201 protein-coding genes, 5 tRNA genes and 1 pseudogene (2 of these 207 running past the window's edge) are annotated in these 224,723 nt (G+C 67.9%); 101 read left to right on the top strand and 106 right to left on the bottom strand.

What is annotated here, in order from left to right; translation table 11 throughout:
• The 8 genes from pheT to ACRYRV_RS15955 all read right to left on the bottom strand — a co-directional run.
• Positions 1-1,252: the 5' portion of a phenylalanine--tRNA ligase subunit beta gene (gene pheT, locus ACRYRV_RS15990; protein ID WP_444984482.1), read on the bottom strand. It extends 1,130 nt beyond the left edge of the window; 1,252 of the gene's 2,382 nt are visible here — the first part of the coding sequence; its start codon is at positions 1,250-1,252; the stop codon falls past the left edge of the window.
• Positions 1,253-1,286: 34 nt separating this feature from the next.
• Positions 1,287-2,306: a phenylalanine--tRNA ligase subunit alpha gene (gene pheS / locus ACRYRV_RS15985; RefSeq protein ID WP_309636393.1), complete on the bottom strand. Its 1,020-nt coding sequence runs from the start codon at positions 2,304-2,306 to the stop codon at positions 1,287-1,289.
• A 120-nt stretch (positions 2,307-2,426) separates the two neighbouring features.
• Complete coding sequence (rplT, locus tag ACRYRV_RS15980; RefSeq protein ID WP_444984483.1) at positions 2,427-2,780, bottom strand: 50S ribosomal protein L20; 354 nt, start codon at positions 2,778-2,780, stop codon at positions 2,427-2,429.
• Between the two features lie 35 nt (positions 2,781-2,815).
• Positions 2,816-3,010: a 50S ribosomal protein L35 gene (gene rpmI / locus ACRYRV_RS15975; RefSeq protein WP_089725334.1), complete on the bottom strand. Its 195-nt coding sequence runs from the start codon at positions 3,008-3,010 to the stop codon at positions 2,816-2,818.
• 106 nt (positions 3,011-3,116) lie between these two features.
• Positions 3,117-3,659: a translation initiation factor IF-3 gene (gene infC / locus ACRYRV_RS15970; protein ID WP_299310866.1), complete on the bottom strand. Its 543-nt coding sequence runs from the start codon at positions 3,657-3,659 to the stop codon at positions 3,117-3,119.
• 33 nt (positions 3,660-3,692) lie between these two features.
• Positions 3,693-5,591: a threonine--tRNA ligase gene (thrS, locus tag ACRYRV_RS15965; RefSeq protein ID WP_444984484.1), complete on the bottom strand. Its 1,899-nt coding sequence runs from the start codon at positions 5,589-5,591 to the stop codon at positions 3,693-3,695.
• A 195-nt stretch (positions 5,592-5,786) separates the two neighbouring features.
• Entirely contained in the window at positions 5,787-6,449 is a 663-nt protein-coding gene (locus tag ACRYRV_RS15960) for an OmpA family protein (protein ID WP_444984485.1), read from the bottom strand.
• 266 nt (positions 6,450-6,715) lie between these two features.
• On the bottom strand, positions 6,716-7,183 hold the full coding sequence (locus tag ACRYRV_RS15955) for a DUF2489 domain-containing protein (protein WP_299310858.1): 468 nt from the start codon (positions 7,181-7,183) through the stop codon (positions 6,716-6,718).
• Between the two features lie 321 nt (positions 7,184-7,504).
• Between ACRYRV_RS15955 and ACRYRV_RS15950 the strand changes: the two genes are divergently transcribed.
• On the top strand, positions 7,505-8,962 hold the full coding sequence (locus ACRYRV_RS15950) for an SLC13 family permease (protein ID WP_444984486.1): 1,458 nt from the start codon (positions 7,505-7,507) through the stop codon (positions 8,960-8,962).
• Positions 8,963-9,037: 75 nt separating this feature from the next.
• On the opposite strand, the gene cyoE is transcribed toward ACRYRV_RS15950, so the two are convergent.
• The 4 genes from cyoE to ACRYRV_RS15930 are packed head-to-tail and all read right to left on the bottom strand — an operon-like array spanning position 9,038 to position 12,372.
• Positions 9,038-9,955, bottom strand: a complete 918-nt coding sequence (gene cyoE / locus ACRYRV_RS15945) for a heme o synthase (protein ID WP_253452124.1) — start codon at positions 9,953-9,955, stop codon at positions 9,038-9,040.
• Positions 9,956-9,962: 7 nt separating this feature from the next.
• A complete protein-coding gene (locus tag ACRYRV_RS15940; RefSeq protein WP_374711036.1) occupies positions 9,963-11,036 on the bottom strand; it encodes a COX15/CtaA family protein in 1,074 nt (357 codons plus the stop codon).
• Between the two features lie 39 nt (positions 11,037-11,075).
• Complete coding sequence (locus tag ACRYRV_RS15935) at positions 11,076-11,624, bottom strand: hypothetical protein (RefSeq protein ID WP_301271057.1); 549 nt, start codon at positions 11,622-11,624, stop codon at positions 11,076-11,078.
• Complete coding sequence (locus ACRYRV_RS15930; protein ID WP_444984487.1) at positions 11,617-12,372, bottom strand: SURF1 family protein; 756 nt, start codon at positions 12,370-12,372, stop codon at positions 11,617-11,619. The genes ACRYRV_RS15935 and ACRYRV_RS15930 overlap by 8 nt, the downstream gene beginning before the upstream one ends.
• Here ACRYRV_RS15930 and ACRYRV_RS15925 point away from each other — a divergent pair.
• On the top strand, positions 12,371-12,565 hold the full coding sequence (locus tag ACRYRV_RS15925; protein WP_253442890.1) for a DUF2909 family protein: 195 nt from the start codon (positions 12,371-12,373) through the stop codon (positions 12,563-12,565). The two genes, ACRYRV_RS15930 and ACRYRV_RS15925, sit on opposite strands and share 2 nt — an antisense overlap.
• On the opposite strand, the gene ACRYRV_RS15920 is transcribed toward ACRYRV_RS15925, so the two are convergent.
• The 5 genes from ACRYRV_RS15920 to ACRYRV_RS15900 all read right to left on the bottom strand — a co-directional run bounded on the left by ACRYRV_RS15920 (position 12,562) and on the right by ACRYRV_RS15900 (position 17,247).
• Positions 12,562-13,422 carry a cytochrome c oxidase subunit 3 gene (locus ACRYRV_RS15920; protein WP_309636399.1) on the bottom strand — a complete coding sequence of 287 codons (861 nt, stop codon included), beginning with the start codon at positions 13,420-13,422 and terminating at the stop codon, positions 12,562-12,564. The two genes, ACRYRV_RS15925 and ACRYRV_RS15920, sit on opposite strands and share 4 nt — an antisense overlap.
• A complete protein-coding gene (locus ACRYRV_RS15915) occupies positions 13,419-14,039 on the bottom strand; it encodes a cytochrome c oxidase assembly protein (RefSeq protein WP_444984488.1) in 621 nt (206 codons plus the stop codon). The genes ACRYRV_RS15920 and ACRYRV_RS15915 overlap by 4 nt, the downstream gene beginning before the upstream one ends.
• A 31-nt stretch (positions 14,040-14,070) precedes the next feature.
• Positions 14,071-15,702 carry a cytochrome c oxidase subunit I gene (gene ctaD, locus ACRYRV_RS15910; RefSeq protein WP_309636401.1) on the bottom strand — a complete coding sequence of 544 codons (1,632 nt, stop codon included), beginning with the start codon at positions 15,700-15,702 and terminating at the stop codon, positions 14,071-14,073.
• A 51-nt stretch (positions 15,703-15,753) separates the two neighbouring features.
• Positions 15,754-16,866 carry a cytochrome c oxidase subunit II gene (coxB, locus tag ACRYRV_RS15905; RefSeq protein WP_444986260.1) on the bottom strand — a complete coding sequence of 371 codons (1,113 nt, stop codon included), beginning with the start codon at positions 16,864-16,866 and terminating at the stop codon, positions 15,754-15,756.
• A gap of 207 nt (positions 16,867-17,073) precedes the next feature.
• Entirely contained in the window at positions 17,074-17,247 is a 174-nt protein-coding gene (locus ACRYRV_RS15900; protein ID WP_253442904.1) for a DUF2970 domain-containing protein, read from the bottom strand.
• Positions 17,248-17,407: 160 nt separating this feature from the next.
• On the opposite strand from ACRYRV_RS15900, the gene ACRYRV_RS15895 reads away from it, so the two are divergent.
• Complete coding sequence (locus tag ACRYRV_RS15895) at positions 17,408-17,761, top strand: hypothetical protein (protein WP_253442906.1); 354 nt, start codon at positions 17,408-17,410, stop codon at positions 17,759-17,761.
• Positions 17,762-17,827: 66 nt separating this feature from the next.
• On the opposite strand, the gene ACRYRV_RS15890 is transcribed toward ACRYRV_RS15895, so the two are convergent.
• From ACRYRV_RS15890 to ACRYRV_RS15880, 3 genes are read right to left on the bottom strand one after another with little or no spacing between them, the layout of a single operon-like run.
• A complete protein-coding gene (locus ACRYRV_RS15890) occupies positions 17,828-18,562 on the bottom strand; it encodes an LrgB family protein (RefSeq protein WP_253442909.1) in 735 nt (244 codons plus the stop codon).
• Positions 18,559-18,912 (bottom strand): CidA/LrgA family protein, encoded by a 354-nt coding sequence (locus tag ACRYRV_RS15885; RefSeq protein WP_253442912.1) that lies wholly within the window; start codon positions 18,910-18,912, stop codon positions 18,559-18,561. Before ACRYRV_RS15885 ends, ACRYRV_RS15890 begins: the two co-directional genes overlap by 4 nt.
• Before the next feature lie 51 nt (positions 18,913-18,963).
• Entirely contained in the window at positions 18,964-20,592 is a 1,629-nt protein-coding gene (locus tag ACRYRV_RS15880) for a BCCT family transporter (protein ID WP_253442914.1), read from the bottom strand.
• Positions 20,593-20,805: 213 nt separating this feature from the next.
• Between ACRYRV_RS15880 and ACRYRV_RS15875 the strand changes: the two genes are divergently transcribed.
• Positions 20,806-20,882 (top strand) — tRNA-Pro (locus ACRYRV_RS15875).
• 174 nt (positions 20,883-21,056) lie between these two features.
• On the opposite strand, the gene ACRYRV_RS15870 is transcribed toward ACRYRV_RS15875, so the two are convergent.
• Positions 21,057-22,559 carry an SLC13 family permease gene (locus ACRYRV_RS15870; RefSeq protein ID WP_444984490.1) on the bottom strand — a complete coding sequence of 501 codons (1,503 nt, stop codon included), beginning with the start codon at positions 22,557-22,559 and terminating at the stop codon, positions 21,057-21,059.
• 531 nt (positions 22,560-23,090) lie between these two features.
• Here ACRYRV_RS15870 and ACRYRV_RS15865 point away from each other — a divergent pair.
• Positions 23,091-23,768 carry a L,D-transpeptidase family protein gene (locus tag ACRYRV_RS15865; RefSeq protein WP_444984491.1) on the top strand — a complete coding sequence of 226 codons (678 nt, stop codon included), beginning with the start codon at positions 23,091-23,093 and terminating at the stop codon, positions 23,766-23,768.
• A gap of 16 nt (positions 23,769-23,784) precedes the next feature.
• On the opposite strand, the gene ACRYRV_RS15860 is transcribed toward ACRYRV_RS15865, so the two are convergent.
• From ACRYRV_RS15860 to rmuC, 3 genes are all read right to left on the bottom strand, one after another.
• Positions 23,785-24,246: a hypothetical protein gene (locus tag ACRYRV_RS15860; protein WP_444984492.1), complete on the bottom strand. Its 462-nt coding sequence runs from the start codon at positions 24,244-24,246 to the stop codon at positions 23,785-23,787.
• A gap of 110 nt (positions 24,247-24,356) precedes the next feature.
• Complete coding sequence (locus ACRYRV_RS15855; protein ID WP_444984493.1) at positions 24,357-25,586, bottom strand: DUF4236 domain-containing protein; 1,230 nt, start codon at positions 25,584-25,586, stop codon at positions 24,357-24,359.
• Positions 25,587-25,597: 11 nt separating this feature from the next.
• The gene (gene rmuC, locus ACRYRV_RS15850) at positions 25,598-27,016 is read right to left on the bottom strand and encodes a DNA recombination protein RmuC (protein WP_444984494.1); all 1,419 of its coding nucleotides are present in this window, start codon (positions 27,014-27,016) and stop codon (positions 25,598-25,600) included.
• Between the two features lie 201 nt (positions 27,017-27,217).
• Here rmuC and ACRYRV_RS15845 point away from each other — a divergent pair, with 201 nt between their 5' ends.
• Complete coding sequence (locus ACRYRV_RS15845; protein WP_253442933.1) at positions 27,218-27,829, top strand: superoxide dismutase; 612 nt, start codon at positions 27,218-27,220, stop codon at positions 27,827-27,829.
• A 113-nt stretch (positions 27,830-27,942) separates the two neighbouring features.
• Here the strand turns inward: ACRYRV_RS15845 and ACRYRV_RS15840 are convergent, their stop codons facing one another.
• From ACRYRV_RS15840 to ACRYRV_RS15825, 4 genes are all read right to left on the bottom strand, one after another.
• Positions 27,943-28,821, bottom strand: coding sequence for a DUF7281 domain-containing protein (locus tag ACRYRV_RS15840; RefSeq protein WP_444984495.1), 879 nt, complete (start codon positions 28,819-28,821; stop codon positions 27,943-27,945).
• Between the two features lie 119 nt (positions 28,822-28,940).
• Positions 28,941-30,176, bottom strand: a complete 1,236-nt coding sequence (locus ACRYRV_RS15835) for a hypothetical protein (RefSeq protein ID WP_253442938.1) — start codon at positions 30,174-30,176, stop codon at positions 28,941-28,943.
• Positions 30,173-30,799, bottom strand: a complete 627-nt coding sequence (locus ACRYRV_RS15830) for a condensin complex protein MksE (protein WP_444989538.1) — start codon at positions 30,797-30,799, stop codon at positions 30,173-30,175. Before ACRYRV_RS15830 ends, ACRYRV_RS15835 begins: the two co-directional genes overlap by 4 nt.
• A 38-nt stretch (positions 30,800-30,837) precedes the next feature.
• Positions 30,838-34,512: an ATP-binding protein gene (locus tag ACRYRV_RS15825; protein WP_444988885.1), complete on the bottom strand. Its 3,675-nt coding sequence runs from the start codon at positions 34,510-34,512 to the stop codon at positions 30,838-30,840.
• A 544-nt stretch (positions 34,513-35,056) separates the two neighbouring features.
• Between ACRYRV_RS15825 and ACRYRV_RS15820 the strand changes: the two genes are divergently transcribed.
• Positions 35,057-36,016 carry a zinc metalloprotease HtpX gene (locus tag ACRYRV_RS15820; RefSeq protein ID WP_253442959.1) on the top strand — a complete coding sequence of 320 codons (960 nt, stop codon included), beginning with the start codon at positions 35,057-35,059 and terminating at the stop codon, positions 36,014-36,016.
• A gap of 85 nt (positions 36,017-36,101) precedes the next feature.
• On the opposite strand, the gene ACRYRV_RS15815 is transcribed toward ACRYRV_RS15820, so the two are convergent.
• Positions 36,102-36,575: a hypothetical protein gene (locus tag ACRYRV_RS15815; RefSeq protein ID WP_253442961.1), complete on the bottom strand. Its 474-nt coding sequence runs from the start codon at positions 36,573-36,575 to the stop codon at positions 36,102-36,104.
• Between the two features lie 135 nt (positions 36,576-36,710).
• Between ACRYRV_RS15815 and nfo the strand changes: the two genes are divergently transcribed.
• Both nfo and ACRYRV_RS15805 read left to right on the top strand, forming a co-directional pair.
• On the top strand, positions 36,711-37,559 hold the full coding sequence (gene nfo, locus ACRYRV_RS15810; RefSeq protein WP_444984498.1) for a deoxyribonuclease IV: 849 nt from the start codon (positions 36,711-36,713) through the stop codon (positions 37,557-37,559).
• Positions 37,556-38,059: a GNAT family N-acetyltransferase gene (locus ACRYRV_RS15805; RefSeq protein ID WP_444984499.1), complete on the top strand. Its 504-nt coding sequence runs from the start codon at positions 37,556-37,558 to the stop codon at positions 38,057-38,059. Before nfo ends, ACRYRV_RS15805 begins: the two co-directional genes overlap by 4 nt.
• Positions 38,060-38,065: 6 nt before the next feature.
• Here ACRYRV_RS15805 and ACRYRV_RS15800 read toward each other — a convergent pair whose 3' ends face one another.
• Positions 38,066-39,445 carry an FAD-binding oxidoreductase gene (locus tag ACRYRV_RS15800; protein ID WP_444984500.1) on the bottom strand — a complete coding sequence of 460 codons (1,380 nt, stop codon included), beginning with the start codon at positions 39,443-39,445 and terminating at the stop codon, positions 38,066-38,068.
• Between the two features lie 138 nt (positions 39,446-39,583).
• Between ACRYRV_RS15800 and ACRYRV_RS15795 the strand changes: the two genes are divergently transcribed.
• Positions 39,584-39,802: a hypothetical protein gene (locus ACRYRV_RS15795; RefSeq protein ID WP_253442974.1), complete on the top strand. Its 219-nt coding sequence runs from the start codon at positions 39,584-39,586 to the stop codon at positions 39,800-39,802.
• A gap of 1 nt (position 39,803) precedes the next feature.
• Here ACRYRV_RS15795 and ACRYRV_RS15790 read toward each other — a convergent pair whose 3' ends face one another.
• From ACRYRV_RS15790 to ACRYRV_RS15780, 3 genes are all read right to left on the bottom strand, one after another.
• Entirely contained in the window at positions 39,804-40,409 is a 606-nt protein-coding gene (locus tag ACRYRV_RS15790; protein WP_444984501.1) for a DUF938 domain-containing protein, read from the bottom strand.
• A gap of 9 nt (positions 40,410-40,418) precedes the next feature.
• The gene (gene rluF / locus ACRYRV_RS15785; RefSeq protein ID WP_444984502.1) at positions 40,419-41,546 is read right to left on the bottom strand and encodes a 23S rRNA pseudouridine(2604) synthase RluF; all 1,128 of its coding nucleotides are present in this window, start codon (positions 41,544-41,546) and stop codon (positions 40,419-40,421) included.
• Between the two features lie 101 nt (positions 41,547-41,647).
• Positions 41,648-42,106 (bottom strand): YchJ family protein, encoded by a 459-nt coding sequence (locus ACRYRV_RS15780; protein ID WP_309636415.1) that lies wholly within the window; start codon positions 42,104-42,106, stop codon positions 41,648-41,650.
• A 60-nt stretch (positions 42,107-42,166) separates the two neighbouring features.
• Here ACRYRV_RS15780 and ACRYRV_RS15775 point away from each other — a divergent pair, with 60 nt between their 5' ends.
• The 11 genes from ACRYRV_RS15775 (at position 42,167) to ACRYRV_RS15725 (ending at position 56,130) form a co-directional block, all read left to right on the top strand.
• Complete coding sequence (locus ACRYRV_RS15775; protein WP_444984503.1) at positions 42,167-42,526, top strand: DUF6482 family protein; 360 nt, start codon at positions 42,167-42,169, stop codon at positions 42,524-42,526.
• A gap of 99 nt (positions 42,527-42,625) precedes the next feature.
• Positions 42,626-45,394, top strand: coding sequence for a cation-translocating P-type ATPase (locus ACRYRV_RS15770; RefSeq protein WP_444984504.1), 2,769 nt, complete (start codon positions 42,626-42,628; stop codon positions 45,392-45,394).
• Positions 45,391-45,891 carry a Na+/H+ antiporter subunit E gene (locus ACRYRV_RS15765; RefSeq protein ID WP_309636418.1) on the top strand — a complete coding sequence of 167 codons (501 nt, stop codon included), beginning with the start codon at positions 45,391-45,393 and terminating at the stop codon, positions 45,889-45,891. The genes ACRYRV_RS15770 and ACRYRV_RS15765 overlap by 4 nt, the downstream gene beginning before the upstream one ends.
• Positions 45,891-46,181: a monovalent cation/H+ antiporter complex subunit F gene (locus ACRYRV_RS15760; protein ID WP_309636419.1), complete on the top strand. Its 291-nt coding sequence runs from the start codon at positions 45,891-45,893 to the stop codon at positions 46,179-46,181. Before ACRYRV_RS15765 ends, ACRYRV_RS15760 begins: the two co-directional genes overlap by 1 nt.
• Positions 46,174-46,521, top strand: a complete 348-nt coding sequence (gene mnhG, locus ACRYRV_RS15755) for a monovalent cation/H(+) antiporter subunit G (protein WP_309636420.1) — start codon at positions 46,174-46,176, stop codon at positions 46,519-46,521. Before ACRYRV_RS15760 ends, mnhG begins: the two co-directional genes overlap by 8 nt.
• Complete coding sequence (locus tag ACRYRV_RS15750) at positions 46,518-47,444, top strand: hydrogenase subunit MbhD domain-containing protein (protein ID WP_444984505.1); 927 nt, start codon at positions 46,518-46,520, stop codon at positions 47,442-47,444. Before mnhG ends, ACRYRV_RS15750 begins: the two co-directional genes overlap by 4 nt.
• A complete protein-coding gene (locus ACRYRV_RS15745) occupies positions 47,441-47,722 on the top strand; it encodes an NADH-quinone oxidoreductase subunit K (protein ID WP_299311814.1) in 282 nt (93 codons plus the stop codon). Before ACRYRV_RS15750 ends, ACRYRV_RS15745 begins: the two co-directional genes overlap by 4 nt.
• Positions 47,719-50,589 (top strand): proton-conducting transporter transmembrane domain-containing protein, encoded by a 2,871-nt coding sequence (locus ACRYRV_RS15740; RefSeq protein ID WP_444984506.1) that lies wholly within the window; start codon positions 47,719-47,721, stop codon positions 50,587-50,589. Before ACRYRV_RS15745 ends, ACRYRV_RS15740 begins: the two co-directional genes overlap by 4 nt.
• A 200-nt stretch (positions 50,590-50,789) precedes the next feature.
• Complete coding sequence (locus tag ACRYRV_RS15735) at positions 50,790-51,977, top strand: RNA-guided endonuclease InsQ/TnpB family protein (protein WP_444984507.1); 1,188 nt, start codon at positions 50,790-50,792, stop codon at positions 51,975-51,977.
• Between the two features lie 143 nt (positions 51,978-52,120).
• The gene (locus ACRYRV_RS15730; protein ID WP_444984508.1) at positions 52,121-54,787 is read left to right on the top strand and encodes a DUF2339 domain-containing protein; all 2,667 of its coding nucleotides are present in this window, start codon (positions 52,121-52,123) and stop codon (positions 54,785-54,787) included.
• Positions 54,784-56,130 (top strand): DUF3999 domain-containing protein, encoded by a 1,347-nt coding sequence (locus ACRYRV_RS15725; protein ID WP_444984509.1) that lies wholly within the window; start codon positions 54,784-54,786, stop codon positions 56,128-56,130. The genes ACRYRV_RS15730 and ACRYRV_RS15725 overlap by 4 nt, the downstream gene beginning before the upstream one ends.
• A gap of 71 nt (positions 56,131-56,201) precedes the next feature.
• On the opposite strand, the gene hrpB is transcribed toward ACRYRV_RS15725, so the two are convergent.
• Positions 56,202-58,652, bottom strand: a complete 2,451-nt coding sequence (gene hrpB, locus ACRYRV_RS15720; RefSeq protein ID WP_444984510.1) for an ATP-dependent helicase HrpB — start codon at positions 58,650-58,652, stop codon at positions 56,202-56,204.
• A 97-nt stretch (positions 58,653-58,749) separates the two neighbouring features.
• Between hrpB and ACRYRV_RS15715 the strand changes: the two genes are divergently transcribed.
• Together ACRYRV_RS15715 and arsJ are read left to right on the top strand one after the other, a co-directional pair.
• The gene (locus tag ACRYRV_RS15715; protein WP_444984511.1) at positions 58,750-59,766 is read left to right on the top strand and encodes an ArsJ-associated glyceraldehyde-3-phosphate dehydrogenase; all 1,017 of its coding nucleotides are present in this window, start codon (positions 58,750-58,752) and stop codon (positions 59,764-59,766) included.
• Entirely contained in the window at positions 59,763-60,980 is a 1,218-nt protein-coding gene (gene arsJ, locus ACRYRV_RS15710; RefSeq protein ID WP_444984512.1) for an organoarsenical effux MFS transporter ArsJ, read from the top strand. The genes ACRYRV_RS15715 and arsJ overlap by 4 nt, the downstream gene beginning before the upstream one ends.
• Here arsJ and ACRYRV_RS15705 read toward each other — a convergent pair.
• On the bottom strand, positions 60,952-61,635 hold the full coding sequence (locus tag ACRYRV_RS15705; RefSeq protein ID WP_309636428.1) for a TetR/AcrR family transcriptional regulator: 684 nt from the start codon (positions 61,633-61,635) through the stop codon (positions 60,952-60,954). The two genes, arsJ and ACRYRV_RS15705, sit on opposite strands and share 29 nt — an antisense overlap.
• Positions 61,636-61,883: 248 nt before the next feature.
• Here ACRYRV_RS15705 and xdhA point away from each other — a divergent pair, with 248 nt between their 5' ends.
• The 4 genes from xdhA to guaD all read left to right on the top strand — a co-directional run bounded on the left by xdhA (position 61,884) and on the right by guaD (position 68,262).
• Complete coding sequence (xdhA, locus tag ACRYRV_RS15700) at positions 61,884-63,365, top strand: xanthine dehydrogenase small subunit (protein ID WP_444984513.1); 1,482 nt, start codon at positions 61,884-61,886, stop codon at positions 63,363-63,365.
• The gene (gene xdhB / locus ACRYRV_RS15695) at positions 63,349-65,928 is read left to right on the top strand and encodes a xanthine dehydrogenase molybdopterin binding subunit (RefSeq protein ID WP_444984514.1); all 2,580 of its coding nucleotides are present in this window, start codon (positions 63,349-63,351) and stop codon (positions 65,926-65,928) included. The genes xdhA and xdhB overlap by 17 nt, the downstream gene beginning before the upstream one ends.
• Positions 65,925-66,812: a xanthine dehydrogenase accessory protein XdhC gene (gene xdhC / locus ACRYRV_RS15690; RefSeq protein WP_444984515.1), complete on the top strand. Its 888-nt coding sequence runs from the start codon at positions 65,925-65,927 to the stop codon at positions 66,810-66,812. Before xdhB ends, xdhC begins: the two co-directional genes overlap by 4 nt.
• Before the next feature lie 85 nt (positions 66,813-66,897).
• Positions 66,898-68,262, top strand: a complete 1,365-nt coding sequence (guaD, locus tag ACRYRV_RS15685; protein ID WP_444984516.1) for a guanine deaminase — start codon at positions 66,898-66,900, stop codon at positions 68,260-68,262.
• Here guaD and ACRYRV_RS15680 read toward each other — a convergent pair.
• The 3 genes from ACRYRV_RS15680 to msrP are packed head-to-tail and all read right to left on the bottom strand — an operon-like array spanning position 68,231 to position 70,181.
• A complete protein-coding gene (locus tag ACRYRV_RS15680; protein ID WP_444984517.1) occupies positions 68,231-68,593 on the bottom strand; it encodes a c-type cytochrome in 363 nt (120 codons plus the stop codon). The genes guaD and ACRYRV_RS15680 overlap by 32 nt on opposite strands.
• Positions 68,590-69,198, bottom strand: coding sequence for a sulfite oxidase heme-binding subunit YedZ (locus tag ACRYRV_RS15675; RefSeq protein WP_309637568.1), 609 nt, complete (start codon positions 69,196-69,198; stop codon positions 68,590-68,592). The genes ACRYRV_RS15680 and ACRYRV_RS15675 overlap by 4 nt, the downstream gene beginning before the upstream one ends.
• A gap of 17 nt (positions 69,199-69,215) precedes the next feature.
• Positions 69,216-70,181 carry a protein-methionine-sulfoxide reductase catalytic subunit MsrP gene (gene msrP / locus ACRYRV_RS15670; RefSeq protein WP_444984518.1) on the bottom strand — a complete coding sequence of 322 codons (966 nt, stop codon included), beginning with the start codon at positions 70,179-70,181 and terminating at the stop codon, positions 69,216-69,218.
• 240 nt (positions 70,182-70,421) lie between these two features.
• Here msrP and ACRYRV_RS15665 point away from each other — a divergent pair, with 240 nt between their 5' ends.
• Positions 70,422-71,411: a cytochrome-c peroxidase gene (locus ACRYRV_RS15665; RefSeq protein ID WP_253443028.1), complete on the top strand. Its 990-nt coding sequence runs from the start codon at positions 70,422-70,424 to the stop codon at positions 71,409-71,411.
• Between the two features lie 103 nt (positions 71,412-71,514).
• Here the strand turns inward: ACRYRV_RS15665 and ACRYRV_RS15660 are convergent, their stop codons facing one another.
• The 6 genes from ACRYRV_RS15660 to ACRYRV_RS15635 form a co-directional block, all read right to left on the bottom strand.
• Positions 71,515-72,510 carry an adenosine deaminase gene (locus tag ACRYRV_RS15660; RefSeq protein WP_444984519.1) on the bottom strand — a complete coding sequence of 332 codons (996 nt, stop codon included), beginning with the start codon at positions 72,508-72,510 and terminating at the stop codon, positions 71,515-71,517.
• A 72-nt stretch (positions 72,511-72,582) separates the two neighbouring features.
• Positions 72,583-74,304, bottom strand: coding sequence for a thiol reductant ABC exporter subunit CydC (gene cydC, locus ACRYRV_RS15655; protein WP_444984520.1), 1,722 nt, complete (start codon positions 74,302-74,304; stop codon positions 72,583-72,585).
• On the bottom strand, positions 74,288-75,982 hold the full coding sequence (gene cydD / locus ACRYRV_RS15650; RefSeq protein WP_444984522.1) for a thiol reductant ABC exporter subunit CydD: 1,695 nt from the start codon (positions 75,980-75,982) through the stop codon (positions 74,288-74,290). The genes cydC and cydD overlap by 17 nt, the downstream gene beginning before the upstream one ends.
• A gap of 3 nt (positions 75,983-75,985) precedes the next feature.
• A complete protein-coding gene (gene cydB / locus ACRYRV_RS15645; RefSeq protein WP_253443040.1) occupies positions 75,986-76,987 on the bottom strand; it encodes a cytochrome d ubiquinol oxidase subunit II in 1,002 nt (333 codons plus the stop codon).
• Positions 76,988-76,990: 3 nt separating this feature from the next.
• On the bottom strand, positions 76,991-78,403 hold the full coding sequence (locus tag ACRYRV_RS15640) for a cytochrome ubiquinol oxidase subunit I (RefSeq protein WP_299312475.1): 1,413 nt from the start codon (positions 78,401-78,403) through the stop codon (positions 76,991-76,993).
• A gap of 298 nt (positions 78,404-78,701) precedes the next feature.
• Positions 78,702-79,682 carry a calcium/sodium antiporter gene (locus tag ACRYRV_RS15635; RefSeq protein ID WP_444984523.1) on the bottom strand — a complete coding sequence of 327 codons (981 nt, stop codon included), beginning with the start codon at positions 79,680-79,682 and terminating at the stop codon, positions 78,702-78,704.
• Positions 79,683-79,876: 194 nt separating this feature from the next.
• On the opposite strand from ACRYRV_RS15635, the gene ACRYRV_RS15630 reads away from it, so the two are divergent.
• The 11 genes from ACRYRV_RS15630 (at position 79,877) to ACRYRV_RS15580 (ending at position 92,724) form a co-directional block, all read left to right on the top strand.
• The gene (locus ACRYRV_RS15630) at positions 79,877-81,232 is read left to right on the top strand and encodes a paraquat-inducible protein A (protein WP_253452132.1); all 1,356 of its coding nucleotides are present in this window, start codon (positions 79,877-79,879) and stop codon (positions 81,230-81,232) included.
• A complete protein-coding gene (gene pqiB / locus ACRYRV_RS15625; protein WP_253443047.1) occupies positions 81,229-82,923 on the top strand; it encodes an intermembrane transport protein PqiB in 1,695 nt (564 codons plus the stop codon). The genes ACRYRV_RS15630 and pqiB overlap by 4 nt, the downstream gene beginning before the upstream one ends.
• Complete coding sequence (locus ACRYRV_RS15620; RefSeq protein WP_253443048.1) at positions 82,920-83,507, top strand: PqiC family protein; 588 nt, start codon at positions 82,920-82,922, stop codon at positions 83,505-83,507. Before pqiB ends, ACRYRV_RS15620 begins: the two co-directional genes overlap by 4 nt.
• A gap of 82 nt (positions 83,508-83,589) precedes the next feature.
• The gene (locus ACRYRV_RS15615) at positions 83,590-84,108 is read left to right on the top strand and encodes a helix-hairpin-helix domain-containing protein (protein WP_444984524.1); all 519 of its coding nucleotides are present in this window, start codon (positions 83,590-83,592) and stop codon (positions 84,106-84,108) included.
• Between the two features lie 151 nt (positions 84,109-84,259).
• Entirely contained in the window at positions 84,260-85,588 is a 1,329-nt protein-coding gene (locus ACRYRV_RS15610; RefSeq protein ID WP_253443051.1) for a DEAD/DEAH box helicase, read from the top strand.
• 93 nt (positions 85,589-85,681) lie between these two features.
• Complete coding sequence (locus ACRYRV_RS15605; RefSeq protein ID WP_253452135.1) at positions 85,682-86,839, top strand: MFS transporter; 1,158 nt, start codon at positions 85,682-85,684, stop codon at positions 86,837-86,839.
• Positions 86,840-86,909: 70 nt separating this feature from the next.
• Complete coding sequence (locus ACRYRV_RS15600) at positions 86,910-87,638, top strand: ABC transporter ATP-binding protein (RefSeq protein WP_309637576.1); 729 nt, start codon at positions 86,910-86,912, stop codon at positions 87,636-87,638.
• Positions 87,639-87,645: 7 nt separating this feature from the next.
• Positions 87,646-90,009 carry an FtsX-like permease family protein gene (locus ACRYRV_RS15595; RefSeq protein WP_444984525.1) on the top strand — a complete coding sequence of 788 codons (2,364 nt, stop codon included), beginning with the start codon at positions 87,646-87,648 and terminating at the stop codon, positions 90,007-90,009.
• Positions 90,010-90,025: 16 nt separating this feature from the next.
• Positions 90,026-91,234: an efflux RND transporter periplasmic adaptor subunit gene (locus tag ACRYRV_RS15590; RefSeq protein ID WP_444984526.1), complete on the top strand. Its 1,209-nt coding sequence runs from the start codon at positions 90,026-90,028 to the stop codon at positions 91,232-91,234.
• Positions 91,235-91,337: 103 nt separating this feature from the next.
• Positions 91,338-92,396 (top strand): asparaginase, encoded by a 1,059-nt coding sequence (locus ACRYRV_RS15585; protein ID WP_444984527.1) that lies wholly within the window; start codon positions 91,338-91,340, stop codon positions 92,394-92,396.
• 91 nt (positions 92,397-92,487) lie between these two features.
• Positions 92,488-92,724, top strand: coding sequence for a DUF2789 domain-containing protein (locus ACRYRV_RS15580; protein WP_253443056.1), 237 nt, complete (start codon positions 92,488-92,490; stop codon positions 92,722-92,724).
• Positions 92,725-92,744: 20 nt separating this feature from the next.
• Here the strand turns inward: ACRYRV_RS15580 and ACRYRV_RS15575 are convergent, their stop codons facing one another.
• Both ACRYRV_RS15575 and trhP read right to left on the bottom strand, forming a co-directional pair.
• A complete protein-coding gene (locus tag ACRYRV_RS15575; RefSeq protein ID WP_444984528.1) occupies positions 92,745-93,425 on the bottom strand; it encodes a TVP38/TMEM64 family protein in 681 nt (226 codons plus the stop codon).
• Positions 93,426-93,549: 124 nt separating this feature from the next.
• Positions 93,550-94,971, bottom strand: coding sequence for a prephenate-dependent tRNA uridine(34) hydroxylase TrhP (gene trhP, locus ACRYRV_RS15570; RefSeq protein ID WP_444984529.1), 1,422 nt, complete (start codon positions 94,969-94,971; stop codon positions 93,550-93,552).
• 197 nt (positions 94,972-95,168) lie between these two features.
• Here trhP and queC point away from each other — a divergent pair, with 197 nt between their 5' ends.
• From queC to ACRYRV_RS15550, 4 genes are read left to right on the top strand one after another with little or no spacing between them, the layout of a single operon-like run.
• Positions 95,169-95,906, top strand: a complete 738-nt coding sequence (gene queC, locus ACRYRV_RS15565; protein ID WP_253443059.1) for a 7-cyano-7-deazaguanine synthase QueC — start codon at positions 95,169-95,171, stop codon at positions 95,904-95,906.
• A complete protein-coding gene (gene queE, locus ACRYRV_RS15560) occupies positions 95,906-96,598 on the top strand; it encodes a 7-carboxy-7-deazaguanine synthase (protein ID WP_309637582.1) in 693 nt (230 codons plus the stop codon). The genes queC and queE overlap by 1 nt, the downstream gene beginning before the upstream one ends.
• On the top strand, positions 96,598-97,443 hold the full coding sequence (locus ACRYRV_RS15555; protein ID WP_444984530.1) for a 6-pyruvoyl trahydropterin synthase family protein: 846 nt from the start codon (positions 96,598-96,600) through the stop codon (positions 97,441-97,443). Before queE ends, ACRYRV_RS15555 begins: the two co-directional genes overlap by 1 nt.
• A gap of 11 nt (positions 97,444-97,454) precedes the next feature.
• Entirely contained in the window at positions 97,455-97,748 is a 294-nt protein-coding gene (locus ACRYRV_RS15550) for a YkgJ family cysteine cluster protein (RefSeq protein ID WP_253443064.1), read from the top strand.
• Between the two features lie 32 nt (positions 97,749-97,780).
• Here the strand turns inward: ACRYRV_RS15550 and ACRYRV_RS15545 are convergent, their stop codons facing one another.
• Entirely contained in the window at positions 97,781-98,074 is a 294-nt protein-coding gene (locus ACRYRV_RS15545; RefSeq protein ID WP_444984531.1) for a hypothetical protein, read from the bottom strand.
• A 256-nt stretch (positions 98,075-98,330) separates the two neighbouring features.
• On the opposite strand from ACRYRV_RS15545, the gene ACRYRV_RS15540 reads away from it, so the two are divergent.
• Complete coding sequence (locus tag ACRYRV_RS15540) at positions 98,331-99,134, top strand: helix-turn-helix domain-containing protein (protein ID WP_253443068.1); 804 nt, start codon at positions 98,331-98,333, stop codon at positions 99,132-99,134.
• A 79-nt stretch (positions 99,135-99,213) separates the two neighbouring features.
• Here ACRYRV_RS15540 and ACRYRV_RS15535 read toward each other — a convergent pair whose 3' ends face one another.
• The 8 genes from ACRYRV_RS15535 to ACRYRV_RS15500 form a co-directional block, all read right to left on the bottom strand.
• Positions 99,214-99,591, bottom strand: coding sequence for a histone-like nucleoid-structuring protein, MvaT/MvaU family (locus ACRYRV_RS15535; RefSeq protein WP_253443075.1), 378 nt, complete (start codon positions 99,589-99,591; stop codon positions 99,214-99,216).
• A gap of 241 nt (positions 99,592-99,832) precedes the next feature.
• Entirely contained in the window at positions 99,833-101,509 is a 1,677-nt protein-coding gene (rpsA, locus tag ACRYRV_RS15530; protein ID WP_253443077.1) for a 30S ribosomal protein S1, read from the bottom strand.
• Between the two features lie 178 nt (positions 101,510-101,687).
• On the bottom strand, positions 101,688-102,395 hold the full coding sequence (gene cmk, locus ACRYRV_RS15525; RefSeq protein ID WP_309637585.1) for a (d)CMP kinase: 708 nt from the start codon (positions 102,393-102,395) through the stop codon (positions 101,688-101,690).
• Positions 102,392-104,767: a bifunctional prephenate dehydrogenase/3-phosphoshikimate 1-carboxyvinyltransferase gene (locus ACRYRV_RS15520; RefSeq protein WP_444984532.1), complete on the bottom strand. Its 2,376-nt coding sequence runs from the start codon at positions 104,765-104,767 to the stop codon at positions 102,392-102,394. Before ACRYRV_RS15520 ends, cmk begins: the two co-directional genes overlap by 4 nt.
• A gap of 3 nt (positions 104,768-104,770) precedes the next feature.
• A complete protein-coding gene (pheA, locus tag ACRYRV_RS15515) occupies positions 104,771-105,862 on the bottom strand; it encodes a prephenate dehydratase (RefSeq protein WP_253443090.1) in 1,092 nt (363 codons plus the stop codon).
• Positions 105,863-105,864: 2 nt separating this feature from the next.
• On the bottom strand, positions 105,865-106,968 hold the full coding sequence (gene serC / locus ACRYRV_RS15510) for a 3-phosphoserine/phosphohydroxythreonine transaminase (RefSeq protein ID WP_444984533.1): 1,104 nt from the start codon (positions 106,966-106,968) through the stop codon (positions 105,865-105,867).
• A 17-nt stretch (positions 106,969-106,985) separates the two neighbouring features.
• Entirely contained in the window at positions 106,986-109,700 is a 2,715-nt protein-coding gene (gene gyrA, locus ACRYRV_RS15505; protein ID WP_309637588.1) for a DNA gyrase subunit A, read from the bottom strand.
• 121 nt (positions 109,701-109,821) lie between these two features.
• Positions 109,822-110,241, bottom strand: a complete 420-nt coding sequence (locus ACRYRV_RS15500; protein ID WP_253443095.1) for an acyl-CoA thioesterase — start codon at positions 110,239-110,241, stop codon at positions 109,822-109,824.
• Between the two features lie 176 nt (positions 110,242-110,417).
• Here ACRYRV_RS15500 and ACRYRV_RS15495 point away from each other — a divergent pair, with 176 nt between their 5' ends.
• The 5 genes from ACRYRV_RS15495 (at position 110,418) to ACRYRV_RS15475 (ending at position 116,478) form a co-directional block, all read left to right on the top strand.
• Complete coding sequence (locus tag ACRYRV_RS15495) at positions 110,418-111,344, top strand: recombination-associated protein RdgC (protein ID WP_309637589.1); 927 nt, start codon at positions 110,418-110,420, stop codon at positions 111,342-111,344.
• 5 nt (positions 111,345-111,349) lie between these two features.
• Entirely contained in the window at positions 111,350-112,522 is a 1,173-nt protein-coding gene (locus ACRYRV_RS15490; protein ID WP_253443101.1) for a 1-acyl-sn-glycerol-3-phosphate acyltransferase, read from the top strand.
• Between the two features lie 13 nt (positions 112,523-112,535).
• On the top strand, positions 112,536-113,720 hold the full coding sequence (locus ACRYRV_RS15485; RefSeq protein ID WP_444984534.1) for a cation diffusion facilitator family transporter: 1,185 nt from the start codon (positions 112,536-112,538) through the stop codon (positions 113,718-113,720).
• A gap of 100 nt (positions 113,721-113,820) precedes the next feature.
• Positions 113,821-114,528: a transglutaminase-like cysteine peptidase gene (locus tag ACRYRV_RS15480; protein ID WP_444984535.1), complete on the top strand. Its 708-nt coding sequence runs from the start codon at positions 113,821-113,823 to the stop codon at positions 114,526-114,528.
• Positions 114,529-114,561: 33 nt separating this feature from the next.
• Entirely contained in the window at positions 114,562-116,478 is a 1,917-nt protein-coding gene (locus ACRYRV_RS15475) for a bifunctional diguanylate cyclase/phosphodiesterase (protein WP_444984536.1), read from the top strand.
• A 75-nt stretch (positions 116,479-116,553) separates the two neighbouring features.
• On the opposite strand, the gene ACRYRV_RS15470 is transcribed toward ACRYRV_RS15475, so the two are convergent.
• The 6 genes from ACRYRV_RS15470 to ACRYRV_RS15445 all read right to left on the bottom strand — a co-directional run bounded on the left by ACRYRV_RS15470 (position 116,554) and on the right by ACRYRV_RS15445 (position 129,813).
• Complete coding sequence (locus ACRYRV_RS15470; protein ID WP_444984537.1) at positions 116,554-116,892, bottom strand: tryptophan synthase subunit beta like protein; 339 nt, start codon at positions 116,890-116,892, stop codon at positions 116,554-116,556.
• Positions 116,893-117,016: 124 nt separating this feature from the next.
• A complete protein-coding gene (locus ACRYRV_RS15465; RefSeq protein WP_444984538.1) occupies positions 117,017-123,154 on the bottom strand; it encodes a retention module-containing protein in 6,138 nt (2,045 codons plus the stop codon).
• Between the two features lie 336 nt (positions 123,155-123,490).
• Positions 123,491-124,114 (bottom strand): helix-turn-helix transcriptional regulator, encoded by a 624-nt coding sequence (locus tag ACRYRV_RS15460; protein WP_444984539.1) that lies wholly within the window; start codon positions 124,112-124,114, stop codon positions 123,491-123,493.
• Positions 124,115-125,557, bottom strand: a complete 1,443-nt coding sequence (locus tag ACRYRV_RS15455) for an HlyD family type I secretion periplasmic adaptor subunit (protein WP_444984540.1) — start codon at positions 125,555-125,557, stop codon at positions 124,115-124,117.
• On the bottom strand, positions 125,557-127,731 hold the full coding sequence (locus ACRYRV_RS15450) for a type I secretion system permease/ATPase (RefSeq protein WP_444984541.1): 2,175 nt from the start codon (positions 127,729-127,731) through the stop codon (positions 125,557-125,559). Before ACRYRV_RS15450 ends, ACRYRV_RS15455 begins: the two co-directional genes overlap by 1 nt.
• An 84-nt stretch (positions 127,732-127,815) precedes the next feature.
• Positions 127,816-129,813: a TolC family outer membrane protein gene (locus ACRYRV_RS15445; RefSeq protein WP_444984542.1), complete on the bottom strand. Its 1,998-nt coding sequence runs from the start codon at positions 129,811-129,813 to the stop codon at positions 127,816-127,818.
• Between the two features lie 429 nt (positions 129,814-130,242).
• Between ACRYRV_RS15445 and ACRYRV_RS15440 the strand changes: the two genes are divergently transcribed.
• The 3 genes from ACRYRV_RS15440 (at position 130,243) to ACRYRV_RS15430 (ending at position 135,380) form a co-directional block, all read left to right on the top strand.
• Positions 130,243-130,524 (top strand): hypothetical protein, encoded by a 282-nt coding sequence (locus ACRYRV_RS15440; RefSeq protein WP_299316587.1) that lies wholly within the window; start codon positions 130,243-130,245, stop codon positions 130,522-130,524.
• Positions 130,525-130,647: 123 nt separating this feature from the next.
• The gene (thiI, locus tag ACRYRV_RS15435) at positions 130,648-132,141 is read left to right on the top strand and encodes a tRNA uracil 4-sulfurtransferase ThiI (RefSeq protein ID WP_444984543.1); all 1,494 of its coding nucleotides are present in this window, start codon (positions 130,648-130,650) and stop codon (positions 132,139-132,141) included.
• 185 nt (positions 132,142-132,326) lie between these two features.
• Positions 132,327-135,380, top strand: coding sequence for a transglycosylase domain-containing protein (locus tag ACRYRV_RS15430; RefSeq protein ID WP_444984544.1), 3,054 nt, complete (start codon positions 132,327-132,329; stop codon positions 135,378-135,380).
• A gap of 107 nt (positions 135,381-135,487) precedes the next feature.
• Here the strand turns inward: ACRYRV_RS15430 and ACRYRV_RS15425 are convergent, their stop codons facing one another.
• Positions 135,488-135,757 (bottom strand): hypothetical protein, encoded by a 270-nt coding sequence (locus ACRYRV_RS15425; RefSeq protein WP_444984545.1) that lies wholly within the window; start codon positions 135,755-135,757, stop codon positions 135,488-135,490.
• 220 nt (positions 135,758-135,977) lie between these two features.
• On the opposite strand from ACRYRV_RS15425, the gene metG reads away from it, so the two are divergent.
• From metG to ACRYRV_RS15405, 4 genes are all read left to right on the top strand, one after another.
• Complete coding sequence (gene metG / locus ACRYRV_RS15420) at positions 135,978-138,014, top strand: methionine--tRNA ligase (RefSeq protein WP_444984546.1); 2,037 nt, start codon at positions 135,978-135,980, stop codon at positions 138,012-138,014.
• Positions 138,015-138,017: 3 nt separating this feature from the next.
• On the top strand, positions 138,018-138,800 hold the full coding sequence (locus tag ACRYRV_RS15415) for an RnfABCDGE type electron transport complex subunit B (protein WP_444984547.1): 783 nt from the start codon (positions 138,018-138,020) through the stop codon (positions 138,798-138,800).
• Between the two features lie 157 nt (positions 138,801-138,957).
• On the top strand, positions 138,958-139,593 hold the full coding sequence (gene nth, locus ACRYRV_RS15410) for an endonuclease III (RefSeq protein WP_253443109.1): 636 nt from the start codon (positions 138,958-138,960) through the stop codon (positions 139,591-139,593).
• Between the two features lie 107 nt (positions 139,594-139,700).
• Entirely contained in the window at positions 139,701-140,765 is a 1,065-nt protein-coding gene (locus ACRYRV_RS15405) for a hypothetical protein (RefSeq protein ID WP_444984548.1), read from the top strand.
• Here the strand turns inward: ACRYRV_RS15405 and ACRYRV_RS15400 are convergent.
• From ACRYRV_RS15400 to ACRYRV_RS15390, 3 genes are read right to left on the bottom strand one after another with little or no spacing between them, the layout of a single operon-like run.
• Positions 140,762-141,769, bottom strand: a complete 1,008-nt coding sequence (locus ACRYRV_RS15400) for an ArsA family ATPase (RefSeq protein ID WP_253443112.1) — start codon at positions 141,767-141,769, stop codon at positions 140,762-140,764. The two genes, ACRYRV_RS15405 and ACRYRV_RS15400, sit on opposite strands and share 4 nt — an antisense overlap.
• Before the next feature lie 7 nt (positions 141,770-141,776).
• A complete protein-coding gene (locus ACRYRV_RS15395) occupies positions 141,777-142,079 on the bottom strand; it encodes a cory-CC-star protein (protein WP_253443113.1) in 303 nt (100 codons plus the stop codon).
• A gap of 12 nt (positions 142,080-142,091) precedes the next feature.
• On the bottom strand, positions 142,092-143,768 hold the full coding sequence (locus ACRYRV_RS15390; protein ID WP_253443115.1) for a carbon starvation CstA family protein: 1,677 nt from the start codon (positions 143,766-143,768) through the stop codon (positions 142,092-142,094).
• A gap of 227 nt (positions 143,769-143,995) precedes the next feature.
• Between ACRYRV_RS15390 and ACRYRV_RS15385 the strand changes: the two genes are divergently transcribed.
• Positions 143,996-144,283, top strand: a complete 288-nt coding sequence (locus ACRYRV_RS15385; protein WP_253443117.1) for a hypothetical protein — start codon at positions 143,996-143,998, stop codon at positions 144,281-144,283.
• Between the two features lie 3 nt (positions 144,284-144,286).
• Here the strand turns inward: ACRYRV_RS15385 and ACRYRV_RS15380 are convergent, their stop codons facing one another.
• Positions 144,287-144,973 carry a glutathione S-transferase gene (locus ACRYRV_RS15380; protein WP_444984549.1) on the bottom strand — a complete coding sequence of 229 codons (687 nt, stop codon included), beginning with the start codon at positions 144,971-144,973 and terminating at the stop codon, positions 144,287-144,289.
• Between the two features lie 144 nt (positions 144,974-145,117).
• On the opposite strand from ACRYRV_RS15380, the gene ACRYRV_RS15375 reads away from it, so the two are divergent.
• Genes ACRYRV_RS15375 through ACRYRV_RS15360 form a run of 4 tightly spaced genes read left to right on the top strand, consistent with a single transcriptional unit; the run spans position 145,118 to position 150,571 of the window.
• Complete coding sequence (locus ACRYRV_RS15375; protein ID WP_444984550.1) at positions 145,118-145,489, top strand: response regulator transcription factor; 372 nt, start codon at positions 145,118-145,120, stop codon at positions 145,487-145,489.
• Positions 145,489-147,552, top strand: a complete 2,064-nt coding sequence (locus tag ACRYRV_RS15370; protein WP_253443123.1) for a 3'-5' exonuclease — start codon at positions 145,489-145,491, stop codon at positions 147,550-147,552. The genes ACRYRV_RS15375 and ACRYRV_RS15370 overlap by 1 nt, the downstream gene beginning before the upstream one ends.
• 31 nt (positions 147,553-147,583) lie before the next feature.
• Positions 147,584-147,778: a hypothetical protein gene (locus tag ACRYRV_RS15365; protein WP_309636573.1), complete on the top strand. Its 195-nt coding sequence runs from the start codon at positions 147,584-147,586 to the stop codon at positions 147,776-147,778.
• A gap of 30 nt (positions 147,779-147,808) precedes the next feature.
• The gene (locus ACRYRV_RS15360) at positions 147,809-150,571 is read left to right on the top strand and encodes an ATP-binding protein (protein WP_444984551.1); all 2,763 of its coding nucleotides are present in this window, start codon (positions 147,809-147,811) and stop codon (positions 150,569-150,571) included.
• On the opposite strand, the gene ACRYRV_RS15355 is transcribed toward ACRYRV_RS15360, so the two are convergent.
• The 3 genes from ACRYRV_RS15355 to ACRYRV_RS15345 form a co-directional block, all read right to left on the bottom strand.
• The gene (locus ACRYRV_RS15355) at positions 150,546-151,673 is read right to left on the bottom strand and encodes a DUF294 nucleotidyltransferase-like domain-containing protein (protein WP_444984552.1); all 1,128 of its coding nucleotides are present in this window, start codon (positions 151,671-151,673) and stop codon (positions 150,546-150,548) included. The genes ACRYRV_RS15360 and ACRYRV_RS15355 overlap by 26 nt on opposite strands.
• 109 nt (positions 151,674-151,782) lie before the next feature.
• Positions 151,783-152,082, bottom strand: a complete 300-nt coding sequence (locus ACRYRV_RS15350) for an HlyU family transcriptional regulator (RefSeq protein ID WP_444984554.1) — start codon at positions 152,080-152,082, stop codon at positions 151,783-151,785.
• A gap of 88 nt (positions 152,083-152,170) precedes the next feature.
• Positions 152,171-153,391 carry an argininosuccinate synthase gene (locus ACRYRV_RS15345; protein ID WP_444984555.1) on the bottom strand — a complete coding sequence of 407 codons (1,221 nt, stop codon included), beginning with the start codon at positions 153,389-153,391 and terminating at the stop codon, positions 152,171-152,173.
• 169 nt (positions 153,392-153,560) lie between these two features.
• Between ACRYRV_RS15345 and rnt the strand changes: the two genes are divergently transcribed.
• Entirely contained in the window at positions 153,561-154,229 is a 669-nt protein-coding gene (gene rnt, locus ACRYRV_RS15340; protein ID WP_309636570.1) for a ribonuclease T, read from the top strand.
• A 99-nt stretch (positions 154,230-154,328) separates the two neighbouring features.
• Here rnt and ACRYRV_RS15335 read toward each other — a convergent pair whose 3' ends face one another.
• Complete coding sequence (locus tag ACRYRV_RS15335) at positions 154,329-154,664, bottom strand: Grx4 family monothiol glutaredoxin (RefSeq protein ID WP_309636569.1); 336 nt, start codon at positions 154,662-154,664, stop codon at positions 154,329-154,331.
• A 185-nt stretch (positions 154,665-154,849) separates the two neighbouring features.
• Between ACRYRV_RS15335 and argF the strand changes: the two genes are divergently transcribed.
• Positions 154,850-155,770 (top strand): ornithine carbamoyltransferase, encoded by a 921-nt coding sequence (argF, locus tag ACRYRV_RS15330; RefSeq protein WP_444984556.1) that lies wholly within the window; start codon positions 154,850-154,852, stop codon positions 155,768-155,770.
• Between the two features lie 142 nt (positions 155,771-155,912).
• Complete coding sequence (locus ACRYRV_RS15325) at positions 155,913-156,218, top strand: hypothetical protein (protein ID WP_253443141.1); 306 nt, start codon at positions 155,913-155,915, stop codon at positions 156,216-156,218.
• A gap of 225 nt (positions 156,219-156,443) precedes the next feature.
• Here the strand turns inward: ACRYRV_RS15325 and ACRYRV_RS15320 are convergent.
• Positions 156,444-156,519 (bottom strand) — tRNA-Ala (locus tag ACRYRV_RS15320).
• Positions 156,520-156,717: 198 nt separating this feature from the next.
• Between ACRYRV_RS15320 and ACRYRV_RS15315 the strand changes: the two genes are divergently transcribed.
• The 8 genes from ACRYRV_RS15315 (at position 156,718) to nadB (ending at position 163,009) form a co-directional block, all read left to right on the top strand.
• On the top strand, positions 156,718-157,365 hold the full coding sequence (locus ACRYRV_RS15315; RefSeq protein ID WP_253443143.1) for a response regulator: 648 nt from the start codon (positions 156,718-156,720) through the stop codon (positions 157,363-157,365).
• 70 nt (positions 157,366-157,435) lie between these two features.
• Positions 157,436-159,250: an excinuclease ABC subunit UvrC gene (gene uvrC, locus ACRYRV_RS15310; protein ID WP_253443145.1), complete on the top strand. Its 1,815-nt coding sequence runs from the start codon at positions 157,436-157,438 to the stop codon at positions 159,248-159,250.
• A gap of 70 nt (positions 159,251-159,320) precedes the next feature.
• Positions 159,321-159,869 (top strand): CDP-diacylglycerol--glycerol-3-phosphate 3-phosphatidyltransferase, encoded by a 549-nt coding sequence (pgsA, locus tag ACRYRV_RS15305; protein ID WP_253443147.1) that lies wholly within the window; start codon positions 159,321-159,323, stop codon positions 159,867-159,869.
• Positions 159,870-159,940: 71 nt separating this feature from the next.
• Positions 159,941-160,015, top strand: a tRNA-Gly gene (locus tag ACRYRV_RS15300).
• 33 nt (positions 160,016-160,048) lie between these two features.
• Positions 160,049-160,122: transfer RNA gene (locus ACRYRV_RS15295), tRNA-Cys, on the top strand.
• 29 nt (positions 160,123-160,151) lie between these two features.
• Positions 160,152-160,238: transfer RNA gene (locus ACRYRV_RS15290), tRNA-Leu, on the top strand.
• 58 nt (positions 160,239-160,296) lie between these two features.
• Entirely contained in the window at positions 160,297-161,442 is a 1,146-nt protein-coding gene (locus tag ACRYRV_RS15285; protein WP_253443149.1) for an FUSC family protein, read from the top strand.
• On the top strand, positions 161,423-163,009 hold the full coding sequence (gene nadB / locus ACRYRV_RS15280; protein WP_444984557.1) for an L-aspartate oxidase: 1,587 nt from the start codon (positions 161,423-161,425) through the stop codon (positions 163,007-163,009). Before ACRYRV_RS15285 ends, nadB begins: the two co-directional genes overlap by 20 nt.
• Before the next feature lie 42 nt (positions 163,010-163,051).
• On the opposite strand, the gene ACRYRV_RS15275 is transcribed toward nadB, so the two are convergent.
• Entirely contained in the window at positions 163,052-163,369 is a 318-nt protein-coding gene (locus tag ACRYRV_RS15275; RefSeq protein ID WP_444984558.1) for a hypothetical protein, read from the bottom strand.
• A gap of 46 nt (positions 163,370-163,415) precedes the next feature.
• A complete protein-coding gene (locus tag ACRYRV_RS15270) occupies positions 163,416-163,709 on the bottom strand; it encodes an FAD assembly factor SdhE (protein WP_253443155.1) in 294 nt (97 codons plus the stop codon).
• Between the two features lie 149 nt (positions 163,710-163,858).
• On the opposite strand from ACRYRV_RS15270, the gene ACRYRV_RS15265 reads away from it, so the two are divergent.
• The 3 genes from ACRYRV_RS15265 to lapB are packed head-to-tail and all read left to right on the top strand — an operon-like array spanning position 163,859 to position 165,730.
• Positions 163,859-164,194, top strand: a complete 336-nt coding sequence (locus ACRYRV_RS15265; RefSeq protein WP_299316303.1) for an integration host factor subunit beta — start codon at positions 163,859-163,861, stop codon at positions 164,192-164,194.
• A gap of 47 nt (positions 164,195-164,241) precedes the next feature.
• Positions 164,242-164,547, top strand: coding sequence for a lipopolysaccharide assembly protein LapA domain-containing protein (locus tag ACRYRV_RS15260; RefSeq protein ID WP_444984559.1), 306 nt, complete (start codon positions 164,242-164,244; stop codon positions 164,545-164,547).
• A 1-nt stretch (position 164,548) separates the two neighbouring features.
• Entirely contained in the window at positions 164,549-165,730 is a 1,182-nt protein-coding gene (lapB, locus tag ACRYRV_RS15255; RefSeq protein ID WP_309636562.1) for a lipopolysaccharide assembly protein LapB, read from the top strand.
• A gap of 7 nt (positions 165,731-165,737) precedes the next feature.
• On the opposite strand, the gene pyrF is transcribed toward lapB, so the two are convergent.
• Positions 165,738-166,439 carry an orotidine-5'-phosphate decarboxylase gene (gene pyrF / locus ACRYRV_RS15250; RefSeq protein ID WP_444984560.1) on the bottom strand — a complete coding sequence of 234 codons (702 nt, stop codon included), beginning with the start codon at positions 166,437-166,439 and terminating at the stop codon, positions 165,738-165,740.
• A 250-nt stretch (positions 166,440-166,689) separates the two neighbouring features.
• On the opposite strand from pyrF, the gene ACRYRV_RS15245 reads away from it, so the two are divergent.
• Positions 166,690-166,971, top strand: coding sequence for a ComEA family DNA-binding protein (locus ACRYRV_RS15245; protein WP_309636560.1), 282 nt, complete (start codon positions 166,690-166,692; stop codon positions 166,969-166,971).
• A 69-nt stretch (positions 166,972-167,040) separates the two neighbouring features.
• Here ACRYRV_RS15245 and ACRYRV_RS15240 read toward each other — a convergent pair whose 3' ends face one another.
• Positions 167,041-167,802, bottom strand: coding sequence for an SDR family oxidoreductase (locus tag ACRYRV_RS15240; RefSeq protein ID WP_444984561.1), 762 nt, complete (start codon positions 167,800-167,802; stop codon positions 167,041-167,043).
• A 227-nt stretch (positions 167,803-168,029) separates the two neighbouring features.
• Here ACRYRV_RS15240 and ACRYRV_RS15235 point away from each other — a divergent pair, with 227 nt between their 5' ends.
• The 5 genes from ACRYRV_RS15235 to ACRYRV_RS15215 all read left to right on the top strand — a co-directional run bounded on the left by ACRYRV_RS15235 (position 168,030) and on the right by ACRYRV_RS15215 (position 173,459).
• On the top strand, positions 168,030-168,563 hold the full coding sequence (locus ACRYRV_RS15235) for an FxsA family protein (protein WP_444984563.1): 534 nt from the start codon (positions 168,030-168,032) through the stop codon (positions 168,561-168,563).
• Between the two features lie 194 nt (positions 168,564-168,757).
• Complete coding sequence (locus ACRYRV_RS15230) at positions 168,758-169,051, top strand: co-chaperone GroES (protein ID WP_119022479.1); 294 nt, start codon at positions 168,758-168,760, stop codon at positions 169,049-169,051.
• Between the two features lie 58 nt (positions 169,052-169,109).
• Complete coding sequence (gene groL, locus ACRYRV_RS15225; RefSeq protein ID WP_444984564.1) at positions 169,110-170,753, top strand: chaperonin GroEL; 1,644 nt, start codon at positions 169,110-169,112, stop codon at positions 170,751-170,753.
• A gap of 123 nt (positions 170,754-170,876) precedes the next feature.
• On the top strand, positions 170,877-171,605 hold the full coding sequence (locus ACRYRV_RS15220; protein ID WP_444984565.1) for an RNA methyltransferase: 729 nt from the start codon (positions 170,877-170,879) through the stop codon (positions 171,603-171,605).
• 90 nt (positions 171,606-171,695) lie between these two features.
• Positions 171,696-173,459 carry a GGDEF domain-containing protein gene (locus ACRYRV_RS15215; RefSeq protein WP_444984566.1) on the top strand — a complete coding sequence of 588 codons (1,764 nt, stop codon included), beginning with the start codon at positions 171,696-171,698 and terminating at the stop codon, positions 173,457-173,459.
• Positions 173,460-173,478: 19 nt separating this feature from the next.
• Here the strand turns inward: ACRYRV_RS15215 and ACRYRV_RS15210 are convergent, their stop codons facing one another.
• Positions 173,479-174,831, bottom strand: a complete 1,353-nt coding sequence (locus ACRYRV_RS15210) for a Na+/H+ antiporter family protein (protein WP_444984568.1) — start codon at positions 174,829-174,831, stop codon at positions 173,479-173,481.
• Between the two features lie 367 nt (positions 174,832-175,198).
• Between ACRYRV_RS15210 and ACRYRV_RS15205 the strand changes: the two genes are divergently transcribed.
• Complete coding sequence (locus ACRYRV_RS15205) at positions 175,199-176,587, top strand: GntP family permease (RefSeq protein WP_253443177.1); 1,389 nt, start codon at positions 175,199-175,201, stop codon at positions 176,585-176,587.
• Between the two features lie 12 nt (positions 176,588-176,599).
• Here the strand turns inward: ACRYRV_RS15205 and ACRYRV_RS15200 are convergent, their stop codons facing one another.
• From ACRYRV_RS15200 to ACRYRV_RS15155, 10 genes are all read right to left on the bottom strand, one after another.
• The gene (locus ACRYRV_RS15200; protein ID WP_444984570.1) at positions 176,600-177,625 is read right to left on the bottom strand and encodes an Lnb N-terminal periplasmic domain-containing protein; all 1,026 of its coding nucleotides are present in this window, start codon (positions 177,623-177,625) and stop codon (positions 176,600-176,602) included.
• A gap of 80 nt (positions 177,626-177,705) precedes the next feature.
• Complete coding sequence (locus ACRYRV_RS15195; protein WP_444984572.1) at positions 177,706-178,662, bottom strand: branched-chain amino acid transaminase; 957 nt, start codon at positions 178,660-178,662, stop codon at positions 177,706-177,708.
• Positions 178,663-178,680: 18 nt separating this feature from the next.
• Positions 178,681-179,802 (bottom strand): class II histone deacetylase, encoded by a 1,122-nt coding sequence (locus ACRYRV_RS15190; protein WP_444984573.1) that lies wholly within the window; start codon positions 179,800-179,802, stop codon positions 178,681-178,683.
• Positions 179,799-180,740: an ornithine cyclodeaminase family protein gene (locus ACRYRV_RS15185; RefSeq protein WP_444984574.1), complete on the bottom strand. Its 942-nt coding sequence runs from the start codon at positions 180,738-180,740 to the stop codon at positions 179,799-179,801. The genes ACRYRV_RS15190 and ACRYRV_RS15185 overlap by 4 nt, the downstream gene beginning before the upstream one ends.
• Position 180,741: 1 nt before the next feature.
• Positions 180,742-181,098, bottom strand: coding sequence for a RidA family protein (locus ACRYRV_RS15180; protein ID WP_444984575.1), 357 nt, complete (start codon positions 181,096-181,098; stop codon positions 180,742-180,744).
• 3 nt (positions 181,099-181,101) lie between these two features.
• A complete protein-coding gene (locus tag ACRYRV_RS15175) occupies positions 181,102-182,157 on the bottom strand; it encodes a histone deacetylase family protein (protein ID WP_444984576.1) in 1,056 nt (351 codons plus the stop codon).
• Positions 182,158-182,175: 18 nt separating this feature from the next.
• Positions 182,176-183,453 carry a TRAP transporter large permease gene (locus ACRYRV_RS15170; protein WP_444984577.1) on the bottom strand — a complete coding sequence of 426 codons (1,278 nt, stop codon included), beginning with the start codon at positions 183,451-183,453 and terminating at the stop codon, positions 182,176-182,178.
• A complete protein-coding gene (locus tag ACRYRV_RS15165) occupies positions 183,450-183,995 on the bottom strand; it encodes a TRAP transporter small permease (RefSeq protein ID WP_444984578.1) in 546 nt (181 codons plus the stop codon). The genes ACRYRV_RS15170 and ACRYRV_RS15165 overlap by 4 nt, the downstream gene beginning before the upstream one ends.
• A gap of 63 nt (positions 183,996-184,058) precedes the next feature.
• Positions 184,059-185,126: a TRAP transporter substrate-binding protein DctP gene (gene dctP / locus ACRYRV_RS15160; RefSeq protein ID WP_444984579.1), complete on the bottom strand. Its 1,068-nt coding sequence runs from the start codon at positions 185,124-185,126 to the stop codon at positions 184,059-184,061.
• 156 nt (positions 185,127-185,282) lie between these two features.
• Entirely contained in the window at positions 185,283-186,065 is a 783-nt protein-coding gene (locus tag ACRYRV_RS15155) for a helix-turn-helix domain-containing protein (protein WP_444984580.1), read from the bottom strand.
• A 196-nt stretch (positions 186,066-186,261) separates the two neighbouring features.
• Between ACRYRV_RS15155 and ACRYRV_RS15150 the strand changes: the two genes are divergently transcribed.
• The 4 genes from ACRYRV_RS15150 to ACRYRV_RS15135 all read left to right on the top strand — a co-directional run bounded on the left by ACRYRV_RS15150 (position 186,262) and on the right by ACRYRV_RS15135 (position 190,236).
• A complete protein-coding gene (locus tag ACRYRV_RS15150; RefSeq protein WP_444984582.1) occupies positions 186,262-187,368 on the top strand; it encodes a pyridoxal phosphate-dependent aminotransferase in 1,107 nt (368 codons plus the stop codon).
• 253 nt (positions 187,369-187,621) lie between these two features.
• The gene (locus ACRYRV_RS15145) at positions 187,622-188,221 is read left to right on the top strand and encodes a VOC family protein (protein WP_444984583.1); all 600 of its coding nucleotides are present in this window, start codon (positions 187,622-187,624) and stop codon (positions 188,219-188,221) included.
• A gap of 168 nt (positions 188,222-188,389) precedes the next feature.
• Positions 188,390-189,166: an SDR family NAD(P)-dependent oxidoreductase gene (locus tag ACRYRV_RS15140; RefSeq protein WP_309636552.1), complete on the top strand. Its 777-nt coding sequence runs from the start codon at positions 188,390-188,392 to the stop codon at positions 189,164-189,166.
• Positions 189,167-189,186: 20 nt separating this feature from the next.
• Complete coding sequence (locus ACRYRV_RS15135; protein ID WP_444984584.1) at positions 189,187-190,236, top strand: 2,3-butanediol dehydrogenase; 1,050 nt, start codon at positions 189,187-189,189, stop codon at positions 190,234-190,236.
• Positions 190,237-190,308: 72 nt separating this feature from the next.
• On the opposite strand, the gene ACRYRV_RS15130 is transcribed toward ACRYRV_RS15135, so the two are convergent.
• The 7 genes from ACRYRV_RS15130 to ACRYRV_RS15100 all read right to left on the bottom strand — a co-directional run bounded on the left by ACRYRV_RS15130 (position 190,309) and on the right by ACRYRV_RS15100 (position 196,234).
• Positions 190,309-191,043: a lipoate--protein ligase family protein gene (locus tag ACRYRV_RS15130; protein WP_309636550.1), complete on the bottom strand. Its 735-nt coding sequence runs from the start codon at positions 191,041-191,043 to the stop codon at positions 190,309-190,311.
• A 15-nt stretch (positions 191,044-191,058) separates the two neighbouring features.
• Positions 191,059-191,799, bottom strand: a complete 741-nt coding sequence (locus ACRYRV_RS15125) for a 2-oxo acid dehydrogenase subunit E2 (RefSeq protein ID WP_444984585.1) — start codon at positions 191,797-191,799, stop codon at positions 191,059-191,061.
• An 11-nt stretch (positions 191,800-191,810) separates the two neighbouring features.
• The gene (locus ACRYRV_RS15120) at positions 191,811-192,047 is read right to left on the bottom strand and encodes a lipoyl domain-containing protein (protein WP_309636549.1); all 237 of its coding nucleotides are present in this window, start codon (positions 192,045-192,047) and stop codon (positions 191,811-191,813) included.
• A gap of 11 nt (positions 192,048-192,058) precedes the next feature.
• Positions 192,059-193,090, bottom strand: coding sequence for an alpha-ketoacid dehydrogenase subunit beta (locus ACRYRV_RS15115; RefSeq protein ID WP_253443255.1), 1,032 nt, complete (start codon positions 193,088-193,090; stop codon positions 192,059-192,061).
• 14 nt (positions 193,091-193,104) lie between these two features.
• On the bottom strand, positions 193,105-194,085 hold the full coding sequence (locus ACRYRV_RS15110) for a thiamine pyrophosphate-dependent dehydrogenase E1 component subunit alpha (RefSeq protein WP_253443256.1): 981 nt from the start codon (positions 194,083-194,085) through the stop codon (positions 193,105-193,107).
• A gap of 14 nt (positions 194,086-194,099) precedes the next feature.
• Positions 194,100-195,647 (bottom strand): GMC family oxidoreductase, encoded by a 1,548-nt coding sequence (locus ACRYRV_RS15105; RefSeq protein WP_445005907.1) that lies wholly within the window; start codon positions 195,645-195,647, stop codon positions 194,100-194,102.
• An 83-nt stretch (positions 195,648-195,730) separates the two neighbouring features.
• Entirely contained in the window at positions 195,731-196,234 is a 504-nt protein-coding gene (locus ACRYRV_RS15100; RefSeq protein ID WP_309636546.1) for a gluconate 2-dehydrogenase subunit 3 family protein, read from the bottom strand.
• 298 nt (positions 196,235-196,532) lie between these two features.
• Between ACRYRV_RS15100 and ACRYRV_RS15095 the strand changes: the two genes are divergently transcribed.
• Complete coding sequence (locus ACRYRV_RS15095) at positions 196,533-198,524, top strand: sigma-54-dependent Fis family transcriptional regulator (protein ID WP_309636545.1); 1,992 nt, start codon at positions 196,533-196,535, stop codon at positions 198,522-198,524.
• A 69-nt stretch (positions 198,525-198,593) separates the two neighbouring features.
• Here the strand turns inward: ACRYRV_RS15095 and ACRYRV_RS15090 are convergent, their stop codons facing one another.
• Entirely contained in the window at positions 198,594-198,851 is a 258-nt protein-coding gene (locus tag ACRYRV_RS15090; protein WP_444984587.1) for a hypothetical protein, read from the bottom strand.
• A 34-nt stretch (positions 198,852-198,885) separates the two neighbouring features.
• Complete coding sequence (locus tag ACRYRV_RS15085) at positions 198,886-199,068, bottom strand: hypothetical protein (protein WP_309636543.1); 183 nt, start codon at positions 199,066-199,068, stop codon at positions 198,886-198,888.
• 169 nt (positions 199,069-199,237) lie between these two features.
• Between ACRYRV_RS15085 and ACRYRV_RS15080 the strand changes: the two genes are divergently transcribed.
• The 3 genes from ACRYRV_RS15080 to ACRYRV_RS15070 are packed head-to-tail and all read left to right on the top strand — an operon-like array spanning position 199,238 to position 201,078.
• The gene (locus ACRYRV_RS15080; RefSeq protein WP_444984588.1) at positions 199,238-200,446 is read left to right on the top strand and encodes an MFS transporter; all 1,209 of its coding nucleotides are present in this window, start codon (positions 199,238-199,240) and stop codon (positions 200,444-200,446) included.
• On the top strand, positions 200,443-200,568 hold the full coding sequence (locus ACRYRV_RS15075) for a hypothetical protein (RefSeq protein ID WP_299311338.1): 126 nt from the start codon (positions 200,443-200,445) through the stop codon (positions 200,566-200,568). The genes ACRYRV_RS15080 and ACRYRV_RS15075 overlap by 4 nt, the downstream gene beginning before the upstream one ends.
• Positions 200,569-200,604: 36 nt before the next feature.
• A complete protein-coding gene (locus tag ACRYRV_RS15070; protein WP_444984589.1) occupies positions 200,605-201,078 on the top strand; it encodes a LabA-like NYN domain-containing protein in 474 nt (157 codons plus the stop codon).
• A 32-nt stretch (positions 201,079-201,110) separates the two neighbouring features.
• Here the strand turns inward: ACRYRV_RS15070 and ACRYRV_RS15065 are convergent, their stop codons facing one another.
• Positions 201,111-202,013, bottom strand: a complete 903-nt coding sequence (locus ACRYRV_RS15065; RefSeq protein ID WP_444984590.1) for a substrate-binding domain-containing protein — start codon at positions 202,011-202,013, stop codon at positions 201,111-201,113.
• A gap of 137 nt (positions 202,014-202,150) precedes the next feature.
• Between ACRYRV_RS15065 and ACRYRV_RS15060 the strand changes: the two genes are divergently transcribed.
• The 3 genes from ACRYRV_RS15060 (at position 202,151) to ACRYRV_RS15050 (ending at position 204,451) form a co-directional block, all read left to right on the top strand.
• On the top strand, positions 202,151-202,855 hold the full coding sequence (locus ACRYRV_RS15060) for an ABC transporter permease (protein ID WP_309636539.1): 705 nt from the start codon (positions 202,151-202,153) through the stop codon (positions 202,853-202,855).
• Positions 202,852-203,577 carry an ATP-binding cassette domain-containing protein gene (locus tag ACRYRV_RS15055; RefSeq protein ID WP_444984591.1) on the top strand — a complete coding sequence of 242 codons (726 nt, stop codon included), beginning with the start codon at positions 202,852-202,854 and terminating at the stop codon, positions 203,575-203,577. Before ACRYRV_RS15060 ends, ACRYRV_RS15055 begins: the two co-directional genes overlap by 4 nt.
• Before the next feature lie 100 nt (positions 203,578-203,677).
• Entirely contained in the window at positions 203,678-204,451 is a 774-nt protein-coding gene (locus ACRYRV_RS15050) for a substrate-binding domain-containing protein (RefSeq protein WP_444986265.1), read from the top strand.
• 27 nt (positions 204,452-204,478) lie between these two features.
• On the opposite strand, the gene ACRYRV_RS15045 is transcribed toward ACRYRV_RS15050, so the two are convergent.
• Positions 204,479-205,441: a LysR family transcriptional regulator gene (locus tag ACRYRV_RS15045; protein ID WP_444984592.1), complete on the bottom strand. Its 963-nt coding sequence runs from the start codon at positions 205,439-205,441 to the stop codon at positions 204,479-204,481.
• A gap of 123 nt (positions 205,442-205,564) precedes the next feature.
• Here ACRYRV_RS15045 and ACRYRV_RS15040 point away from each other — a divergent pair, with 123 nt between their 5' ends.
• The 6 genes from ACRYRV_RS15040 to ACRYRV_RS15015 all read left to right on the top strand — a co-directional run bounded on the left by ACRYRV_RS15040 (position 205,565) and on the right by ACRYRV_RS15015 (position 213,429).
• Complete coding sequence (locus tag ACRYRV_RS15040; RefSeq protein ID WP_305501673.1) at positions 205,565-206,506, top strand: sodium-dependent bicarbonate transport family permease; 942 nt, start codon at positions 205,565-205,567, stop codon at positions 206,504-206,506.
• Positions 206,507-206,823: 317 nt separating this feature from the next.
• Entirely contained in the window at positions 206,824-207,993 is a 1,170-nt protein-coding gene (locus ACRYRV_RS15035; RefSeq protein WP_444984593.1) for an isovaleryl-CoA dehydrogenase, read from the top strand.
• A 10-nt stretch (positions 207,994-208,003) separates the two neighbouring features.
• Positions 208,004-209,611, top strand: a complete 1,608-nt coding sequence (locus ACRYRV_RS15030; RefSeq protein WP_119022087.1) for a carboxyl transferase domain-containing protein — start codon at positions 208,004-208,006, stop codon at positions 209,609-209,611.
• Positions 209,612-209,628: 17 nt separating this feature from the next.
• Positions 209,629-210,477 (top strand): enoyl-CoA hydratase/isomerase family protein, encoded by an 849-nt coding sequence (locus ACRYRV_RS15025; RefSeq protein WP_444984594.1) that lies wholly within the window; start codon positions 209,629-209,631, stop codon positions 210,475-210,477.
• Positions 210,474-212,525, top strand: a complete 2,052-nt coding sequence (locus ACRYRV_RS15020) for an acetyl/propionyl/methylcrotonyl-CoA carboxylase subunit alpha (protein ID WP_444984595.1) — start codon at positions 210,474-210,476, stop codon at positions 212,523-212,525. Before ACRYRV_RS15025 ends, ACRYRV_RS15020 begins: the two co-directional genes overlap by 4 nt.
• A 4-nt stretch (positions 212,526-212,529) precedes the next feature.
• Positions 212,530-213,429 carry a hydroxymethylglutaryl-CoA lyase gene (locus ACRYRV_RS15015; RefSeq protein WP_444984596.1) on the top strand — a complete coding sequence of 300 codons (900 nt, stop codon included), beginning with the start codon at positions 212,530-212,532 and terminating at the stop codon, positions 213,427-213,429.
• A gap of 227 nt (positions 213,430-213,656) precedes the next feature.
• On the opposite strand, the gene ACRYRV_RS15010 is transcribed toward ACRYRV_RS15015, so the two are convergent.
• The 6 genes and pseudogenes from ACRYRV_RS15010 to ACRYRV_RS14985 all read right to left on the bottom strand — a co-directional run.
• Entirely contained in the window at positions 213,657-214,376 is a 720-nt protein-coding gene (locus ACRYRV_RS15010) for a hypothetical protein (protein ID WP_444984597.1), read from the bottom strand.
• 93 nt (positions 214,377-214,469) lie between these two features.
• Positions 214,470-215,168: a hypothetical protein gene (locus ACRYRV_RS15005; RefSeq protein ID WP_444984598.1), complete on the bottom strand. Its 699-nt coding sequence runs from the start codon at positions 215,166-215,168 to the stop codon at positions 214,470-214,472.
• Between the two features lie 230 nt (positions 215,169-215,398).
• Entirely contained in the window at positions 215,399-217,630 is a 2,232-nt protein-coding gene (locus tag ACRYRV_RS15000; RefSeq protein WP_444984599.1) for a DEAD/DEAH box helicase, read from the bottom strand.
• A gap of 13 nt (positions 217,631-217,643) precedes the next feature.
• A complete protein-coding gene (locus ACRYRV_RS14995; RefSeq protein ID WP_444984600.1) occupies positions 217,644-218,525 on the bottom strand; it encodes a HamA C-terminal domain-containing protein in 882 nt (293 codons plus the stop codon).
• 420 nt (positions 218,526-218,945) lie between these two features.
• Complete coding sequence (locus ACRYRV_RS14990) at positions 218,946-219,446, bottom strand: VOC family protein (protein WP_444984601.1); 501 nt, start codon at positions 219,444-219,446, stop codon at positions 218,946-218,948.
• Positions 219,447-219,650: 204 nt separating this feature from the next.
• Positions 219,651-220,304: pseudogene (locus ACRYRV_RS14985) on the bottom strand (aspartate/glutamate racemase family protein); the annotation flags it as partial.
• Between the two features lie 190 nt (positions 220,305-220,494).
• Here ACRYRV_RS14985 and ACRYRV_RS14980 point away from each other — a divergent pair.
• Complete coding sequence (locus ACRYRV_RS14980) at positions 220,495-220,842, top strand: antibiotic biosynthesis monooxygenase family protein (protein ID WP_444984602.1); 348 nt, start codon at positions 220,495-220,497, stop codon at positions 220,840-220,842.
• Positions 220,843-220,851: 9 nt separating this feature from the next.
• On the opposite strand, the gene ACRYRV_RS14975 is transcribed toward ACRYRV_RS14980, so the two are convergent.
• The gene (locus ACRYRV_RS14975; protein ID WP_444984603.1) at positions 220,852-222,753 is read right to left on the bottom strand and encodes an ABC transporter ATP-binding protein; all 1,902 of its coding nucleotides are present in this window, start codon (positions 222,751-222,753) and stop codon (positions 220,852-220,854) included.
• Between the two features lie 164 nt (positions 222,754-222,917).
• Between ACRYRV_RS14975 and ACRYRV_RS14970 the strand changes: the two genes are divergently transcribed.
• Positions 222,918-224,210, top strand: a complete 1,293-nt coding sequence (locus ACRYRV_RS14970; protein ID WP_444984604.1) for an MgtC/SapB family protein — start codon at positions 222,918-222,920, stop codon at positions 224,208-224,210.
• A 24-nt stretch (positions 224,211-224,234) separates the two neighbouring features.
• Here the strand turns inward: ACRYRV_RS14970 and ACRYRV_RS14965 are convergent, their stop codons facing one another.
• Positions 224,235-224,483 (bottom strand): acyl carrier protein, encoded by a 249-nt coding sequence (locus ACRYRV_RS14965; protein WP_119022116.1) that lies wholly within the window; start codon positions 224,481-224,483, stop codon positions 224,235-224,237.
• On the bottom strand, positions 224,480-224,723 hold the final stretch of the coding sequence (locus ACRYRV_RS14960; protein ID WP_444984606.1) for a dihydrolipoamide acetyltransferase family protein. 998 nt of this gene lie beyond the right edge of the window; only the last 244 of its 1,242 coding nucleotides appear in the window; its start codon lies beyond the right edge, outside the window; its stop codon occupies positions 224,480-224,482. Before ACRYRV_RS14960 ends, ACRYRV_RS14965 begins: the two co-directional genes overlap by 4 nt.

Here is a 224,723-nt window from a genome sequence, read left to right as displayed (position 1 = left end):
GCGCCTGCTCGAGGCGCGCGGCGCGCAGGCGCACCTCGCGCTCGCCGGGCAGGTGCGCCTGGCTTGCCACCACCACCAGGGGGCCCGGCTCGCCGCCGACGATCTCCAGCAGCAGCGCCGTGGCGCGTTCGGCCGCCTCTCGGGCCAGTGCCGGGTCCACACCGCGCTCGAAGCGGTGGGAGGCATCGGTATGCAGCCCGTAGTTGCGCGCCTGACCGGCCACCGCCAGGGGCGCGAAGAAGGCCGACTCCAGGAAGATGTCCCGGGTCCCGGCGTTGACGCCGGAGTGCTCCCCGCCCATGACGCCGGCGATGGCCAGGGGCCCGCGCTCGTCGGCGATCACCAGGGTATCCGCCGCCAGGGTCACCTCCTGGCCGTCGAGGAGTACCAGGCGCTCCCCCTCCCGGGCCAGGCGCACGATCACGGCACCCTGCAGGTTGGCGCGATCGAAGGCGTGCAGGGGCTGGCCGAGCTCGAGCATCACATAGTTGGTGACGTCGACCACCGGGTCGATGGCGCGGATGCCGCTGCGACGCAGCCTCTCCACCATCCACAGCGGCGTCTCGGCGCTCACGTCGACGCCCCTGATCAGGCGGCCGATATAGCGCGGGCAGCGCTCGGGGTCCTCGACCCGCACCGGGAAGGTCTCGTCGTGGGTCGCCGATACCACTGCGACCGACGGGCCCTGCACCGGCAGGCGATTGAGCACGCCCACCTCCCGCGCCATGCCCTTGAGGCTGAGGCAGTCGCCGCGGTTGGGGGTCAGGTCCACCTCGATGGTATGGTCATCCAGACCCAGCCAGGCGCGGAAGTCCTCGCCCACCGGGGCGCCGGCCGGAAGCTCCAGGATACCCGGGGAGGTCTCCTCCTCGAGGCCGAGCTCCGAGGCGGAGCAGATCATGCCCTGGGACGCCTGACCGCGCAGCTTGGCCTTCTTGATCTTGAAGTCGCCGGGCAGCACGGCGCCAACCCGGGCGAAGGGCACCTTCTGCCCAACCGCCACGTTGGGGGCGCCGCACACCACCTGCACCAACTCGCCGTCACCGTCGCGCACCTGGCAGACGCTCAGCTTGTCGGCATCGGGATGCTGGACCTTCTCCACCACCTCGGCCACCACCACGCCGCTGAAGAGCGCCGCTACGGGCTCCACCGCGTCGACCTCGAGACCGGCCATGGTGATCTGGTCGGCCAGGGCCTGGGTGGCAAGCTGCGGCGACACCCACTCGCGCAGCCACTGTTCGGAAAATTTCATGGCAAATCCTGTGTTCTGCTGATGCGAGGGAGGGTCAGGCGAACTGGCGCAGGAAGCGCAGATCGTTGTCGAAGAACAGGCGCAGGTCGTTGACGCCGTAGCGCAGCATGGCCAAGCGCTCGACCCCCATGCCGAAGGCGAAGCCGGTATAGCGCTCGCTGTCGATGCCGGAGTGGCGGAACACCTCGGGATGCACCATGCCGCAGCCCATCACCTCCAGCCAGCCGCTGTGGGAGCAGACCCGGCAGCCGTCGCCGGCGCACATTACGCACTGGATATCCACCTCGGCGGAGGGCTCGGTGAAGGGAAAGTAGGAGGGACGGAAGCGCACCGAGAGGTCGTCACGCTCGAAGAAGGCGTGCAGGAAGTCCTCGATGGTGCCCTTCAGGTCGGCGAAGCTGACGTCCTGATCGACCAGCAGTCCCTCCACCTGGTGGAACATCGGCGTATGGGTCAGGTCCGAGTCGCTGCGATAGACCCGGCCCGGGCAGACGATGCGAATGGGCAGCTGGCCCTGCTTCATGGTGCGAACCTGCACCGGCGAGGTGTGGGTGCGCAGCAGCCGGGTGGCATCGAAGTAGAAGGTGTCCGCCATGCCCCGGGCCGGGTGATGGGCCGGGATATTGAGCGCCTCGAAGTTATGGTAGTCGTCCTCGATCTCGGGCCCTACCTCCACGTCGTAGCCGATGCGGGTAAAGAGCCCCTCGATGCGCTCCATGGTGCGGGTGACGGGATGCAGCCCACCGCTGGGCTGGCCGCGGCCGGGCAGGGTCACGTCGATGCGCTCGGAGGCGAGTCGCGCCTCCAGCTCCGCCTTCGCCAGAGCGCTGCGCCGCCCCTCCAGCTCCTCGGCCAGCGCCTGCTTGGCCTGGTTGATCCGCTCGCCGGCTGCCGGACGCTCCGCGGCCGGCAGCTTGCCCAGCCCCTTGAGCTGGGCGGTGATCTCGCCCTTCTTGCCGAGGTAGCGTACGCGCAGCTCTTCCAGGGCCGAAATGGTCTCGGCGGCCTGAATTGCCTGGCGAGCCTCGGTGACCAGAGTGGGAAGGTGGTCCATCCGTTGCGCTCCGAATTCGAAAGTCTGTCTTCAAGAAAAAGGGGAAGAGCGGCTGCTCTTCCCCCTGAACGCCAGCGCGCGCCTCGCCTGGGGCGGAACGCGCGCCGATGACGCTATCGCTTACTGGGCAGCCTTGGCCTTCTCGACGATGGCTGCAAAGGCGGCCTTCTCGTTGACGGCCAGGTCAGCCAGGACCTTGCGGTCGATCTCGATACCGGCCTTCTTCAGGCCACCGACGAAGCGGCTGTAGGAGAGACCGTGCTGACGGGCACCGGCATTGATACGCTGGATCCACAGGGCGCGGAACTGGCGCTTGCGCTGGCGGCGGTCACGGTAGGTGTACTGGCCGGCCTTGATGACGGCCTGCTTGGCGACGCGGAACACGCGGCTGCGGGCACCGTAGTAACCCTTGGCCTGCTTGAGAATCTTCTTGTGACGACGACGGGCGACAACGCCACGCTTGACACGAGTCATAGCTTACTCCTGACGAAAATGGGATCTACCAAGGGTTACAGGTTGGGCAGCATGCGCTGGATCAGCGCCTTGTCGGCGTCGTGAATCTGCTTCATGCCGCGCAGCTGACGCTTACGCTTGGTGGACTTCTTGGTCAGGATGTGGCTACGGAAAGACTGCTTGTGCTTGAAGCCGTTGGCCGTCTTCTTGAAGCGCTTGGCGGCGCCACTGTTGCTCTTGATCTTCGGCATGGAAGAACACTCCATTGCGAGGTTTTTTCAGAAAACCCGGGGCCAACGGCAGGCTTTTCGCCTGCCGCCCGTTGAACCGGCCGTCGGATCACTTCTTCTCTACTGCTTACTGCTTCTTCTTCGGGGCAACGATCATGATCATCTGGCGCCCTTCCATCTTCGGGAAGGACTCCACGGTCCCGATCTCCTCGAGATCGGCGGCGATCCGTTCCATCAGCTTGCGGCCGAGGTCCTGGTGCGCCATCTCGCGACCGCGGAAGCGGAGCGTGACCTTGCCCTTGTCGCCACCTTCGAGGAAGCGGATCAGGTTCTTCATCTTGACCTGATAGTCGCCCTCGTCGGTGCCAGGCCGGAACTTGACTTCCTTGACCTGAATCTGCTTCGTCTTCTTCTTCTGAGCGGACTTCTGCTTCTTCTGCTCGAAGACGAATTTGCCGTAGTCCATGATCTTGCAGACGATGGGGTCGGCGTTGGAAATCTGCACGAGGTCCAGTCCCGCCGCTTCGGCTCGCTCCAGTGCTTCACTGGTGGGCACGACGCCCAGCTGCTCGCCGTCGCTATCGATCAGGCGAACCTGATCCTCGGTAATACGCTCGTTCATCGGGGGGCGCTTATCCTGGACGCGCCCTCTTGGGTTGCTTCGCTTGATCGCTCAGTCTCCTTAAGACGATTGACGATGTCGTCAGCCGAGTTCGGCGTTCAGACGCTCAATGAGGTCATCGACCCGCATGGTGCCCAGATCCTCGCCGGTGCGTGTGCGCACGGCCACCGAGTCGGCCTCGACTTCCTTATCCCCCACCACGAGGAGATAGGGAACTTTCTGCAACGTATGCTCCCGGATTTTAAAGCCGATCTTCTCGTTCCTCAAGTCCGCCTTGACTCGCAGACCGATTTTCTGCAAACGCGCCTCGAGATTCTGCACATAATCGCGCTGGGCATCGGTGATATTGAGGATCACCGCCTGCTGGGGCGCCAGCCACAGCGGCATGGCGCCGGCATAGTGCTCGATCAGGATGCCGAGGAAGCGCTCGAAGGAGCCGAGGATCGCCCGGTGGAGCATCACCGGGGTCTTGCGCGCGCCGTCCTCGTCGACGAACTGGGCGCCGAGACGGCCCGGCAGGTTGAAGTCCAGCTGCAGGGTACCGCACTGCCAGACCCGGTTGAGACAGTCGCGCAGGGAGAACTCGATCTTGGGCCCGTAGAAGGCGCCCTCTCCCGGCTGCAGCTCCCACTCCAGGCCGGTGGAGTTGAGTGCCGCCTCGAGGCCTTCTTCAGCGCGGTCCCACATCTCGGGCTCGCCGAGGAAATCCTCGGGGCGGGTAGAGAGCTTGAGCTCGACGTCCTCGAAGCCCAGCTCCTTGTAGACCTTCAGCGTCAGGGCGATGAAGTCCTCGGCCTCGGCCTGAATCTGCTTCTCGGTACAGAAGATGTGGGCGTCGTCCTGGGTAAAGGCGCGCACCCGCATCAGGCCGTGCAGGGAGCCGGAGGGCTCGTTGCGGTGGCAGCTGCCAAACTCCGCCAGGCGCAGCGGCAGGTCCCGGTAGCTCTTGAGGCCCTGATTGAACACCTGCACGTGACAGGGGCAGTTCATGGGCTTTACCGCATAGTCACGCTTCTCGGACTCGGTGGTGAACATCAGCTCACTGTAGTGGCCCCAGTGCCCGGACTTCTTCCACAGGGTCAGGTCCACCACCTGGGGAGTCTTGATCTCCTGGTAGCCGTTCTCGACCTGCACCCGGCGCATGTACTGCTCGAGTGCCTGATACATGGTCCAGCCGTTGGGGTGCCAGAAGACCATGCCTGGCGCCTCCTCCTGGAGGTGGAAGAGGTCCATCTTCCTGGCCAGCTTGCGATGGTCGCGCTTCTCCGCCTCCTCGAGGCGCTTGAGGTAGGCCTTGAGCTGCTTCTTGTCCGGCCAGGCGGTGCCGTAGATGCGGGTCAGCATCGGCTTGCTGGCATCGCCGCGCCAGTAGGCGCCGGCCAGCTTGGTGAGCTTGAACGCCTTCAGGTGCCGGGTATTGGGCACATGGGGGCCCCGGCACATGTCGGTGTACTCTTCGTGATGGTAGAGGCGAATGGTCTCGCCTTCCGGAATCTCGCGGACGATCTCCTGCTTGTAGGGCTCGTCGCGGTGCAGGAAGGTCAGCATGGCCTTATCACGATCGACATACTCGCGGACCACGTCGTAGTCCTGGTCGATCAGCTGCTTCATGCGCTTCTCGATCGCCTCGAGATCCTCGGGGGTCGCCGAGCGGCCGAAGTCGATATCGTAGTAGAAGCCGTCGTCGATCACCGGGCCGATGGCCATCTTGGCCTCCGGGAAGAGCTGCTTGACGGCGTGGCCGATCAGGTGGGCGCAGGAGTGGCGGATCACCTCGAGCCCCTCGGGGTCCCGGGCCGTGAGAATGGCCACCTCGGCGTCGCGCTCGATCACATCGGCGGCATCCACCGCCACGCCGTCGATCTTGCCGGCCACGCAGGCCTTGGCCAGACCGGGGCCGATACTCTCGGCCAGCTGCATCACGGTGATCGGTTCGTCGAAGGTTCTCTGGCTGCCATCAGGCAGTGTCACGATGGGCATGAAGCGGGTCCTTGTGCGCAGTGGTGGCCCATACGAGAGACCACGTGTCGCGGCAAACAGGAATGGAAATGAGCGGGCTACCTTACCAGAAGCGGCGGCGGGGGCGCCACCGCAAAGGGGGCGCCCTGAGGCGCCCCCTTTATGGCAGGGAGGGGCTCCGGAGAAGCTCCCTCCCGCGTCGCGGCAGATACCGCCTTACTGGCGGTCGATCTCGACGCGACGGTTGAGGGCACGGCCCTCGTCGGTCTCGTTGGTGGCGACCGGACGCTCTTCGCCATAGCCCACGGCGATCATGCGCTCACCGGCAACGCCCTGGCTCTCCAGGTAGCTGCGCACGGAGTTGGCACGACGCTCGGAGAGGCCCTGGTTGTACTGGGCGGAGCCCACGGAGTCGGTGTGGCCTTCAATGCGGATGCGCACGTCGGTGTGCTCGCGCAGGCGACGGGCCACTTCGTCCAGGGTCATTTCGGCCTGGGGGCGCAGCTCGTCGGAGTCGAACGCGAAGTTCACCTCGCTGGAGAGGGTCACCGGCTCGAAGTCCGGCACCGGCTCGGGCTCAGGCTCAGGCTCCGGCATCGGCTCGGGTTCGGCCACCGGGGCCGGGGTGCGGTCGGCACACAGCAGGGCGCCGAGGGCGGCACCGGCGACGGCGCCCGTCGCGGCACCCTCTTCCTCATCGGAGCTGCCGCTGGTGGCGTAGCCGATGCTGCCACCGATCAGGCTGCCGGCGATGCCGCAGGTCACCGGCTGCTGGTACCAGGGACGGTCGGAGGAGGGAGTGGTGTTCGGGGTGGCACAGCCGGCCAGGCCAACCACCAGAGCAGAACCGAGCAGCAAGCCAGTCGTGGATTTTTTCATAAAAAAACTCCTTCTTTTCTTTTCTTGGCTCCAGGGCAGGCAAGAATGCTACCGCCTTCCCAGATGATCCCGACGATCGGGCAGAGCGACATCATGTCGCTACACACCCGCACCGGACAGGCCGTGGACCGATAGCGGCCTCAGCAAGCCTCGGCACGCGCCAAGCTTGCAGCAGCTCGGCACATCTTTCAATCGCCTGTGGCGAGATTAGCAGAACCGACGAGAAATCGCACAGTGTTCGATAAAGCGGGCGTTCCACTCCCTCGTCAATGGAGGCTTGCCGGCCAGTCGCGGCGAAAGACCAGAGCGGCGCGTGCCGCCTCCAGCACCGCCTCGCGCAGCTCATCTTCCACGGCCAGGCGCTCGCGATCCTCCTTGAAGCGCGCCTTGGGACTCAGCGCCTGGCGCGCCTCGTGGGTATGCAGATGGCGGGTGCGGGCATGGACCTCGCCGAAGGGGCGGAAGGCCTCGCGCTCCAGCAGGCGCGGCTCGAGGATCTCCAGCAGCACCTTGCAGCGCCAGGCGCCCTCGGTGATATCGACCTGTTCCTGCAGCAGGGCCGAGGCCACCAACTCGAGGTTCTCCAGGCAGTTGTCGCGGGCGCGCTGCTCCTCCTCTTCGCGGAACGCCTCTCGGCGGCGAACCTCCTTCCAGAGGGTGAACGCATAGGCCCCCAGGCCGGCGATGATCACCAGTCCCAGGCCAGCCAGTAGAAGCACGGTGGTTGTCGTCATCAGGGGTATCCACGTCATGGGGAAAGGGCAAGGCTCTCCATTCTACCCATGCGGCTCGCTCCTCCCTACCCCCCTCTGCTCGGCCAGCCCGCTCAGCCGATCCCGCCAGCCGGAGTGGTTTCCAGAGAGCGGACGGGGGAGCCGAGGGGGCGCAGCGCCGCCAGGGCCAAGGAGAGCATTGACCGGCGTCAAGAGATACCCTGATGCCCCCTCTGGACGCGATAGCGTTAGACTAAAGGCGAATAAGGCAGGCCTAGCGCCTCTCTTCCACTTAAGTAGAATGCGCCCTCTTCGATACCCTCCCAATCCACGGAGTCACGCATGCAGACAAGCCCCGACGCTCCCGAAAAGACCACGGGCCCCTCGGGCCCCGGCCGCTTCGGCCTCTGGCTGGGCCCCGCCCTGCTGCTGGCCACCCTGATCCTGCCGCCCCCCTCCGGCATGAGCGAGGCCGCCTGGGCCTGCGTGGGACTGGCCCTGCTGATGGCCACCTGGTGGTCCACCGAGGCGATTCCCATCCCCGTCACCTCGCTGCTGCCCATGATGCTGGTACCGGCCCTGGGGCTTGGCACCATGGGCGAGGCCACCGGCAGCTACGCCAACCCGATCATCTATCTGTTCCTCGGCGGCTTCCTGCTGGGGATCGCCATGCAGCGCTGGAACCTGCATCGGCGCCTGGCGCTGCACGTGCTGAAGCTGGTCGGCCATGAGCCGCGCCGCCAGATCGCCGGCTTCATGATCGCCACCGGTTTTCTCAGCATGTGGGTCTCCAATACCGCCACCGCCATCATGATGCTGCCCATCGGCATGTCGGTGATCAGCCTGCTCGGGGACAGTGACCCCGACGAACTGAAGCGCTACGCCACCGCCCTGCTGCTGGCCATCGCCTACTCCGCCAGCATCGGCGGCGTGGCCACGCTCATCGGCACGCCGCCCAACGCTCTGCTGGCCGGCTACCTGGCCGAGGATCGCGGCATCGATATCGGCTTCGCCCAGTGGATGGTGATCGGCCTGCCGATCAGCATCGCCATGATGGCCGTGGCCTGGTGGTGGCTGACCCGCGGCGGCTTCAGGATTCAAGCCGGCGAAGGCAGCGCCAGCATGGTCTCCGACGAGCTGGCCAAGCTCGGCCCCATGAGCGCCCCCGAGAAGCGCGTGGCCGTGGTCTTCACCCTGGCCGCCGTGGCCTGGGTGGTGCGCCCGCTGCTCAACGACCTGGGGCTCTCCTGGCTCTCCGATACCGGCATCGCCATTGCCGCCGGCGTCACGCTCTTCCTGGTGCCCAGCGGCCGCGGCGACGGCGAGCGACTGATGATCTGGGAAGAGGCCCAGAAACTCCCCTGGGGCATCCTGCTGCTGTTCGGCGGCGGCCTGGCGCTGGCCGGCACCATCACCCGCACCGGCCTTGCCGAGTGGATCGCCGAGCAGCTCTCGATCTTCGGCACCTTCCCGCTGCTGGCGATGATCGCCGTGGTGGTGCTGGTGATCATCTTCCTGACCGAGGTGACCTCCAACACCGCCACCGCCGCGGCCTTCCTGCCGCTGCTCGGCGCCCTGGCGCTCTCCCTGGACATCTCGCCGCTGCTGGTCACCGTGCCGGCCGCCATCGCCGCGAGCTGCGCCTTCATGATGCCGGTGGCCACGCCGCCCAACGCCATCGTCTTCGCCACGGGCCATATGAAGATCCAGTCGATGATTCGCGCCGGCTTCGCCCTCAACCTGGCCAGCACCGTGCTGGTCACCCTGATGGCCTACTTCCTGGTCACGACCCTCTGGTAGGGGGACACGCCCCCTCCACGCAAATGCCCGGCCTTGGCCGGGCATTTGCGTTACTGCCTCCCTCTCGGCTCGCGGCTACCAGGCCAGTCCCATGGCGTAGTGGTCCAGCAGCAGCAGGCCGAAGAGGGCCAGGATATAGCGGATGGAGAACCAGAAGGCGGCGAGCGGTGCTCGGGGGTCACGCCCCCGCCACACCCGGAAGTTCCACCACATGAAGCGCGCATTGAGCACCATGACCCCGACCAGATAGACCGCCCCGCTCATGCCGATGGCAAAGGGCAGCAGGGTCACCGCCACCGTCAGCCAGCCGTAGAGCCACACCTGCAGCCGAGTGAAGGCCTCGCCGTGGGTCACCGGCAGCATGGGCACCCCGGCCCGGGCGTACTCCTCCCGCTTGTGGAGCGCCAGGGCCCAGAAATGCGGCGGGGTCCAGGCGAAGATGATCAGCATCAGCAGCAGCGGCTCGGGCCCCAGCTGGCCGGTGACCGCCGTCCAGCCCAGCAGCGGCGGCGCCGCCCCGGCCACCCCGCCGATCACGATGTTCTGGGGCGTGGCGTGCTTGAGAAAGGCGGTATAGACCAGCGCATAGCCGATCAGCGAGCCCAGGGTCAGCCAAGCGGTCAGCGCATTGACCTGCCAGGCCAGCAGGCCGATGCCGGCCACCGAGAGCAGCGTGGCCCAGGCCAGGGCCACCGAACTCGGCATGCGCCGCGACGCCAGGGGGCGCCGCGAGGTGCGCAGCATCATGGCGTCCAGGCGCCGGTCGACCACGTGATTGAAGGCCGCGGCTCCCCCGGCGGCCAGCCCGATACCGACCAGACCGTAGATCACCACGGCCAGTGACGGCAGCACCGGCCGCGCCAGGGCCATGCCCACCAGGGCGCACACCAGCATCACCAGCACCACCCGCGGCTTGCAGAGGGTTATCAGGTCGCGCAGGCCCCAGCCCTGCGTCAGGGCCGAGTCCGCTCCCGTGACCACCGCGGGTGTCATCGTTGCCTCAGACATGGATCCACTCCTTCTGTGCCCGTCGTTGTTGGGCGGGGGCAGTGCCGGCCTCCCGCCATGCCCAGATCGCCATCGCCATCGCCAACACCAGCGCCACGGCCCCCGCCGTATGCAGCAGGGCAAGCCAGAGCGGCAGCCAGAGCAGCACGTTGGCGATGCCCAGCCCCAGCTGGACCGCATAGGTGGCCAGCAGCGCCCCGAGCCAGGGCCTCAGCGACGCCTGCTGCCAGTGGCGCAGGGCCAGCGCCAGCAGGGCCAGCCCCAGGGCCAGGGCTCCCAGGCGGTGGCCCACCTGGATCGCCGTGCGCGCATCGGCGTGGAGCTGACCATGCAGGTAGTTGGGCCCCACGCTCTGGGTGAGATGGAACCCCTCGCTCCAGTCCATGGCGGGCCACCACTGGCCGTTGCAGGTCGGAAAGCCCTGGCAGGCGATACCGGCGTAGTTGCTCGATACCCAGCCGCCGAGAGCCAGCTGGCCCACCAGCAGCGCCACCGCCAGGCCCCAGAGCGGCGTCAGGCGCCGTCGCGGCGCCACCACCCCACCGGGTGCCAGGCGGCCCCGGTCACAGCGGCGCAGGCGCAGATGCAGCCACAGAAAGAGCAGCATCACCGCGAGCCCCCCCAGCAGATGCAGGGTCACCACCTGGGGCCACAGCTTGAGGGTGACGGTAAAGGCGCCGAAGGCCCCCTGCACCAGGATCACCGCCAGCAGCGCGAGGCTCACCCCCCAGGGGTAGTCGGCATGACGGCGCAGCGGCGCACCCAGCGCGACCAGGGCGATCACCAGCAGCCCCAGGGCCGAGGCCACATAGCGATGCACCATCTCCACCCAGGCCTTGAACGCCTCCAGGGGAGCCTCAGGCGTATGCGCCAGGGCCCGGGACTCGTCGGGCACCACCAGCCGCCCGTAGCAGCCCGGCCAGTCCGGGCAGCCAAGTCCCGCATCCACCAGGCGGGTAAACACCCCCACCAGGATCACCGCCACGGTGAAGAGCACCCCGGCAAGGCTCAGGGCCAGCAGCTGGCGCAGCCGGCGGCGCTGTGCTCCCTCGATCATTGCTGTCATCGCACTCCCTCTCATCGCTCCAGGCTGCCCGCCCATGCCCTATCGCCCCGCCAGCGGCCGACCCTCTCGAGGCACCACCTCGGGATTCATCCGCAGCAGACGATTGACGTCATCCAACACATCCCGGGGCGAGGCCTCGGGCCCGTAGGCCAGCACCGGCAGCCCCTGAGGGTCCAGCACCCAGAGCCGGTCTGGCCCATGCCAGGCCGGCCTCTCCGTCCAGGCCACCACCCGCTCGCCCGGGAGCGCCGGGGCCTCGCCCCCTACCCGCAGCCGGCTGACCCGTGGCGCCTCCCGGCCCAGGGCCCGATGCAGGCGCCACCACTGGTCGGCCAGCGCCTCGCAGCCCTCGCCGCAGTCGAAGGCCAGCACCCAGTCACCCCTGAGCTCGGCGGCCGGCGCGCCTGCCAGCGGCCAGGCCGGCAGTTCCGGCAGGTCCGGCGCCAGCTCACCGTGGGCGGTACGCTGCTCCGGGATCCCGACACGGAAGGTGATCATGCTCCAGGCCACCAGCAGCGGCAGCGCAAAGAGCGCGATCAGCGCCAGCACCTTGAGGCGTGAAAAGCGGATCCGTTGAACCTCACTCATGGCTCTCTCCCCCGGGCTTCGATAAGGCGTCCTGCACCTCCCTGTGCCGCGCGTCCTGGGCCAGGCGCCGGCCACCGATCAGCATCATGGCGAGTGCCGCCAGCGCGAGCCCCCACCACTGCACCGCATAGCCGAGATGGCGACTCGGCGGCATCACGCTGGGCGACCACCAGGGCGTCAGGTGCCCTGGCCCCGCCTCGAGATGCAGCCAGCCCTGGTGGGCAAAGGCCTCCTCCCAGGCGGTAAGCTCGATGCGTTGCAGCCGCTGCCCTTCGCGGTTGGGACCGAAGAGCGGCGTGCCGCTCCCCGCCGACTGCCAGCGTCCTTCCAGGGTCACGCTGCCCTCTGGAGTGGCCACCTCGGGCGTCTCCCGCCCCGCTCCGCTGGCCAGAAAGCCGCGCTGCACCAGCCAGAGGCGGCCGTCATCGGTGCGCAGCGGCGTCAGCGGCGCCACGCCGTGACGCCCCTCCAGCACGCGATTGTCGAGAAACAGGGTCAGCTCGGGCAGGTATTCACCGCTGAGGGTCAGGCGACTGCCGTCCGGCGGCACCTCCCGGGGGGCCTCCAGGTGCGGCGCCGACTCCAGCGCCGCCAGATAGTCACGCTTCTCGCCGGCCCGCTCCCACTGCCAGGCCCCGAGCCACAGGCCCAGCAGCACCAGCGGCCCCCACAGCGCCCACCACAGGCGTTGCCGCCAGCGCCCGCGGCGGGCATGCTGACGGGACGTATCGCCCACGGAGTCTCCCATGCTGCTCAAGGTCCTCATTGCCCTGGTGTTCCTCTCCATGCTGGTGAGCCTGGCCGCCGGTGCCGGCTTCCTGCTGCGTGACGGCGGCACCTCCCGCCGCCTGCTCGTGTCACTCAAGGTACGCGTCGCCCTCGCCGCCGCCCTGCTCGGCCTGCTCTTCTACGGCTTCTACGCCGGCGGCCTGGCGGGCTAGAAGACATAGACGAACAGGAAGAGCCCGACCCACACCACGTCGACGAAGTGCCAGTACCAGCAGGCCGCCTCGAAGCCGAAGTGGTTGTCGCGGGCGAAGTGCCCCCTGAGCACCCGCACCAGCATCACCGCCAGGATGCTGGCGCCGATGATCACGTGGACCCCATGAAAGCCGGTGAGCAGGAAGAAGGTCGCCCCGTAGATCCCCGCCTCCAGGGTGATGCCATAGTGGGCATAGGCCTCGTAGTACTCCACCCCCTGGATGATGATGAAGCTCACCGCCAGCACCAGGGTGGCGGCGAGCCAGTTCCGGGTCGTGGCCCGCTCGCCCTCCTTGAGCCCCTCATGGGCGACGGTCAGGGTGATACTGGACCCCACCAGGATCAGCGTATTGACCAGGGGCAGCTGCCAGGGGCTGAAGGTCTGCTCGGGGCCGACAATGGCCGGGTCTGGCGGGCTCATCAGCGGCCAGCTGGCCACGAAGTCGGGCCACAGCAGCGCCGCCACCCCCTTGGCGCCCTCGCCGTCGAGCCAGGGCAGCGCAAAGGTGCGGATATAGAAGAGCGCGGCGAAGAAGGCGCCGAAGAACATCACCTCGGAGAAGATGAACCAGCCCATACCCTGGCGGAAGGAGCGGTCCATCTGGGCGTCGTAGAGCCCCTGCCGGGACTCCCTCACCACGTCGCGGAACCAAAGCGCCATCACCGCCAGCACCGACAGGATGCCCACCACCATCAGCAAGGTCCCGCGGTCGTAGACCAGCACCATGCCGGTGCCGACCATCATCAGCCCCAGGGCCAGGGAGCCCAGGATCGGCCACTTGCTGGTTGCCGGAACATAGTAGCTGCCACCGCTCATGCCTCACCTCCTTCATTGCTGGCAACGCCACCGGCGACCCGCCCCTGCTGCGCCTTGCCGTCGCGCTCGACCGGGTCGCGCTCGACCGGGTAGAGGGTGTAGACCAGCGTCACGGTATTGACCTCGGGGGGCAGGTCCCGGGCCAGCTGGAAGACCAGCGGCAGCTCCAGGCGCTCACCCGCCTCGAGGTGCTGCTCCTCGAAGCAGAAGCAGCTCACCTTGCGCAGGTGGCGCGAGGCATTGGAGGGAGAGACGCTGGGCACGGCCCGACCCCAGGTGCCCTCTCCGCTGGCGTTCTGAAAGGCGAACTCCACCTCGGTGGTCTGCCCCGGGTGGACGCGCAGCTGCCGCGTTTCCACCTCGAGGTTCCAGGGCAGGCCGGCCCCGTTGCGGGTGATGAACTGAACCGTGACGTAGCGGGAGTCATCCACCCCCTCATGCACGATGGCCTGGGCGGTGGTATCCACCTTGCCGTTGATGCCGGTGACGCGACAGAAGACGTCATAGAGCGGCACCAGGGCAAAGGCGAAGGCGAACATGCCCACCAGGGCGGCCACCGACCGAACCACGGTCCGTCGCACGCCAGGATTGGGTGGGGGGCGTCTTGCATCGGTCATGGGTCACCTCCTCTGCTGGGCCCGACGAGGCTCAGTGCGCCTGGGGCCTGAAGGTCGGCGGCGTCTCGAAGGTGTGCAGCGGCGCCGGGCTCGGCACCGTCCACTCCAGGTCGGTGGCGCCCTCCCAGGCCTTGGCCGGCGCCCTCTCCCCGCCGCGCACGCAGAGGATCACCACCGCCACGAACACCAGCTGCGAGGCACCGAACATGAAGGCCCCCAGGCTCGACACCAGGTTGAAGTCGGCGAACTGCAGGGCGTAATCGGGGATACGTCGCGGCATGCCGGCCAGGCCCGCGAAGTGCATGGGGAAGAAGGTCAGGTTGACGCCGATCACCGAGAGCCAGAAGTGCCACTGGGCCAGTTTCACGTTGGGGTAGTGGCCGGTCCACTTGGGCAGCCAGTAGTAGACACCCGCCATGATGGCGAACACCGCCCCCGGCACCAGCACATAGTGGAAATGAGCCACCACGAAGTAGGTATCGTGATACTGGAAGTCCGCCGGGGCGATGGCCAGCATCAGCCCGGAGAAGCCGCCGATGGTGAAGAGCACCACGAAAGCCAGGGCGAAGAGCATGGGGGGTTCGAAGGTGATGGAACCGCGGAACAGGGTGGTGATCCAGTTGAACACCTTCACCCCGGTAGGCACCGCGATGATCATGGTGGTGTACATGAAGAAGAGCTCGGCGGCCAGCGGCAGCCCCACCACGAACATGTGGTGGGCCCACACCAGGAAGGAGAGAATGGCGATGGCGGCCGTGGCGTAGACCATGGAGGCGTAGCCGAACAGCGGCTTGCGGGCGAAGGTCGGGATGATCGCCGAGACGATGCCGAAGGCCGGCAGGATCATGATGTAGACCTCGGGGTGCCCGAAGAACCAGAAGAGATGCTGGAAGAGCACCGGATCGCCGCCGCCGGCGGCGTTGAAGAAGTGAGTACCGAAGTTGATATCCATCAGCATCATGGTGATCACCCCGGCCAGCACCGGCATCACCGCGATCAGCAGGAAGGCGGTGATCAGCCAGGTCCAGCAGAACAGCGGCATGTCCATCAGGCGCATCCCCGGGGCGCGCATGTTGAGGATGGTGGCGATGATGTTGATGGCACCGAGGATCGAGCTGATCCCCGCGATATGCAGCGAAAGGATAAAGAAGGTGGTGGACGGCGGCGCATAGGTGGTGGAGAGCGGCGCATAGAAGGTCCAGCCGAAGTTGGGCCCGCCCCCCGGCATCAGCAGGGTCGAGAGCAGCAGCGTGAAGGCCACCGGCAGCAGCCAGAAGCTGAAGTTGTTGAGGCGCGGCAGGGCCATGTCCGGCGCCCCGATCTGCAGCGGAATCATCCAGTTGGCGAGCCCGGTAAAGGCCGGCATCACCGCCGCGAAGACCATGATCAGGCCGTGCATGGTGGTCATCTGGTTGAAGAACTCGGGATTGACCAGCTGCAGCCCCGGCTGGAACAGCTCGGCGCGCACCACCAGGGCGAAGATGCCGCCGATGAAGAACATGCTCAGCGAGAAGATCAGGTAGAGGCTGCCGATCTCCTTGTGGTTGGTGGTCAGCAGCCAGCGCATCAGGCCACGGGGCGCGGCATGGGCCGCTGCCTGGCCGGCGCCGCTGACCGTGCTGCTCTGCTGGACGGGGTGATGCGGAGGCAACTTGGGCGCCATCGTGAATCTCCCTGATCTGTCATTGTTATCGTTCGCCAGGTGATCGGGCAGTTACTGGGCAAGCTTCTCGACCACCGCCGAGGGCTGCACGGCGTCACCGGTGTCGTTACCCCAGGCGTTGCGCGTCCAGGTGGTGACGGCGGCAAGCTCGACCGGGTTCAAGGTACTGCGGAAGGCCGGCATCGCCGTACCGGAAACGCCGTTGACGATGACATCCAGATGCCAGGCGAGGTCGTCGAGCAGCCGCTGGTTGCCGGCAAGGGCCGGGAAGGCCGGCGCCGCCCCCTGCCCTTCGGGCTGGTGGCAAGACGCACAGATGCTGGCGTAGACCATCTCACCCCGCTCCATCAGCTCCTCCAGCGCCCACTCGCGATCGGCACCCATGGCCTCCTGCTCCGCCTCCTCCCGGCGCTCGACCAGCCAGGCGTCGAACTCCTCCTCCTCCATGGCATGCACCACGATGGGCATGAAGCCGTGGTCCATGCCGCAGAGCTCGGCGCACTGGCCGCGGTAGATACCGGGCTCGTTGATACGCACCCAGTTCTCGTTGATGAAGCCGGGAATGGTGTCCTGCTTCACGGCAAAGTCCGGCACCCACCAGGAGTGGATGACATCGTCGGAGGTCATCAGGAAGCGGACCTTGCGATTGATGGGGAGCACCAGGGGGTTGTCCACCTCCAGCAGGTAGTGCTCACCGCGGGGCTCTTCGCCGCGAATCTGCGCCCTGGGCGTGCTCATGCTGGAGTTGAAGGCGACATCCTCGCCCAGGTACTCATAGCGCCAGCGCCACTGCTGACCGATGATCATGACATCGAGCTCGGCATCGGAGGTGTCGTACATCTTCTTGAGGGTGGCGGTGGCCGGCACCGCCATGCCGATCAAGATCAGCAGCGGCACGGCGGTCCAGATCACCTCCACGGTGGTGTTCTCGTGGAAGTGGGCCGCCTTGGCGCCCCGGGAACGGCGATACTTGAACAGGGAGTAGAACATCACCCCGAACACCACGAGACCGATGATCACGCAGATCCAGAAGATGGTCATGTGCAGGGAGTGGATCTCGGCGCTGAGGTCCGTCACTCCGACCGGCATGTTCCAGCCACTGGCCAGGGCGGCGGGCGCAGCCGCAGACCCGACCAGACCGCTCGCCATCCACACGAACGACATGCGCATCGGCGTCTCCTCTCGCTTGTTATTGTGATCACGCGCGGACCGGCCAGGAAAGTCGGGGAACGCCGGTGGTGGAGGCCCGAGGAGCGCCTCCCGCACGATTAACGCTGCATTAGCCGCATTCGAAACTGAGTATAGACAACCCCGGTGCGACAAAGCGCCACGGCCCCGCCGCCCGCCAACGCCACTTTCAACGGGATCAGCTCAGCGGGCGACGCCGATGGCAACCGCCGCCACCAGCGCCACGAACAGCAGCCCCAGCATCAGGCCGGTGACAATAAAGGTTAGCGGCCGGCCCTTCTCGAAGTCCTCCCTGCGCTGCTCTTCCTTCTGAACGCCCAGAAAGGCGGCCAGTACCGAACGAATCACCTTCCACATAGGCGGCTCCTGCCACTCCGGCCTGGCCTTGCGACCAGCATCATCACTCAGGGCTGCGACCTTGTCTCGAAGGCTGAAACACCCCCCGTCTCCTATACTGTAGGTGCTTAACAACACTTTTCCCGAAACGCGCCCTGCGGGGCCCGATCAGGAGGCGAACATGAAGACCAATCCCTTCGGCATGGACCCTGGCATGATGAATGCCAACCCCATGCTCGCCTGGTGGCAGCAGCAGCTGGCCAGGGGCGGCAACCCTGTGGCGCGCATGCAGCTTGCCTGGATGGAGAGCCTGGCCGATGCCATGCAGTTCGAGGCCCAGTTTCTCAAGGCCATCGCCGAGAGCGGCGAGCAGATCGCCAAGTGCTTCGATGGCGAACAGCCCAAGACCCCCGAAGAGGTCCAGGAGTGCTACCAGAAGATGGTGCAGCAGATCAGCGACGCCCAGATGAAGCGCGTGGAGCACGCCGCCCAGCTCAGCCACGATTTCCGCAAGCGGATCTGGGAAGAGATTTGACCCTCCGGCCCTTCCAACGCAGAACGGCGCCACTCGGCGCCGTTCTGCGTTGACCCCCTGCGGCTATCAACTACCCAGCCCGAACAGCCCCGTCAGCAGCGGCAGCAGGAAGGCGGTGAGCAGGCCGGTCAACCCCATGGCAAGGCCCGAGAAGGCGCCCGCCACCGCACCGATGCGGGCAAAGGCCTGGGCGGTACCGAAACCGTGGGCCGAAAGCCCCAGGGAGAACCCCTGCACGGCCGGATCCTTGATCCGCAGCAGCCGAAACACCCAGGGCGACAGCGCACAGCCGATGGAACCGGTCAGCAGCACCAGGCCCGCCGCAAGCGACGGGATTCCCCCGATCTGCTCCGCAATCCCCATGGCAATGGGCGAGGTCACCGAGCGCGGCGCCAGGGAGAGCACCGTCTCGGCCCGGGCCCCCAGCGCCATGGCAAGCCCCAGGGTGGAGGCCACGGCGGTGACGATACCCGTCATGCAGGCGATCAGCAGCGGCCCCAGCAGGCGACGCACCCGCTCCCGATGGTCGTAGAGCGGAATGGCCAGCGCCACCGTGGCGGGCCCCAGCAGGAAGTGGATGAACTGCGCCCCCTCGAAGTAGGTGGCGTAGTCCATGTCCACCAGCAGCAGCAGGCCGATCAGCATGGCGATGGAGAGCGTCACGGGGTGGAGTAGCGGCGTTCCGCCCAGCGCCCTGTTGATCCTCACCGCCAGGGCGAAGATCAGCAGGGTCGCCAGCAGCGAGAGCAGCGGGCTGCCGGAGAGGTAGACCCACAGCTGGTCGAGGTCGGCGAAATTCACTGTCGGCTCCTCCGGCGGTTCAGGCGGTCCAGCACCCAGGCCGTCACGCCCAGGGTGAGTGCCGTGGACACCACCAGGGTGATCAGGATCGGCCACAGGTCGCGCCCGATCAGCGCCCCGTGCACCATCAGCCCCACCCCGGCCGGCACGAAGAGCAGCGTCAGATAGCGCAGCAACCCCTCCCCGGTGAGACGCAGGCTGTCGGGCACCTTACCCCGCACCATCAGCCCCACCAGCAGGATCACCATGCCGAAGACGGGCCCCGGCACCGGCAGCATCAGCCCCCGGGCCAGCAGCTCCCCCAGAAACTGGCAGATCAGCAGCACGCTCATCCCCATGATCAGCGGCATGACACCCCTCCTTGTCGCGTGGGGGCGGCACCAGGCAGTGCCGCCCGGGGCTCAGTGGGCCTTGTGGGCCTCGTCATCGGAAACCGGCACCGGCTCTACACCGGCATCGTCCAGATCGGCCCAGGGCTCGCGGGGCGCCTCGGCCCGCTCACCGGTCCGCGCCGCATAGCGCTCGCGATGCAGCGCCTTGAGCAGCCCGGCGATCATCAGCATGATCACCACAGAGAACGGCAGCGCCGCCATGATCACCGCCGCCTGCAGGGTCTCGAGGCCACCGGCCATCAGCAGCACCGCGGTGAGCAGACCCAGCACCGCCCCCCAGAGGATGCGGTGGAAGGTGGGCGGCTCGGGGTCGCCGCCGGAGAGAATGGTGTTGATCACCAGGGTACCGGCGTTGGCGGAAGTGATCAGGTAGGTGGCGATCAGCACCACCAGCGCCAGCGACACCAGCCGGCCCGCCTGACCAAGCTCCATCGCCTCGATGGTGGCGAAGAGCGCCGTGGCCACGTCCTTTTCCACCGCCGCGACGATGCCACCGCCTCCGAACAGCTCGTGGTAGAGCGCCGTACCGCCGAACAGGCCGATCCACACCACCGTGATCACCGTGGGCACCAGCAGCACCCCCATCACGAACTCCCGGAAGGTACGCCCCCGGGAGACCCTGGCGATAAACATTCCCACGAAGGGCGACCAGGCCAGCCACCAGCCCCAGAAGAACACCGTCCACTCCGCCTGCCAGCCATCATCCCGGGTGGCATTGGTATGGAAGGTCATCCCCATCAGGTTCTGGATGTAATCCCCCGCCGACTCCACGGTGATGGCGACCAGATACTGGGTGGGGCCGAACAGCAGCAGGAACACCACCACCGCGATGCTCAGCCAGAAGTTGGCCTCGGAGAGCAGACGCACCCCCCTCTTGACCCCGGAGACCACCGACAGGGTCGCCACCGTCATGATCGCCGCGGTCACCGTCAGCTGCAGCCAGGTGGAACTGGGCCATCCGAACAGCGCCCCCAGCCCCGCGTTCATCTGCTGTACGCCGAGCCCCAGGGTGGTGGCGATACCGAAGACGGTACCGAACACCGCCAGCACGTCCACCGCATCCCCCAGACGCCCCTCGACCCGCTTGCCCAGCAAAGGCTGCAGCGCCGAGCGAATCGTCAGCGGCAGGTTCCAGCGGTAGGAGAAGTAGGCCAGCACCAGAGCCACAAACGAGAAGATCGCCCAGCCGTTGAGCCCCCAGTGAAAATAGGTCAGGCGCATCGCTACCCGCGCCGCATCCGGCGTCATCCCCTCGGCGATAAAGGGGTTATCCTGAAACTGCAGGATCGGCTGGGCCACCGCCCAGAACAGGATCCCCACCCCGGTGCCGGCGGCAAACAGCATCGACACCCAGGAGAAGAAGGTGAACTCCGGCTGCTCGAAGTCGCCCCCCAGGCGCACGTTCTTGTAGCGCCCCACGCCTAGCCACACCATGAAGAGCAGCAGGAAGGCCACCAGCAGCACGTAGTACCACTCCAGGAAGGGGTCCAGCACCAGGCGTGCCGCCGCCAGGCCGTGGGCCAACCGCTCGGTGTAGAAGGCCCCGTAGATCAGGGATATTGCCACCACCACCACTGTCACCAGGGTGATGCGGGGATTCATGCCCTTGAGCGGCCCGCGCTCCGCCTGTCCGTACATGCCGAGATCCTTGTTGCCTGAGGCTGGATGGGTGTCGCGGACGCGCCGCCACTAGCCCATGATAGAGCAAAGCCCGCAGGACTTCAGAGGCGAGCCGAGCCAACCACCTGAAAAAGAAGTGCAAAAGGGGCTTTTCATTCGCCTGCGAACGCGCTAGTATACGCCTCGTCCTAAGGGGAGAGGCCAAACGGTCAGAAACCCGAAAGACAGAGTCGGAGCGTGGCGCAGCTTGGTAGCGCGTTGCAATGGGGTTGCAAAGGTCGCAGGTTCGAATCCTGTCGCTCCGACCAAAGAACACAGTAAAAACGGTCACTTAGCTCACAGAGCGGGTGGCCGTTTTTTGTTGCTCGGCTGTCGGGCTCCATAGGGGTTCCGTGACTCGTCTCACCTAGAAGAGGCAACCTGCAGGAGGCAGACACGACGACGGCGCCACGCGGGCGCCGCCGATGACTGCCGGTCAGGGCCTAGAACGAGAAGCCGAACACCAGCGGCACGATGGTGTAGAGCGCCACGATGATCACCAGCAGGCCGATCAGGTTGAGCCAGATGCCGGCGCGGATCATGTGCTTGATCGGCAGATCCCCGGTGGCGAAGGCCACGGCGTTGGATGGCGTGGCCACCGGCAGCATGAAGGCACAGCTGACGGCGAAGGTGACCACGATGGTCATCAGGAAGGGCTCGATGCCAAGTCCCACGGCAATGGCGCCCATGATCGGGAAGAAGGCCGCTGCCGTAGCCGTGTTACTGGTCAGCTCGGTGAGCAGGATGATGACCACGGCCGTGACGGCCAACACCAGCAGCGGCGGCATCCCGGCCAGTCCCGAGACACTCTCGCCGATCCAGGCGCTCAGGCCGGTGGCGGTAAACTGGGCAGAAAGGGTCAGGCCGCCGCCGAACAGGATCAGCACGCCCCAGGGCACATCGCGGGTAGCCGTCCACTCCAGCAGGGCTCCCCTGCCCTTCGAGGCGGGAATCACGAACATCAGGATCGCCGCCAGGATCGCCACACTGGTGTCGTTGATGTTCGACAGCCAGGGCATCGCCTCCTGAACGGCCGAGATCCTGGCGATCAGCGGCAGGAACACCCAGCAGAACACCGCACCGGCAAACACCATCAGCACACGGCGCTCCTCCACCGTGAGCCGCCCCATGGCCTTGAGCTCGGTCTCGATCATCTGGCGCCCTCCCTGGATGTCGTCGACCTCCGAGCGGAACACCAGCTTGTTAAGCACGAACCAGGCCAGCATCAGCATGGTGATGGAGAACGGCACGCCCATCAGCATCCAGTGGCCGAAGCCGATGGTCAGCCCGTGGGTGTCTTCCATGTAGGCGCGCATCAACGCCATGGGCGGCTGGCCGATCAGCGTGGCCATGGAGCCGATGGTGATGGCGTAGGCGATGCCGAGCAGCACAGCGGCCGAGAACTTCGGCGTGTCGTCGCCGTTCCCCAGCGACTTCACCAGGGCGATGATGGAGCCGCCGATCGGCATCATGATCACGGCGGTAGCGGTGTTGCTGACCCACATGGTGATGAACCAGCTGGCGGCCATCAGCCCGAAGACGATCTGGGCCGGCTTGGTGCCTACGGTAAGTACCGTCAGCAGGGCGAAGCGTCGATGCAGGTTCCAGCGCTGCGTCGCCAGGCCCAGCAGCACCCCGCCCAGCACCAGGAAGACGATGCTGTGCGCATAGGGCGAGGCCGTGGCCCCCACGGTGGCGATGCCGAAGAAGGGAAACAGCACCAGCGGCAGCAGCGAGGTGACGGGAATGGGGATCGCCTCGGTCATCCACCAAGTGGCCATCAGCATGGCGATACCCGCCACGATGCGCGCATTGAGGGCTAGCGATTCGGGCAGCAGGAAGAAGACCCCAAGCCCGATGATGAGGCCCAGGGCCAAAGATACCGGCTTGAAGGCCGTGGCTTCGGTGTAGGGTACCTGTCCAGCTGTTCCGGTGGTTTGCGACATGATCTTCACCTGAGTCCGCATGACGAGACCCGCAAGTGTGATCGCCACTTCACCGGCACGGCCAATACCGAGCGGGTTGGCAGCCATACCCGGCTCGCCTGGGAGAAGGAGCCGAAGGGTTAAGTGAAGCACAATAAATCAGTAGCTTAGCCAAAACACACTTCGCTTTGCCATGCCGAGAAGTAGTCATCAGGCAGAGAAGCACCGCCTATAGCCCCCGCTCGAGCAAGCTAGCCACGACCAATGGACAATGCCGGCCGGTCAGGCGAAAGATCATTGTCAACTTTCACGAAATGCGCCGACCCACGACGACAAGGCCCCTGACAAGAACAGCTTGAACCCTTGAAAAACGCCATACTTGGTTGGCAGAGTCCTTCTGGCATGGCTGAACAAGCGTGTCACCTGAGACGCATCATTCGGTTTTTTTCTGCTTTTTGGTAGCGTTAAGGGAATGTATCGTAAGCCCCTGCCAGCCGGCGCCGGGGCGTGGTAGATTCCTCCACCATCGCTCACAGCCGACCCTGATCCCCCATGCCGCCGTCCAAGCTTTCCCGCTCGTTCAAGCTCTTCGCCCTCACTTCCCTGACCCTGCTGGTGGCCGCCGGCCCTGCCGGCGCCTCGCTGATCGACTCGACGGAGCCACCGTCGAGCACCGTGACGAGCTCGCCGGGCCAGCACTTCCTGGATGACGTCGAGACGGGCATCAGCCTGCTGCCGGTGGAGGACGGGGTGGTCTGGCTGCATATCAGCGTGAAGGATCGCCGCCTCTCCGTGGTGCGCGGCCGGCACGTGATCCACGAGATTCCCCACTTCGCCATCGGCATCAACGGCGCCGACACTCTGCGTACCCGCGGCAGCGCCATGACGCCGAAGGGAGAGTTCCGCGTCGAGCGGATCAACCCCAGAAGCCAGTATGCCACCTTCATCGGCATCAACTACCCGAACCCGCGGGTGGCGGACCAGGCCCTGTCGGAGGGGCTGATCACCCTGGAGGAGGCGGAGCGGATTCGCCGCCACTACCAGCAGCACCGCCTCTCCTATCCCAACACCTCCCTGGGGGGCCACATCGGCATCCACGGCCTGGGGAACCGCGACCCCTTCCTCAATCAGCGGGTCGACTGGACCGAAGGATGCCTGGCCGTGGAGAACGATCAGGTGCGCGCCCTCGCCTCGCTGGTGGGGGTCGACACCCCGATACTGATCCAGTAGGGCAGGCTCAGCTGGCCTAGGCCTGCTGGACCGCCTGCAGGCGTCCGGCACTCTCCTCCAGCTCCTGGACGATGCCCTCCATCACGGCGATCCTCGCGTCCAGGTAGTCCTGGGCCTCATCGTCGCTGGCGTGCCGCCGGTCCAGGATGGCCTGGCTGCTGCTGCTCTTCAGCGCAGTGGCCATGGCGCGCAGCACATCGGCAATACGATGCACCTGGGCGGCGTTCTCCAGCTCGGCATCGGCAGCATGGCGGAAGAAGATCGGCACCACGCTGTCGTCGGCATCGAAGGCAATGGCATCGCGCAGTGCGATGATCGGAGAGTCGTAGCCGCAGCCGGCATCGCTGCCGTTGCCGGCGCTGTCGCGCACCACGTGGCCGGCATGGTCGAGGATGCGCCACTCGAAGGGCTCATCGCCGTAGACTTCGATGCAGCCGGCATCATAGGGGCGGTCGATGCGGTGCTGGATAGTGTTCATGGGGCTCCCTCCGGGGTGACAACTAGGGCGCCGTTGCCTGTCGCGGCGCCGCTCGATCAGCTTGCCCCCATCATACGCCCTCTGGGGCGCCGGGACCTTGATCTGGGGACTTACACCAGCTTGAACGGCTCGATATCGCGGAAGATTCCCGTCTTCGTCATGTCCCGGCGCAGGCTGAAGGTCTCCATGGTGGCCACCGGGTCGACCTGGTCGAGGCGGTCGAAGTGGATGCGGCCCCACTGCTCCCGGGTGACCTTGACGCTGTAGAGGTACTGGTCGCGCTCCCCGCCGGTGGCCGGGTCGGTGACCTGGCGATAGCCGGAGACTCGCGCCTCCTGCACTGCTGGCAGGCGGGCGAAGACCGCCCCCAGCACCCGAAAGGCGATGCCGTGGACGTGGTCGCGGTAGAGCTCCCGCTGGCGGGTGGTACTCAGCCGCCGCGGAGAGAGCCTGAGCTGCTTGGGCGGCGTTCCCCAGTAGCGATCCGGCATCTCCCCCTCGCCGGGCAGGTCGATATCCACGGCGATGGCGTGAAGATCGCTCCCCAGGTCGAAGTCGATCTGGGTCTCCCGGGGCCAGTCGATCTCCTCGAGGCGCTCGCGCAGGGTCTCCTCCATGGCGTCGGGATCGTGCCACACCCTCTCCCCCTCGCGCTGGTAGCGGGCAAACTCTTCGGCGTCGTGCTCCGCCTTGCGCCACTCCCAGGCGCGATAGCGCTCGTCGAACTCGCTACGCAGCCGGGCGTTCTCCTCCTCCTGTCGCCGCCCCGCCGGGGGCCAGAGCGGGTGCCACCAGACCGGAGGCAGGGGCTGGAAGGGAGCCGGCGGCGGCTCAGGGAAGTCACGCATCACATAGCCGATGCTGGACGGGGCAGGCGTCTCCTCATGCAGGCGGCCGAGGCGGTCAAGGTCGGCATTCAGGCGCTCACAGTGGGCCTGGAGCTGCTCGCGAAGACTCCCCTCGGCATAACGGCGCAGCACTCGCGCCTCGACATCGCTCATGGGGGTGCCGTCGGCGTGGAAGTAGCTCACCTGGCCGCTCTGGCTCTCCACTTCCAGCTGTACCGGCAGGCTGCCGCCCTCGGCCAGCAGCCCTTCGAGGGCAGCCGCACCGCCGGGGGTGGCAGCCGTTCCAGGCGTGCCTCCGCGCCCGCCGGCGCCGCTGAGCTTGCGGCGGAAGGCCAGGCCAGTACCGGGAAGCCCGGCGTGGCCGTGCACCCCGCCCGGCCCCATGCTCAGGCTCGCGCCCCTTGGCCCCACCGAGAGGCCCAGGCCACGCTTGCTCAGGTTGAGCCGAACCCCGGGGGCCAGGCGTATGCGTCGCTGGAAACGAAAAGCCATCTCGACTCCCTTCAGTGATCAGTGTCAAACGCGGTGGCGTCACCGGCCGACGCTCCCATCTCCAGCCTGGCACGCTCAACGATCTCGGTCGGCAGCTCTTTCTTTACCGCCACCCCCAATTCCTTGAACTCGTTGGCCTGCTTGACCAGATTGCCACGGCCGTTCACCAGCTGCCCCAGCGCCCTGTCGTAGCTCTCCCGGGCGCCATCGAGCTTCCTGCCCACGTCCTGCATGCTCTCCAGGAAGGTGGCCAGCTTGTGGTAGAAGCGCTCCGCCCGCCTGGCCAGCTCGGCGCTGTGGCGGCTCTGGTTCTCGAAGCGCCACAGCTGGGCGACGATGTTCAAGCTGGTCAGCAGGGTGGTGGGGGTGGCCACCAGGACGCTGCGCTCGATGGCCCGCTGGTAGAGGGTGGCGTCGTGGCGCAGCGCCTCGATATAGGCCGACTCCACCGGGATGAACATCACCACCACCTCCGGGGAGTTGAGGCCCGGCAGGTCATAGTAGTGCTTGTCGGCCAGCTCCTCGATGCGCGCGCCCACCGCCCGGGCGTGGTCGGCCAGTGCCCGCTGGCGGGTCAGCTCATCCTCGGCGTTGACGTACTCCAGGTAGGCGGCCAGCGACGTCTTGGCGTCGATCACCAGGTGGCGCCCCTGGGGCAGGTAGACCAGCGCATCCGGGCGCCGCTTGCCCTCCTCCGTGGCGAAGCTCTTTTCGCGCACATAGTCTTCACCGGGGCGCAGGCCGGCGCTGTCGAGGACATTCTCCAGCATCAGCTCGCCCCAGTTGCCCTGCACCTTCTTCTGGCCCTTGAGCGCCTCGGTGAGTCGCGCGGCCTGGTCGGTGATGTCGCGGTTGAGCTGCTGGAGGTGCTTGAGCTCGGTGGTAAGGCTCGCCCGCTGGGCGGTCTCCTGGGTGTGCAGGGTCTCGACCTTCTCGCGAAAGCCCTTGATCTCGTTATGGAAGGGCTGCAGCAGCGTCTGCAGGTTGCGCTCGGAGAGCGACGAGAAGGCTCGGCCCTTCTGCTCCAGCAGCTCGTTGGCCAGGTTCTCGAACTCCACCTTGAGCTGCTGCTTGCTCTCCTCCATCCACGCCAGCTGGCGGCGAAAGCTCGCCTCCTTCTCCTCCAGTCGGGTGGCGAGCTCGCCGTGGCTCTGCCGGAGGGCATAGTAGTCGTCACGCAGCCGCGACAGGGCCTGGGCCTGCTCCCGAACGGCCTCCCGCTGGGTCTCCACCTCGCCCTCCGCCACCTGCAGCGCCACCATCTGCTCCCGGGCCTCCAGCTGCTGGGCATGGAGGGCGTCGCGGGTCGCCTCGAGCTCGCGGCGGGCCGTGCCGAGCCGCCGGGACTGCAGCAGGCAGAGCACAAGCACAAGGGCCAGCGAACCGGCAAACAGCGACAGGGCGGTGGCGACAGGCGGCGCGGCGAACATGACGACTCTCCTGGTGGTTGGCGGCCTGCTTGAGGGCGCGCAGCGGGCATGGCAAGCCGTGAATCACCATACCGAAGCGCCCCGGCATGGTATATAACCTGATAACGATTGTGATTTGTCACCTCGCCCCGCCTCTGCCATCATGGCGGGTGCAAACGAGGAACGCTTTTCTCGGCAATCAGAAAAACAGGAGGTTTGATCATGCCGCATACCCTGCCCGATCTTCCGTACGCCTACGATGCCCTCGAGCCGCATATCGATGCGCTCACCATGGAGATTCACCACTCCCGGCACCATCAGACCTACGTCAACAACCTCAACGCCGCCCTCGAGGGTACTGGCCTTGAGGAGGTGCCGGTCGACGAGCTGCTGGCCGACCTGGACAAGGTCCCGGCCGACAAGCGTCAGGCGGTCATCAACAACGGCGGCGGCCACTCCAACCACACCATGTTCTGGCAGATGATGTCGCCCAACGGCGGCGGTGCGCCCAAGGGCAAGGTGGCCGAGGCCATCGACAGCGAGCTGGGCGGCTTCGACGCCTTCAAGGACGCCTTCACCAAGGCGGCCCTGGGTCGCTTCGGCAGCGGCTGGGCCTGGCTCTCCGTCACCCCGCAGAAGACGCTGGTGGTGGAGAACTCCCTGAACCAGGACAGCCCGATCTCCAACGGCAACACCCCGGTGCTGGGCCTGGACGTCTGGGAGCACGCCTACTACCTCAAGTTCCAGAACAAGCGCCCGGACTACATCGCCGAGTTCTTCAACGTGATCGACTGGGACGAGGTCGAGCGTCGCTACCAGGCCGCCACTGCCTGATAGCCGCCGGCTTAGAGCCAGCAGGCGGCCCGCCGCCCGCTGGCACTACCCCAACGCCGCACCTCCGGGTGCGGCGTTGTCGTTTCCGGGGCTCCTCTCGGGACAGAGGCACCTCAGGACAGGGGCACCGGCTCCAGCGCCGCCAGGTCGCCGAACCACTGCTGGCGCAGGCCGCGCTGCTCCCCCAGCAGGAGCTCAAGATAACCCGCCAATGGGTGCCCCTCGGCAAGCCCGGCGGCGTGGTCGCGCAGGGCCGGCTGATAGCCCTGCTGCCCCGGCGGCTGGTGCTCAGCGTTGGCGTGACGAGCGAGGAACACCAGAGGCGGCAGCAGCAGGTGGGTGGCGCCGCTCTCCAGGGCGAGGCCCACGCCCCGGGCGTCGAAGTCGCCGAGATAGAGGTGCGGCCCACCGCTGGCGACCCAGTCGAGGGCCAGGTCGGCGAAGCCGCCGCCGTAATGCCTGTCGCCCCGATAGAGAAGCAGCGGTCGCGCCCAGCTCGCGAGAGCCGGAAGCTCGCCGGGCAGCGCATAGAAGCTGTCGAGGTTCTCGACCTGCACCAGGGCATCGAAGGCGGCGAGATCGAGCCGGCGCCGGTCCAGGTCGAGCACCTCCCGCGCATCACCGGCAATGCCCGGCCGCGGGGCACCGGCGGGCAGGCTGGCCAGCACCCGATGCGCCCGGGGCTTTTCGCGGCCCCCCTTCTCCTCGCGGTTGCCGTGGCGGGCCTGCTCGAGAGAACTCATGCCGCCGAGGTCCACGGCAAGCGGGGCCTCCCCGGCAAGCATAAGGGCCTCGTCGATCTGCGCCAGCAGCTCGCGGTCGAGGCGCAGCCAGGCGTGGGAGAGGCGCGGGCCGGGATCGAGATGCTGCTCGTCGAGCCAGGCGACGATCTCGTCGACCGCCCTGCCCCGGCGTTTCTCCACCATGGGCTCGCGGCGGAGCCTTTCGGCGGCGCCGCGAAGCAGGCGGCGGGCGCTTGTGGTCAGGTGCATGGGGTCTCCTCGCTATATCGGGCGCCTGCGGCGCCATCGCGCAGGATCTGCGCTCCTGCATTTAATCAGCAGGCCTCCCGCCCGTGGGAGCGCGATCTGTCGGCGATCGAGGCCGTCCGTCAGGCCAGCTGCAGCACCACATCGTGGATCAGGTAGAGCTGGTTGTAGGGGCCGGCCTGGCTCTCCTGCTGGCGCAGGCGGAAGGCGCGCTGCTCGCTCCTGGGCAGGCCCTGGTACTCGGCGATGACCTGGAAGAGCCAGATCTCCGGGCTCCAGTCGTGGCCGGCCGCCTCCAGGTACTCGAGGGCGCTTCGGGGCTCGCCGCCGAGATCCACCACGCCGAGGTAGAAGCGCTCCACGTCCTCCTTGAGGGCCTGCTGGCGGGCGGCCACCAGGGTATCGTCCTGGAGCGCGGCGGCCCCGGCGGCGGTAACGGGCTCCGGGCGATGGGCGGGCCTCGGCAGGCGGTGGAGCAGCTCGGTGAGCGTCCGGGCGTCGGCGTCGCGGTCGAGCGCCAGGGCCCCTGCGGCGTGCAGAGGAGCGGCGCGGTTGACCAGCCCCGGCACCTCGCCGCGCATGGCGTAGTTGCCCGGCACGAAGCCCGGATGCTCGCGCAGGAAGCCGGCCATGCCGGCCACCAGACGGCTGCGCGCCTGCTGTTGGCGAAAGCGCGCCATCAGCTCGACCAGGCGCCGCTGCACCTCGCGCAGGCTGGTGAAGTGCTGGGTGAGCTGCTGCTGCAGGCCGCTGACCAGCAGCTTGCGCAGGGCGCCGTCGCTGCCCACCAGGTCGATCAGCTCATCGAAGTCGATCAGTGAGAGGCCGTCGAGGAGGCGCTCGATCTGCTTCTGGGCGCGCTCGTTCTCGCGGATCTTGTCGCCTAGGCGGCTGACGAAGCCGAAGTCGCTGTTCAGCCGCCGCCACAGGCTGTCGATGGCGTCGGCGAAGCGCCCGTTGAGGTCGTCGACCTCCTGGCGCAGGCGCAAGAGCTGCTGCTCCTGGCGCCAGTACTCCCCGGCGTCTCGCGCCTCCCGATAGCTCTGCACCAGGCTGCGCAGGAGCTCCAGGGTCTCGGCCACGTCGGCGTTGACGTGGCGACGGGTCTCGTCGGCGAGCATCTCGGCGATCAGCTCGCGCACCTTGGGGGCGAGCTTCACCCCGCCCTGCTCGTCGGGGCGCCACAGGATCCGCGCCGCCAGCAGGCGGTTGAGGGCCGTGGTGCTGAGCCCTTCCAGGGGCACCTCCTCCCGGGCATAGCCCGCCATCAGCGCCTCGGCGTGCTTGCCGAGCAGCGCCAGGCGCTCGACCCCGGTGCTCACCAGGCGACTCTCCAGGGCGTGGGGGTCGGCGCTCACAGCAGGCTCTCCTGGGCGGCCGGCGCCTGGTCGTCCACGGGCAGGTTCTCCTCGTCGCGGATGAAACGCACCAGGTCGATCAGATAGTCGATCTTGCCGGTCACCACGTAGTACTGGCGGTCGGCGTGGGGCTGGATCAGGTAGCCGTGCTCGCGCAGGCGCTTGAAGACCTGCTTGAGCTGGGCATCGAGCTGGTCGCTCTGGGAGCCGAAGAAGGGGTCGGTGGCCAGCCGCTCGAGGCGCTCGCGCAGGCCCTGGTTGTCCTCGCAGCGGGAGCTGAAGTCGGCGGGCTTGAGCACGTCCCCCGGGGCGGCCAGGCCGTCGCGGCCCAGGGCCTCCTGCACCAGCTGCAGCCACTCCAGCAGCGGCAGCAGGCTGCCCACCGTCTCGGCCAGCTGGCGAGAGAGCTGCTCCCGAGCGCCCTCGTCCAGGGCGCGCCAGGCCAGGAAGTGGACGCTGCCGTCGGCGTTGCTGGCGAGCCGCCGGTTGAGGGGCCTCAGGTAGGCGTCGATCCGCTCCCGGGTCGCCTCCTCCTGGAGGTGGCGGAAGGCCGCCTCGTCGCTCACCGCGCAGATGAAGCCGCCGGCCAGCAGCTTCTCCAGCAGAGGCCCCAGCTCCACCAGGGAGCGCTCGGCCTGGATCTCACTCATCGATGCTTCGCTCATGAGGCCACCTCCTCGGCGCGGGCCTGGAGGCGCTGGGCCAGGCGGCTCAGCCGCGGCTCGATGCGCTTGAGACGTCGCTTCTCAGGATGTTGCTCGTCGCGGTCGATCAGGTAGCGGTTGTGGAACAGCAGCAGCACGTCCGACTCCGGGTTGGGGAAGGCGCCGACGATATGGATGCGGTTGTTGTCGCAGGCGTCGAAGAGCTTCTCGACGTTGTGGTAGGCCAGGGTGCCGATCTCGTCGATGGGCCAATGGATCGCCACCTCCGCCTGGCCGCGCAGCAGCCGGGTGAAGGCGAGCAGGAACTTGCAGAGGATCAGGTAGGCCATGCCGTGGCTGGAGGACTCCAGCAGCTGGCGGTCGTTCTTGATCACCAGGTCCGTGCCCCCTTCGTTGAGGTGCAGCTCCAGGCGCAGCAGGCTCTCGAAGCTGTACTGCTGGTCGCTGCGCAGGAGCTCCACCACGTCGGCCAGGGCGTCGAGGTAGTCGTCGCCGGGCAGCGGCCGGCCGGAGTCGCGCCACTCCCGGTAGCGCTGGGCGAAGCGCTTGAGCGGTTCCCAGAAGCCCAGCTCGTCGATGGTGGACTGGATCCTCACCTCGGCGCGGCCGATCCCCTCGAGCCTCAGGTCGTCGGCCACCTCGTCGGAGAGGCGCCGGCTCTGGGCGTTGATGCGCCGGTTGAGGTCACGGAAGACGGTGAAGAACTTGTCGAGGTCGTCGGAGAGGTTGCGCCCCTCCTGGAGGAGCTGCTGCTGCTGGCCCTCGAGGAGCGTCAGCATGCCGGCCAGCACGCCGAGCAGCCGTCGGGGGCTCGGGTCCTCGAGCCGGCCGCGCTCCGTCTCCAGGGTAGCCTGGAAGTCGGCGCTGGCGCCCTTGATGAGGTCGGACTCCACCTTCTCGCAGCCGCGACGCAGCTCATCGAGGCGCCTGGCGTGGTCGCTCAGGGCCTGGCGCACCCGCTCGATGCGCTCCTCGGCGTCTCCCGGCGCCTCGGCCAGAGGCGCCGGGGCGTCGTCGAGGGGCAACGCCTCCAGCTTGGCGAGCAGTGGGGCCAGGGTCTCCAGGCGCTGCTGCTCGACGCCGCGCTTCGCCTTGAGCTCGCCCACCGCCGCCTGATGCTCACGACGAGCGGCCTGGAACTGCTGCTTGAGGGTCTCGCGCTGGCGCTCCGCGGCCTGGAGCTCCCGGGAGAGCTCGGCCTCCCGGGCCACCAGGCGGGGCTTGCGCTCGCCCCACTCCACCCGCATAAAGCGGCGATACTCATCCAGCTGATCCTGGCGATCGGCCGTCTGGCGAATGCGCTGCTCCAGCGCCTTGAGGCGACGCCGGGTCTCGCCCAGGCTGACGGTATCCACCCCCTGCTCGGCCAGCTCGCGGTCGTAGGCGGCTTCCAGCTCCTCCCGCTGGCGGCGGTGCTCCTCCTTGAGCTCGGCCAGCTGGCCGCGGTGCCGGGCGATCTGCTGATCGAAGCCGTCGATACGGCCCTGGAAGTCGGCGGCGAGCTCCAGGCGCTGGGCGCGATGGGTATCGGCCAGGGCCTCCAGGGCCTGCTGCTGCTCGTCGCGCAGCGCCTGCTGCAGCGCCTCCTGCTCCTCCAGGGCCTCCCGGGCGGTGGCCTGGCGAGCCTGGCGGGCGGCGTCGTGGCGCTGCTGACACTGGCTGCGGGCCTGGAGGGCGTAGTCCACCTCCTCGGCGGCGCGGCGCCGCGCCGCCCGGGCCCGCTCGAGCCGGGCATCGGCCTCCTGCACCCTGTCGTGGCGCGCCTTGAGGGCCTTCTCGGCGGCCCTCTCGCCCTCCTCCGCCTGGGCCAGCGCCTGGTCGGCGGCCTCGATCTCGGCCAGCAGGCTCGCCTCGTCCTGGGCGTGATCGGGCAGCGCGATGGCGGAAAGGTCCAGCGCCAGGCCGAAGAGGTCCTCGCTGGCGTCGTCGTTGAACTGGGGGGCGAGGTCGCGGCGCTCCAGGAGCTCCGGGGCGAGCACCTTGCCGAGCCCCTGCTCCCAGCCGGGACGGTGGTGGCGCAGGAAGTGGCGCAGGCTGCCCTGGGCGGGGTCGCGCTGGACCCGCAGCTCCTCCAGGCGCCCGCGGACCCGGGAGAGCTGGGTGCGGGCCAGTTCCAGGTCGCGCTCGGCGAGCTCACGGGACTTGCGGCACTCGTCGAGCTCACCGCGCAGGGTCTCCAGCGTGCCGGCGGCCGCGCTCTGCTCGCTCTGGGCCTGGTCGACCCGGGCCTGGGCCTGCTCGGCCTCCCGGGCCTCCTCCGGGGTCGGCCCCGAGTGGGCGAGCCGGGCCTTCAGCTCGGAGAGCCGGGCGGTGCCCTCCTCCAGGCGGCTGCGGTAGCCGTCATCCAGGGCCTGGCGGCGGGCCTGGTAGTCGGCCTCCAGGCGGCGCTCCTCCTCGCTTCTGGCCTCGCGGCAGGCCTCCTTCTCCTCGCCGAGGGCGTCGATCAGCGCCTGGGTCTCCTCGCCCTGGCGCTCCAGCAGGTCGCCAAGCTCCACTAGCCGGGCATCCAGGCGGGCCTTGCTCGCCTGGGCCACCTGCTGCAGCTGCTCTAGGTGCTCGCGCATCTGCTGCTGCTGCTCGCGCCACTGGGGCAGCGCCTTGAGGTCGCGCTCGAGCCCCGGCATGTCGGCCTCCTCGAAGGCCTCGAACTGGCGCTGCAGGTCATCGAGCACCCGGCGAGCCTGGTCGAGCTCGCTGTCGAGCTCGCTGATCCGGGCGTTGAGCTCGCCCCGGGCCTCCTCGTGGGCCTGCTCCCGGGCCTGGAAGTCGCGCTGGCGCTCGCCCAGCCGCGCCTCGAGGTCGGCCGACTCCCGCTCGGCACGGTGGCGGTCGGCCTCGAGCTGGGGCCTGAGCTGCCAGAGCCTGGCCTCCAGGTCGGCGATCTCGCCGTCGAGGCGCTGTAGGGCCTCGACGGCGTGCTGCAGGGGCTCCAGGCGCATGGACTGGCGCATGCGGGCGATCCACTCCCGGGCCTTGGTGTTGCGGATGCGGGTCACCGGCAGCTCGACCCCATCCTCCTCGAAGATCGCCGCCAGCATGGTCTTGAGGGTGTCCATCTTGCCCTCCTTGGCGTGCACCGCCGAGACCAGCTTCTCCATGTGGCGAATGCGCTGTCCAGGGCGCACCAGGCTGAAGCGGGCGGCGACCTGACGCAGGCGCAGGCCGTCGCGACGACCGCCGGGGCCGCTGCCCTGCTGGGTGAAGTCGTTCTGGATCACCGCGCGATACTCGGAGGTGGCGCCGAGCTTGTGGGAGGTGGCGATGCCCTGGCGGCGCAGGCCGCTGAACCACTGGGCATAGTCGAGGGCGGCGACGCCGCCCTCGCTCTGTACCAGATAGTCTTCCGGCCGGTAGGGGGCGGCGACGAAGCGGTACTCCACGCCCCCTTCGCTCTTGCGGGTCAGCACCGCCTGGCAGATGTCGCCCTCCTCCCGGCGGTACTCGTAGACCAGGTAGCTGTTGCGGTGCGGGAGGTAGAAGGCATCGAACTTGAGGCGGGTCTTCGGTACCACCCGGTTGGGCAGCTCACCGTAGAAGACCGGCACCAGTCGCTGCAGGGTGGTCTTGCCCGAGGCGTTGGTGCCGCAGATATTGGTGTGGCCATCCACGCTGAGTTCCACCACGCCTTCGAGGTGGCCGTGGATCATCACGATGCGTAGCAGGTGAGCCATGTCGCGTCCTTGGTCCTTGATCCTTGCCGTTGCGCTCACCGGGCCGCCGTTGGGCGCCGGGCGCTGCCGTGCCTGTCGGTAGATGGCAGAGTATGCTGCAAAGCAGGGAGGGACACAAAAGGGGCGGGGAGAGACGAAACGAGCGGGGAGCGGGCCTTCCCTGGCCTCAGGAGCAATGATGATCGCCTGGGCGATCCGCGTGGCGGTCGGCGGCGGATGGAACCGCGCGGCTGGCTGTCACGCCGATCAGGCGATATAGCGACGCAGCGCCTCGCTGGCGGCCTGCTGGGCCAGGGCATGGCTTGCCCAGTGCTCGAGTACTTCGCTGTCCAGGTTGAGGGTATGGAGGGCAGTGGACATGGCGTGTCTCCTTAGTAGTGGAAGTACTACTAAACCCCAGCCAAAACGAAATTTCAATACATGGGATCAATTTCCATCATAGCTTCCAGCGTGCCGGTTCGCCTTTGCGTTCAGCCATTTACGCTAAATTCTTCGGCATGACAACAAGTTATCTTGCTTATATTGACACTGCTCCGGAGTCAAAATGTCGCACCGATTCGCCGCCCAGCGGCTAAAAAATGCCTTGCAGCACCTGCTGATCCTGGCGGGGCTGGCGCTGCTGCTGGCGGTACCCGGCTACCTGCTGGCGGGGAGCTTCGGGGTGATCTGGGCCTTCGGGCTGGTAGCGCTGACGCTCTACCTGGGCGGACGCCTGCCACCGCGCCTGGCCCTGGCCCGCACCCGGGCGGGACTTCTGCAGCGCTATCAGGCGCCGGAGCTCTATCGGGTGCTGGATATCCTCTACTACCGGGCCGGCCTCAAGGGCGAACCCCAGCTCTTCCTGGTGCCCACCGCTGATCTCAACGCCTTCGCGGTCGGTGACGCCCGTGAGGGCGGCATCGCCATCACCGCCGGGCTGACCCGCACCCTGGACCTGCGCCAGCTGGCCGGGGTGCTGGCTCACGAGGTCAGCCATCTGCGCCACGGCGATACCCGGGTGATGTCCATGGCGGCCACCATGACGCGGCTGACCATCTGGGGGGCCTTCCTGGTGCAGCTGGGGCTTCTGCTGATGCTGCCGATGGTGCTGGCCGGGGAGCTGCGCATGCCTTGGCTGGAGCTGCTGCTGGTCGCCTTCGCTCCCTCCACCAGCACCCTGCTGCAGCTGGCGCTGTCGCGAAACCGGGAGTTTACCGCCGACCTGGAGGCCGCCGCCCTGACCCGGGACCCGGCCAGCCTGGCGTCGGCCCTGCAGGTGCTCGAGCACCATCAGGGGCTGTGGCTCACCTCCCTGCTGCTCGGCCAGAGGCCACCGAGCTGGTTCCGACTGCTGCAGACCCACCCGCCCACCGAGGAGCGCATCCGCCGCCTGCTGGCCCTGGCCGAGCGTCAGCCGCCAAGGCGCCCCTCGCCTCGCCCCTATGTGCCGGACGACCCGCTGAGGCTCCAGCCCCCGGAGCCCCTGAGCCACCGCGACTGGCTCTGGCGACGCCCCAGGCGCTGACGCAAGAGGCGGCCCCAAGGGCCGCCTCTCGACTGGCTCCGGGGCCGGGCCCCGAAGCTGAGCTGGGAGTCTCCCCCCGGCGATATTACTGCGGCTGTTGCTGCTGCATCTGCTCCTGCATCTGGCGCATCTGCTGCTCCTGCTCCTGGGCCAGGCGCTCGAGCTCGTCGCGCTGCTCCTGGCTCAGGGTGTCCTGGATCCGCGCCTGCATCAGGGCGCTCTCGGCGGTCATGTCGCCGGTGAGCTGGCCGAGACGCTCGGCGTCGCGGCGGATAGCGGACTCGTCATAGCCCGGGCCGATCTGCTCGTGGATCTGCATCTGCACGGTCTGGGCCTCGGCCTGCAGCGACTGCAGCCGCTCCTGGCCATCGGTCAGCAGCGCGACCAGCTCCTGCTCCTGTCCGGCGTCCAGGTCAACCAGCTGGTCGAGCTGGGCCACCTGCTGTTCGGCGCTGGGCGCACCCTGGGGCATCTGCTGGGCAATGGCCGGGGCGGCCAGGGCGAAGGTCAGGGCGAGGGCGCTGCTGCCGATCACGGCGAGGGGCTTGGCAAATGTCATGCAATCTCCTGGAAAATCATGGGTATCCAAGGACCCTAGCACGCCGCCGTCGGGGATGACACCCCGCGCCGAGCGGCGACTTGCGCTAGAATCTCGAGCCTCTAGCGTGACACCACAGGAGCCAGGCCGTTCACCATGAAGTATCTCGGAGCCCACGTCAGCGCCGCGGGCGGCGTCGATCAGGCGGTGCAGCGTGCCGTTGCGATCGGCGCCAACGCCTTCGCCCTCTTCACCAAGAATCAGCGCCAGTGGAAAGCCAAGCCGCTGGATGACGCCACCATCGAGGCCTTCCGCTCGGCCTGCCGGCGCCACGGCTTCGGTCCGGGGCAGATCCTTCCCCACGACAGCTACCTGATCAATCTCGGCCATCCCGAAGCGGAGGGGCTGGCCAAGTCCCGGGCCGCCTTCCTCGACGAGGTGCAGCGCTGCGAGCAGCTCGGCATCGACCGGCTCAACTTCCACCCAGGCAGCCACCTCAGGAAGATCAGCGAAAGCGACTGCCTGGCCCGCATCGCCGAGTCCCTCAACGAGACCCTGAGTCGCACCCGGGGCGTGATCGCCGTGCTCGAGAACACCGCCGGCCAGGGCAGCAACCTGGGCTGGCGCTTCGAGCACCTGGCCGAGGTGATCGAGCGGGTGGAGGACAAGAGCCGCGTCGGCGTCTGCCTCGACACCTGCCACGCCTTCGCCGCCGGCTACGATCTGCGCACCGCCGAGGCCACCACCGCCATGCTCGACGAATTCGACGCCGTGGTGGGCATCGAGTATCTCAAGGGGATGCACCTCAACGACGCCAAGAGCGAGCTGGGCAGCCGAGTCGACCGCCACCATAGCCTCGGCCAGGGCAATATCGGCCTGGCGTGCTTTACCACCCTGATGCGCGATGCGCGCACCGACGGCATCCCCCTGGTGCTGGAGACCATCGAGCCCGCCATCTGGGCCGAGGAGATCGCCTGGCTGCGCACCCAGCAGGAGGCCCCATGAGCGGCTCACCCCAGATCGGCGTGCGCGCCTATGACCCCGCCGACTGGCCCGCGGTCTGGGCGATGCTCGAGCCGGTGTTCCGGGCCGGCGAGACCTACGCCATCTCCCGCGACATCACCGAACAGGAGGCCCACAGGATGTGGGTCGAGCTGCCCAGGGCGGTGCGGGTGGCGGTGGACGCACAGGGCACCCTGCTCGGCACCTACTACCTCAAGGCCAACCAGGCCGGCCCCGGCGACCACGTGGCCAACTGCGGCTATATCGTCGCCGCACAGGCCCGCGGCCTGGGGGTGGCGGGAGAGATGTGCGAGCACTCCCTGGCGCTCGCCCGGGAGCTCGGCTTCAGCGCCATGCAGTACAACCTGGTGGTAGCCACCAACGAGGTGGCGGTGAGGCTGTGGCAGAAGCACGGCTTCGCCATCGCCGGCACCCTGCCCCGGGCCTTTCGCCACCCCGAGCAGGGCCCGGTGGACGCCCACGTGATGTATCGGCGGCTATAGGTCTATCTACCCCAGCACCTTGCCGGGATTGAGCAGCCCCTTGGGATCGAGGGCCTGCTTGAGCAGGCGCATGGTAGCGACCTCCTCCTCGCTGCGACTGAAGTGCAGGTAGTCACGCTTCTCCAGGCCGATGCCGTGCTCGGCGGAGACGGAGCCGCCGATCTCGGCCAGGGGCGCATAGACCAGCTGCTCCACCGCCCGCCGGCACTCGGCGGCGGCGTCGCGCACAGTCACCATGATATGCAGGTTGCCGTCCCCCAGGTGGCCGAAGGCGACCAGCCGCGCGACCCCGGGAAAGGCCTCGGCCAGGCGCTGCTCGAGCCCCTCCACATAAGTCTCCATGGCGGGAATCGGCAGACTGATATCGAAGGAGAACATCGGCTTCAGGGTGCGCACCAGCGCCTCGATGTCCTCGCGGATCGCCCAGATCGCCTGGCGCTGGGCCTCGGAGCTTGCCAGCACCGCGTCGGTGATCAGCTCCGCCTCGAAGGCCTCCTCCAGCAGCGCCTGGAACTGCTCGGCGTCGCGCTCGGTATCCATGCCCTGGCTCTCGAGGATGGCGTAGAAGGGCGAATCGGTGGCCAGCGGCGGGGTGTGGGCGCCGCTCTCCTCGGTCATCAGCCGGTAGTGGCTGTTCCAGAGCGCCTCGAAGGCGCTCAGCCCGATGCGCCGGGGCGCCAGGTTGAGCAGCCTGGTCAAGGCCTCGAAGGAGGGAACCGACACCAGGGCGCACTGCTCGCTGGGCAGGGCCGGCTGCAGGCGCAGCACGGCGCGGGTGACGATGCCGAGCGTCCCCTCGCTGCCGATGAAGAGCTGCTTGAGGTCGTAGCCGGCGTTGTTCTTGAGCATGGTATTCATGGAGCTGATGACGCGACCGTCGGCCAGCACCGCCTCGAGCCCCAGCACCTGCTGGCGCATCATGCCGTAGCGGATCACCCGGATGCCGCCGGCATTGGTGGCGATATTGCCGCCAATGGTGCAGGAGCCCCGGGCGCCCAGGTCGACGGGGAACTGCATGCCGATCTCGACGGCGGCCTCTTGGACCCGCTGCAGCGGGACCCCGGCCTGAGCGGTGAGGGTGCCGCCCACCGGGTCGACCGCCTCGATCGCCGTCATGCGCTCCAGGGAGACGGCCAGCTCGTTGGGCGCCGCCACGGCCCCGTGGACCACGCCGGTGAGCCCGCCATGGGTCACCACCGGCTGACCGGCCGCGTGGCAGAGCGCCATGACGCGACTGAGCTGCTCGGTATTGGCGGGACGCACGATCGCCGCGGCCTCGCAGGGAGAGTGAGTGAACCAGTCGGCGTTGCGCTGGCGCACGGCTTCACCGGTCAGGAGGTGGTCGCGGCCGACGATCTCGGCGATGTGGTCAAGCAGCTGCTGCATGGTCGGGCTCCCGGGGAGAAGGTAAAGGCACCATTCTCTCCCATTCCCCCTTCCCAGGGCGATAGCGTCTGGGTAAGGTCGACAGGCCCGGGCCCACGGGCACCCGACTCCACCACAAGATGCCACCAAGGATGCCGCATGCTCGCCAAGCGCTCGACCCTGCTGACCACCCTGCTGTTCGGCCCTCTGCTGCTCACCGGCTGCACCACCTACACCTTTCCCGACGGTAGCCAGGAGACCCTGTGGGGCGTCCCCGCCGAGGACGAGACCCTGACCCGGGAGGAGCGCCAGCAGCAGGCGCCCCGCTATCGGGTGCCCGGGGAGATACCGGAGCGCGAAGCGGCGCCGGCGGAGTGAGTCACGGCCGAACGAAGAGCACGCTGAGGTTGTTGGCGGGCATCTCGGCGACGCGCTGGAGGGCCAGGCCGTGGCGCTCGGCCTCGGCGGCGACCGCCTCCAGGTCGCGCACGCCCCAGCGCGGATCGCGTCGCCTCAGGTCGGCGTCGAAGGCGGCGTTGCTCGCAGAGGTATGCGCGCCGCCCCGTCGATAGGGGCCGTAGAGGTAGAGGACGCCTCCCGGCACCAGGCGCTCCCCGGCGCGGGCCATCAGCGCCTCGGCCACCGCCCAGGGCGAGATATGGATCAGGTTGATGGCGACGACGGCATCGAAGGGGCCCTGCGGCCAGTCGCCGGGAGCGGTGACATCGAGGCGTATCGGCGCGGCCAGGTTGGGCAGCGCCGCCGCTTCCCGCCAGGCGGCGATGGAGGCCAGGGCCGGCTCGGCAGGGTCGCTGGGCTGCCACTGCCAGCCGGGCATGGCGGTGGCGAAGGCCAGGGCGTGCTCCCCGCTGCCGCTGGCAAGTTCCAACACCCGGGCCCGCTCGGGCAGCCGCTGCTTCAGCACCTCGAGAATCGGCCGGCAGTTGCGGGCCGCGGCGGGGCTCTGTCGACGAAGATCGTGCATGGGCTCTCCCTATTTCCGATTCTTGCGCCCGCCGGGCTTGCCGGGCGTCGGCTTGCCCCGGGCTCCCGGTGCGCCGGACCTGGCCTGGCGAGTCCCCGGCTTGCCCGAACGGCTCGCCTTGCCGGCAGAGGCCCCTTTGCCCGCCGCGGCCCCTTTTCCCGCCGCGGCCCCTTTTCCCGCCGCCCCCCCTTTACCCGCCGCGGCACTCTTGCCGCCGCGGGCCTTCTCGGCGCCACCCTTGCGCGCCTGGGCCTTGCCGCCGGCCGTCTTGCCACCCGCACTTCTGCCGGCGGCAGGCTTGCCCCCGGCCCCCTGGCGTGAGCCACCGCGGGGCTTTGCGGCCGCCTTGCCAGGCCCCGCTCTGCTCCCCTGGCGCCGCGCCTTGCGTCGACCGTCGCCTCCCGCCTCGGAGGAGGAGCCCTCGGTCATGGCGAGGATGGTCGACACCTCGGCGGGCGTCAGGTCCCGCCAGTCGCCCTCGGCGAGCCCCTTGAGGGTGACGTTCATGATCCGCAGCCGCTCCAGCTTGACCACCTCGTAGCCGAACACCTCGCACATGCGGCGAATCTGGCGATTCAGCCCCTGGACCAGGGTGATATTGAAGACGAAGCGGGACTCCTTGACCACCGGGCACTTCTTCGTCACTTCGCCCAGGATCGGCACGCCGCCCCCCATGCCCTGGATGAAGTCGTCGGTGATCGGCTTGTTGACGGTGACCCGGTACTCCTTCTCGTGCTGGTTGCTCGCCCGCAGGATGCGGTTGACCAGGTCGCCGTTGTTGGTCAGGAAGATCAGCCCCTGGGAGTCCTTGTCCAGCCGCCCGATGGGGAAGATCCGCGTACCGTGGCCGACGAAATCGACGATATTGGCCTTCTCGCTCGGCTCGGTGGTGCTGACGATGCCCACCGGCTTGTTGAGGGCGATGAACACCAGGTCCTCGTCCTCCAGGGCCAGGGGCTCGATGACCTGGCCGTTGACCTTGACCACGCTGCCCGGATAGACCTGATCGCCGGGGGTGGCGCGGCGGCCGTCGATCCGGACATTGCCCTGCTCGATATAGCGGTCCGCCTCGCGCCGGGAGCAGATACCGCTCTCGCTGATGTACTTGTTGATGCGCTTGGAGAGGGTCTGGGCCATGGGACGCGTCCGGAACGTGAAATGGGTGGTGCCGAGGGGATACGGCGTGCTGGCGGGCAGTGTAAGGGCTGGTCCGCCCGACGGCCAGCCGGCCCGGGGTCTCAACCCGCGCCGCAGCACTGCTTGAGCTTGCGCCCGCTGCCGCAGGGGCAGGGGTCGTTGCGGCCCGGCTTGAGCCGCGACACCGACGGCGTACCGTCCAGGTAGGCCCAGCGGCCCGCCTCGCGTCGAAAGCGCGACGCCTCCTCCAGCACGCCGAAGCGGCGCCCCTCCCGGAAGATGGCCCGGAAGTGCACCCGCCCCTCGTCACCCTGCTCGCCGCTCTCCAGCACTTCCAGGCGCAGCCAGCGGGTGGCATCGTCAGGCGCCAGCTCGGCGGGGCGGGTCGCGGAGTGCCAGCTGGCCAGCAGGTAGTCGGTCAGGTTGAGGGCGAAGGCGCTGTAGCGTGAACGCATCAGGGCCTCCGGGCTGGGGGCAGGCTCGCCGGCGTGGTAGCGGGCACAGCACTGGGCCAGCGGGATGCCGCTGCCGCAGGGGCAGCGATCGGCGCGGTGGGGCATGACAACTCCTGTACAGGTCGCGCTAAGATGAACGCTCATGTCCAACTATTGGAGAGTCCCATGATACCCCTGAACGCCCCCGCCCTGCCCGCCACTCTGACGCTGGAGGCCCTGGCACGCCGCCTGGATCCCGCAGCGCTGCCGCTGGTGGAAGTCCACTCCCTCGACATGGGCTACTATCTGGTGCGCCTTCACCATGCCGGCGGTGAGAGCCGCCTGGTGGACGGAAACGGCGAGACCCGCCGCTTTACCGGCACCCAGTGGATCAGCCGCGCCCTGGCGCCGCTGGGCCTGACCCACGGCATCCTGACCTGGGCCGAGGTGACCGACGAGATGGTGGGCCTGCCCCCATCGGCCCCGATGGATCGCGACACCCGCCTCGCCCACGGCACCCGTATCGCCTTCAGAACCCAGGGGTAGCGAAGAGTTGGCGGCGGTTCTTGCCCTGGATCACTGCACTGCAACATGCTGTATGCTAGTTCTCTGGAAGCACCCGCCCACCAGCGCCGGAGGTAGAGGATGACCGACCCAAAACGCAGCGAGACCACCGCCTGGCACGCCCTGGCCGCCGACGAGGTTCTCGAGCGCCTCGACAGCTCGACCGACGGGCTTGCCGCCAGCGACGCCGAGCGGCGCCTCAAGGAGTATGGCCCCAACGAGCTCAAGCAGGCGGAGGCACGGCCCTGGTGGAAGCGGCTGCTGGAGCAGTTCAACAATATCCTGATGCTGGTGCTGATCGTGGCGGCCATCGCCAGCCTCGCCCTGGGCCACACCCTGGATGCCGGGGCGATCTTCGGGGTGGTGCTGATCATCGCCCTGATCGGCTTCATCCAGGAGGGCAAGGCGGAGCAGGCCCTGGAGAGCATCCGCCAGATGCTCTCCCCCCAGGCCAATGTGCTGCGTGACGGCAAGCGCCAGACCATTCCCGCCGAGGAACTGGTGCCCGGTGATATCGTGCTGGTGGAGAGCGGCGACCGGGTGCCGGCGGACCTGCGCCTGCTGGAGGCGCGGCGCTTTCGCACCGAGGAGGCGTCGCTGACCGGCGAGTCCACCCCGGTGGACAAGAACGGCGAGGCGGTGGCGGAGGACGCCGACCTGGGCGACCGCACCAGCATGGCCTACGCCAGCACCATCGTGGTCCAGGGCAACGCCCGCGGCCTGGTGGTGGAGACCGCCGCCAACACCGAGATCGGCCGCATCTCCGAGATGCTGCGCGGCGTCGAGCAGCTCAAGACGCCGCTGCTGCGCCAGATCGATCGTGCCGGCCAGGTGCTGGCCTTCTTCATCCTCGCCGCGGCGGTGCTCACCGGCGCCTTCGGGGTGCTGGTCCACGGCCAGCCCCTGGGGGACATGTTCATGGCGGCCGTGGGCCTAGCCGTGGCCGCCATCCCCGAGGGGATGCCCGCCATCGTCACCATCGGCCTGGCACTCGGCGTGCAGACCATGGCGAAGAAGAACGCCATCATCCGTCGCCTGCCGGCGGTGGAGACCCTGGGCTCCATCTCCACCATCTTCTCGGACAAGACCGGCACCCTGACCCGCAACGAGATGACCGCCCAGGCGATCTGGCTCCCCCAGGGCGAGGTGCGCATCGAGGGAATCGGCTTCGCCCCGGAGGGCAGCTTCCACCGCGTGCATGACGGCGAGGCCGAGGAGGCGGCGCTGGAGCTCGACGAGGATCATGCCCTGCGCCACTTCCTCAAGGTGGGGGTGCTCTGCAACGACGCCGAACTCGCCCAGGACGGGGACCGCTGGCGCATCCATGGCGACCCGACCGAGGGGGCCCTGGTGGTCGCCGCCGCCAAGGCGGGGCTGACCACCGATGAGCTGCGCGGCAAGCACGACCGCCATGACGCCATCCCCTTCGAGTCCGAGCGCAAGTACATGGCCACCCTGCATAAGCTGGACGGCGAACAGCTGCTGCTGGTCAAGGGCGCGCCGGACCGCCTGCTCGAGATGTGCCATCGGGTGCGCGACAACGGCGAGGATGTCGACCTCGACGTGGCGCTCTGGGAAGAGCGCATCCACGACCTCTCCTCCCGGGGCCTGCGGGTGCTGGCCCTGGCCGAGAAGCGGGTGCGCGACGTCCATGAGCTGACCGACGAACACGCCGAGGAGGAGCTGGTGCTGCTGGGCCTGGTGGGGCTGCTCGACCCGCCCCGGGACGAGGCCATCGAGGCGGTCAAGGAGTGCCTGGCCGCCGGCATCCGCCCGGTGATGATCACCGGCGACCACGCGGTGACGGCCCTGGCCATCTCCCGGCAGCTCGGCTTTGCCCACACCGAGCGTGCCATCACCGGCCGCGAGGTCGAGGCGATGTCCGATGCCGAGCTGGAGCAGGTGATCCTGGAGATCGACGTCTTCGCCCGCGCCGCACCGGAGCACAAGCTGCGCCTGGTCAAGGCGATGCAGGCCCAGGGCGGCATCTGCGCCATGACCGGCGACGGCGTCAACGACGGCCCGGCGCTGAAGCGCGCCGATGTGGGCGTCGCCATGGGCATCCAGGGCACCGAGGCCGCCAAGGAGGCCGCCGAGATGGTGCTGGCCGATGACAACTTCGCCACCATCGTCGGCGCCATCCGCGAGGGCCGCAAGGTCTACGACAATATCCGCAAGACCATCACCTTCATCCTGCCCACCAACGGCGGCCAGGGCCTGGCCATCATGCTCGCCGTGCTGGCCGGCTCCACCCTGCCGGTGACCCCGCTCCAGGCGCTCTGGGTCAACATGGTGGTGGCGGTGACCCTGGGCCTGGCGCTGGCCTTCGAGCACGCCGAGAAGGACATCATGACCCGCAAGCCCCGGGACCCCGACGCCTCCCTGCTCGATCTCTTCCTGCTGTGGCGGGTGGTGTTCGTCTCGCTGCTGCTGCTGACCGGCGTCTTCGGCATGTTCCTCTGGATCCAGGGCCAGGGGGGCAGCATCGAGCTGGCCCGCACCGGTGCGGTCAACATGCTGGTCATGGGCAGCGCCGCCTATCTGATCAACAGCCGCTTCCTGCTGCGCAGCACCCTCTCCCTCGAGGGGATCTTCGGCAGCCGACCGGTGTGGGGCTCCATCGGTACCATCGTAGCCCTGCAGCTGGCCTGGACCTACCTGCCCTTCATGCAGCTGATCTTCGCCAGTGAAGGGCTCGGCCTCGGCCACTGGGGCGTGATCCTGGCCGGCAGCCTGGCGCTCTACCTGATCGTGGAGCTGGAGAAGCAGGTGCTGCGCGCCCGGGGCGTCAGCGGCCAGCCCACCGCCAACCACAGCCAGGGCGGCCACACCGGGCTGGAGTCACCGTGACGCCTGGCCGCCTGGCCCGGCGCCTCCTCCTGCTGGCCCTGCTGTGGTGGGCGCTCAGCGGCGGCGGGAGCGCCTGGGCCTGGGGGGTGCCCGTCATCCTGGTTGCCGCCCTGGTGATGCCCCGGAGCGGCGTCGCCCGGCTGCGGCCCCTGGCGCTGCTGGCCTTCCTGCCCATGGCACTCTGGCTCGCCCTGCGTGGGGGCCTGCAGGTGGCCATGCTGGCCTGCCGTCCGGGGCCCAGCCCCCACAGCCGAGTCATTGACCACCCCTGGCACTGCCTGCCCGAGGGGCCGGGGCGGCTGCTGATGGCCAGCCTGGTCAACCTCATTCCCGGCACCCTGACGCTGCGCCTGACCCCCGCTGGACTCCAGGTACACGTGCTCCAGATGCGTGCCGATACCCGCCTCGGGCTCGCACGCCTGGAGACCCGGGTCGCCCACCTCTATGCCGTTTCGGCCGCCGGCAACGCCTCTGACGAGGCCGGGGAGGCCCGCTGATGTTCCATGCGGTCATCGCCGCCCTGCTGCTGCTCAACCTCGGCGTGGCCCTGTGGCGGCTGCGTCGCGGCCCCACCAGCGCCGACCGCATGCTCGCCGCCGAACTGGTCAGCGCCTCGGCCATCGCCGTGCTGCTGCTGCTCGCCGCGGGCCTCGCCCAGCCCGCCCTGGTAGATGTGGCGTTGATATTCGCCCTGCTGGCCGCCGTCGCCACCGCCAACTTCGTCACCCGCTCCTGGACCCTGCTCCATGAGGAGAGCGGCAGCCGCGAGGAGGCGGGGCGTGACTGAGTGGCTCCACCTGGTCGGCTATGCCCTGATCGCTTGCGGTGCGGGCTTCTTCGTGGCCGGCAATCTCGGCCTGATCCGCTTTCCCGACCTCTACGCCCGGCTGCACGCCCTGACCAAGGCCGACAACCTCGGTCTGGGGCTGATCTGCCTGGGACTCGCCTGCCAGGCGGCGAGCCTGGCCGCGGCTGTCAAGATACTCCTGGTGTGGGCCCTGATGCTGGTGGCCTCCAGCGTAGGCGCCACCCTGATCGCCTCCACTGCCCTGGCCTGCGGCATCCGCCCCCGAGAGGGTGCCCAGGCGCCGGGGCAGGAGAGCGGAGGCGAGGAGCCTCGCACTTGAGCGACCTGGCGCTGGGTTTCGACCTGCTGCTGGGGGCCGGCCTGCTCTGGCTGGCCTGGCAGGCCCTCTTCGATACCCACCGCTTCTCTGCCGTGGTGCACTTCATGGTGTTCGGCCTGGTGATGGCACTGGCCTGGGTGCGTCTGGACGCCCTGGATATCGCCCTGGCCGAGGCGGCCATCGGCGCCGGCGTCACCGGCGCCCTGCTGCTGGCCGCCCTGGGGCGGCTGCCGGCCCACACAGGCCACGCCCCTGGCTGGCGTCGTGCCCAGCGTCCTCTGGTCTGGGCCGCCCTGGCGACGGGCCTTCTGGCCACGCTGGCCCTGGCCTGGGTCGCCTGGCAGCTGCCGCGCCCGGGGCTCGCCGCACCGGTGGCCAAGGCGCTGCCCGAAACCGGCGTGGCCCATGCCGTCACCGCCGTGCTGCTCAACCTGCGCGCCTGGGATACCCTGCTCGAGATCACCGTGATGCTGGCTGCCGTCTGCCTGGTCTGGTCCCTGGGACCGGCGCTGAGGCCCTATGCACCGGCCACGGCGCTCCCGGGCCTCCCGGCCCTGACCCGATTGCTGCATCCGCTCTTCCTGCTGGTGCCCGCCTACCTGCTGTGGCGCGGCAGCCACGCCCCGGGCGGGGCCTTTCCCGCCGGGGCGGTGCTGGGCGCCGGCGGCGTGCTCCTGGTACTGGCCGGGGCCGTGCCCTGGATGCAGGAGCCTCGCCACCGTCCGCTGCTGCGCCTGCTGCTGGTGGCGGGGGTGCTGCTGTTCCTTGTCGTGGGGCTGGTCGGACTGCTGCTGGCCGGCACCTTCCTGGCCCTGCCTGGGGCACTGGCGGGGCACCTGATCCTCGCCGTGGAGGTGGCCGCGGCGCTCTCCATCGCCCTGATGCTGATGGCCTTCTACCTCTACGGGGAGCCCGGCCGATGAGCGAACTCTACCTGCTGCTGGCGGCGGCGCTGGCCGGCATGGCGCTGGTCGGCCTCTTTCGCGCCGCCGACCTGCTGCGCCGGGTGCTGGCCCTCAATGTGCTGGCCAGCGCCGTCTTCCTGCTGCTGGTCACCCTGGCCCGCACCGCCGAAGGGGTCGACCCCCTGCCCCATGCCATGGTGCTCACCGGCATCGTGGTGGCGGTCAGCACCACCGCCGCCGTGCTCGCCCTGACCGTGCAGGCCCATGAGCGCCGTCGCCGAAAGGAGGAAACGTGACCCCGGCGGACCTCCTGCTGCCCCTGCTGGTGGTACTGCCGCTGGCACTCGCAATGAGCGCCTTTCTCGGCGCGCTACCGGTGCGATCTCAGGTGGCCATCGCCCTGGGCGGGCTGACCCTGACCGGCGCAGGGCTGGCCGCCACCCTCGAAACCCTCGATAGCGAGCTCTGGCTGGGCGGCTGGGCCCCGCCGCTGGGCATCGCCTGGGGGTTCGACGCCCCCGCCGCGGCCCTGATCGCCATGGTCGGCCTGCTGATGGCACTGGCCAGCCTGACGCTGGCCGCCGAGTCGAGCCATCGGGAGGATCGCTACCTCTGGACCCTCTGGTGGCTGCTCTGGGCAGCCCTCAACGCCCTGCTGCTCTCCCGGGACCTCTTCAACCTCTACGTCACGCTGGAGCTGCTGGCGCTCGCCGCCGTGGGGCTGGTCAGCCGCTCCCGGGACGACCCCTTCCACGTGGCCGCCCTGCGCTACCTGATGGCCTCGCTGCTGGCATCGCTGCTCTACCTGCTCGGCGTGGCGCTGCTCTACGGCCAGACCGGCCGACTCGATCTGGCGCTGCTGGCCGAGGTGCTGGAGGATGGTCCCGCCTCACGCCTGGGGGCGCTGGCGATCACCCTGGGGCTGATGATCAAGGCGGCCATGGTGCCCCTGCACGGCTGGCTGCCGGCGGCCCACTCCCGGGCCCTGGCTCCGGTCAGCGCCCTGCTCTCCGGCGCCGTGGTGGCCGCCGCCCTGATGGTGCTGTGGCGTCTCTGGCTGGGGCCCTTCGACGCGCTTGGCAGCCTGATGCGCGAGACCCTGGCCGGGCTTGGCGCCGTGGCCCTGGTGTGGGGTGGCGTCCAGGCCATGCTGCAGAGCCGCCTGAAGCTGGTGATCGCCTGGTCGACCCTCGCCCAGAGCGGCTACGCCCTGATGCTACCGGCCCTCGCCGGCAGCGACGCCTGGCAGGGCATCGGTGCCTGGGGCGCGCTCTGGCTGCTGGTGGCCCACGGCCTGGCCAAGGGCGGGCTCTTCCTGGCAGCCGGGGCAATTGCCCAGCGCCAGGGCCATGACCGCCTGGCGGGGCTCACCGGCAGCGCGCACCGCCAGCCGCTGGCCTGGGGGGTGATCGCCATCGGCGGGCTCTCCCTGGTGGGCATTCCACCCAGCGGTGGCTTCGTCGGCAAGTGGTGGCTGCTGCGTGCCGCCCTGGAGGCGGAGCTCTGGCTGCTGGCCGGGGTGATGCTCACCGGCACTCTGCTCACCGCCGCCTGGCTATGGCGCATCGCCTCCCTCGCCCTGGCGCCGGCCGAGCGGTCGACGGCACGCCTCGAAGAGGAGCGCCATGCCCCCGGGGTCCTGCCGGCCCTGGCCCTGACGGCGCTCGCCTGGCTGGCGGGCCTGGCCGCCCTGCTGGGCGCCGCCGGCCTCGCCCTGGCACCGCCGAGCCTCGACGCCACCCGACTGCCCTGGCTGCTGCCGGCGCTGCTGCTCTGGCCCCTGGTGCTGTTCGCCTCCCGTTCGGCAACGCCGGCCGGCCGGGCCTCCGGCTCACCTCCGGGCCTGACGGCGCTGCTCGCGCTGACTGCCGCGGCTCATCTGGTCACCCTCACCGCCGGTGACCTCTTTACCTTCTACCTGGGGACGGCCTGGCTGGGGCTCGCCGGCTGGGGGCTGATCTGGCTGGGCGGCAGCCCGGGGGCTCGGCGCGCCGCCGCCGGGTACCTGGCGATGATGCTGGTCGCCGAGGTGAGCCTGCTGCTGGGCCTGACCCTGGCCTGGCAGGCCTCGCCGTCGCTGGCCTTTGCCGACCTGGACGAGGCGGGGCTGCCGGGGCCGGCGCTGGCGGCGCTGGGGTTTGGGCTTGCCATCAAGACGGGGGCCATCGGCGTCCACGCCTGGCTGCCCCTGGCCCACCCCGTCGCCCCACCGCTGGCCAGCGCCGTGCTCTCGGGGCTGATGATCAAGGTGGGGCTGCTGGGCGGGGTGCTGCTGCTGGGCGACGGCGCCACGGCCGCCGGCGACGCCCTGATCGCGGCGGGCCTGGCCGGCGCCCTCTATGGCGCCGCCCGCGGCCTGGCTCAGGCCGGCCCCAAGCCGCTGCTGGCGTGGTCCAGCGTCAGTCAGATGGGCCTCGCCACGGCGCTGCTGGGCCTGCACCTGCTGGGCAGCCCCGCCGCCCTGCCGGCCCTGCTGGGGCTGGTGGCCGCCCACGCCCTGGCCAAGGCGGCGCTCTTTATCGGCGCAGGGCTGCTTATGGGCTCAGGGCTGTTCGCCCGCAGCGCAAGCGGGCGCACCCTGCTGCTGGGCGCTCTGGCGCTGCCCGCCCTGACCCTGGCGGGGCTGCCGCCCTCAAGCGGCCTGGCGGTGAAAGCGGGCATGGAGACGGCGCTGAACGAGGCGTCGCTGGCCGCCTGGCCGGTGGCCCTGAGCGGGATGCTGACGAGCCTGGTGATGCTCAGGCTGGGCTGGCTGCTATGGCGACTCGAGCCTCCAGCGCAAGACAGCGCGACGCCGACCTGGCTGGCAGCATCGCTCGGGGCACTGGGCGCTCTGGCAGCTCTGCTGCCCTGGGTCTGGGCCGGCGTTCCCCCGGCCTATCTGGCCGCGCCGGGTGCCTGGCTCAAGGCGCTGCTGCCGGCGCTGGTCGCCCTGGCGCTGGGGCTCGCTCTGCTGCGTGCCGCGCCGCTTCATCGTCGCCTGGCCAGATATCGGCGGCGCGCGCAGGCGATCAGCCGGGGGCGGCGTCTCAAGGCCCGGCGGGCAGCGCGCCGCTGGCGCTGGGGACTGCGCCGCGCCGACGCCTGGCTGATGCCCTGGCCCGCCTTCGGCGTCTGCCTGGGACTCACCGCCCTGCTGCTGGGGCTGACCGGGCTGGCGTGAGGCCAAGGGGCGGCGCCCACTTCCGTGACGGCGGCACGCGACAGCAGCCTGGGGCTGGCCCATCCAGAATCCGCAGGGTACCCACACCGACCAAGGTGTGCGGGGGAATGCGGTGTGAGCCGAAGGCTCACTGGGGAGCCGTTTGCAAATCCCTCTGCCACTGCTAGTGTGTGGATATATACAGTCATGGGGCGGTCTTGATGAAGCGCCAGCTCGGTTTGAAGTATCGCCTTGACCCGACGCCCCAACAGGCGGCGCGGCTGCGCGTACTGGCCGGTCATGCACGCTTCGTCTGGAATCACGCCTTGGCCGAATGCCTCGCCGCCCGGGAGCAGGGCGAACGGGTGCCGCGCTATGGCACCATGGCCGGCTGGATCACCGCCTGGAAACGCCAGGAGGCCACGGCATTTCTCACCGAGGCCTACACCGACAACCTCCAGCAGAAGCTCCGCGACCTCGACACGGCCTGGCAGCGGCATTTCACGCCGAGCTTGGCCGCCGACGCGCCCCGTTTCAAGAAGAAAGGCAAGTCGCGGGACGCCATCCGCTTCGTCAATTTCCCCAAATACTGCCGGCTCGATCATCGCCGCGTGAAGCTGCCTGCCGGCCTGGACTGGGTGCGTTTTCGCCAGTCGCGTCCGGTAGAAGGCAAGATCACCAGCTGTACCGTGGGCCTCGATGGCGGCCACTGGCACATCAGCTTCCAGGTCGAGATCGCGGTGGAGGCACCGCCCAGGCACCCGGCCACCGCCGCGGTGGGCCTGGACATGGGGGTGGCACACTTCGCCGTGGATTCCCACGGCACGCCCCATGCCGGGCGCAACAGCTTCCGGCAACTGGAACAGCGTATCGCCACGGCGCAGCGCCGACTCAAGCACAAGACCCGGTTCTCCCAGAACTGGAAGAAGCAGAAAGCGCGCATCGCCCGGCTGCACCAGAAAGCCGCCAACGTCCGTCGCGACACCCTTCACAAGCTCTCGACCACCATGTGCAACAACCACGCCATGGTGGCCATCGAGGATCTGCGGGTGTCCCACATGACGGCCTCGGCCAAGGGTTCCCTGGCGGCACCGGGCAAGCGGGTGAAACAGAAGGCGGGGTTGAACAAGGCCATTCTCGACCAGGGCTGGTTCGAGTTCCGGCGCCAGCTCACCTACAAGCAGGCGTGGCGAGGCGGCCTGCTGGTCGCCGTGCCGCCTCATCACACCAGCCAGACGTGCCCCGAGTGCGGGCATGTTGAGGCGGCCAACCGCCTGAGCCGAGCGTCCTTTTGCTGCCAGGCCTGTGGGCATGCCGACCACGCCGATGTCGTCGGCGCCCGGAACATCCTGGCGAAAGCGCATGAGCAGCTGTCAGGGCAGGACCTGCCCGTCGCGCCTGTGAAGTGAACGGTGCGGTAAGGCCGTCAGCAGCAGGAACCGGCCACCCGAGCGATCGGGTTGGTACCCGACAGGGAATCCTCTTCCTAAATCGCGTCAGCGTGAAGGGAGGGGAGGAGGTCAAGCTAGGAGTCGAGCAAGGGAGGGATGCCATGCCGCTGCTGACACTGCTGTTACTGGCCCTGGTGGGGCTGCCGATCGCCGTGGCGATCCTGGCCCTGGTGCGCACGGCGCGTCTGCAGCGCCGGGTGGAGGCACTGGAGGCGACGCTGCTGCGGCGCACGGCGCGGGACGCGAGCCTGACGCCGGAGAGCGCCCGCGACCCTGCCCCTGACACGCCCGCTACGCCCGCTGCCCCCTCTGCCGCGGAGCCCACCACGCCTCGCCGGAACGGCTGGCGCGAGCCCGACCTCGCCGAACCGGCCGCCGCGTCCCGCCAGACGAGCCGCCTCGGTGCGCTGATCACCGACCGGGCGGCAAGGCTCAAGGCCACGGCCTGGGGCTGGCTCACCGAGGGCAATGTTCCGGTCAAGGTGGGGACCCTGGTGCTCTTCGCCGGCCTGGCGGCGCTGATCCGCCACGCCACCGAGGAGGGTTGGCTGAGCCTGCCGCCGGCGCTGCGCCTGGCCGGCATCGCCTTCCTGGCCCTCGGGGCACTGGGCCTCGGCTGGCGCCAGCGCCAGGCGCGCCGCGTCTTTGCCCTGAGCCTTCAGGGCGGCGCCGTGGGTATCCTGCTGATGGTGATCTTCGCCGCCGCCCAGCGCTTCGGCCTGGTGCCGCTGCCCCTGGCCTTCGCCCTGAGCGTGACCCTGGTGGCCGGGCTCTGTCTGCTGGCGGTGCTGCAGAACGCCCTGGCCCTGGCGGTGCTGGGCACTCTGGCGGGCTTCCTGGCACCGCTGTGGCTGGCCTCCGGGCGCGGCGACCCGGCGGTGCTGTTCGGCTACTACGCCCTGCTCAACCTGGCGATCTTCGCCATCGCCTGGTACCGCCCCTGGCGCCTGCTGAACCTGCTGGGGTTCCTGGCCACCTTCGTGATCGCCACCGCCTGGGGCGTGCTCGCCTACAGGCCCCAGGACTACGCCATCGCACAGCCCTTCCTGGCCCTCTTCTTCCTGATCTACCTGGTCATCCCGATCCTCTACGCCCGCCGCCGCCCCCCAGGCCGCACCGGGCTGACGGATGGCCGGATGATCGACGGCAGCCTGGTCTTCGGCACCCCCCTGGTGGCCTTCGGCCTCCAGGCGGCCCTGCTGGAGGGTGCCCGCCTGCCGCTGGCCTTCTGCGCCCTGGGCCTGGGGCTGCTCTACACCCTGCTCGCCGCGCTGCTGCGGCGGCGCCCGAGCCTTCGTCCGCTCGGGGAGGCCCACGCCGTGCTGGCGGTGGGGCTGGCCACCCTGGCGGTTCCCCTGGCGCTCTCGGCCCGGGTCAGCGCCAGCATCTTCGCCGTCGAAGGGGCCGCCCTGATCTGGCTGGGCCTGCGCCAGCGCCGCCTGCTGCCGCAGCTGACCGGCGCGGGGCTGCAGCTGCTGGCGGGCGTCGTCCTGATCCTGAGCCTGCCCTTCCAGCGCCCGGAGACGCTGGCATTGGCCAACCCCACCTTCATGGCGGGGGCCCTCATCGCGGCCTCCGGCCTCGCCTCGGCCTGGTGCCTCCGGCACCGGGGCCGCTCCCGCTGGGCGCTGGGGGCCTACCTGTGGGGACTGGCCTGGTGGCTGGGGATCGCCCTCCAGGAGATCGGCCGCCTTGCCCCTTCCCACCTCGCCGACGACTGGCGTCTGGCGCTGCTCGCCCTGACCGGTGCGCTGATCGCCGAATTCCACCGTCGTCACCCTGCACCGGCCCTGGCCTGGAGCCTGGCCGCCGGCCTGCTCGCCACCCTCCCCCTGCTGGCGGCTCCCCTGGTGGCGCCGCACTCAAGCCCCGTTACCCTGAGTCAGCTCGCGCCCTGGGGCTGGGCCCTGGTGGTGATCCTCGGGGACCGACAGCTGCGGGTGCTGCGGCTGACCGCCGTCGGCGCGCCACACCATCGGGAGCCCGGTGCCTGGGCCCAGGGGGCCTGGCTCTGGGCCCTGGCACTCTTTCTCACCGGGGCGCTGCTGGCCGCCCTGCCGCCTCCCCTCGGTGAGGGCTGGCGACTGGCGGCGGCGCTGCTGCCCTGGCTCGGCCTGCTCGCCCTGCTGCTGCTGCGCCCGCCCCTGCTCCTGGCGGCCATGCTGCCGCCAGCCGAGGCGTGGCGGCCGGCACTGGCGGCCAGTCTCGCCCTGGCCCTGGCGGCACTCTGGCTCCTGCTCCTCGGCAGGCCCGGCCGCCCCGCCCCTCTGGCCTGGTGGCCGCTGCTCAATCCGCTGTTCCTGGCCCAGGGGGCCAGCCTGCTGGTGCTCTGGCGGCTGCAGCGGGACCCGATCTGTCCCGCCCGGCTGCAGGAGCGGGGCGTCCTGGCCCTGGCACTGGCCGCCTTTGCCCTGCTCTCCCTGGAGGTGCTGCGCGGCGCCCACCTGCTCGACCTCGGCCCCTGGTCGCCGTCCCTGCTGGAGCACCAGGCGGTGCAGACCGCCCTGACGCTGCTGTGGAGCGTCCTCGGCGTCAGCGGCTGGATCCTGGGGTCTCGGCGCCGACTGCGCGAGGTGTGGCTGGTCTCGGCGCTGCTGATGGCCGTCGTGCTGGCCAAGCTGGTGCTGGTGGACCGCACCCATCTCGGCAACCTGCTCGGCATCGCCTCCTTTATCGGCTATGGCCTGCTCTGCATCGCGGTGGGCTATATAGCCCCGGCCCCCCCGCGCCAGGCACGGGAGCCGGCGCCCCGGGAGGAGACCCCATGACATCACCCCCTTCGATTTTCCGACTCTGGCTGGCAGCGCTGCTCTGCTGGGCGCCCCTGGCGCTGGCCGACGACCTGGCCACCTCCTGGCAGCAGGCCTGGCCGATCATCGTCGATGCCGAAGCGCCGGCCTATCGACTGACCCTCCCGTCGGAGGTCTATGCCACCCTGCACACCCCCGCCCTGGCGGATCTCCAGGTGTTCGACAGCCGAGGTCGAGCGGTGCCCACCCTGCTGCGCCCGAGCGGGCCGGCGGAGACCGCGGAGGAGCAGCGCCAGGCCGTCCCCTGGTTCCCGCTGCCCCTGCCTGCGAGCAGCGAGGCGCGCTGGGAGCTGGTCACCGAGACCGACCCCTCGGGGCGGCTGCGCCGGGTGGAGAGCCGAGGCGTTCAACCCGGGAGTGAGCGCGGCGACGGCGCCGCCCTGGTCGACCTTAGCGGGATGGCAACGCCGATCACGGCCCTGGAGCTTGAGTGGGAGGCCAGTGAACGCCCCGTGAACAGCCGCTATCGCGTCGAGGCGAGCGATGATCTCGAGGGGTGGCGACGGCTTCCCGCCCGGGGGCGGCTGCTGGATATCGCCCATGAGGGCGAGCAGCTGGTACGCCGACGGCTGGAGCTGGGCGCGGTATCGGCACGCTACCTGAGGCTGCGACCGGACGACGACTTCCCACCGGTTGCGCTGAGCGGTGTGGCCGCGGTGACCCGCCCACCGCTGGCGCTGCCAGACCCCGAGTGGCGGATCCTGGCCGGCACCCTCCAGGGCGAGCAGACATTTCACTACCGCCTGACGCAGCGGCTGCCGGTAACGCTGGCGGACGTGGAGAGCGAGGCGGCCTATGCCAGCCAATGGCGACTCTACAGCCGCGAGCATGATGACGATGCCTGGCGGCTGCGGGCCGCCCCCTGGACGGGCTACCGGCTGGCCGGCGACGGCGAGGCGCTGCGTTCGGCGCCGCAGTCCCTTCGCACCCCCGGTCGGGACCGCCAGTGGCGCCTGGTAAGCACGTCATGGAGCGCCGAGGCCCCGCCGGGGCTGCGCCTAGGCTACCACCCGGAGCAGCTGCTCTTCCTGGCCGAGGGGGAGCCGCCCTGGCAACTCGCCGCCGGCAGCGCCCGGGAGAGCCGCCGACCCGCGCCGGTGGAGGCGGTACTGGCCTCCCTGGTGGAGCGTCACGGAGCGGGGTGGCAGCCGGCCGCCGCCCGCCTGGGGGAGGCGCAGCCCCTGGCCGGAGAGGCGGCGCTTCGCCCGCCCCGGGACTGGACCCAGTGGCTGCTGTGGGGCGTGCTGATCCTCGGGGCAGGGCTGGTCGGCGGCCTGGCCCTTCGCCTGCTGCGAAGCTAGCTCCGGTCGCGCCGCTGGGGGCAGGCGGCGCCTCTGGTGCCGCGGAATCCTCGGCCCCGGGTATGCCAGGATCAGCTACGCCGCTTGGTGCGGGCGGTGGCCTCGGCGGTGGTAGGGTCTTCCGGCCAGGGGTGCTTGGGGTAGCGGCCGCGCATCTCCTTGCGGACCTCCGGATAGCCGCCCGCCCAGAAGCTCGCAAGATCCGCGGTGACCTGCAGCGGGCGGCGCGCCGGCGAGAGCAGGTGCAGCAGCACCGGTTCGCGGCCGTCGGCGACCCGGGGCGAGGCCTCCCAGCCGAAGCACTCCTGCAGCTTCACCGCCAGCACCGGCGGCTTGCCCTCGAGACAGGGCGCATAGTCCACCCGGTGGCTGGCACCGCTGGGCACCGGGAGCCGCTCCGGGGCCAGCTCATCCAGGCGGGCGCGAAGCGGCCAGTCGAGGGTGTCGAGCAGCAGGCGCGCCAGGGGCAGGCGCTCCACGGCGTCGAGCCGGGTGATGCCATCGAGGTGCGGAGCGAGCCACGCCTCGAGGCTCGCGAGCAGTGCCTCGTCGGACCAGTCGGGCCAGGCTGCCTGCTCATCAGAGTCGAAGGTGCGGCGCAGCAGCGCCACCCTCCCCTGTAACTGAGTCAGGACGTCATCCCGGGGGAGCCCCCGGCGGCGCAGCGCCTCGATCAGCGCCGTCCTGACCGCCTCGGCCGGCGGCTTGGCCAGGGGCCTTCGCTCCAGCACCACCGCGCCCAGGCCACGCACCTGCTCGCCGAGCAAGCGACCATCGGCGTCGGACCACACAAGGCTCGCCCGCCACTCGCCGCACTCGGGATAGAGCACTTCCATCCGCTTTTGAGAGAGCCCCACGGCGCGAAAGATCCGCGCCCCGCTCGCCTCGCCGTCCAGCTCCACCGCCACCAGCAGCGCGGCGTGGGCCAGGGGGTGGTGGTCGGGCAGGGTCGCCAGGCCCCCGCTAGCCAGGCGAAAGCGGCCCGGGGCATCCAGGCGCTGGGCGATGCGCTCCGGATAGGCCAGCGCCAGCAGCTCACCGAGCGGGGCCAGACCTGCCACCTTGAGGCTCACCCGGGCGATACGGGCCAGCCGCTCGGCGTCCCGCTGCCACTGGCGGTGCTCCCTCGGCGCCTTGAGCCGTGCCTGCAGGGCCTGCTCGAGGTCACGCTCGTCGTCCAGGCCGCGCCCTTCAAGCAGCGCGACCAGGGCGCAGGCCAGCGGCAGCGCGTCGAGCGCTCGGGCGCGCTCCAGCATCGCCGCCAGGCGCGGATGGGTGGGCCAGCGGGCGGCCCGGCGACCCAGCTCGGAGAGGTGGTGCTCGGCATCCAGCAGTCCCAGGCGCCCGAGTAGCTCTCGGCCGGCGGAAAGTGCCGCGGCGGGGGGCGGTGTCACCCAGGCGAGGCTACCCGGGTCGGTCACGCCCCAGCGCGCCAGTTCGAAGGCGAGCGGGGCAAGGTCGGCCTGGCGCATCTCCGGCTCGCCGTGGGGAACGAGCGGCTGCTCCTCGGCCCAGAGCCGCAGGCAGAGGCCGGGGCCCTGGCGGCCGGCGCGGCCCCGGCGCTGGTCGGCACTGGCGCGATTGACGCGGCGCGTCTCCAGCCGGGTCAGGCCGCTTCGCGGCTGGAACACCGGCACCCGCTCCTGGCCTGCGTCCACCACCAGGCGCACGCCGTCCACGGTGACGCTGGACTCGGCGATGGCGGTGGCGAGCACTACGCGGCGTCGCCCCTCGGGGTCCGGGCGCAGGGCGCGGCGCTGCGCCTCGAGCGGCAGGCGGCCGTGCAGCTCCATGACGGCAAGCTCGGGCGACCGGCTCGATAGCTCCCGGGCCAGGCGACGGATCTCCGCCACCCCGGGGAGGATCACCAGGGCGTCGCCCTCCTGCTGCCCCATGGCGTCGAGCAGCGCCCGGGCCTGCTGGGGCGCGGTCTCCTCCCGGGCGTTGAGGGCGCGGTAGCGAGTCGCAACGGGAAAGGTGCGCCCCGGGCAGTCGATCACCGGGGTGCCCTCGCCCAGCACGCCGAGCAGGGCCTCGACGTCCAGGGTCGCCGACATCACCAGGAGGCGCAGATCGTCGCGCACCGACTGGGCGTCCAGGGCCAGCGCCAGGCCGAGGTCGGCCTCCAGGCTGCGCTCGTGGAACTCGTCGAAGAGGATGCCGGCTACCCCCTCCAGCAGCGGGTCCTCCTGGAGCATGCGGGTCAGCACGCCCTGCGTCACTACCTCGAGGCGGGTGTGCGGGCCGACCCGGCTCTCGCCGCGCATCCGGTAGCCCACCGTCTCGCCTACGCTTTCCCCCAGGCTTTCCGCCATAAAGCCGGCGGCAAGCCGCGCCGCCACCCGCCGCGGCTCCAGCAGCAACAGCCGGCCCTCGGCGGCCCAGGGGGCCTCGAGCAGGGCCAGGGGCACCCGGGTGGTCTTGCCGGCGCCGGGCTCGGCCACCAGCAGCGCGCGCGAGTGTGCCGCCAGGGCGGCCTGGATGGCGTCGAGCCTGGCCTCGATGGGCAGTGCCGCTGTCATCGAACTGTCATCCTGTTTCATATACGATTTGCCAGATATCTTCGCCGTGCCCCACAGGCACCCTCGCATGCAACCTGCCACTTCCCAGGAGTTTCCCATGACGGTCAGGATCGGCATCAATGGCTTCGGCCGCATCGGCCGCCTGGCGCTGCGCGCCGGCTGGACGAACCCGGACCTCGCGTTCGTGCAGATCAACGACCCGGGCGGCGACGCCGCCACCTTCGCCCACCTGCTGCAGTTCGACTCGGTGCACGGCCAGTGGACCGGCGGCGGCGATGATATCACGGCGGACGACTCCTCCCTGACCGTGGCCGGCCGGCGCATCGCGTTCAGTGCCAACCGCGAGATCGAGGCCACCGACTGGTCCCGTTGCGACCTGGTGATCGAGGCCTCCGGCAAGATGAAGACCACCGACAGGCTCCAGGCCTACCTGGAGCAGGGGGTCAAGCGGGTGGTGGTGAGCGCCCCGGTAAAGGACGAGGGCGTGCTCAACCTGGTGGTGGGGGTCAACGACCATCTGTTCGACCCGGCCCGGCATCGCATCGTCACCGCGGCGAGCTGCACCACCAACTGCCTGGCGCCGGTGGTCAAGGTGATCCACGAGACGCTCGGCATCCGCCACGGCTCCATGACCACCATCCACGACATCACCAACACCCAGACGATTCTGGATGCCCCCCACAAGGACCTCAGACGCGCCCGGGCCTGCGGCATGAGCCTGATCCCGACGACCACCGGCTCGGCGAAGGCGATCACCGCCATCTTCCCGGAGCTCGAAGGCAAGCTGAACGGCCACGCCGTGCGCGTGCCGCTTGCCAACGCCTCGCTCACCGACATGGTCTTCGAGGTCGCCCGCGAGACCACCGAGGAGGAGGTCAACGCCCTGCTGAAGGAGGCCGCCGAGGGCGAGCTCGCCGGGATCCTCGGCTACGAGGAACGCCCGCTGGTCTCCATCGACTATCGCACCGACCCGCGCAGCGCCATCGTCGATGCCCTCTCCACCATGGTGGTGGCCGGCACTCAGGTGAAGCTCTACGCCTGGTACGACAACGAGTATGGCTACGCCTGCCGCACCGCGGAGCTGGCCGCCAAGGTGGGGATGGCGGACGCATGATCGCCCGCGTCGCCGCCCTGCCCCGGGAGATCCGCCAGTACCTGCTGGTCACCGGCAACTACTGGGCCTTCACGCTGACCGATGGCGCCCTGCGCATGCTGGTGGTGCTCTACTTCTACGGGCTCGGCTACTCGGCCCTGGAAGTGGCGCTGCTGTTCCTCTTCTACGAGTTCTTCGGGGTGGTGACCAACCTGGTGGGGGGCTGGCTGGGGGCGCGCCTCGGGCTCAACCGCACCATGAACCTGGGGCTCGGCCTGCAGGTGGTGGCGCTTTCCATGCTGCTGGTGCCGGTAGCCTGGCTCTCCGTGCCCTGGGTGATGGCCGCCCAGGCGCTCTCGGGCATCGCCAAGGACCTCAACAAGATGAGCGCCAAGAGCGCCATCAAGACCCTGGTGCCCCAGGGGACGGAGGGCCATGAGGCGCTCTACCGCTGGGTGGCGCTGCTCACAGGCTCCAAGAACGCGCTCAAGGGCGTGGGCTTCTTCCTGGGGGGCCTGCTGCTGACCCTGATCGGCTTCCAGGGGGCGATACTCGCCATGGCGGTGATGCTCACCGGGGTGCTGGCGCTGTCGCTCATGCGCCTCGACGGTGACCTGGGCCGGGCCAAGGCCAAGCCGAAGTTTCGCGAGATGCTCTCCAAGAGCCGCGCCATCAATATCCTCTCGGCGGCGCGGATGTGCCTCTTCGGCGCCCGGGACGTCTGGTTCGTGGTGGCCCTGCCGGTCTTTCTGGCCACCCAGTTCGGCTGGGACAGCTGGCGGGTGGGGGGCTTCCTGGCCCTCTGGGTGATCGGCTACGGGGCGGTGCAGGCGGTCGCCCCCAGGATCACCGGGCGCACGGCGGGCCGCGGCGCCGCCATCGCCTGGGCCGCGGCGCTTACCGCCCTGCCGGCGCTGATTGCCCTGGGCCTTGAAGGACAGCTCCTGGAGATGCAGCCGCATCTGGTTCTTCTGGGGGGGCTTATGCTCTTCGGCGCGGTCTTCGCGGTGAACTCCAGCCTGCACAGCTTCCTGATCGTGCGCATGGCGCGCTCGGACGGGGTCTCCCTGGACGTGGGCTTCTACTACATGGCCAACGCCATGGGGCGGCTGCTCGGCACCCTGCTCTCCGGCTGGCTCTATGTCACGGGCGGGCTGACCGCCACCCTCTGGGTCTCCAGCGCCCTGCTCGCGGCCACCGTGCTGATCAGCCTGGCGCTGCCGAAGGAGGCTTGAGACCGCACCCCTTGAGGATCACCCGGATCAGAAAGGCGGTGATCTGCTCCACGTCGGCATCACCGAGTTCGTCGCGCCCGGTGATACCCAGCACCTGGGCCTCGAAGTCGGCATAGTGCTGGGTGGCTGACCAGATCAGGAAGATCAGCCAGACGGGGTCCACCGGGTCCATCAGGCCGCGCTCGGCCCACTGGCGAAAGATCCTCGCCCGTTCCTCCACCCAGTCGCGCAGCTCGCCGCTCAGGTACTCCTGCAGGAAGGGGGCCCCGGCGAGGATCTCGGCGGCGAAGAGCCGTGAGCCCTCCGGGTGGCGCCGGGAGAGCGCCATCTTGCTGCGGATGAAGGCCTCCAGCACCTCGGCGGGGTCATCGTTCACCGAGATATCGTCCAAGAGCGCATTCCAGCGCGCCATCATCCGCTCCAGCAGCCGCACATAGAGACCGCGCTTGCTACCCATGTAGTAGAGCACATTGGACTTGGGCAGCCCCGCCGCCTCGGCGATGGCCTGGACGCTGGCGCCGCGATAGCCGTGGGCGGCGAAGATCTTCTCCGCCGCGGCGAGGATCTCGCGCTCGTTGCGCTCGCGGGTCGCGCCGCCGGCTTCCCCCCTCTCCCGCTCACGGCGTGTCGCCGCCGGACTCGCGACTTCTGTCATCTACCCGTTCCCTGTGCCAGTGGTCTCAGCCGAGAGTGCCGCACCGCGGCGGTGCATGCAACGGCGGGCAGGGCTTTCCCAGGGCTATCGCTGTTACCGAGTGCGCGATAGCGAAAGGCGCCTTGCGCCTCCCACGCTTGCAAAGTCGGCCAGCGTTGGCCATGCTGAAAACAACCTGACCAGATGGTCAACAAGCTCGCTACCCTGACGGGACGCGACACTCGGCGATCAATAATAGAGACAACGCCATGATCGACTTCCTGCTCAACGGGCAGCCCCGCCGGTGCGAGACCGCGCCCGACGCCAGCGTGCTCGAGCTGCTGCGCGACTCCCTCGGTCAGACCGGCACCAAGGAGGGCTGCGCCACCGGCGACTGCGGCGCCTGCACCGTGGCCATCGGCGAGGCCGGCCCCGACGGCCGGGTGCGCTATCACAGCGCCAATGCCTGTATCACCCCCGCCCATCAGCTCAAGGGCCGCTCGCTGGTCACCGTGGAGGGGCTCGCACGAGGCGAGGCTCTCCATCCCGCCCAGGCCGCCATGGTGGCCTGCCACGCCAGCCAGTGCGGCTTCTGCACCCCGGGCATCGTGATGTCGCTCTTTACCCTGCATGAGGAGCAGCAGCAGAGGCCCGCTCCGCTGACCCCCGAGCGGCTCGAAGCGGCGCTGGGCGGCAACCTCTGCCGCTGCACCGGCTATCGCCCGATCCGCGACGCGGCACTCGCCATGGGGGAGCATCCTTACGTGCGCCCCGAGTGGCTGGGTCTCGCCGTGGATGCCAGCGCCCCCACCCAGGAACCCGCGGCCGATAGCGCCTTTGTGCAGCCCGCGACCCTGGCCGAGCTGGTCGAGGAGCGACGCCGCCACCCCGAGGCGCCCATCGTCGCCGGCGGCACCGACCTCTGGCTGGAGGTGACCCAGCGCCTGCGCCGGTTCGAGCGTCTGGTGGACGTGACCCGGGTGGCCGAGCTCACCACCATCGAGGAGGCCACCCTGGACGACGGCCGCGAAGGCTGGTGGATCGGCGGTGCCGTGACCTACGCGCGCCTCGAACCGCTGCTCGAGGCGCACTACCCCGCCTTCGCCCACCTGCTGCACCGCCTGGGCTCCGCTCAGGTGCGAAACCGCGGCACCCTGGGCGGCAATATCGCCAACGCCTCCCCCATCGGCGACACCCCGCCGGTGCTGCTGGCACTAGGCGGGCGGCTCTGGCTGGCCGGGCCCGGCGATGCTGCTGAAGAGGCAGAGCGGGAGCTGCCCCTCGGCGACGTCTTCCTCGACTACAAGAAGACTGCCCTGCGCGAGGGCGAGGTGATCCGCGCCGTTTTCCTGCCGCGCCCCGAAGCGGGGCGACACCTCAGGGTATGGAAGCTGTCCAAGCGTCGTGAGGATGATATCTCGGCGGTGCTGGGCGCCTTCGCCTGGCGCCTGGAAGACGGAGTGCTGCGCGACGTGCGCCTCGCCTTCGGCGGCATGGCGGCCATCCCGAAGCGGGCGACCGCCGCCGAAGCGGCCCTGGAGGGTCAGCCACCCACGGTGGCCTGCTTCCAGGCGGCCCGTGCGGCGCTGCAGAACGATTTTCAGCCGATGAGCGACGTGCGCGGCAGCGCCCATTACCGCGCGCTCTCCGCCGCCAACCTGCTGGAGCGGCTGCGCCTTGTCATTGGGCAGCAACAAGCACCTACACAAGACCGCAACCGGGAGGTGATGCTCCATGCGTACGCTCACTAAGCTTTCCAAGGCGCCCGGTGCCGCGCCGGATAAGGCGCCCGGAACCGCGCCGGATCAGACGATCGGTGCCGAAACGTCCCAGTCGCCGGATGCCGATATCGGCGCCGACTCCGTCGAGGCGAGACGCGAGCTCGAGGGGCGCATTCAGGGCGCGAGCCCCTTGGCTCGCAACACCCAGACACCGGGCAGCGCCGGCCACTCCCAGGCCCACGAGAGCGCGGTCAAGCACGTCACCGGCCGCGCCGCCTATATCGACGACCTCAAGGTACCGGCGGACTGCCTGCACGTCGCCCTGGCGCTCTCGCCGGTGGCCCACGGCCGGCTGACCGGCGTGGCCCTCGACCAGGTCCGGGCGCTGCCCGGGGTGGTGGACACGGTCGGCATCGAGGAGGTGCCCGGCCACACCGATATCGGGCCGGTCTTTCCCGGCGACCCGATCTTCGTCGAAGACGAGATCAGCTACGCAGGCCAGGTGCTCTTCGCCGTGGCCGCCGAGAGCCACCGCGCCGCCCGGGAGGCGGTGAAGGCGGCCTTCGATGCCGGCCTGGTCACGATCGACGAGCGGCCGGCGAGTCTCGATGCGGTGGTCGCCGCCGAGCGCGGCGAGTTCGTGAGGCCCACCCACATCCAGCAGCGCGGCGACTGGGAGGCGGCGCTGGGAGGCGCCAGCCAGGTCGTCGAGGGCGAGCAGTTCGTGGGCGGCCAGGAGCACTTCTATCTCGAGGGCCAGGCCTGCCTGGTCACGCCCACCGAGGACGAGGGGGTGGTGGTCCACACCTCCAACCAGCACCCGAGCGAGACCCAGAAGCTGGTGGCCGAAGTGCTGGGCATACCCTTCCATGCGGTGACCGTGGAGGTGCGGCGCATGGGCGGCGGCTTCGGCGGCAAGGAGACCCAGGCCTCACCCTGGGCCTGCATCGCCGCGCTGGTCGCTCGGCGCACCGGCCGCGCGGCCAGGCTGCGCCTGCCCCGGGGCGACGACATGCGGGTCACCGGCAAGCGCCACCCCTTCCACAACCGCTACCGGCTGGGCGTAGATGACAAGGGCGTGATTCAGGGCGGCGAGATCACCGTGATCGGCGACTGCGGCTACTCGCCGGACTTGTCGGATGCCATCGTCGACCGCGCCATGTTCCACGCCGACAACGCCTACTCCCTGGGCGCGGCCCGGGTGACCGGTCATCGCGCCCGCACCCATACCGCCTCCAACACCGCCTTCCGCGGCTTCGGCGGCCCCCAGGGGATGATGGTGATCGAGGCGGCCATGGACGATATCGCCCGCCGGGTGGGAGAGGACCCGCTCACCGTGCGCAAGCGCAATCTCTATCGCCACGAGAGCGACGGCACCCAGGGGGATGCCCTCCCCCGCGACGTGACACATTACGGCCAGACCGTTGACCAGGTCGGCCTGCTGCATGAGCTGATCGAGCGCCTGGAGGCGAGCAGCGACTACTGGGCCCGGCGCGAGGCCATCACCGCCTTCAACGCGGACAGCCCCGTGATCAAGCGCGGCCTGGCACTGACCCCGGTGAAGTTCGGCATCTCCTTTACCGCCAAGCACCTCAACCAGGCCGGCGCCCTGCTCCACGTCTATACCGACGGCAGCGTGCAGATCAACCACGGCGGCACCGAGATGGGCCAGGGGCTGCACACCAAGATCTGCCAGGTGGTGGCCCGGGAGCTAGCACTGGACCTCGCGAGCGTCCGCATCACCGCCACCCGCACCGACAAGGTGCCCAACACCTCGCCCACCGCCGCCTCCAGCGGCGCGGACCTCAACGGCATGGCGGCCCGGGACGCCTGCCTGACCCTCAAGGCGCGGCTCTTCGACTTCGCCGCCGAGCACTATGCCCTCGACCGCGAGGCGATGCGCCTGGAGGCGGGGCATCTGGTGGCAGGCGTTGGTGAGAGCGAGCGGCGCATCCCCTGGGGCGAGCTGGTGCAGACGGCCTATCTGGGCCGCGTCTCGCTCTCCGAGAAGGGCTTCTATGCCACGCCGCTGATCCACTACGACCGCGGCACCGGCCAGGGGCGCCCCTTCTACTACTACGCCTTCGGGGCCGCTGTGGCCGAGGTGAGCGTGGACACCCTGAGCGGCGAGTACCAGGTGAACCGGGTCGACATCCTGCACGACGTGGGCGACTCCCTGAACCCGGCCATCGATATCGGCCAGGTGGAGGGCGGCTTCATCCAGGGCATGGGCTGGCTGACCAGCGAGGAACTCAAGTGGAACGAGGCCGGCCGGCTGATCTCCGACGGGCCGGCCACCTACAAGATCCCCACCTACGGCGACCTGCCCCCGGTATTCAACGTCGCGCTGATGGAGGGACATCCCAACTCCATGGCCAGCATCTACCGCTCCAAGGCGGTGGGCGAGCCGCCCTTGATGCTGGGCATCTCGGTATGGTCGGCGCTGCGTGACGCCCTGGCGAGCCTCGCCGACTACCGCGAGGCCCCGCGGCTCGACACCCCGGCCACGCCGGAACGGGTGCTGCTGGCCGCCGAGGCGCTGCGTTCACGCCACAGCGACTGGCCGCCGGCCTTCGAGGAGGCGACGCCATGATCACCGCAGGCGGCCAACGCCCCGAAAGCTGGCACGCCGCCCTGCATCGCCTGCAGCGCGACGGCGCTCCCCACGCCCTGGCCACCCAGGTGACCAGCGCCGGCTCCACGCCCCGGGAGCCCGGGGCGCGCATGGTGATTACCGCCGATGCCGTCTTCGACACCCTGGGCGGCGGCACCTTCGAATACCAGGTGATCGAGGCCGCCCGGGCGCGGCTCGTAGGCAACGATGGCCGTCCCGAGGGGGGCCTGAGCCTGGAGGCCTTCTCCCTGGGCGGGCGCAGCGGCCAGTGCTGCGGCGGCTTCGTCAACGTGCTGATCGAGGTCTTCCCGGGCAGCGCCACCACCCTGGCGCTGTTCGGCGCCGGCCACGTGGGTACCGAGCTCGTGCGCCTGGCCGCCCCGCTGCCCTGGCAGGTGCGCTGGCACGACAGCCGCCCGGGGGCCTTCCCCGACTGGGCGGCAAAGCAGCCGCGGCTCGCCTGCCGCCACGCCCCCGACCCGGCCGCCGCCGTGGCCGCGCTGCCGCCCGGCGCCCATGCCCTGGTGCTGACCCACGACCACGCCGAGGATCTCACCCTGGTGGATGCCCTGCTCGCCAGTGGCGACGTCGCCTCCCTCGGCCTGATCGGCTCGACCAGCAAGTGGGCCAGCTTTCGCTCGCGGCTGGGCAAGGCCGGTCATGACGAGGCGACGCTTGCCCGGGTGCGCTGCCCCATCGGCATGGCAGCGGGTGGCACCGGGGGTGACAAGACCCCCTACGCCATTGCGCTTGCCACCCTCGCCGAGCTCCTGCCGCTGACGGCAAACGTCGAACGCCCCGACCAGCGCGGCCTGGATCCCGCCGTGCTCAGAGCCGCCTTCAACACCACCACCGTAACCTAGGGGCGCCGGGGGCAGGCCGAAGAGGGGAAAGGAGGCCTGTCGACGGATCAGCCCCGGTGACACCAAATCGATGAGCTCGACCATAATGACGACGAACGACTCGCGCCTGCTGCGCGCCGAACTGCTGAGCTTCGATGCCGACCCCGGCGACGCCGATACCCCCGCCCCGGGCAGCGTCACCCACCATCGTGATGGTGCCCTCTGGCTCGAGAACGGGCGGATCCGGGCCATCGGCGACTACGCCACCCTGGCCCCCGAGCTGCCCCCGGGCCTCGAGGTGATCGATCACCGCGGCAAGCTGATCACCCCCGGCTTCATCGACAGCCACGTCCACTACGTGCAGCTGGAGATCATGGCCTCCTACGGGCGTCAGCTGCTCGACTGGCTCAACGACTACACCTTCCCGGAGGAGCTAAGGTTCGCCAGCCGCGAGCACGCAGACGCCCTCTCCGAGGCTTTTCTGGATGAGATGCTCAGGGTCGGTACCACCACCGCCCAGGTGTTCTGCTCGAGCCACCCGGTCTCGGTGGACGCCTTCTTCGCGGCGAGCCAGCGGCGCGGGCTCTGCATGCTGGCCGGCAAGGTGCTGATGGACCGCCACGCTCCCGAAGGCCTCACCGACGACACCCTGGGCGGCATCCGCGACAGCGAGCGACTGATCGGCGACTGGCACGGCAAGGGGCGGCTCGGCTACAGCCTCACCCCGCGCTTCGCGCCCACCTCCACCCGGGCCCAGCTCGACGCCACCGGCGCCATCCTGAGAAACGACCCGAGCCTCTGGCTGCAGACCCACCTGGCCGAGAACACCGGCGAGCTGGACTGGGTGGCGGAGCTCTTCCCCGGCAGCCGCGACTACCTCGCGGTCTACGAAGCGTCTGGCCTGGTGGGGCCGCGCAGCACCTTCGCCCACGGCATCCACCTGGACCAGGAGATGCGCGCACGCCTGGCCGAGCGCGGCGCCAACCTCGCCTTCTGCCCCAGCTCCAATCTCTTTCTGGGCAGCGGCCTCTTCGACCGCCAGGCGGCACGCGAGGTGGGGCTGGGCGTGACCTTCGCCAGCGACGTGGGCGGCGGCACCGACCTCTCGGGGCTTGCCACCCTGAAGGCCGCCTACCAGGTCGGCCAGCTGCGCGGCCAGCCCCTCACCGCCTGGCAGGGCTTCCATGGCCTGACTCTGGGCAACGCCCGGGCCCTGTCGCTGGATGAGCGCATCGGCCGCCTGGCGCCGGGCATGGACGCCGACTTCGTGGTGCTAGACCCCGAGGCGACCCCGCTGCTGGCGCGGCGCACCGCGCGTTGCCGCACCCTAGGCGAGACGCTCTTCGCGCTGATGATGCTGGGCGATGATCGCAGCGTGGCCGAGACCTGGGCCGGAGGGCGCCTGCAGCACCGCCGCGAAGCGGCGACCTGGGCCAACCTCAACCCGACTCCTCGGCCGGGGGCAGGCTGAGCAGCCAGCTCACCAGGCGCTCGATATCCTCCTCGGCGACGCGGCGATTGGGGGTCATGCGCTCCTCGCCCCAGTTGCCGCTGCCGCCGTCGCGGACCGTGACCACCAGGCGCGCGAGCGCCTCGTCGTCGTCCCGATAGCGCTCGGCCACGTCGCGCCAGGCCGGGCCGCGCAGGGTGTTGTCGAGATCGTGGCAGTTGAAGCAGCCGCTGTCCCAGGCCAGATCGATCATCGCCTCGTCGTCCGCCTCATGGCTCGTCTCGGCCAAGGCGGCGCCGGCCAGCAACAGCGCCGAAAGAAGCCCTGCTCCCCTGCGACTATGACGGTTCATCGTGCTCGTCTCCCGATCAGCGCATCCAGGATGCGAAAGGCGGCCAGGCCCGCCACGGCGACCGCAAAACCCGTGGCCATCAGGTAGTCGGCGCGGGTGAGCACCCAGAGGTGGACCGCCCCCAGGGCCGCCGACACATAGATCAGCCGGTGCAGCCAGTGCCAGGCAGTGTAGCCCATGGCCTTCTGCGTATGGCGAAAAGAGGTGAGCGCCAGAGGGACCAGCAGCAGCAGCGCGGCCGCCCCGTAGCGGATATAGGGAAGGTCGACCATCTCGCGGCGAATCCAGGGCCAGTCCCAGTACTGGTCGAGGCCCATCCAGGCCAGCATGTGGGCGAGCAGCCAGAAGAAGGCCCACAGGCCGATCTGGCGGCGGGCGATCATGAAGCCGACCCAGCCGGTAAAGCGAAAGGCGGGGCTGAAGGCGATGGTGGCCACCAGCAGGGTGAAGCCGGTGCGGCCGGTGAAGTGCACCACGGCCTCCCCCGGCACCACGCCCAGGGCATCGCTGGCCCAGAGCCAGGCGAGCCACAGGGCGGGCAGCGACCCGGCGGCCAGCACCAGCAGGCGAAAGGCCAGGATCCGTGCGGCAGGCGTCATCAGCATGGAGGGACTCGCTCGCGTCAGAAGTGCTTGTTCAGGTCCATCCCGGCATAGAGCTCGGCGACCTCATCGGCATAGCCGTTGAACATCAGGGTCTCGCGACGCCCGCTCTCGCCGATGCGCCGCTCCCGGGCCTGGGACCAGCGCGGATGGTCCACCTCGGGATTGACGTTGGCATAGAAGCCGTACTCGCTGGGGTTCTGGTCGATCCAGGAGGTGCTGGGCTGCTCCTCCACCAGGCGGATCTTCACTACCGACTTGATGCTCTTGAAGCCATACTTCCAGGGCACCACCAGCCGTATCGGGGCGCCGTTCTGATTGGGCATCACCTCGCCATACATCCCCACGGAGAGCAGGGTCAGGGGGTGCATCGCCTCGTCGATGCGCAACCCCTCACGATAGGGCCACTCGATGATGGAACGCCGCTGGCCGCGCAGGTTATCGGGGTCGAGGATCGACTCGAAGACCACATACTTCGCCCGGGAGGTGGGCCCATGGCGCTTGAGCAGGTCGGCCAGGGGAAAGCCGATCCAGGGAATCACCATGGACCAGGCCTCGACGCAGCGCATGCGATAGATGCGCTCCTCCAGTGACTGGCCGGCGAGGATATCCTCCAGGGCAAAGGTGCCGGGCTTCTCCACCTCGCCCTCGATGGTCACCGACCAGGGATCGGTACGCAGCTGATGGGCATAGACCTCGGGGTCGCTCTTGCGGGTACCGAGCTCATAGAAGTTGTTGTAGGTGGTGGCATCGCGAAACGCGGTCAGCGACTCATCGCCGGCCAGCGACTGGCTGGGCAGCTCGCCTGCGAGTCGCTCCTCTAGGCCCCCACGCCAGGCGTGGGCCGCCGGCGAGAGCAGCAGACCCGGGGCCAGGGCGGCCGCCCCCAGGGCGGCACCCGCCTGGATAAAGCGGCGCCGCTGGCGGAACAGCTCGCGAGGGGTGACCTCCGACTCGGGGATGGCGGGGTAACGATAGCGGGTCATGGTCGTTGACCTCCTCCGCAGGATCGAGAAAACGACAGCTTCCCGAAAAAACCGTGAAGCGTCCAGACGGTACGGTGAACCAATGTCAAAACTTGACCTGGCTCAAGGGTGGCCCTTTTCCGACAGTTTTACTAGGTTGATTAGCGACAACCGATGCCTCTAAGGTGGCGGCATAGGGTTAAGGATGGATTAGCCGACCGGCTGACCCGCAGCATCATAATCAAGAGAGAGGGGAACACCATGACCACCAAGCGCCTGCTGGCCTCCGCCATTGCCATGGGCTCCGCGCTCGCCATCGCCGCGCCGGCCATGGCCGACGACGGGCTCGGCAACTACCGCGACCGCTTCGAGCCACTGCCCCACTTCCCGCCGATCCCGGCCCACAACTCCCTGACCCCGGAGAAGGTCGAGCTCGGCAACATGCTCTTCTTCGAGCCGCGCATCTCCTCCAGCGGCGTGATCAGCTGCGCCACCTGCCACAACCCCGCGCTGGGCTGGGCGGACCGTATTCCGCGCGCCACCGGCCACGACGGCCAGATCGGCGAGCGCAACACCCCCACCGTGCTGAACTCCGGCTTCTTGGGCTCCCAGTTCTGGGACGGCCGCGAGCCGGACCTGGAAGGCCAGGCCCTCGGCCCCATCGAGGCCGATGTGGAAATGGCCATGGACCTCGACAGCGCCCTGGAGCGCCTGAACGAGTTCGACCTCTACCAGAAGAAGTTCGCCGAGGCCTTCCCCGGCGACGAGGACCCGATCAACGCCGACAACCTGGCCAAGGCACTCGCCAGCTTCCAGCGCACCCTCAACACGCCGAACTCGCCCTTCGACCGCTACCTGCGCGGCGATATCGACGCCCTGAACCAGCAGGAGAAGGACGGCATGGTGGCCTTCGTGGACACCGGCTGCATCGCCTGCCACCGCGGCCCGGCGCTGACCGACAGCATGTTCCACCGCATCCAGGTGCCGGGCTCCACCGACGTGGGCCGCTTTGAAGTGACCGGTGACGAGGCGGATATGTACCGCTTCCGCACCCCGACCCTGCGCAACGTGGGCGTCACCTACCCCTACATGAACAATGGCGCCACCGAGACCCTGGAGGAGGCCGTTGCCATCATGGGCCAGGAGATGCTGGGTCGTGAGTATGACGATGAGACCATCGCCAACATCACTGCCTTCCTGCACACCCTGACCGGCGAGATGCCCGACTTCGAGGTCCCGGCCCTGCCGTAACCTCGCCAGGGCGGCTCGAGCCTGCCGCCCCTCGTTCTCGCTAACGGCGCCCCCTGACGGGGGCGCCGTTTTCGTGTGCCGTGCCGCCGGACATCGGCAGGGATCAGTAGCAGGCCGCCAGCCGATGACGCAGCTCGGTGCGCCGGGCGTCACTGATGAAGGCCGCTTCGATGGCCGTACCGGCCAGCTGGATGAAGGTGGCCTCGTCCCAGCCGAAGGCACACTGGCACGCCTCGAAGTTGGCCAGCATGCCGCCACCGAAATAGGCCGGATCGTCGGAGTTGAGGGTGACCCTCAGGCCCGCCTCCAGCAGCCGGGGCAGCGGGTGCGCCTCGATGCGCTCCACCACCTTGAGGCGCACATTGGAGAGCGGGCAGACCGTGAGCACCACCCCCTCGTCGCGCAGCCGCGCCACCAGGTCGGGATCCTCCAGGCAGCGCACGCCGTGGTCGATGCGGCAGACGTCGAGCCGATCCAGGGCCTGGCGAATATAGTCGGGAGGCCCCTCCTCGCCGGCGTGGGCCACCCGAGGAATGCCCAGCCGGGCGGCGCGCTCGAACACCTCGACGAACTTCTCGGGGGGGTTGCCGCGCTCGGCGCTGTCCAGGCCTACCGCATCCAGCATCTCCCAGTAGGGAGCGGCCTCCTCCAGCACCGCCATGGCCTCCTCGGCATCGCGGTCGCGCAGGAAGGCCATGATCAGCGCCGTGCTGAGCCCCAGCTCTCGCTCGGCCTCGCGCCGAGCGAGCGACAGCCCCTCCATCACCACCGGCAGCTCGATGCCGCGTATCCGATGGGCCTGGGGGTCGAAGTGCATCTCCACGTGCACCACTCCCTCGGCATGGGCGCGGCGGAAGTAGTCCATGGCCAGGTCGTGGAAATCCTCGGCGGTGCGCAGCACGCTCATGCCCTGGTAGTAGAGGTCGAGGAAGGACTGCAGATCGCTGAAGTCATAAGCGGCGCGCGCCTCCTCCACCGAGGCATAGGGCAGCGCGACGCCGTTACGCTCGGCCAGGGCAAACATCAGCTCGGGCTCCAGGGAGCCCTCGATATGCAGGTGGAGCTCGGCCTTGGGCAGGCGCTTAAGGAAATCACGCATGGCGGGTCTCTCTCGTCGAGGGCGCTTTCCCCCATCCTGATCGAAACCCCGCCATCGCGCAAAGCGCGGCGATTAAACCCGCGGCTCACGGCGCCCCTCGACCAGCGTCACGCGCCGATCGATACCCGGCGGGTCGAAGGCGCCGCCATCCAGCTGGTGCACCAGATAGAGCACGCTGCGCCCCTGCAGCCAAACGTCCAGGCGCGCCCCAAGCGCCGCGGCCGTGTCGGCATCGAGCCCGGCGAAGGGCTCGTCCAGGATCACCAGGTCGGGGTCGCGCAGGTAGAGCCTCGCCAGCGCCAGGCGCCGGGCCTGGCCGCCGGAGAGCTGGCCACCGCCCTCGCCCACCCGGGTCTGCAGGCCACGGGGCAGCGACTCCGCCCAGGCGTCGAGCCCGACCCAGGCCAGCGCTGCCCAGAGCTCGGCCTCCCCCGCCTCCGGGCGGGCAATGCGCAGGTTGGCGGCAAGGCTGTCATCGAGCAGGTCGGCGCGCTGGGTCAGGGCCGCCACCCGGCGGCGCAGGCCGTCCCCGGGCCACTGTGCCGGCGCCATGCCGCCCAGGCGCACCGCGCCCCGCTGAGCCTCGAGCTGCCCCAGCAGCAGGCCCGCCACGCTGGACTTCCCCGCCCCGGAGGCCCCGCAGAGGGCCAGGCGCTCGCCGGGGGCGAGACGCAGGGTCAGATCCGTCAGGGCCGGGGTCAGGGCGCCGGCATAGTGCAGGGTCACCGCCTCCAGCTCGGCGCCGAGTGGTCCTGCAGGCGGCGCCGCGACGGGCATCTTCTCCGCGCGGGCACCGGCCCTCGCCTCCAGCTCATTGAGGCGTCCGGCGGCGCCCCGGGTGGCCCCCAGCCAGGTGAAGGCCGCCGGCAGCGCGGCCAGGGCCTCGCTCATGGCCAGCATGGCGATGGGCATCATCACCATGAGGGGACCGGAGAGCCGGCCGGCCTCCCAGGCGCCGGCGGCAAGCCACAGGGCCAGCACCATGGCGAGCCCCACCAGCAGGCCAGCCAGGGCGTTGCCCAGCGCCACCAGGGCCCCCAGGGCAAGCTGACCCCGATAGAGCCGCGCCTCGATCTCGTGCAGTTCGCGACGCTGGCGGGCCAGGCTGCCGTAGGCCTCGAGCTCGGCCATGCCCTGCAGCGCCTCGACCGTTCGCCCGCGCAGGGCCTCGAGCTCACCCACCTGGGCGCGGCTCTCGGCTAGCCCTAAGCGCGCCTGACCCAGGGTCAACCAGAGCCAGCCCAGCAGGAGCAGCGCACCGCCGGCCAGACCCACACGGGGTGAGAAGAGCGCCAGGAAGGCCGAGAGCCCGAGGATCGCCAGCAGGCCCACGCCGGCGGGAGCCAGCAGCCGCAGATAGAGGCTATCCAGGGTGTCGATATCGGCGGTAAGTCGGTTGAGCCAGTCGCTGGCCCGGCGCCGGGCCAGGGCCTGGCCGTCGAGGCTTGCCAGCACGCCGAAGAGCCGCCCGCGCAGGTCGGCCAGCAGGCGCAGCACGGTATCGTGGTTGTAGAGCCGCTCCAGGTAGCGTGCCACGGTGCGACTGACCGCAAAGAAGCGGATGCCGCCGCCCGGCACATAGACATCCAGACTGGCGGCGATGCCCGCGGCCAGCAGCAGCCCGGTGAGCCCGGTCGCGGTGATGAACCAGCCGGAGAGCGCCAGCAGGCCGATGGCCGACAGCAGCGTCAGGGCGATCAGCGCCGCGCCGGCCAGCAGGCGGCCGCGGCGCCGATCCAGCTGCCGAAGCCAGGGTCGCAGTTCTCTCAACAGGGTGTCAGGGCGATGCGTCATGGTGCACCTCCGTGAGCCGGCCCGCGTCGAACCGCAGCCGGCGACTTGCCATGGCGATCAGCGCCGGGTGGTGGGTCGCGATCACCAGGGTACGGCCCTGGGCGGCCAGGGCCTCCAGGGCACTGATCACCACCGCCTCGGTATCGGCATCGAGGCTGGCCGTGGGCTCGTCCAGCAGCACCAGGGGCGCCTCGACCAGAAAGATCCTGGCCAGGGCCAGGCGCTGGGCCTGCCCCCCGGAGAGGCCTGCCCCCCGTTCGCCCAGTGGCGTCTCGAGCCCAGCAGGCAGGCGTGCCAGCAGCTCTACCAGCCCCGCCCGCTCCAGGGCCTGCGCCATAGCCTCGGCCGAAGCATCCGGCGCCGCCAGACGCAGGTTGTCGGCCAGGCTGCCCTGGATCAGCAGCGGGCGCTGGTCCATCCAGGCCAGGGCAAGCCCCGGCGCCAGGCGACGCTCCCCGGCACCGGGGCCGACGAAGCCGGCCAGCAGCTGCAGCAGGGTCGACTTGCCGGACCCCGAGGGGCCGATCAGCGCCACCACCTCGCCCCGCGCCAGGCGCAGGTCACAGGGAGCCAGCACCTGGCCGCGCCCGGGCCGGGTCACTTCCGCCCCGGCCAGCTCGACCAGTACCTCCGGGTCTGCCGGCGCCTCGGGACGCTCATGGCGCACCGGATCGGGACGCTCGGCGAGCAGCGCCATCAGGCCGTCGGCGGCCCCCAGGGCCGCGGCACGGTCGTGATAGTGCTGGGCCAGGGTGCGCAGCGGCTGGAAGAACTCCGGCGCCAGCAGCAGCACCAGCAGGCCGCTGAACAGGGTGAGCTCGGGAGAGGGGCCGTAGGTGATATAGCCCAGCAGCCCGAAGCCCACGTAGATGGCCACCACGGCGATGGCCACCGAGGCGAAGAACTCCAGCACCGCCGAGGAGAGAAAGGCCAGCCGCAGGGTGCGCATGCTGCGACGCCGATAGTCGTCGGCGGCAGCGTGCACCTCCAGGGTGGCGGCCCGGGTATGGCCGAAGAGCTGCAGGGTGGTAATGGCGCGCACCCGATCGATGAAGTGGCCGGAGAGCCGGGCCACCGCTTCGAACTGGTCGCGGTTGAGGCGCTCCGCCCCCATGCCCACCAGGGCCATGAAGAGCGGAATCAGCGGCGCTGCCAGCAGCAGGAATAGCGCGGCCAGCCAGTCCAGCCAGAGCGCCACCCCCAGTATCAGCGCGGGGCCGATCACCGATAGCATGAGCTGGGGGCGAAAGCGGGCGAAGTAGCCGTCCAGCGACTCGACCTGCTCCACCAGCTGGCTGGCCAGGCTCGCCGAATGACGCCCGGAGAGCCAGCCCGGACCGAGCCGCGCCAGCTGATCGAACAGCTCGGACCTTACCGCCGCGCGGATGCGCAGACTGGCCCGCTGGCCGAGCCGCTCCTGGGCGTAGAGGGCCAGGGCCCGCACCGCCAGCAGCAGGGCCATGGCGCCGAGTGCCGGCAGCAGCGCGCCCAGAGCCGCCCCCTCGACCAGCAGGGCGCTGACCACCCAGGCCAGCAGGCCGAGCTGTGCGATGGTGGCCAGGGTGGCCACGACGCCGGCGACCACCGCCAGGCCCAGTGAACGGCGTTCGCGGGCCGCCAGGGTGACAAGCCAGCGGCGGGCATCGCGCCCGCCGCCGGTGGTCTCAGGAGTGGCCATGGCTCAGTGGTAGCCCTCGCCCACCTTGACCTTGCCGCGGAAGACCCAGTAGGTCCAGGCGGTATAGGTCATCACGATGGGGATCACGAACAGCGTACCGATGAGCAGGAAGAGCTGAGCTTCCGGCGCGGAGGCCGCATCCCAGATGGTGTAGTTGGGCGGCACGATCACCGGCCACTTGCTGACGATCAGCCCCAGGTAGGTGAAGATGAAGATCCCCAGGGTCGCCACGAAGGGCAGCCCCTCGCGGCGCTTCTGCACGCTGCGATACACCAGGAAGGCACAGGCCAGGGCCAGGGCCGGGAAGATCCAGATCAGCTGGATATTGGAGAACCAGCGCGCCCAGACGTCGGGATTGACGAAGGGCGTCCAGAGGCTCACGGCCATGAAGACCGCCAGCACCGCCGCCAGCAGGATCGGGGTGATGCGATAGGCCCACTCCTGCACATGGCCTTCCGACTTCATGATCAGCCAGGTGGAGCCGAGCAGCGCATAGCCGCACATCAGGCCGAGGCCGGTCATGACGGTGAACGGCGTCAGCCAGTCCAGGGCGCCACCCACGTAGGTGAAGTCCTCCACGGCGAAGCCCTGAATATAGGCGCCCACCACGGCGCCCTGGGCGAAGGCGGCCACTGCCGAGCCCCAGCAGAAGGCGCGGTTCCACCAGCGGCGATTCTTGCGGGCCTTGAAGCGGAACTCGAAGGCCACGCCCCGGAAGATCAGCCCGGCCAGCATCAGGAAGACCCCGATATAGAGCGCCGGCAGAAACACCGAGTAGACCAGGGGGAAGGCGCCGAGCAGGCCCGCCCCGCCCAGCACCAGCCAGGTCTCGTTGCCGTCCCAGACCGGGGCGACCGAGTTCATCATGACGTCGCGGGACTCCTCGTCCGGGGCGAAGGGGTAGAGGATCCCCAGGCCCAGGTCGAAGCCGTCCATGATCACATACATGATGACGCCAAAGCCGATGATCAGCGCCCAGATCAAGGTGAGATCAAACATTTCCATGGGTCAGCTCCTCGCCGAATCGGCATCATCGAAGGGGGTATGGGCAGCGGACAGAGGGCGTGCAGGCCGCTCGGTTTCACCCTTGATCTCGTCGCGCTCCTCCTCGGGGAGCATGCCGTTACGCACCACCTTGGTGAGGTAGTAGATACCCGCCCAGAACACCGCGGCATAGACCGCCACATAGCCGATCAGCGTGAAGAGCGCCATGCCGCCGGTCAGCGAGGGCGTGACGGACTCCGCCTGGGTCATCAGGCCGTAGACCAGCCAGGGCGCGCGCCCCACCTCGGTGACGATCCAGCCGGCCAGTACCGCCACGAAGGGCGTGACGATCATGCCCACCAGGGTCTTGAGAAACAGCGGGTTGGTATAGAGGGTACCGCGCTTGCGCAGGACGGCACCGGCGATGGCCACGCCGATCATCAGGAAGCCAAGGCCCACCATGACCCGGAAGGACCAGAAAACGATCCATACCGGGGGCTGCTCATCGCGCGGCACCTCGCTGATACCCGGCACGACCCCTGCCGGATCATGCTTGAGAATGATGCTGGCGAGGCTCGGGATACCGATCTCGAAGCGGTTGGTCTGGGCCTCCTGGTCGGGAATCGCGAAGAGCAGCAGCGGCACATGGCTGCGCGTCTCCCAGTTGCCCTCCATGGCCGCCACCTTGGTAGGCTGGTGCTCCAGGGTGTTGAGACCGTGGAAGTCACCCACCACCGCCTGGGCCGGGGCGAGTACCAGCAGCAGCCAGAGACACATGGAGAGCGCCTTGCGGTTGGCCTCCACGTCACGGCCGCGCAGCAGGAACCAGGCGCTGACGCCGGCCACCACGAAGCCACCGGTCAGGAAGGAGGCCATGCCCATATGGGTAAAGCGGTACCAGAAGGAGGGATTGAAGATCGCCTCGAACCAGGAGGTGATCATGAAGCTACCGTTTACCAGCTCCACACCGGCCGGGGTCTGCATCCAGCTGTTGGCCGAGAGGATCCAGAATGACGAGATGAAGGTGCCGGTGGCCACCATGATGGCGGCGAACAGATGCACCCCCTGAGGCACCTTGCCGCGACCGAACAGCAGCACGCCGAGGAAGGCCGCTTCCAGGAAGAAGGCGGTGAGCACTTCGTAGCTGAGCACCGGGCCCAGGAAGTTGGCTGTGGCCTGGGAGAAGTTGCTCCAGTTGGTCCCGAACTGGAAGGACATCACGATGCCCGACACGACCCCCATGCCGAAGACCACGGCGAAGATCTTGGTCCAGAACAGGGCCAGACGGTCCCAGGCGGGATTCTGGGTCTTGTAGAAAAGACCGTTGAGTAGCGCTATGTAGGATGCCAGCCCGATGGTGAACACCGGAAAGATGGCGTGGAAGGAGACCACGAAGGCAAACTGCAATCGTGATAGCAGGAGAGGATCCAGTTCCATGTCGCAAGCCTCATGACAGCGATGGACTCAGAGTCGTCTCAAGGGATGCGAAGGCACCTTGGGGTGCTTGCTTGTACCTCTGGCGCCGCCGAAGCCGCACCGTGACGCATTCCACCTGGACACCAGGGACAAGGTAAGACTAGCAGCCTGGGGGCCCTGCCCTGGGCACCGCGCTTGAAGCGCATATAGAACCAGCACTGCTAAGCTTATTCAACCTTGAGCGTTAGCTTACTATTAAGGACTGCCATGATCTCGAAAAGTTGATCCAAATCAGCGTGTCTCATTGTCGCAGGCCGCCTCAGGCGGCGGCGGTCAGCACCAGGCGCACCAGCCAGGCGGTATAGGCCATGAACATCGCCAGCAGCACCGCCCCTTCCAGGCGATTGATACGTCCCGGCCGGCCCCGCCAACCCATGGCGAAGAGCGCCAGCAGCAGGGTCATGGCGGCCATCAGGCTCCAGTCGCGCAGCAGCACCTCGGCGCCCACCTGGATGGGGTGAATCACCGCAGCGAGCCCCACCACCCCTAGGGTATTGAAGAGGTTGGAGCCCACCACGTTGCCCAGTACCAGGTCGTGCTCGCGACGGCGCAGGGCGCTGATGGAGGAGGCGAGTTCGGGCAGGGAGGTCCCCACTGCCACCACCGTGAGGCCGATCACCAGGTCGCTGACGCCGAGCCCCTGGGCGATGGCGACGGCGCCCCACACCAGGAGTCTCGAGCTCACCACCAGCAGCACCAGCCCCACCGCCGTCCAGGCGAGGCCCGCCCTGAGCGACAGGGGGTAAACCGCCAGACTCTCCTCGGTGTCGGTGCCCAGCGCATCGGCGCCGTCACGGCGGGCACGCCAGACGCTGGTGCCGATGAAGAGCGCCAGCAGCACCAGCAGCAGCGCCCCTTCCAGTCGCCCGATCAGGCCTCCCCACATCAGCAGCGCCGAGAGCAGGGTCGCTCCGCCCAGTATCGGCAACTCCCGACGCACCACCGTGGAGTGCACCGTCAGGGGCGAGATCAGCGCCACCAGGCCAAGGATCAGGCCGATATTGGCGATATTGGAGCCGTAGGCGTTGCCCAGCGCCAGGGCGGGGTTGCCCTGCCCCGCTGCCAGGGCCGACACCACCAGCTCCGGTGCCGAGGTGCCAAAGCCGATCACCAGCATGCCGATCAGCAGGGGCGACAGCCCCAGCCGCGCCGAGGTGGCCGCCGCACCGTCGACGAAGCGCTCGGCGCTCCATACCAGCAGGATCAGACCTGCCACCACCGCTACCGCAGGAAGCATCATGGGTTGCCTCAGGAACATTCATCTGTGCATGTTTGTCTATGGTGCGCCAGTCGCCGACGTGTCACACTTCCGCCCATGCGCCGACGCACTCGGCCGGGAGTGTAGGCCTCTCGGCTGCCCCGGAAAAGACGGCCCACAGGAATCCACCGCCAGCAGGAGAGAGTGCCCCCTTGGCCCAGCGCCGCTTCCCGTTCATGGAGCACCTTCCTTCGCTCCCCCGCGAGGTACCGCGAGTCGACCTCACGCCCCCGGAATCCCGGGCGCGGCGGCGCCTGCGCGCCTGCCAGGAGTGTGACTGGGTCGTCGCCCTGCCCCCGCTGCGCGGCGGCGAGAAGGCCGACTGCCCCCGCTGCGGACACACCCTGGTCAAGCGCCATCAGCGCCCGGCCCAGCGCAGCATGGCGCTGGCGCTCTCGGCGCTGATTGCCCTGGCCGTGGCGCTCTCCTTTCCCTTTATCAGCTTCAGCGTGGGAGGCGTGGGGAATCGCATCGAGCTCTCCCAGACCGCCACCACCCTGATCGGCTTCCACCAGCCGGTGGTGGCCGGCGCCGTGATCCTCACCATCATCGTACTGCCGGCGGTCTATCTGCTCGGCGTCATCTGGCTGCAGCTGGGCCTGCTGCGCGATGACCCGCTGCCCGCCAGCCGCGCCATTGCCCGCTCCCTGGCCCAGCTCAATCCCTGGATGATGGCCGACGTCTTCATCATTGGCGCCCTGGTCAGCCTGATCAAGATTGCCGGCATGGCGCAGATCGAGCTGGGCGTCTCCTTCTGGGCCTTCTGCGCCTTCGCCCTGCTGCTGCTGTTCACCACCCAGTCCATCGACGCCGACTGGATGTGGTTCTCCCTGGCCGGCGAACCCCGGGCCCCGGAGGGCACCCGTACCGGCGACACCGCCGCCCCTCAGGGGCTCGCCGGCTGCACCACCTGCGGGCTGATCAACCGGCTTGACGGCGCCGGACGGGGCCGCTGCCGGCGCTGCGGCGACCGGCTGCGTTCGCGACTGCCCCACAGCCTGCAGCGTACCTGGGCCCTGCTTGCCGCCGCCGCCATCATGTACATTCCCGCCAACGTCTATCCGATCATGACCACCACCAGCCTGGGCCATACCAGCCCCTCCACCATCATCGGCGGGGTGGTGGAGCTGATCCAGATGGGCTCCTGGCCGGTGGCCGCGGTGATCTTCGTGGCCAGCGTGATCGTGCCGGTGGGCAAGCTGGGCGCCCTGGCCTGGCTCTGCCTGGTGGTCAACCGCAGCAGCGAACTCAATGCCACCAGCCGGACGCGACTCTACCGGGTCACCGAGTTCATCGGCCGCTGGTCGATGATCGATGTCTTCGTGGTGGCGATCCTGGTGGCCCTGATCCGCGCCGGCTCGCTGATGTCGATCACCCCGGGGCCCGCCGCCCTGGCCTTCGGGGCCGTGGTGGTGATCACCATGCTGGCCGCCATGACCTTCGACCCGCGGCTGATCTGGGACACCCCGCTGCCGCGCCGGGACGCCTCCCGAGACACCCCAGGAAACCACCCACAAGGAACTCCAGGATGAGCGATGCTCCCCGCGACGAGGCGCCGCCCGAACGCGACCTGCACCGCGCCAGGCCCTCCCCCCAGGCGCGTTTCTCACCGATCTGGATCGTGCCCATCGTGGCGATCCTGATCGGGGCCTGGCTGGTCTACGACAACTACCGCAGCCGCGGCCCCCAGGTGACCCTGGTGATGGCCAATGCCGAGGGCATCGAGGCCGGCAGCACCCTGATCAAGACCCGCAACGTCCAGGTGGGGCGCGTCGAACGGGTGCAGCTCTCCGACGACCTGGGCACCGCCGTCATCACCGCACGGATGAGCCCGGATACCGAGCCCATGCTGGTGGAGGACAGCCGCTTCTGGGTGGTCAAGCCCAGGGTGGGCCGGGAGGGCATCAGCGGCCTCGGCACCGTGCTCTCCGGTGCCTTCATCCAGCTGGAGCCCGGCAGCAGCGAGGCGGCCAGCCGCGAGTTCCAGGTCAGCGACAACCCCCCGGTGGCCCCGGCGGGCGCCGCCGGCCTGCGCGTCAACCTGGTCAGCCAGCTGGGCAACTCGCTGCGCATCGGCGACCCCGTCACCTACCAGGGCTATACGGTGGGCCGCGTGGAGGATGCTACCTTTGACCCCCAGAGCCGCCGCATGCAGCATCGGGTCTTTATCGAGGCCCCCTACGATATCCTGGTCACCGACAGCACCCGCTTCTGGTCGGCCAGCGGCATCGACCTGCGCCTGGACTCCGAGGGCTTCCGGGTCAACGTGGAGTCCTTCGAGGCGCTGCTGGGCGGCGGCGTCACCTTCGGCGTTCCCGAGGACCTGCCCCTGGGCAGCCGCGTCGAACCTGACGTGACCTTCAACCTCTACCCCGACGAGGACAGCGCCCGCCAGGGCACCTTCAACCGCTACCTGGAATACGTGCTGCTGGTGGACGACTCCGTGCGCGGCCTCTCCCGGGGTGCGCCGGTGGAGTTCCGCGGGGTGCGGGTCGGCACCGTGGCCGCCGTGCCCTGGAACTTCAGCGCGCCCCAGCCCGAGGGGCGCTCGGGCTTCTCGATCCCGGTACTGGTTCGCATCGAGCCCCAGCGCCTGGGGATCGAGAACCAGGACGTGAACCTCGAGGAGTGGCGGGAGCGCTTCGACCGCCTGTTCGGGTTCGGCCTGCGCGCCAGCCTGAAGAGCGGCAACCTGCTGACCGGCGCGCTCTTCGTGGACCTCAACTTCCACCGCGACCTGGCCGACACCTGGACGGCGGAGCGCTTCGCCGACAAGGCGGTCTTCCCGACCACCTCCGGCGGCTTCGCGCTGATCGAGGCCCAGGTCACCGACCTGCTGGCCAAACTCAACGAGCTCGAGATCGAACCGCTGCTGGCGGGGCTCGATCGCAACCTGGCCGCCTCGGAGGCGATGCTCGGCGAGGTGCGCGAGCTGTCATCCTCGCTCACCACCCTGCTGCAGGACCCCGGCACTCGGGAGGTACCGACCAACCTCAATGCCACTCTGCTGGAGCTGCGCGAGACCCTGCAGGGACTCTCTCCCGGCTCGACCGCCTATCAGGAGCTGACAGGCGCCGTGGAGCGACTGGAGCGGCTGATGCGCGATATCCAGCCGGTGGCACGCACCCTCTCCGACAACCCCCGCGCCCTGCTCTTCGACAGCCTGCAGACCGAAGACCCTGTGCCCCGGGCGCCCCGCCGCAATCAAGGAGACCCACGATGACCAGGCAATGGAGGCTGGCCGCCCTGGCGGCCATGGTGGTGCTGGTGGCCGGCTGCGCCAGCTCGAGCCCGGCGCCGTCCCGCTACACCCTGCCCGAGGTGGCCGGCGCCAGCGCGGCCGGGGCCGAGGCCGAACGGCAGCTGCTGCTGCGCCCGCCCCGCCTGGCCCACTACCTGGACGTGGAGGGGCTGGTGATGCAGGTGGACGACATCACCCTGGTGGAGGCCCGCGGCCACCAGTGGGCCGAGGCCCTGGGGCGCCAGCTGGAGCGCGGCCTGCGGCTTCGCCTCGGCGAGCGCCTGCCCGACACCCGGGTGCTGCTGGACGAGGCCGGCGTGCGCGAGCCGGAGGCGCTGTCGCTGCGCCTGGAGATCGACCGCTTCCAGGGACGCCATGACGGCGTCGCCGTGATCGGCGGCCAGTGGCAGCTGCGCGACGGCACCGGTCGCCTGCTGGCCATGGAACGGCTCGCCATCGAGGCCGAACTGGACGACGACGGCTACCCGGCCCTGGTGCGCGCCCTGGGCCGCGGCTGGGACCGCACCGCCGATGAGCTCGCCGAGGCGATACGCCAGGCGCGCTGAGCGCAACAGGCAGAACGGCCGGGGCTGGACTATGGTCATCTCAGGCCCCCAGGGGCCTCTCCTTACCTACAGGGACGACACCATGCACGACGACCCGACCCGGGAGCTCGCCGAGCGCGAACTTCGCCACGCCATCGCCCTGGAGTATCGTGAGCCGGCCCGGCGCGCCCGCCGGGCCCTGCTGAGGGTGATGGCCACGGATACCCACGACCGGGAGGCCCTCGCCGAGCTCGAGATCGCTGACCAGGCGCTGGCGGAGCTCGCCAGCCTGGCCAGCCGGCATGACCTGGTCGCGCTGCCGATGCTGCCGGCCATTCGCCGCGGCGCCGACCGGCTGGCCTGCCAGCTCTATCAGGATGGCGCCTGCGACGACCTGGACGAAGACGCTCACGAGGCCTTCCTCAACCGCCACGCCCGCTCCCTGACCGAGCTGGACGGCATCGGCCCGGTGACGGCACGGCGCCTGTTCGCCCACGGCATCGCCGACCTCGAGCAGCTCAGGGCGCTGGGCCCCGACGCCCTCGACGAGGTCACCGGCCTCGGCGGCGCCACCCTGGCCCGCCTGCGCGAGAGTCTCGCGGCCGAGGCGAAGGCGAAGTAGCTGCGCCCGGCGCGCCGATCTGGCATAATGCTCCCACGCGGCAACCATCGAGTCCCTCCTGCCGCTCCTTACCCCCGAATTTCCTTCGCCCCGGCCCGGGACTGGCCACGCGCAGAGCGTGGCGTGGCCGCGGCGTTTCTGCGGAGACCGCATGACCTTTTCCGAACTCGGCCTGCGTGCCGAACTGCTGCGTGCCGTTGAGGCCCAGGGCTACACCACCCCGACCCCGATCCAGCGCCAGGCCATTCCCGCCGTGCTCAACGGCGGCGACCTGCTGGCCAGCGCCCAGACCGGCACCGGCAAGACCGCGGGCTTCACCCTGCCGATGCTGCAGCGCCTGGCCGACGGCAAGCGCCCCGGCAAGCGCCAGATCCGCGCCCTGGTGCTGACCCCGACCCGCGAGCTGGCCGCCCAGGTGGGCGAGAGCGTGGCCGACTACGGCCGCCACCTGACCCTGAAGAGCCACGTGATCTTCGGCGGCGTGGGCCAGCAGCCCCAGGTGGACGCCATCCGCCCCGGGCTCGACGTCCTCGTCGCCACCCCGGGTCGCCTGCTGGACCTCCAGCAGCAGAAGCACGTGGACCTCTCCCAGGTGGAGATCCTGGTGCTCGATGAAGCCGACCGCATGCTCGACATGGGCTTCATCCACGACATCAAGAAGATCCTGAAAGTGCTTCCCCCGAAGCGTCAGAACCTGCTCTTCTCGGCGACCTTCTCCGACGAGATCCAGGCCCTGGCCAACAAGCTGCTGGATCGTCCGGCGATGATCGAGGTGGCGCGTCGCAACACCACCGCCGAGCTCGTCGACCAGGCGATCTACCGGGTGGACCGCGAGAAGAAGCGCGAGCTGCTCGCCCACCTGATCACCGAGAACGACTGGCATCAGGTGCTGGTCTTCACCCGCACCAAGCACGGTGCCAACCGCCTGGCCGAGCAGCTCTCCAAGCAGGAGATTCCGGCCATGGCGATCCATGGCAACAAGAGCCAGTCGGCGCGCACCAAGGCGCTGGCCGCCTTCAAGAGCGGCGACCTGCAGGTGCTGGTGGCCACCGATATCGCCGCCCGCGGCCTGGACATCAGCGAGCTGCCCCACGTGGTCAACTTCGAGCTGCCCAACGTGGCCGAGGACTATGTGCACCGCATCGGCCGCACCGGTCGCGCCGGCAGCGAGGGGCAGGCGGTATCGCTGGTCTGCGTGGACGAGCACGGCCTGCTCAAGGGTATCGAGCGACTGATCAAGCGCGACCTGGAGAAGCGCATCGAGCCCGGCTTCGAACCCGACCCCAACGCCAAGCCCGAACCCATCGAGAACGGCCGCAACCGCCGTGGCGGCGGCGGTGGACGTGGCGGTCAAGGCAGAGGCAATGGCGCCCAGACCCGCGGTCAGGGCAGCGGCCAGCGACGCGATGATGAGCGAGGCCAGGCGCGGCGTCGCCGGCGCGGCGGTGGCAACAGTGGCGGCGGACGCCAACAGGCATAACGGACAGCTGAACACAGGGAGGAAACGGCGGTGAACAGGGAAGCAACGGCCGCGACGCACGAGAGGCGCACCCTTGCCATCTTCATCGGCCTGATGGTGCTGGTGGGGCTCAACCTGCGCCCCGCCCTCTCCAGCCTGGCGCCGGTGCTCACCCGCATCCAGCAGGATACCGGCCTCTCGGCGCTCTCAATAGGAGCGCTTACCACCCTTCCCGTGCTCTGCCTCGGGCTCTTCGCCCCCATGGCGCCCTGGCTCGCCAGGCGCCTGGGGCCGGAGCGCGCCCTGGCCGCGGGCCTTGGGCTGCTGGCCGGCGGCCTCGCCCTGCGCGGGCTACCGACGGTGCCGACGCTGTTCCTGGGCACCCTGATGGTGGGTGCCGCCATCGGCGTCGCCGGCACCCTGTTGCCGGCGCTGGTCAAGCGCGAGCTGCCCGCCGGCGCCGACCTGATGACCGGCGTCTACACCATGGCGCTCTGCCTGGGTGGCGCCCTGGGGGCCGGGCTCTCCATTCCGCTGAGCGAGTGGCTGGACGGCTGGCACCTGGGCCTGGCCAGCTGGGCGGCGCTCGCCTTCCTGGCGCTGGCAGCCTGGCTTGCGCTGGCCCCGCGCCGGGACGAGACCATGCTGCCCGGTGGCGGCGGCTCCATGCGTGCCGTGCTGGGCCAGCCCCTGGCCTGGCAGGTGATGCTCTTCATGGGGCTGCAGTCGTCGCTGGCCTATATCGTCTTCGGCTGGCTTCCCACCCTGCTGGTGGCCAGGGGCTACGGCGAGGCGGAGGCGGGCTGGATGATGGGCGCCTCGGTGATGGTGCAGCTGCCGGCGGCCCTGGCCGCTCCCTGGCTGGCGCGCCTGGGGCGTGACCAGCGCCCCGCCCTGCTCACGGTGCTGACGCTGATCGCCGCCGGGTTCTGGCTGCTGCTGGTGGGCCCCGCCTACCTGCGCTGGCTGGGCATCGTGCTGCTGGGCCTCGGCCAGGGGGGCGGCTTCAGCCTGGCGCTGACGCTGATCGTGCTGCGCTCGGGCAACTCGCGGCTGGCCGGCAAGCTCTCGGGGCTCGCCCAGGGGGGTGGCTACACCCTGGCCGCCCTGGGCCCCCTGGGGGTCGGCGTGATGCTGCAGCTGGGCCTGGGGCTCGGCACCATCACCGGCGCGCTGATGACGATCTGCGCCCTGGCCGGCCTCTTCGCCCTCTTCGCCGGACGCAACCGCCGTCTGGAGGTCGACGACGCCGGCCGCCTGATCACTCGCTGACGGGCCTGCTGCCCCGTGCTCCCTGCTCCGCATCCGTGCCGGGGCGGAGCACCGGCGCTAGACTGTGGCCATGAACACCGTCCCTGACGCCCTGGTGGCGCGCGGCCTGACCCGCCGCTACCGCATGGGCGAGGTCACCATCCAGGCGCTGCGCGGGGTCGACCTGACCCTCAAGCGCGGCGAGCTCGTGGTCATGCTGGGCGCCTCCGGCTCCGGCAAGTCCACTCTGCTCAACATCCTCGGCGGCCTCGACAGCCCCACCGAGGGCGAACTGAGCTACGTCGACCGCGAGGGCCAGGCCCATACCCTGAGCGGCGCCAGCCAGCGGGCACTGACCCGTTTTCGCCGCCATCACGTCGGCTTCGTCTTCCAGTTCTACAACCTCATCTCGAGCCTCACCGCCCGGGAGAACGTCGCCGTGGTCACCGAGATCGCCCGGACGCCCATGGCCCCCGAGGAGGCCCTGGCCCTGGTGGGCCTGGGGGAGCGCCTCGACCACTTCCCCTCCCAGCTCTCCGGCGGCGAGCAGCAGCGCGTGGCCATCGCCCGTGCGGTGGCCAAGCGCCCGGAGCTGCTGCTCTGCGACGAGCCCACCGGCGCCCTGGACTTTCGCACCGGCATCCGGGTGCTGGAGGTGCTCGAGCAGGTCAACCGCGACACCGGCACCACGGTGGCGATCATCACCCACAACGAGGTGATCGGCGACATGGCCGACCGGGTGATCCGCCTGCGCGACGGCCGGGTGGACGACATCCGGCACAACGCCGAGCGGCGCCCGGCCCGGGAGCTGCGCTGGTGAGTCTCCCATGCTGACCCTCGACCGCAAGCTCCTCCGCGACCTCTGGCGCCTCAAGGGTCAGGCCCTGGCCATCGCCGTGGTGATCGCCGGCGGGGTCATGACCCTGATCCTCTCGGTCACCACCCTGGAGGCACTCTCCGGCGCCCGGGACCGCTTCTACGCCAGCCACCACTTCGCCGAGGTGTTCGCCGACGTCAAGCGCGCGCCTCTCGGGGTCGCGGGCCGCGTGCAGGAGATCGAGGGAGTCAACCTGGTCGCCCCCCAGGTGCAGGCGGCGCTGCGCCTCTCGCTACCCGGCTTCGACGACCCCATCCGCGGGCTGGCCCAGTCGATTGCCGACGGCCGCCAGCCGACCCTCAACCGCCTGCACCTGGTGGCCGGCAGCCTGCCCGAGCCAGGCCGGGACGACCAAGTGGTGGTCTCCGACGCCTTCGCCGAGGCCCACGGCCTGACTCCCGGCGACGGCCTGGAGGCGATCATCGACGGCCGCCGGGTGGCGCTCAGGATCGCCGGCGTGGCATCGAGCCCCGAGTTCCTCTACCAGGTGGCTCCCACCGACCTGATGCCCGACTACCGCCGCTACGCCGTGCTCTGGATGAACCAGCGCAGCCTGGCCAGCGCCTACGGCATGGAGGGCGCCTTCAACCGGCTCAGCCTCACCCTCCAGGCAGGCGCCAGCGTCGAGGCGGTGATCGACGCCCTGGACCTGGCGCTGGCCCGCTATGGGGGCACCGGTGCCTGGACCCGGGAGGAGCAGACCTCCCACCGCTTCCTGGAGGAGGAGCTCAACCAGCAGCGCATCCAGGCCACGGTGCTGCCGGCGATCTTCCTCTCGGTCTCGGCCTTCCTGCTCAGCGTGGTGATGGGGCGGCTGATCCAGACCCAGCGGGAGCAGGTCGCCGTGCTCAAGGCCTTCGGCTATGGCGATGGGGAGCTGGCCCGCCACTACGGCCTGCTCACCGCCGCCATCGTGCTGCTGGGCTGGGCCCTGGGCGTCGCGCTGGGCGCCTGGGCCGCCAGCGGACTGGCGACCCTCTACCGCGACTATTTTCGCTTCCCCGACATGCCGGTCAGGGTGCCCGCCTCGGCGCTGGCGCTCTCCCTGGCCATCGTGGCCGCTTCGGCCCTGATCGGTACCTGGCGAGCGGTATGGCGCGCCGTGAGCCGCCCGCCCGCCGAGGCGATGCGCCCACCCGCCCCGCAGCGCTTCCGGCGCAGCGCCCTGGAACGGGCGCTGCCCGCCGCCCTGCTCGGTCAGGAGGGACGCATCATCCTGCGCAACCTGGGCCGCCATCCCGCCAAGGCCGGCTTCTCCATCGCCGGCATCGCCCTCTCGGCGGGGCTGCTGATGGTGGGCGCCTACCAGCTCGATGCGGTGGAGACGATGATCGACCAGCAGTATCGCCAGGTGCTGCGCATGGACATGGAGCTCACCTTCGTGGACGCCACCCCGGCCCGGGCCGCCGGCGAGCTGCGCCACCTTCCCGGGGTGCTGGCCGTGGAGACCTGGCGCCGGGTGCCGGTGACCCTGAGCCATGGCCACCGGGAGGCGCGCACCTCCCTGCTGGGCATGGAGGCCGAGCCCCGGCTGCGCCAGGTGCTGGACGGCGACGGGCGCGCCCAGCGGCTCCCCGAGGAGGGTGTGCTGCTGACCCGCTACCTGGCCGACCAGCTGGGGGCGAAGGTCGGAGACGAGCTGCATGTCGCCGTCATGGAGGGGCAGCGGCGGCAGCTGACGCTGCCCCTGGCCGCCCTGGTGGACGAACCCCTGGGGGTCGGCGCCTACCTGACCCGCACCCAGCTCAATCGGGTGATGGGCGAAGGGAGCGCCATCAGCGGCGCCTGGCTGCTGGTCGACCCGGCCCGGCGGGAGGCTCTCAACGCCGCCCTCTGGGAGATGCCGGCGGTGGCCGCCATCGGGAGGCTCGACGAGGCCGAGCGGGGCATCCGCGACTACCTGGACGAGACCCTCCTGATCGCCGCCCTGATCTTCGTGGCCATCGCCACCTCCATCGGCTTCGGCGTGGTCTACAACAATGCCCGCATCGCCTTCGCCGAGCGCGCCCGGGAGCTCGCCACCCTGCAGGTACTGGGCTATACCCGGGCCGAGGTGGCGCGGATACTGCTCGGCGAGATCGCCCTGCTGACCCTGGCGGCCATCCCGCCGGGCTGGGCCATCGGCCTCCTGTTCAGCCGGCTGCTCAACCAGGCCTTCAGCAGCGATCTCTTCCGCATCCCCCTGGTGTTCACGCCCCAGGCCTTCGCCTTCGCCGCCAGCGGCGTCCTGGCCGCCTCGCTCCTGGTGAGCGTGATGGTGGTGATCCGACTGGGGCGCCTGGACAAGATCCGCGTGCTCAAGGCCGTGGAGTGACCAAAGGAGACCGCCCATGACCCTGCGACCCTGGCATCGACGCCTGTTCTGGAGCCTCGCCGGCCTGGCGCTGCTGGCCCTGCTCGCCTGGGCGCTGCGCCCTGCCCCGGTGCCGGTCAGCGTGGCCCGCGTCGCCACCGGGCCCTTCGTCGACTCGGTGATCGAGGAGGGGCGCACCCGGCTGCGCGATACCTGGAACGTCTCGGTCCCCGTGGCCGGCTACCTGCAGCGGGTCGCCCTGGAGGTGGGCGACGAGGTGGAGCAGGGCCAGGCGCTGTTCCGCCTGGAGCCGAGCCCGGCACCGGCCCTGGACCCCCGCGCGCGCCAGCAGGCCGAGGACACCCTGCAGGCCGCCGAGGCGCGCCTCCGGGCCGCCCGGGCCAACCTGGAGACGACACAAGCCGAGCGACGCTTCGCCGAGTCGGAGTACGAGCGCTATCGCCAGCTCCACCAGCGCAACCTGGTCTCCACCACGGAGCTGGAGCAGCATCGCAGCCAGCGCGACCGCCTGCGCGCCCTGGAGAGCGCGGCGGCGGCCGGCGTCGAGGCGGCCCGCTTCGAGGTGGAGAGCGCCCGAGCGGTGCTGGCGGTGGCCAGTGGCCAGCGGGACGCACTGGAGCACCCGGCGCTGACCATCCGCGCCCCCATCGCCGGGACGGTGCTGACCCGCTACCGCTGCTGCGAGGGCAGCGTGGCGGCCGGGGAGCCGATCCTCGAGCTCGGGAGCCTTCAGGCCCTGGAAGTTCAGGTGGATCTGCTCTCCATGGATGCGGTGCGGGTGCGCCCGGGCATGGCGGTGCATCTGACCGGCTGGGGCGGCGATGAGGTGCTGGCGGGGCGGGTTCGACGCATCGAGCCCAGCGGCTTCACCCGGGTCTCGGCGCTGGGGGTCGACGAGCAGCGAGTGCCGGTGATCATCGACTTCGAGGAGGGGCAGGAGCCCGCGGCCCTGGGGCTGGGCAACGGCTTTCGGGTCGACGCCGAGTTCCTGGTCTGGCAGGCCGATGAGGTGCTGCAGCTGCCCACCAGCGCGCTGTTCCGCGCCGAGGGGGAGTGGGCGGTCTTTCGGGTCGAGGAGGGGCGCGCGGTGCGCGTGCCGGTCACGCCGGGGCGGCGCAGCGGCCTGGTCTCCGAGCTGCTCGACGGCCTCGGGGTGGGCGACGTCGTGATCACTCACCCGGGAGAGCGGGTGGCCGACGGCGTGCGGGTGCGCACCGAGGGGTGAGCCTGGCAGGCGCCGCCGGCGCCCCTTATCATGCCCTCTTCGACGGCCCCCTTGCCGACACCGCTATCGCCCCTACCGGCCCCTCGATTCCCTCGGAGCCCCCATGACCCAGGACACTGCCCTCACCTCCTCGCTCCCGCTGCTGGTGATCTATGCCGGGGGCACCCTCGGCATGGTGGAGAGCCCCTCAGGGCTGGTGCCGGGGGGCGATATCGAGGCGCGCCTGGCGCGGGCCCTGGCGGCCCTGCCACCGGCACACCACGCCGCGCTGCCCGCGTATGAGGTGCTCTCCCTCGGCGACCCCATCGACTCCAGCGCCGCCACCCCCCGTGAGTGGCAGCGGCTGGCCGGCGAGATCGCCGCACGCTTCCGGGAGCACGCCGGCATCGTGGTGCTCCACGGCACCGACACCCTGGCCTGGACGGCAGCGAGCCTCGCCTACCAGCTCCAGGGACTGGACCGCCCGGTGGTCCTCACCGGCGCCATGCAGCCCCTGGAGGCCCCCGGCAGCGACGCCGCCGACAACCTGGCCCTGGCCCTGGCCTTCGCCGCCAACCCCGCCCTGCAGGAGGTGGCGATCGCCTTCGGCGGCAGGCTGCTGCGCGGCGTGCGGGCGCGCAAGTGGCAGACCCGCCGCGCCGACGCCTTCGCCAGCCCCAACTATCCGCTGCTGGGCGAGCGGGTCGATGGCGACGCCGTGCTCTATCCCGGACGCGGCCTGGCGCAGCAGCAGCGCGGCGCTCCCCGCTTCGAGCTGCCGGACTACGCCCCGCTGGCCGACGGCGGCGTGGCACGCATCGTGCTGTGGCCGGGCATCGCCGCCCGCCAGCTAGCCGCCTGGCTCGACGACCCGCGGCTCAAGGGGGCCCTGCTGGAGGTGTGGGGCGGCGGCAATGTGCCCGCGAACCGGGAGCTGATCGGCGTGCTGGCCCGAGCCAGCGGCGAGGGCAAGCTGCTCGCGGCGCTTAGCCAGTGCCCCCACGGCGGCGTCGAGATCGGCCACTATGCGGCGGGCCAGGGGCTGGCGGCCGCCGGCGTGCTCTCGGCGGATGCCATGACGCCGGAAGCGGCACTGGCCAAGCTGGTGCACCTGCTGGCCCAGCCGCTCCCCGATGAGGAGCGCCGGCGGCGCTTCCTGACACCGCTGGCCGGGGAGCGCTGACGGCTTCCCGGGGAAGCGTTGACGGGGGTCATGCAGCGCCAGGCGCAAGCCGCTATGGTGGGGGTATTCCCACCACGCAAGGAGAGCCGCCATGGAGCATCCCGACCACCCCTTCACCGAACTGTTCGAGCAGCTGGGACTCGCTTCGGACCCCGAGTCGATCAAGCGCTTCATCGAACGCAACGGCCCCATTCCCGAGGAGATCGCCCTGCCCGACGCCTCCTGCTGGAACGAGGGCCAGGCCGACTTCCTACGCGAAGCCATCGAGGAGGACGCCGACTGGGCTGAGGTGGTCGACCACCTGAACGCCTCGCTGCGCAAGGCATAGATAGCGAGCGAGCGGCCAGGCTAGCCGTTGGCAGCCTGGCCGTTGGCCTCCAGCCGGCGCCGTACCCAGGCGCCCACCAGCAGCAGCACCGTCAGCGCCAGCAGCGGTAGCACCACGCCGATGCTCAGCGCCTCCTCCTTCTCCACCGCCTCCAGCGCCCCATAGATGGCGCTGGCATAGACCGCCCACTTCACCCCCAGGCCAATGATCGCCGCCGCCAGGAAGGTCCCGAGCGGCAGGCGCAGCAGCCCCGCGGCGTAGTTCACCACCGAGTGGGGAAAGCCCGGCAGCACCCGCAGGGCGCACTGGGTCAGGAAGTCGCTGCGGGTCTCCAGCCGCCGCATGATCTTGCGGGTCAACCCCTTGGGGGTCCAGCGATCGCCGACCCGGGCCGACAGCCAGTAGGCGCCCAGGGCCCCCAGCACGCTGCCCACGATCAGCATGGGCGTGGCCGCCAGCGGCGTATAGAAGGGGGCGATCAGCCAGAGCCCGATGCTGCCGGGCAGCCCCAGGGCCAGGGTCACGGCCATCACCAGGATCACGGAGACGATCACCACCGGATGGTGGGAGGCCTCGTCCGCCCAGCGCTGCAGCTCGGCCAGGTCGGGGGAGTGCCAGATCCAGAGGTAGAGCGCCATCAGCACGACGCCCCCCACTGCCGCTACCCGCCAGGGCCAGCGCAGTGAACTATCGTTGAACATCGATTCGTTACTCGGGGCCAAATGACGATCATGTTGCCACGGCGGGGCCGGCAGGCGCCAGCAAAGACGACGCCGGCCCGATGGCGGGAGCGGAGCGCGATGCTGCCGGCCCCGGCGGCGGTCATCAGCCCTGGAGGTCGCGCATCAGCAGCGCGAACTCGATGCGCTCCGGTGCGATGGCCTCGCCGGGCACCGGGATCAGTACCACGTGGCCGGACCCCGGCGCCACCCCAACGGACTCCCCGCGCCGGTTCTCGATCTGCTCGAGCACGAAACGGCGGTTACCGCCGGGCAGCATCAGCTCCATGCCGTCCCCCACCTCGAAGCGGTTCTTGACGTCCACCTCCAGCACGCCGCGGTCCGGATCGTAGCCGATCACCTCGCCCACGAACTGCTGATGAACGCCCACCGAGTTGCCGCGCTCGTAGTTCTGGTACTCGTCGTGGACATGGCGCCGGTAGAAGCCCTCCGTGTAGCCGCGGTTGGCCAGATTGTCGAGCTCGTCCATCAGGCGCATGTCGAAGGGGCGACCGGCCACGGCGTCGTCGATGGCGCGGCGGTAGACCTGGGCAGTGCGGGCCACATAGTAGTGAGACTTGGTGCGCCCCTCGATCTTCAGGGAGGTGACGCCCATCTGGGCGAGCCGCGGCACGTGCTGAACGGCGCGCAGGTCCTTGGAGTTCATGATGTAGGTGCCGTGCTCGTCCTCGAAGATCGGCATCAGCTCGCCGGGCCGGGTCGCGTCCTCGATCAGGGCCGAGAGCTCGTCCTGCCCCTCCACCCCGCCGGCGGTGGCGGTGCTCTCAAAGCGGGTGCTGCCGCCGCCGGAGGCGATCAGCCCGCCGCCCTGGCCCGGCGTCCAGACGCCGCTGCCCGCATGGGCCGCGGCGGAGTTGGCCGGCACCAGGTCGCCGGTCTCGTCATGGGCCGCCGCCACGGTGTTGTACTGCCAGCGGCAGGCGTTGGTGCAGGTGCCCTGGTTGGGGTCCCGGTGGTTGAAGTAGCCGGAGAGCAGGCAGCGCCCGGAGTAGGCGATGCAGAGCGCCCCGTGGACGAAGGTCTCGATCTCGAGGTCCGGGCACTCGGCGCGGATCTCGGCGATCTCCTCAAGAGAGAGCTCCCGCGACAGGATGATGCGGCTGATGCCCTGCTGCTGCCAGAACTTCGCCGCCGCCCAGTTGACCACGTTGGACTGCACCGAGAGGTGGATCACCTGGTCGGGCCAGCGCTCGCGGATCATCATGATCAGGCCCGGGTCGGACATGATCAGCGCATCCGGGCCGGCCTCGATCACCGGCGCCATGTCGCGCAAATAGGTCTTCAGCTTGCTGTTATGGGGCGCGATGTTGGAGGCCACGTAGAACTGCTTGCCCCGCTCGTGGGCATAGGCGATGCCCCTGTGCAGGTTGTCGATCTTGAAGTCGTTGTTGCGCACCCGCAGGGAGTAGCGGGGCTGGCCGGCATAGACGGCGTCGGCGCCATAGGCGAAGGCGTAGCGCATGTTCTTGAACGTTCCCGCCGGGGAGAGCAGTTCGGGGGCTTGCATAGGGAGTCACCGTTGTCAGGACGATGGCGCCACGGGGGCGCTGGAAATTGAGGGGCGCATAGTATAGCAGCAACGAGCCCCCTGGCGTCCCGGCAGGTTTCCCGCTTACCCGGTGTCAAGTAGACTATGTCCCCTTCCGGACCGGACCCCGGAACGCCGCGCTGCGGCGCGACAAATTCTCCGACCAGAGCCTGAACATGACCCTTTCTGCTTCTTCCACGGCCGGCGCCCCCGCCACCGTGGTGATCTACTCCGGCGGCATGGACTCCTACACCGTGCTGCACCGCGCCCTGAGCGAGGGCCTCGAGGTCCACGCCCTCTCCTTCGACTACGGCCAGCGCCACGCCCGGGAGCTCGAGGTAGCCGAGCGCGTCTGCCGCGAACTCGGCGTGCCCCACCAGGTGGTGGATATCCGTGCCATCCACGGCCTGATCGACAACTCGGCGCTCACCGACAGCGCCCGCGAGCTGCCCGAGGGGGACTACGGCGAGGAGAACCTGACGGCCACGGTGGTGCCCAACCGCAACATGATCCTGCTCTCGCTGGCCATCGCCAAGGCGGTGAATATCGGCGCCGGCCGGGTCGACTACGGCGCCCACGGCGGCGACCACGTGCTCTATCCGGACTGCCGGCCCGCGTTCGTCGAGGCGATGAACGCCGTGGCGGGCATCGCCAACTTCGAGGCGGTGGCGATCCACGCCCCCTACCTTCGCGCCAGCAAGGCGGAGATCCTCGCCGACGGCCTGGCCATGGGGCTCGACTACGGCAAGACCTGGACCTGCTACCGAGGAGGCGAACTGGCCTGCGGGCGCTGCGGCAGCTGTCGCGAGCGGCTGGCGGCCTTTGCCGCCAACGGGGCGACCGACCCCCTCGGCTATTCAGAGCGGCCCGCATCCGCCGCCGACGCGCCTCAGCCCCCGGCCGGAGAATCCTGATGTATCACGTCAAGGAGGCCTTCTACACCCTGCAGGGAGAAGGCGGCCAGGCGGGGCGCGCCAGCGTCTTCTGTCGCTTCTCGGGCTGCAACCTCTGGTCGGGCCGCGAACAGGACCGCGCCTCGGCGGCCTGCACCTTCTGCGATACCGATTTCCTCGGTACCGACGGCCAGAACGGCGGGCGCTTTGCCACCGCGGAGGCGCTGGCCGCGCACCTGACGGCACTCTGGCCGGATCAGGACGGCCCGAGTGTGAAGGGCGCCACGCCCTATGTGGTCTTCACCGGGGGTGAGCCGCTGCTGCAGCTCGATGAGGCCCTGATCCAGGCCATGCAGGCGCGGGGCTTCGAGGTCGCCGTGGAGACCAACGGCACCCTCCCCGCCCCGCCCGGCATCGACTGGCTCTGCGTCAGCCCCAAGGGGGCCAGCGCCCTGACCATCACCGCCGGCAACGAACTGAAGCTGGTCTATCCCCAGCCAGAGGCGCCGCCGGAACGCTTCGCCCGACTCGACTTCGACCACTTCTTCCTGCAGCCCATGGATACCGGTGCCAGCGGACGCCGCACCAGACCGGCGGACGACGCCATCGCCGCCACCACGACCGACACCATGGCCGCGAGCGTCGCCTACTGCCTGGCCCACCCAGGGTGGCGCCTGTCGCTGCAGACCCACAAGATCACGGGGATCGACTGATGACGCTATTCGTCAACCGCCTTACCCACCTCGACGTCTCCCTCTGGTGTCCGCAACGCGGGCTCACCGGGGCCAGCTGGCAGGTGGACCTGGAGCTCGATGGCGAACTCGGCGAGGACGGCATGCTTTTCGACTTCGGCGAGGTCAAACCCTGGGTCAAGCAGCGCCTGGATGCCGGCGTGGACCACACCCTGCTGGTGCCGACCCGCGCGCCCGGCGTGGAGGTCGCGGAGTGCCAGGAGGGGCTCTCCATCCAGACACGGCTGCCCTGGTCCATGGAGGTCCGCGGCCCCCGCCAGGCCTTCACCCTGCTGCCCTGGGCGGAGATCTCCTCCGAACGGCTGGCCGAGCACCTGGCAGGGGAGCTGTCGCGACGCCTGCCGCCCAGGGTCAGCGCCCTGCGGCTGACCCTGCAGGAGGAGGCCATCGATGGCGCCTCCTATACCTACAGCCACGGCCTCAGGCACCATGCGGGCAACTGCCAGCGCATCGCCCACGGCCACCGTTCCCGCCTGCATATCTGGCAGGGCGGCAGCCGCCAGCCCGGCCTGGAGGCAGAGTGGGCCAGGCGCCTGGCGGACTGCTACCTGGTCGACCGCCAGGACCTGGCCGAGGCGCCACCCGCCGGCGCTGCCGGTCCGCTGACGGCTCGCTACCGTGCGCCTCAGGGAAGCTTCGTGATTCGCCTGCCCGCCGAGCGCTGCCGGGTCCTTCCCACTCCCACCACCGTGGAGCATATCGCCGCCTGGCTGGCAGAGCAGATCAGCCGGGAAACCGGCGAGGCCACTCGGGTCCAGGCCTTCGAGGGGGTCGACAAGGGCGCCTTCGCCCGGGGGGAGCCATGAGAGGGGGAGCCATGAGCGCGTCGGGCGCAGCGGAGCAGCCGGCGGCCCTGGCCGAGGGCTGTCGCCCGGGGTGCGGGGCCTGCTGCATTGCGCCCTCCATCCACTCGCCAATCCCCGGAATGCCGGAAGGCAAGCCGGCCGGGGTGCGCTGCGTCCAGCTGGATGACGGAAACCTGTGTCGGCTGTTCGGCGACCCGTCTCGCCCGGCGCTCTGCGCGCGCTTCGGCTTCGACGAGGCCCTCTGCGGCAGCCACCGGGAGGAGGCCCTGGAGCGCATCGCGGCGCTGGAGCTGGCAACGCGCTGACGGGATCCAGGGAGCGTCGGCGCCGGGGAGAGTCAGGCGATGCGCCCCTGCTGCTGCAGGAGCTGAACCAGGTGGACCACCTGCTCGGCGGGCTGATGGTACTCCTGCATCAGCGCCTGAAGGCGCTCCTCGAAGCGCTGCTGACGCGCCGCTTCGCTCTCCACATCGGCAGGCGGCGACGCCACCGGTGGGCCAACGGGAATCTTTGCCTGAGTCGCGGGATCATCGAGTCCACGCAGCGCCTCCGCAAAGGCGTCATCGAGTTCGCGGAACTTGCGCAGTTTCTCGCGCTCATCCATCGGCTTGCGGTGAGTCTGTTGTTTCATCAGTTACCGGTCGTTCATGGAAGGGGGCGTAAAAGCAATATCGGGATTATACCGCCATCCCCTTGAACGGCGAAGCTTTAGCCAATTTTTACATCTGCCACTGTGCTCCAGCGCGCAATGTGCGTTTCCAAACTTGCCTTTGCCAACGGTTAGCCTGCATAAAGAGAAGAAGGCTGGCGCTTGCCTGTTCTGGCACCACCCCCAGACGGCAACCCGCGCCGGCCCGGGAACCACCGCGCAAGGAAGGGGCCAGACAATGTTCAACGAGATGATGCGAGCAGAGATCTGGCTGCAGGAGACCCTCGAGAGCGGTCAAAGCATCGAGGAGTTGGCGGAGCGGCTGGGTTACTCCAGCTCCCAGATCAGGCGCCGCTTCCGCCAGTGCTTCGGGTTTTCGCCGAGCGGCTATCGCGAAAACCTGCGACTCGAGAAAGCCGCCAGACTGCTGGCCTACACGCCGCACAGCATTCGCGAGGTAGCAGAGGGCTGCGGCTACACCAACCACTCCGCCTTCAGCCGCGCCTTCCAGCGCCGCTACCGGCAGAGCCCACGGGAATATCGCAACGCCCACCAGGCCAGGGGGAAGCGGCCCAGGGCCGCAGGGCTCGGGGCCGTCCCCGATATCCGCACTCTGGCACCCTGTACGGCCGTGGTGACACGCTGCTATGTGCCGCCGATGCAGCTGGAGCCGCCCGAGGCCTGGCCTCGGGCGCTGTGGGAGGAGGCGCCTCCCCAGGGGGTGCCGGTCGATACCGCCGCCATTGCCCTGCTCCATGACACCGCCAGTGACTGCTGCCTGCCCAAGCTGGACCTGGGCGTGCTGATCGACCCCCTACAGGCCAGCGGCCTGGCCATGCCGCCGTCGCTGCGCCTGCTGACGCTTCCCGGCACCCGCTCCGCCTGCCTGCCACTACCCGAGGTCGATGCGCTGGCAACGACCCTGGAGAGCCTGCTCGCCGCCACCCTGCCCGAACTTGGCGAGCACTACAGCGGCGACGCCATTCGACTGGTCGCCGCGGCAGACGGCCTGCAGCTGCAGCTCCCCCTGGCCGGGTCCTAGGCGCTGTCCGAAAATCGGCTGTAACGACGGCGCCCCAAAGGGCGCCGTCATGCGTTCAGCCGAGGCACTGCCCCCGCCCTTACTCCTCGATGCGGACCAGCCAGGACTCCACGGTGTCGGAGCCGAACTCGTCCTTCCACGCCTTCAGGGTCTTCTGGTTGCCACCGCGAGTCTCGACGACTTCGCCGGTATTGGGGTTCTTGTAGATCTTCAGCTTGCGCTTGCGGCGTGTACCGGAGGGCGCGGAAGCCGCCTTGGGCGCCGCTGCGGCCGGCTTGGGGTCCAGCAGCGCCAGCACGTCGGCGGCACTCTTGTCGAACTCCTTCATCAGCGCCTCAAGACGCTCCTTGAACTCGAGCTCAGCCTGGAGGCGCTGATCATTCTGCAGCTTTTCCATATTGGCCTGGAGTTGCTTGAGCTGCTGTTCCATCTGCATGTATTCATTGAGCAGGGACATTGGCGTGATTCCTTCTTTCGAGATAACAAACGGGATGCGAAGAGCATTATCTATCGAAAGAGTTATATCTTGCAATAGTCTGGAGGAGACTTCTATTCACCGCAACTCGCGATCAAACTTGATTTACCTTCTAGCCCCGACGCCTCAACGCAACAAACCAAATAGTAGTGAAGAGACAGCCAAATAAAAAAACCGCCGCCCCGAGGGGCGGCGGTCTTGACGCTCGGAAAGACGCTTCCGATCAGTCCTGACCCATCTGCTGCTTGATCAGGTCGCCGATGGTGGTCGGACCACCGCTCTCGACGCTCTCTTCGCGCAGCTTCTTCAGGTTCTGGCGGGTCTCGTCCTGGTCCTTGGCCTTGACGGACAGGGCGATCTGGCGGTTCTTGCGGTCGACGCCGATGATCCGGGCCTCGACGCTGTCGCCTTCGTTCAGGACGTTGCGGGCGTCCTCGACGCGGTCGGCGCTGATCTCGGACGCCTTCAGCACGGCGACGACATCGGTCGCCAGCTCGACCTGGGCCTGCTTGGCATCGACCTCGACCACGCGGCCGGTGACGATGGAGCCCTTGTCGTTGACGGCCAGGAACTCGGCGACCGGATCGGTATCCAGCTGCTTGATACCCAGGGAGATGCGCTCGCGCTCAGGATCGATGGAGAGGATCACGGCCTCGGCCTCATCGCCCTTCTTGAAGGAACGCACGGCCTCTTCGCCGGTCTCGGTCCAGGAGATGTCGGAGAGGTGCACCAGACCGTCGATGCCGCCTTCCAGACCGATGAAGATACCGAAGTCGGTGATCGACTTGATGGTACCGGCAACGCGATCGCCCTTGTTGTACTGGGCGCTGAAGGTCTCCCAGGGGTTGGCGGTGCACTGCTTGATACCCAGGGAGATACGACGACGCTCCTCGTCGATATCCAGGACCATGACGTCCACATCGTCACCGACCTGAACCACCTTGGACGGATGGATGTTCTTGTTGGTCCAGTCCATCTCGGAGACGTGGACCAGACCCTCGACACCCTCTTCCAGCTCGGCGAAGCAGCCGTAGTCGGTGAGGTTGGTGACGCGGGCGTGCACCTTGGTGCCTTCCGGGTAACGATCCTTGATGTTGACCCAGGGATCCTCGCCCAGCTGCTTCAGACCCAGGGAGACGCGGTTGCGCTCGCGGTCGAACTTCAGCACCTTGACGTTGATCTCGTCGCCCACGGCCACGATCTCGCTCGGATGCTTGATGCGCTTCCAGGCCATGTCGGTGATGTGCAGCAGGCCGTCGACGCCGCCGAGGTCGACGAAGGCGCCGTAGTCGGTCAGGTTCTTGACGATACCGGTGATCTGCTGGCCTTCCTGCAGGGTGGCGAGCAGGGCCTCACGCTCGGCGCTGTTCTCGGCCTCGAGAACGGCACGACGAGAAACGACCACGTTGTTGCGCTTCGGGTCGAGCTTGATGACCTTGAAGTCGAGTTCCTTGTTCTCGAGGTGCGTGGTGTCGCGCACCGGACGCACGTCGACCAGGGAACCCGGGAGGAAGGCACGGATGGAGTCGACATCGACGGTGAAACCGCCCTTGACCTTGCCGTTGATCACGCCCTTGACGATCTCGTCCTTCTCGAAGGCGGCTTCCAGGACCTTCCACGCCTCGGCGCGCTTGGCCTTCTCGCGAGACAGGCGGGTCTCGCCGAAACCGTCCTCGACGGCCTCCAGAGCAACGTGAACTTCATCGCCGATGGCAATGTTCAGTTCGCCGTTGTCGTCGCGGAACTGGGCCGCGGGGATCTGACCTTCGGACTTCAGGCCGGCATTGACGGTGACCCAGTCACCCTCGATGTCGACGACGGTAGCCGCGACGATGGCGCCCGGCTCCATGTTGATGTCCTGGAGAGATTGTTCAAACAGTTCAGCAAAGCTTTCGCTCATGGTGTTCCTACGTGATCAACGTTAGTGCGGTCATGCCGCTTCCTCCGCACCACCAGCGAGTGCGGGCCTTATTTACCATGCCCCCGGAGATGTTGGCGCTGGTTCGACCTGGCTCGGCTCTCGGCAATCGGTGCCGGGCCACGTCATCACATACTGCCGGGGACGCCGCAAGGGAGTGTCAGGTGGCGGGCGCCAGACCGCGTTCGGTCAGCAGCTCCGTCAGCCGATCCACCACTTCCGGTATCGTCAGGCACGTGGTGTCAAGCGTGATGGCATCATCGGCCGGCTTGAGCGGGGCCACGCTGCGCTGCATATCGCGTGCATCGCGCGCCTGAATCTCCTTGAGAAGACTCGATAGACTAGCATCCACGCCCGCCTCTCGCAACTGACGCTGGCGGCGACGCGCCCGCTCATCGGCACTGGCCGTCAGGAAGATCTTCAACGGCGCGTCGGTGAAGACCACGGTGCCCATGTCGCGGCCGTCGGCGACCAGGCCCGGCGGCTGACGGAAGTCCCGCTGGCGGTCCAGCAGGGCGTTACGCACCGCCGGCAGCGCCGCTACCCGGGAGGCGGCGTCGCCCACCTGTTCGGTGCGAATCACCGTGGTCGCCTCCTCGCCTTCGAGCAGGATGCGAGTCGCCTCGCGCTCGGCCACGAAGACCACGTCGAGGCGGCGAGCCACCTCGGCCACGCCGGCCTCGTCCTCCAGGGCTACGCCGTGCTTGCCGGCGGCCAGGGCCGTCAGGCGATAGAGGGCGCCCGAGTCGAGCAGCTGCCAGCCCAGGCGCTCGGCGACCAGGCGGCTGATGGTGCCCTTGCCTGCCCCGCCGGGGCCGTCGATGGTCAGCACCGGCGCCTCGCGGCCAGTCTGGTGGGTATCGCTCATGCGCCCTCCTCGGCCCGCTCCTCCTCGAGAGCCATCCCGACCCGGCGCGCCAGGTCGATAAAGCCCGGGAAGGAGGTCGCCACGTTGGCGCAGTCATCGATCACGATCTCGTCACCGGCGCGCAGGGCGGCAATGGCAAAGGACATGGCGATGCGATGATCCTCGAGGCTGTCGATGCGCCCGCCGCCGTAGTTTGGCCCCTCGGCATTGCCGCCCCCCACGATATCGATGCCGTCAGGATAGAGCCTGTGCTCGACGCCGATGGCGGCCAGGCCGTCGGCCATGGCCTGCAGGCGGTCGGACTCCTTGACCCGCAGCTCCTCGGCGCCGCGCAGGCGCGTGGTGCCCCGGGCATTGGCCGCGGCGATAAAGAGCGCCGGGAACTCGTCGATCGCCAGGGGCACCTGCTCCACCGGGATGTCGATGCCCTTGAGGGGCGCATAGCGGATATGCAGGTCCGCCACCGGCTCGCCGCCCACCTCGCGCTCGTTCTCGAGGCGCAGATCGGCCCCCATCAGCCTGAGAATATTGATCACCCCGATGCGGGTCGGGTTGATGCCGACATGCTCCAGCACCAGGTCGGCCCCAGGGGTGATCGCCGCCGCCACCAGGAAGAAGGTGGCCGAGGAGATATCCGAGGGCACGTCGATGGGCGCGGCGGTGAGCCTGCCGCCGCCGGAGAGCCAGCAGGTATCGCCGTCGCGCTGGACCTCATAGCCGAAGCCGGCCAGCATGCGTTCGGTGTGGTCGCGGGTCGGCGCCGGCTCCCGCACCCGGGTCTCGCCCTCGGCGTAGAGCCCGGCCAGCAGCAGACAGGACTTCACCTGGGCGCTGGCCATGGGCATATCGTAGGTGATGCCCTTGAGCGCACGGCCGCCGTGGATGCGCAGCGGCGGGCGACCGCCCTCGGCGGTATCGATCACCGCGCCCATCAGGCGCAGGGGGTCGGCCACCCGCCCCATGGGACGCTTGGTCAGGGAGGTGTCGCCGGTGAGCTCGGTATCGAAGGCCTGACCGGCCAGCAGCCCGGCGAAGAGGCGCATGGCGGTGCCGGCGTTACCCACGTAGAGGGGCCCCGAGGGCGCCTTCAGGCCGTGCATGCCCACCCCGTGGATGGTGACCCGGCCCTGGTGGGGGCCCTCGATGGCCACGCCCATCTCGCGGAAGGCCTGCAGGGTGGCCAGGCTGTCCTCCCCCTCCAAGAACCCCTTCACCTCGGTGACCCCTTCGGCCAGGGCCCCGAGCATGATGGAGCGGTGGGAGATCGACTTGTCGCCGGGCACGCGAATGCGCCCGGTCACGCTGCCGCCGGGGCTCACCCGATAGCGCAGCTTGCCTTGCTGTTGCATCTGATATTCCGCCTGATAGCTGGTCTTGTTGAGCAGGGATTCGAAGTAGTGGCGCGCGTGGCTGGCGCGATCGAAGGTGGCAAGCATGGCGTCACCGTCGCCGCCCTCCACGGCCCGGCGCAGCCGCGCCAGGCCCGCCTCGAAGTCATCCAGGGAGGCGAGCACCGCCTCGCGGTTGGCGATGAAGATATCCCGCCACATCACCGGGTCGCTGCCGGCGATGCGCGTGAAGTCGCGAAATCCCCCCGCGGCGTAGCGGAAGATCTCCAGCCGCTCATCCTGGCGCGCCAGGGTATCCACCAGGGAGAAAGCGAGCAGGTGCGGCAGGTGGCTGGTGCGGGCCAGCACCTGATCGTGGCGCTCGACGGCCATCTCCAGCACCTCGGCACCGCTCGCCTCCCAGATCGTACGCACCCGGGCCAGGGCCACGGGGTCGGTATCCGGCTCCGGGGTGAGAATCACCTTGTGGTTGACGTAGAGCTCGGGGTTGGCCGCCGCCACACCGCTCTTCTCGGAGCCGGCGATGGGATGCCCCAGCACCAGACGGGGCGGCACCCGGCCGAAGGCCTCCAGGGCGCAGTCGCGAATGGCGGCCTTGGTGCTGCCCACGTCGGTGATCACGACATCCGGCGCGGCACGGTCCAGGTGGCGGGCCAGCTCGACCATCACGCCGCGCATGGCCAGCACCGGCACCGCCAGCACGACCATCGAGGCTCCCTCGATGACCGAGGAGAGCTCGGTGGCACCGCCATCGATCAGGCCCATCTCCACGCCCCGAGCGATCTCGCCGGGGTCCGGGTCGCAGGCGACGATCTCTTGTGCTGCCCCGAACCCGGCGGAAGGCTCTTTACCCGCCCCGAAGCCGGCGGCGCCCTCTTTAGCCGCCCCGAAGCCGGCGGAAGGCTCTTGACCCGCCCCGAAGCCGGCGGCCCTAAGGGCGGCGGCCAGGGAGCCGCCGATCAGCCCAAGGCCGACGATCAGGATGCGCGGCTCGGAGACCGGCCGCTTTACTGTCGACGCCACGGCCTAGAGCACGCCGATCGGGTAGGAGCCCAGCACCTTCACCTCGGCGGCGCGCAGGCGCACCTCCTCCAGCACTGCGGCGACCCGGGGCTCGTCGCGGTGCCCCTTGAAGTCGATGAAGAAGACGTAGTTCCACACGCCGCTGCGCGACGGGCGCGTCTCCAGGCGGGTCATGTCGATCTGGTGGCGATGGAAGGGCTCCAGCAGGTCGTGCAGGGCGCCGGGCTGGTTACGCATGGCCACCACGATGGAGGTCTTGTCCTCGCCGGACATGGGCACGTCCTGGTTGCCGATGATCAGGAAGCGCGTGGAGTTGTCCGGGCGATCCTCGATCTTCTCGGCCAGGCGGGTCAGGCCGTAGAGCTTGGCGGCCATGTCGCCGGCGATGGCCGCGCTGTGCCACTCGGTCTTGACCAGGCGCGCCGCCTCGGCGTTGGAGGAGACCGGCACCCGCTCCGCCTGGGGGTAGTGGGCGTCGAGCCACTTGCGGCACTGGGCGAAGGACTGGGGGTGGGAGTAGATCCGCGAGACCTTGTCCTGGCGGGTGGTCTCACTCACCAGCAGGTGGTGGTGGATGCGTAGCACCACCTCGCCGCAGATGCTCAGGCTGGAGTCCATGAAGGAGTCCAGGGTGTGGTTGATCACCCCTTCGGTGGAGTTCTCCACCGGCACCACGCCGTAGTTGACGGCGCCGGCCTCCACCTCGCGGAACACCTCGTCGATGGCCGCCATGGGCAGGCTGATGGCGCTCTCGCCGAAGTGCTTGAGGGCCGCCTGCTGGGTGAAGGTGCCCTCGGGGCCCAGATAGGCCACCTTGATGGGCTGCTCCAGGGCCAGGCAGGCGGACATGATCTCCCGGAAGAGCCGGGCGACCTCCTCGCTGTCCAGGGGCCCCTTGTTGAGCGCCATGATACGCCGCAGCACCTGGGCCTCGCGCTCGGGCCGGTAGAAGACCGCATCGGCGTCCTCGGCGGTCTTGACCTGGGCCACCTGCTGGGCGCACTCGGCGCGCTCGCTGATCAGGCGCAGCAGCTCGCTGTCCAGGTTATCGATACGGTTGCGCAGCGCATCGAGATCGATGGGGGAATCGCTCATCCTCAGCCCCTTCTCTTTTCAAAGTCGCTCATGAAGTCCACCAGCGCGTCTACGGCGGCCTCCGGCACCGCATTGTAGAGGCTGGCGCGCATGCCCCCCACGCTGCGGTGGCCCTGGAGGTTGAGCAGGCCGACCTGCTCGGCCTCCGCCAGGAAGGCCTTGTCCAGGCGGTCGTCCGCCAGCACGAAGGGGACATTCATCCGCGAGCGGTTGGCTACCGCGATGGGGTTGGCGTAGAAGTCGCTCTCGTCGATGGCGGCGTAGAGCTTGGCCGCCTTGCGGGCGTTGATCGCCTCCATGGCCGCCAGCCCGCCGACGTCCTCCTTGAGCCACTCGAAGACCAGTCCGGCCAGGTACCAGCTGTAGGTGGCCGGGGTGTTGATCATGGAGCCCGCCTCGGCCAGGGCCTGGTAGCCGAACAGCGACGGCATGTCGTCCCGGGCGCGGTCGAGCAGGTCGTCGCGGACGATCACCACCACCAGGCCGGCGGGGCCGATGTTCTTCTGGGCGCCGGCATAGATGACGCCGAACCTGGAGACGTCCAGCGGAGCGGAGAGGATGGTCGAGGACAGGTCGCAGACCAGCGGCGCCTCGCTGCCATCGGGCCGCACGGCCTCGGGGATGTAGTCGAAGGCCAGCCCGCCGATGGTCTCGTTGGCGGTGTAGTGCAGGTAGGCCGTGTCGTTGGCGAGCAGGATCTCCTCGGGGCGCGGCACCGCCGTATGGCCATTGGCCTCGCTGCTGGCCGCCATATGGATATCACCGAAGAGGTGACGCGCCTCGGCGATGGCCTTCTTGCTCCAGATGCCGGTGTTCACGAAGCTGGCGCGTCCGCCGGGGCCGAGCAGGTTAAAGGGCACGGCGGCAAACTGCTGGGTGGCCCCGCCCTGGGTGAAGAGCACCTTGTAGTTGGCCGGAATAGCCAGGAGCTCGCGCAGGTCCGCCTCGGCCTTCTCGGCGATGGCGACATACTCCGGCGAGCGGTGGCTCATCTCCATGACCGACAGGCCGCGGCCCCGGAAGTCCAGCATCTCGCGTTGCGCCCGCTCCAGCACGGCGGTGGGCAGCGCCGCCGGGCCGGCGCAGAAATTATGGTGGCGTGTCATCGGCGTTGTCTTCCTTTTCAATCCTCGGCGTCCGGCGCGGCGGCATCCTCACCGTCGTCGGCATCAAGTTCGGGGGCAGCGTCGCCCGGCGAAGCGTCGCCCGGCTCGTCGATCCGCACGGTCTTGACCAGCTTCTCGTCGTTGCCCAGGCGAATCAGCATCACGCCCTGAGTGTTGCGGGAGGTAATGGAAACCTCATCGACCCGGGTGCGCACCAGGGTGCCGCGGTCGGTGATCAGCATCATCTCGTCGCTGGAGTAGACCTGCATGGCCGCCACCAGGGCGCCGTTGCGCTCGCTGGTCTGCATGGCGATCACGCCCTGGCCGCCGCGGCCGCGCAGCGGGAACTCCTCCAGGCGAGTGCGCTTGCCGTAGCCGTTCTCGGAGGCGGTAAGAATATAGATCTGGCCACCATTGCCGGCCTCGACGGTGGCGCCCGGCGCCGCATCGCTCTCGGCCCCGTTCTCCGTCCCACTCTCCACATCGGCTTCGGCGTCAATCAGCTGGCTCTGCGGGATGATCAGGCTGATCACCTCGGCGCCGTCCAGCAGGCGCATGCCGCGCACGCCGCGGGCGGTGCGGCCCATGGCGCGGACATTGCCCTCCTCGAAGCGGATCGCCTTGCCGTTGGAGGAGAGCAGCATGACGTGGTCGGAGCCGGAGGTGATGGCCGCACCGATCAGACGGTCATCCTCTTCGATATCGATGGCGATCAGGCCCACGCTGCGCGGCCGGGAGAACTGCTCCAGGCTGGTGCGCTTCACCGTGCCCTTGGCGGTGGCGAAGAAGATATAGTGCTCGGGGTCGTAGTCGCGCACCGGCAGGATGGCGTTGATCGACTCCCCCTCCTCCAGCGGCAGCATGTTGACCAGCGGCTTGCCGCGGGAGCCGCGGCTCGCCGCCGGCATCTCGTAGACCTTGAGCCAGTAGACCTTGCCGCGATTGGAGAAGAGCAGCACGGTATCGTGGGTCGAGGCGACCAGCAGGTGCTCGATGACGTCCTCGTCCTTCATGGCGGTGGCCGACTTGCCGCGCCCGCCCCGGCGCTGGGCCTGGTAGTCGGAGAGCGGCTGGGTCTTGGCGTAGCCGGAGCGGGACACCGTGACCACCATGTCCTCCTCGGCGATCAGGTCCTCCATGGAGAGGTCGAGGTGGCTGGCCTGGATCTCGGTGCGACGGGGGTCGCCGAACTGGTCGCGCACGGCAACCAGCTCCTCGCGGATCACCTCGAGCAGGCGCTCGCTGGAGGCCAGTATTGCCATCAGCTCGGCGATCTTCTCGAGGATATTGAGATATTCGTCGAGCAGCTTCTCGGTCTCGAGGCCGGTCAGGCGGTGCAGGCGCAGCTCGAGGATGGCCTGAGCCTGGGCCGGCGACAGGCGATACTCGCTGCCGGTGGTGTTGAGGCCGAACCCCTCCTCCAGCTCCTCGGGCTTGCAGGAGGTGGCACCGGCGCGCTCGAGCATGGCGGTCACCTGCCCCGGCGGCCAGCTGCGGGCGAGCAGCTTCTGCTTGGCCTCGGCGGCGTTCGGCGAGGCCTTGATCAGCTCGATCACCTCGTCGATGTTGGAGATGGCGACGGTGAGACCCTCGAGGATATGGCCGCGCTCGCGAGCCTTCTTGAGCTCGAAGAGGGTGCGCCGGGTCACCACTTCGCGACGGTGGCGGATGAAGGCCTCGAGGATCTCCTTGAGGTTCATGATCTTCGGCTGGCCGTTCTCGATGGCCACCATGTTGATGCCGAAGACGGTCTGCAGCTGGGTCTGGGCAAAGAGGTTGTTGACCACCACCTCGCCCGACTCGCCGCGCTTGGTCTCGATCACCACCCGCAGGCCGTCCTTGTCGGACTCGTCGCGCAGCTCAGCGATGCCCTCGATCTTCTTGTCCTTGACCAGCTCGGCGATCTTCTCGATGAGCCGCGCCTTGTTCACCTGGTAGGGCAGCTCATTGACGATGATGTGGTCGCGGCCGCTCTTGTCGTCATGCTCGATAGTGTGGCAGGCGCGCACATAGATCCGCCCGCGGCCGGTGCGGTAGGCCTCGAGGATGCCGGCACGGCCGTTGATGATGGCCCCGGTAGGGAAGTCCGGGCCCGGCACGTGCTCCATCAGATCGTCGACGGTAAGGGTGTAGTCGTCGATCAGCGCCAGGCAGGCGTTGATGACCTCGCCCATGTTATGGGGCGGGATATTGGTGGCCATGCCCACGGCGATGCCGGAGGAGCCGTTGATCAGCAGGTTGGGCACCTTGGTGGGCAGCACATCGGGGATGCGCTCGGTGCCGTCGTAGTTGTCGACCCAGTCGACGGTGTCCTTCTCGAGGTCGGCCAGCAGCTCGTGGGCCAGCCGGGCCATACGCACCTCGGTGTAACGCATGGCAGCGGCGCTGTCGCCGTCGATGGAGCCGAAGTTGCCCTGACCGTCCACCAGCACGTGGCGCATGGAGAAGTGCTGGGCCATGCGCACGATGGTGTCGTAGACGGCGCTGTCACCGTGGGGGTGGTACTTACCGATGACATCACCCACGACACGGGCGGACTTCTTGTAGGGCTTGTTCCAGTCGTTGCCGAGTTCGTGCATGGCGAACAGCACGCGGCGGTGAACCGGCTTGAGGCCATCGCGCACGTCGGGCAGCGCACGGCCGATGATCACGCTCATCGCGTAGTCGAGGTAAGACTGCTTCAGCTCGTCCTCGATGTTGACTGGCAGAATCTCTCTGGCGATGTCACCCATGGGTCGTCGAATCCTTTGCACTGCAAGAGGTTGGCCGCCCTCTCCGGCGTTGCCGCGGGCGCCATGATAGCGCACCATCATACCACCCCGGAGAGTGCAAAGGCAGCTGGGCTGCGCCCACCTATGCCATCACCAGGGGCTCCAGCTGCTCGCGAATCTCGCCCTCGATGGACAGCGCCTGATTGGTCGCCACGTCCAGCAGCACGAAGGTGAGGGTCGCCGCGCTCACCAGGGCGTCATCGCGGACCCGGACGATCTCCTGGGACATCTTCGCGCTGCGACCGCCCAGCGCCGAGAGCCGAGTGCGCACCTCGAGGTCATCGCCGGCCACCGCCGCCGCCCGGTAGTCGATATTGAGGTTGACGGCCACGAAGGCCACATCCCCTCGCATCAGACGCCGTGCCAGGGCCGGGCGATCATCGAAGTAGCCCCAGCGCCCCTCCTCGAGAAACTCCAGGTAGCGGGCGTTGTTGACGTGGCCGTAGCCGTCGAGGTGATAGCCGCGCACCCGCAGGCGAGCGGTGGAGAGTCGGGAATCCATGCGGAAAACTCCTTGGCGAGTCGATGAAAAGCGCAGCCGGCGGCTGCGGCGAGCACCGGGGAATTCTGGCAACCGCAGGCCATAATTTCAAACACCCGTTTCACACCCGACCGGCGCTGGCACCCCCGCCCCCCTTCGGGGATAATGGCCATCCTTTTTGCCCCGGGATTTGCTTCATGTGGTTCAAGCACTTGCACCTCTACCGCCTGCACGACGCGCCGACGCTGGACGCCGCCACCCTCGAGGAGGCCATGGCCGAACACGCCGCCCGTCCGCTGGGCAGCCAGGATCCGCGGCGCCTGGGCTGGACGGCGCCGGCGGGCCGCGCCGGCACCGCCCGGCTCCATGAGCTGCAGGGCCAGCGCCTGCTCAGCGCCCTGCGCCAGGAGCGCCTGCTGCCCGCCGCCGTGGTGCGCGAGGAGACCGAGGAGCGCACGGCCGAGCTGGAGGCCCGAGAGGGGCGCAAGCTGCGCCGCCAGGAGAAGATCACCCTCAAGGAGCAGGTGGTCGAGGAGCTGCTGCCCCGGGCCTTCGTGCGCAGCCAGAAGCTCGACCTCTGGTGGGACACCCGCCGCAAGCTGATCGGCATCAATGCCAGCTCCCGCACCCGCGCCGAGGAGGTCCTCGACCTGCTGCGCGAGACCCTCGGCAGCCTCAAGGTCACGCCCCTGGCCAGCCAGACCCTGCCCATGCGCGCCATGACCCAGTGGCTCGTCGATCCTGGCACGCGCCCGGCCGACCTGGTGCTGGGCGACCAGGTCGAGCTCAAGGCCAAGGGCGACGACGGCGTGCTGCGCGCCCGCCAAGTGGATCTGGACAGCGACGAGATCCAGCAGCTGCTGGAGAGCGGCCGCCAGGCCAGCAAGCTGGCCCTGGAAATCGAGGGGCGACTAAGCTTCGTACTGCACGACGACCTGGCCCTGAAGTCGCTGCGCTTCGGTGACGCCCTGATCGACGAGGCCAACGCCGCCGACGACGGCGACGACGCCGTACTGCGCCTGGAAACCGATTTCGTGCTGATGGCCGATGCCCTGGGCGAGAATATCGAACGCCTGATCGCCTGGCTGGGCGGCGAGGCCGGCACCGCAACCCCTGACCAATGAGCCCCATGACCCACCAGACTACCGACGCCCTGCCCGCCGACCCCTGGGCGGAGATCCGCCCCTATCGGGATGACGAGGTTGCCGAGGTGCTCGCACGCCTGGCTCACGACCCGGAGCTGCTCGACGCCCTCACCCGCTTCCGGCTGCCGCGACTGTCGCGCTTCATGCCCAGCCTGTCGCGGACCCTGGCCAGCCTCGCCATTCGCCGCGAGGTGCGTGGCGTGGCCAGCGTCCAGGACTTCCAGATGCGCATCGCCTCCTACATGGCGCGCATGATCCGCACCACCACCGATGACTTCCGGGTCGAGGGGCTCGACGCCCTGGACGGCGACACCGCCTACCTCTTCATCGGCAACCACCGGGATATCTCCCTGGATCCGGCCTTCGTCAACTACGCCCTCTACCAGGCCGGCCGCAACACGGTGCGCATCGCCATCGGCGACAACCTGCTCAAGAAGCCCTATGTCACCGACCTGATGCGGCTCAACAAGAGCTTCATCGTGCCGCGCAGCGCCCGGGGCAAGCGCGCCATGCTGGCCGCCTACCAGCAGCTCTCGGGCTATATCCGCCACTCCATCACCGTGGACAACCACTCGATCTGGATGGCGCAACGGGAGGGGCGCGCCAAGGACGGCATCGACCGCACCGACCCGGCCATCATCAAGATGATGACCATGGCCCGCCGCGCCGAGCAGCGCGACGTCCCCATCGGCGAGGCGATCGCCGAACTGCGCCTGGTGCCGGTCTCGATCAGCTACGAGTACGATCCCTGCGATGTGCAGAAGGCGCGGGAGCTTCACGCCCTGCACACCAGCGGCAACTACGAGAAGAGCCAGTTCGAGGATATCCAGTCCATCGTCGCCGGCATCACCGGACACAAGGGCCGGGTGCGGCTCTGCGTCGGCACGCCGCTCACCGCCGACTTCGACAGTCCCGACGCCGCGGCCGCCGAGATCGACCGCCAGGTGCTGACCGGCTACCACCTCTTCCCGAGCCACTACCTGGCCCTGGAGGCCCTGGGCGATGCCCCGGAGCTGGTGGACCGCGCGGCGATCAGCGACGCCGACCGCGCCCGCTTCCAGGCGCGGCTGCAGCAGGTTCCGGCGGAGCTGCGCGACTGGTGGCTGGCCCAGTACGCCAACCCGGTACGCCACAAGGCCGGCTGCATCCCTTCCTGACAGCGAGGACGCCATGGCACACGCCCACGGCCATCACCACCTGCCTTCCGATCGCGGCGCCCAGACCCGGGAAGCCCACAAGGTCACCCTGATCGGGGCGGTGATCGACTTCGTGGTGGGCGTGGCGAAGATGGTGGCCGGCTTCATGGTCGGCTCCGCCGCCCTGGTGGCCGACGGCATCCACTCCTTCTCGGATATCCTCACCGACCTCTTCGTGCTGGCCGCCACCCACTTCGGCCGCCAGGAGCCCGACAGCAACCATCCCTATGGCCACGGCCGCATCGAGACCCTGGCCACCCTATGGCTCGGCGGCGTGCTGATCTTCGTGGCCGGCGGCATCGCCTGGGCAAGCCTCAGCCGACTCGTCTCCGGCGAGCCGATTCCCGCCCCGGGCCTCTGGGCCATCGGCATCGCCGTGATCGCCCTGGCCGCCAAGGAGTGGATCTTCCGCTACACCATGCGGGTCGCCAGAAGGGTCAACTCCCGCCTGCTGGAGGCCAACGCCTGGCACTCCCGCTCCGATGCCCTCTCCACCGTGGTGGTACTGGTGGGCCTGATCGCCGCCCAGTTCGGCGCCGGCTGGATGGATGCCGTGGCCGCCATTGTGGTGGGGGTGATGGTGGGCCAGGTGGGCGGCCGGCTGCTCTGGGAGTCGAGCCGCGAGCTGATCGACACCGCCCTGCCCGAGCAGGAGCGCCGCGAGATGCAGGCGGCGGCCGAGGAGGTGCCTGGCGTGCGCAGCGTACACGACCTGCGCACCCGCACCCTGGGCAGTCAGGCGGTGCTCGACCTGCATATCGTCGTGCCCCCTCGGGTCACCGTCTCCGAGGCCCATGAGATCGGCAACCAGGCGAGCCGCCGACTACGGGAAGCCTTCCCGACCCTGGCCGATGTGACCTTTCATATCGACCCCGAGGATGACGCCGGCGAGACCGAGCATAGCCTGCGCCCCGGCCTGCCCCTGCGCGGCGAGGTGGAGGACATGCTGGAGCGGACCTGGCAGGAGGTGCCCGCCTGGCAGGCCCGGGTCGCCCTGGACCTGCACTATCTCGACAACCAGGTGGATGTTTCCGTCTTCATCGACCAGCTGCCCGAAGGGCAGAGCCTGAGCCAGGCCGCCGACGAGCTGCGCGATGCCTGCCGCGACCTTACCTGGGTCGGTCGCCTGCGCGTCTGGCAGGGCCCTGGCAAGGGGTGAGCGTGACGCCCTGCGTCAGGGGATGAGCCCAATGAGGCATTCGCATTAGGCCTCGCCTGCGCCTAGACTTCAGTAAACGCCGATCCATCCGAGCCCCGCCATGTCACCCTCCTCACCGCCTCCCCTGGCGTCGCCGGGCCGTCGCCGCTTCGTGGCGGGCCTCGGCGCCCTGCTGCTGGCGAGTGCGCTGGGGCTGCGCCCGGGGCCTGCCACGGCGAGTCTCGACCCAGCGCGGCTGCGCCAGAGCATGCAGCGCCTCTATGGGCAGCAGGGACTCAATACCCTGGAGGAGTGGTTCAGGCTGCTCGACCAGCTGCGTACAGCACCGCTGCAGAACCAGCTGCGGGAGGTCAACAACTTCTTCAACCGCCGGGTACGCTGGGTCGACGACATCGACAACTGGGGCCGCGAGGATTTCTGGGCCACGCCGCTGGAGACCATGGGCCGCGGCCAGGGCGACTGCGAGGACTACTCCATCGCCAAGTACATCACTCTAAAGCAGCTGGGCGTGCCGGGGCAGCAGCTGCGCATGATCTACGTGCGGGCACGGATCGGCCGCAGCCAGATCACCCAGGCCCATATGGTGCTGGGCTGGTACGAGACGCCGGCGGCCGAACCGTTGATCCTGGATAATCTGGTGCCCTCGATCACCCCGGCCGCCCAGCGCACCGACCTGGATCCGCTGTTCAGCTTCAACAGCCAGGGACTCTGGGCCGGTGGCGGCACCGAGTCCCGCGCCGACCCGCTGGCGCGGCTATCGCGCTGGCGCAGCGTGCTCGACCGCATGCGGGAGCAGGGTTTCATCTGATTCGGGCTTCGTACCCGTGGGGAGAGCAACGACATGTCGCTTATCAAGCAGCTCTGGCTGACCATCGTGGTACTGCTGTTGCTGGCCTTCGGCGGCAGCCTTTTCATCGGCGTGACCACCAGCCGCCACTACATCGAACAGGAAGTGGAGATCAAGAATCGCGACAATGCCAACGCCCTGGCGCTGACCATGAGCCAGATGGAGAAGGACCCGGTCACGCTTGGGCTGCTGATCGCGGCCCAGTTCGACACCGGCCACTACCGGCTGATCGAGCTTCGTGACCCCCAGGGTGAGGTGATCGACCTGCGCCAGGGCGCCGATTCGGTAACCGACGTGCCGGCTTGGTTCGTCGACCTGGTCCGCTTCGACGTGCCTCCCGGCCGGGCCGTGATCCAGGACGGCTGGCGGCAGTACGGCACCCTCACCGTCGCCACCCACCACAGCTTCGCCTATCAGACGCTGTGGCGCAGCACTCTGTCGCTGCTGGGCTGGTTTGCCCTGGCCGGCGTGATCAGCCTGCTGCTTGCCGCCTGGATCGTGCGCACCATTCGCCGCCCGCTGCGCGCCGTGGTGGCCCAGGCACAGGACATCGGCAACCGCCGCTTTACCACCTCCCCGGAGCCCCGGACCCGGGAACTCAAGGAAGTGGTCCAGGCGATGAACCAGCTCTCCGGCAGCGTTCACGACATGCTGGGCAGCGAAAGCGAGCGGCTCGACGTACTCAGACAGCGCCTGCAGCACGACCCGGTGAGCGGCGTGCTCAATCGTGACGCCTTCCTGTCCCAGCTGCGGGCAATGCTGGAGAGCAGCAGCCGCCAAGCCAGCGGCACCCTCGCGATGGTGCGCCTGGCGCGACTGGGCGAGGTCAATGAGCGCGTCGGCCACGCTGACACCGACCACCTGCTCAAGTCGTTGGGCCAGATGCTCGACCAGCTCGGCAAGGTGAGCGGCGACGGCGTGGCGGGGCGTCTCGGTGGCGGCGACTTCGCCCTGCTGGTGCCGGGCCGAGTCGATACCAGCGCCCTGGGCCAGGAGCTCACCCAGCGGCTGGGTGCCCTACAGAGCCACGAGGAGCGGCTCTCTCTGGGACTGCCCTCGGCCCTTATTGCCTACTCCCAGGACGACCAGCCGGCTGCTCTCCTCGCCAGCCTGGACGGCGCACTGGCCACTGCCGAGAACCGCGGCGACCTCGCCCAGCTGGTGGCCGAAGGCGCCCAGCGCCTGCCGCTCTTCAACAGCCACGCCGAATGGAGAAAGGCCCTCGACGAGGCGCTTCAGGGTGGCGTCTACCTCGGCCGCTTTCCGGTGCTCGATGCCCGCGGCAGGCTGCTGCACCTGGAGTGCCCCTCCCGCCTGCGCCTCAAGAGCGAGTGGCGCCCGGCCGGTGTCTTCATGCCCTGGGTCTCGATGCTGGGGCTAGATACCGCCCTGGACATGGCCGTGGCCCGGGAAGCCCTCAAGGAGATCTCCCACCACGGCAAGCCACTCGGCATCAACCTTTCCGCCGCTTCGATCCGCAGCGCCCGCTTTGCCCTCGACCTGCGCAGCCTGGTCCACTCCCACCGCGAAGCCGCCGCCAAGCTGTGGCTGGAAGTCCCTGAGTCCGTCGCCCTGCATGACCTGGAGAGCTTCCGCAGCCTGTGTCGCGAACTGCAGCCCTATGGCTGCAAGCTGGGCCTGGAGCATGTGGGCCGCGAGTTCCGACGCATCTCCGACCTGCAGGAGCTGGGCCTTGGCTATCTCAAGATCGACGCCTCCCTGGTCAAGGGGGTCGATCGTAGCCCCGAGCAGCAGACCATCCTGCGCGGCATGGCCACCCTCTGCCACTCCATCGGTATCCTGGCCATCGCCGAAGGCGTCGACAGTCTCCAGGAGGCCGAGCTGCTCCATGAACTGGGCATGGACGGCACTACCGGTCCCGGTGTTCGCCAGCACGACAGGCCGGCCTGACCGAGGGCCCGCCAAAACGACAGCGCCTCACATCAGATGTGAGGCGCTGTCGAGAGGCTGACTATTCCCAGCCTCTCAGATCACCCCGCCCTCCTCATCGTCACTGCCGACCAGACTCAGGCCGTTGAGGCGCCGGCGCAGCGTCTGGCGCTCCATCACCTTCTGCTGGGCCGCCTCCGGCAGCTCGGTGAAGCTGATCACCCCCTTGTCCATCAGCAGCTCGATCACGTCCTCCAGCACCCGCACGAAGGCCAGGTCCGAGGCCTGGAAGTGCGCCTGTCCCGCCTTGACTTCCCCCTCGCTCAGGAAGGCCAGCAGCTCCGGCGAATCCGCTGGCATGAACTCGCGGCAGTCCGGCGTCGCCTCCCGGCTGACCAGTTCGATGCGTCCATCGTCGGCGCGCTTGATGTACATGAAGGCTCTCTCTACTGGCTATACCGTGCATGCTAGGCCAGATCGTCCAGCCGTGCAGCTTGGTTGTCATGGTGTCAAGCAGGCGCCCGGCAGTGCCGGGCGCCTGCTTGGGGTTGATGGAAGGTTACTCGATTTCGAGCTGACCGTTTTCCAGCATCTGCTGAATCAGGTTCTCGCTGTAGTCGACACCCTCCAGGATTATGACCTGATCAGCTCCACTCACCTCATCACCATCGACAGCTAAGCCGCCGGTAGAGCTGATGTGTAGCAGAGTGTTATCACCATCCTCTGTTGCATGCAGGTAGCTGGAGAGATCATCATTGGACTCCATGCCCTGCAGCAGATCCGAGAGCACCAGCTTGTCTGCCCCGCCACCTTCAAGCGTAAAGTCGGTGACAGTGTCGGTCGCCACGCTGCCATCGGTGCCTTGGTCACCCAGGTGCCAGACGAAGACGTTGTTGCCACCGCCACCGGTCAGGATGTCGTCGCCCGCTCCACCGATGAGGGTGTCATCGCCTGCTCCGCCGCTGAGGGTGTCATCGCCAGCACCACCGTAGAGAATATCGTCACCATCACCGCCTAACAGAATGTTGTCGGCTTCGCTTCCCACAAGGATCAGGCCGTCCTGCTCTCCGGATGCATCCAGTGTCTCACCAGGCTCGGCGAAGAAGTCAATGACTCCACCCTGCACATCACCATCTCCATCTATTGCCTCGAAACCGAGATCGAAGGGCAGGCCTTCATCGATAAGCTCAACGATCTGAGAAACACCAAAGCCGGTGATCAGAGTGCTGCTGCCATCATTCACGATGACAATTGAGTCGAGGAACAGCCCACTAGGTGCTTCAAAAGTGAACATCTGGTTAACGAGATCAGCCTGATAGAAAACGCCAGTCGCCGTCGAACCATCAGAATAGGTCACAACATAATTCATCTTGATCCCGGATGATGCCGAGAACTCAATGCTTGCCGACGAGAAGAGATCCTTAGAGCCACTTTCTCCGGCAATATCAAAGTTAAATGTTACAGACTCGCCTTTATCGACGGAGGGATTCCCAACCCCAAATCCATTGGCATTGGAATTTATTTGATCAGCATTACCCCCTGACCCACCAACCCCAGAAATCTCAATGGCCCAGGGTGTAGATTCTCCTGGCTGAGTCCGAGTGACTGAACCATCTTCCAGAATATAGATGTTCGGCTCGGGACCACCAGCCTCATCAAAGTCACCAGCCGTGAAATCGCGAATTTCAGTCGTTACCAGATCGATAGGCTGGAACTGCTCATACACATAGCTACCATCAGGGTTGCCTGTCAGCTTGAAGACATTTACCCGATCGTCGCCTTCACCGACAAAGGCAATCAGGGTATTGGTGCCCACACCTTCATATTGCAGGAGCGTACCCTGATAGAACAGGCCCGTGGGTGCTTGCGTCCAATTAAGCTGCGCGCCGTCCTGATCAGCCCCCATCTGAGCAGCTGTCCCCACGAACGAGAAGCCAGCACTGTTCTGGAAGATTACACTGCGAATGTCTTCGACTGGCACATCGTCGAGGATCTCCACCGTCAGGGTGCCGCTGGCGGTGTCGCCGTCGTTATCGGTCACGCTGACCGCGAAGTCTTGGAACAGCGCGGTGTCATCCTCCGGCTGCGCGTGGAACTTGTTGCTGTTGAGGGTGTAGCGGTAATCCACCGTGTAGGTGCCGTCACCGTTGTCGGTAAAGGCGGTGATCGCCAGCACGTTGCCGGCCTCGGTGGTGAGAGTCGGCAGGGTGCCGACCACCGCGCCGTCCTGGACGATGGCCTCGTCCCCCACGCTCAGCTGGGCAATGCCGTCCGCGGCGCTGATGGTGAAGCTGCCGCTCTGCACCAGGGCGTCGGCATCCGGCGCGGAGCCGTTGGCCAGGTTGGCCTCGTCGAGGGTCAGGTCGGCGCCCTCGGTGGTCAGCCCGCTGAGGCTGATGTCGGCATCGGCGATGGCGATGGTCAGCGTCGCGGTATCACTGTCACCGTCGGCATCGGTCAGGGTGTAGGTGAAGGTCTCCTCCACCCCGCCCGGGGTGCCTTCGTTGCGCACGTAGCTGTAGCTGCCGTCGGCGGCAATGGTCAGCACGCCGTACGCGCCGGCCACCTCGACGGTGCCGCTCTCGGGGACCGCGACCGGGGCGTTGTCACCGACCACCACCTGGGTCACCCGGGCGCTATCGGCGCCTTCGGTATCCGGGGTGCCATCGGTCATCACGTTGCCGGTGATGGCGTCGTAGACGCCCGCGCCCAACTCGGCGCCGACGTCTTCGGCGCTGGGCACGTCATCGAGGATCTCCACCGTCAGGGTGCCGCCGGCGGTGTCGCCGTCGTTGTCGGTCACGCTGACCGCGAAGTCCTGGAACAGCGCGGTGTCATCCTCCGGCTGCGCGTGGAACTTGTTGCTGTTGAGGGTGTAGCGGTAATCCACCGTGTAGGTGCCGTCACCGTTGTCGGTAAAGGCGGTGATCGCCAGCACGTTGCCGGCCTCGGTGGTGAGAGTCGGCAGGGTGCCGACCACCGCGCCGTCCTCGACGATGGCCTCGCCCCCCACGCTCAGCTGGGCAATGCCGTCCGCGGCGCTGATGGTGAAGCTGCCGCTCTGCACCAGGGCGTCGGCATCCGGCGCGGAGCCGTTGGCCAGGTTGGCCTCGTCGAGGGTTAGGTCGGCACCCTCGGCGGTCAGGCCGATAATGCTGATATCCGCATCGGCGATGGCGATGGTGAGCGTCGCGGTGTCGCTGTCCCCGTCGGCGTCGGTCAGGGTGTAGGTGAAGGTCTCCTCCACCCCGCCCGGGGTGCCTTCGTTGCGCACGTAGCTGTAGCTGCCGTCGGCGGCAATGGTCAGCACGCCGTACGCGCCGGCCACCTCGACGCTGCCGCTCTCGGGGACCGCGACCGGGGCGGCGTCGCCGACCACCACCTGGGTCACCCGGGCGGTATCGGCGCCCTGGGTATCCGGCGTGCCGTCGGTCATCACGTTGCCGGTGATGGCGTCGTAGACGCCCGCGCCCAACTCGGCGCCGACGTCTTCGGCGCTGGGCACGTCATCGAGGATCTCCACCGTCAGGGTGCCGCCGGCGGTGTCGCCGTCGTTGTCGGTCACGCTGACCGCGAAGTCCTGGAACAGCGCGGTGTCATCCTCCGGCTGCGCGTGGAACTTGTTGCTGTTGAGGGTGTAGCGGTAATCCACCGTGTAGGTGCCGTCACCGTTGTCGGTAAAGGCGGTGATCGCCAGCACGTTGCCGGCCTCGGTGGTGAGAGTCGGCAGGGTGCCGACCACCGCGCCGTCCTGGACGATGGCCTCGCCCCCCACGCTCAGCTGGGCAATGCCGTCCGCGGCGCTGATGGTGAAGCTACCGCTCTGCACCAGGGCGTCGGCATCCGGCGCGGAGCCGTTGGCCAGGTTGGCCTCGTCGAGGGTCAGGTCGGCGCCCTCGGTGGTCAGCCCGCTGAGGCTGATGTCGGCATCGGCGATGGCGATGGTCAGCGTCGCGGTATCACTGTCACCGTCGGCATCGGTCAGGGTGTAGGTGAAGGTCTCCTCCACCCCGCCCGGGGTGCCTTCGTTGCGCACGTAGCTGTAGCTGCCGTCGGCGGCAATGGTCAGCACGCCGTACGCGCCGGCCACCTCGACGGTGCCGCTCTCGGGGACCGCGACCGGGGCGTTGTCACCGACCACCACCTGGGTCACCCGGGCGCTATCGGCGCCTTCGGTATCCGGGGTGCCATCGGTCATCACGTTGCCGGTGATGGCGTCGTAGACGCCCGCACCCAACTCGGCGCCGACGTCTTCGGCGCTGGGCACGTCATCGAGGATCTCCACCGTCAGCGTGCCGCCGGCGGTGTCGCCGTCGTTGTCGGTCACGCTGACCGCGAAGTCCTGGAACAGCGCGGTGTCATCCTCCGGCTGCGCGTGGAACTTGTTGCTGTTGAGGGTGTAGCGGTAATCCACCGTGTAGGTGCCGTCACCGTTGTCGGTAAAGGCGGTGATCGCCAGCACGTTGCCGGCCTCGGTGGTGAGAGTCGGCAGGGTGCCGACCACCGCGCCGTCCTCGACGATGGCCTCGTCCCCCACGCTCAGCTGGGCAATGCCGTCCGCGGCGCTGATGGTGAAGCTGCCGCTCTGCACCAGGGCGTCGGCATCCGGCGCGGAGCCGTTGGCCAGGTTGGCCTCGTCGAGGGTCAGGTCGGCGCCCTCGGTGGTCAGCCCGCTGAGGCTGATGTCGGCATCGGCGATGGCGATGGTCAGCGTCGCGGTATCACTGTCACCGTCGGCATCGGTCAGGGTGTAGGTGAAGGTCTCCTCCACCCCGCCCGGGGTGCCTTCGTTGCGCACGTAGCTGTAGCTGCCGTCGGCGGCAATGGTCAGCACGCCGTACGCGCCGGCCACCTCGACGCTGCCGCTCTCGGGGACCAGGACTGGGGCGTTGTCACCGACCACCACCTGGGTCACCCGGGCGCTATCGGCGCCCTGGGTATCCGGCGTGCCGTCGGTCATCACGTTGCCGGCGATGGCGTCGTAGACGCCCTCGCCCAGCTCGGCGCCGACGTTCTCGGCGGTGGGCGCGTCATCGAGGATCTCCACCGTCAGCGTGCCACTGGCAGTGTCGCCGTCGTTGTCCGTCACGCTGACCGCGAAGTCCTGGAACAGCGCGGTGTCATCCTCCGGCTGCGCGTGGAACTTGTTGCTGTTGAGGGTGTAGCGGTAATCCACCGTGTAGGTGCCGTCACCGTTGTCGGTAAAGGCGGTGATCGCCAGCACGTTGCCGGCCTCGGTGGTGAGAGTCGGCAGGGTGCCGACCACCGCGCCGTCCTCGACGATGGCCTCGCCCCCCACGCTCAGCTGGGCAATGCCGTCCGCGGCGCTGATGGTGAAGCTGCCGCTCTGCACCAGGGCGTCGGCATCCGGCGCGGAGCCGTTGGCCAGGTTGGCCTCGTCGAGGGTCAGGTCGGCACCCTCGGCGGTCAGGCCGATAATGCTGATATCCGCATCGGCGATGGCGATGGTCAGCGTCGCGGTGTCGCTGTCCCCGTCGGCATCGGTCAGGGTGTAGGTGAAGGTCTCCTCCACCCCGCCCGGGGTGCCTTCGTTGCGCACGTAGCTGTAGCTGCCGTCGGCGGCAATGGTCAGCACGCCGTACGCGCCGGCCACCTCGACGCTGCCGCTCTCGGGGACCGCGACCGGGGCGGCGTCGCCGACCACCACCTGGGTCACCCGGGCGCTATCGGCGCCCTGGGTATCCGGCGTGCCGTCGGTCATCACGTTGCCGGCGATGGCGTCGTAGACGCCCTCGCCCAGCTCGGCGCCGACGTCTTCGGCGCTGGGCACGTCATCAAAGAAGGTCACCGCCAGGTTGCCATTGGCCGGCGTGCCATTGCCGTCGATGACGGTGAAGGTCAGCTCGATGCCCGCCTCATCGGTATCCTCGGCGTGCAGCACATTGTCGAGCAGGGTCAGAGTGTATTCGCCGGTGGCCGGGTTCACCACCAGGCTGAAGAGCTCGCCGCGGGGGCCGGTGGCGCTAAGGGTGTTGGTGGCGGCATTCCAGCTGTAGGTGACCGTCTCGGTGCCGACCTGGCCGGTGGTGCCATCCATGCCGGCGAAACCGATGCTGCCAGCGCCGTCGGGGCCGAAGTCGAACGCCAGGGTGCTGGTGAAGACGGAGCCGCCTTCCTGCAGGAGCTGAGCATCGAAGAGCTCGGCGCTGGAGCTGCCTGCCTCCGGGATCCCGTCAATGGGAGCCTCTTCCGCGACCTCGATCGGCGCCACATCCTCGGGGAAATCGATCGCCGCCAGCTGGCCGCCCTCGAAATTGAAGGCAAGCGGGTTCACATCCTCGGCGATACGCCCCAGCATCACGAAGGTGTGGCCACCGTCGGCTCCGCCACCCGGGCCGGCGCCGGCGGCGGTCGCGTCGAGCACGTCAAGCAGGTCGCCTTCGCCCTCATCGATGGCCGCGAGCAGTGCCTCTAGGTCCTCATCGAGGGCGCTGAACTCCGAAGCGGCCACCGGCTGATCGGCGTCGAGCTCGGGCGTCATGGCCACCTGCTGGCCGCCATCGATCAGGGTGGGGCCGAGCCCATCACCGAAGTCCAGCTGGACGCTGGCATTATCGGCGGTAACAAGGGTTTCGCCCTCCTGCAGGGAATCTCCCACGCGTAGTTCGCGAAGGTTGCCGTCGGCGTCCCGGGCCCAGGCCTGGCCGGTGATGGCGATAACGGTTGCGATAGTCATGGTAAGACTCCCTGCATGAAGAGCTTGCTGTTATTGGAACGGAGCGACGCGAGATGGACTGATACTTTGAACTTAGGCGTGGAGGGGAGGGAAAAGTATTGGACCGATGGACAGGGCGGAAGGGATCTTGACGCAAATCAACGAACGGCCCCGCCGGGGCAAGGCGGGGCCTCGGGCCAGGGAGAGAGATCACATCATTCGATATCGAGCTCTTCGTCATCCAGTAGCTGCTGAGGGAGCTCGGCGTGATAGGCGACGCCCTCGAGCAGGCTGGTCATGTCGGCACCCTCCAGTGCCACCCTCTGCGCTTGTCGCTCTTGGTCAGCGCAGCCTGATCTATTGGCCAGGATCAACCAGCGTCATCGACTGCCCCGAGAGACGGCGAACCAGCTGCATGCGATCTCGGACTCCAAGCTTCTGGAACACCGAGCCGAGGTGCGCCTTGACGGTGCGCTCGGTGATGCCCAGCCGACGCGCCACTTCCTTGTTGCTCTGCCCCTCGAGCACGGCGAAGGTCACCGCCCGCTCTCGACCGGTCAACGCTTCCAGCTCCTCCGGCTGTGCCTGCTCCACCCCACCCAAAACACGGAAGGTGCCCCCGACTACCCGGGCCATCAGCTCCGACGGCACCCAGATCCCCTGGTTGCGGATGACAAGCTCGGCCTGCCGCAGGAGTTCCGGCGGCGAGAGCGCGTGCACATAGCCGCGGGCACCGCTCTCCAGGGCTTGGAACGCCTCGGCGGCCGTTGGGGAGTGGGTCATCACCCCGACCGCCGCTCCGCGGCGGTGCAGTTCCGCCACCAGCGGCGGCCACTCCTGCGTATCAGCCATCACCCAGACGCAGTCGCCCCGCACCAGGCGGGCGGTAATCTGCTCGGCGGTGATGAGACGTGCATCCCGGAAGGCTTCGCGCCAGCGGGGAATCTCGTCGCGTCCCTGACTGATGAAGTAGGTAATCATCTATCGCTCTCCCAAGGAATCGCTCCATGCCCTCAGCACAGGCTTGAGCATGAACTGCATCACGGTGCGCTTGCCGGTCATGATGTCCACCTGGGCGGTCATGCCGGGAATCACGGCGAGCTGCTGGTTGACCTCTTCGCCATCCAGGGCGCGCACGCGCACCAGGTAGAAGGTGTTGTCGTTGTCATCGGTGATGGTGTCGGCGCTGATGTGGTCGAGCTCCGCCTGCAGCCCGCCGTAGATGGCGAAATCGTAGGCGGTGAGCTTGATGGTGGCCGGCTGCCCGGGGCGCAGGAAGGCGATGTCCTGGGGGGCGATGCGCGCCTCGACCAGCAGCTGGTCGTCGCTGGGCACGATCTCCACCACCTCCTGGCCCTGCTGGGCCACCCCGCCGATGGTGTTGATATTGAGCCGCTGCACCACGCCATCCACCGGGGAACGCACCTCGGCCAGGCGCACCCGATCCTGCAGGCCGGCGCTGGACTCGTCCAGGGCGGAGAGGTCGCCCATGACCTGGGCCAGGTCGTTGCGCCAGTCGCTGCGCCGCTCGATGCCGAGCTCGCGCAGCTGGTTACGCGCCTCCTCCACGGCGGACTCGAGGCGCGACACCGAGGCCGCGGCCTGATTGCGCTCGCCGGTGGCACGGGAGACCTCACGCTGCAGGCGCAGGATCTCCACCTCGGAGACCGCTCCGGACTGCAGCAACGGCCGCGTCAGGTTGAGCTCCTGGCTGGCCATGTTGGCCTCGCGCTGGGCGGTGTCCCGCCGGGCCTGGGCCTCGCGCAGCTCCTCCTCACGCTGGCGGATGCGGTCGCGCAGGATGTTCTCCTGCTCGCGCAGCTCCTCGCGGCGACTCTCGTAGACCTCCCGTTCCTGGGCCACGATGCCTGGCGCCTCGGCGCGCAGCTGTTCGGAAGGATCGAAGGGGGTATCGGTGATCAGCGCCCGCAGCCGTTCGGCACGAGCCTGAAGGGAGAGGGCCTGGGCGCGGTTCTCACGGAAGGTGGCGACGAAGCGGGTGGGGTCGATGCGCATCAGCACCTGGCCGGTCTCGACCCTTTCCCCTTCCCGCACCAGGATCTCCTGCACCACGCCGCCGTCGAAGGTCTGCACCCGTTGCAGCTGGCTGGAGGGAATCACCCGACCAGAGCCGCGGGTGACCTCATCGATGGCGGCGAACCAGGACCACACCAGCAGCGCCACCACGGTGAGCAACACCACATAGAGGAAGGCCCGGGCGCGGATGGGGTCCTGCTGCATGCGCGCCCAGTCGGCATCGCTGGCCCAGTCGCGGTTGAGGTGCGCTGCGGTGACCCGCTTCGCGAAGAGGCGATCCATGAAGGGTCGAAAGACCTTGCCGCCGCCCTCGGAGAAGCGTCCGATCGCCTCGAAGCCGCGCTGCTCGGCGCTGCGGGTGTCCTTGCCTGAGCCCTTGCCGGCCATCAGCGCGCCCTCCCGATCTGGCCCTTGCGCAGGGCCTCCACCACCTTGTCCCGCGGCCCATCGGCGACCACCTTGCCGCCGTCGATGACAACGATGCGGTCCACCAGGGAGAGCAGCGAGGTGCGGTGGGTGATCACCACCATGGTCTTGGCCCGGGCGAACTGCTTGAGGCTGGCCTTGAAGGCCTCTTCGCTGGCGTGGTCCATGGAGCTGGTCGGCTCATCGAGCAGCAGGATCTGCGGGTCGTTGACCAGGGCGCGGGCAATGGCCACCGCCTGACGCTGGCCGCCGGAGAGCGCCTGGCCGCGCTCGCCCACCTGCAGATCCACGCCCTGGGGATGGGCGTTGACCAGGCCCTCCAGGCCGCTGAGCCGGATCGCCCTCAGCAGCGACTCGTCGTCCACCCCCTCGCTGCCGCCGCCGGCGAGGATGTTCTCGCGCAGGGTCCCGTAGAAGAGGCTGACATCCTGGGGCACATAGCCGATCTGGCGCCGAAGCTGGATGGGATCGATCTGGCGCAGGTCGACGCCGTCGACCATCACCGCGCCGGCGCTGGGCTGGTAGAGGCCGAGGATCAGCTTGTTGAGGGTGGTCTTGCCGCAGCCCACGCGCCCCAGCAGGGCCACTTTCTCGCCGGCGTCGATCTTCAGCGTCACGTCGCGCAGCGCCTCGCGCTCCTCCTCGGGGTAGCGCAGGGTCACCTTGTCGAAGGCGATCTCGCCGCGCAGCGCCGGGCGGCTGACGAAGGCCTTGCCTTCGGGGCGCTCCACCGGACGCTCCATCACGCCGTTGAGGGACTGCAGCGCGGTGGAGGACTGGTGGTACTGCGCCAGCAGGGCCGCGGCCTGGCTGACCGGCGCCATGGCCCGCGAGGAGAGCAGGTAGGCGGCGATCAGCCCACCCTGGGTGAGGTTGCCATCGATGATCAGGTAGACCCCGATGATGATCACGCAGACCGCCACCGAGTGCTGGGCCCAGAGGGCCACGCTGGAGACCGAAGAGCTCACCAGGCGCAGCTGAGCCGCGGTGCGGGAAAGAAACGCCGAGGCCTTCTCCCACACGCTCTGGATGCGGCTCTCGGCGCGTAGCGCCTTGACGGTTTCCAGCTGGGAGACCGACTCCACCAGGGTGGCGTTGCGCTGGGCGCTCACCCGCCAGGTGGTCTCGGAGAGCTCGTGCAGCTTGCCCTGGGCGGCCAGGGCGTAGAGCAGCACGAAGGCGATGCCCACCAGCACCGGGATCACCAGCGGCGGGCCGATCAGGGCGATGATGGCGGCGAACATCAGCACGAAGGGCAGATCCACCAGGGCCACCACCGTGGCAGAGCCGATGAAGCCCCGCACCGACTCATAGGACTGCAGGGTGGCCGCGAAGGAGCCGGTGGAGGCGGGTCTCGCCTCCATGCGCAGCCCCAGCACCCGGGCCATGATCGAGGAGGAGAGCTTGACGTCGGCCCGGCTCGCCGCCAGGTCGACGAAGGCGTTGCGCATCAGCCGCAGCGCCAAATCGAAACAGAGCACGATGAAGATGCCCGCCGCCAGCACCCAGAGCGTCTCGGTGGCGTGGTTGGGCACCACCCGGTCGTAGACGTTAAGCACGAACAGCGGCATCGCCACCGCAAAGAGGTTGATCATCACCGAGCCGGCGATGACGTCGCGGTAGAGCCGGCGGTTCTCGCAGATCACGCCCCAGAACCAGTGGCGGTTGCGCTGCTTGTTCACCTCGGGCCCTCGGGCGTCGAAGTGGAAGCGCGGCCGCACATAGATCGCCTGGCCGGAGTAGCTGGCCTGAAGGCCATCGAGGCTCACCTCGCTGACCGCATCGCCCAGTTCGGGAAAGATCACCTGGGCACGGCGCGCCTTGATGTCCAGCGCCACCAGCACGCAGGCACGCCCCGGCTCCAGCAGCAGCACCGCCGGGAAGAGCGCCGGGTTGAGCTGCACCAGGCGGCTCTTGACCAGGCGCGCCGTCATGCCCGCCCGCGCCGCCGCCCGCGGGAAGACCCCGGGGGTCAGCCTGCCCTCCTCCAGCGGCAGGCCAGCGGTCAGGGTCTCAGCGGTGGTGGTCTGGTCGTGCAGTGTAGCGACGCTCTGCAGGCACTCCAGCAGCTCATCGAGCACCGCCGAGCGGGCGCCCGGTGCCTCCGGGGGATCCAGGGGTTCTCTCTGGCTCACATACACCTCACGAAGGGGCAAAGCCCCGCCGGCAGGTGGCCGACGGGGCAACAGGCAAGGGAAAGGCGCGAACGCCGCATCGGCCTAGCGGCCGGCCAGCTGGCCCGGCTGCGATAAGGCGTAGGCATCCACTGCGGCATAGAGATTCACTGCCTCGGGCTCGGCCCAGGCCCGGGAGACCTCATCGCTGCCGGCGGCCAGCGTCTGCGGCTGCGACTCGACCGGCGCGAAGCCGAGATCCAGGTTCTCGCCCACCCGCTCCAGGGTCACCTCCACGCGGCGATTCTGGCGGCGACCCTCCACGGTGTTGTTGGTGGCCACCGGCTGGCGGGAGCCGTAGCCTCGAGTCTGCACCAGGCCGCGCTCCACGCCCTGGCTGACCAGATAGTCTGCCACGCTGTCGGCACGCCGCTGGGAGAGCGGGTCATTGATGGCATCGTTGCCGGTGCTGTCGGCGTGGCCCGCGATGAAGACCCGCTCCAGGTTGCCCATGCCGCGGATCTGCTGGACGAGCTGGTTAAGCTCCCCCCTCGCCTGGGCGGAGAGCTCGGCGCTGTTCACGGCAAAGAGCGCATCCGCGGAGAGGGTGACATCCGGGGCACGGGCCGGCGCACTGATGCCGCCGGTAAAGTCCTGGAGGGTAAAGCCCATGGGCCCTTCAGCCGGGCAGATCACACTGGGGTCGAGCGCCACGCCATCGCTGCCCATCTCGGCCAGGGTCGGCATGTCGTCGCGCACCACCCCCAGGGTGGGCATCAGCTGGCCCATGGCGGCCAGGGTGCGGGCATCGGCCAGTGCCACGTCATACTGCGCATTGACGTAGGCTCGGCTGGCCTCGAAGAACTCGTTCTCGCTGTCCAGCACGTCGAGCAGGGTGCGCTGGCCGATATCGAACTGCTGCTGGTAGGCGCCGCGCACCCGGTCGATGGACTGACGATGCTGGTTGAGGTACTGCATCTGCTCGCGCAGGCGGCGGGTGTCGTTGTAGGCGATCTGGGTGGTCTGACGGATGTTGTGGCACACCACCTCGCGCTGGTTGATCGACTGCTCGACCCGGTCGCTGGCGGCGCGGAAGGAGGCCAGGTCGCTGCCGCCCCGGTAGAGGTTCATGCTGGCCACCAGCTCGATGCTGTGGCGATCGCGGCTGCCCAGGGGGTCGAAGCTGCCGTCGCTGCTGTCGTAGGTGCCGGTACGCCCGCGCAAATCCAGGCGCGGCTGGAAGCCGGCCCGGGTACCAGACTGCTCAGCTCGGCTCGCCTCGATGTTCTCGATGGCGGCGTGGAACTCGGGGTTGCCCTGGAAGGCCAGGTTCACTGCCTCGGCCACGCTGGGCGGCAGGCGGTCGTCGAGCTGGGGCGCCGGCGCCAGGTCCTCGGCGGGCAGCTGGCCGACGATGCGTTGGTAGCGGGCGGTGACGTCGTGCAGGTTGGCCGCCTCGGTCATCAGGTTGGACTCGGCCAGGGCCAGGCGACCGCTGATCTGCTCCAGGTCGACGCCGCGGCCGGCGCCGGACTGCACGCGCTCCTCGATCTGGTTGAAGACACGCAGGTGGTCGGCGTAGTTGTCCTGGGCCAGGCGCACCAGCTCGCGGTAGCGGTTTACGTCGAGGTAGGCGCGGGAGGCCTCCAGGGCGACGTTCTCGCTGGCCCCGAGCAGCTCGTAGTAGCGCACCAGCTTGGCGCGGTCGAGCCGCTCTACCTCGCTGCGGGTGGCGAAGCCGTCCCAGATCATCTGGGTCAGGGTCAGCTCGGCGAAGGAGGTCTCATAGCTGCCGCGACCATCATCCTGGCGGTCTTCACGGCCGATGCCCGCCGCGGCATCGATGCTCGGCAGGTAGTTGCCGCGGGCCACGCCCACGTCGTTTCCGGCGGCGCGCAGGCCGTTCCAGGCCGCATGCACCTCCGGGTTGGTGGCCAGCGCCTGGCGTACCACCTCCGTCAGGTTGGCAGAGCCGGGCTGGGCCAGGCCGGGCGGCAGGCTCTGGGCCACGGCGGCGGTCAGCGGCAGCAGCGTCAGGGCGGAGCCGACGAGAGCGGCTCCGGCGAAGCGGCGGTGGCGAGTGTACTGGTTAGCGAGTGTCATGATGGTTCCCTTCTGCATGATCCCGGGTGCTGACCGTGGGCCTGTCCCGGCAGGAGATACGTTATTGCTCTTCGGGCCACATCGCCGGCGAGACTCCTCCTCTCCGGAATGGCGCATCCTTTCCCGCTTGCTTCCCTTGGTCCACGGGGTTACCAGAAAGGTAGTTACTCCCCTAAGGAGTGGCTAAGCACTATCGGCTTACGCCAGCATTGTTTGTTACTCAGTGTAAGCATGATTTACCATAAGTCCAGCAGGGCTCGAGTCGGCACCCGAAGGGATCGCAGCGAATTGATGCAAGTCATGGATGACAACCGAGCGCGCTGAAGGTCGCGTGCTTTCGATACCGATGCGGCGGCCCCCTCTCCAGAACTCCCCAAACGTGCTATCGTCACGCCATTGCGGCACGGCAACGTAGACAAGGAGAAGGCCATGTCCTCATCGGAAATTCAGAAGACCCGGGTCATCAATGAGCTGCGCGGCTTCATCAGGAAGCTGCTGCAGGACCCGAAGATCCTCGAGCAGTCCCTCGATATCACCCGCCGCCACCTCGCCGAGGGCAGTCGGGATGACCTCATGGCCCGGATTGCCAACGAGATCTCCGAAACCACCAGCGTGCATATCCCGGAGGATCCGGCGGAGCATTCCGAGGCGGACAAGCTCTTCCTGGAGCTGCTGCGCGAGGTGGTCAACGAGGAGCAGGCGCTCTACTGAGCCTGCTCAGCCCCCTGTCACGACGCCCGGCCCCGGCCGGGCGTCGGCGTTTCGGGAAGGCGCGCCCGACTTCTGGTACACTGTAAGCAATTGTTTCTACAAATGCTTTACAGATTTCCAACGATGTACTACCTGCTCAAGCTGTTTCCCGAGATCACCATCAAGTCCCGCTCGGTGCGGCGCCACATGACCCGCTGCCTGACCGCCAACGTACGCAATACCCTGCGCCCCCTGGATCAGCGCATCCGCGTACGGGAGCACTGGGACTCCCTCCAGGTCGCCACTCCCGAAGGGCTGTCCGACGCGACTCGGACGGAGGTCCAGCAGCGCCTGGCCCGTATCCCGGGAATCCACGAGGTGCAGACGGTCGAGGAGGTCGGCTTTCGGGATCTCGACGATATCGCCAACCGGCTCACGCCGCTGTGGCAGGGCGAGATCGCCGGCCGCCGTTTCCGGGTCTCCGCCAAGAGGCGTGGCCAGCACCTCTTCACCTCCGCCGATATGGAGCGCCACCTGGGGGCGCGGCTACTGGCGGCCGCGCCCGGCGCCAGCGTCGACCTGCGTCACGCCGAGGTGGACGTACCGGTCCAGGTGATCGACGACCGGCTGCGCCTGATCCGCCGGCGCTGGCCGGGGCTCGGCGGCTATCCGCTGGGCCTGCAGGGCCAGGCCATGGCGCTGATCTCCGGCGGCTACGACTCGCCGGTGGCCGCCTGGCGCATGATTCGCCGCGGCATCAAGACCCACTTCCTTTTCTTCAACCTCGGCGGCCCGGAACATGAGCGCGGGGTGCGCGAGGTCACCCATCACCTCTGGCAGCGCTACAGCCTCTCCCATCGAGTCAGCTTCATCTCGGTGCCCTTCGAGCCGGTGGTCGCCGAGATCCTGCACAAGGTGCCGGATGGCGTCATGGGCGTGGTGCTCAAGCGCATGATGGTACGCGCCGCCTCGCGCATCGCCCGCCGCGCCCGAGTGCCGGCGCTGGTCACCGGCGACGCCATCGCCCAGGTCTCCAGCCAGACCCTCAGCAACCTCGCACTGATCGATGACGCCAGCGAGCTGCCGGTGCTGCGCCCCCTGCTCACCGACGACAAGCAGGAGATCATCCGCCAGGCCCGCGAGATCGACACCGCCCGCTTCGCCGAGACGATGCCCGAGTACTGCGGCGTCATCTCACGCCGCCCCAATACCCGGGCACGCCGCGACCAGATTGCCGAGGCCGAGGCGACCTTCGATTTCTCGGTGCTGGAGGCCGCCATCGAGGACGCCACGCTCACCCGCACCGATGCACTGGCTGACGCCCCGGCGCCCTCGCCCGCCTCCCCCGCCGAACTGCTGACCCTGGATAGCCGGGAGAGCCTCGCCGCCGCCGACCAGATCAGCGTGATCGATATCCGCGCCCCCCACGAGCGTGAGGAGGCCCCGCTCTCGCTGCCCGAGGTGCCGCAGCTGGCGATACCCTTCTATGAGCTTCAGCAGCAGGCCGAATCCCTGCCCGATGATCGCCGCTACCTGCTCTACTGCGACCAGGGCGTGATGAGCCGCATGCAGGCGCTCCACCTGCATGATCGCGGCCTCACCCACTTCGGCATCTATCGAAACGCCGCCTCACGATAGTTACACTTCGCTACCCAAATTCCAGAACCCTTCTACGCTCATGGAAGAGGCCTCGCGCTTCACGAGGGCCCTGAGGGAGATGGCGTATGGGCAGTCAGGATTTGCGTTCGCCAGGCAGACGTCCTGACGAGGAGGAACCCCTCTTGGATCCGGGGTGGCCGCGCCCACCCGGAGCAGGCCTGGGCGTGACGCCGCCGAAGAAGCGGCGCCACCCGGGGCTCTGGCTGCTGCTGTTGCTGGCGCTGGTGGCAAGCGTACTGGCCACCCTGCTGGTGGCAGAGGCCCGCACCTCACGCTTCCAGTCCCAGGAGCTCTCGCGCTACGCCGGCCAGCTAGGCTGGAGCGTGATGCCCGGGCGCAGCGAACGGATCCTCTTTCCCCGCCACGGCCCCTTCGACGAGCGTCTCGGCTACACCCGAATCCCGGCCTTCCAGTCCCGCCTGGTGGAGCGTGACTTTCACATCGAGCGTCAGGCGCGCTTCTCGCCGGCCCTGATGGAGTATGCCGCCCGCGGCTTCTACCCCCCCTACGCCGAGAAGACCCGCGCCGGACTCAGCCTGGAAAGCTGTACCGGCGAGACCCTCTACGCCTTCCGCCACCCCGGGCATCACTACCCCCATTTCGATGCCGTGCCGCCCCTGGTGCTGGAAATGCTGCTGTTTATCGAGAACCGTCAGCTGCTCGACGCCAGCGCACCCAACGCCAACCCCGCGGTGGACTGGCCACGGTTTGCCCGCGCCGCCCTCTCCCAGGTCACCCGCGCCCTGGAAGTCTCGGACCACTCCGCCGGGGGGAGCACCCTTGCCACCCAGATCGAGAAATACCGCCACTCGCCCGGAGGTCGCACCGACACCCCCGTGGAGAAGCTGCGCCAGATGGTCTCGGCCAGCGTGCGCGGCTATCGCCACGGCCCCGAGACCCTCACCGCCCGCCAGGATATCGCCCTGGACTACCTCAACAGCGTGCCCCTGGCCGCCGCCCCCGGCCACGGCGAGGTGCACGGCCTGACCGACGGCCTCTGGGTGTGGTTCGGCGCAGACCCCGACGAGACCAACCGCCTGCTGGTCCCCGGCTTCAGCGGCTCCGACGCTCTGCCACGCCAGGGGCTGGCGCTGCGCCAGGTGCTGGCACTGATGATCGCCCAGCGCCGCCCCTCTTGGTACCTGCGAGGCGGCCGAGAGGCGCTGGAGCGCCTTACCGACAGCCACCTGCGGCTGCTCGCCAGCGAAGGGGTGGTTCCCGTCGAGCTCAGCGAGGCGGCCCTGGCCCAGCGCCTCGTTTTCCGCGACTTCCAGGCGGCGCCGGTGGCCCACCGCGTGCCCCGCGACAAGGGGCTGCAGGTGGCCCGCATCCGCCTGGCCGGCCTGCTGGGCGTCTCCCTCCACGAACTGGACCGGCTCGATCTGAGAGCCCGCACCACTCTGCATCCCGACCTGCAGCGCGAGGCCACGGACTATCTCCACCGACTCGCCGACCCCGAGTTCGCCGCCGAGATCGGCCTGTTCGGGGAGCGGCTGCTCTCCCCGGAGAAGACCGCCGAGGTGCGTTACAGCTTTACGCTTTTCGAGCGCAGCGAAGAGGGCTTCCGGGTGCGCGTGCAGACCGACAACGGCGGCCAGCCCTTCGATATCAACGAGGGCAGCAAGCTGGAGCTGGGCTCCACCGCCAAGCTGCGCGTGCTGGCCACCTACCTGGAGATCATCGCCGAACTGCACGACCGCCACGCCGGGCTGCCCGCCGAGACCCTGCGGCAGATCCCGGTTGACCGCCAGGATCATCTCAGCCGCTGGGTGCTCGACCGCCTGATCGCCGAGCCCGGGTTGCCCCTGGCGTCCCTGCTCGATCAGGCCATGCAGCGCCGCTACTCGGCCAGCCCCCACGAAGCCTTCTTCACCGGCGGCGGCCGCCACACCTTCAGCAACTTCCGCCGGGAGGATAACGGCCGCCACCCCACCCTCGAAGAGGCGATGCGCGAGTCGCTGAACCTGCCCTTCATTCGCCTGATGCGCGACCTGGTGAACTACAGCATCCACCGGGACGAGAACCGGCGCCAGCTCCTCGAGGACGACAGCGACCCCCGCCGCCTGGACTACCTGGCCAGCTTCGCCGACCGGGAGGGGCGCGTCTTCCTGCAGCGCTTCTGGCGCAAGTACCGGGCACTGCCGCCCGAGGAGAGCCTGGAGGCCTTTATCGGCGGGCTACGCCCGGACGCGCGCCGCCTGGCGGCGGTCTACCGCTATCTCTATCCAGAAGCAGATCCCATCGGCTTCACCGCTTTCATGGCCGAGCGGCTGGCCGGACGGGCCAGCTTTCAGCCCAGCGCCCTCTTCCAGCGCAGCGACCCGAGCGCCCTGACCCTCTCCGACCAGGGGCATATCGCCGGGGTCCACCCGCTGGAGCTCTGGCTGGTGGGCTTCCTCCAGGACCGGCCCGACGCCAGCTACGCCGACGCCGAAGCGGCCAGCCGCGAGGCGCGCCAGGAGGTCTACGGCTGGCTGCTGCGCACCCGCCACCGCAATGCCCGGGACGTGCGCATTCGCACCATGCTGGAGGTGGAGGCCTTCCTCGACCTGCATCAGCGCTGGGCCCGCCTGGGGTTTGCTTTCGACCATCTGGTGCCCTCCCTGGCCACGGCGATCGGCAGTTCGGGAGATCGCCCCGCGGCCCTGGCCGAGCTGATGGGCATCATTCTCAACGATGGCGTGCGCCTGCCCACCCTGCGCATCGACGAGGTCCACCTGGCCGAGGGCACTCCCTACGAGACCCGCCTCCTGCCCGATGACGCCGGCACCCACCGGGTGATGGCACCGGAGGTCGCCGCGGTGCTGCGCCATTCCCTTTCTCAGGTGGTAGAGGGCGGCACCGCGCGCCGGCTGCAGGGAAGCTTCCGACTGGACGATGACACCCCGCTGACCCTGGGCGGCAAGACCGGTACCGGCAACAACCGCTTCCAGACAGTGACTCGCTCCGGTCAGGTAGTACACTCAGAGGCGCGCAACCGCACTGCCACCTTCGTGTTCTACCTGGGCGATGATCACTTCGGCACCCTCACCGCCTACGTGGCCGGCAGCGACGCCGACCGCTTCCGCTTTACCTCGGCCCTTCCGGTCCAGGTGCTCAAGGGCATGGAGCCGATCCTGCGCCCCTACCTCGCCCCCGGCGCCCGCACCCAGTGCCAGCCACCCCGCGACCCCGACATGCTGATGGCCGACTCCAAGCCCAGCGGCGGCTCTTCCTGACGAGAGTGGCAGCCAGGCTCCGCGGGGCGAAGGGATAGGAAGGCTCCGACGAAAAGCGCCCGGTGCGGATAGGCACCGGGCGCTCGATCGTACGGGGCGTGCTTGGTTCAGCTGCAGGGCACGACCTTGCGGGCGGTGTCCTTGGCCCACAGGCTCTGGCCGTCCGGGGTGGTGCCATGAGCGTTCCAGGTCTCGGTGATCTCGAGGCAGTAGGAGCCCATCTCCTCGACGCGCTTCTCCGGGTCAGCGGGGCGATCATCGCCGATCCGCATGAGGTCGGGGTCGACGCTGGTGTAGGTCGGCGAGATAGCATTGCCGGCACAGCCGGCCAGCAGGGCGGTTGCTGCCATCAAGGGCAGGGCAAGACGCATACGCATGGGAGTTTCTCCATGAAGTCTGTAGGGAAGCAGGCTCCAGGCATGCGTGACGCTGGGGTTGGCCATCGGGCAAGCGGCGATCCGTGCCGCTCACCGTTTGACCCTCCCATTTTAACCGAACAGTGTGCGGCTCGCCAAACCCGGGCGCCGCGCGGGTGCAGCGCGAGCTCAAGACGGCTACAATCTGGCGTCTGATTTTCCCTGGGACTCAAGAGCCGATATGTCGACGAACGCCACGCGCAAGATCCTGGTCACCAGCGCCCTGCCCTACGCCAACGGCGCCATCCACCTCGGCCACCTGCTCGAATACATCCAGACCGATATCTGGGTGCGCTTCCAGAAGAGCCGCGGCCACGAGTGCCACTACGTGTGCGCCGACGACGCCCATGGCACCGCCATCATGCTGCGTGCCGAGCAGGAGGGCATCACCTCCGAGGCGCTGATCGACCGGGTCAGTCAGGAGCACCAGGCGGACTTCGCCACCTTCGGCGTGGCCTTCGACAACTACCACTCGACCCACTCCGACGAGAACCGCTACTTCAGCGAGCTGATCTACACCCGCCTGCGGGACAAGGGGCATATCGCCACCCGCGACATCGAGCAGATGTACGACCCGGTCAAGGGGCTCTTCCTGGCCGACCGCTTCATCAAGGGCACCTGCCCCAAGTGCAAGGCGGACGACCAGTACGGCGACAACTGCGAGGCCTGCGGCGCCACCTATACCCCGGCGGAGCTGATCGATCCGGTATCGGCCATCTCCGGCGCCACCCCCGAGGTGAGAAGCTCCACCCACTACTTCTTCAAGCTGCCGGACTTCGCCGACTTCCTGCATGAGTGGATCAACGACGGCCACGTCCAGTCCCAGATCCGCAACAAGCTGATGGAGTGGTTCGAGGCCGGCTTCAACGAGTGGGACATCTCCCGGGACGCCCCCTACTTCGGCTTCGAGATCCCCGACGCCCCGGGCAAGTATTTCTACGTCTGGCTGGACGCCCCCATCGGCTACCTGGCCAGCTTCAAGAACCTCTGCGACCGCCAGGGGCTGGACTTCGACGCCTTCTGGCACAAGGACAGCCAGGCCGAGGTCTACCATTTCATCGGCAAGGATATCGTCTACTTCCACGCCCTGTTCTGGCCTGCCATGCTCCACGGCGCCGACTTCCGCACCCCCACCGCGGTCAACTGCCACGGCTTCGTGACGGTGAACGGGGCCAAGATGTCCAAGTCCCGGGGCACCTTCATCAAGGCCGCCACCTACGCGGACTTCCTGAACCCGGAGTACCTGCGCTACTACTTCGCCGCCAAGCTCACCTCTCGGGTGGACGACCTGGACCTCAACCTCGAGGACTTCGCCGCCCGGGTCAACAGCGACCTGGTGGGCAAGGTGGTCAATATCGCCAGCCGCTGCGCCGGCTTCGTCAAGAAGCTGGGCGGCGGCAGGCTCTCGGCCCACTGTGCCGAGCCGGAGATGCTGGCCCGCTTCATCGGTGCCGGCGACGAGATCGCCGAGTTCTACGAGGCTCGCGAGTTCGGCCGCGCCATGCGCAAGGTGATGGAGCTGGCGGATGAGGCCAACACCTATATCGCCGACGCCGAGCCCTGGGTGCTGGCCAAGCAGGAGGGCCGCGAGCAGGAGGTGCTCGACATCTGCTCGGTGGGCCTCAACCTCTTCCGTCAGCTGATGGTCTACCTGGCACCGGTGGTGCCAGCCATGGCCGAAGGCGCTCGCGACTTCCTGAAACTCGAGTCGCTGGACTGGGCAAGCCGCCACGCGGCGCTGCTGGATCACGAGATCGCCAAGTTCAAGCCCCTGATGACCCGCGTGGAGCGGGAGAAGATCGACGCCATGATGGCGGCGTCAAAGGAGGACCTGGTGGAAGAACAGAAGCTCAAGGAGACCCCGAAGGGGCCCCTGGCCGAGACGCCCATCGCCCCGGAGATCGCCTTCGACGACTTCATCAAGGTGGACCTGCGCATCGCACGGATCGCCAAGGCGGAGTACGTCGAGGGTGCCGACAAGCTGCTCAAGCTGACCCTGGACCTGGGCGGCGAGACCCGCACGGTGTTCTCGGGCATTCGCAGCGCCTACGCCCCCGAGGCCCTGGAGGGCCGGCTCACCGTGATGGTGGCCAACCTCGCCCCGCGCAAGATGCGCTTCGGCCTCTCCGAGGGGATGGTGCTGGCCTCGGCCAACGACGAGGGCATCTACCTGCTCTCGCCGGATGCCGGCGCCGAGCCCGGCCAGCGGGTGACCTGAGGCGTGAGCCAGCCCGAGCGGATCGCGGCCATCGACGCCCTGCTGCCCCAGACCCAGTGCGGCAAGTGCGGCTTCGATGGCTGCCTCCCCTACGCCGAGGCGATCGCCGCGGGCGAGCCCATCAACCGCTGCCCGCCGGGCGGCGAGGCGACCCTCGAGCGCCTGGCGGCGCTCACCGGCCGGCAGGTGGAGCCTCTGGTGGAGCCCGCCCAGTTGCCGCTGGCCGCGGTGATCCGCGAGGCCGAGTGCATCGGCTGCACCAAGTGCATCCAGGCCTGCCCGGTGGACGCCATCCTCGGCGCGGCCAAGCGCATGCATACGGTGATCACGGACGAGTGCACCGGCTGCGAGCTCTGTGTGGCCCCCTGCCCGGTGGACTGCATCGATCTGGTGCCCCACCCCGTCTGGCAGGCCGCCGAGAGCGAGGCCGAGCGCGACGCCTACCTGGCCCGGCGCGCAACGCTCGGGCGCACCCGCCACCGCGCCCGCCAGGCGCGCCTGGCCCGAGAGGCCAAGGAGAAGCGCCTGGAGCGCCAGAAGCGCCTGATGCGTCAGCGCCGCCCCGGCGGCTCGGGCCCTGCCACCGCAGGCCCGGCGGTGAAGCGACAGCGCCAAATGGCCCTCAAGGCCGCCGAGCAGGCCGTCAAGCGCGTGCAGCAGCAGCTGGAGAGCGCCCGGCGCCGCGGCGACGCCGACGCCGAGGCCACCGCACAAGCTCAGCTCCCCGAAGCCGAGCGGCTGCTGGCAGAGGCCAGAAGCGCCCTGGAAGAGAGTCAGACAACCTAGCCCAGCCGAGGCAGGGCCAGCTGAATTACCGCCAGGACAGGGGCGCCGAAGGGCTATCGCAGCTACCGACAGGGCGGCAAGGGAGATAGCGAAAGGCGCCGCTGCCAACTGCGATGGCTCTGAGGAGCGCCGGGAGCAGCTCAATAAACGGAAAAACATGAACGCCCAGAAACGCTTCGAGATCTTCGCGCGGCTGCGCGAGCACAACCCCGAGCCCACCACCGAGCTCAACTGGGAAACCCCCTTCGAGCTCCTCACCGCGGTGCTGCTCTCCGCCCAGGCCACCGACGTAGGCGTCAACAAGGCCACGGCCCGGCTCTTCCCCGTCGCCAACACCCCCCAGGCGATCATTGCGCTCGGCCTCGACGGGCTCAAGGAGCACATCAAGACCATCGGCCTCTTCAACACCAAGGCCGAGAACCTGATGAAGACCTGCCACCTGCTGATCGACAAGCACGGCGGCGAGGTCCCCGAGACCCGCGCCGCCCTGGAGGCGCTGCCCGGGGTGGGCCGCAAGACCGCCAACGTCATCCTCAACACCGCCTTCGGCCAGCCCACCATCGCCGTGGACACCCATATCTTCCGGGTCTCCAACCGCACCGGTATTGCCAAGGGCAAGGACGTGGTCGAGGTCGAGAAGAAGCTGCTGCGCCACGTGCCGAAGGAGTTTCGACAGGACGCCCACCACTGGCTGATCCTCCACGGCCGCTACACCTGCGTGGCGCGCAAGCCGCGCTGCGGCAGCTGCGTCATCGAGGACCTCTGCGAATTCAAGGAGAAGACAGAGCTGTAACGAGGCTTGCCCTTCAGTCGCAGCCGTATGCACCGAACGGCGGATTGGCAGCCGCCGACGGCTGGGCGAGGATGGGACGACAACGACAAGAGCCCTTCCGGAGCCCCATGCCCATCCCACTCCACGACCGCCCCATCGGCGAGCGCATCGAGGCGCTGCTGGCCCTCTCCCGCCAGCACGCCGACACCTACTGCAGCCCCTCGGCCAGCCTGGCCCGGGAGCGCTACCTGGCCAGGCACCCTACCCGCCTGCTGGTACTGAAGTGCATGGACGGACGCATCCATATCCCTCATGCCACCCGCACGCCGCTCGGCATCATCACCCCCTTCCGCAACCTCGGTGGCATCTTCGACCTGGGCTGGCCCTACCTGGGGGAGCTGGTGACCGAGGCGGTGGCGGAAGGGATCCGCGCGGGCCACGGGTCGCTGATGATGATCACCTACCACTTCTCCCGGGGGGAGCGGCGGCGCGGCTGCGCCGGCTTCGGCTGCGATGCCGGCGCCGCCCTGGCCCACGCCCGCGAGATCCGCGCCCAGGCCGAGCGGCTGTTCGGCGCCGATCATCAGCACGTCTACCCCCTGGTGTGCGGCTTCGAGACCGACTCCGACGCCCTGATCCTCCACGGCGAGGGGGAGGCGACACTGGATATCGGGACGCTCGATGCCGACGACGGCGAGGACCTCGGCCGCCGGGTCGCCGCCCTCTGCCCGGACATGCCGGCCGATATCCGCCGCGACCTGCTTCCGCTACTCGAGGGGAACCTGGCCCATACGGCGAGCCTGCGCGGGGTGGCCCGACAGCTCGATATCGAGCACCGCGAGTGGGTGATCTGCGTAGGGCGCGGCTTCGACTTCCTGCACCTGCCCAATACCGCGCTGATCATCGGCCCCTACGGCCCGAGCCTGGCCGAGCCCATCGGCACCGCCGCCGACATCATCGACGCCAACATGGCCGCCGGGCGCATTCCCGATGACGGCCTCATGCTGCTCGCCTCCACCCCCTACCAGGCGGTGGGGGTGGACCGCGCCCGGGCCGAGCTCAAGTCGCGCTTCCTGGCCGACTTCGCCAGCCGGGTGATCCAGGAGCGCCACCCCTGGCTCGCCGAGCGCATGCATCGCCACACCGCCGTGGTGCACTGGCCCACCCGACGACTGGAGACGCTCGCCGACTAGAAGCCCTGTTCTTCCAGGCGTTCGGCCAGCTCTTCCAGGATCGCGATGCCCTGGACGTCGGTGGGCAGCCAGGGCAGCCGCGGGCGTGGCAGGTGGCCAAGCTCCTGATCGATGCGGGCCAGGTAGGTTGCCTCCTGCTCCCGGCGGGCGCGCAGGAACTCCCCGTCGGCATCCTCGGGAATCACCCGGTTGACCAGGGTGCCGGCCACCGGCACGTGCGCCTCCTCGAGGGTCGCCACGGCCCGCGCCGTCTCGAGGATCGGCAGCCGCTCCGGGGTCATCACGAACAGAAAGCCGGTCTCTTCGGCGTTCTCGATACGCCGCCGTGCCTGGTGGAAGAGCCGCCGGCGCTCGATCAGGGTCTTCGCCACGTCGCGGGTCTTCTCATCCAGATCGGCCAGCGGATCCTCCTTGGGGTCGTCGAAGGGGGTGGCCACGTCGCGGCCCCGCTTGGGCGTCAGGTGCGAGAGCACCTTGCCCAGCTCCTCCGACTTGCGATTGTGGGCCAGGAGGCCGTCGGTCCAGGCGGCCATCGCCTCGGGCAGGGTCAGCAGGCGCAGGGTGTGGCCGGTGGGCGCGGTGTCGAAGAGGATCAGGTCCCAGTCGGCCTCGTCATCGGTGATCAGCCGCGAGAGCCGCTCCAGCAGCGCCGCCTCCTGGGTGCCCGGCGACTGCCGAGTCAGTCGCATCTGCCGCTCCAGCTCCTTCATCATCTCCGGGGCGGCATAGCGGCGCATCTGTTCGGTGACCCGCGCCAGATGGGCCTCCACCTCGGCGTCGGGATCGATCTCCATGGCGTCCAGGTTGGGCAGCAGACGCCGGGGCGTGTCGCCAAGCTCGCGGTCGAAGACATCACCGAGGCTATGGGCCGGGTCGGTGGAGACCACCAGCACCTTCCTGCCCCGCCGCGCCGCCAGCACCGCCAGGGCCGCGGCCACGGTGGTCTTGCCGACCCCGCCCTTGCCGCCCACCCACAGCAGGCGTTTGTCGAGTAGCTCTTTCATAGTGGCCTCAGCAGCACTTGAAATGGTCCAGCGGCGAGCGCTCCATGCCCATGCGCCGGTGCCAGTCGTGGAAGCGCTCCAGCAGCAGCGGCTGCAGCTCCAGGGTGTAGTAGGCCGCCGGGTTGGGGACTCCCATCATCTCGGAGAATACCAGCAGCATGAAGAGGTCGTCCTCGTCTCGGCGGGCGCGGGCAATGGCGCCCCGGTAGCGGGAGGAGTAGACCTCCTCCGCGAAGAAACGGGCCTGGCTCAGCCAGGCCCGCATCCGTTCGAGACGAGGATCATGACCGCGGTCATGATCATCGTTCATGAGTCACTCCTTTCACTTCTGCTCGGCGGCCATCTCGGCGCGGGAGCGCTTCAGCGTAGAGGCGCACTCCATGGCCACCATGATGGCGGCGATCAGCACCACGATATCCAGCACCAGCAGGAAGTAGTTGCCCTGCTCGAAGAAGGTACGCAGCTGGATCAGCAGCGCGGCGATGGTCATCACCAGCAGGAAGCAGAGCGGCACCAGGGTGTACCACATCGGGCGACGCAGGCGCACCAGCATCACGGTGATCACCAGCAGGGTCAGCCCCGCCAGCAGCTGGTTGGTGGTGCCGAACAGCGGCCAGATGATCAGACCGCCGGCCCCGTCGGCGCCGCCGGCGCCGAAGGCCAGCAGCAGGCAGCTGCCCACCGCCAGCAGGGTGGCGATGGCCGGCTTCTTCATCCACTGCTGGTTATAGATCTCGCCCCACTCCTGGAAGATGTAGCGCTGCAGGCGCAGGCCGGTATCCATGGTGGTGCCGGCGAACAGCGCCGCCATCACGGTGAGCAGGGTCGCCGCCGTGGCTTCCGGCAGGCCGACGCCGTTGTGAATGATAAAGGCGCCGCCCTCCACGAAGGCGTTGACGCCACCCTGACCGAAGGCGGTGTACATCGCCTCCCAGTCGGCCAGGGTAGCGAAGCCGGCGGTGGCGGCGAGGATGGCGGCCAGCGCCAGCATGCCCTCGCCGATGGCGCCGAAGTAGCCGACGAAGCGGGCGTCGGTCTCGCGGTTGAGCTGCTTGGAGGTGGTGCCGGAGGAGACCAGGCCGTGGAAGCCGGAGATCGCCCCGCAGGCAATGGTCACGAAGAGCAGCGGCAAGAGTGACGGCGTACCGGCGGGTACGTTGTCGTTGAAGGCGGGCGCCACCATGCTCGGATTCATCAGCACGATGGCGCCGTAGAGCACGATCAGACCGATGAAGAGCTGCAGGCCGTTGATGTAGTCGCGGGGCTGGAGCAGCACCCAGACCGGCAGCAGCGAGGCGATGGCCGCATAGGCGAACAGGATCAGGATCCAGACCGCATTGCCGGAGAGACCGGCCACCTCGGCGGGCATCTGCAGCGGCACCGAGGGCCCGATCCCGATCAGGGCATAGAGGGCCACCACGCCGATGATGGAGACCATCGGCAGGCTGAGCATGCGGCGGTAGATCAGCTGGCCGATGATCAGCGCCACCAGGATGGCGCCCCACACCGGCACCACGGCACTGGAGAAGTTCATCATCAGGCCGGCGATCACCACGGCGAACACCGCGTTGACCATCAGCAGCACCAGGAAGATGACGATCATGAAGATGCTGCGGGCACGCTTGCCAACCACGTCGCCGGTCAGGGCGCCCACCGACTTGGCCTTGTTGCGCACGCTGGCCCAGATGGCGCCGAAGTCATGCACCCCGGCGAAGAAGATGGTGCCGAACACCACCCACAGGAAGGCGGGGACCCAGCCCCAGATCACGGCAATGGCCGGCCCCACGATGGGCGCGGCCCCGGCTACCGAGGTGAAGTGGTGGCCCCACAGGACGAAGCGGTTGGTGGGGACGAAGTCGACGCCGTCTTCATACTCGTGGGCAGGCGTCTTGAAGTCGGGATCCAGCCGGTAGATCTTCTCGGCGATGAACTTCGAGTACAGGAAGTACCCGGCCGCCATCGCGGCAAGACCCAGGACCAGGATAACGATGGCACTCATGGCGCACTCCTAGGGTGGAACAGGGATGTGTGGGAGACGGTACCGCGCTGGCAGGCGGCACCGGGTCCAATGGTCTTACCTTGTATAGGCCAAGTCCATGACAAAGCGCGCCTCACTGTTCAACGCGTGACTAAAGTCGCAGAGCCAGCCGGCGGCGCCCCCCTCTAGGCTGGCAGCCAAACCGGACGCATCCAGCCACCCGCCTTCAGCCATCATACGAGACCACCATGCAGCATCTGCTTATCCCACTGGCCATGACCGCGGCCTTCGGCGCCTTCGTCGGCACCCTCTACCGTCTCTCCCGACGGCCAGGCTACCAGCGCCCCCTGCTCTTTCCACTGGTGGGCGTGGCCGCCGGCATCATCGGCTTCGTCATCTACCGGCTGCTGGCCGGCACCACCGGTGCCCCCCTCTGGCTGCTGCCGCTGCTGGTGGTGGTCCAGGTCTGGCTCTGGCTGGGCCCCCTGGGCCCCGCTGCCCGGACATCCGGCCAGAATGGCGACACCGGACGCTGAGGCTCAGCCGGCCGAGAGGGAGAACTCGCCGATCCGCACCACGGTGCGCGCATAGGCGGGCCGCTCCCGGCAGGCCTCCAGAAACGCCTGCAGCCGCGGGCGGCCCTCGAGCCCTCCGCGCCCGGCCATGGCCAGCACCGCAAAACTCATCTGGATATCGGCGGCGCTGAAGGCCTCACCGGCAAACCAGGGGCCCGACGCCTCCAGCGACCGCTCCCAGAAGTCACGCAGGCGGCGAATCTCCGGGCCCAGGTACTGCTGCTCCACGCCTCGGGCGAAGAGCCGACCCAGCGGCCTGGCCAGCGCCGGCACCGGCGGCTGGCCGAGGCGCGAGAAGACCAGTCTCATCACCAGGGGCGGCATCCCCGAGCCCTCCGCATGGTGCAGCCAGAAGCGGTAGCGCTCCCACGCCTCGCTGCCGGCCGACGGTGCCAGGCGCCCCTCGGCGTCGTGGTGTTCTATCAGGTAGTCGATGATCGCCCCCGACTCGGCGATCACCCGCCCGCCCCGAGCCAGGTCGCGAATCACCGGCGCCTTGCCCAGGGGGTGCACCTCGCGCAGCGACTCGGGCGCCAGCAGGGTCTGCGGATCCCGCTCATGGGTAATCAGCTCATAGGGGAGGCCCAGCTCCTCCAACAGCCAGACCACCCGCTGGGAACGGGAGTTGTCCAGATGATGCACCTCGATCATTTGCCTTCCTCGCAGTGGGTTCCTCCACGCACCCTAGCACGCCACGGGCGGGTCAACTCCTGCCAAGGTCGCCTTTGCGGCGCCTCGGCCGGCCACTAGACTGAGCAGCAACAACATGACAATGACAAATCAATGGAGAACGCCATGGCCAAGGTCCTGGTGGTGGACGATGAACCCAATATCGTCCTGTCCCTGGAGTTTCTGATGCAGCAGGCCGGCTTCGAGGTGGTCACCGCCGAGGATGGCGAGAGCGCCCTGGCGCGCGTCGCCGAGGGGACACCCGATCTCGTGCTGCTCGACATCAGCCTGCCGGGTATCAGCGGCTTCGACGTGCTGGAGCGTCTGCGCGCCGACCCCGACCACGCCCGCCTGCCCATCATCATGCTGACGGCCCACGGCCGCGAGGTGGAGCGCGAGAAGGGACTGGCGCTGGGCGCCGACGACTACATCACCAAGCCCTTCTCCACCCAGGCGCTGGTTGAGAAGGTCAAGGCGCTGCTCGCCGAGGTCTCCTGATGGCAAAACGACTTCCCGGGCTGCCGCGACGCCAGCGGCTGATCGGCCTGTGGCTGCTGCTCAGCGGCGTCAGCATCTTCGGCGGCGCCACCTTTGCCCTCTGGCTCGACACCCTCTTCAAGCCTGAGGGGCTGGCCCGTCTGGCCCTCTGGCTGGGCTGCTTCTCCGGCGGCGGCACCATCTTTCTGGTGGGCCTGCTGCTGGAGCGCCAGCTGTTCACCCCGCTGCGCCACCTCCAGGTGCAGCTGGCGCGCCTGGTGGCCAACCCCGATGCCCGGGACGACTATCCGCCGGAGGGGTGGCTGCGCAGCCTGGGGCCGGACCTGGTGCGAGTGCGCGACGCCTGGCGGGCCGACCGCGGCCGGCTGGCCACCGCCCACGCCGAGGGGGCGCGCAGCGCGGCGCGCATTCGCCAGGAGCTCGAGACCCTGCTCCAGGTGCTCGACACCCCCCTGCTGCTCTGCGACCAGCACCGGCGGGTGCTGCTCTTCAACCAGGCCGCCGAGACGCTGTTCGAGGGGCACCACGGGCTGGGGCTGGGCAAGCGCCTCGAGGCCCTGCTCCCCGCTGCCAGCCTCCAGGACGCCCTTGGCCAGCTGCCCGGCGACGGCTCCCCCCGGGAGGTCCTGGTACCCTGCGACGAGCGCTGGCTGCGCGCCGTGCTGCGCCGGGTGCCGGGCAGCCACGGAGAGTCCCTGCTCACCCTGACCGACACCACGGCGGCCTGGACCAGCGAGATGGGCGCCCGGGCCGAGCTCCTCGACAGCCTGCCGCGGCTGCGCCGCCACAGCGCCAGCCTGACCAGCGCCGCCGACGCCCTCTCCACCCTGCGCGGCGCCTCCGGCGAGATGCGCGGACGCCTGGAGAAGGTGATCGACGAGGAGAGCCAGTCACTGGGACGCGATATCGAAGAGCTTGCCTCCCTGGTAGAGCGCATGCAGCACGAAGGTGAGCGACTGGTCCCGCTCTGGTCCAACGACCTCTGGGACGCCCTCAACGAACGCCTGGCGGAGCCCGCACCCAAGGTGGTCCCGGTGGGCATGCCCGCCTGGTTCAAGGGCGACGCCACCGCCCTGCTGGTGCTGCTCGGCTCGCTGCTCGAGGTGCTGCGCCCCCACCTAGATGGCAGGGAGCTGGAGGGTGAGGTGTGCCTGGGCAATCGCCGGGTCTACCTGGACCTAGTCTGGCGCGGCCAGCCCCTGGGCGAGCGCCAGCTCAACGAGTGGCAGCAGCAGCGCCTCGACGACCTTCCCCTGAGTCCCCGGGTCTCCGACGTGCTGCGCCAGCACGCCAGCGACGCCTGGAGCCTGGCCGATGCCGACGGCGAGCACGCCCGCCTGCGCCTGCCGCTGCCGGCCACCGAGCGGGTCGGCGCGCCGCGCCCAGCCACCGAGCCTCGCCCGGAGTTCCACGACTTCGGCATCGCCGAGCTGCCGCCGCCCGACGCCGAGCTGGCCGCGCGCCCGCTGCGCGCCCTGGAGGTGGTCGCCTTCGACACCGAAACCACCGGCCTGGAGCTGCGCCGCGGCGATACCGTGATCAGCATCGGCGCCTGCCGCGTGGTCAATGCCCGCCTGCTGGCCAGCGAGGTGTTCGACGTGCGCGTCGACCCCGGCAAGCCGATCCCGCCGGCCAGCACCGCCATCCACGGCATCACCGATGCCGACGTGGCGGGCGCGCCGCCCCTGCCGGTGGTGCTGCCGCGCTTCCGCGACTATGTGGGCGACGCCGTGATCCTGGCCCACAACGCCGCCTTCGACCTGCTCGCCCTGCAGCCGCCGGGGGCCGGCGTGACCCTCGACATGCCGGTGCTCGACACCCTGCTGATCTCACGGGCCCTGGATGCCAGCCTCGACGGCCACGACCTGGACAGCCTGGCCGACCGCTACGACCTCAGCTTCCCGCCGGGCACCCGCCACACCGCCCTGGGCGATGCCCGGGTGACCGCCGAGCTGTGGCTCTCCCTGCTGCCGAGGCTGGAGGCCCGGGGCATCGAGACCCTCGAGCAGGCGCTGGCCCTGCAGAACAGCGCCCTGACCAAGGAGGACGCCTGCGCCTCATGAGCCATGACGCCCCACGCAGCCGGAGGCCGGCATGAACACCCCTCGCCTGGGCGAGCGGCTCACCGCCCTGGTGCTGCTGGCCACCCTGCTCTTCACCCCGCCGCTGGTGCTGGTCTTCGACCGGCCCGAGGGGGGGCCTTCCTGGCTGCCGCTCTATCTGTTCGTGGCCTGGGGGGTGGTGATCGGCCTGGCCGCCTGGCTGCTCGAGCACCGCTCGAACGACTGAGGAGATAGCCACCATGCGCAGGGAGGCGAGATGAGAACCGATGCCGTGGTGTTGAGCGTCGCCTTCGGCTACCTGGCGCTGCTCTTCGTGATCGCCGCCTGGGGCGACCGCCGCGCCGAGCAAGGGCGCTCCCTGATCGGCTCCCCCACGGTCTATGCGCTCTCCATCGCCGTCTACTGCACCGCCTGGACCTTCTACGGCAGCGTGGGGCGGGCCGCCCAGTACGGCCCCAGCTTCCTGCTCATCTATCTGGGGCCGACCCTGGCGATGCTGATGGCTCCCTTCCTGATCCGCAAGATGGTGCGCATCGCCAGCGTGCAGCGGATCACCTCCATCGCCGACTTCATCAGCGCCCGCTACGGCAAGAGCTCGAGCCTCGGCGCCCTGGTGGCGCTGATCGCCCTGATCGGCATCACCCCCTATATCACCCTGCAGCTCAAGGCGATCACGGTGAGCCATGCGGTGCTGGTCAACTACCCCCAGGCGCCGGAGCTGAGCATCGCCGAGGAGGCCTTCTGGGTCGACAAGTCCTTCTGGGTGGCGCTGGTGCTGGCGGTCTTCATCATCCTCTTCGGCACCCGCCATCTGGACGCCAGCGAACGCCACGAGGGCATGGTGGCGGCCATCGCCTTCGAGTCGATGATCAAGCTGGTCGCCTTCCTGGCGGTGGGCCTGTTCGTGGTCTTCGGCCTCTTCCACGGCCCGGGGGACCTCTTCCGCCAGGTGGCGGCGACTCCCGAGCTGGTGGGTGCCATGGGGCTCGACGCCATTCCCGGCGGCGCCAGCGGCTGGATGGGCATGCTGGTGCTCGCCTTCCTGGCCTTCATCACCCTGCCCCGCCAGTTTCAGGTGCTGGTGGTGGAGAACGTCGACGAGCGCCATATCAAGCGCGCCACCTGGCTCTTCCCCCTCTACCTGCTGGCCATCAACCTCTTCGTGATCCCCATCGCCATGGCCGGCCTGCTGCTCTCCGCCGGCGACCCGGACAGCTATGTGCTGACCCTGCCGCTCTCGGCGGGCTTCGAAGGGCTGCCGCTGCTGGTCTTCATCGGCGGGCTCTCCGCCGCCACCAGCATGGTGATCGTGGAGACCATCGCGCTCTCCACCATGGTCAGCAACCAGCTGATCATGCCGCTGCTGCTGCGCTCCCGGCGCCTGCACCTGAGCAGCCGCGGCGAGCTGGCCGGCTGGCTGCTGGGCATACGCCGGGTCGCCATCGTGCTGATCCTGCTGCTGGGCTACCTCTACCACGCCCTGATCGGCGACTCCTACAGCCTGGTCACCATCGGCCTGGTCTCCTTCGCCGCCGCCTGCCAGTTCGCCCCCGCCATGCTGATCGGCATGTACTGGCGGGGGGCCAACGGCCGCGGCGCCGCCCTGGGGCTGATCGCCGGCACCCTGATCTGGGCCTGGACCCTGCTGCTCCCGGGCTTCGCCCAGTCGGGCTGGCTCGACGACGCCTTCCTCACCCAGGGCCCCTTCGGGATCGAATGGCTCAGGCCCTACGCCATGTTCGGCCTGGAGGGCTGGGACATCTACTCCCACTCCCTGCTCTGGAGCCTGACCGCCAACGTCGGCCTGCTGGTGGGCATCTCGCTGTTCAGCCGGCAGACCCCCCTGGAGCAGACTCAGGCGGCGCTGTTCACCGAGGCGATGCACCCGAGCCTGATGGAGACCTCCCTGTGGCACGGCCAGACCACCCGGGGGGAGCTGCGCGCCCTGCTCGACCGCTATCTGGGGGCCAACGCCACCGCCCGGGTCTTCACCGGCTACCCCGGGGAGGAGCCCACCAACGACCAGCCCGCCCCACCGGAGCTGATCGCCCGGGCCGAGCAGGCGCTCTCCGGCGCCCTGGGCAACGCCTCGGCGCGGGTGCTGATCAACTCGGTGGTGCGCGGCGAGGCCCTGGACCTGGAGTCGATCCTCAGCATCCTCGACACCACCTCCGAGACCCTGGAGGTCAACCGCCGCCTGGAGCAGAAGTCCGAGGAGCTGGCCCGGGCCAGCGAGGAGCTGCGCGCCGCCAACGAGCGCCTGCGCGAGCTGGATCGCCTCAAGGATGAGTTCGTGGCCATGGTCAGCCACGAGCTGAGAACGCCGCTGACCTCGATTCGCGCCTTCGCCGAGATCCTGCGCGACAGCGGCGACCTGCCCGAAGAGAAGCGGGTGCACTTCCTCAACGTGGTGGTCAAGGAGAGCCAGCGGCTCTCGCGGCTGATCGAGGAGATCCTCGACCTGGCCCGTCTGGAGAGCGGCCGGCTGACCCTCAACCCCCAGCAGCTGGACCTGGTGGAGCTGACCCGCCACAGCGTGGATGCGGTCCACCATATGCAGGAGGATCGCGGGGTGGAGCTGGAGGTACGGATCGAGGTGGAGACGGCGGCGGTGGTGGGCGACCCGGACCGCCTGGAGCAGGTGATCATCAACCTGCTCGATAACGCCGGCAAGTTCGCCGCCCCGGACGACCCCAGGGTGCTGCTGCGCCTGGCCCGCCACAAGAACCACTACCGCCTGTCGGTGGAGGACAACGGCCAGGGAATCGCCGAAGAGGAGCGCGAGCGGGTCTTCGAGAAGTTTCACCAGATCCAGCGCCTCGGCGAGACACCGGAGCAGACCCGGGGCCGGCCCCGGGGCAGCGGCCTGGGCCTGCCCATCAGCCGCGGCATCGTCGCCCACCTGGGCGGGCGCCTCTGGGTGGAGGACGCCCCCCACCTGGGCGGCGCCTGCCTGACCATGGAGCTTCCGGAGGCGCCTGCGGAAGCGTCGGCTAGGCGCGCTTCGCCCGACGCTTGAAGGCGCGGATCTGCTGCAGGTCGTGGCGCAGCAGCAGGCGCTGATCTTCGCCCAGGCGTGACAGGTCCACCCAGCCATCGGCGGCCCGCCCCGCCTTGAGGCCGTGGCACTGCTCCTCCAGCAGCAGGGCCTGCAGCCGCTCCAGCGCGGCGGTCAGGCCGCGGCAGGTCTCCGCCCCCAGCGCCCCCACGACCACCAGCGCCGCCAGCCGCTCCCGGGTACCGACCTCCCGCACGCCGTGGCGCAGGGAGAGCAGGCGAGTCGCCGCCACCAGCGGCAGCACCGCCTGATGCTTGAGGTTGACCGCCCGCTCGTGGGGCGCCCCCTCCACCGACCCCGACAGCCGCCCGAAGCGGTCCAGGGCCACCGGCTGCTCATCGAGCAGCGCCCCCATCTCATCGAGAAAGAGGCCGGCCCTGGGCATCAGCCGCGCCACCTGGTCGGCCAGCGCCTCGGCCAGATCCGCCTCGCCGTGGACCGTCTGGAAATCGAGCAGGATATTGGCCTGCTGCACGCGCTTCACGCGGCGGTCGGCGGTCCACAGCGCTAGCTGCTCTCCCCACTCAGAGAGGCGCTTGCGCCACATCGGCCAGCGCGCCATCACATGGCCGCTGCAGAGGGGAATCCCGGCCTGGTCGAGCCGCTCGGTAAAGCGCTCCCCCAGCGCCTGGAAATAGCCGTCGATCTCGCCGTGCCGGCTATCCGGATAGTCGGCAATGATCATGCCGTTGTCCTGGTCCGGCCCCAGCAGGCTCTCCTGGCGGGCACCGGAGCCCATCACGATCACGCAGTAGGCCACCGGCGGCTCCCCCCACCCCTGCCCCTGCATCTCGTTCTGAGCCAGCTGGATGGCTCGCCGATAGAGCCAGGCGTTGTGGTCGCTGATCAGCTGACTGATGCGCCAGGCCGGCAGGTCCAGGCGCATCAGCGCCTCCACCAGCCGCGGTTGCCAGGCGTGAGCATCGGCAAGCCCGGGGGCAGGCCCCAGCTCCTTCAGGGCATCTCGCAGGGGCGCCAGCAGCGGCGGCAGCCGCGTCGGGTCGGGAAGCGGGTCGGCAGCGAAGAGAGTGCGCCAGGGGGAAGCACGGTGCAGCAGGCGCATGGTGACTCCGGTCAGGAAGGACCCGGCCAGTGTAACGAGGCGCCGCCCGCGACACACTTGGGCGAAAGGGGCATGGCGAACGCCGCAGCGCCGTCGCCATCAGGGCTCCTCAGCGTTCCTGGAACATCGCCTCGCCCACATCGTCGATGAAGCGCCGGGCCTTGCTGACCATCAGCTGGTCGCAGGCCTCGCGGCCGGGGACCATGTCGGAGCGTTCGAAGCGATGCTCCTGGGGCTCGCCCTCGGGGCTCACCCGGCGGATCCAGCCGCTGACGCGGTACTGGCCGCCCTGCTCGTCCGGCTCGGAGATGATCTGGTACCCCTGGTACTCCACCGGGTCGGCGGCCCGAGCCCCGGAGGGGCGCTTCTCGCCGCCGCCCAGCAGGCCGGAAAACAGTTTCTTGAACATGGTCGCGTCTCCTCTTCGCTGCGCACGCCCGTGCAGACGACGACGCCGGCACGGGGCCGGCGTCGACGGAAGGCATCAGCGGGGCCGATCAGGCCTGCTGACGGCCCTTGCCGGCGGCGATGCGCAGGCGCAGGGCGTTGAGCTTGATGAAGCCCTCGGCATCCTTCTGGTCGTAGGCGCCGGCGTCATCTTCGAAGGTGGCGATGGACTCGTCGAAGAGCGACTGCTCGGACTTGCGCCCCGCCACGATCACATTGCCCTTGTAGAGCTTGATGCGCACCACGCCCGAGACGTTCTTCTGGGTCTCGTCGATGGCGGCCTGCAGCATGCGCCGCTCCGGGCTCCACCAGTAGCCGTTGTAGATCACCTCGGCGTACTTGGGCATCAGCTGGTCCTTGAGATGGGCCTCCTCGCGGTCCAGGGTCAGGGACTCGATGGCACGATGCGCCTTGAGCATCACGGTGCCGCCGGGGGTCTCGTAGCAGCCGCGGGACTTCATGCCCACGTAGCGGTTCTCGACGATATCCAGGCGGCCGATGCCGTTGGCGCCCGCCACCTTGTTGAGGGTCTCGAGCACCTCGTGGGGCTTCATCGGCTGGCCGTCGAGGGCCACGATGTCGCCCTGCTCATAGGTCAGCTCCACGTAGGTGGGCTCGTCCGGGGCCGCCTCGGGCGACACGCTCCAGCGCCACATCTCCTCCTCGGCCTCGGCCCAGGGGTCCTCCAGGATGCCGCCCTCGTAGGAGATATGCAGCAGGTTGGCGTCCATGGAGTAGGGGGACTTCTTCTTGCTCTTGGAGAAGTCCACCGGGATGCTGTGCTGGTCGCAGTAGGCCATCAGCTTCTCGCGGGAGGTCAGGTCCCACTCGCGCCAGGGCGCGATCACCTTGACGCCGGGCTTGAGCGCGTAGGCGCCCAGCTCGAAGCGCACCTGGTCGTTGCCCTTGCCGGTGGCGCCGTGGGAGATGGCGTCGGCGCCGGTCTCGTTGGCGATCTCGATCAGACGCTTGGCGATCAGCGGGCGCGCGATGGAAGTGCCGAGCAGGTACTCCCCTTCGTAGATGGTGTTGGCACGGAACATCGGGTAGACGTAGTCGCGCACGAACTCCTCGCGCAGGTCCTCGATGTAGATCTCCTTGACGCCGAGTGCCTGGGCCTTGGCGCGCGCCGGCTCGACTTCCTCGCCCTGGCCGATGTCGGCGGTAAAGGTCACCACCTCGCAGTTGTAGGTCTCCTGCAACCACTTGACGATAACGGAGGTGTCCAGGCCACCGGAGTAGGCGAGCACGACCTTCTTGACATCGGACATTCGGGGCTCCTCGATAAACGGATAGGGATGTTGCGTCAGAACGTCCAGTATAGCGCGCCAGGGTCAAGACGAATACCAGCCCCGGGACGCCCCGGGGGCCGACCTGCTAGACTGCGCAAATTCACCCCGGGGCGGGGTGATCGAGACCGAAAGACGCAAGGAGAGGTGCATGAGCGAGGCGATCGCCCGCGACCTGCTGGCACAGCGATTCCGCAGTTTTTTGCCGGTAGTGGTGGATATGGAGACCGGCGGCTTCAACGCCGAACGCGATGCGATCCTCGAGATCGCCGCCGTGACCCTGACCATGGACGCCGAGGGCAACCTCCTGCCCGAGTCCACCTATGCCTTTCATGTGACGCCCTTCGAGGGAGCCAACGTGGAGCAGTCGGCGCTGGACTTCACCGGCATCAGGCTCGATGACCCGCTGCGCCAGCGCGTCGCCCTCTCCGAGGCCGAGGCACTCGGCGAGATCTTTCGTCCGGTGCGCAAGGCGATCAAGGCTCACGGCTGCACCCGGGCGGTGCTGGTGGGCCACAACTCCGCCTTCGACCACGGCTTTCTCAACGCCGCGGTGGCCCGCTGCGGCATCAAGCGCAACCCCTTCCACCCCTTCTCGAGCTTCGACACCGCCTCCCTGGCCGGCCTGGTCTATGGCCAGACGGTGCTGGCCCGGGCCTGTCGCGCCGCGGGGATCGAGTTCGACAACAGCGAGGCCCACTCCGCCCGCTACGACACCGAGCGCACCGCGGAGCTCTTCTGCGCCATGGTCAACCGCTACAGGGACCTCGGCGGCTGGGCCCAGGCCCAGCGCGAGCAGGGGATCGAAGAGCAGCCGTAAGCCAACAGCCACTTGCCCCCTGATAACGAGAAACCCCCGATGGCCTACCATCGGGGGTTCCTTAACAGCTTGCAGCTTAACGCTACGGGCAGAGCCCGCTCAGGCGTCGTCGGCGTGCTTGGCGGCGGTTTCCTTGATCAGCTTCTCGAGCTCGCCGCTCTGGTGCATCTCCATAACGATATCGCAGCCGCCGACCAGCTCGCCCTCGACCCACAGCTGCGGGAAGGTGGGCCAGTTGGCAAACTTGGGCAGCTCGGCGCGGATATCCGGGTTATCCAGGATATTAACGAAGGCGAAGCGTTCGCCGCAGGACATCAGGGCCTGGACAGTCTGGGCGGAGAAGCCGCACTGGGGCAGCTGCGGGGTGCCCTTCATGTAGATCAGGATCGGGTTCTCGCCGATCTGGCGCTGGATGTTCTCGAGGGTGGTGCTCATGGCATCTCCGTTTCTGGTATGGCTAGGCCGGGAAAATCATCGCTGCCGGCTGTCAGGCCTGGCAAGACAACAATACCCGAGTTCAGCGGTAGGTCTTGGTGCGGACCATTCTACTGGCAGAGGTCGCGTTGCGCATCCCCCGACAGCTGGCTAGGATGAGCGTTTTTTCCCGTGGAGCACGCCCTATGGCCACCCGCCATTTCCTGACCCTGCTGGACCTGAGCCAGGATGAGCTGCACTACCTCATCCAGCGCGCCATCACCATCAAGAACGAGCTGAAGGCCCAGGGCCCGGTCTATGCCCCCTTCCGCAACCGCACCCTGGCGATGATCTTCGAGAAGTCCTCGACCCGCACCCGGGTCTCCTTCGAGACCGCCATGGCGCACTTCGGCGGCCATGCGCTCTTCCTGTCGCCGCGGGATACCCAGCTCGGTCGCGGTGAGCCCATCGGCGATACCGCCCGGGTGCTCTCGGAGATGGTCGACGCGGTGATGATTCGCACCTTCTCCCACGCGGGCCTGGAGGAGTATGCCGCCGCCAGCAGCGTGCCGGTGATCAACGCCCTCACCGACGACTACCACCCCTGCCAGCTGCTCGCCGACGTGATGACCTGGACCGAGCTGCGCGGCAGCGTCAAGGGCAAGAGCGCGGTGTGGATCGGCGACGGCAACAACATGTGCCACTCCTGGATCAACGCCGCCCGCCAGTTCGATTTCCAGCTACGCATCTGCTGCCCGGAGGGCTACGAGCCGCGCCGGGACATCCTCGAGGCCGCCGGCGATCGCATCAGCATCCACCGCGACCCGGCCGAGGCGGTCCTCGATGCCGACCTGGTCACCACCGACGTCTGGGCCTCCATGGGCCAGGAGGAGGAGCAGGCCAAGCGGGAGGCGGACTTCGCCGGCTTCCAGGTCACCGAGGCACTGCTCGACCGCGCCAGGGACGATGCCCTCTTCCTGCACTGCCTGCCCGCCCACCGCGGCGAGGAGATCAGCGAGACCCTGCTCGAGGATCCACGGGCCGTGGTCTGGCAGGAGGCCGGCAACCGCCTGCACGCCCAGAAGGCACTGATCGAGTTTCTGCTGCTGGGCCGCGTCCAGAGCTGACCCCAGGGCAGAGCTCCCAACGAAGCCCCGGCGCGCTCCACCGCCGGGGCTTCGTCATTCCAGCCGGCTAGACCTTTGTATAATGTCGACCTTGGTAGTATAATGCGCCGCAGCACATTCAGCGTGTAAGGAATTGCGGCACATGATGATCGACACTTCCCCCATCGCCTCCATGCAGCGCAGCCTGCGCCAGTGCCTATCCCACATGGCGGCCATGCTCTACCACCACGGGCATGTCCTGGAAACCGTCTCCGTGCCCCACCGCGGCCTGGATCGACGCGAAGCGGAAAGCATCGCCAGCAGCACCAGCGAGTGGCAGACCTGCGAGAAGGTGCTGGTCAACAGCGAAGCAGCCTCCTGGAACGAGCATAACCGCCTGGTGCTGACGCCCCTGGGTCGCGAACTGCTGTTCGACATGTTCGGAGAAGGCGCCGCCGACTGCGCCTGAGCCCCAGACTGACAGCCAAAGCGCGCTCAAGCCCCGCCCGGCCATGCCGAGGCGGGGCTTGCTGCTTTGCGGCCCTCGCCCCCCCCCCGCGCCACCGGGTGCGACCAAGGCCACTGGAAGCGACCAGACCAAACGCCCCGGGCAGCGCATACAAAGCATGTAAAACAGCGCATGCAAAAAAACCCCGGGTAGCGCGCTGCGCTACCCGGGGTTTCGGTATTCGGTTGGTGGAGCCTAGCGGGATCGAACCGCTGACCTCAACACTGCCAGTGTTGCGCTCTCCCAGCTGAGCTAAGGCCCCACGCTGTTCCCGCTCCGCGAGAACGAGGCAAATAGTACGCAAGAGAGCTACCGCCGTCAACCCCCGCGGCGAAAGTGAGAAAAAGCGAACAAGGTATACTTTCCCCCTTCGTCCGAGTTGTGCCACCCTTTCCTCCAGTGGAGTGCATCCCACTGCCGCGCTACCCCTTGACCGCCAACTAGCTCAGGAGCCGCTGCCTTGATCCGGGTACTGATAGCCGATGACCATCACCTGGTAAGGACCAGCATCGCCCACCTTCTCAATGCGGAAAAAGACATCCGCGTGATGGGAGAAGCCTGCAACGGCGAAGAGGCCATCGCCGAGACACGCCGCCTCGCGCCCGACGTGGTCCTGATGGATGTCCGCATGCCGGGCATCGGCGGGTTGGAAGCCACCCGCAAGATTCATCGCACCCAGCCCGACACGCGGGTGCTGATCCTGACCGCCTGGCTTGAGGAAGCCTTCGCCCAGCGGCTGCTGGATGCCGGCGCCTTCGGCATCCTGAGCAAGGACTGCCAGCACGAGGAGATGGTGTCGGCCATCCGCGGCGTGTTCGGCGGCCAGCGCTACGTCAGCCCCGACGTGGCGCAGCGCCTGGTGCTCTCGCGCATCGACGCCTCGGAGAACCCCTTCGATCAGCTCTCCCAGCGCGAAATGCAGGTCGCGATGATGATCGTCAACTGCCAGAAGGTTGCCGACATCTCCGACCGCCTCTTCCTCAGCCCCAAGACGGTGAACACCTACCGCTACCGGATCTTCGACAAGCTGGGGGTACAGACCGACGTGGAGCTCACCCACCTCGGGCTTCGCCACGGCCTGGTCGAGGGGTTCGCCAGCGTGGAGTGAGCGTGCCGGGGCAAGCCCCCGGGACGATCTGCTAGGATAGCGCTCCCGTCACGTCGCCAGGCGCGCGCCCATGAGCTTCGATCACCGCCGCTTCCTCGCTACCGTCAGCGAGTCCCCGGGCATCTACAGGATGCTCGACGCCCAGGGAGACACCCTCTATGTCGGCAAGGCCCGGCGCCTCAAGGCGCGCCTGGCCAGCTACTTTCGGGGCGCCCTGAACGCCAAGACCCAGGCGCTGGTGAGCCGCATCGCCGACATCCAGGTCACGGTCACCAACAGCGAGACCGAAGCACTGCTCCTGGAGCAGACGCTGATCAAGGAGCTGCGGCCGCCCTATAACATCCTGCTGCGCGACGACAAGTCCTACCCCTTCATCTTCGTCACCGACCGCCACCCCTACCCGGCCCTGGAGTACAAGCGCGCCCGGAGCCGCCGCGACGATGGCCGCTACCTTGGCCCCTACCCCAGCAGCCATGCGGTGCGCGAGAGCCTGTCGCTGATGCAGAAGATCTTCCGCATCCGCAACTGCGAGGATAGCGTCTTCGCCCATCGCACTCGCCCCTGCCTGCAGTACCAGATCGAGCGCTGCAGCGCCCCCTGCGTCGGCCATATCAGCGAGGAGGACTACCGCCGCGACCTGGAGCACGCCGTCCAGTGCCTGGAGGGCAAGAGCGAGCAGGTGACCCGGGAGCTGACCGAGGCCATGGAAGCCGCCAGCCGCGAGCTCGCCTTCGAGGAGGCCGCACGCCTGCGCGACCAGATCCAGCAGCTGCGTCAGCTGCAGCAGCGCCAGTTCGTGGATACCGCCGACGGCGATGCCGACGTCTTCGCCCTGGCCAGCCGCCCCGGTGCGCTCTGCATCTCGGTGCTCAGCGTGCGCCACGGCCGCCTGCTGGGGGCCCGCCACCATGCGCCGACCAACGGCCTGGACCTCTCACCCGACGCCCTGCTGGCCGAGTTCGTGAGCCAGTACTACCTGGGCCAGGCCCGAGAGATTCCCCGCGAGGTGATCACCAGCCACCCCCTGGAAGAGCGGGCGCTGATCGCGGCGGCGCTCGGCGAGAGGGCCGGCCGGCAGGTCCGCATCGTCGACCAGGTGCGCGGCCACCGCGCCCAGTGGAAGTCACTGGCGATCACCAACGCCGAACAGCAGCTGGCCGGCCAGCTGGCCAGCCAGAGCCAGCTGGCCAGGCGCTTTGCCGCGCTCCGCGAGGCCCTGGGGCTGGAGACGACCCCGGCTCGGCTGGAGTGCTTCGATATCAGCCATAGCCACGGCGAGGCCACCGTCGCCTCCTGCGTGGTCTTCGACGAGAACGGCCCGCGCAAGTCCGACTACCGCCGCTTCAATATCGAGGGGGTCGCGGCCGGCGACGACTACGCCGCCATGCGCCAGGCCCTGACCCGACGCTTTCGGCGCCTCCAGGAGGGCGAGGGCCAGCGCCCCGACATCCTGATCGTCGACGGCGGAAAGGGCCAGCTCAACATGGCCCGGGAGGTGCTCGGCGAGCTGGGCGCCAGCGGCGTGATCCTGCTCGGCGTCGCCAAGGGCACCACCCGCAAGGCCGGCCTCGAGACTCTCTTCCTGGAAACCGTGGAGCGCACCCTGGACCTGGACGGCGCCTCCCCGGCCCTGCACCTGATCCAGCACATCCGCGACGAGGCCCACCGCTTCGCCATCACCGGCCACCGCACCCGGCGCGACAAGGTGCGGCGCACCTCCACCCTGGAGGGCATTCCCGGCGTGGGCCCCAAGCGCCGCCGGGAGCTGCTGCGCTTCTTCGGCGGCCTGCAGGGCGTGCGCCAGGCCAGCCGCGAGGAGCTGGCCCGGGTGCCCGGCATCAGCGCCGCCCTGGCCGAGACGATTCATCGCGCCCTGCATGGATGATCCTGCCCAAGGGGGATAGAATGAGCGGGCGCCTCGGCACCACTTCACCGGCAAGGACACGCAGCATCCGATGAACATCCCGAATATCCTCACCCTGGCCCGTATCGCCTTCATTCCGCTGCTGGTGGTGCTCTTCTATCTCCCCTTCGCCTGGAGCATGCCGCTGGCCGCCGCCCTCTTCGCCCTGGCCTCGGCCACCGACTGGCTGGACGGCTACCTGGCGCGGCGCTGGAACCAGTCGACGCCCTTCGGGGCCTTTCTCGACCCGGTGGCCGACAAGCTGATGGTGGCCGTGGCCCTGGCGCTGATGATCGAGCGCTACGAGGCGATCTGGCTCACTCTGCCGGCCCTGGTGATCATCGGCCGCGAGATCGTCATCTCGGCGCTGCGGGAGTGGATGGCCGAGATGGGCAAGCGGGGCCAGGTCGCCGTCTCCTGGGTCGGCAAGGTCAAGACCACCTTGCAGATGGTCGCCATCTTCCTGCTGCTCGCCTTCGCCCCCGGCACCCCGATGGCCCTGCTGGCGCTCGTGACTCTCTACGCGGCCGCGGTGCTGACGCTGTGGTCCATGGTGCTCTACCTGCGCGCCGCCTGGCCCCACCTCAGCCGCTCGATGTAGAAAATCGGCCAGCGCAATATAAAAGCGTTTGACAGTCACCAACTTATCCGTATAATTCGCTCTCGAGTCAGGCGGGAATAGCTCAGTGGTAGAGCACAACCTTGCCAAGGTTGGGGTCGCGAGTTCGAATCTCGTTTCCCGCTCCATCTTTCCAACGAAAGATACCCATGACTCCATGAGGCTGGATGGCAGAGTGGTTATGCAGCGGACTGCAACTCCGTGTACGCCGGTTCGATTCCGACTCCAGCCTCCACTCCCCTTTTCAAAGCTCGACACCGTGCCGCCCGGATGGCGAAATTGGTAGACGCAAGGGACTTAAAATCCCTCGGTGGCGACACCGTGCCGGTTCGAGCCCGGCTCCGGGCACCAGTCTCCTAACTCCTCGCCTGGACCGACACCGTCGCGGCGCTTAGCCTGGCACTGCATCATGACACTGCCGCCCCTGCGCGACCCCTTCTTTACCTATCGTTTTCGTCGCCCCCTGCACGTGGTGCGCGTCCTCGTTGCACTGGCCGTCACCTATCTGATCATACGCCTGTTCGAGATTCCCCATTCCAGCTGGGCGCTGGTCAGCACCGTAATGGTGATGGGCAATCTTCCCCATATCGGCGGCGTGCTCGACAAGGGGCGTCAGCGCCTGCTGGGCACCCTGCTCGGCGCCGGCACCGGCCTGGCACTCATCCTGCTGCCGCTGACCGGCAGCACCCTGATCCCCCTCGGCAGCCTGCTGGCCATCGGCGTCGCCACCTGGCTCACCTTCGGCAACCGCCACGGCTACAGCGGCCTGATGTTCGCCATCAGCCTGCTACTGGTCATCGGCGACGGCAGCCACGATCTCAGCATCGCCCTGTGGCGCGCCTTCGATGTGCTGCTGGGCACCCTGGTCGGCATCCTGGTGACCCTGCTGGTGCTCCCCCAGAAGGCCACCGACATGATGCGCTTCATGCTGGCCGAGAACCTGGAGCGAATGGCCCGCCTCTTCCACGCCCACACCACCGCCTCGACCTCCATGGACCTGGATACCCAGGCCCTGCTCAAGGCGACCAGCTCGGCGCTGGTCAAGCAGCGCGGCCTGGTGGACGCCATCCACCGCGAGGGCCGCCTGCGGCGCAACGAGCTCGACGACATCATCTCCCTGCAGCGCCGCATGCTCTCCACCATCGAGCTGCTGCTGGAGACCCGCTGGACCAACCGGGATGGCCACGACCGCATCCAAGCCATGACGGGCCTCAGCGGGGAGCAGCACCGCCTTGCCCGGGAGCTGGACGCCCTCGCCTTTCAGGTCCGCACCGGCCAGGACATCGCCGTCACGGTCAGCCAGTTCGACCTGCAACAGCACGCCGAGCTTGCCACCACGGCCCGCAGCAGCGAAGGCCGCGTGCTGTTCAGCCCCAGCGGCTACCTGTGGCTCAATCGGGAGCTGGCCCGCCTGACCGGCAAGCTGGTGCTGCGCCTGGGCAGCCTGAGCCGCCTCCCCAGCCGGCGGCTGCACCGGGCCTCCGGCCGCAAGTGGGGACAGCGCGCCAGCGCCAGGAACACGACAGGAGCAGAAGATGCATCACGCAAACCCTGAGGTGCTGATCATCGGCGGCGGCGTCGCCGGCCTGGTGCTCGCCCTGGAGATCGCCGACCATCGCCCCGTGACCCTGCTGCGTCCAGCCAGCGACGACCGAGGCGCCAGCCGCTGGGCCCAGGGCGGCATCGCCGCCGTGCTCTCCCCCAGCGACGATTTCGACGCCCACGTGGCCGACACCCTGGTCGCCGGCGATGGCCTCTGCGACGAGGCCGCGGTGCGCTTCACCGTGGAGCAGGGCCCGGCGGCCATCGAATGGCTGCTCTCCCTGGGGGTCCCCTTCACGCGCGACACCAGTCCAGACGCCGGCTACCCCTATCACCTGACCCGGGAAGGGGGCCACGGCGCCCGGCGCATCATTCACGCCGCCGACGCCACCGGCCTGGCGGTGATGGAGACCCTCAAGCGCCACGTGGCTGATCATCCGGCCATCCGCGTGAGGGACGACCTGACCGCCATCGGCCTGATTGCCGACGCCGAGGGCCGCTGCCGGGGGGCGCGCTGCCTGGACGGCGACGGCCGCCTGCACGCGCTGCTGGCGGCTGATACGGTGCTGGCCACGGGCGGCGCCAGCGGCCTCTACCGGCATACCACCAGCCCCCAGCCGGCCAGCGGCGAGGGCATGATGATGGCGGCGGAGCTGGGCGCCGAGCTGAGCAACCTGGAGTTCCAGCAGTTCCACCCCACCTGCCTCTACGACCCGGATGGCGCCCCCTTCCTGATCAGCGAAGCGGTACGCGGCGAGGGCGGCCGGCTGCTCAACGTCCATGGCGAGCGCTTCATGCCGGCCCTGGATCCCCGGGCAGAGCTGGCGCCTCGGGACATCGTGGCCCGGGCCATCGATGCCGAGATGCAGCGCACCGGCAGCGACCACGTGCTGCTGGATATCCGCCATCTGGGCGAGGCGGCCATTCGCCACCACTTCCCCACCATCCACGCCCACTGCGCCAGCCGCGGCTTGGACATTGCCCGCCACCCCATTCCCGTGGTGCCCGCCGCCCACTACAGCTGCGGCGGACTGACCACCGACCTGAACGGCGCCACCACCGTCGCCAACCTCTACGCCATCGGCGAGGTGGCCTGCACCGGGCTGCACGGCGCCAACCGCATGGCCAGCAACTCCCTGCTAGAGTGCCTGGTCTATGCGCGCAGCTGTGCCGCCGCCCTGCACCGGCAAACCGCCCCTAGCGAGGGAACGGCCCCGCTGCTGGAGAACCAGGGAGGAGAGGACGAGGCCGATGAGGGCGTGCTGGCCGAGCTTCGCGAGCGGATGCGGCGCATCATGAGCGCCCGAGTCGCCATCGTGCGCCGCGATGCCGGCCTGGAGGAGGCCACCGCCGAACTGGCCGAGCTGCACGCCGCCCTGGCACCGCTGGTGGCGCGCTGCCGCCCCACCCTGGCGCTCGCCAGCCTCTGGCATGCGCTGCGCCTGGCGCGCCTGACCGTCGCCTGTGCGGCGCGGCGCCGGGAGTCCCGGGGCCTGCACTTCAACCCCGACTGCCCGGGGCACGCCCCCGGCACCCCGCAGCCGTCGCGCCTCCACCTGGGCGACCTGGCCCCCCCCTGAGCGACCTGGCGCCCGGTGCCGCTCAGGGCGTCGACAGGAGGCTCACGCCGACCGCTGCTGCACCAGCAGGCGCCGCAGCTGCCAGAGCGAGGCGGCGCTGCTGCTGTCCGGCCAGAGCCAGAGCCGACGCGCGTCCAGGCGCAGCCCGATCAGCCAGGGTCCCAGGTAGTCGCAGCGCAGGGTGACGGAACGCCAGGCCGTGTCGCCGGGGTCGCACCACTCCCAGCGCAGGCCGTCATCGGCAAGCGACAGCGCCCGCAGCGCGCCGCTTGGGCGCCCGCGCAGGGCGTGCAGGGTCACGGCCAAGATGGCCACAAGAAGGGATATGCCCAGCCAGAGGGGCGCCAGCAGAAGCGCCATGCCGGCCACCAGGGCAGCCAGCACGACATGCAGCAGGAGAGAGAGTCTAGACGGGACGATGCCCAAGGCTATCGGCGCTTTCGGCATGTTCGATGATCAGCTGCACGATGCGCCGGCGCCGCGGCTCCTCGGGCCACTCGCGGCGCATCAGCCATACGAACAGGTCCTGATCCTCCTCGTCGATCAGCTCACGAAATGCCGCCTGATCCTCCTCGCCCAGACCGTCGTAGCACCGCTCGAGGAAGGGCACCAGCAGCAGGTCCAGCTCCCACATGCCGCGACGGGAGTGCCAGTAGAGCCGCTTGCGCAGTGCTGCATCCTGGGATGATTGCTCGTTCAAGATCGACCTCGCCTGTCCGATGAAGTATGACGTCAGTATACCCGACCCCTCCCGTCACGGCAGCCGTTGCTTACCTCCGCGGCCGATGGTCGTAGTGCGTTGTTTTATCGGGACTTGCCGAGTATGCTGTGGAAAACAACAGCGCAGGCATGCCGATTCCGGTTGCGCACCGCACACGGAGAATGTCGATGACCAAGTCCGAGTTGATCGAGCAGATTGCCATGCGACAGCCGGAGCTGTCGATCAAGGAGGTGGAGGCCGCCGTGCGGCTGATTCTTGATGACATTACCGACACCCTGGCCGAAGGGGGGCGCGTCGAGATTCGAGGCTTCGGCAGCTTCTCGCTGCACTATCGGGAGCCGCGCATCGGGCGCAACCCGAAGACCGGCGAACCGGTCGCGCTCGACGGCAAGTTCGTGCCACACTTCAAACCCGGCAAGGAGCTTCGCGAGCAGGTGGACGCCAGCCGCGCTCTGGGCTACTGACGCCGCTCCGGCCACTACTCTCTTCCATTCACAGGGGACACAAGCGCATGCGTTGGCTCAAAGGCCTTATCCTGGCCATCATTCTGCTGGTCGTTCTGCTGGTCGGCATCCTCTTTGCCGTCAACAACCAGCAGACCATTCCGCTCAACCTGATCTGGCTGGAGCTGCCGGCAGCATCGCTGTCCGTCTGGCTGCTGGCCTCCCTGGCCGTGGGCGTCCTGCTCGGCATGCTGGCCATGAGCGGCGTCTACCTGCGCCTGCGTACCCTGCTGACTCGTGCCCAGCGCCACAACCAGCAGCAGCGTAAGGAGCTGGACCGCCTGCGCGTGCAGGAGCTGAAGGAACTCCCCTAGAATGCCCGATGCCCTGCTGCTGACCCTGCTGTTGGCAGCGGTCGCCATCGGCTGGTGGCTCGGCCGCCGCGAACGCAGCAAAGGGAACGATCCCGTGCCATCCACCGAGCTGGCGCGGGATTATTTCGTGGGGCTCAACTACCTGCTCAACGACCAGCAGGACCGCGCCATCGAGACCTTCGTGGCCGCCCTGGAGGTCAACAGCGAGACCATCGATACCCATATCACCCTGGGCAACCTGTTCCGGGCTCGCGGCGAGGGTGACCGGGCGGTGAAGATCCACCAGAACCTGCTGGCCCGCCCCACCCTGTCGAGCCTCCAGAGCGAGAAGGTCCAGCTTGAGCTGGCCCGAGACTTCCTCGCCCTCGGCCTGCTCGACCGCGCCGAGCGACTGCTCAAGGGGCTGATCCGCGATGCTCACGACGGCGAGGGCCGCCTGGCGGCCAAGCGGCTGCTGGTGGACCTGCTGGAGCGCGAGGGAGAGTGGCAGGCGGCGCTGGAGGTGGCCCAGCCCCAGCTGACCCGCGACAGCGAGGAGATGCGCCGCGCCGCTGCCCACTGGCTCTGCCAGCTGGCCGAGCAGGAGCGCTTCGAGGCAAGCCCGGGCCTCGCCCGCAAGCACCTGCGCCGGGCGCTCTCCGTCGACCCGCGCTGCGTGCGCGCCAATCTGCTGCTGGCGGCCCTGGAGCACGACACCGGCCACTATCGCCAGGAGATTCGCCTGCTGGAGCGCATTCCCGACCAGGACCCGGCCTTCACGCCTACCCTGCTGCCGCCCCTGGCCGCTGCCTACCGCCTGCTCGACGACGAGGAGGGCCTGGTCCGCCATCTCGAGCAGCTGGTGGAGCGCACCCCCTATACCAGCGTGATCATCCTCCTGGCCGAGACGGTGCGCCACCGGGAAGGCCTGCAGGCTGCCATCGACCTGGTAAGCGAGCAGCTCAACCGCGAATCGAGCCTGGGCGCGCTGGACTACCTGATCGACCTCTATCGGCAGCATAGCGTGGGGGAACCCCTCGAGCAGCTCCAGCTGCTGCAGCGCCACACCTCGACCCTGCTCAAGGCGCTGCCCCGCCACCGCTGCCGACGCTGCGGCTTTGCCGGTGAAACGCTCCACTGGCAGTGCCCTCGCTGCCGCAGCTGGGGCACCACCAAGCCGATCACCGGCATCGAGGGCGAATAGCCTCGCCTCAGCCCGCCACCAGCTCCGCCTCGATGGCCTCCAGCGCCACCATGGGGTCCTCGGCCTGGGTCACCGGGCGCCCCACCACCAGGTGGGTGCTGCCCGCGGCCATGGCCTGGGCCGGCGTCATTACACGACGCTGATCGCCGGCCGCCGCGAAGCTCGGGCGGATACCCGGCGTCACCTTGAGGAAGTCGTCACCGCACAGCTCGCGCAGCCGGGTCGACTCCTGGGCCGAGCAGACCACGCCGTCCAGGCCGCTCTCCCGGGCCAGCAGCGCCAGGCGCTCCACCTGCTCGGCCGGCGTCACGCTGACGCCCACCTCCGCCAGGTCGGCGGCCTCCATGCTGGTCAGCACCGTCACCGCGATCAGATGGGTCGAAAGGCCGTGTCGCTGCAGCCGCTCCCGCGCCGCCTCCATCATGCGCCGGCCACCGCCGGCGTGGACGTTGACCATCCACACCCCCTGCTCCGCGGCGGCATGAACGGCGCCCGCCACCGTGTTGGGAATGTCGTGGAACTTGAGGTCCAGGAAGACCTCGAAGCCGCGGCCGTGCAGGGCGTCCAGCACATCGGGCCCGCTGCGGGTAAAGAGCTCCTTGCCGACCTTGAGCCGGCAGCGCGACGGGTCGAGCTGGTCGGCCATGCAGAGGGCGGCATCCAGGGAGGCGTAGTCGAGGGCGATGATCAGGGGGGAATCGGTAGACAAGGGCCACACTCCAGGCAAGGGGAATCTGCGCCGCATTATATCAGCCCAAAACGCCGAGCCGCGTAGGAGATCGCCCAGGCGAGAACGAGACGAAGACCTCGGCGCATTAGGCCCGTGGCCAGACAGCCTGTCGACCCTGGATGACGGCGAATAGGGGGCTTGTCCGACACTGCGAACCCCCACCAGCCGCTAGCTTTAAGAGTGCCCCGACGGGGGCCGCCTACCACAACAGCAACAAGAGGGTATCACCATGAAGGGAACGACTCGCAGCGCACTGGCCGCTGCCCTGCTGGCCCTGCTGCTCGGCATCGCGCCGCTGGGAGCGATGGCACAGGACGTGGCCCCCATCAACGTCAATACCGCGGATGCCGAGCTGCTGACCGAGCTGCCGGGCGTCGGCCCCGCCCGCGCCGCTGCCATCATCGAGGAGCGTGAGGCCAATGGCCCCTTCGAGAACGCCGAGGACCTGACCCGGGTCAGCGGCATCGGCGAGGCCACCGCCGCCAGCCTGGAGGATCAGATCACCTTCTGACCGACCCGCCACCTCGGCGGCAGCGGGAAGCCATCGCGGCTAGGGCCGCGATGGCTTCCCGGCTCCCGACTAGAGCCGCAGGCCCCCGTCACACTCGATGACCCGCCCGGTGAAGTAGGCGTTCTCGAAGATGAAGGCCACGCTCTGGGCGATATCCTCGGGCTGCCCCAGGCGGCGCAGCGGCACGCCGGCGGTCAGCTTGTCGAGCATGTCCTGACGCATGGAGGCGGTCATGTCGGTCTCGATAAAGCCCGGCGCCACCGCGCCGACGCGGATACCGTAGCGGGCCAGCTCCTTGCCCCAGGTGGTGGTCAGGGCCACCACGCCGGCCTTGCAGGCCGCATAGTTGCTCTGCCCCATGTTGCCGGCCCGGGAGATGCTCGAGATATTGACGATCACCCCCTCGTTGCCGGCCTCGATCATCTGGCTGGCCGCCTCGCGGCCGCAGAGGAAGACGCCGGTCAGGTTGACGTCGATGACCGCCTGCCAGCTTTCCAGGGACATCACCTTCTCGACCCGGCCCTCCTTCGCCTTGACCAGCAGGGCATCGCGCAGGATACCGGCATTGTTGACCAGGCCGCTCACCGGCCCCAGGGTAGCGGCGATATCGCCGAAGGCCTGCTTGACCGAGACCTCATCGGCCACGTTGGCCACGAAGCCGCGGGCCTCGATACCGGCCTGATGGAGGGCAGAGACGGCCTCGTCCAGGGTAGCCCCATCGGTGTCGATCAGTGCCAGCCTGGCACCGCGGTTACCCAGCAGCTCGGCCATGGCCAGCCCCAGGCCGCGGGCGCCACCGGTAATGGCAATCACGCTGTTATCGAGTTTCATCGTCACTCCTTATGGGAAGGCGGAGCCCCGAGCTGCCGCTAAGGCAAGGTTCTGGACGCCTGGTTTATTGCGTACAGGTATGGTAGCAGAATTTGTGCAACGCACCATACTGCTATGACTGCGCCACTCTACTGGCGGCGCCTGCCGCCTGACGAGATCAGCCTTCAACGCTTGAGTTTCCCTCCGCCGCCCCCATAACACGGAGAATTGTCATCTGCGGAGTTCCCATGCCCTTTCTGCTTGCCTTTACCCTCTTCGCCCTGCTCGACTTCGTCATCCTCTTCTCGGTGGGCAGCCAGATCGGCCTGCTCACCACCCTGCTGCTGGTGCTGGCCACCGGCTTAATCGGCCTGCACCTGATCCGCCGCGAGGGCGCGGCCACCTTCGCCCGGGCCCGGGAGCGCCTGGAGCGCGGCGAGGTGCCCTCCGGGGAGCTGCTCACCGGCGCGGCACTGATCTTCGGCGGCGCCCTGCTGATGGCCCCCGGCTTCGTCTCCGATGCCCTGGGCTTCCTCTGCCTGATTCCCGACGCCCGGCGCCTGCTCGGCAAGCTGCTGGCGGCGCTGGGGCTGCGCATGAGCAGCGTCCACGTTCACACCGGGGGCACCTCCTCGGGCCCCCGCCAGGGCGCCGGCACCGACTGGCAACAGGCCTCCGGCGCTCAGCACGCCCAGGGTTCCCGTGACGAGCGCGCGCCTGGCGATGAGCACGAGGGCCCGCTGGAGGGGGACTTCATCTCCCGCAATGAGCGGGGGCGGTGAAAAAATTTTGCGGCGGGGCCTTGAAAGCCTTTCGGGCAGCCCCACTTATCGCTCAGCAACAGGTTTCGGCGCGGAGCTCGCGCCATTGACAAGGAAGGCGCCCAGCGCCTCCCCCTCGCAGGCGGAGCCTGCGAGGCGATGACCAGAACCGCCGGGAGAACCCGGCCATGTGAACCATCAGGAGAACGTGAGCAATGAACATCCGTCCCTTGCACGATCGCGTCATTATCCGTCGCGTTGAAGAAGAACAGAAAACCGCTGGCGGCATCGTGCTTCCGGGCAGTGCCCAGGAAAAGCCGACTCGCGGCGAAGTGCTTGCCGTCGGTAACGGCCGGATTCTCGAGAACGGCGATGTGCGCCCGCTGGACGTGAAGGTCGGCGACACCGTCATCTTCAAGGATGGCTTCGGCGTCGAGAAGCAGAAGATCGACGGCGAGGAAGTCCTGATCATGAGCGAGTCCGACATCCTGGCCGTCGTCGAGGGCTGAGCCCCGGCAACGCACGCATTCCCTCAGACGTTCACGCACTCATAGGAAGACATCGAAAATGGCAGCGAAACAAGTCAAGTTCTCCGACGACGCTCGCAAGCGCATGGCCCGCGGCGTAGACATCCTGGCCAACGCCGTCAAGACCACCCTGGGTCCCAAGGGCCGCAACGTGGTGCTCGAGAAGTCCTTTGGCGCCCCGACCGTCACCAAGGACGGCGTCTCCGTGGCCAAGGAGATCGAGCTGAAGGACAAGTTCGAGAACATGGGCGCCCAGATGGTCAAGGAAGTCGCTTCCAAGACCTCCGACGTCGCCGGTGACGGCACCACCACCGCCACCGTGCTGGCCCAGGCCATCGTCAACGAGGGCCTGAAGGGCGTCATCGCCGGCATGAACCCGATGGACCTCAAGCGCGGCATCGACCAGGCCGTCATCGCCGCGGTCAAGGAAGTCGAGGCCCTGGCCGTGCCCTGCACCGACTCCAAGTCCATCGCCCAGGTCGGCACCATCTCCGCCAACGGCGACGCGCGCATCGGCGAAATCATCGCCGAGGCCATGGAGAAGGTCGGCAAGGAAGGCGTCATCACCGTCGATGAAGGCCGTGGCTTCGAGGACGAACTGGAAGTCGTGGAAGGCATGCAGTTCGACCGCGGCTACCTGTCGCCCTACTTCGTGACCAACCAGGACACCATGCAGGTCGAGCTGGAAGACCCCTACCTCCTGCTGGTCGACAAGAAGATCTCCAACATCCGCGAGCTGCTGCCGGTGCTGGAAGCCGTCGCCAAGGCGGGCAAGCCGCTGGCGATCATCGCCGAGGACATCGAAGGCGAGGCCCTGGCCACCCTGGTGGTCAACACCATGCGCGGCATCGTCAAGGTCGCCGCCGCCAAGGCTCCGGGCTTCGGCGACCGTCGCAAGGCCATGCTGCAGGATATCGCCATCCTGACCAACGGCACCGTGATCTCCGAGGAAGTCGGCCTGACCCTCGAGCAGGCCACCCTGGACCACCTGGGCACCGCCAAGCGCGTGACCATGTCCAAGGAGAACACCACCATCATCGACGGCGCCGGTAACGAGGGCGACATCGAGGCCCGCGTCAACCAGATCCGCGCCCAGATCGAGGAGACCTCCTCCGACTACGACCGCGAGAAGCTCCAGGAGCGCGTGGCCAAGCTGGCCGGCGGCGTGGCCGTCATCCGCGTCGGTGCCGCCACCGAAGTCGAGATGAAGGAGAAGAAGGCCCGCGTCGAGGACGCCCTGCACTCCACCCGCGCCGCGGTCGAGGAAGGCGTGGTGCCTGGCGGCGGTACCGCCCTGGTACGCGTGCTGACCAAGATCAAGGACCTCAAGGGTGACAACGAGGACCAGACCCACGGCATCGCCATCGCCCTGCGCGCCATGGAAGCCCCGCTGCGTCAGATCGTCACCAACGCCGGCCAGGAAGCATCCGTGATCCTGAACCAGGTGAAGGGTGGCGAAGGCAACTACGGCTACAACGCCCAGACCGGCGAGTACGGCGACCTGTTCGAGATGGGCGTGCTGGACCCGGCCAAGGTGACCCGCACCGCGCTGCAGTCTGCCGGCTCCGTGGCTGGCCTGATGATCACCACCGAGTGCATGATCGCCGACGATCCGGACGAGAAGGACGCCGCTCCGGACATGGGCGGCATGGGTGGCATGGGCGGCATGGGCGGCATGATGTGATCACGCCCCCTGCCCCAGGCGCTGCTTGATGCAAGGCCTGAGACAGACCCCGCCGGCGAGAGCCGGCGGGGTTTTTGCTTTAAGATACCCCTCCGCTCATCACCTAGCGCCAGCCGTCTGCCCATGCTCCCCAATATCCGCATCGTCCTCGTCCAGACCTTCCACCCCGGCAATATCGGCGCCGCGGCCCGAGCCATGAAGACCATGGGGCTCACCGACCTGGTGCTGGTCAACCCGCGCCAGTTCCCCGACGCCGAGGCGAGCCGGCTCGCCGCCGGCGCCGAGGACCTGCTGGAGCACGCCCGGGTGGTGGGCTCGCTTGGCGAGGCGGTGACCGACTGCGTACAGGTAGTGGGCGCCAGCGCCCGGCTGAGGAGCCTGCCGCTGCCCCACTATGATGAACCCGACGCCATGGCCCGCGACCTGGTCGAACACGCCGCCGCCGATCCGGTGGCGCTGGTATTCGGCCGCGAGCGCTCCGGGCTCACCAACGACGAGATCCGACTCTGCAGCCACCAGGCGAGCATCCCCGCCAACCCCGAGTACGGCATCCTCAATCTCTCCCAGGCGGTGCAGGTGCTGGCCTACGAGGTGTTCAAGGCGTGGCGCCAGCGCCCCGGGAGCGGCTACCTGCCCCAGCGCCCCGAGGAGGAGCGAGCCCCCAGCCGCGAGCAGCTCGGCCACTTCCACGACCACCTGACCCGGGTGATGCGAGAGAGCGGCTTTCTCACCCAGCCCCACGCCCGCACCGAGGCCCAGCTGCAGGCGCTTTTCGCCCGCGCCCAGCCCTCGCGAAAGGAGCTCTCGCTGCTGCGCGGCCTGCTCAGTGCCCTGGAGCCACAGGGCAAGTAGCGGCTCTCACCCGGATAGCGTCGACAAAGCGTGACATTTGCCCAGCGCCACTGCAGATATACTCGCAGCGTCACCTTCCGGGCCTTCTCCATGCGTCTTTACCTTCGCCTTATGCTTGCGGCCCTTGGCCTGCTCGCCCTGCCCGTGCAGGCCGCCCCTCCTCCCCTGGCGCTGGAGGGCTGGGAGTACCGCTGGGGTGACTCCCCAGCAGGCCCGGAGGGCCGCCCCGCCTGGCTTACCGAGGCGAGCGGCTGGCAGGCCATCGACTTCCCCTCGAACCCGCCCGGGCGCCAGGGCCAGCAGCACGCCTGGTTCCGCACCACCCTGCCCGACGGCGAGTGGCGGGACCCGGTGCTCTATATCACCAGCATCGACCTGATCGGCCAGCTCTATCTGGACGGAGAGCTCCTCTACCAGTACGGCGAGTTTGACGCCGAGGGACGCGGCGACTTCGCCGGCTGGCCCTGGCACATGATCGAGCTGCCTGCCGACTTCGCCGGCGCCACCCTCCACCTGCGGGTCTACTCCTACTACACCGATATCGGCCTCTGGGGGGAGGTGCAGCTGATGGATCGCCTGGACGGGCTGAACGCTGTGCTTCAGAACTCCGCCAAGGCCCTGGCGGTGGGCACCTTCTGCCTGCTGCTGGCGGTGCTGGCCCTGCTCTTCGCCCTGCTTGGCCCGCAGCGGCACGGCTTTGTCGGCATTGCCCTGTTCGCCTCGGCCTCGGGGCTGATGCTGCTGGCGGAGGCCCCGGCCCGCCAGCTGCTGCTGGAGCGAGCGCTATGGTGGGACACCCTGCGTGCCGCCAGCTACTTCACCCTGCCGGTGGCCATGAGCCTCCTGCTGGCCCACTGGCTTGACGGGGCCGCGGCACGCTGGATGCGCTGGCTATGGCGCCTGCACCTGGCCTATCTGGCAGGGGCTCTCACCCTGGTGCAGGCCGGCGCCATCAGCCTCTCGCTGACCTTCCCCGCCTTCGATGCGCTGCTGGCCATCACCCTGCCGCTGATGCTGCTGCTGGCCCTGTGGCAGGTCCCACGCCTGGGCATGGAACAGAGGCTGATCGTGGCCAGCTTCGTCCTCTTTGCGCCGCTCCTGCTGGTGGACATGCTGGTAGCCCACGGCTTCGTGAGTTGGCGCAGCGTGCCGCTGAGCACCGGCGCGCTGGGCTTTGCCCTGGCCATCGCCGGCCTCTCGCTGTGGGACTACCGCCGCACCCAGCAGCGACTGGCCGAGCTCAACAGGAGCCTGGAGCGCCAGGTGGCCGAACGTACCGCCGAGCTCGACCGCCTGGTGGAGACCCTGGAAGGCTACTCCTACCAGGATGCCCTCACCGGACTCAAGAACCGGCGCTACTTCGACGAGCTGCTCGACCACGAGGCGCGGAGCGCCGACCGCGAGGGCCAGGCGTTCTCGCTGGTGCTGATGGACCTGGACCACTTCAAGCAGGTCAACGACCGCTACGGCCACGAGGGCGGCGACCAGGTGCTGAGGCAGTTCGCCACCCTGCTCCAGGCGCATTTCCGCGACTCCGACGTGGTCTGCCGGCTGGGCGGCGAGGAGTTCGTCGCCCTGCTGCCCGGCGCCGACCCTGCCAACGCCGCGGCCCGCGCCGCCGCCGTGACCCGCGCGGTGGGCCAGCACGCTTTCCGCTGCGGCACCGAGGCGCCGTTCCGGGTCACTCTCTCCTGTGGCGTCGCCAGCTATCCGGCCCACACTGCCGATCCGCTGGCCCTGGTGGGGCTGGCGGACCATGCGCTCTACTGCGCCAAGCGCAGTGGACGCAACCGCATCGTGACCTGGACACCGGACGCCGAGGGGGGCCACAGCCAGGTTGCCACCCTCGGGTAGGGGGTGGCGAAACACAGCATCAGAACAGCATCGCCGCCGCCCAGCCGAAGGCGATCAGCGGGATGTTGTAGTGCAGGAAGGTGGGCACCACGCTGTCCCAGATATGGTCGTGCTGGCGATCCACGTTGAGGCCGGAGGTGGGGCCGAGCGTCGAATCCGAGGCCGGGGAGCCGGCGTCACCCAGGGCCGCGGCGGTGCCCACCAGCGCCACGGTGGCCAGGGGCGAGAAGCCGAACTGCACCGCCAGGGGCACGAAGATCGCCGCGATGATCGGGATGGTGGAGAAGGACGAGCCGATCCCCAGGGTGATGAAGAGCCCCACCAGCAGCATGATCAGCGCCGCCAGGCCCCGGTTGTCGCCGATGATGTCGAAGCTCGACTGCACCAGGGTATCGATATGCCCGGTGGCGTTCATCACCGCCGCAAAGCCCGAGGCGGAGATCATGATGAAGCCGATCAGCGCCATCATGCGCATGCCGCTGGTGAAGAGGTCGTCGGCCTCGCGCCACTTGAAGATCCCCCCCACCGAGAGCAGCGCAAAGCCCACCAGGCCGCCCAGCACCATGGAACCGGTCCAGAGCTGGATGCCCAGCGCCGCCACGATGGCCACCCCGGCCATCACCAGCCCCAGGGTATGCGGCTCGGCGTCGGACTCCGGGTGGTGGTGCGGCACATTGGTGGTGGCCAGGTCCAGGGCCTGGTACTCGCGTGGCTTGCGATAGCTGATGAAGAGCGCCACCGCGAGGCCCAGCGCCATGCCACCCACCGGCACCGCCATGGCCATGGGCACCATGCCCCGGGTGATCTCGAGGCCCAGCACATCACCGGCGCGGTTGATGTTGGCCAAGAGAATATCGTTGAGGAAGATCGCCCCGAAGCCCACCGGCAGCAGCATGTAGGGGGCGGTCAGGCCGAAGGTCAGGGCGCAGGCCACCGCCCGCCGGTCCAGCCGCAGCTGGTTCATCACCTTGAGCAGCGGCGGGATCAGGATCGGGATGAAGGCGATATGCACCGGGATCAGGTTCTGGGAGGAGATCGACACCAGCAGCACGGCGGTCAGCAGCAGCGCCTTCACCGTGGCCTGGCGCGCCTCCGTGGCCTCCTGGCCCAGCATGCCGATCAGCCGCCTGGCCAGCAGGTCCGGCAGTCCGGAGCGCGAGATGGCCACCGCGAAGGCGCCCAGGGTGGCATAGGCCAGCGCCACCTGGGCGCCGCCGCCCACCCCCTCGTTGAAGGCCGAGAGGGTATCCTCGATGGAGAGCCCGCCCACCAGGCCGCCCACCAGGGCCCCCACCACCAGCGCGAAGACGACCGAGACCCGCGCCAGCGACAGCCCCACCATCACCAGCACCGCAATGATTACCGCGTTCATGGAATTTTCCCGAAGAAAGGAGTTGGAGTAAGACGAAACGGCGAAGGATTCTACCAGAGCCGCGGCGGACCTGCCCGCCACCGAACGCTGCTCAAGGTCAATAAAGCGTCACCTCAGCGTCATCGCGCCGTCACCTTCCGCAGCGATGATCAAAGGCGTCCAGCAGGACGGGGCAAGGGACACTGCCACTTCTCGTCACGGATGCGCCAGGGCTGGACGCCCTGCAGGGAGCCAGGCAGCAGGATGCTGCCCAGGGAGGCCCTATCGCCACGGCAGCCGCCGTGGCGTTCTTGTTGAAAGCGGCGGCCAATCCTGTTCCCATGCGCGCTCTTCACCTTTCGGGTTCACCCATTGACAAGGAGCGCCGATGAGCACCCTGGCCATCGTCATATCCCTCTTCCTGCTGATGTTTCTTGCCTATCGCGGCATCTCGGTCCTGCTGCTGGCGCCGCTGATGGCGTCGCTCGCCGTGCTGCTCTCCGGCGAGGCGGCCTTCCTGCTGCCCTTCTATACCGACACCTTCATGAAGGCGCTGGGCAACTACGTGATCCAGTTCTTTCCCCTCTTCCTGCTGGGTGCTCTCTTCGGCCAGCTGATGGCGGACTCCGGCGCCGCTCAGGCCATCGCCCAGGGCATCGTCAAGCGGCTGGGCACCCGCCACGTGGTGCTTACCGTGGTGATCGCCTGCGCCGTGCTCACCTACGGCGGCGTCTCGCTATTCGTGGTGGCCTTCGCCATCTACCCCATCAGCCGCGAGCTGTTCCAGCAGGCCGAGGTGCCCAAGCGGCTGATTCCCGCCGCCATCGCCCTGGGCGCCTTCACCTTCACCATGACCGCGCTGCCCGGGACGCCCTCGATCCAGAACGCCATTCCCATCCCCTTCTTCGAGACCAACAGCTTCGCCGCCCCGGGGCTCGGCCTGATCGCCGGGGTGATCATGCTGACCCTGGGGATTCTCTACCTGCAGTCCCGGGTGGCCGCCGCCCGGGCCCGGGGAGAGGGCTACGGAGAGCACACCGAGCGTGAAGGGGAAGGCGAGGAGTCCGCGGCCCAGGCGAGCATGCCCCTGGCCCTGGCGCTGATTCCCCTGGTGATGGTGATCGGTCTCAACGCCCTCTTTACCTACGGCATCTTCCCGAGCATCGAGCTCGACTACATCAGCGAGCGTTTCGAGAACGTCTCCCCCAGCGGCCAGAGCGGCCTCTGGGCGATCCTGATCGCCCTGCTCAGCGCCTGCGCCTGGCTGATCGTCACCCGCTGGCACCGCTGGCGCGACCTGAAGGGCACCGTCAACAAGGGCTGCTTCGGCTCCCTGCTGCCGATCTTCAATACCGCCTCCGAGGTGGGCTATGGCGCAGTGATCGCCAGCCTCGCCGGCTTCGCCATCATCCGCGACGCCGTGCTCAACGTCTCCGACAACCCGCTCATCTCCGAGGCGGTGGCCATGAGCGTGCTCTCGGGGATCACCGGCTCCTCCTCCGGCGGGCTCTCCATCGCGCTGCAGACCCTGGGCAGCGAGTACCTGGCCATGGCCCAGGCCGCCGGCATCAGCCCCGAGCTGATGCACCGGGTGGCAACCCTGGCCTCCGGCGGCATGGACACCCTGCCCCACTCCGGCGCGGTGATCACCCTGCTCACCATCTGCGGCCTGACCCACCGCCAGTCCTACGGCAACCTCGCCATGGTCACCATCGTGCTGCCCCTCTCCGCCCTGGTCACGGTGATCACCCTGGGCACCCTGTTCGGCAGCTTCTAGGCGTTCCGCGACTCAGGGGGCATCGGCCCAGCCCGGCACCCCCTGGCGAATACGCCGTGAGAAATCCGGGTCGTCATGAGCGGCCCGGGCGCGGGCGCTGATGTCCCCCAGGCGCCGGAGTTCACCCAGGCCATAGCCCGGCACCAGGCCGCCGTGGTCGTGCACATAGCCGGGCAGCAGCCCGGTAAGCAGCAGGCGGTGATCCAGCGGCAAACCCTCGATAATGCGCTGCATCAGGGTGAACACCAGGGTCGTGCAGTTGGCGGTCACGGTGTGATAGAAGCGCGGCTCCCGAGCCAGGGCGTTGGCCTCTTCCACCAGAGCGAGCAGCAGCTCCCGGCGCTCCCGTTCGCCCAGCATCACCCGGTAGAGCGTCACCGACTCGCCGCGCACGTTGCTGCGCAGCCGCACCGCGTCGCGCTCGTCGGCGGCGATGATGGCCAGCTCATACTGCTTGAAGAAGCCGCCGATCTCGGAGAACTGCTCGTGGCGCTCCCGACGCACCTCCACCGAGAAGGCCAGGAAGTCGTCGATCGCGGCGACGCCCGACGCCTCACTCTCACCCCGAAAGCCGAAAGAGAGCAGCACGTGAGCGATCCCGGGACGCCCCCAGCGCGAGACGATCAGGTCCAGGGAGGCGAGGCGGTCCAGCCGATAGCGTCGCGGCTCCCAGGCCACCCGGGCCGCGTCACGGGCCTGCCACTCGAAGCAGCGCACCCGCTCCATCTCCAGCCACTCCCCCGCCACCCGGCCGCTGGCCAGGTGGGCCACGTCGTCGGCCCAGTCCAGCTCCGCCGACGGCACCAGGCGGCGCCACCAGGCCAGCAGCGCCAGCATCTGCACGGCAAGCCCCACCACCGGCGCCAGCCGAGCGCCCTGACCGTAGAGCCAGAGCCAGAGCGCTCCCAGCAGCAGCCAGCCGGCCCCCGCCAGCAGGCGCCCCGGCCAGGCTAGCGGCAACCGGTGGCCCAGGGCCAGGGCACCCCACAGGGTGCAGAGCGCCATGGCCAGTCGAACGGCAAGATCCACAAGCAGCATCGTGATGACTCCCTCAGCGATGCCGCGAGGCTAGCACGCCAGACGCCCCCTGGCCTCAACGCTGGTCGATGGCCACCCGCCTACACCGCCGTCAGCCAGTCGTCGAAGTCAGCCAGCTCGCCGCGTACCGCCCGGCCATAGAGCCGCTGCAGCCTGGCGGTAAAGCAGTCGTCGGCAATGGGGGCCGCGACGGCTGGCGCGCCGCTCAGGGCGCCAATATGGCGACCGTCCAGCTCGCGCAGAGGCAGGATCTCGGCGGCGGTACCGGTCAGGAAGGCCTCCTCGGCGGTATAGAGCTCGTCGCGGGTGATGCGTCGCTCCACCACCTCAATGCCCAGCGCCTCCCTGGCCAGCCGAATCACGCTGTCCCGGGTGATGCCGCGCAGGCAGGAGGTCACCTCGGGCGTATGCAGCACGCCGTCGCGCAGCAGGAAGACGTTGGCCGCCGAGGCCTCGGCCACGTAGCCCTCCGGGTCGAGCATTAGGGTCTCGTCGAAGCCCGCCTTCACCGCGGTGTTGAGCGCCAGCATGGAGTTGACGTAGTGGCCGCTGGTCTTGGCCCGACAGAGGCTGATGTTGACATGGTGGCGCGCCCAGGAGGAGGTCAGGGCGCGCAGGCCCCCCCGCGCCGCTTCGGGCGTCAGATAGGCGCCCAGGTCCCAGGCGGCGATCATCACATGGGTGGAGAGCCCGCTGGCTCTCAGGCCGAGCCCTTCGGCGCCGAGAAACACCGTGGGCTTGAGGTAGGCGTCGGTCAGGCCGTTGCGGGAGAGGCAGTCGCGCTGGGCCTGAATCAGCGCCTCGGCGCTGAAAGATAACGGTATATCCAGGGCGTGAGCGCTCTCCCGCAGCCGCCGGGTATGCTCCGCCACCCGGAACAGGTGGGTCCCCTTCGGCCCGGCATAGGCCCGCACCCCCTCGAAGCAGCCCATGCCGTAGTGCAGGGTGTGGCTGAAGACGTGCACCTTCGCCTCCCGCCAGGGCAGCCACTCGCCGTCCATCCAGATCCAGCCGTCTCGGTCGTGCAGCGGCGTCATCGTCTCTCCTCCCTCTCGCTAGCCTCGCAGCCCACCGGCCTCGCCCCAGGCCTCTCGCCAGGCGTCGATCAGCTCGCGCTGGTGGGGCTGAAGGGACTGATAGCCCCAGGCGGCGATCTCGTCATTCTGGGGATCCGGCACCGCGGTCGCACTGCCCGCCAGGGCCTGGATCACCGCGTGGCCGCAGAGCGGCACATACCCCTCGGAGTAGCCGCCTTCGTGGACCATCACCAGGCGCCCCTGACAGCAGCGCTCGGCCAGGGCCTTCACCTGCGCGGTCATCCGGGCAAAGGCGTCACCGTTGAGCAGCATCTTGCCCAGCGGATCCTTGGCACAGGCGTCATAGCCGCAGGCCACCACGACCAGCTCAGGAGCGAAGGCCTCGATGGCCGGCAGCACCAGCGTCTCCATGGCGTAGTCATAGGCGCCAATGCCACACCCCGGCGGCAGGGGCAGATTGAGGTTGGTCCCAAGCCCCGAGCCCTCCCCCTGCTCGTCGAAGTGCCCGGTCTCCAGGGGATAGTTGCCCGCCTGGTGCAGCGAGACCGTGAAGACCTCCGGGTCTCGCCAGAAGGCCGCCTGCTGGCCGTTGCCGTGGTGCACGTCCCAATCGAGGATCGCCACCCGCCCCACCAGCGCCAGGGCCCGAGCGCGCATCACCGCCACCGGGATATTGCCGAGCAGGCAGAAACCGCGGCCGCGGTCGGCCTCGGCGTGATGCCCCGGCGGGCGGCAGAGCGCATAGGCGCGGGAAAGCTCACCGGTGGCGACCGCCTCCACGGCGGCCAGGGCCAGCCCCGCCGACTGGCAAGCCGCCGCCAGGCTGCCCGGCATGAAGGGCGCACAGTCACCACCGTCACCTCCCCGCCCGGCGTCACCCGCTGCGAGGGCATCCAGGTAGCGGGCCGTATGGAAGCGCTCGAGATCCTCTCGGCTCGCCGGCGGCGGCTTGCGCACCGCCAGCTCGTCGATCAGCCCCGAGACCTCCAGGAGGTTCTTGAGACGGCGCTTGCTCTCGGGGCTCTCCGAAGCGGGCTGAGGCTGCAGGAAGGCCCCGGGCGCCGAGAAGACGCCAATGGCCCCCGGGTCGTGCCAGAAGCAGCGCTCGTGCCAGAAGAAGCCCGTAGCGGCGCTCGTCATGCGGGCGGCTCCAGCCGCTCCCATGCCTCGATGGCGGCGGCGAGATCCTCCAGCGAGGCCCCCACCGACTTGAACAGGGTAATGGCCTCCGGCGAGGAGCGGCCGGGCTTCTCGCCGCGCAGCAGCTCGGCGAGTTCGGCGCAGATGTCGTCGAAGACGAAGGCCCCCTCCTCGATGGCCTGAAGGATATCCCCCGCCTCGCCCCGGGCACCGGCATAGGTGTCCACGAAGACCTCGCTGCGCGCCAGGCAGTCGGCGTCGGCCTCGCGCATGCTGGGGCGGAAGGCGCCGATCAGGTCGAGATGGGTACCCGGAGTGAGCCAGGCGCCGCGAATCAGCGGTGCGGTAGAGAGGGTCACGCAGCTGACGATATCCGCCTCCCGGGTCGCCGCCTCCAGGTCGCTGACCGCGGACGTCTCGAAGCGATCGGCATACTCGGCGGCCAGCGCCTCGGCCTTCTCGGCACTGCGCCCCCAGATGCGCACCCGGCGGATGGGGCACACCGCGGCGTGCGCTTCTATCACCATGGGGGCCAGCTTGCCGGTCCCCACCACCAGCAGGGTCTCGGCGTCCTCGCGGGCCAGCTCGCGGGCCGCCAGGGCCGAGGCCGCGGCGGTGCGGCGCCGGGTCAGTTCGCTGCCGTCCAGGCAGGCCAGAGGGCGCCCGTGGGCCCCCTCGCTGAGCAGATAGACGCCGGCAATGGCCGGCAGGCCGTGATCGGCGTTCTGGGGAAAGACGTTGACCATCTTCACCCCGATGTAGCCGGCCTTTTCCCAGGCGGGCATCAGCAGCAGGGTGGCCTCGCCGTCGGGGCGGTGCATGGCGTGATGGTGGCGAGGCGGTGACTCCACGCCCTCGCGAAAGGTGTGGGCCAGGCGCTGCACCAGGGGCTCCCAGGGCAGCGCCTCGGCCACCTCCGCGGCCGAGACGACTCGCATATCAGGCCTCCGGAATCGCCGCGGTCACCATGATCTCCACCTTGAACTCGGGCAGCGCCAGCTTGGCCTCGGTGGCGGCGCGAGCCGGCGGGCGGCCGGGCACGACCCAGGCGTCCCAGACGGCGTTCATGTCGGCGAACTCGCTCATGTCGGTGACCCACACCAGGGCGCTGAGAATATGCTCCTTGGAGGTGCCGGCAGCGGCCAGCTGGCGGTCGATCTTGGCCAGCACCTGCTCGGTCTGGCCGCGCATGTCGGCGCTGGTATCGTCGGGCACCTGGCCGGCCAGATAGACGGTGCCGTTATGCACGGTGGCCTGGCTCATGCGGGTGTTGCTGTCCTGATAGGTAATGCTCATGGTTCATCTCCTTGAAGACACCTCGTGGGTGTCGATATAGCCTTGCATGAAAGCGGCCAGATTGCGGCCGAGCGATTCGGTGGGATAGCCCCCCTCCTGCACCAGCACGGTGGGCAATTCAATGGCGGCAAGCCGCCGCCCCAGGGCAACGAAGTCGTCAGTCTCGAGCGCGAGCCCCGCCAGGGGGTCGTCGCGATGGGCGTCCAGCCCCAGCGGCACCACCAGCGCCTCCGGCTGGAAGGCGGACATGGCCTCGACAAGCGCTTCGAGCGCCGCCATGAAGGCGGCACCGTCGCTGCCCAGCGGCAGGGGAACATTGTGGTTCGCTCCCCGCCCCTCCCCCTCGCCGATCTCGTCGGCGCCGCCCCAGAAGAAGGGGTAGAAATCGGCCGGGTCGGCGTGCAGCGAGCCGGTCCAGACGTCGCCGCGGGCGTAGAAGATATCCTGGGTGCCGTTGCCGTGGTGCAGGTCCACGTCGAGGATGGCCACCCGGGCGTGGCGCTCTCGCAGCACCTCCGCGGCCAGGCCTGAGTTATTCAGAAAGCAGAAGCCGCCGGCGCGATCCGGGCCGGCGTGATGGCCTGGCGGCCGGCACAGGGCATAGGCGCTCCCGTCGCCGCCCAGCACCGCCTCGGCGGCGGCTTCGGCACTGGCGGCGCTGGCCAGGATGCCGGCGAAGCTGTCGGCGGTCATCGGGCAGGCCATGTCGTGCATGTGCCAGCCTACCTGCCCCACCGGGTGGCGCGGATAGTGGTGACCGCCGCCGCAGGGGTGCACGTTGGGCGCCACCATCTCGGCGGCATCGGGCAGCGACGACCAGCGCGCGTGGATGGTCTCAAGGAAGGCGAGATAGCGCGGCGTGTGGATCCGCGCCAGGCGCTCGCGCAGCCTGGGCGAATCCGCATCGCCGGGAGAGATGGGCGACAGGCCCAGGCCGGCCAGGCCCTCACGCAGCATCTCGGCGCGCACCGGCCCCTCCGGCGAAGCCACGGCGCGCCCGCGCAGCAGGAAGCTCGGCGGTGCATGGCGCTCCTGATCGGGATGATAGAAGAGCTTCATGGTGTCTCCATGACAATCTCAGCGCAGCAGCGAGGGGATCCAGGTCGACAGCGCCGGGAACGCCGCCAGCAGCAGGATCACGCCAACATAGGCAACATAGAAGGGCAGCGAAGCCAGGATCGCCCGCTCGTAGGGCACATTGGCAATGCGCGCCGCCGTCATCAGCGTCATGCCCACAGGAGGCGTCACATTGGATATGTTCAGCACCACGATCATCAAGATGGCGAAGTGCAGCGGGTCAAAGCCCAGCTGGATCATGGCCGGTACCAGCACGGGAGCCACCACTACCAGAGCGGGCAGCACGTCCATGACGGTACCGATCAGAATCAGCAGCAGACAGACCGCCATCAGCTGCAGAAAGGCCGAGTCGCTGAAGGTCGTGATCAGGCTCGCCGCGTCCCGTGCGATGCCGGAACGGGTGACGAACCAGCCCAGCACCGCCGAGGTGGCCAGCAGGAAGAAGACTACCCCGGAAAAGCGCACCGTGATGACCAGAGCATTCCAGATCTTTCGCCAGGTAAGGCTGCGGTAGAAGACCACGCCGATCACCAGCGCATAGATGGCGGCAAAGCCGGAGGCTTCGGTAATGGTGGTCAGTCCCGAGAGGATCCCCCCCAGGATGATCAGCGGCACGATCATCGCCGGCAGGGCCACCAGAAAGGAGAGCGCCGCCACCTTCAGGGGAGTCGGCGCCTGCTTGGGATAGCCGCGCCTCCAGGCCAGGAAGAAACTGACCGCCAGCAGCGCAACGGCCATCAGCAGCCCGGGAATGATGCCGCCGGCAAAGAGGTCGATCACCGAGATATCCCGCAGCAGCGTCGCATAGACCACCATCACCACGCTGGGCGGGATGATCGGCCCGATGATCGAGGAGCAGGCGGTGATGGCGGCAGCATATTCGGCGTCGTAGCCCTGGCGCTTCATTTCCGGAATCATGATCTTGCCGATGGCCACCGTATCGGTGATCGCCGCCCCGGTAAGCCCGGCGAAGAACACGGAGACGGACACATTGACGTGGGAAAGCGCGCCCCGCACTCGCCCGAACAGGGCGTTGTTGAAGGTGATCAGCTTCTGGGTCAAGCCGCCCTGGTTCATCAGCTCGGCGGTAAAGATGAAATAGGGCACGGCGATAAGGAGAAAGCCGGAGACCCCCGAGAACATGCGGTCGGCGATGATGCCCAGCATCCGCTCGCCGCCGATGGCGTAGCCTCCCGCCAGGCCGGAAAGCGCCATGACCACCGCCACCGGTGCACCGATCAGCAGCAGGACGATAAAGACGATGATGGCCGGGGTCATGGGCGCTCCTCCGATTCTGCCGTCTCGATCAACTCGTCGATCACGTCACGCTCGTCCAGGAAATGCTCGAGCAGCGCAAAGCCCTGCACCAGGTGCAGCAGGATGATGGCACCGCTGACCGGTACCACGATGGCGGTGAACTTGCCGTGCACCCGGATCTGGTCGGACACCATGTAGACCTGGCGGGTACCCTGGAAGTAGTCCCAGCCATACCAGAGCAGCAAGGCGCCGAAGACGCCGATGGCGACCAGGCAGAACACCGCGGCCACCAGGGTCAGTAGCCGCGGCAGGCTCCTGACCAGCAGGGTCATGGCCACATGCTCCCCGTAGCGCAGGGAAATGGTCATCGAAAGAAAGCCGATCCACGGCAGGAAGAGCCGAGCCAGGGAGTAGGTCCAGCTGAGCGTGCTGCCGGTAAACAGCTTGTAGACGAAGGCGGTAAAGGAGATACCCAGCATCGCCAGCACGCAGGCGATGCAGACCAGGATCGCCAGCTGGTTGACAGCGTCGCTCAGCCGGCGCAGAGAGTGCAGCAATCCCATGGCATCACCTCACGGACAGGGCGCCCGGCCGGCGGCCGGGCGCGGCACGATGCAGCGGTGACATCAGCGTCCGTAGGTCGCCATATCGGACTCGGCCACCTCGAGGCGCACGCGCTCGACCTCCTCGAGGAAGGCATCCACGCGATCGCCGTCGAGGCCAAAGTCGTTGACGATCCACTCACGCCAGGCCGGGGTAGCAATATCGGCCATGCGTGCCCGCTCTTCCGGAGGCATGATGTAGCACTCCTGGAAGGTCTCGCAGGACTCCTCCCAGCTGGCGGTGGCCAGCGCCCCTGACATGCCGTGGCCAATGGCAACGGCCTCGCGGGCGGAGGTGACGATGGCCTCCTGCTGCTCCTCGGTAAGGCTCTGGAACCAGTCCTCGCTGACCAGCCATGCCGCGCTGTTGTAGACGTGGCCGGTCAGGGTGGTGTAGTCGGTCACCTCATGGAAGTTGAAGGTGGTATTGAGCACCGGCGCATTGAACTGACCGTCGGCCAGGCCCGTTTCCAGCGCGGTGATGACCTCACCCCAGGGCAGCGGCGTGGCCGAGGCGCCCAGCGCCCGCATGATCGCCACATGGCCCGGGTTCTCCTCGGTACGGATGTTGAGCCCCTCGAGATCGTCGACGGTCTGGATCAGGCGCTCATTGTTGGTGAAGGCGACGAAGCCACCGCCATCGTCGAAGGTGCCGAGATAGCGCATATCAGTCTCTTCGACGGTGCCGGACATGAAGTCGGCGAACCACTCGCCGTCGAAGAAGGCCCAGGCCTGGCGCCAGTTATCGAAGATGAAGGGCGCCGTCATCATCTGGTAGTCCGGATAGTAGGAGGACATGGCGCCGGTGGTGATGATGGTGGACTGCAGCGTCCGGCCGCCCTGCACCTCCCGGGCGGTCTCCACCTCGGAGCCCAGCTGGCTGTTGCCGAAGATCGATACCGTGATCTCGCCGTCGGTACGAGTCTCGACCAGATTCTTGAAATGAATCAGCGCCGGGTAAACCTCATTGTTGCTCATGTTCTCGGGCAGGATGGTGGCGATCGCCATCTCCTCGGCCTGGACATTGGCCGCGGCAATCGCCAGGGGAAGCGCTGCCAGCAAGGGCATTCGGGTCAGGGTCGTCTTGCGCATGATTCGGCCTCTGCTGCGTTGTGATTATTGGGCTCGTGATCGGCGGCACCGGCGGCGCCACCCCTGATCTAGAGCTTAGGCCGCTCCTGACCTGCCTGCTTGCCCGCAGCTACGCCCCTTTTGTCCGAAACTACGGAGTGGCACGACACCACACGCTCACTCCGCCCGCAGACGTTCGGCCGAGGGCGGGCGCCCGAAGCGACGGCGATAGGCGCGGGAGAAACTGGCCTGGTCGCGAAAACCCACCAGCGCCGCCACCTGACCAAGGGTCAGTTGGCTGTGGCAGACCAGGCTCCTGGCGTGGCGCAGACGCCGCTCCTGGACAAACGCCTGGGGCGTGACGCCGGTGAACTCGCGAAAGCGGCTGTGAAAGTGGCTGACGCTCAGCGCACACAGGCCTGCCAGCTGCTCGACGCGAATCTCATCGGCCAGGTGGCGATCGATCCAGGCTTCCAGGCGCGGCAGGTCGAGGCGCTCGCAGGGGCGCCGGGGCAGGCTGGCACCGCCCTCCCATGCCAGAGGTTCACTGCGCAGATGGAGATGGAGGGCGCGCAGCAGCAGGGCGGCGATTTCGTGATGCAGCCCCGGGCACTGCTCGAGCTGACGCATCAGGTCATCGGCAAGCTGACGCAGCTGGGGCGGCACGCTGAAGAAGCGCGGCTGATCGAAGAGGCGAGAGATGGCATCGGCATCACGCAGTCCCGTGAGGCTCGCCAGAGAAATATCCAGCACCAGGGTCCGGTTACGGCCGTCGCCGCGATAGTCGTGGTCGCGGGCACAGGGAATCAGGCAGCCGCGCCCGCCGGTGACGCGATCCCCCCGACCCTCCACGGCCAGCTCGGTCGTGCCACAGGTCGCCAGGATCAGCTGGTGATGATCATGAGCGTGAGCGACATGCTCACTGCCCAGGGTCGTCGCACGCAGGGCAAGCTCGGCCATGGCAGGTCACGCTAGTGGTCGTGATTGAAACTTCGAGTCTAGCACCCGCGGTTGGCGCGGCAGTCAACGCTCTCCCGGAGCTTGGCCAGGCGTCAGAAGCTGGCAGTTCACGACCTGCGCCCTCCCCTTGGCAGTGATGATGGTAGCCTGGGAGTCACCGACGCCGCCCCAATCGACCACCAACGGGAGGAACCCGATGCCCACCTTTCCGAAACGCCTGGCCGGAGACGGCCCCCACAACCCCTTTCCCGGCGTGCGCGTGCTGGAGCGCCGCCTGGGCCGCGAGATCCCCCACCAGCTCGGTTCCAACGAGGGGCTCGATATGCCCCACCGGGCGCTGCGCGAGCGCTTCGGCGACGCCATGGCCGCGCATGTCTACAGCTACGGCGACGCCGAGGCGCTGGGCATCCGCCGGCGGCTGGCCGCCCAGCAGGGCATTCCCCTGGACGCCATGCTGGTGGACGCCGGGGCCGACAGCCTGATCGCCCTGGCCCTGCGGGCGGTCACCGACCGCGACGAGACGGTGGTCAGCACCACCGGCACCTACCCCACCTTCGCCTACTTCGCCCGGGGCCACGGCTGTCGGGTGGTGGAGGTCCCCTACGCCGAGGGTCCGGGGCGCTTGGCCCCGGACCTGGAGGCCCTGGCGGAGTCAGCCCGGGAGCAAGGCGCGCGGCTGGTCTACCTCGCCAACCCGGACAACCCCGGCGGCCACCTGCACGATGACGACGACGTCCTGGCCCTGCGCGAGGCGCTCCCCGACGACTGCTGGCTGCTGCTGGACGAGGCCTACCACGACTTTCGCGAGGATGCCGAGGGCGAGTTCGGCCGCCGGGTGCTGCCCGGCGTGATCCGCCTGCGCACCCTCTCCAAGGCCCACGGCCTGGCCGGACTCAGGGTGGGCTACGCCATCGCCCCGCCGCCGACCCTCGAGATGATGATGAAGGTGCGCATCCACTATGCGGTGTCGACCCTGAGCCAGGTCGCCGCCGAGACGGTGCTAGATGCCCCGGAGGAGGTCGCCGCCCACGTGGCCGCGGTGCGCCAGCGCCGCGAGCGGCTGGCGGCCCACCTGCGCAATCTGGGCGCCGACGTGCTGCCCAGCGCCACCAACTTCGTGGGCCTGCGCCTGGCCAGCGCCGAGCTGGCCTGCAGGGTGCACCAGGCGCTGCTCGACGAGGGCAAGCTGGTCGCCCGCCCCGCCGACCCGGCCCTGGGCCATGTGCTGCGCATCACCGCGGTGGAAGACGCCCTGGTACCGGGCCGGCTCGCGACCCTGGAGGCGGCCCTGAAGACGCGCTGACACGCCGGCACCGCCCGAGGGCGGTGCTGAATCCAAGCGTACAGCCCAGCTCCCCTGATACACCTGTCACGTTACAAGCGTTAAATAGCTGGCGCGACCTTGACACCTGTCACCCCCTGGCAATCCGAAAAGGCCGTGACAACACACTCATTACAAAAGCTTTTTTTACCCTCCTCCCTACTGGCATGACCATTGCTCCTGCATTCCGGTGGCATCCGCCGCTGACAACAATGCACAACAAAGGAAATATGTCATGTTTGCTACGCTAAAGCGCGCCCCTGTGGTGGCCCCTCTCTCCCTTGCCCTGCTGATGACCAGCCAACTGGCCCAGGCAGAAATCCCCGGTATGCGAGGCACCCAGCACTTTGGCTTCACCGTTCCCGATCGCCAGGCAGCGGTGGATTTCTTCGTCGATGTGATCGGCTGCGAGGCCTTCTTCACTATCGGGCCCTTCGGCCCCTTCGATGACGATTGGATGGACGTGAACCTGGACGTTCATGCAGAAGCCACTATCCCGGCCGCCCACCTGGTGCGCTGTGGCAATGGCACCAACCTGGAGATCTTCGAGTACACAGCCCCGGATCAACGCACCGAACAGCCACGCAACAGCGACATCGGTGGCCACCATATCGCCTTCTACGTGGACGACATGGCGAGCGCCGTTGCCTACCTCAAGGAGAACGACGTGGAGGTACTGGGCGAACCCAAGACCTTTACCGAAGGGCCCATGGAGGGGCTGAGCTGGGTCTATTTCATGGCGCCATGGGGCATGCAGCTGGAGCTGGTCAGTTCACCCTACGGCATGGGCTACGAGGCCGAAACCGGAAGCCGACTCTGGGACCCGCGCTTCTGAACCTACCCACCTGCGGCGGCATCCCGTGATGCCGCCATGGGCATGTGCATCTATCCGCATCGGCGTCCCGATGATCTCGCGGATAACCACTACATGTGCAATGCACTAATAGGGCTCAAAAGTGCTTCTTACGGCCCTCCTCATGACAGCTTAATAAAGGAAAATCACATGCAACTGAATGGAAGAACGGCTCTGGTGACGGGCGGGGGCCGCGGTATCGGTCAAGGCATCGCCCTAGCCTTGGCAGAAGCCGGAGCGGACGTGGCCATTGCCGACCTGGATATTGCCATTGCAAGAGAGACGGCAGCTCGGATCGAGGCCCTTGGCCGCCGTTGCGCAACTTTTCAGGTCGATGTCTCTGAGTCAGACTCCGTCACTAAGCTGATCAGTGACGTCGTCAGCACCTTTGGTCAACTCGATATTGCCGTCAACAATGCAGGCGTCATCAGCATCAAGTCTATCGACGAGCTCTCGGTGCAAGACTGGGATCGTGTCATGGCTGTCAATGCAAAGGGCGTATTCCTATGCACCCAGGCCGAACTAAACGTCATGCGTCCCCGGCAGTTCGGCAGGATCATCAACGTGGCATCGATCGCCGGCAAGATCGGCTTCCCTGACCTGTCCCACTATTCAGCCTCCAAGTTTGCCGTCATCGGGTTCACCAATGCCGTGGCCAAGGAAGTAGCCAAGGAAGGCGTTACCGTGAATGCCCTTTGCCCCGGCATCGTCGGCACCGGGATGTGGCGAGGAGAAGATGGTCTCTCCGGCCGCTGGCGGCAGCAGGGAGAAAGCGAAGCAGAGTCCTGGGGGCGCCATCAAAAGACTCTCTTACCCCAGGGCGTGGCGCAAACCCCCGAGGACATGGGGCAGTTGGTAGTCTACCTGGCCAGCGCCGAGCATGTAACAGGGCAGGCCCTCGCCGTCGACGGCGGATATTCATTGTGAGGTGACAAATGAAGGACACCATGAAAGCGGCGGTCTGGCACAAGGCCAGGGACCTTCGCGTAGAAGCGGTCGAGATCCCGACCCTCAAGGACCCTCACCAGGTCAAGGTGAAGGTCGCCGCATGCGGCATCTGCGGCAGCGACCTGCACGAGTACAGTGCTGGCCCCATCTTCATTCCGGTCGAGACACCGCATCCCCTCAGTCAGCAGCGTGCACCCATCATCATGGGCCACGAGTTCGCCGGCGAGGTCGTGGAGGTGGGTGAGTGCGTCACCCGGGTCAAGCCCGGGGACAGGGTGGCCATCGAGCCTATCCTCTCCCCCAACAAGGATGGGCAATACCTCATGGAGCGCTACAACCTGACGCCCCTGCTGGGCTTCCATGGGCTCTCGGGTGGCGGAGGCGGCTTTGCCGAATACACCGTAGTCGGTGAGCACATGGTCCACCCCCTGCCCGACTCCCTCTCCTATGAACAGGGCGCCCTGGTCGAGCCAGCCGCGGTGGGCTTGCACGCGGTGCGCCAGAGCTCTCTGAAGGCCGGCGACAACGCCGTGGTCTTCGGCGCCGGTCCGATCGGGCTGGTGATCATCGAGGCCCTCAAGGCCGCCGGTGCGTCCAGGATCATAGCTGTGGAACCCTCAGCCGTCCGTCGGCACAAGGCCGCCGACCTGGGCGCCTGGGTAGTGGATCCCCGGGAGCAGGACGCAGTGGAACAGGTGCATGCTCTGACCCATGGCGGAGCCGACTTTGCCTTCGAGGTCACCGGCATTCCCGCCGTGCTGAACCAGGCCATCACCGCCACCCACGCTGGCGGAGAGGCGGTGATCGTCAGTATCTGGGAAACGGAAGCGGCCTTCCAGCCCAACGATCTGGTGATCAAGGAGCGCACCATGAAGGGCATCATTGCCTACCGGCATATCTACCCTGCCGTGATCGCCCTCATGGAGCAGGACTACTTCCGCGCCGAGGACCTGATCACCGCACGTATCGCCCTGAAAGACATAGTCGACCAGGGCTTCGAGGCTCTGCTAAACGACAAGTCGCACATCAAGATCATGGTTGAGCCTTGACGACAACGGCTCGGGAAACAAGCCATCACGGGGCCATCATGGGCCCCGTTTTCGTTGGCTGGGATAGTCGAATCAGAAGACGTACTTGACAGCCTTGGCCAGTCGCTCGAGCAGCTCGGGCAAGGCCGCCTCGACCCTTGCCTCCGGCAGCAACTGGCCGAGAGCCACATGGCTCGCCGGCGAAAAGCGCTGGGGGTCGCCGATGGCGGCCTGGAAAGCATTGACCACCTCCACCAGGGCCTCGGGCCTCCCCCCCACCTGCATGGCACCGTGGACCAGCAGCGCCATGTCGCGACAGCCCCGCACCCGCCGCCAGCGCTGGGCGGTTCCCACCAACTTGCGCTCGCCAATGCGCACATTGAAACGCCCGTCGCAGTAAGCGCCCGGCGCCTCGCCGAGGTTGGAGTCCTCGATACCGAGCTCCCGGAGCCAGTCGCACCAGGGCTCTCCGAGGCGGCGATAGCCCCACTCCAGATGAGCAGCAGAGCTGCCTATCCGGCAACGCCGTGCCAGGGCCACGTTGATCACCGCCGTGCTCTGAGGCACCGGGGTGCCACCGGTGGAGCGAAACTGGATCGGCCAGCCCCGCGCCTCGAGTGCCTCCCGGGCCTCGGAAAAGCCCGCCAGGCGCTCATGGCGACGCGGCATCACCAGGGCGCGGTCGCAGGGCGACCAGGCCACCAGACCAAGGTCGCTCTCACCGTGGCAGATCGACTCCAGCAGCGCCTCTTCCATGGCCAGCCCCTCCGCCACGCTGGGCCGGCGCAGGGTCATGTCGTCGCTATCCGGGATACAGGCAGGCATCATGGCTCGAGCTCCGCGTCAGAGTTCATGGTCGAAGGCATCGCTGTCCAGCCCCTCGATACGCTCGCAGAGGGCATCGAGGAAGGCGGCCGCCGGCGCCCCATTGACGGCGCGATGGTCAAAGGTCAGCGACAGACCAATCACCTCCACGGCGCGCCAGCTGCCCGAGTCTGGCACGGCCCGGAGTTCCACACCTCCGATACCGAGGATCGCCACCTGGGGCAGATTGAGCAGCGGCGTGAAGTGATGCACCCGGGAGCGCCCCAGGTTCGATACCGTAAAGGTCGCGCCGGTCAGCGCCTTGACGCCTAGCTTGCCGCTACGCGCCTGCTCCGTGAGTTCCCGGCGCGCCTCGGGCAGCTCGCCCAGGCGAAGGGTCTGGGCATCGAAGAGTGCCGGGGCCACCAGCAGGTCGTCGGGCAGCGGAATCGCCAGCCCCAGGTGCACCGCGGCATGCCGGGTGATGCAGTTCTCCTCCAGGGTGGCATTGAGGGCCGGAAAATCGCCCAGGGTCTGGACAATCAATCGCAGCAGCAGATCCTGCAGCGAAGGCACCGGCAGCTCGTCATCGCGGCGCCGCTGGCGCAGCGCCTGGAGGGCATCCAGGCGGGCGCTGGCGTGATGGGTCAGCTGTGCCGACTGCTGCAGGCTCTGCAGCATCTTGGCGGCGATCATGCCGCGCATGCCGCGCAGCTTTATCGGCGGCGTGACACCATCCGCCCCCAAGGGGGCGGTGGTCTTCTGGATGTCGAGTCGCATGACGGGCCTCCTCAAGATTCCAGGGTGGCGATCAGGGTTCCCTTGCTCACCACCTCGTCCTCTTCCTTGGCGATGCTGAGTCGCCCAGAGACCGGCGCTTCGATCTCGTACTGGGCCTTCTCCACCATCACTTCGGCGACCAGGTCGCCCTGGGCGACCTCGGCCCCGTCATTAACGAGCCAGGCGGTGATCACGCCTTCGGTCTCGCCCTCCCAGAGGTCCGCGGGTACGGTGATTTCGGTCGTCATAGGGTCTCTCCTCAACTCTCACTCAGCATTTGATGGAAGGCGGCGACGATCTTGTCGGCATTGGGCAGGGCCCACTGCTCCATGGTCGGCGCGAAGGGAATGGGAATGTCCGGGTAGGCCACCCGCTTGGGAGCGGCGCGCAGACGACAGCCCGGGTGCTCGGCGACGCTGGCGATGATCTCGCCGCTGACGCCATAGCTGTGGTAGTCCTCGTCCACCACGACCAGGCGTCCGGTCTTGGCGACCGACTCGCGCACCGTCTCGCGATCCAGCGGCACCAGGCTGCGCAGGTCGATTACCTCGGCGGAGAAGCCCTCGGCCTCGAGCGCCTGGGCGGCGCGCAGACAGTGATGCACGCCGGCGCCGAGACTGACCAGGGTCAGATCGCTGCCTTCCCGTGTCACCGCGGCCTTGCCGATCTCCACGGTATAGGCCTCCTCGGGCACCGCCACGGTGGCGCCTTTCTCGGTCCCCAGCCAGCCCATGCCCTGCAGCGCCTTGTGGTACATGAAAACCACCGGGTTATCGTCGCGGATCGCCGCGGTCATCAACCCCTTGGCGTCGTAGGCATTGCTTGGCACCACCACCTTCATGCCCGGCAGGTGGGCGAAGGTGCCGTAGAGGCACTGGGAGTGCTGGCCGGCATCGGAATAGCCGCCGCCGGTGGAGGTCATCAGCACCATGGGCACCGGGATCTTGCCGCCGGAGAAGTAGGTGTTCTTGGCCATCAGGTTGTAGATGGCGTCCATGCAGACGCCGAAGAAGTCAACGAACATCAGCTCGACGATGGGCCGCATGCCGTCGGAGGCGGCGCCTACCGCAGCCCCGATAAAGGCGGTCTCGGAGATCGGCGTATCCCGGACTCTTTCCGGGCCGAACTCATCGAAGAGGCCCCGAGTATTACCGAAGACCCCGCCAAGGGGCCCCACGTCCTCGCCCATCACGAAGACCCGCGGGTCCACGCGCATCTCCTGGGCAGTGGCCTCGGCCATGGCCCGGGCGATGGTCAACTTGCGGCTGGCGCTCTTGGTTACAGTAGTCATGGTCGTGCTCCCGGTTAGACGAAGACGGTTTCCAGCGCCGCCTCGGGCGGCAGGAAGTCGCTCTGCTGGGCGAAGCGGATCGCCGCCTCGACCCGCTCATGGGCCTCGGCCACCAGGGCGTCATCACCCGCCTCGTCGAGCACCCCGGCTTCGAGGAGGGCCGCGCGGTAGCGGGGAATGGGGTCGGCCAGCCCCTCCTTCTCGCCCTTGGGCCGATAGTCCTCGCCGTCCCCCATGAAGTGACCGGCAAGCCGGGATGTCTCGATCTCGATCAGGCTCGGCCCCAGCCCCTCGCGGGCCCGGGCGATGGCCTCGCCCGCCGCGGCATAGACGCCCTCCACGTCGTTGTCGGCCACGTGATGGCCCGGCATGCCGTAGGCAGCGGCACGCACGTCGTTGCGCGGCACGGCGGTGGCGGCCTGCTTGGCCACCGAGATTCCCCAGGCGTTGTCCTCGATGACGAAGACCACCGGCAGCTTCCACACCGCCGCCAGGTTCAGCGCCTCGTGGAAGGCCCCCTGGTTGGCCGCGCCTTCGCCGATAAAGGCCACCGCCACCCCGGGCTTGCCCTGCATCTGGCGGGAGAGCGCCGCTCCCACCGCCGGCCCCAGGCCCTCGCCGATGATCCCCGAGCAGGAGAAGTTCACATCGCCATCGAAGAGGTGCATGTGGCCGCCGCGTCCGCCGGAAAGGCCGGTGGCCTTGCCGAAGATCTCCGCGACCATGGCATCCAGGTCGACCCCCTTGGCCACGGCGATGTGGTGGGGACGGTGGGTAGCGGTGACGATGTCGTCCGCCGTCAGATGGGCGCAGACCCCCACGGCACAGGGCTCCTGGCCATTGGAGAGGTGCATCTCTCCGGGGATGGGCCCCTTGGCCATGTTGAAGACCGGGGTCTTTCCCTCCATATAGAGCGCCTCGATGCGCTCCTCGAGGTAGCGGCTAAGGACCATATGGCGGTACATCCAGCGCCGCTGTTCGGCTGTCGGTTGCATGGCAATCACTCCTCTTAAAGCTCGCCGCGTGTCATGCGCTCGGCGATGTATTCAGCTTGACGAATCGTCAAGGCAACGATGGTCAGGGTGGGGTTTTCCGTTCCACTGCTGGTGAATTGGCTGCCGTCAGAGATGAACAAGTTATCGATATCGTGGGACTGGCCCCACTGATTGACGACGCCATCCTGGGCCTTGGCATGCATGCGATTGGTGCCCATGTTGTGGCTGGCCGGATAAGGTGGCAGGTCATTGACATGGCGAGCGCCGATGGCCGAAAACAGCTCCCTGGACATCCGGTAGGCGTGGTTGCGCATGCGCGTATCGTTGTCGTGATCCGCCTTGTGCACCACCGGCACCGGCAAGCCGTATTGGTCCTTTTTCGTGGGGTGCAGGGTGATACGATTGCTCTCCAGAGCGAGGTCTTCCCCGCAGATCCAGAACCCCGCCATCCGGCTGTAGTTCTCCATGGAACGGGCAAACTGGCGCCCCCAGCCGTTGGCCGCCCCCGGGTCCAGGAACGCCGCCATGAAGGGCAGCCCCAGATGCAGGGCCTCCAGCTCATAGCCGCCGACATGACCGCGGGAGGGGTCGTTGTCTTCCCACTCTGTGACGATGCCGGGCACCACGGTGCTGCGCTCCATATGCACCGGATGGTCGAACTCCGCATAGGAGCCACCGGTGACATGGGTCATGTAGTTCTTGCCCACCTGGCCCGAGGAGTTGGCCAGCCCATCGGGGAACAGGCTGGAGGCGGAGTTGAGCAGGAGACGCGGCGACTCGATGGAATTGGCCGCCACGGCGACGATGCGCGCCTTCTGGAACTGCACTTCCCCATCGGCGTCGGCATAGAGCACACCGGTCGCCTTGCCGTCCCGGTCATGCTCGATCTTGAGGGCCATGCAGTTGGGCCTGACCTCTACGTTGCCGGTGGCTTCGGCCTTGGGAATCTCCGTATACATGGTCGACCACTTGGCACCGAAGCGGCAGCCCTGCATGCAGAAGCCGGTGACCTGACAGGGCGCCCGCCCGTCGAAGGGCACGGTATTGATGGCCAGGTGCGCCTGCTCGCAGCGGGCGCCGACCCTGTTGGCACCGGCTTCGATGACCTGATAGTGGGTGCTCTTGCCATGAAAGGGCATACCGGTGGCTTCGGTGCCGCATACCCCCATCTTTTTTTCTGCCAAGGCGTAGTAGGGTTCGAGGTCCTTAAGCGATAGCGGCCAGTCCTCCACGTTGGCACCAGCGATTTCGCCGTTGAGCGTTTTCATCTTGAACTCATGCTCCTGAAAACGCATGGCGACACCGGCCCAGTGAATGGTGGAGCCACCGACGCCCTTGACGATCCAGGCGGGCAGATTGGGAAAATCCTCGGCCAGTCGCGACGGCCCCACCAGGTTGCGCTGGTCCAGCCAGCTGATCTTGTTGAACATCCCCCATTCGTCGTTTTCGATATCCTCCATGGTGAAGCGCTTGCCCGCTTCCAGAACCACCGAACGAATGCCCTTTTGCGCCAGCTCATTGGCGAGGGTGCCGCCCCCGGCGCCGGAGCCGATGATCACCACCAGACTGTCGTCATTCAGATCAAATTGCCTGCTCATAGCCTTTGCCCTTCTCTTGTTCGCATCGCACCGTTACCCACGCCCGATCACAGCCAGTCCGGCGTGGCGTCGAAGCCTCGATGGAGGTAGCCACCCTGCTCCCAGGAAGAGCCGCCGTAACCGAATTCGGGCCACAGGGCCGGGTTGTTGTAGATCCCCATCATCAAGTTGCCTTTCACCTTGGCGAAAAACGGGGTGTGCTGAATCTTGCGCAGCAAAGTTTCTCGTTCGGCGCCGCTCTCGATGCCGGCATAGTCGCTGCCATGAGCGGCCCGGGCGCGGCGATCCAGGTCGTCGAGGCCGGCGGCGATCTCGTCGCGCTCCTTCTCCAGCAGTGGCGTTAGGGACTCCAGGTAGTGGCGATCCACGATCGCCTCATGGGGGTAGATATCGCGGCCCAAGCGCAGCAGGCGGCTTGCCAGGTCGGGCTCGGCCAGGGCCCAGCGCGGCCACAGGCCGGCAGCGCTCATGGCCAGGCTGCCGGCGGTCAGAGCGCCGGTGAGGGTGAGGAAGCGGCGACGGCTCAGCGTCACCCGGGGAGAAGCGGTCATGGCGTGACTCCTCATCTTGTTATTGGCAGGTTCACCGCAGCGGCAAACACACCCATGCCATGGCAGCTTTCGTGCCAACCTGGCCAAGAAGAGGGCTAATTATTTGATAAAAAAGAAAAATACAGGAAGGGTGATGAGCTGAAGGGACGCCCAAGGCGTAACGCCAGGGCGAACGGGTGTGACAGTTGTCCCGGCATCCCCCGTTACAGGTGTAACGACGCTCGACCAAGGTCGTATCTCGACGGTTGCCTCCCCCCCTTACCTTGAAGAGACAACAACGCCCCCCTAGAGGCACGTCATGACCGCCAGCTTGAGCCAACGCCAGCATGTCGAGACCATCCTCGAGACCCTGAACCGCCCCGGAGGCCAGGGAGAAGCGGCCATTATCGAGCGCTCCTGGCGGCGCTGCATCGACCGTTACGGCCTCGACCCGGCCCGCCCCACCCCGGCCCGCTACGTGCCTGGCGCCACCCTGCGCGAGCACCAAGACCAGGCCGACGACCTGCTCCAGGTGGCCCGTGCCGGGGTCGAGCAGCTCTACCGCCAGGTGGCACCCCTGGGCTATGTGGTGCTGCTCACCGATGCCCGCGGCATCGCCGTGCAGTTCCTCGGCGCCAAGGCCGACCAACGCGAACACCAGCGCACCGGCCTCTTCCTGGGGGCCGACTGGAGCGAGGCCCATGCCGGCACCTGCGCGGTGGGCACCTGCATTCAGGAGCGCACCGCGCTGACCTGCCACCACAGCGATCACTTCAGCGCCCACCATATCCGCCTGACCTGCACGGCGGCACCGATCTTCGATCCTCACGGCCGCCTCTTGGCGGTGCTCGATATCTCCGCCTATCAGTCACCGGCTACCAAGGACTCCCAGACCTTTGCCCTGCAGCTGGTGAAATACACCGCCAAGATGATCGAGGACGCCTATTTCCTGCAGCGCTATGGGGACCACGCCATCGTCTGCCTGGATCGCTCCCGGGAGTTCGTGCAGATCAATCGCCGCTATCTGCTGGCCATCGAGGAGAACGGCAGCTTGGTGGCGGCCAATACCGCCGGACGCAAGCTGCTTCGCCACCACGAGTTGCCACTTCCCGAGGGCGGCGAGGCGCGCCCCTTCAAGGCCTGGAACATCCAGGACCTGCTCGACGCTCAGGTCGATCAGGTGCTGGCCATCCCTCAGCACAGCGATGATCGAGTCCAGGCCTTTCATACCCGGCGCCACCGGGAGATCCACTTCGCCACCCTGATCGAGCCGCCGCGCCGCCCCCGCGGGGCCACCACCCAAGCCCGGGACACCAGCCTGGCGCCCCTGGAGGCCCTGGCGGACGATGACCCCAGCATGCGCGATACCCTGACCCGAGCCGCCCGGCTGCGCAATGAGCCGATCAATATCCTGGTAATGGGCGAGACCGGTACCGGCAAGGAGCGCATGGCCCGGGCCCTGCACGAATCGAGCCGCCGCCATGACCACCCCTTCGTGGCCATCAACTGCGCCGCGGTGCCAGAATCGCTGATCGAGAGCGAGCTGTTCGGCCATGAGGCCGGCAGCTTCACCGGTGCTCGCAGCCAGGGCATGAAGGGCCTGATCGCCCAGGCCGACGGCGGCACCCTCTTCCTCGACGAGATCGGCGATATGCCGCTACAACTGCAGACCCGGCTGCTGCGGGTGCTGGCCGAGCAGGAGGTGCTGCCCATCGGCGCCAGCCGCCCCATCAAGGTCGACCTGCGGGTCGTCGCCGCCACCCACCGGGACCTGCGCGAACTGATCGCCGCCGGACGCTTCCGCGAGGATCTCTACTATCGCCTGAACGGCGCCAGCCTGCGCCTGCCGCCGCTGCGCGATCGCGCCGACAAGAGCTATCTGATCCGCCAGATCTTCGCCGAGCTCAACCGCGAACGCGGCGGCCGGGCAAGGCTGCGCGGCGATGCCATGAGCGCCCTGCTCGCCTACCCCTGGCCGGGGAATATCCGCGAACTGCACAACGCCCTACGCTATGCCCTGGCCACCGGCGACGGCGAGGAGGTGGTGGTCGGCGACCTGCCGGAGGAGTGCCTGCACGGCCAGCTGGCGCATCCCGGCGCCAGGCGACCCACCGACGAGGCCGGCGAAGGCGGTGCCAGCCCGCCGGTGACACCGCGCCCGCTGGAGCAGGACCTGCTTTACCGGGCACTGTGCCGCCACCAGTGGAACATCAGCGCCGTGGCACGGGAGCTCGGCCTGTCTCGCCCCACCATCTATCGCCGCATGAGACGACTGGGCATTGTGCCTCCCCACCTCAGCACCACGGTTTGACGGTACCAGAAACGCCGGCACCGCCCGAGGGCGGTGCCGTGTCAGTCCAGGTGCGAAAGCGAGAGCCTCTCAGCAGCGCCCCTGCATCCTCAGCCCCGGGGGGCAGAAGCCCCTGCCGCGGCGGTCATCATGGTAGTGGTGATGCTCCACGCGACGGTGGCGATCGCGGTAGCGGCGGTCGTCGCCACGGTAGTGGCGGTGCCCGCTGTAGCCATCCACCTCGATCAGCGGACGAGTTTCCACCCGGGCCGGCGTGTAGCTGCAGCCCGCCAGGGTCAGAGTGGCGGCCACCAGGGCCAGCATGAACAGACGTGCGGGAGTTCTCATGGGGTTACCTCGCAGTGTTCGGGGATACCGCCGATCAGCAGCGCCCCTTCTTGGCCTGCCCCGGCGGGCAGAAGCGACCGCCGCGTGAGTGGCCACCCCGGTCGTCATCGATGACGATCAGCGGTTCGGACTGGATGCGGGCAGGGGTATAGCTGCAGCCAGCCATGACCAGGCTGGCCGCAGCCAGGGCAAGAGGAAGAAGCAGGCGACGTGACATGGGGGTCTCCGTGTCGTCAGGGGGCATCATCGTCTGCCATTCTAGCCAGTACGCCGGCTCTCTCACATGTGGAGGGGGAGCGACAGCGCCGTCTCCATATAGAGACAGTAGTCAGCGACAGCGGCCCGCCGCATAGTAGAGGTTTATTAGTCTGCAAACGGGACCTCCCATGGAGAGCGTGCGCCGCCATTCACTGCTGCTGATCGTGCTGGGCAGCCTGGTCGTCACCCTGGCCATGGGCCTGCGCCACGGCTTCGGCCTCTTCCTCGAGCCGATGAGTGCCGAGCTCGGCTGGGGCCGCGGCGTCTTCGCCTTCGCCTTGGCGATCCAGAACCTGCTGTGGGGGCTCTCCCAGCCCTTCGCCGGCGCCCTTGCCGACCGTTTCGGCGCCGCCCGGGTGGTGGTGGCAGGCGGCGTCCTCTACGCCCTGGGGCTGCTCTTCATGGGGCTCTCGGAGTCGGCGCTGGGCATGACCCTCTCCGCCGGGGTGCTGATCGGCCTGGGGCTCTCCGGCACCACCTTCTCGGTGATCCTCGGCGCCGTGGGACGCGCCGTGGCCCCGGAGAAACGCAGCATGGCCATGGGCATCGTCAGCGCCGCAGGCTCCTTCGGCCAGTTCGCCATGCTCCCCGGCACCCTGGGGCTGCTGGAGTGGCTGGGCTGGTCGGCGGCGCTGCTGGTGATGGGCGCCATCGCCGCCCTGATGCTGCCCCTGGGCGCCATGCTCAGGGACCGCCCCTCGCCCAAGGCCGCCGGCGACATCTCCCTCGGCGCGGCGCTCAATGAGGCCGCCAATCACCGCGGTTTCTGGCTGCTCTGCCTGGGCTTCTTCGTGTGCGGCTTCCAGGTGGTCTTTATCGGCGTCCACCTGCCCGGCTACCTGTTCGACAACCAGATCGCCGTGCAGGTGGGCAGCACCGTGCTGGCCCTGGTAGGGCTCTTCAACATCTTCGGCACCTACGCCGCCGGCTGGCTCGGCGGACGCTACGCCAAGCCGCGGCTGCTCACCTGGCTCTACCTGATTCGCGGGGTGGTGATCACCCTCTTTCTGGTCGCCCCGCTCAGCCCCATGAGCGCCTACCTCTTCGGCACCGCCATGGGACTGCTGTGGCTCTCTACGGTGCCGCTGACCAACGGCATCGTCGCCTCGGTGTTCGGCGTGCAGCATCTTTCCATGCTGGGCGGCATCGTCTTCCTCTTCCACCAGCTCGGCTCCTTCATGGGGGTCTGGCTGGGGGGCCTGCTCTACGACCTGCACGGCGACTATGCTGTGGTGTGGAACATCGCCATTCTGCTCTCGGTGGTAGCCGCCGCCCTGCACTGGTTCATCAGCGAGGCGCCGGTGGAGCGCACCGCCCCACAGGAGGTGAAGGCATGACCCGACGCGCCCTGATCCCGCTGCTGGCCGCCGCCCTCACCGCCGCCGCTCTGGCCCTGGTCTGGTGGGGCTGGCACAGCCTGGATGCCGCCCAGCTGCTGCTGGGCAGCCGGCTGTGCTGAACGCGGCCCCACCCTCTCCTTGAAAGGCCCCTCTTCATGCAGAACGTGCTGCTGCTGGTAGACGTGCAGAACCTCTACTACACCGCCCGCCACGCCTATGGTCGGCATATCGACTACAACGCCCTCTGGGCCCGGGCCACCCGGGGGCGCCGGGTGGTCAAGGCGCTGGCCTACGCCATCGACCGCGGCAACGAGAAGCAGCGCCAGTTCCAGAATATCCTGCGGGGCATCGGCTTCGAGGTGAAGCTCAAGCCCTTTATCCAGCGGGCCGACGGCTCCGCCAAGGGCGACTGGGACGTAGGCATCACCCTGGATGCGGTGAAGCACGCCCCGGCGGTCGACCTGGTGGTGCTCGCCTCGGGCGACGGGGACTTCGCGCTGCTGGCGGATACCCTGCGCCTCAAGTATGGCGTCGAGGTGGAGATCTACGGCGTGCCGTCGCTCACCGCCGGCGCCCTGATGCAGTCGGCCACCCGCTTCGTCCCCCTGGAGGGCGACCTGCTGCTGTAGCCGTCTCCCTGCCCTCTCCCTGCCGTGGCTCCTCAGGCATTGAAGACCACCCGGCCCAGCTCGCCGATGTCATACCCCCCCAGCGCCTCGGCCCGCTCGGCGAAGCGCGGCTCCCGGGCGAAGGCCAGCAGCCGCTGGATCGGCGGCTCGAAGTAGCTGCGCCGCCTCAGGGCCAGGTCGAAGGACTCTTCGTGGAGCGGCAGGAAGGCCAGCCCCTGGCGGCGCGCGGCCGCCTCCACGCCGAGTCCGACATCGGCCTCGCCCTGGCGGATCGACAGGGCGAGGTCGTCCTCGCTGAGCGAGGGATGGCCGGCCAGGGTCAGGCACTCACTGTCGATCCCTTCCCGCGCCAGCAGCAGGCCCAGCAGCCGTGCCGCCCCCGCGTCGGGCTGGCGGTGGGCGACCCGCACCTCGGGATGCGCCAGGTCCGCGAGCCCGGCAATTCCCAGGGGGTTATCCGGCGCCAGCAGCAGCCCCTGGCGGCGCCGCGCCCAGCGCACCATCACCAGATCGCGCATGCCGCCGAGGCCCAGCCTCGCCGGCTCGTTGTAGCGACCGCTTTCCGGGTCCAGCAGGTGCAGGCCGGCCAGCATGGCATCACCGCCCAGCAGCCGCCGGACCCCGTCACCGCTGCCGTGGCAGAGCAGCGCCAGCCCCGAGCCGCTCTCGCGCACGGCCCACTCCAGCAGCGGGTCCTGGCTGCCCGCCAGGACGCTCGGCACGGGTCGCCGGCTCGCCTGGTCCCCCTCCAGGTGGCTCATCAGCCACAGGTCGAGGCTCTGGCGAGGAAACAGCAGCTTGCCGGTGACCCGCACGCAGGGGATCTCGCCCTGACGCACCAGGTCGTAGATCTTGCGCTCCTTGAGCCTCAGGTAGTCGGCCACCTCGGCGGTGGTCAGGTAGGCATGGGTTGCCAGGGGCTCGCCTCGCTCCATGGGTCTCTCCCCTCTCGGCAGGCGGACGATCGCGACGCCTGCTCGACGTTAACTTGCATAAAGCTGCATGGATTTCATCGTTGGATGCACCCCCTTCTCTTAACGCACATGATGCAACCAGACAACAGGAGGCTGCGATGTCCAGCGATGCCGGCGCCTTCGCCACGGCCCTCAACCTGATCCTGAGCCTGGACCCAAGGCTCCTCGATATCGTGGCGCTCTCCCTGCAGGTCTCGCTCTCGGCGGTGGCGCTGGCGGCGCTGATCGGGCTGCCCCTGGGCGCGGCGCTGGCGCTGTGGCGCTTTCCCGGCCACTCCTTGGTGGTGGTCATTCTCAATGCCCTGATGGGGCTGCCGCCGGTGGTGGCAGGCCTGAGCGTCTACCTGCTGCTCTCCCGGGCCGGCCCCCTGGGCCAGTTCGGGCTGCTCTTCACTCCCACCGCCATGGTGGTAGCCCAGCTGGTGCTGGTGCTGCCGATCATCGCCGCCCTCACCCGCCAGCAGGTCGAGGCACTGCATCAGGAGTACCACGAACAGCTCGCTTCCCTGGGCCTCTCCCGGCTGCGCATGATTCCCACCCTGCTCTGGGACGCTCGCCTGGGCCTGATCACGGTGGTGCTGGCCGGCTTCGGTCGCGCCAGCGCCGAGGTGGGGGCGGTGATGATCGTGGGCGGCAATATCGACGGCGTCACCCGGGTGATGACCACCGCCATCGTGCTGGAGACCAGCAAGGGCAACTTGCCCCTGGCCCTGGGGCTGGGCATCGTGCTGCTGGGCCTGGTGGCCCTGATCAACGCCGGCGCCTACCTGATCGGCGAGACCTCGCGCAGGAGGCTCGGGTGAACCAGATCGCTTCACCCCGTCTGGCGGAGCTGCCCGCCCTCGAGCTCAAGGGAGCGGGCTTCACCCACCGCGGCCAGACCCTGCTCGGCCCCCTGGACCTGCGCCTCGCCGGCTGCCGCCGCACCCTGGTGATGGGCCCCAACGGCGCCGGCAAGAGTCTGCTGCTGCGCCTGGCCCACGGCCTGCTGACGCCGAGCCTGGGCCAGGTGCGCTGGGCGGGCAAGCCACCGCGCCAGGCCATGGTCTTTCAGCGTCCGGTGCTGCTCAAGCGCTCGGCCCTGGCCAACCTCACCTATGCCCTGGCGGTCAACGGCACGCCCCGCCGGCTGCGTCGGCCCCGAGCCCGGGAGGCCCTGGAGCGCTTCGGCCTGGCCGCCCTGGAGAAGCGCCCGGCCCGCGTGCTCTCCGGCGGCGAGCAGCAGCGCCTGGCGCTCGCTCGCGCCTGGCTCCTCGACCCCGAGGTGCTCTTCCTGGACGAGCCCACCTCGGCCCTGGACCCCGCCGCCATCCTCGCGGTGGAGCGTGCGGTGCAGGAGTTCCATGCCCGCGGCACGCGCATCCTGATGAGCAGCCACGACCTGCACCAGGCCCGCCGCCTGGCCGACGACGTGCTCTTCCTGTGCCGTGGGCGGCTGGTCGAACACAGCCCCGCCACCACCTTCTTCACGACGCCGGCCACGGCTCAGGCCGGCGCCTTTATCCGGGGGGAGCTGGTGCTCTAGCCACCCCCCCGCCTACGCCAGTCCGGCCACAACAAGAGCAACAGCAGGAGACACTCCTATGCAGCGCAACGCACGCATCGCCCTCACCGCCATCGGCCTGATGGGGCTCTCCCTGGCCGCCCAGGCCCAGGAGGGAGAGCGCTACATCACCCTCGCCTCCACCACCTCCACCGAGGCCTCGGGACTCTTCGACGCCATCATTCCGCGGTTTACCGAGAAGACCGGCATCAGCGTACGGGTGGTGGCCGTAGGCACCGGCCAGGCCTTCGAGATCGCCCGGCGCGGCGACGCCGACAGCCTGCTGGTCCACGACACCGACGGCGAAGAGGCCTTCGTCGCCGAGGGCTACGGCACCGAGCGCGCCGACGTCATGTACAACGACTTCGTGCTGATCGGCCCCGACGGCGACCCCGCCGGCATCGCAGATGCCGAGAGCGTGGCCGAGGCCATGCGCCTGATCGCCGAAGCCGAGGCCCCCTTCGCCTCCCGGGGCGACGACAGCGGCACCCACCGCGCCGAGCAGCGTCTGTGGGAGGCCGCCGGCGTCGAACCGGGCGGCGCCTGGTACCGCGAACTCGGCAGCGGCATGGGCCCAACGCTGAATACCGCCGCCGGCATGGACGCCTACGTGATGAGCGACCGCGCCACCTGGGTCGCCTTCGAGAACCCCCAGGACCTCACCCTGCTCTTCGCGGGTGACGAGGCGCTGTTCAACCAGTACGGCAGCCTGCTGCTCGACCCCGAACGCCACCCCCACCTGAAGCACGACCTGGCCAACCAGTGGCACCAGTGGCTCCTTTCCGAGGAGGGCCAGCAGGCTATCGCGGCGTTCACCGTCAACGGCGAGCAGCTCTTCTTTCCCAACGCTAACTAGCTTTAAGGGTCAGACCCCAAAGGGGATTTAAGGGTCTGACCCCGGCAGGCGGGCCAGCAGCCCAACGAGCTCGTTGCTGAGAAAGCGCGGCTCCACGCATTCGCCCAGGTGCCCTTCGGCGAAGCGCAGGAAACCCAGCGCCGCATGGGACAGCCGCCGGTCGCGGCGCACGATGAACTGCCAGTGGCTCTCGATGGGCAGGCCCGCCACCGGCAGGATCACCAGATCCGGATGCTCCGGTGGCAGCACGTGCTCGGAGAGCACGGCGAGGCCCATGCCCGCCGCCACGCCAACGCGAATCGCTTCGTTGCTGGCCATCTGCAGGGTCGCACCCAGGGTCAGCCCCTGCTCCTGCAGCCAGCTCTCGAAGAGCATCCGCGTGGCCGAGCCCGGCTCGCGCAGCAGGAAGCGCTCCTCCAGGAGCTCCGACATGGCGATCGCCTCGCGCCCGGCCAGCGGGTGCCCCTTGGGGGCCACCGCCACCAGGGGGTTGCGCAGGAAGCGCCCGGCCAGGGCGTGGGCCAGCGACGGCGGGTGGCTGAAGACGTAGAGGTCATCCTCCTGGCGCTCGAAGCGAGTGAGCATCTGGCGGCGGTTGCCGATATGCACGGTGACGTCCACCTCGGGGAAGGCGCGGCTGTAGGGGCCTAGCAGGCGCGGCAGCACGTACTGGGCGGTATTGACCAGGGCGATGGAGAAGCGGCCCCTTTCGCCACCGCGCAGGGCGGACAGGTAGTCGTCGAAATCCGCGAAGCGCCCCAGCACCTCGCGGCTGGCGCGGTAGAGCTCCAGGCCCGCCTCGGTGGGCGCCAGCCGCCCCTGGCGGTTCTCCAGCAGCGGCTCACCCACCGCCTCGGCCAACCGCTTGAGCTGCTGGGAGACGGTGGGCTGGGTGAGATGCAGGCGCCGCGCCGCCTCGCTGATGGAACCGGCCCCGACCACCGCCACATGCACCTGCAGCAGCCGGAAGGTGAGATGTCGTATGTTCACGGCCTTCCTCGCACGCCTATAGATAATCACCTATAGTGCATTGCCGAGAACTTTATTGGTATCAATAGAACGAATTTCTGACAATGCGCGGCGTCATTCAACCCGCTGACCGAGAGTCCCCTGATGCCTGATATCGTGGTGATGTTTTTCCTGCTCGGCCTGCTGGCCGGGGTGGTGAAGTCCGACCTGACCATTCCCAAGGCCGCCTACGACACCCTGAGCCTGCTGCTGATGCTGACCATCGGCCTCAAGGGCGGCATGGCGCTCTACGGCAACCTCGGCTGGTCGCTGGTACCGGAACTGCTCGCCGTGGCCGCGCTGGGCGCGCTGATCCCCCTGGCGCTGATGCCGATACTGCGCCGGCTGATTCGGCTCTCTCCTGCCGATAGCGCCAGCATCGCCGCCCACTACGGCTCGGTCAGCGCCGGTACCTTCGCCGTGGCCCTGGCCTTCGCCGAGGGGCGCAACCTGCCGATCGGCGCCGAGGTCACCCTGTATCTCGTGATGATGGAGCTGCCGGCGATCATGGTCGCCATCGCCCTCTATCGCCGCCATGCGGGCAAGGCCGCCGGGGAAGCGATGCAGGGGATCTGGCACGAGACGCTGACCAACCGCGGGGTGATCCTGCTGGCCGGCGGCGCGGTGATCGGCGCCATGTACGGCCCCCAGGAGGGCGCCAACGTAACGGAGCTTTTCACCAGCGCCTTCCACGCCGTGCTCGCCCTCTTCCTTCTGCAGATGGGCCTCACCGCCGCCGAGACGCTGCGCCCCATCCCCTGGTTCCACTGGCGCCTGCTCACCTTCGCCCTGGTCGCCCCCCTGGTGCTGTCGCTGGCCGGGCTGGCCGTGGGCCTGGCACTGGGCCTGCCCGCCGGCTCGCTCTTGATCCTCACTGCCCTGGCGGCCAGCGCCTCCTATATCGCCGCCCCGGCCGCCATGCGCACCGCCATCCCCCAGGCCAACATCGGCCTGGCCATGCTCGCCGCCCTGGGCTTCACCTTCCCGCTCAACGTGATCATCGGCATCCCGCTCTATCACCAGCTGATCCAGTGGCTGGCCGGCTGAGCGAACCAGGCCGAAACAAGCCAAGCCAAGCCAAGCCGAGCCGAGCCGAACCACAGAAAACGACAAGGGCAGCCCACCGGGCTGCCCTTGTCGTTTCAATCCTATCGTTTCAATGCTGCCGTATCGAAACGGTCGTCGTGGCAGTGCCGCAGTCCGACATTCGTCTAAGGGGTGAAAAGCTGCACTTTACGTTAACGTCAACCTGACCTAGTCTTGTGCCATCACGGTTTCACCACCCGACACGACCCGTCGTGCCCGCCCGAATTCCAGCGCGAAGCCAGGGCGCCGCGACCACCGACAAGAACGGAGCCCCGCTCATGCATACGCCCTTCAAGCCCCTCGACTTCGGCCTCGACGACGAACTGAACATGCTGCGCGACCAGGTCAACGCCTTCGCCCGCGACGAGATCGCCCCGCGCGCCGCCGAGATCGACGAGAAGAACGAGTTCCCCAACGACCTCTGGCAGAAGTTCGGCGACATGGGCCTGCTCGGCATCACCGTCTCCGAGGAAGATGGCGGCACCGGCATGGGCTACCTGGCGCACTGCATCGCCATGGAGGAGATCTCCCGGGCCAGCGCCTCCGTCGGCCTCTCCTACGGCGCCCACTCCAACCTCTGCGTCAACCAGCTCAAGATCAACGCCAACGCCGAGCAGAAGGCCAAGTATCTGCCCAAGCTGATGACCGGCGAGCACGTCGGCGCGCTGGCCATGTCCGAACCGGGCGCCGGTTCCGACGTGGTCTCCATGAAGCTGCGTGCCCGCAAGGAGGGTGACAAGTACATCCTCAACGGCAACAAGATGTGGATCACTAACGGCCCCGACGCCGACGTGCTGGTGGTCTACGCCAAGACCGACCCGGACGCCGGCTCCAAGGGCATCACCGCCTTCATCATCGAGAAGGGCATGCCCGGCTTCTCCACCGCCCAGAAGCTCGACAAGCTCGGCATGCGCGGCTCCAACACCTGCGAGCTGGTGTTCCAGGACTGCGCGGTGCCGGAAGAGAACGTGCTGGGCGAAGTGGGCAAGGGCGTGCGCGTGCTGATGAGCGGCCTCGACTACGAGCGCACCGTGCTGGCCGCCGGCCCCATCGGCATCATGCAGGCCGCCATGGACATCGTGGTGCCCTACATCCACGAGCGTCAGCAGTTCGGCCAGTCCATCGGCGAATTCCAGCTGGTACAGGGCAAGGTGGCCGACATGTACACCACCCTGAACGCCTGCCGCGCCTACCTCTACGCCGTGGCCGCCGGCTGCGACCGTGGCCAGACCTCCCGCAAGGATGCCGCCGGCGTGATCCTCTACTGCGCCGAGAAGGCCACCCAGGTCGCCCTGGACGCCATCCAGCTGCTGGGCGGCAACGGCTACATCAACGAGTACCCCACCGGCCGCCTGCTGCGCGACGCCAAGCTCTACGAGATCGGCGCCGGCACCAGCGAGATCCGCCGCATGCTGATCGGCCGCGAACTCTTCAACGAGTCCAAGTAAGGGGTTACCGATGGCCATTCTGACTACCCAGATCAACCCGCGCAGCGACGGCTTCCAGGCCAACGAGGCGTCGATGCGCCACGAGGTGATGAAGCTGCGCGAGCTCACCGCCGCCATCGCCCAGGGCGGCGGCGAGAAGGCACGCGTGCGCCACGAGTCCCGCGGCAAGCTCTTCGTGCGCGACCGCATCGACCACCTGATCGACGAGGGCTCCCCCTTCCTGGAGTTCTCGGCGCTGGCCGCCCACGAGGTCTACGACTCCGCGGTGCCCGCCGCCGGCGTGGTGACGGGCATCGGCCGCGTCAGTGGCGTCGAGTGCGTGATCGTTGCCAACGACGCCACCGTCAAGGGCGGCACCTACTTCCCGCTCACGGTGCGCAAGCACATCCGCGCCCAGGAAATCGCCCGCAAGCACCGCCTGCCCTGCATCTACCTGGTCGACTCCGGCGGCGCCTTCCTGCCCCGCCAGGATGAGGTCTTCCCGGACCGCGAGCACTTCGGCCGCATCTTCTACAACCAGGCCACCCTCTCCGCCGAGGGCATCCCGCAGATCGCGGTGGTGATGGGCTCCTGCACCGCCGGCGGCGCCTACGTGCCGGCCATGGCCGACGAGTCGATCATCGTCCGCGAGCAGGGCACCATCTTCCTGGGCGGCCCGCCCCTGGTGAAGGCCGCCACCGGCGAGACCATCAGCGCCGAGGATCTGGGTGGCGCCGACGTGCACGCCAAGAAGAGCGGCGTGGCCGACCACTACGCCGAGAACGACGCTCACGCCCTGCAGCTCTGCCGGGCCTGCGTGTCGCGGCTCAACTGGCAGAAGCGCGGCCAGCTCAAGATGCAGGAACCCAAGCCCCCGCGCCTGGATCCGGCCGAGCTCTACGGCATCGTCGGCACCGACCTCAAGAAGCCCTACGACGTGCGCGAGGTGATCGCCCGCATCGTCGACGACTCCGACTTCGACGAGTTCAAGCGCTATTACGGCGACACCCTGGTGACCGGCTTCGCCCATATCCACGGCCACCCGGTGGGCATCGTCGCCAACAACGGCGTGCTCTTCTCCGAATCCGCCGTGAAGGGCGCGCACTTCATCGAGCTGTGCGCCCAGAGGAAAATACCTTTGATTTTCCTCCAAAATATTACCGGCTTTATGGTGGGCTCCAAGTACGAGCACGAGGGCATCGCCAAGCACGGCGCCAAGCTCGTCACCGCGGTGGCCTGCGCCAAGGTGCCCAAGTTCACCGTGTTGATCGGCGGCAGCTTCGGCGCCGGCAACTACGGCATGTGCGGCCGCGCCTACGACCCCAACCTGCTCTTTATGTGGCCGAATGCCAGAATTTCCGTCATGGGGGGTGAACAAGCCGCCGGCGTGCTGGCCCAGGTCAAGCGCGAGCAGATCGAGCGCGAGGGCCGCGAGTGGAGCAAGGAGGAGGAAGAGGCCTTCAAGCAGCCCACCCGCGAGCAGTACGAGCACCAGGGCCACCCCTACTACGCCAGTGCGCGGCTTTGGGATGACGGCGTGATCGACCCGGCCCAGACCCGCGACGTACTGGGGCTGTCACTGGCCGCGGCCATGAATGCCGAGGTCGAAGAGACCAAGTTCGGCGTGTTCCGGATGTGACCGCAGGGGATCCCGTTATGTCTGAGACAACCTTTTCACGGCTGGAGCTCGACGACCGCGGCATCGCCTGGCTGACGCTGGAGCGCCCCGAGGTCCACAACGCCTTCGACGACAGCCTGATCGCCGAGCTCAACGCCCACCTGGAGCGGCTCCACCACGCCGCCCATCACGGCGAGGTGCGCGCGGTGGTGCTGGGCTCCGAGGGCAAGAGCTTCTCCGCCGGGGCCGACCTCGGCTGGATGAAGCGCATGGTGGAGTACGACTTCGACGGCAACCTGGCGGACTCGCGCAAGCTCGCAGCCCTGATGCACGGGCTCGACACTCTGCCCTGCCCCACCCTCTGCCGCGTGCAGGGGGCCGCCTTCGGCGGCGCCGTGGGCCTGGCCGCCTGCTGCGACATCGTCGTCGCCTCCGAGAAGGCCAAGTTCTGCCTCTCCGAGGTGAAGATCGGCCTGTCGCCCGCGGTGATCAGCCCCTACGTGCAGCGTGCCCTGGGCGAGCGCCAGATGCGCCGTTACGCCCTCACCGCCGAGGTGATGGACGCCACCACCGCCCTGGCGCTGGGCCTCGTTCATCGCCTCGCCCCCCACGACGAGCTCGATGCCGCCGTGGAGGCCATGCTCGACATCCTGCTGGCCGGCTCGCCCCAGGCCCAGCGCGCCACCAAGGCGCTGCTGGCCGAGGTGGCCCGGGAGCCCGACAGCAAGGCCACCCGCGAGCACACCTGCCGGGTGATCTCCGAGCTGCGCGTCAGCGCCGAGGGTCAGGAAGGCCTGGCCAGCTTCTTCGAGAAGCGCCGCCCCGCCTGGACAAACGACAGCGACAACCGTGTCGCCGACAACAATGCCGCGGAGCCCCGCTCATGACCTCTGAAGTGAAGAAATTCGATACCCTGCTGGTCGCCAACCGCGGCGAGATCGCCTGCCGGGTGATGCGCACCGCGCGCGCCATGGGCCTGCGCACCGTGGCCGTCTACTCCGACGCCGACGCCAACGCCCGCCATGTGCGCGAGGCCGACGAGGCCGTGCGCCTCGGCCCCGCCGCCGCCCGCGAGAGCTATCTCAAGGTCGAGGCGGTGATCGAGGCCGCACGCCGCACCGGCGCCGGCGCCATCCACCCCGGCTACGGCTTCCTCTCCGAGAACGGCCCCTTCGTGGAGGCCCTCGAGAAGGCCGGCATCACCTTCGTCGGCCCGCCCGCCTCGGCCATCGCCGCCATGGGCGACAAGTCCGCCGCCAAGGCGCGCATGTCCCACGCAGGCGTTCCCCTGGTGCCGGGCTACCACGGCGACGACCAGGACGACGCCCTGCTCAAGAGCGAGGCCGACAAGATCGGCTACCCGGTGCTGCTCAAGGCCAGCGCCGGCGGCGGCGGCAAGGGCATGCGCGTGGTGGAGTCCGCCGCGGGCTTCCAGGCCGCCCTGGACGGCTGCCGCCGCGAGTCTCAGGCCGCCTTCGGCGACCAGCGCATGCTGATCGAGAAGTACCTGACCCAGCCGCGCCACGTGGAGGTCCAGGTGTTCTGCGACAGCCACGGCAACGGCGTCTACCTCTTCGAGCGCGACTGCTCCGTGCAGCGCCGCCACCAGAAGGTGCTGGAGGAGGCCCCGGCCCCGGGCATGAGCGCCGAGCTGCGCCGCGAGATGGGCGAGGCCGCCGTGCGCGCCGCCCGCGAGATCGGCTACGTGGGCGCCGGCACCGTGGAGTTCCTGCTCGACGCCGACGGCTCCTTCTTCTTCATGGAGATGAACACCCGCCTGCAGGTGGAGCACCCGGTCACCGAGATGATCACCGGCCAGGACCTGGTCGAGTGGCAGCTGCGCGTGGCCATGGGCGAGCGGCTCCCGCTGGCCCAGGATGAGCTGACCATCACCGGCCACAGCTTCGAGGCGCGCCTCTACGCCGAGGACCCGGAGCAGGACTTCCTGCCCGCCACCGGCCGCCTGGACCGCTTCGCCCTGGACCTGGTGGGCGCCGGCCTGGACCCCAACAAGGTGCGCCTGGACAGCGGCGTGGAGAGCGGCGACGTCGTCTCCATGCACTACGACCCGATGCTCGCCAAGCTGATCGTCCACGGTGACGACCGCGACCAGGCACTGGCCACCCTCAACCGGGCCCTGGCGGCGCTGGACGTGCAGGGCGTGGTCACCAACCGCGCCTTCCTGCAGCGCCTGGCCACCCACCCCGCCTTCAAGGGCTGCGAACTCGACACCCGCTTCATCGAGAAGAACGAAGCGACCCTGTTCGCTACCCAGGAGATCACCACCGAGGCCTACGCCGCCGCGGCGCTGATCGGCCTCAAGCAGCTGGCCCGCGAGTGCGAGAGCGACTCCCCCTGGGATCGCCATGACGGCTTCCGTCTGAATGCCCCGCACACCATCCGCCTGGCCCTGTGCGCCACCGGCCAGAACCTGACCAATGCCCAGGCGCCGGATGCCGAAGGCGTGGTGATCGTGGAAGGCACCCGGGAGACCGACGCCGATCCCTGGCACCTGACCATCGGCGACACCACCCTCACCGCCCGCCTGCAGCATCTGGAAGGCGACGCCGTGGCGGTGACCCTCGACGGCCACCGCCGCCGCCTGCAGGCGCGCCTGGGCGAGAACGGCGTGGTGGTGATGGCCGACCCGAGCGGCGAGACCCGCCTGTTCTGGCGCCGCATCGACGCCATCGACCATGGCCAGCACGAGGCGGAATCCACCCTCACCGCGCCCATGCACGGCACCGTGGTGGCGCTGCTGGTGGAGCCGGGCCAGAAGGTGGAGAAAGGCATGCCGCTGATGGTCATGGAAGCCATGAAGATGGAGCACACCATGTCCGCCCCCGCCGATGGCCACGTGGCGAGCTTCCACTTCGCCGCCGGCGACACCGTGGGCCAGGGCGACGTGCTGCTCGAATTCGCTCCGGAGGAGTAAGCCAATGGCATTCCCGAAACAGGTTCGCCTGGTCGAGGTCGGCCCCCGCGACGGCCTGCAGAACGAGCCCGAGCCGATCAGCACCGCTACCAAGCTGGAGTTGATCGACCGCCTGGGCGCGGCCGGCCTCAGCTACATCGAGGCGGCCAGCTTCGTCTCGCCCAAGTGGGTGCCACAGATGGCCGACCACCGCGAGGTGATGCAGAACCTCGCCCGGCTGGAGGGCGTCACCTACGCGGCGCTGACCCCCAACCTCAAGGGGCTGGAAGCAGCACTCGAGTGCGGCGTCGAGGAGGTGGCGGTGTTCGGCGCCGCCTCCGAGGCCTTCTCCCAGAAGAACATCAACTGCTCGGTGGCCGAATCCCTGGCGCGCTTCGAACCGGTGCTGGAGCGCGCCCAGGCCGCCGGCGTCCGGGTGCGCGGCTACGTCTCCACCGTGCTGGGCTGCCCCTACGAGGGCGAGATCGCCCCCGCCAAGGTGGCCGAGGTGTCCAAGGCACTCTATGAGATGGGCTGCTACGAGGTGTCGCTGGGCGACACCATCGGCGTGGGCACCCCCCTCAAGGCCAAGCGCATGCTCGAGGCGGTGAGCCGCGAGGTGCCCATGGCCCAGCTCGCCGCCCACTTCCACGACACCTACGGCCAGGCGCTGGCCAACCTCTACGCGGTGCTGGAGGAAGGCATCGCGGTGGTGGACAGCTCCGTCGCCGGCCTCGGCGGCTGCCCCTACGCCAAGGGCGCCTCGGGCAACGTGGCAAGCGAGGACGTGGTCTACCTGCTCAACGGCCTCGGCATCGAGACCGGCATCGACCTCGACGCCCTTGCCGCCACCGGCACCTGGATCACCCAGGCCATCGGCCGGCCCAACCGCTCCAAGGTGGGGGTGGCACTGGCCAGCCGCTGAGGCCAGGCCACGATAGCGCCCTACCGTAAAAACGACTTCTGTCCTTGCCCCCGGTATGTCACTCATGCCGGGGGTTTTTTATGGCGGATTCGTTGTCTACAACGAAAAGCCCCCGAGCCGGGTGGGTGACTCGGGGCGTTCGTGTTAGATAACACCTAGCATAAAGGGCCGCTTTGTGGAGCACCAGCGGAACAAAGCGGTCCCGTTGATGCGCTTATTAAGATCTACTAGATGGGCTCGAAAGCTAACTTCGATCTACGAACAGGAATACGGATACCATACTTTGTGACGGTATCCTCAATCAACTGAACATACCATTGAGGTGCTTCAGGTGAGATCACAATACTTCTAAGCACCTCATTGATTGGGGTTTTGACCAGCAAACCTGAGCTCGGCTCAGCATTATCGAAGTTGTCATCGAATTTATCTGCGATCACCCTAACTTCTTTCTCGTACTCATAGGCTACAACTTTATAGGCAAATACATTGGAATATGGCTTGATTTTTAGGCTGGGGTCCCTCCAATGCTTAACGTAATCAACTTTTTTAATTGACAAGAACGCATTTAGTTTTTCTGAATCAAGCGCTTTTTTAAGCTTGCCTACAGTTGTTGTAACCGCCACCGCACAATTAGATTGCCCATAGAGCTTCCACATAGCCATGCTGTCGTTTCGGCTTTTATGCCAGCAGTTGACGTAAACTCCCCTTCTGAGCTTATCTTTGAAATCATTGTAAGAAAAATCAATCTCGCTATCTTCGTAGGATTTTTCAATCGCATGACGAATAGATTGTGTAAATGAGCCCTCGTGTTTGTCTGAAAAGCGGTCAGCTCTGCAAAGATACAGGTTTTGGTTGGTCAATAGATCAAGGAATTTTGCGGTATCCAAATATCTCCATAAAATGGTTTCTTCATTTAAACCAGAGTCAATTACTGTTCTTCCCTTCATTCTCACAACCATATCTGACTTTCTCTTAACGTTTGAATTCACCGGCCTTGCGCGGCTTTATACGCACGATCCGGTGGAGTGATGGGTTCGGCCTCATGGCACGTCAAAGATTGCTTTCCAGTTGGATGGAGAACCATTAGAATATGCTTCGCTAGCGCCTTCATCTCCGTCCCAGGCGCCAATGAAGTCCTCTGACTGGCCGGGGTGCATGAACAACCCTAAGTGATATGGCCTTTGTGTCTTACGTTGCACATAACCGAGGCGCCAGTAGTCTTCGTCATCTGAGAAGGTAAATCCTTCGACCTTAACCGTTGCGATCTGGTGAATGTGTTCGTCAAGCACTGCGAAGGACGCCGGGTCAGCGTTCTTGGTTATAGAACCCTCCAGTAGTTCCGAGTTGAATTCGGCAACTTCTGCGAGGATGGTTAGGAAATCAGTCAGATCGTAATTCGCCCCAAGGTTCTTGTCGCCGCTGGCGGGTGCCTTGTAAGCGATCAGTTCGCGCTGTGCCTTGAGCTGCAAAGCAGTATTCTTCATCTCTGCCGCCAGCGGCTTATTGAACTTTGCGACCCAATCAAAGGCCACATTGATAGCGCGAGTGTGCGAGATTGCCATCAACTCGCCAGAATTCCAGTCCTCTTTAGGGATTGTATAGACGAGGCCGCGCAATAAGGACAGTGCGGCGTAGTACTCAAAGTATGGGTTTGCAGCGCGAAGCCCGGAAGTGCGAGCAAATTCGCGGCTATTGAGAAGAACGGTTGCATTGAGGATCATCTTGGTCGTGAAGTACATGCGGCATGACCATTCGGAATTCCTTTCGCATGTCCAATCCTTCGTCAACTTTGCATATTGCACTGCAATGCGGCCAGCGACCTTCGCCAATTCTTTCTCTGAGCACAGCTCAAAGAGCTTTCGGTATGAGTACGCCCAAGTTCTACCTGCGTGCTGCACGTTTTCTCCTTGAGGCCGAACGCCTAAATCAGGTGCGCTGTAGGTGTCACCTGGATTTACTTGTTCTGTGCCTATATGTACTTAGCAAATATTTTGCTTTCAATAGGATGAATAGAATCTTTTATTTCATTACTCCTTGATCGACTGACACTATATATGTCTTCATAGGTTTCACATCCTTTAAAGTAGTGTGATACTTTTTTTATAATTTCATTGGGGAGCCCAGAATCTCTTAATATAATTTCATGATTTTCAGTAGTTCCATATTCCAGTTTAGCTATAACCATATCAAGGGATATTAATGGCTGGCGCTTTTCTGCTGCTACAAAATTATAGACGCTAGAGAACGTTTTAAGATACTTAGGCCATGAATACTCAAAGTATTTGGACATTAAATCAAACACATATCTAATTCGAGAATTGTCGTTCGCCCTTGCTCTTTGCACTGTGTCTGAACTTAGAAGCTCTTTGAACGAAGGTGTGTAGTAAATATAGTACTTCGTGAGACCGATCAGAATTGACTTTCCAATGTCTGTATCGAAATTTCTACCCTTATCATGATCGGTGAAAAGATAATCGTAGCAACATGATAAAATATTATCCAAGCAGCCCTTTAATGGCAATTTCTCTTTAAAATAATAAACATCTAAATTCCCCCCTGTTCTTAGGTGACTTATTAACTCGACTTGCCCATCAACTTTCACAAACCTATTTTCTTTTATGATTAATGGATCAATCTCTAGCTCAGCAAGCTTTTCAGAATGAGCCTTTAAAAGCTCACCTCTTGAACTTGGCACATCATCACTTTCCAACTGAATTAAAGTTTCTAGCGAAGCATATTCATTGTCCAGGTATTCAATTTCGACAGACGTTTCCCTATCATCATCTTCTTGCGTTTCAAGATGAAATACACGTCCGATAAAGTGTTGCATAAAACGCCCAGCGCGACCTTCTATGTTTTTTCTATCTAATGTTTTTAACAGGTCACCTGTACCAATTTTCTTGTCGTAAATGACGACGTTTTTTGCGGCTGAATTAATACCTTCAGTTAGGGAAGTGGTACAGAAAAGATATTTTAGCCCATTGTCACTACTGTCATTAAACTCATCTACAATCAAGTCCTGAATATGCCTTGGCATCGCACCATGATGGAAAGCTATTCCGCGCTTGATGCAAGAAATCAAATCCCAAGTGGGAGATACAGAACTTGATAGGTACTCGACCAATTCTTTGTTATGCGGCTTTACTGGCCATGTATCTAAAAATTTTTTCGCGGTATCTTCCACATATTGCTTCTGATATCGGTATATTAAAAACTTACCATCAATAGACTCTTCAGACACTAACCTCAGAAGGTTTTTAAACTTATCCCCAATAATTTTAATAGACCCGTTTTCTATAGAGTGAAGCCCCTTATCCTTTTCGTTATCTAAAGCGTAGTAATCTTTCTGCACTATTTCTGTTGAATATTTTTTCAGTTCCACCTTAAACTTTTCTCTGAAGTTTTTGCTGAAATCTGATATATATGGGCCGGCAAGATAAAAATCAGCACCAGATTTGGCTAAGCGGTAGAGAATATCTGAAAACACCCTGAACCGATCATCATCAAGCTTGTAATCTACTTTATAAATTTCGTCCATGACGAAAAAATCTATATCAAAACTTGGATTTTCTTCTAAAAATGCCGACATCCTCTCTGGCGTCAGAACTAAAAGATAGCTTTTATCTTTATCGACTTTAACTTTTGACGACTTTGAGATAGTGTATCCTTCAACACTACTTCTTAGTTCTTGATATTGCTCTGAGAGCAAAGAAACCGTGGGCATTATAAACGCAATGTTCTTGTAATTGTTATGCAGGATAATTTCTCTAACAATTCGCGTTTTCCCAAAAGATGTTGGAGCACTGACCACCAATCTTTTGTTTATTTGAAAAGAGTCAAATATTTCTTTTTGAGGTCTTGTCAGAATTGTATTGGTTTTTTGGCTGGTATAAAAATTTATAAGAAGATTATCTTGAAATGAAATATTTGGAAAATAGGCTTCATTATTCTTTTTTAAAAGATTATCATATAAAAAGATTCTCGATTTAACGATGCAGTCATGTAAAAGCTGCTGCACCATACTGTCATCTGAATTGTAGTTAGCCACATGGCATATTGCAGAAAGACACTGGTTATAGTCGCGCTCATTTTTTGAATCAAGCAATCGATACACATCAATAAGTAAATTCTCAAGAATGTCTATGCTAACTTCTTGCTTATCTCTTATTTTTTCAATGCCATAAGCTATTTGCTGGCTCATACACTAACTCCAATCAAAATTTCATGGCATTTTCTACAAGTTCAATGCTTTGCTTTAACTCAGAAACTGACTCTAAAGGTACAATAAAAAAGACAATTTTTATGTTTTTTCTTTTTGGCCAGTCCTTGCTGTAAATATTTTTAAAGTTTTCTTCTAGCTCAACACTTATTTTATCCTTGAAATCATCAGATTCAATATCACTATCTATTTTTCCAGAAAATTTCTTTATGCACTTGCTGTCGTATGTGCACAAAACAGGGACCGCAATATCAACTTTATCTAATGACCTTCCTCCAGTAACATAGCTTTTTAATAGTTCATACTTCCCCCCTTCAAGCTGTTTGTTTATTTCTATTTCGCCCCCAAGCAACCTTAGCTCTGACTTTATCCTTCCCGAGTCATTCAGATGCTCCTGGAGTGATTTGAGGGCTGAAGCTATAGCGCTGCCAATGCTTTGATGGAACTTAGCTTCACCAAGCCATAATGTGACTTTTGAATCACTAATGGAAAAGTGCGCACAATCAAACCCTTTGATTTGCTCTCTTGTGGTTGATCTTAGTCTAGCTTTTGTAACAAACTTTGGAACGTCATAAAAAACACTTAAGATTAAAAACAATAAAAGTTCGCCATAATCCCCTTTTGACTTTCTATTTGCATCTGATATTCGCGTGAAACTGTTTTTGTTCCATTCGGATTTATCTATTGTTGCAATCTCATCTTCTGTGAGGGCAAAAAATGGAACGGCATCTCTAATTAGACCAACCAGTTCATTTTGCCGGTACCTTCCGTCTTCATAATCAAGTGTAAAAGAAGCATCATCTTCACCTGCTGACTGGATGCCAACTTCAGCTTTGAAGATTTGATTGCATAGTCTTGTCTTAAGAGATGAGTCCATTTCTTATAGTTTACTCCTATGTTTGTTTTGCAGAGAACGCCGCGCTCTGGGCTTGCCGTAGCGAAGCGGAGGCATGTCCCTAGCAGCGCCTTGTTATCTGAATTGGCTACTCTTGACTTTTAGGGAAATCTGGAAAATCGGGGACAGACCCCAATTGTTAATGCACGCTACCGCCCTACCCTGCAAGCCATGATGGCTCCCTGCCATCCCTGCGGTAGTCCCTGCGCTGCGTGTAGTGGCATTTCGCCTGGTCGTCTAAGCGGCCTTAACCGATCAGCGTATGCGACAAAGTCGATGGATGCCACACCCGATTGGTCGCAGTAGTGGCAAGGCCCCCGAGCCAGGTGAGTGACTCGGGGGCCTTGTTTGGTTGGTCAACGCTCAGCGGCGGCGCGCAGCGCCGTACGCTGCATGCTGCTGTCAGACCGTCGGCTTCTCGCCACGGACCGCCGCTTCGATCACGGCAATGTCGATTTTCCTCATCGTCATCATGGCGTCGAAGGCCCGCTTAGCCGCGGCGCGATCGGGGCTGGTGTAGGCCCTGGTCAGCGCGATGGGGGTAATCTGCCAGGAGATGCCCCACTTATCCCTGCACCAGCCGCACTCGATTTCCTGGCCGCCGTTGCCGACGATCGCCTTCCAGTAGCGGTCGGTCTCGGCCTGGTCCTCGGTGGCCACCTGGAACGAGAACGCCTCGTTGTGCTGGATGCCTGGCCCACCGTTAAGCCCCAGGCAGGGTATGCCCATCACGGTGAACTCAACGGTCAAGACGTCACCCTGCTTGCCCGCCGGGTAGTCACCCGGCGCGCGGTGGACCGCACCGACGGAGGAATCGGGAAAGGTGCTGGCGTAGAACCTTGCCGCCTCCTCGGCATCGCGCTCGTACCACAGGCAAATCGTGTTCTTGGCAATCGTCGTCATGGGTTCCTCCATCATGGTTCCAGTCGAGTACCGCCCGGTCGCTTCCCTCCAGGCACAGGGGCTCAGCCACGCGGCCGGAGCCGGTTCACCCTTGAGTTCTACCGGGACCTCTCACCCGGTAGTCGCGTGAAGAAGGGCCGGATCGACAGCCGGCGAAGATTTTTTTCGAAAGAGGCCTATCCGACGAGGCTTCTCCGGCCTGCGCTATGACGCCGGGGTCGCAAGGGCGACCTCCACCGCCTGTTCGGCGTGGATGGCGGTGGTGTCAAAGAGGGGAGCGTCCGTGTCGTCGGCCTGGATCAGCAGCCCGATCTCCGTGCAGCCGAGGATGAGGCCCTGGGCGCCCTGCCCGGCCAGCGAGGCCACGATCTCAAGATACTCGGCTTTGGAATCCGCCCGGATCTCGCCGCGGCACAGCTCGTCGTAGATGACGGTGTGCACCCGCTCGCGCTGCGCGGCATCGGGAATCAGCACTCGGATGCCCTGCGCCTCCAGGCGCTCGCGGTAGAAGGCCTGTTCCATGGTGAAGCGGGTGCCGAGCAGCCCCACCCGGGTCACGCCCTGCCGGTGCAGCGCCTTGGCGGTGGCATCGGCGATATGCAGCAGGGGAATCGCCACGGCCTGCTCGAGCTGCGGGGCGACCCTGTGCATGGTGTTGGTGCACAGCACCAGGAAGTCGGCGCCGGCCGCCGCCAGGGAGCGGGCCGCTGCGCCGAGGATCTGTGCCGTGGCCGCCCAGTCGCCGCGGCGCTGCAGCGCCTCGATCTCGGCGAAGTCCACGCTGTAGAGCACCAGCCGGGCGGAGTGCAACCCGCCCAGGCGCGCCTTCACCCCCTGGTTGATGAGCCGGTAGTAGGTCTGGGTCGATTCTCAGCTCATGCCGCCGATCAGCCCTATGGTCTTCATCTTCCCTCCTCTTGCGGCCTCGGGTCGGGTGAGTGACTCGGGGGCCGTTTCCCTTTAGGTTCAGGGGGAGTGCCCGCCAGGGCCGCGGGGCCGGGCCGCCTGAGCGCCCTGCCGCTGTTCGTATTGTTGACCAGGAGCTTACATGATCGCCGTCATCTTCGAAGTGGTGCCGAAGCCCGAGCACCGCGACCACTACCTCGACATCGCCGCGAGCCTGCGCCCGCTGCTGGAGGAGGCCGATGGCTTCATCTCCATCGAGCGTTTCGAGAGCCTGACCCAGCCGGGCAAGCTGCTCTCGCTCTCCTTCTGGCGCGACGAGGAGGCCGTGGCCGAATGGCGCCGGCTGGAGCGCCACCGCACCGCCCAGGCCGAGGGGCGCCGCGAGATCTTCGCCGACTACCGCCTGCGCGTGGCCGGGGTGCTGCGCGATTACGGCATGAACGACCGCGAGCAGGCCCCCGCGGACAGCCGCGAGCGGCACGAGTCTTGACCCGCCTGATCAGACCGACTCGGCCTCACCCTCCACGTCCACCCCGATGAAACCACCCGACTGGCGCCGCCAGAGGGCGGCGTAGAGGCCGTCTCGCGCCAGCAGCTCCTGGTGGGTGCCGCTCTCGACGATCTGGCCCTCGTCGATCACCACCAGCCGGTCGAGCATGGCGATGGTGGAGAGCCGGTGGGCGATGGCGATCACCGTCTTGCCCTCCATCAGGGTGTAGAGCTGCTCCTGGATCGCCGCCTCCACCTCGGAATCCAGCGCCGAGGTCGCCTCGTCCAGCACTAGGATGGGGGCGTTCTTGAGCAGCACCCGGGCGATGGCGATGCGCTGGCGCTGCCCGCCGGAGAGCTTCACCCCGCGCTCGCCCACGTGGGCATCCAGGCCGCGGCGCCCCTGCAGGTCCACCAGCTCGTCGATGAAGGTATCGGCGTGGGCGCGGCGCACCGCCTCGAGGATCGCCTCCTCGCTGGCCTCCGGGCTGCCGTAGCGGATGTTGTCGCGCAGCGAGCGATGCAGCAGCGAGGTGTCCTGGGTGACCATGCCAATATGGCGGCGCAGCGATTCCTGGGTCACCGCGGCGATGTCCTGGCCGTCGATCAGGATGCGCCCGCCTTCCAGGTCGTAGAAGCGCAGCAGCAGGTTGGCCAGGGTCGACTTGCCAGCCCCGGAGCGGCCGATCAGCCCCACCTTCTCGCCCGGGGCGATGGTGAGGTCGAGGCCGTCGAAGACGCGTTTCGCCTGGCCATCCGGGCGCTCGTAGCCGAAGCGCATCGCCTCGAAGCGGATCTCGCCGCGGGGCACCGCGAGTGCCGGCGCCCCGGGGGCGTCCTGGATCGCAGGCTCCCGGGCGATGGTGTTGAGGCCATCCTGCACGGTGCCGATGTTCTCGAACAGGCTCGCCACCTCCCAGAGAATCCAGTCGGACATGAAGCGGATGCGCATCACCAACGCGATGGCCACGGCGATGGTGCCGAGCGACACCGCCTCCAGGTACCAGGCGCCGATGGCGATGGCCGCGACGCTGGCCAGCAGCAGGGAGTTGAGCAGAGTCAGGGTCACGGTGAGCCCGGTGGCCAGGCGCATCTGACGATGCACCGTGCCCATGAAGCCCTCCATGGCGTCGCGGGCGTAGGCCTCCTCCCGGCGGGTGTCGGCGAACAGCTTGATGGTCTGGATGTTGCTGTAGCTGTCGACGATGCGCCCGGTCATCACCGCTCGGGCGTCGGCCTGCTCCATGGAGACCCGGCGCAGGCGCGGCACGAAGACCCGCATGATGGCGATATAGCCGGCCAGCCACGCCACCAGCGGCAGCATCAGCCAGGGCTCGGCGCTGCCCAGCAGCACCATGGCGCCGACGAAATAGACGACCACGTAGACCATCAGGTCCATCAGCTTGGTCACCGTCTCGCGAATCGCCAGGGCCGTCTGCATCACCTTCTGGGAGACCCGCCCGGCGAACTCGTCCTGATAGAAGGCGAGGCTCTGGCCCAGCATGTGACGGTGGGCCAGCCAGCGGCCGATCATCGGGTAGTTGCCGAAGATGCTCTGGTGGGTCACCAGCGCCTGCAGCAGCGTGAGCAGCGGCAGCAGCACCATCACCAGCGCCGCCATGCCCGCCAGGCGCCAGCCGTACTCGGCGAAAAAGCCCGCCCGCTCGGCGCCGGCCAGCCAGTCCACCAGCTGCCCCATGTAGTGGAAGAAGAGCACTTCCGCGGCGGAGACCAGGGCGGTGAGCAGCGACATCAGCAGCAGCAGCGGCAGCACCGGCCGCGTGAAATGCAGGATGAAGGCGAAGAGCCCCCGGGGCGGCGTGCCGCCGAGGTCCTTCGGGTAGGGGTTCACCAGGTCCTCGAAGTAGCGGAAGACGTGGTGGGAAACCAAACGCAAACGGGAGCGAAGCATGGCGGCAGTCCATTGACACGGGGTGGCTCGGGCACGCCAGGGTAACCCCCATCACGCCGTTGGCGGTACCTCAGACTCGACCCTCCCCCGGCCCGGCGCGCAATACTGGCCAGGCCCCGGCGAGCGCGCCACCATAAGTTAAACATCCAGGGAGCCGTTCGCCAATGGAAGACGTGACTCGCGAATTCCTCGATACCAACCAGCCGTTGATCCGACTGGCGGTCGCCCTGCTGCTGGGCGCCCTGATCGGCATCGAACGCGGCTGGGTGGCACGCGAGCAGCGCGCCGGCCTGCGCATCGCGGGCGTGCGTACCCACGCCCTGGTGGGGCTTCTGGGCGGCATCGCCGCCCTGCTCTCGGCGTCGGTCAGCGCCTGGGCCTTCCCGCTGATCTTCGTGGCGGTGGCGGTTACCGCCCTGGTGGCCTGGCAGGCACGGCTCGGCGATCCGCCGGACTTCAGCATCACCGGCCTGATCGGCCTGCTGCTCACCTTCTGCTTCGGCGCCGTGGCGGTGGGCGTGGACCTGGCCGTGGCCACCGCCTGCGCCGTGGCCACCGCGCTGATCCTGGACAACAAGCGCGAGATCCACGGCCTGCTGAACCGGCTCCAGGCCCACGAGCTGGACGCCGGCCTCAAGCTGCTGGTGATCAGCGTGGTGATGCTGCCGCTGCTGCCCAACCAGGCCCTGGGCCCGGGAGGCGTGATCAACCCCTACCAGCTGTGGTGGATGGTGGTGCTGGTCGCCTCCGTCTCCTTCGTCGGCTACTTCGCGATCCGCGTGGGCGGCACCGAGAAGGGCATCCTCTTCACCAGCCTGTTCGCCGGGCTCAGCTCCTCCACGGCCCTGACCCTGCACTTCGCCCGTCAGTCACGCCTGGCGCCGGCCCATGCGCCCCTGCTGGCGGCAGGCATCCTGCTCGCCTGCGGCACCATGTTCCCGAGGATCCTGCTCTACACCGCGGTGATCAGCCCCGGGCTGCTGTCGTCGCTGTGGCTGCCGATCAGCCTGATGGCCCTGACCCTCTATCTCCCCTCGCTGCTGATCTGGCGCCGCCACCACCGCCAGGGCCTGGTGGAGAGCCCCGCCCTGATCAAGAACCCGCTGGAGCTGCGCCTGGCGCTGCTCTTCGGCGCCCTGCTGGCGCTGATCATGCTGCTCGGCGAATGGCTGCGCAGCGCCCTGGGCGATGCCGGCATCTACCTGCTGGCCACCACCTCGGGCCTCGCCGACGTAGATGCCATCACCCTTTCCCTGACCCGCATGTCGCTGGAGACCATCGCCGGCCAGACGGCCGTGCTGGGGATCATCCTGGCCGCGGCCACCAACAACCTGGTCAAGGCGGGCCTTGCCGGCCTGCTCGGCACCCGAGACATCGGTTGGCGAGTCGCCGGGCCGATGCTGGCGTCGCTGCTGATCGGCCTGGCCGCCGCCCTGGCGATGCGCCTGGCGGGGTAGCCAGCCCTGGAGCCGGGGTTCGAGTCAGCCCTGGAGCCGGGGTTCTAGATAGTCCAGCAGTGCCTGGAGGCTATGCAGCCCCGCGTAGTCGCTCTCGGGGATGCTCACCCCCAGGCGCTGGTGCAGGGCGGTGAGCAGGTTGAGGGCGTCCATGGAGTCGAGGTCGTACTCGTCGCGCAGGCGGGCCCGGTCATCGAGGGTCGCGGTATCGATGTCCGGGGCGATGGCCGAGAGCTCATCGAGCACGATGTCACGCAGTTGGTCTCTGTTCACAGTGCCTCCGGCTGCTGCAGCTGGGCATCGATCTCGTTGAGGAAGCGAGCGCCCAGGTGGCCGTCGCAGACGCGGTGGTCGGCGGCCAGGCTGACCTCCACCACCGGGCGAATCGCCAGCATCTCGTCCACGGCCACGGGGCGCCGGCGCGGGGAGCCGAAACCGATCATCGCCACCTGGGGCGGATGGATGACGCCGTAGACGCTATCCACGCCCTGCTCGCCCAGCGCGGTCACGGTG

The sequence above is a fragment of the Halomonas mongoliensis genome (assembly GCF_052496345.1).
Note: the sequence above shows the minus strand (reverse complement) of the source record. Positions and strands in the feature narration are given on the sequence as shown.

Coding starts and splice junctions, on each gene's coding strand:
- pheS (WP_309636393.1), bottom strand. CDS start 2,306: ATGGACCACCTTCCCACTCTGGTCACCGAGGCTCGCCAGGCAATTCAG.
- rplT (WP_444984483.1), bottom strand. CDS start 2,780: ATGACTCGTGTCAAGCGTGGCGTTGTCGCCCGTCGTCGTCACAAGAAG.
- rpmI (WP_089725334.1), bottom strand. CDS start 3,010: ATGCCGAAGATCAAGAGCAACAGTGGCGCCGCCAAGCGCTTCAAGAAG.
- thrS (WP_444984484.1), bottom strand. CDS start 5,591: ATGCCCATCGTGACACTGCCTGATGGCAGCCAGAGAACCTTCGACGAA.
- ACRYRV_RS15960 (WP_444984485.1), bottom strand. CDS start 6,449: ATGAAAAAATCCACGACTGGCTTGCTGCTCGGTTCTGCTCTGGTGGTT.
- ACRYRV_RS15955 (WP_299310858.1), bottom strand. CDS start 7,183: ATGACGACAACCACCGTGCTTCTACTGGCTGGCCTGGGACTGGTGATC.
- ACRYRV_RS15950 (WP_444984486.1), top strand. CDS start 7,505: ATGCAGACAAGCCCCGACGCTCCCGAAAAGACCACGGGCCCCTCGGGC.
- cyoE (WP_253452124.1), bottom strand. CDS start 9,955: ATGACACCCGCGGTGGTCACGGGAGCGGACTCGGCCCTGACGCAGGGC.
- ACRYRV_RS15940 (WP_374711036.1), bottom strand. CDS start 11,036: ATGACAGCAATGATCGAGGGAGCACAGCGCCGCCGGCTGCGCCAGCTG.
- ACRYRV_RS15935 (WP_301271057.1), bottom strand. CDS start 11,624: ATGAGTGAGGTTCAACGGATCCGCTTTTCACGCCTCAAGGTGCTGGCG.
- ACRYRV_RS15925 (WP_253442890.1), top strand. CDS start 12,371: ATGCTGCTCAAGGTCCTCATTGCCCTGGTGTTCCTCTCCATGCTGGTG.
- ACRYRV_RS15930 (WP_444984487.1), bottom strand. CDS start 12,372: ATGGGAGACTCCGTGGGCGATACGTCCCGTCAGCATGCCCGCCGCGGG.
- ACRYRV_RS15920 (WP_309636399.1), bottom strand. CDS start 13,422: ATGAGCGGTGGCAGCTACTATGTTCCGGCAACCAGCAAGTGGCCGATC.
- ACRYRV_RS15915 (WP_444984488.1), bottom strand. CDS start 14,039: ATGACCGATGCAAGACGCCCCCCACCCAATCCTGGCGTGCGACGGACC.
- ctaD (WP_309636401.1), bottom strand. CDS start 15,702: ATGGCGCCCAAGTTGCCTCCGCATCACCCCGTCCAGCAGAGCAGCACG.
- coxB (WP_444986260.1), bottom strand. CDS start 16,866: ATGTCGTTCGTGTGGATGGCGAGCGGTCTGGTCGGGTCTGCGGCTGCG.
- ACRYRV_RS15900 (WP_253442904.1), bottom strand. CDS start 17,247: ATGTGGAAGGTGATTCGTTCGGTACTGGCCGCCTTTCTGGGCGTTCAG.
- ACRYRV_RS15895 (WP_253442906.1), top strand. CDS start 17,408: ATGAAGACCAATCCCTTCGGCATGGACCCTGGCATGATGAATGCCAAC.
- ACRYRV_RS15885 (WP_253442912.1), bottom strand. CDS start 18,912: ATGCCGCTGATCATGGGGATGAGCGTGCTGCTGATCTGCCAGTTTCTG.
- ACRYRV_RS15880 (WP_253442914.1), bottom strand. CDS start 20,592: ATGTACGGACAGGCGGAGCGCGGGCCGCTCAAGGGCATGAATCCCCGC.
- ACRYRV_RS15870 (WP_444984490.1), bottom strand. CDS start 22,559: ATGTCGCAAACCACCGGAACAGCTGGACAGGTACCCTACACCGAAGCC.
- ACRYRV_RS15865 (WP_444984491.1), top strand. CDS start 23,091: ATGCCGCCGTCCAAGCTTTCCCGCTCGTTCAAGCTCTTCGCCCTCACT.
- ACRYRV_RS15860 (WP_444984492.1), bottom strand. CDS start 24,246: ATGAACACTATCCAGCACCGCATCGACCGCCCCTATGATGCCGGCTGC.
- ACRYRV_RS15855 (WP_444984493.1), bottom strand. CDS start 25,586: ATGGCTTTTCGTTTCCAGCGACGCATACGCCTGGCCCCCGGGGTTCGG.
- rmuC (WP_444984494.1), bottom strand. CDS start 27,016: ATGTTCGCCGCGCCGCCTGTCGCCACCGCCCTGTCGCTGTTTGCCGGT.
- ACRYRV_RS15845 (WP_253442933.1), top strand. CDS start 27,218: ATGCCGCATACCCTGCCCGATCTTCCGTACGCCTACGATGCCCTCGAG.
- ACRYRV_RS15840 (WP_444984495.1), bottom strand. CDS start 28,821: ATGCACCTGACCACAAGCGCCCGCCGCCTGCTTCGCGGCGCCGCCGAA.
- ACRYRV_RS15825 (WP_444988885.1), bottom strand. CDS start 34,512: ATGGCTCACCTGCTACGCATCGTGATGATCCACGGCCACCTCGAAGGC.
- ACRYRV_RS15820 (WP_253442959.1), top strand. CDS start 35,057: ATGTCGCACCGATTCGCCGCCCAGCGGCTAAAAAATGCCTTGCAGCAC.
- ACRYRV_RS15815 (WP_253442961.1), bottom strand. CDS start 36,575: ATGACATTTGCCAAGCCCCTCGCCGTGATCGGCAGCAGCGCCCTCGCC.
- nfo (WP_444984498.1), top strand. CDS start 36,711: ATGAAGTATCTCGGAGCCCACGTCAGCGCCGCGGGCGGCGTCGATCAG.
- ACRYRV_RS15805 (WP_444984499.1), top strand. CDS start 37,556: ATGAGCGGCTCACCCCAGATCGGCGTGCGCGCCTATGACCCCGCCGAC.
- ACRYRV_RS15800 (WP_444984500.1), bottom strand. CDS start 39,445: ATGCAGCAGCTGCTTGACCACATCGCCGAGATCGTCGGCCGCGACCAC.
- ACRYRV_RS15795 (WP_253442974.1), top strand. CDS start 39,584: ATGCTCGCCAAGCGCTCGACCCTGCTGACCACCCTGCTGTTCGGCCCT.
- ACRYRV_RS15790 (WP_444984501.1), bottom strand. CDS start 40,409: ATGCACGATCTTCGTCGACAGAGCCCCGCCGCGGCCCGCAACTGCCGG.
- rluF (WP_444984502.1), bottom strand. CDS start 41,546: ATGGCCCAGACCCTCTCCAAGCGCATCAACAAGTACATCAGCGAGAGC.
- ACRYRV_RS15780 (WP_309636415.1), bottom strand. CDS start 42,106: ATGCCCCACCGCGCCGATCGCTGCCCCTGCGGCAGCGGCATCCCGCTG.
- ACRYRV_RS15775 (WP_444984503.1), top strand. CDS start 42,167: ATGATACCCCTGAACGCCCCCGCCCTGCCCGCCACTCTGACGCTGGAG.
- ACRYRV_RS15770 (WP_444984504.1), top strand. CDS start 42,626: ATGACCGACCCAAAACGCAGCGAGACCACCGCCTGGCACGCCCTGGCC.
- ACRYRV_RS15760 (WP_309636419.1), top strand. CDS start 45,891: ATGTTCCATGCGGTCATCGCCGCCCTGCTGCTGCTCAACCTCGGCGTG.
- ACRYRV_RS15745 (WP_299311814.1), top strand. CDS start 47,441: ATGAGCGAACTCTACCTGCTGCTGGCGGCGGCGCTGGCCGGCATGGCG.
- ACRYRV_RS15735 (WP_444984507.1), top strand. CDS start 50,790: ATGAAGCGCCAGCTCGGTTTGAAGTATCGCCTTGACCCGACGCCCCAA.
- ACRYRV_RS15730 (WP_444984508.1), top strand. CDS start 52,121: ATGCCGCTGCTGACACTGCTGTTACTGGCCCTGGTGGGGCTGCCGATC.
- ACRYRV_RS15725 (WP_444984509.1), top strand. CDS start 54,784: ATGACATCACCCCCTTCGATTTTCCGACTCTGGCTGGCAGCGCTGCTC.
- hrpB (WP_444984510.1), bottom strand. CDS start 58,652: ATGACAGCGGCACTGCCCATCGAGGCCAGGCTCGACGCCATCCAGGCC.
- ACRYRV_RS15715 (WP_444984511.1), top strand. CDS start 58,750: ATGACGGTCAGGATCGGCATCAATGGCTTCGGCCGCATCGGCCGCCTG.
- arsJ (WP_444984512.1), top strand. CDS start 59,763: ATGATCGCCCGCGTCGCCGCCCTGCCCCGGGAGATCCGCCAGTACCTG.
- ACRYRV_RS15705 (WP_309636428.1), bottom strand. CDS start 61,635: ATGACAGAAGTCGCGAGTCCGGCGGCGACACGCCGTGAGCGGGAGAGG.
- xdhA (WP_444984513.1), top strand. CDS start 61,884: ATGATCGACTTCCTGCTCAACGGGCAGCCCCGCCGGTGCGAGACCGCG.
- xdhB (WP_444984514.1), top strand. CDS start 63,349: ATGCGTACGCTCACTAAGCTTTCCAAGGCGCCCGGTGCCGCGCCGGAT.
- xdhC (WP_444984515.1), top strand. CDS start 65,925: ATGATCACCGCAGGCGGCCAACGCCCCGAAAGCTGGCACGCCGCCCTG.
- guaD (WP_444984516.1), top strand. CDS start 66,898: ATGACGACGAACGACTCGCGCCTGCTGCGCGCCGAACTGCTGAGCTTC.
- ACRYRV_RS15680 (WP_444984517.1), bottom strand. CDS start 68,593: ATGAACCGTCATAGTCGCAGGGGAGCAGGGCTTCTTTCGGCGCTGTTG.
- ACRYRV_RS15675 (WP_309637568.1), bottom strand. CDS start 69,198: ATGCTGATGACGCCTGCCGCACGGATCCTGGCCTTTCGCCTGCTGGTG.
- msrP (WP_444984518.1), bottom strand. CDS start 70,181: ATGACCCGCTATCGTTACCCCGCCATCCCCGAGTCGGAGGTCACCCCT.
- ACRYRV_RS15665 (WP_253443028.1), top strand. CDS start 70,422: ATGACCACCAAGCGCCTGCTGGCCTCCGCCATTGCCATGGGCTCCGCG.
- ACRYRV_RS15660 (WP_444984519.1), bottom strand. CDS start 72,510: ATGCGTGATTTCCTTAAGCGCCTGCCCAAGGCCGAGCTCCACCTGCAT.
- cydC (WP_444984520.1), bottom strand. CDS start 74,304: ATGACGCATCGCCCTGACACCCTGTTGAGAGAACTGCGACCCTGGCTT.
- cydD (WP_444984522.1), bottom strand. CDS start 75,982: ATGGCCACTCCTGAGACCACCGGCGGCGGGCGCGATGCCCGCCGCTGG.
- cydB (WP_253443040.1), bottom strand. CDS start 76,987: ATGGAAATGTTTGATCTCACCTTGATCTGGGCGCTGATCATCGGCTTT.
- ACRYRV_RS15640 (WP_299312475.1), bottom strand. CDS start 78,403: ATGGAACTGGATCCTCTCCTGCTATCACGATTGCAGTTTGCCTTCGTG.
- ACRYRV_RS15635 (WP_444984523.1), bottom strand. CDS start 79,682: ATGATGCTTCCTGCGGTAGCGGTGGTGGCAGGTCTGATCCTGCTGGTA.
- ACRYRV_RS15630 (WP_253452132.1), top strand. CDS start 79,877: ATGGAGCACCTTCCTTCGCTCCCCCGCGAGGTACCGCGAGTCGACCTC.
- pqiB (WP_253443047.1), top strand. CDS start 81,229: ATGAGCGATGCTCCCCGCGACGAGGCGCCGCCCGAACGCGACCTGCAC.
- ACRYRV_RS15620 (WP_253443048.1), top strand. CDS start 82,920: ATGACCAGGCAATGGAGGCTGGCCGCCCTGGCGGCCATGGTGGTGCTG.
- ACRYRV_RS15615 (WP_444984524.1), top strand. CDS start 83,590: ATGCACGACGACCCGACCCGGGAGCTCGCCGAGCGCGAACTTCGCCAC.
- ACRYRV_RS15610 (WP_253443051.1), top strand. CDS start 84,260: ATGACCTTTTCCGAACTCGGCCTGCGTGCCGAACTGCTGCGTGCCGTT.
- ACRYRV_RS15605 (WP_253452135.1), top strand. CDS start 85,682: ATGGTGCTGGTGGGGCTCAACCTGCGCCCCGCCCTCTCCAGCCTGGCG.
- ACRYRV_RS15600 (WP_309637576.1), top strand. CDS start 86,910: ATGAACACCGTCCCTGACGCCCTGGTGGCGCGCGGCCTGACCCGCCGC.
- ACRYRV_RS15595 (WP_444984525.1), top strand. CDS start 87,646: ATGCTGACCCTCGACCGCAAGCTCCTCCGCGACCTCTGGCGCCTCAAG.
- ACRYRV_RS15590 (WP_444984526.1), top strand. CDS start 90,026: ATGACCCTGCGACCCTGGCATCGACGCCTGTTCTGGAGCCTCGCCGGC.
- ACRYRV_RS15585 (WP_444984527.1), top strand. CDS start 91,338: ATGACCCAGGACACTGCCCTCACCTCCTCGCTCCCGCTGCTGGTGATC.
- ACRYRV_RS15580 (WP_253443056.1), top strand. CDS start 92,488: ATGGAGCATCCCGACCACCCCTTCACCGAACTGTTCGAGCAGCTGGGA.
- ACRYRV_RS15575 (WP_444984528.1), bottom strand. CDS start 93,425: ATGTTCAACGATAGTTCACTGCGCTGGCCCTGGCGGGTAGCGGCAGTG.
- trhP (WP_444984529.1), bottom strand. CDS start 94,971: ATGCAAGCCCCCGAACTGCTCTCCCCGGCGGGAACGTTCAAGAACATG.
- queC (WP_253443059.1), top strand. CDS start 95,169: ATGACCCTTTCTGCTTCTTCCACGGCCGGCGCCCCCGCCACCGTGGTG.
- queE (WP_309637582.1), top strand. CDS start 95,906: ATGTATCACGTCAAGGAGGCCTTCTACACCCTGCAGGGAGAAGGCGGC.
- ACRYRV_RS15555 (WP_444984530.1), top strand. CDS start 96,598: ATGACGCTATTCGTCAACCGCCTTACCCACCTCGACGTCTCCCTCTGG.
- ACRYRV_RS15550 (WP_253443064.1), top strand. CDS start 97,455: ATGAGCGCGTCGGGCGCAGCGGAGCAGCCGGCGGCCCTGGCCGAGGGC.
- ACRYRV_RS15545 (WP_444984531.1), bottom strand. CDS start 98,074: ATGAAACAACAGACTCACCGCAAGCCGATGGATGAGCGCGAGAAACTG.
- ACRYRV_RS15540 (WP_253443068.1), top strand. CDS start 98,331: ATGTTCAACGAGATGATGCGAGCAGAGATCTGGCTGCAGGAGACCCTC.
- ACRYRV_RS15535 (WP_253443075.1), bottom strand. CDS start 99,591: ATGTCCCTGCTCAATGAATACATGCAGATGGAACAGCAGCTCAAGCAA.
- rpsA (WP_253443077.1), bottom strand. CDS start 101,509: ATGAGCGAAAGCTTTGCTGAACTGTTTGAACAATCTCTCCAGGACATC.
- cmk (WP_309637585.1), bottom strand. CDS start 102,395: ATGAGCGATACCCACCAGACTGGCCGCGAGGCGCCGGTGCTGACCATC.
- pheA (WP_253443090.1), bottom strand. CDS start 105,862: ATGAGCGATTCCCCCATCGATCTCGATGCGCTGCGCAACCGTATCGAT.
- serC (WP_444984533.1), bottom strand. CDS start 106,968: ATGACACGCCACCATAATTTCTGCGCCGGCCCGGCGGCGCTGCCCACC.
- gyrA (WP_309637588.1), bottom strand. CDS start 109,700: ATGGGTGACATCGCCAGAGAGATTCTGCCAGTCAACATCGAGGACGAG.
- ACRYRV_RS15500 (WP_253443095.1), bottom strand. CDS start 110,241: ATGGATTCCCGACTCTCCACCGCTCGCCTGCGGGTGCGCGGCTATCAC.
- ACRYRV_RS15495 (WP_309637589.1), top strand. CDS start 110,418: ATGTGGTTCAAGCACTTGCACCTCTACCGCCTGCACGACGCGCCGACG.
- ACRYRV_RS15490 (WP_253443101.1), top strand. CDS start 111,350: ATGACCCACCAGACTACCGACGCCCTGCCCGCCGACCCCTGGGCGGAG.
- ACRYRV_RS15485 (WP_444984534.1), top strand. CDS start 112,536: ATGGCACACGCCCACGGCCATCACCACCTGCCTTCCGATCGCGGCGCC.
- ACRYRV_RS15480 (WP_444984535.1), top strand. CDS start 113,821: ATGTCACCCTCCTCACCGCCTCCCCTGGCGTCGCCGGGCCGTCGCCGC.
- ACRYRV_RS15475 (WP_444984536.1), top strand. CDS start 114,562: ATGTCGCTTATCAAGCAGCTCTGGCTGACCATCGTGGTACTGCTGTTG.
- ACRYRV_RS15470 (WP_444984537.1), bottom strand. CDS start 116,892: ATGTACATCAAGCGCGCCGACGATGGACGCATCGAACTGGTCAGCCGG.
- ACRYRV_RS15465 (WP_444984538.1), bottom strand. CDS start 123,154: ATGACTATCGCAACCGTTATCGCCATCACCGGCCAGGCCTGGGCCCGG.
- ACRYRV_RS15460 (WP_444984539.1), bottom strand. CDS start 124,114: ATGATTACCTACTTCATCAGTCAGGGACGCGACGAGATTCCCCGCTGG.
- ACRYRV_RS15455 (WP_444984540.1), bottom strand. CDS start 125,557: ATGGCCGGCAAGGGCTCAGGCAAGGACACCCGCAGCGCCGAGCAGCGC.
- ACRYRV_RS15445 (WP_444984542.1), bottom strand. CDS start 129,813: ATGACACTCGCTAACCAGTACACTCGCCACCGCCGCTTCGCCGGAGCC.
- ACRYRV_RS15440 (WP_299316587.1), top strand. CDS start 130,243: ATGTCCTCATCGGAAATTCAGAAGACCCGGGTCATCAATGAGCTGCGC.
- thiI (WP_444984543.1), top strand. CDS start 130,648: ATGTACTACCTGCTCAAGCTGTTTCCCGAGATCACCATCAAGTCCCGC.
- ACRYRV_RS15425 (WP_444984545.1), bottom strand. CDS start 135,757: ATGCGTATGCGTCTTGCCCTGCCCTTGATGGCAGCAACCGCCCTGCTG.
- metG (WP_444984546.1), top strand. CDS start 135,978: ATGTCGACGAACGCCACGCGCAAGATCCTGGTCACCAGCGCCCTGCCC.
- nth (WP_253443109.1), top strand. CDS start 138,958: ATGAACGCCCAGAAACGCTTCGAGATCTTCGCGCGGCTGCGCGAGCAC.
- ACRYRV_RS15405 (WP_444984548.1), top strand. CDS start 139,701: ATGCCCATCCCACTCCACGACCGCCCCATCGGCGAGCGCATCGAGGCG.
- ACRYRV_RS15400 (WP_253443112.1), bottom strand. CDS start 141,769: ATGAAAGAGCTACTCGACAAACGCCTGCTGTGGGTGGGCGGCAAGGGC.
- ACRYRV_RS15395 (WP_253443113.1), bottom strand. CDS start 142,079: ATGAACGATGATCATGACCGCGGTCATGATCCTCGTCTCGAACGGATG.
- ACRYRV_RS15390 (WP_253443115.1), bottom strand. CDS start 143,768: ATGAGTGCCATCGTTATCCTGGTCCTGGGTCTTGCCGCGATGGCGGCC.
- ACRYRV_RS15385 (WP_253443117.1), top strand. CDS start 143,996: ATGCAGCATCTGCTTATCCCACTGGCCATGACCGCGGCCTTCGGCGCC.
- ACRYRV_RS15380 (WP_444984549.1), bottom strand. CDS start 144,973: ATGATCGAGGTGCATCATCTGGACAACTCCCGTTCCCAGCGGGTGGTC.
- ACRYRV_RS15375 (WP_444984550.1), top strand. CDS start 145,118: ATGGCCAAGGTCCTGGTGGTGGACGATGAACCCAATATCGTCCTGTCC.
- ACRYRV_RS15370 (WP_253443123.1), top strand. CDS start 145,489: ATGGCAAAACGACTTCCCGGGCTGCCGCGACGCCAGCGGCTGATCGGC.
- ACRYRV_RS15365 (WP_309636573.1), top strand. CDS start 147,584: ATGAACACCCCTCGCCTGGGCGAGCGGCTCACCGCCCTGGTGCTGCTG.
- ACRYRV_RS15360 (WP_444984551.1), top strand. CDS start 147,809: ATGAGAACCGATGCCGTGGTGTTGAGCGTCGCCTTCGGCTACCTGGCG.
- ACRYRV_RS15355 (WP_444984552.1), bottom strand. CDS start 151,673: ATGCGCCTGCTGCACCGTGCTTCCCCCTGGCGCACTCTCTTCGCTGCC.
- ACRYRV_RS15350 (WP_444984554.1), bottom strand. CDS start 152,082: ATGTTCAAGAAACTGTTTTCCGGCCTGCTGGGCGGCGGCGAGAAGCGC.
- ACRYRV_RS15345 (WP_444984555.1), bottom strand. CDS start 153,391: ATGTCCGATGTCAAGAAGGTCGTGCTCGCCTACTCCGGTGGCCTGGAC.
- rnt (WP_309636570.1), top strand. CDS start 153,561: ATGAGCGAGGCGATCGCCCGCGACCTGCTGGCACAGCGATTCCGCAGT.
- ACRYRV_RS15335 (WP_309636569.1), bottom strand. CDS start 154,664: ATGAGCACCACCCTCGAGAACATCCAGCGCCAGATCGGCGAGAACCCG.
- argF (WP_444984556.1), top strand. CDS start 154,850: ATGGCCACCCGCCATTTCCTGACCCTGCTGGACCTGAGCCAGGATGAG.
- ACRYRV_RS15325 (WP_253443141.1), top strand. CDS start 155,913: ATGATGATCGACACTTCCCCCATCGCCTCCATGCAGCGCAGCCTGCGC.
- uvrC (WP_253443145.1), top strand. CDS start 157,436: ATGAGCTTCGATCACCGCCGCTTCCTCGCTACCGTCAGCGAGTCCCCG.
- pgsA (WP_253443147.1), top strand. CDS start 159,321: ATGAACATCCCGAATATCCTCACCCTGGCCCGTATCGCCTTCATTCCG.
- ACRYRV_RS15285 (WP_253443149.1), top strand. CDS start 160,297: ATGACACTGCCGCCCCTGCGCGACCCCTTCTTTACCTATCGTTTTCGT.
- nadB (WP_444984557.1), top strand. CDS start 161,423: ATGCATCACGCAAACCCTGAGGTGCTGATCATCGGCGGCGGCGTCGCC.
- ACRYRV_RS15275 (WP_444984558.1), bottom strand. CDS start 163,369: ATGGCGCTTCTGCTGGCGCCCCTCTGGCTGGGCATATCCCTTCTTGTG.
- ACRYRV_RS15265 (WP_299316303.1), top strand. CDS start 163,859: ATGCCGATTCCGGTTGCGCACCGCACACGGAGAATGTCGATGACCAAG.
- ACRYRV_RS15260 (WP_444984559.1), top strand. CDS start 164,242: ATGCGTTGGCTCAAAGGCCTTATCCTGGCCATCATTCTGCTGGTCGTT.
- lapB (WP_309636562.1), top strand. CDS start 164,549: ATGCCCGATGCCCTGCTGCTGACCCTGCTGTTGGCAGCGGTCGCCATC.
- ACRYRV_RS15245 (WP_309636560.1), top strand. CDS start 166,690: ATGAAGGGAACGACTCGCAGCGCACTGGCCGCTGCCCTGCTGGCCCTG.
- ACRYRV_RS15240 (WP_444984561.1), bottom strand. CDS start 167,802: ATGAAACTCGATAACAGCGTGATTGCCATTACCGGTGGCGCCCGCGGC.
- ACRYRV_RS15235 (WP_444984563.1), top strand. CDS start 168,030: ATGCCCTTTCTGCTTGCCTTTACCCTCTTCGCCCTGCTCGACTTCGTC.
- ACRYRV_RS15230 (WP_119022479.1), top strand. CDS start 168,758: ATGAACATCCGTCCCTTGCACGATCGCGTCATTATCCGTCGCGTTGAA.
- groL (WP_444984564.1), top strand. CDS start 169,110: ATGGCAGCGAAACAAGTCAAGTTCTCCGACGACGCTCGCAAGCGCATG.
- ACRYRV_RS15220 (WP_444984565.1), top strand. CDS start 170,877: ATGCTCCCCAATATCCGCATCGTCCTCGTCCAGACCTTCCACCCCGGC.
- ACRYRV_RS15215 (WP_444984566.1), top strand. CDS start 171,696: ATGCGTCTTTACCTTCGCCTTATGCTTGCGGCCCTTGGCCTGCTCGCC.
- ACRYRV_RS15210 (WP_444984568.1), bottom strand. CDS start 174,831: ATGAACGCGGTAATCATTGCGGTGCTGGTGATGGTGGGGCTGTCGCTG.
- ACRYRV_RS15205 (WP_253443177.1), top strand. CDS start 175,199: ATGAGCACCCTGGCCATCGTCATATCCCTCTTCCTGCTGATGTTTCTT.
- ACRYRV_RS15200 (WP_444984570.1), bottom strand. CDS start 177,625: ATGCTGCTTGTGGATCTTGCCGTTCGACTGGCCATGGCGCTCTGCACC.
- ACRYRV_RS15195 (WP_444984572.1), bottom strand. CDS start 178,662: ATGACGCCGCTGCACGACCGAGACGGCTGGATCTGGATGGACGGCGAG.
- ACRYRV_RS15190 (WP_444984573.1), bottom strand. CDS start 179,802: ATGACGAGCGCCGCTACGGGCTTCTTCTGGCACGAGCGCTGCTTCTGG.
- ACRYRV_RS15185 (WP_444984574.1), bottom strand. CDS start 180,740: ATGCGAGTCGTCTCGGCCGCGGAGGTGGCCGAGGCGCTGCCCTGGGAG.
- ACRYRV_RS15180 (WP_444984575.1), bottom strand. CDS start 181,098: ATGAGCATTACCTATCAGGACAGCAACACCCGCATGAGCCAGGCCACC.
- ACRYRV_RS15175 (WP_444984576.1), bottom strand. CDS start 182,157: ATGAAGCTCTTCTATCATCCCGATCAGGAGCGCCATGCACCGCCGAGC.
- ACRYRV_RS15170 (WP_444984577.1), bottom strand. CDS start 183,453: ATGACCCCGGCCATCATCGTCTTTATCGTCCTGCTGCTGATCGGTGCA.
- ACRYRV_RS15165 (WP_444984578.1), bottom strand. CDS start 183,995: ATGGGATTGCTGCACTCTCTGCGCCGGCTGAGCGACGCTGTCAACCAG.
- dctP (WP_444984579.1), bottom strand. CDS start 185,126: ATGCGCAAGACGACCCTGACCCGAATGCCCTTGCTGGCAGCGCTTCCC.
- ACRYRV_RS15155 (WP_444984580.1), bottom strand. CDS start 186,065: ATGGCCGAGCTTGCCCTGCGTGCGACGACCCTGGGCAGTGAGCATGTC.
- ACRYRV_RS15150 (WP_444984582.1), top strand. CDS start 186,262: ATGCCCACCTTTCCGAAACGCCTGGCCGGAGACGGCCCCCACAACCCC.
- ACRYRV_RS15145 (WP_444984583.1), top strand. CDS start 187,622: ATGTTTGCTACGCTAAAGCGCGCCCCTGTGGTGGCCCCTCTCTCCCTT.
- ACRYRV_RS15140 (WP_309636552.1), top strand. CDS start 188,390: ATGCAACTGAATGGAAGAACGGCTCTGGTGACGGGCGGGGGCCGCGGT.
- ACRYRV_RS15135 (WP_444984584.1), top strand. CDS start 189,187: ATGAAAGCGGCGGTCTGGCACAAGGCCAGGGACCTTCGCGTAGAAGCG.
- ACRYRV_RS15130 (WP_309636550.1), bottom strand. CDS start 191,043: ATGATGCCTGCCTGTATCCCGGATAGCGACGACATGACCCTGCGCCGG.
- ACRYRV_RS15125 (WP_444984585.1), bottom strand. CDS start 191,799: ATGCGACTCGACATCCAGAAGACCACCGCCCCCTTGGGGGCGGATGGT.
- ACRYRV_RS15120 (WP_309636549.1), bottom strand. CDS start 192,047: ATGACGACCGAAATCACCGTACCCGCGGACCTCTGGGAGGGCGAGACC.
- ACRYRV_RS15115 (WP_253443255.1), bottom strand. CDS start 193,090: ATGACTACTGTAACCAAGAGCGCCAGCCGCAAGTTGACCATCGCCCGG.
- ACRYRV_RS15110 (WP_253443256.1), bottom strand. CDS start 194,085: ATGCAACCGACAGCCGAACAGCGGCGCTGGATGTACCGCCATATGGTC.
- ACRYRV_RS15100 (WP_309636546.1), bottom strand. CDS start 196,234: ATGACCGCTTCTCCCCGGGTGACGCTGAGCCGTCGCCGCTTCCTCACC.
- ACRYRV_RS15095 (WP_309636545.1), top strand. CDS start 196,533: ATGACCGCCAGCTTGAGCCAACGCCAGCATGTCGAGACCATCCTCGAG.
- ACRYRV_RS15090 (WP_444984587.1), bottom strand. CDS start 198,851: ATGAGAACTCCCGCACGTCTGTTCATGCTGGCCCTGGTGGCCGCCACT.
- ACRYRV_RS15085 (WP_309636543.1), bottom strand. CDS start 199,068: ATGTCACGTCGCCTGCTTCTTCCTCTTGCCCTGGCTGCGGCCAGCCTG.
- ACRYRV_RS15080 (WP_444984588.1), top strand. CDS start 199,238: ATGGAGAGCGTGCGCCGCCATTCACTGCTGCTGATCGTGCTGGGCAGC.
- ACRYRV_RS15075 (WP_299311338.1), top strand. CDS start 200,443: ATGACCCGACGCGCCCTGATCCCGCTGCTGGCCGCCGCCCTCACCGCC.
- ACRYRV_RS15070 (WP_444984589.1), top strand. CDS start 200,605: ATGCAGAACGTGCTGCTGCTGGTAGACGTGCAGAACCTCTACTACACC.
- ACRYRV_RS15065 (WP_444984590.1), bottom strand. CDS start 202,013: ATGGAGCGAGGCGAGCCCCTGGCAACCCATGCCTACCTGACCACCGCC.
- ACRYRV_RS15060 (WP_309636539.1), top strand. CDS start 202,151: ATGTCCAGCGATGCCGGCGCCTTCGCCACGGCCCTCAACCTGATCCTG.
- ACRYRV_RS15050 (WP_444986265.1), top strand. CDS start 203,678: ATGGGGCTCTCCCTGGCCGCCCAGGCCCAGGAGGGAGAGCGCTACATC.
- ACRYRV_RS15040 (WP_305501673.1), top strand. CDS start 205,565: ATGCCTGATATCGTGGTGATGTTTTTCCTGCTCGGCCTGCTGGCCGGG.
- ACRYRV_RS15035 (WP_444984593.1), top strand. CDS start 206,824: ATGCATACGCCCTTCAAGCCCCTCGACTTCGGCCTCGACGACGAACTG.
- ACRYRV_RS15030 (WP_119022087.1), top strand. CDS start 208,004: ATGGCCATTCTGACTACCCAGATCAACCCGCGCAGCGACGGCTTCCAG.
- ACRYRV_RS15025 (WP_444984594.1), top strand. CDS start 209,629: ATGTCTGAGACAACCTTTTCACGGCTGGAGCTCGACGACCGCGGCATC.
- ACRYRV_RS15020 (WP_444984595.1), top strand. CDS start 210,474: ATGACCTCTGAAGTGAAGAAATTCGATACCCTGCTGGTCGCCAACCGC.
- ACRYRV_RS15015 (WP_444984596.1), top strand. CDS start 212,530: ATGGCATTCCCGAAACAGGTTCGCCTGGTCGAGGTCGGCCCCCGCGAC.
- ACRYRV_RS15010 (WP_444984597.1), bottom strand. CDS start 214,376: ATGAAGGGAAGAACAGTAATTGACTCTGGTTTAAATGAAGAAACCATT.
- ACRYRV_RS15005 (WP_444984598.1), bottom strand. CDS start 215,168: ATGTACTTCACGACCAAGATGATCCTCAATGCAACCGTTCTTCTCAAT.
- ACRYRV_RS15000 (WP_444984599.1), bottom strand. CDS start 217,630: ATGAGCCAGCAAATAGCTTATGGCATTGAAAAAATAAGAGATAAGCAA.
- ACRYRV_RS14995 (WP_444984600.1), bottom strand. CDS start 218,525: ATGGACTCATCTCTTAAGACAAGACTATGCAATCAAATCTTCAAAGCT.
- ACRYRV_RS14990 (WP_444984601.1), bottom strand. CDS start 219,446: ATGACGACGATTGCCAAGAACACGATTTGCCTGTGGTACGAGCGCGAT.
- ACRYRV_RS14980 (WP_444984602.1), top strand. CDS start 220,495: ATGATCGCCGTCATCTTCGAAGTGGTGCCGAAGCCCGAGCACCGCGAC.
- ACRYRV_RS14975 (WP_444984603.1), bottom strand. CDS start 222,753: ATGCTTCGCTCCCGTTTGCGTTTGGTTTCCCACCACGTCTTCCGCTAC.
- ACRYRV_RS14970 (WP_444984604.1), top strand. CDS start 222,918: ATGGAAGACGTGACTCGCGAATTCCTCGATACCAACCAGCCGTTGATC.